Here is a 230,686-nt window from a genome sequence, read left to right as displayed (position 1 = left end):
GGTGCGGGAGTTGAGCACCTGGCCGAGAATCACCTGGGTCCACTCCGCGGACAGGAACTCCGCATCCCAGCCGGATTCGCCCGTCTCGACGAGGAACTCGGCCCACAGCTCGGGGACCTTGTTGTCGTCGACGACCCGCCGGCTGCCACCTGCCTTCGCCTCGGCCACAACCCGGCTGGCGAGCCGGTCGATGTTGACGATGTCGACCCGCGACACGAGCTCCTGGCCGCCGAGGGCCATCAGGCGGGTCCGCAAATCGGCGGCGAGGTTGCGATTGAAGGTGGTGAGCAGGATGGGCTTGTCGGCCCCGGGGGGTAGCTGCCGGGCGAGGTGCGCCACCCGGTGCAGGGCAACGATGGTCTTTCCGGTGCCGGGCCCTCCGCCGACACGAGCAGGGCCGTTGTACTTCTTCTCCACCAACTTCCGCTGCGTCGGGTGGAGGAAGATCTGCCACCGCTCGAATGCCTCGCCAAGCATCGCCTGCAGCGCCTCGTCGTCGGAGGTCACCTGGGTGGCGGGCCGCTCCACGGCGGCTTCGAAGTCCTCCGGGTCGACCGGCTCGTCGGCGCGGACCGGGTCGGTGACCTGCTGGAGCACCTCGTCGTACGGGGTGCCGTCGAAGAGCGCGAAGAGCACGTCGGTGGTGAGCTGCGGCGCCCGGTCAAGCAGTTCCAGCAGCTCGGCTTCGGTGGTGAGGTTCCGGATCTGGGGCAACAGCGGCTCGGACACGCCGAGCTCCAGGAGCTGCGCGTCGGTGTACGTGTCGAAGAGCGGCTTCTGCGTGGGCTCCGGCTCGGCTTCGGGCGGGACCACCCGGCCGATGATGCTGTCGCCGACTGGCGCCAGGTCGACGACCTCGATGCCACCGGTGATCCGGTTGATCCGGTAGGCGTAGCGGGTGAGGTCGTCGTACACCTCGCCGCGGTGCTTGACCGCGACGAGCAGGTAGTCGCGTTCGGCGATGTGCAGCAGCAGCGCACGGTAGTCCTTGTTCACCCGCGCGGACATCAGCCGGGAGTCGCCGTTGAGCGACTTGAGGTTGAGCCCCGGGTTGTCCGGGTTGTGCCGGAACTTGTGCATGAACTCGTACACCGCGCCGATGTCGGCGCGGGTGAGCTTCATGACCTCCTTGTCGGCGCGGTCCAGCATCCGCAGGGTGGTTGCTCCGGTGCTCATCGACGTTCCTCCCCGCTCGTCGCCCTGATTTCCGCCGCCAACTCGTCAACCGACCATTGCTGAGCGGTACGGGCGTGCCAGCCCGCCTCCGCGTACGCCCGGTCGCGGTCCTCCGTCTCCGGATCGTCGGAGGGGCCGGTGAGCACGATGGCGATCCGCCGGTCGGGCCAGGCCAGCTCGGCCTGCCAGCCCTGGTCGCCCAACTCGTAGCCGACGACCGGTGCGGGCAGATCCTGCCGGGCGAGCTGCTGAACGAGATGGTCCAGAGTGTCTTCGGCCGGATCCAGGTAACGCAGGACGTCCCGCCACGGCGACTCCTTGTCGAGCGTCTCGGGGTCGGCGGCCACCGGCTGCGCCACGACGCCGAGCCACGTCGCCGTCTCCTCGTCGAGCGGCAGTGCGCGTTGAGTCAGCACAAGACCGGTGCCCTCGGTGACCGCCATCGAGGCCGGCTCGAAGGCGTCGAGAGTAGACACGGCGAGCTGACCTGCGTCACCGCCACCATTGCCGAGGAACTGGATGACGTTGCCCCAGGCCAACCACGCGGCCCAGCGTTCCTTGTGGCCCGCATCGGCCACGGCAGCCGGCAGGTCGTCCAGGACGGTCAGCGCCGACCACGTCGGCAGTGGCTTGCTTCGCCCGTCGACGACCATAGCCACCGGACAGTCGGCGTGGTCCCGAGCGCGGGCGATCATGATTTTTCCTGCAGTCGGCCTGGGCAAGGGCTCTCCGCGCAGTGCAGCCAACAGCCGCTCTGCCACCCCGCTGGAGTCGGTGGCGGTATTGTCCCGAGCCTGCCTGAGCATGCCTGCCAAGGTTGCTTCCGCACGACGCTGCCAACGGGTGAGGTCGGGATCCGCGAGGAATCGCATCAGCTGCTCGATCGGGTTGACCCAGATGGTCTCCTCGAGCTCGTCCGGGTCGGCGCCGGGGAGGAACTGCCGATATCTCTCCCGGGCAGCCTGCTTACTGACCCCGCCGTACGGGGTCCACTGCCCCAGGCCGTCCGCGCTACCCCAGGTCTTGACGTCGTCCCAGGTGGCGGCGAAGACCAGATAACCGTGCGCCCGCAGCCGGGCCCGCTTCTCCGCGTCGTCCGCGAGCCGGTTGTGCTGGGACGAGGCGTGGTACTTGAATCCGTCGAGGTATACAGCCACCTCGGGCGACGGGGCGTCGAGGCGCTTGAAGTGGACGTCGGGACGAGTGCCTCTGACGGTGTTCTGCAGCTTCATCTGCCAGTGGGTGACGCCCTGACCGTTGTCCCGGACGAACCGCAGGTCGGCGAGGCGGGCACCGTCGTGGTCGGTCCGCCGGTCGATTCTCAGGCCCGAGCCGGGTGTCTCCCCAAGCGCCAGCAGCTTGGTGAGGAAACGCATCTCCAACTCGCTCTCCACCTGGTGGATCAGCGAGATCTCGTCCGTACGGGTGCCCTCCTCGACGTCCCAGTTGTCGAGGAGCTTGTCCAGCATGCCCAACGCCTCGTCGCGGCTCATCAGGGCGAAGTGCTCGTTACGCGCATGCCGCAGGAGGCAGCGGTGACACACCGCCCTACCTTCGTGCCGGCAGACGCAGTCGGCGATCCGCTGCCGTGCCAGTTCCAGGATCGCGCGGAACTCCTCCGGCTTGGCGAGGCGGTGCAGATAGCCGGTGCCCTGCGGCTGAGTGTCGAAGACGACTACGAAGTTGCGCGTCCCGTCGCTCTGCCCGTCCGGCATGGTGGCCGACACGGCCTGGAGGTGCGCGGGGTCGCCGCCGTACTGCGCGGCGATACCGAGGCGGATGGCGGCGGCGAACGACGCGACGCGCTCCTGCACCACGGCGGTCGCGGCGGGGATCAGGATACGCAGCGCCTCGGTTTCCAGTTCGTGAGCCAGGATCAGGTCGACGTGGGCGTCCGGGGCGGCCGGCGAGCGCCGGTAGGGACACCACGGCCGGTGGTGCTCGGCGCCCTTGACGACGGTCGACCCGGAGGTCTCCGCGGCGAGTTGTTGGCTCACGGCGGGAACGCCATCGACGGTGGTGCCCCCGCAGGAGGTGCAGGTGTGGAACCGGTTGATCCGCACCTCCTCGCCGGCGAAGAGTTCAGCCGCCCGGTCGTAGCGTTGGGCACCCAGGTTGAAATGACGGATCATCGCGTGCCGGCTGTAGTCGACACCGAAGGTGTCATGGGCGTGCCGCCAGGACGAATCGACCCTGGCCGGGTCGACGTCCACGGCGACGGTGGTGGCGTAGAAACGCCGGTCCCGATCGTCGCTGTCGTCGCGGATGCGGGCGTCGTCGCGCTTGTCACGGCTGAGCACCCGGGTCGGCTGGAGGACCTGGAACAGTCGTCCGTGATCGGCGATGCCCTGGTCCAGACAACGTGGGCAGGCGCTGGTGTCCTCCTTCGCCAGGTGGGTACGGACGTAGCCGCACTGGGCGCAGATCCGCCACTGCTCGTACGCCGGACGGTCCGCCGGACCGACGTCGAGCCCTGAGATCTCGTGTTTGTAGCCGCGCACGTAGTAGCTGTTGCCGGGGGCGATCTCGACGAGCGCCTGGCGGGCAGGGCGCGCGTACTCGCGGAGTTCGCTGTGGAACCGCCGGTCACCGTCGGCCTTGTCCTCCCAGGTCAGGGTGGCTTCCAGGTCGGTCCGGTTGTCGATGAGCGCGTAGTTCGGCAGCAGACCGAACTCGACCAGGGTGCCGTGGGCGGCAGCCCCGCTGACCTCCCGCAGCCGGCGACGGACCGCACCTTCCTCCGCCTTCAGCATCTTGATCTCGCGGGCGTGGTCCGGGTCGCTGGGCACCAGCGTGCCCCGGGCGGTGGCGAGTTCCTGCATTCGACGGCGCAGGTCGGCCAGCCGAGACTCCCAGACCTCGTCGGCTTCCTTGACCCGGTGCACGATGCCGTCCACCGCGAACTCACGCAGTTGATCGGCGGCGGCCCGCAGGACCTTGTCGCCGAAGAGGGTCAGGAACTCCTCCGCCAGCCGGCTACCGTCGCGACGACCAGCCTCGGCGAGGCCAGTCAGCCAACCGGTCGGACCGAACAGCACGTGCGCCCGCCGTGGCATCGGCAACACTCCGGCCAGGCGCCCACGGGCGGCCAGATCAATCAGGTGGGCGAGGTACTGGCGGCGCAGGATCTCCACGGCGGAAAGGAAGCAGCCGGGCGGGACGATCTGGCCGGCGATCATGTCGCGCGGATCGGTGAGGTAGTAGCGGTCGCGCTCGGTTCGCCCGACCAGGGTCAGCACCAGCGCGTTGCCGCTCTTGCGGCCGGCGCGACCCGCCCGCTGAACGTAGTTGGCCGGGCCATGCGGGAGCGACGCCAGGACCACCGCCGACAGGGCGCCGATGTCGATGCCCATCTCCAGGGTGGGCGTACAGGAGAGCACGTTCGGGTCGGTGTAGCGCTCGCCGTCGCGGAACTGCTTCTCCACCGTTTCTCGCTGGGCGCGGGTGAGCATGCCGGTGTGTTCGCCGGTGACCACCCGGAACACCGGGCTGTCCAGGTAGAGCCGCCGGTAGTAGTCGTCGGCAGCGGTGTCGTCGTGGACGGCCTGCAGTTGGCCTCGGCAGCGGTACTGGCGGCACGGCTGGCCGATCCAGTCGGCAACTCGGTCGGGATGCTCCGTCTGCTGCCAGTGGCAGGTGTCGCAGCCGACTCCGGCCGCCGCAGCGGACGCGTCGTCGAGCCGGGTCACCCGTAGGTGGCCGGGCATCAGCCCGTACACCGTGTTGCCGTCCTCGGTGTCACCGGCGGCGACCACGTCGGCGGCGGCAAGGGCCGGCAGCAGCCGGGTGAGGAAGCCGGCCGCCTCGCCGTGGTCGAGGCCGAGACAGCGCGACGTCCAGTCCTGGTACCAGTTGCCGCGCGCGGTGATCACGTCGAACTCCGAGCGGGACTTCGGCGTCGCGAGCAGGAACGTGGGCGCGGACAGCCCTTTCGGGAACGCGGGCATGCCGGCGGGGCGACCGCCCCAGACCTGCCACCGGGTGCCACCGCGCCTCAGGTACGGCACCAGCCACTCGTGGTAAACGGCACCGCGGGTACGCAGCCGTTCCAGCAAACCGCGGAGGAAGGCAAGGTAGCGGGCGTCGTCCGGCGGCGCTCCGTCGAGGTGGCCGGGCCCGGTCAGATGGACGTCCCGGCAGATCGCGGCAGCTCCGGCGGGGTCGTCGAGGGCTACCTCGACGGCGACGCTGCGGGTCAACTCCAGGGTGCGGCCCTGGCGGGAACGCAGCCCCGTCTCCATCACGGTGGCGAAGACGAGCCGCTCGCTGATCAGCTCCCAGGTCTCCCGGCTGCCGTTGTGCTCACCAGCGAGCAGGCTGTCGACACCGGGCTGGTCGTGCAGGTCCGGCGGCACGACGGTGGAGAGGATCTCCGGCTGCGCCGCCGCCTCTATCATCTTGGCGAAAAGATCGTCGAGCCCGATCGACTCCCCCGACGTCAGTCGGCTGGCGAGCAGGGAGCGCAGCGAGAACGAGTAGGACCGGTTGGCGACGAATCCGGCGCGGTGTGCGGCGTCCTGAACCGAGTCGTTGAAGAGCAGCGTCTTCTTCTCGGCCTCGTCGAGCTCCCCACCGGTGAAGAGCTGCGTGATCGCCACCGAGGCGAGGGTCGCCAGGCCGGCGCCGAGGAAGCGGATGCCGTGGTCCAACTCGCAGGACGGGCAGCGGTCCTTCTCGGCACCGTCGATGTCGAGAACGTCGCCGAGCACGACGATCGCGTCGTCGGTGGGCTTGCGGTCGCGCTGCTCGTCGAAGGGGCGCACCCGACGGCCGTACTCCAGAACCAGCAGGCCACGGGAGCGCTGGCGTACCTCGTCCCCGGTCGCGGCGATCAACGCGCGGACCCGGCGCTTGTCTCGACCGACGCTGGCTCGGTAGATCTTGTCGGGGTCGGTCTCCAGCTCCTGCGGGTCCTTCTCCGGCGACAACGCCATCCAGCCGGAGCGGCCGCAGTGCCGACAGTAGATGGCCGGCAACCGTGGGTAGCGGTTGTCGGCCACGACCACATCGGCGTCGGTGGCGTACGGGTCCAGTTCACGCGGCGCTTCGCCGTACCAGCCGAATGCGGCCTGGTGGGAGGTGCCGCGCAGCAGGCGGGAGACCGCGCGTACCCACAGGTGGGTTTCGATGTTGAGCAGCGGGCGGCCGGGAACTTCCGGGTTCTGCGCGACGGAGAGCAGGCCGACGAACCGGGCGAGAGCCTTCGCCGTGATCTCGGGCGGAGTCTTCATCACGCTGCCCCAGCCGGTGGCGTTCTTGCGGGGCAGCACGTCGATGATCTCGTTGAGGGTGCACGGCCTGGCCTGGAGCGAGTCGAGCACCGCCTTCGTCAACGGATGTTGACGCAGCAGATCACCAAGGCGCGTCGGGGCGTCGAGACAGCGCTCGCCGACGACCAACTCGGCGACCTCGGCCATCATCGCCTCGGGGTCGCGGTCGTCGACGGCCGCGAGCTGCTCCGGGGTAGGCAGCGGCAGGCTGAAGTCCTGGCGGGCGATGAACTCCCCGGCCTCGTACCGGTCCTCCCCCACCAGCGATCCCGGGTCGAAGGGGATGCCGAAGACCTGCTCGGCGACCTCACGGATCGCGGTACGACCGTCCCGGCCACCGCCCTCACCGAGCGTGGCGGAGGTTGCCACCGGGCAGATCGGCCCGAGGGGCCGTTCCGGCTCGTCGAGGTCGAGCGCGGCGGCGAGCCGGCGCAGCAGCATCGCCACGTCGGTGCCCTGCGCGCCGTCGTAGGTGTGGAACTCGTCCAGCACCACGTACGCCGGCTCGGCGCCCTCCCAGAGCGGCAGGTCGTCGGCACGCTGGAGCAGCAGGTCCAGCATCTTGTAGTTGGTGATCAGGATGTCCGGAGGGGTACGGCGCATCTCCGACCGCTTGGTGAAGACGTGCGGGTACTCGATGGCCGCGACGTCGCCGATGTAGAGACCGGCGGTCACCTGGCTGAGCGCCGGGTCGGACAGCAGCTCGTTGATCCGCTGCGTCTGGTCGGTCGCGAGGGCGTTCATCGGGTAGAGCAGGATCGCCTTGATCCCGGCCTTCCCCTGCTGCTTCTGCCGCCGGCAGTGGTCGAGCACCGGGATCAGGAACGACTCCGTCTTGCCCGAGCCGGTGCCGGTGGTGATCAGCGTCGGCTCGGCCGCCTTGCCCCTGGTCGACAGCCGAGCGAACGCGTTCGCCTGGTGCAGGTAGGGCGTGAAGTCCGCCGGCGCCCAGTCAAGGCTCGCGCGCCAATTCCCCGCCGCCGGGCGGAAAGGGGTGCGGATCCGCAGGTACGGGCCACGGAAGATGCCCTGTTCCGGGTGCGAGAGGAAACCCTCCAGACCCTGGCGTACGCCGTCCTCGGTCAGACCGAAGGTGGTGGTCAGGTACTGGGTGAGGGTCCGACGCAGCGTGTCGGCGGCGATCGTCGGTCTCATGAGCGGATCACCGCCGCATGCTACTGCACCCCCTGACCGGCTCTGAGCTGCCCGAGGGCCTGGAGCACGCATGAGTCAGATTCGCGACACCGCGAGCAGTTGGCGCGGACGTCTCCGCATTCCTGCCCGCAAGCGTCGATCCCTCCGATCCTGGCGGGCAGGCTGTTCATGCGGCTACCGGCTCCTCCCCGTCCCTGTCTTCGCTGGTGTCGAGACCGACCTCACGTGCTAGTTCGGTGGCAGTCATGCGTTGGTCCGCTGCCGCACGACCCGCATGGTCGAAGCGCACACCCTCGGCCTCCAATACCGTCCGTGGGTCGTCGCGGCGTTGGGGGTCGACCCAGCGGAAGTCTGCCGAGATCGCACCGTCGATCTTCAGAACGCGATGGGCGTTCGGCACCTGCACGCTGGCGAGGCGTCCAGCGACGGCGCGGTGGAATACGCCGACCACCTCGGCGATGTCCGAGTAGCTGGTCCAGCGACCAGCGGGGATGCTGGCGAGTGCCTGGTTCATGAGGGACCACCGTGGACTGGGTGGGGTCACCGCGGCCGATTCGTCGGGGCCCGGCCAGATGAGCAGGACACGGTCCGCGAGGGCTCGGCCTCGCGCGAGGATCTCCGTTCGCCCCCACCGGGGCGAGTCAGCGATCTCACGGTTCATCGCGAGTCCGCTGTCACGAAGGATCTTCTTCTTGGCCTCGAAACCATCGTTGGCCAGCTTGGGGTTGTACGCGGTCAGGCTGAGATTCCCGAGAGTGTGTACCAGAGAGCTGTGTAGTTCCTCCGCAGTCTCGTCGGCCTCCAGGTCGGGAGCCAACATCTCCCGCCACTCGTCCGTCAGGGACTGCGGCAACACGTGTTCGATGGTGACCTTCGCGGTATCGAAGTTGATAGGCTCCTTGTGCTCGAAGTCTTCCTCGATGCAGCGCAACACGTAGCTGCGCTGCGGACCGCGGCCTAGCCAGTAGAAGCTGTTCACGAGCACGGCGTCCCGGATGTACTGGTCGGTGGGGAACTTCTTCCGAACCCCCGACAGCGCCCGCGTGATCGCCTTTGCGGAGGGGACCTGTTCTCCCAAGTCCTTGACGAGCGACATCAGAATCCGGTTGGTATTTGCACTGGCGATACCCGCGATCATGCGACGGACCAGATAGCTCTCGACGACCCGTAGCGCATCAGCGGCTTCGACCGAACTGAGGCGGCCCGCCTCGTGCGCGAGCAGGACGTAGAGTGCGATGGGGTGAACCACGGCCGCACCCCACCGGTCAAGCCGGTCCAAGGCACGCCGCAGGATCGGATCGGCGACCTCGCCCGGCGCCAGAATCTTGCGGAACAGGCGAGCCTTGTGGTGAAGATCGATGATCCACTCTTCAATCGCAGCCTCACCGGACAATTGGCCGAGTCGCAGCTGCTGCGATTGGTAGATCGCCTCCTGAGTGGCACGATCGTCGCCACGGAGCACCAGATCCAGCCAGACCAGCTCCTCAAGCTGCTTATCCGTAAGCAACTCCTGAAGCGGCAGCCAGTGCCGTTCGTATACGTGATCACCTCGAGCGGGTAGACGCATGAAAAGGTAGTTGCGCAGCAGGTCCGCCTGAGTGAGCGGCTGACCGGTGTAGTTCAGGGACTCGAAGATGCGGTGAACGTTGTCGTCTGGATGCGCCGCGATTTCCACGAGGCTTAGCCTCGCCGCTACCGCCTGTTCGATCCGAATCAGATCATGGTCATCGTCCGAATCATCGGCCTGAACGAGCGCCGCTCGGAAAAAGCGATATGCCTCTCCGATCCGGTCCTCACCACCGGCACCAGGATCTCTTTCCACGAGGGCCAGCCACGCGGCTCGGTCGGCCTTCGTAGGTAAGAGCGTGTACCGCTCCATTCCCGACGCATATTTGTTGAATAGGTACATATCGTCGATCTTGGCTGCCAGCTGTGCATCAGACTCCCGAACATGATCCCGGATCGCACACAGAAGGATACTGAGTGTAGTCAGCCGCTGTTGGCGGTCGACGACGAGCCAGCTCTGCACGCCGGTCGGCGTATTGGCCGGACTAGGCGCGAGGACCACTGAGCCGAGGAAATGCGTGACGTTGTCATTCACCTCCGTCACCCGCATGACGTCAGCCCAGACCTGCGCGAGATCCCTTCGCTTCCAGCTGTAGCGGCGCTGATAGAGCGGAACGACGTACTGCTTCTCACCTTGCAGTAGGTTACGGACGGTCGTCTCGTTCGCCTTCAAGTGATCTCCCCCAGGATGCAGCTCGGCCGCGCCAGCACGGAAGCCGCTCCCGTACTGCTACCGTCCATTGCAGACGGTGTCAACGAGACCGCACGAATACTGGCCAATCGACCGGCGCGACGAGGGAGTGCTGTCGGCTGGCGCGACCGAACGGTCCTCGTCGTCCGACTCGCCACGAGCGGTGATGGCGTCGACCCCCGGCGGTGGCGTGACTCGGCGGTAATGGACAGGTGTCGCGCCGCACGCCGTCAGGTGTGGCTGCTGCCGAAGGAGATGCCTCCGTGGACGTCGCGGGCCTGCACGACGGGTCCGGCGACATCGCCGGACACGGTGTTCGTCACGTCGCCCGCGTGGTTCGCGACGACGGCCCGGACCTGGGCGTAGCGGGCGCGGAACTCCGCATCGAAGGCGGGGTCGCGCTCCGCCTCCTGCTCAAGGAGGGTGGCGAGACGACGAGCGGTGTCCGGTGCGGGTGGGTGCCGGCCGACTTCGACCAGTTCCTGCACGGCGGCCTCGCCGCGAAAGCGACGCCGGAGGAACTCGGTCAGGTCGGTCACGGCCGACCGGGCGCCCTCGGCGAGATTGGTGGTCGCCCAGGCGACAAGCGTCGTCGCCGCCGTGAGCATGAGCGGGTCGTCCACTACGCACCTCCAGTTTCGCCACGACGGTCGGCATCCGACCGGATTCGCATCGATCCAGCTAGCTCGATGTTACTATCCGCATCTACGCCACCACTTCGCGGGAGGTCGTCGTGAGCGCACGCCGGTGGGAAGCGGACCCCTCCGCCCAGCTCAGTCGCCGTTGGGGCAAGTCGTCGCACGAGCTGGGCAACACCTCCGGAGACGGCAGTTGCCCCGACATCTGGGAGCTCAGCAACGGCGATGTGGCGGTGATCGGGCAGGATCTGACCGACAGCTACCGAGATCAGCTTCCCGACGGAGTCTCCGTCGACCCCGGCGAACGGCTTATCATCATCCCTCGATCGACCATGATCGCGGCGAAGGTGGACATCCCTGATGCGTGAACTCCTCGGCGGAGACCCTGGTGAACTGCTGGCCCTCGACGCCTACTGGGCCGATTTCGAGCAGCGGTTCTGGAAGACCGGGCCGCCAGGGTTCTGGAAGCTGGAACGGCAGCAGACGTTCCAGGAGCCGAACGACGAGGGCTGGCAGGCGTTCGCCGGCGGCCGGTGGCAGGACTCGCTGCGGATCCTGGAAGCGCGACGTCCCGAGTTCGAGGACTACTACCGCCGCATCGCCGACAGCGGGTTCGCCACGCGGCGCGTACGCGTGGTCCAGGAGCCGCTTACTCCGTACCTGCAGTGGGAGCTGCACGTGCTGCGGTTGCGGCACGTGTACGGCGGCCTGACCCGGGTCGTGGGGCCGGACCGGATCGCCGGAGCGGAGATGGACGAGCCGCTGCCGGAGATATACACCCTCGGCACCGACGTGATGTACGAGGCGGTCTACGACGCCAACGGCGTGCTGGAAGCCGCCCGGCGCTGGCGCGACCCGGCGGTGGTGGCCGGGTGTCAGGAGTTCATCGAGTCGCTCTACCACGATGGCGAACCCCTGGACGAGTACTTCGCGCGCGCGGTGGCACCACTGGAGCCTCCGCAGCTGGACTGACCGATGGCCGGCAGCGACGACGACCGCCAACCGGAGCAGGTCAACCGGTCCACGGTGTCCGGATCCGCCGACCTCGTGCAGGCCCGCGACGTGTACGGCGGGGTCCACTTCCACTCCGGAGGCCCCTCCCGCGCCCATCCGCCGCCCCGCCAGCTGCCCGGTGACGTACACGGCTTCGTCAACCGGGTCGAGGAGCTGGGCTCGCTGAACCGCCTTCTCGTCGACGAGGCCGTCCGCGCCACCCTCATCGTCATCTGCGGCACGGCCGGCGTGGGCAAGACCGCGCTGGCTCTGCGGTGGGCGCACGCCGTACGCGAGCGGTTTCCCGACGGGCAGCTGCACGCGAACCTCCGAGGCTACGACCCGGGGCAGCCCAGCCGGCCGGAGCAGGTGCTCGACCGGTTCCTGCGGTCGCTCGGCGTGCCGCCGTCCGCAGTCCCCGCCGATCTGGAGGATCGCGCTGCGCTGTACCGCTCCCGGCTGGCCGACCGGCGGGTCCTGGTGCTGCTGGACAACGCCGCCACCGTCCGGCAGGTACGTCCGCTGCTGCCGGGCACAAGCAGTTGCCTGGTAATCGTCACCAGCCGGAGCATGCTGTCCGGTCTCGTCAGCCGCGACGGTGGCCGCCGCCTGACGCTGCGAATGTTGTCCGAGGACGATGCGGTGACGCTGCTGCGGGACGTGACCGCGGACTACCGCACCGGCGACGATCCGCAGGAGTTGGCCGAACTGGCCCGGCTGTGCGCGCGGCTGCCGCTGGCGCTGCGCATCGCGGCCGAACGGGCGGCAAGCCGACCGTTCATGCCGCTGAGCGAGCTGATCCAGGACCTGCGGGACGAGTCGGCGCTCTGGGACGCCCTCACCGCAGAGGAGGGCGAGGAGGCCGACGCCGTACGCACGGTCTTCGCCTGGTCCTATCGGGCGCTGGACGCCTCGGCGGCCCGGCTGTTCCGGCTGCTCGGCCTGCATCCCGGCCCGGATGTCGGCGTGCCGGCCGCCGCCGCGCTCGCCGGCGTGCCGGTCGGGCAGGTCCGGCAGCCACTCGACGCGTTGGTGCGCGCCCACCTGCTGGAGGAGAGTGCGCCAGGCCGCTACCAACTGCACGACCTGTTGCGCGCGTACGCGGTGGATCAGGCGAGGCATCTGGAAGGTGAGGAGAGCCGCCGGGCGGCGCTGAGCCGGGTCGTCCGCTTCTACCTGCACACGGCAGACGCCGCGCTGGGCCGTACCCTGCCGTTCTACCGGACGGTCCCGCTGGACCCACCACCCGACCTCACACCGCTGACTTTCGTCACCGCCGGCGAGGCCGACGCCTGGTTCACGGTCGAGCAGGACAATCTCGTCGCCGCCACCCGCGCCGCCGCCGAGACCGGCTCGCCCCGGGTGGCCTGGCACCTGGCGGTCCTGCTGCGCAGCGTCTTCATGCACCGCAACGTCTTCGACGCATGGTTCGCCACCGGCCGGATCGGTCTGGCAGCGGCGCGGTCGCTCGGCGATCGGCGGGCGGAAGCCGAGGCGCTGGAGAGTCTCGGGAAGGCGCACTTCCAGGCTCGCCAATTGGTGAAGGCAGCGGAGCACCACCAGGCTGCCCTGGCGATCCGACGGGAGATCGGCGACGAGCATGGCACGGGGGTGTCGATCAACGCACTGGGGCTGCTGGCCCTGCGGCATCGGCGGCTCGCCGATGCGCTCGGGTACTTCGGCGAGAGCCTGGCGATCTTCACCCGTCGCGATGACCGGCGGTGGCGGGCGCTGCTGTTGAGCAATCTCGCGGAGACCCGGTACGAGTTGGGTGACCTGGCCGAGGCGGTGCCGCTGCTGAAGCAGGCGTTGGCGGTGCAACGGGCCATCGACGACCGGGGGCAGGAGGGCAACTCGCTGTTCTTCCTCAGCATGACACTGCGCGAGCTCGGCCGTACCGACGAGGCGCTGGCCGCGATCGAGGCGGCGCTCGCCATCGCCGAGGATGGTAGCCCGGTGTGGTTGGCGCACTGGCTGGTCGAGTACGCCCGCGTGCAGCGCGTCCTGGGCCGGCCGGACGCAGCGCTGGAGGCGGCGCACCGGGCGGCCACGGTCCAACGCCGGCTGGGTGACCGCAGCCGGGAGGCGATGGCGCTGGACGAGACCGGCGAGGCGTACCGGGGGTTGGGGCGGCCGGAGGAGTCGGTTGCCTTCCACCGGCGGGCCGCCGCGGTCCACCGGCAGCTCGGTGACGGCTGGCAGCTCGCGCTGGCCCTGGACCACCTGGCGACTGCACTGGCCGAGACCGGGCACACCGAGGAGGCGGAGCGCCATCGGCAGGAGGCGGTCGACCTGCTGTCCGCGTTCCCTGACGCTCGGGCGGTACGGCTACGCCAGCGCATCGCGGCGGCCCGCCGAGGCGCCGCCAGCTGAACATTGGCCGTCACCTCTACGGGCAGCGGTTTCGGGCGACCATTGATCTGGTCGGCCCGGAGCGCCATGCTCCCGGCGAGGACCGCGCGGACGGCCGACGCCGCGACGCCCCGAATCGGCGCTGTCCGTCTCGACCTCAGAAACTCCTGAGCCCGGCCAGGTCGACCCCGTCACGAGTCACAGGGCGAGAGCGTCGACCGGACGAGCTGTCGCAGTGCATGCAGCCGTACCCGACTGTCGGCAGACCACGCCGGCCCACCTCGAAGCGGACAAGCATGCGGGCGCAGCGTCCGCAGTCGTCGCCGAGCTGCCCGCTGCCCGGTGCGATGCCGGGCCGTCGCCGCTGTGCCCGCCGCACCGCGTCGGCGAACCCCGCGTGCCGGGTGCGGAGGACGACACCGGGGTCCGGGCCGAGCAGCGAACCGGTCGAGGTCCAGACCACGTCGTCGATGACGGCACTGGATTCCAGGATCGGCGTGCACGGGCGGATGTTCACGCCCCCACGTCTGGCCTCCATCGCCTCCGCCGAGAGGTATCCGTCGGGGTCCGGTTCGACCCAGACCGTCACCGGCTCCGTGTCGACGTCCTGCTCGGCGATCAGCTTCAGTGAGGGGATCAGCGGTTTCAGGCCGAGCAGTGGTGCGCGGGGCAGCCACATGTCCACCGATCTGGCGTCCGCCAGGTCGGCGACCAGCAGTTCGATGATGTCGTGGGTCACCCGGCGGGTCACCGACGCGTTGTGGAGCGCCTCGTCCGCCGTGAGGATCCGCCCCCGCTCGACCAGCCGCGCGAAGAACCGCCGCACCGCGTCCCTGGCGGTCCGCTGCCGGTGCAGTTGGTCCAAGGCGGCGACGACCACGAGGTGGTCGCGGGCGCGGCTGGCCGCCACGTTGAGCAGCCGGGCGCCCGTGCCGCCGGCCTCGCCCTCGGTGAACCAGCGGTGCAGCGGGCGTACGCCGCGGCCGGTGTCCACCGTGTCGTAGACGACGATGTCCCGCTCCCCGCCCTGGAACCGGTGCACCGTCGAGGCGGCCCAGCCCACCTGCTCTGCCTCCGGGAGCAGTGACTCCAGCAGACCGGCCTGCGCGGCGAAGGGTGAGATGACACCGAGGCTGGCCACGTCGCCGCCCGAGCCAGCGACGAGCCCGGCGATGAGCTGCGCGTGCATCAGGTTGTACCGGGAGGACATGCCCTGCTTACGGGCGGTCCGTGCGCCCAGCTGCGAGGTGTCGAGCAGGACAAGTTCCCCGTCGGCCCAGTCCGCGCAGCTGGGTCGTGGTCTGGTGGACACCTTCGGTCCGGTGATCAGTGGACTCTCCGGATAGAACGCCTCGCTCACCACGTGGTTGATGTCGCTGCGCATGCGGTACTGCTCGGTGAGCGCCGCGAGTCGACCCGGCGTCGTCCTCCCGCCGACCGCGAGGTCCACCGCGGCCTTCTCGAACGGGCTCTTCAGCAGCCACTCCTGGGCGGCCGGCGTGTCGGCGACGACGACCGGCGGCAACTGCCGGAAGTCGCCCGCGACGATGGTGTGTCCGCTGCCTGCGCCCGCCACGAGCATCGCCAGCGCCGTCGTGGTCATACTCGCCTCGTCGAGGATCACCACGTCGAAGGTGAGTTCGCGGAGCGTCCGCAGCACCACCTGGTGCGAGGTGGCCGCCACAACCTCGGCCTCGCGGCACACCTGCCGGCGGACCTGGTGCAGTGCCTCATCGAGTTCCCGAATCGTGGCGGTCGCCTCGGCCAGACCACGCTCCAGGGTCAGCCGCTCCTCCTGATCGGCGTCGGTGAGGTTCGCGTGCCGCCGTTGCAGAGCCTTGAGCCGCAGCCGCAGATCGCGAATCTCCTGCCCCTCACGGACCCGCCTCCGAGCCAGAACCTCGCCACGCTTGGCGGCGATCTCGTCGATCAGGACGTGCCCGTCGGACCGCCCGACGAGGTCGGTGTCGGAGGGCTGGCCGAGCCGCACCAGCCCGCCGCCGGCGAGTTCGGGGATCTCCTTCAGGACGGACTTGACCGCGATGTCGACGGCGGCGTTGGTCGGGGCGGTGAGCAGAACGCGTAGCCCGCGTACGCACAGTTCCGCCACGAGGGTGCCGATGGTGGTGGTCTTCCCCGTCCCCGGCGGGCCCCAGAGCCAGGTGACACCGGGGGTGAGGGCGAGCTGGACGGCGTACCGCTGGCCGTGGTTGAGGTGCTCGGCCGTGACGGTCGGCAGGTCGTCCGGCACGGCGGCCCGGCTGGCGGTCAGCAGGGCGGCGGCGGCCTCGGCGTTGAAGCCCGGCCCACCGTTGGTCAGCTCGCGGAGCCGCTTGCTCTGGGAGGAGAGCAACCAGGAGAGGTCGCAGCGCAGTACGGCCTCCTCCGGCACGGTCGCCCCGGGCGGCACCGACAGGGTCACCACGTTGCCGAAGACCGACACCACCTCGACGTCGATCGGCGTGCCGTCGACGACGAGCGTCGCCTGGGCGCCTTCGGACACCCCGAGGTCACCCTCGGCCTCGAACCGCATGAGCTTCCGGGAGGTGGTCTCCGCGACCACGACACCGCCGCTGACGGGTACGTCCTGGAGGGTACGCCGGTCGGTGACGGCCCGGAGTTCCTCGTGCAGCGCCCGGGTCGCTTGCTCGGCGATCCGTGGCCAGGCGGCGGGTACGGGACCGACCGGCGGGGTCGGCTCGTCCATGGGGACGCCGATGGAGGAGGCGAGCCGGCGGATCTCGGCGGCTGCGCGCCGGTTGCCGGCCGGGGCGGGCGGGCTCGGTTGCGGAGCGGCCGTCCCGGTCTCGACCGCCGGGGCGGCCCAGCCGCGTGGTTCCCAGATGTGGCCCCGCAGATCGGCGAGGCCGTGCGTCGTGCACGCGATGTAGAGGCCGCTGCTGTCGGTGCGTACGCCGGCCTGCCGCAGCGCGACGAGCAGATCCTCCTGCGGCATCGGTCCCTGCGACAGTGCCTGTCGTACGGCCGTGACGAGCTTCCGCTCCGCGCCGGCACCCATGTCGACCCCCGTCACCCGCGGTTTCGGCGACGGCTCCGCGCCGTGGCAGCGCCGCTGTCCCGCGCCTGAGATATGCAGGTGCCGGCGAGTGTTGTCCGGACCACATTAGGGGCGGAGGAGTCGGAGGTGACTGGCCCGACCGGGCACGATCGTCGGCGCGGACCGTAGGTCGGGCCCGTCCCTTCGCGATCATCTCTGACCGTCCAGCCGATGACACGACCCGGTCCCGTCGGTGGGACCCACACCAACACCTGATCATGCCTTCGTCCGCCTCGGGCAGGATCTGGATCATGACGACGCACCACCCGACCACCCGGCGCCTGGTCTACGGCCACGCGCAGATGCACGACTGCCTCGCCTTCGCCGACGCGGACACCGCCGCCGAGGAGGCCGCCGAGATCAAGGCGATCGCCGCCGCCCGCACCTGGGGTGAGGCCCGGAGGATCCGGACCACCCACGTGTCGAACCCCGCCGACCCGGAGTACTACGACCCCGACGAGGACCCCGCGGACGACGAACCGTTCAACATCAACGAGGTGGGTTCGGTCCTGGAGGGAGACTGGCCACCGTTGGTGGCGGAACGGGCCTTCACGCTGCTGCCGAAGGATCTGCGCACACGCTTCGGTAAGCAGCAGGCCACCGTGCTCAACGGCGACCTGCTGGAGATCCCGCTGAGCGATGAGGCGGAACTGGTGGCCGAGCTGCGGCGGCGCGGCTACGAGGTGCACCGCGACGACGAGCTGATCAACGTGCTCGACGGCCGCAGCTTCAGCCCACTGGCCGGCTGACCCCAACTGCCCGCCCCGACCGCCGGCTCCGGCCGACCCGCCGGAGCCGGCGACGAATTCCGACCACCCCAAGAAACATGCAGGACCCCCATTGGTACGCCGACAATCGTCGCATGGGAATTGCGCGTATATGACTGTTGTCGGGACCGTCTTGTATGGTCAGACGCGTATCGCTATTGATGTAGTGGAGCCGCCGGAGAATCGCCGAACGGCAACGGTCCCACGTTTCAACGATGGCGTCGAGATGTAACACCGTGCAACACGGAGAGGGGTGGCGGATGGCCGACGACATGGGATCGACAGTGCCGCGACGGCAACTCGGGCGGGCGCTGCGCGAGCTGCGCACCGAGGCCCGGATGACCCTCGACGGCGCGGCGGAGGCGTTGCAGTGCAGCCGGCAGAAGATGTGGCGCATCGAGACCGGCCTCGGCGCGGTCCGCGCCGTCGACGCCAAGGCCATGTGCGAGCTGTACGGGGCGACCGCCGAGCTGACCGGCGCGCTCACCGCCCTGGCCAACGAGACCAAGGCCAAGGGCTGGTGGCACTCGTACGGCGACGCCATCCCGGAGTGGTTCGAACTCTACGTCGGCCTGGAATCAGCCGCCTCCCGCCTTCGCGAGTACGACGACACCCTGATACCCGGGCTGCTCCAGACCAGAGGTTACGCCCATGGCGTGTACCAGCACCGCTCGCGCATATCTCAGAACGATCGGGAGCGGCTGGTCGAGGTTCGACTGCAACGTCAGGCGCTCCTGGAACGCCGCCTTCCACCCGCACCACAGTTCGAGGTCGTCCTCTCCGAGGCGGTTCTCCTCCGGGTCGTCGGTAGTCCCGCCACGATTGCCGAACAGCTACGACACCTGCTCGACGTCGGCAGGCTCCCCCACGTCTCGATCCGGGTGCTGCCCCTCAGCGCCGGACTCCACTTCGGCGCGGTCGCTGGCCCCTTCGTCATGTTGGACTTCCCGCTCCGCAACCGGGTCGATCCCGACCCACCGGTCATCTACAGCGAGTCGCTTACCGGCGCGCTCTACCTCGACCGCAAGGACGAACTCGCAATCTACGAAGAAGTCTGGACGAGCCTCACGTCACTGGCCCTTGATGAGCAACAATCGAGGCATCTGATTACCAAGATCGTCGGAGAGGTCCACCATGGCTGAGCTGACCGGCGCCCAGTGGCGCAAGAGCACCCGCAGCGGCGACAACGGCGGCAACTGCGTGGAGGTCGCCGACAACCTGCCCGGCCTAGTCGCCATACGCGACAGCAAGGACCCGGCTGGGCCCGCCCTAACCTTCACCGTTAACGCTTGGACCGACTTCGTCCGGTCAACGAAGTTTGCGCGCTGAACTGCACATCAGACGGAGGCGCGGCCAGCACCCTGCCGGACGCGCTTCCATCGTGCAAAGATCCACCCCGCTCCCCCACGCGCCAACTCAGCCCTCTGGCTAAACAGTTCCAGCAGTTCCGCCACGCAACTACGCTCAACGGCTAGACCGCCGCTTCACGTTACGGGAAGAAACTGCTCTCGCTACAAAGTGTAACCGACTACGACGACCGCCAGCCTCCGTTGGTCGCATCTCGAAGCCGTTTGCTGAACGCGGCATGGGCCTGCCGGTACTCGCTTTCCCGATCCGCCTTATAGAACGGCGCAGCATAGCCTTGCGGAACTAGATTCCGCTGCGGATGATCTAAGTACGCCACAAGTTGGGCGTAGTCATCCCGATTTTGTTTCAAACCACGCGACCTGCTATCACCACAGATCTTCATGCCTGAGGCGTCAAACCAGGTGACCGCCTCCCGCTCAGCAAGGACTGGATAACGAGTTCTATATACGGCAACTAGATCATCGGAGGGAATTCCCAACCACGCCGCCACTAGGGCGTCGACTTCAACGAGAGCAGCACGCCTTTCCCGCTCAGACCTAAGACCAGTCGAGCGACTCCACACGGGATCGACATTTGAGAGCGACTCCATCCCAGGCCATTCGACGGCCCAGTCTTCTTCATGCGGCCACGCCGCGTCAAAGAGCTCCTCCCAGAGATCGGCGTGGCTGGCGCTTAGACAATTGAGGCGTAACGCGCGCAGCAGGAGCGCAGAAGCTAATGGATGATCGCTTTCCCCCGCCGGCATGAACGGAAGGTCGGACGGATGCAGGTTTTTCTTACCAGTTATTCGGAGCAAGTAGTCTAGTGGCAGCGACGCCCAAAAACCAGCCGCGAGCGCGGTCGTAGCATTTTCCCGAAACGCCATCGAATAAAGGCCATCGATGTGAGTGGGACCCGGCGGAATCAGAGCGGCATAAAGGCTCCGCTCGCTATTGAAAGCGATCATTTTTCGCCAGGCCAGCCGGTAATATTCTGAATACCGACGCCCGCGCCAAGAATCCTGCGAATCCTGAAAGCGCCGACGATCACACGAACGAACGAAATTGGTCCGCGCCGAAAAGAGGGGAGCAGCGGTCTTCGGATCGAGAGGATCCCAATCGTTAGGCGATTTGCAGGGAACTCTCGCCTCTTTCGCGAGCGGTAAAGCGACTCCAACATGCGGTCCTTGCAATATCGCTTCATCAGGCTGATTCGGCGAGGTCGACTCCCAGCGGATCAGTCCACGTGTCTGCGCGCCCTTTTCATGCCAGCCTGAACTAACGAATGGGTCAAGCATACCCACCCTGAGGCGGGCCGATGACAACGCCAACAGCGGTCGTCGCTCAGCAGCGGTCAGCGGGTAGAGAAGCGCTGCAGCGTCGGCAGGGCTTTCCTTGTCGCCAGAGAGATCGCGCCAGCCAGCTAGAACCTCAGTGTCGACTTGAAAGAGCCTCAACTTGTGCGGACGGAGGTCCCATTTTTTCTCATTTTTAATACCTGGCAGAGGTCCTTCGCCGTCATGATCGAATGATTGCGCGAGTACCTGCGCTCCGTAAAGGTGGCTAACGTGAACAAATTCGGCAGGGCGTTGGCGGCCATAGATGTGCATTCCGAAGGGCTTGGTATCACCCACTGGCCGAGGGAAAGCCCAATTGCCCCCATTGATGAAAGTCGCATGGGCGCGTAGATGACGATAGGCGACGGACCTGAGGTGGCCAAAATGAACACCAGAGAAATGTGTGTCAGGATGAATAAGTCCAGCGACCCCCTTTCCGGAGCCGATACTTTTCCAGGCTCTCACCATGAAAGCTCGATAGAAATCGGGCTGACTACCAGCAAGCACGGGGTAGTTAGCTGACGCGGTTAGATAGTTGGCAATACCTGATACTATCGCTCGTTCTTGCTTGAATAGATCATGAGACTTGCCTCGGCGGAGCAGGTTCCATCGACGCTCACGCTTCGCGGTAAGGTCCGGCTTGCCGACGATCGCGAACCAGGCGTCCTCCTCGGCAAGGAGCGCGTCCTCGTCCCAGACGGGTTGCACCCATGGTGGATTACCAACCTGGATATCGAAGCCACCTTTTGCAAAGGCCAGACCGAAATTTAGCTCCCAATGGAAGAAAGCTTGCTGATTAGCGATCTGGTGGACGGTGAGTAGCCAGGGGAAACGGTCGTTGAGGGTTCCAAGCGAGTCGACGCCACTAACGCCTTCCAGTTTCCGCTCAAACTCACTCATCTCGCTCAGGCTGGTCAGCTTCCTGCCGTAGAACCGCTCGGTGTCCTCGTCCACGTCGCTGCGGCCGATGAGTGCTTCGGCGAAGGTCAGCCAGTCGTCCAGGTTGGACAGCGGCACCTGCTGGCGAAGCTGTTCCGCCACCGTCATCCGCCGGGTGCCGGTCGCCTTCGTCGGCATCTTCATCTGCTGCGGCTGCACGTTGCCGAAGATGTCCGCAGTCTCGTAGACCGGCGGTTCCTCGTACGCTGGCTCGTCCTTGACGTGGGAGACCTGGACAGGCGCGGCCGGATACGCCGGGTCGGAGCCGTCGAGCAGGCCGACCTTGTCCAGCGGCCAGAACCACAGCGCGCACCAGACGTCCATCAGCGTCTTGAGCCGCCAGTACGGCGTGCCGGGCGCGGTCAGGTCGGCGAGGATCTCGTCCCGGGGCACCGCCTCGGTGACCGGAGGCAGGTCGTCTGCGCCCCAGACCCGGATGTCGCGGCGGATCTCCCGCTCGGAGATGGCGAGCCGCTGCTGCACCAGCCCCCATAGGAACTCCACCCGCCCCGCCAGCGCCTGCAACCGCTTGACCTGTGAGTTCTTGCCCTTGGCGGAGGGGGCGCGCTTCATCGCCGTACGCCATGCCTTGAGCCTGGCGGTCTCGGCCGGCGCCAGCTCGCGGGCCTCCTTCTCCCCCGCGACCGCGCCCCACCCGTCGGCCGGGAGCAGGAAGTGGTGGATGGTGCCCTCGTCGATCGGCCCGTCCCGGAAAGGCTTCTCCGCCGGGGCGGTGGTCAGCCACGACTTGTCCGTGAGCTGCTTCGCCTCGTAGGTCATGCGTCCGCAGCCGATGAGCGAATTGCCGCGCTGGAGGTGCAGGCCGAACCAGGGGGCCTGAAGGCCGGCGTGCATGACGTTGAGCCAGAGCGACACCTCGGCCAGCTCGACAGCGGTGCGGTTGAGGTCGACGCCGTAGCTGTTGTGCAGGGCGATGTACGCCTTCACCCGCTGGAGTTCGAGGTGGTACTGCTCCGGGTCGAGGGTGATCTCGCGTTCCTTCTGGCGGCGGCGCAGGTATTCGGCGGCGACCTGGTTGATCGCCTCGTTGAGGAACGCGCCGGAGCCGAGCGCCGGCTCGCAGATCGTCCAGTCCAGCAGCTCCCGGGCCGGGGTGACCGTGCCGTCCTGGTCGAGGCGGTACTTGAGGGCGAGCTGGACGGTCACCTCGGTCAGCGACTGTGGGGTGTAGTAGGAGGCGCTGGTCTGCCGGTCCCGGCCGGCGAGCCGGTAGACGAACTGGCCGGGCTGGTAGCTGACCCGGCTGCGGACGCCGGTGTACGGGTCCTCCTTGTAGACGAAGACGTTGTCGTCGTACTCGTCGGCCTTGGAGGCCGGGATCATCCACGAGCCGTCCTTCGGGTCACCGTTCTTGGCGACCTCGTAGAGCTGCTCGGTGGCGACGAAACCGGTGTACGACATCAGGCCCTCGTAGACCGCGCCGAGCTGGTTGATGCCGAGCTGGGCGTACGAGATGAAGCCGCCACGGCGCTTCTTGCCGCCCTTGGTGAGCATGAGCCGGCGCAGCACCTCGTAGAGGACCTTGTTGCGCAGCCGGGTGTCGATTTTCGGCGCGTCGGCGTCGTCCATGTCGTCGGCGTCCGGCTCGGGGATGAGCCGGCCGATGAGCTTGGTCTTCTCCGGCAGGAACAGGTCCGACTTCATGGGCTCGAAGCGCAGCCCCTCCCCCTCGCTGGCCTTCTCGTCGACCGCCGCGCCGCCACGCGGCCGGTGCCCGTCGTTGACCATGCGGAACAGCAGGTCCAGCGATTCGTACAGGTGGTAGCTGCCCTCGGCAGAGGGGGCCATCCGCCGGGACACCAGGTCACCGAGGCGGGCGAGGCTGTAGCCCTCGACGTACTGGGGGTCGTTGACCGGCAGCACGCCGAGTTCGGGACGCGCCTCGGCGTAGAGCAGGAACAGGATCCGGTACAGGTAGCGCAGGGCCTCCCGGCCGAGTTCCTTGGCCAGCTCGTCCAGGGCCATCACCTGCTGCGGCTGGTAGCCGGCCCGCCGGATCTGGTCGAGGACCTCGTTGGCGATGAGTTCGACGGAGACCTTCAGTCCCTCGCGGAGTTCACTGGACACCCCGACGGCGTGCTGGCGGGAGCCGGCGACCAGGTCAGCGAGAGGTTCGGTGCCACCCTCGGCGGGTGGGCGCAGCGAGTCGGCGCCGAAGAGGGCGGCGACGACGTCGAGTTCCTTGTCGTCGTTGCGGGCGTACGCGGTGTCCAAGCTGACGGCCAGGTAGCGGCCCTCGCCCCAGACGGTGCGGTCGGCGAGGGTGACCACGCCACCGCTGAGGATCAGCACGTAGCGGGGCTTCGGGCTGTCGGCGGCGAACAGCAGGGACGCGAGCTTGGCGCCCGTCTCGATTGTCTCGGTGCTCGACAGGGTGAGCGGGTCGAGCAGGCGACCGGCGCCGTCCGGGTCCTGGGCCGCCTCGGTGTCGACCGCCCAACCACAGTCCAGCGCGACGATGCCGTGCGCGGCCTCCAGTTCGGCGTGGGCGACGCGGACCTCGTACTCCTGGCCGGTCCGCTCGACGGTGACGGTCTGTGGCTGGGGGTCGAAGCCGAGCGCCTCCAGCACGTCCCGGTGGTGCTTGCGCAGCCGCTCCGGGTCAAAGAAGTCGACGTCGGTCAGCTCGGTCTTGGCGTCGAAGAAGGGCCGGCGCATCCGGCGCAACCGGGTGCGCGGCGTCTGCTCGCCGCTCTTCTCCCGCTCGGCCCACTGCTTGAGCAGGCCGCCCTTGAGGGTGGTGGGCAGGATCTCGGCGAGGTAGTGGGCGGAGAGGTACTCGCCGCGGTTGGTCAGCGACTCGAAACTCATGCGGCACTCTCCTGCGACGGTACGAGGACGGCGAGGACCCGCAGCAGCGGGTCGCCGGCGGTTTCCAGGCGGTCGAGCAGGTCGTGCTGCTCGGCGACGGTGGCGTCGACGCGTTGGCGTCGCTTCTCCCGGTGCGGGCCGGGCAGCTCGTCGAGCAGGCTGGCCTGCTGGAAGGTCGTCAACTGCTCGCGGTAGCGGCACAGCGGCTCGGCGTTGGCCTCGGCCCAGGCGTCGCGTTCGCCTTCGAGGTACCGCCGGGCCACGTCGACGGCCGCCGGCAGCAGCTCCTTCAGCGGAGCGATCGCGATGGTCTCGGCGCGGTTGACCATGGCCGGGCCGACGTTGGCCTCCCGCAGCACCTCGTCCATGGGCCGGATGGTCGGTGACGCGGGCAGGCCGGTGACGGCCATCCACTGCACGACCGTGGGCTGGCCGAGACGGTTGGCGTAGACGCCCTGGATCAGGAACGTCGGCGCGGTCACGTCGGCGGTGAGCACCGGCGCCTGCTGGCGACCGAGCCGGATCAGCACCTTGTCGACCAGCCAGTCGACCATCGGGTGTACGTCGCTGAGGAAGGCGATCTCCGGCCACATCGGGGTTTTGCTCTGCCGGGCCTGGTCAAGCTTGCGTTGCGCGAGCGGCCGGTCGAAGGTGACCTTCAGTCGCAGGTCCTCACCCTCGCGGTGGGCGCGCAGGTAGGAGCGGGGCAGGTCGGTGAGCCGGTGCACCAGGTCGTCGGGGGCGAGGAAGGTCAGCAGCTCGTCCTCCCGGCGCAGGTCGATGTGATCCTCGGGCCGGTCCTCGTAGATCTCGTACAGGGCGGCGTCGACGAAGTCGCGGGTGGAGTCGAAGAGCTTCGGCACTCGCGCCTGAGGCACGTCCGCGGTGACTGGTGCGGTGCCGACGTCGCCGAAAAGGTCGGCCATGACGTCGATCTCCTCGTGGGCCTCCGCGTACGACTCCTCCACCGTCTTGCCGGCGAGCAGGTCACGGACCAGCCGGTCCTCCTCGGCCTTGGCGTCGTAGAGGCCGGTCGCCGCCTCGACGCTGCCGAGGCTGCGGTGGGCGGTCTCCTCCCGGTCGAGCAGCTTCTCGGCGACCGTCCGGTCGTCCTTGGCGTCCTCACGTTCCGAGGTGAGGATGAGCGCGCGGAACTGCGGCTGGTGCTTCTGCCCGTAGCGGTCGACGCGGCCGTTGCGCTGCTCGATCCGGATCAGGCTCCACGGGATGTCGTAGTGGATCAGGTGGTGGCACTGCTGGTGCAGGTTGACACCCTCGGAGGCGACGTCACCGGTGAAGAGCAACCGGACGTCGCTGCCGGCCAACTCGAACTCCTGGAGGATGGTCTGCTCGTCCTTGTCGGCCACCCCGCCGTGCAGCACCCGGATCTGGTTCGGCTTCAGGCCCAGCATCCCGGGGACCACCTCGGCGAGCCACTTGATGGTGGGGACCCGCTCGGAGAAGACCACCGCCCGGATGTCGCTGTTCTTCCCGACGCCGATCTTCTTCAGCTCGTCGACCAGCCCATTGAGCTTGCTGGAGTCCCGGTCGGTCATCGCGGAGGTCAGCTCCGCGAGCCGGTCCAGCGCCGCCCGCTCGGTGCCGGTGGCCTTCTTGCGCCGGTTGGTCACCGTCTCGTGCAGCGCCCGATGGGAGGAGAGGAAGGACTTCAACAGCGTGTACGGGAAGAGCCGGTGCTGCCCGGTGATCGCCTCGTCGGTCCACTTGCCGGCCAGCCACACGTCGGTCAGCTCGTCGAAGATCTGCTCCTCGACCGGGCCGGCCGCGCAGTGCACCGCCTGTGACGGGCCGCGCTCGGCCCAGCGGTCGCCGATCTGGTCGCGCACCTCCGGGCTGATCTTGGTGCGGCGAAGGTAGAGGTGCGCGATGTCCTTGGCCTGGTAGTCCTTCTCGTTGGCGATGGCCGCCGGGTCGAGCAGCGAGATCAGCTGCGCGAAGGACTCCTTGTCACCGTTGTGCGGGGTGGCGCTGGCCAGCAGCAGCGCGTCGGTCTTCGCGGCCAGGCGGCGGGCCAGCTCGTTGCGCTGGGTGCCCCGGTTAATGAGGTTGTGCGACTCGTCGATGACGACGGCGTCCCAGGTGGTGGCGTCCAGGTGGTGGCCGAACTGGCCGGCGTCCTTGAGCGTGTCGACCGAGATGATGGCCCGCTTGAAGTAGGTGAACGGGTTCCGCCCGGCGGGGATCTCCTGCTGGATGCGCTGGATGCCCGTCGAGTCCAGCCGCACCAGCGGGATCGCGAAGCGGGTCCACAGCTCGCGCTGGAACTGTTCCAGCACCTGCTGCGGCGAGACCACCAGGATGCGGTCACCCCGGCCCCGGCGGATCAGCTCGGCGAGGATCAGCCCGATCTCCAGGGTCTTGCCCAGGCCGACCACGTCGGCGAGCAGGATCCGCGGCCGCAGGCCGGACAGCGCCAGCTCGACGGGGCGCTGCTGGTAGGTCAGCGGGTCGAGCAGGAACCGGTCGGCCAGGGCCAGGCCCTTCTCGGTACGCGGCAGCGGAGTACGCCGCAGCACGGCCTCCAGGAACAGCCGGCTCTGCCGGAACCGCGACGACGTGTCCTGGACGAGTTCCGTCTCCTCGGGCACCAGCGGCGTGATGTCCTCGAGTGCGGTGAAGAAGGTCGCCTCGACGTCCTGCACGAACTCGGACACCCCGACCGCCTTGATCATGGTGCCGTCGGCGGTGCCGGTCTTGACGCTGCGGATCAGCCACTCCTCGTCGCGGACGACGATGCGGGAGCCCGGGGCGAAGGTCGCGGCCTGGGAGGTGGTCATCGGGTGGAGCCTTCCTACAGGGTCGAGCGGCGGGCGTACTGGCGGCGAAGCTTGTCGACCAGCCAGCTGACGTCGGTGGGTGGGTGCGCCGGGCGCTCGGGGTCGGCCGTTGTCGGCGCCGTCTCGGGTGCTTGCACGGTGCTCGCCTCGTCGACGACCGGCAACCCTTCCGGGTCCTGCTGCGGATCGACCAGGTCCGGCGGGACCAGCAGTTCCGTGCCCGCGTCGTAGGTGAGGGCGGCGACGTCCCGGCGCAGGTCGAGGGCGGTCTTGCCGCCGCTCTCGGTGGCGACGGCAAGCAGTCGGGCGCGGACGTCGTCGAGCCCCGGCCGAGCCGTCGGATCGTGCGCCAGCATGGCGCCGAGCAACTGCACCAACTCGTCCGGCACCCGGGAGAGATCGGGCAGATCGGTCGGCTCGGTGATCCGCAGCAGCAGGTTCCAGGAGTTGGTCGGCGGATAGAGCCCGTGACCGGTGAGCGCGAAGACCAGAGTGGCCGCCAACCCGTAGATGTCGACCGCCGCTGTCAGATCCCGCTCCCCGCGAACCTGCTCAGGGGACATGTAGGCGGGCGTGCCGACCAGCACACCGGCGTCGGTCACGTAATGCTCGCGGTCCATCAGCACCGCCAGGCCGAAGTCGATCAGCTTGGGGCCGTCCGGGCCGAGGATGATGTTCTGCGGTTTGAGGTCACGGTGCAGGAGCCCGGCCTGGTGCACCTTGGTCAAGCCGTCGGCGAGCATCGCCCCCACCATCGCGGCCATCGGCAGCGACAGCGGTCCCTTCGCGTCGACATGCTGGCGCAACGTGGCACCGGGCACGTACTCGACCGCCAGCCATGCCGGATCACCGGTGGGGTCGGCGTCCTCCAAGCGGGCCACCCGGGACCCGAACACCAGTTTCAGGCTGCCCACCTCGCCGGCGAACCGCTCGCGGATCGTCGGGTCCGACAACAGCTCCTTCTTGATCACCTTGAGCGCGACCCGGTCGGCGGTGGGCGAGACGGCGAAGTACACCGTGCCCATCCCGCCCGATCCGAGCGGCCGCACCACTTCGTACCCGCCGACTCTCTCCAGCGCCATCAGACCCCCCACGTGGTGGCACCCACCTGCACCGATGCGCCCGCCGCCGGCCCCACGCCCGGCGGACGCACGACCGTACAACGATGGACGAGCACGATGCCAGCCGCCGAACGGCGGTTCTTCCGCACCGCAAGCTTCATCCACCGTGCGGACGGACACTGCCCTGGGCCAGGCCGTCGGCGGTGAGCTGGACGAGTTCAGCCCCCAGCGACGCCGCCTGTCGGATCGCCGACTCGAACGCGTTCAGCCGCCGGAACGCCTCCCCGTGCGCCCGCTGCTCATCCAACGGCAGCCGCCGCACCTGCGCCCGTCGGATGTCGAACCGCAGCGTCCCCGACAGGCTCGACGCCTGCTTCTCGTTGGCCGACGTCCGCAGTTGCCCGGCGAGGAACCACGGATCGAGGGCGGCCGGGTTGGGGCGTAGCAGGTGCAGGTTGCGCCCCAGCAGCGCACCTTCGGCGGTGATGACGCGGGCGGTGAGCGTACGGGCGATCATCGGCACCACCACGTCCCCGACGGCGAGCGGGATCTCCTGGCCGAGCCGCTCGTCGACCTGTCCGGTGGCGTCGACGCCGGCCAGCACGTCGGGCACGGTGAGCACCGGCGCCGAGCTGGTCACCGGGGTCGAGGTGGAGACCCGGACCGGGCCGAGCAGGTGGAGTGCGCCGCTGCGGATCAGCTCGGCGACCGACGTCGTGAGCGGTGCTGCCCCGTCAGGTGTGGGCGTGACCTGGGGCATCAGCGCGGGCAGGTCGCCGACGATCGCGGCGAGCCGGTCCCTGGTGCGTACCAGGTGCTCGCCGGTCCGCTCGACCCCGACGGCGGGTTGCCGGCGCGCGGGGGTGAGGTCGACGTCCTCGTCGAGCAGCTCGATGACCGGCACCGCGCGGGCGAACCCGGCCTCGTCGGCCTCGGCCTCGGGCGCGGCGGCGAAGGCCCGCCAGGCGGTGAGCACCCGCGCGGACAGCTCCGCGAGGTCGCCCTCGGCGGCGTCGACCAGCAGCGCCCGCGCCGGTGCGGGCGCGTCGGCGGCGGGTCGCCGCAGCACCCACAGGTGCAGAGGTACGCCGTGTGGCGCGGCCGCGCCGCTGGGCAGCGCGATGACGGCGCGCAGCGCTCCTCGGCGCAGCAGCTCGGCCCGGATCCGCCGGCCGGCACGCCGTCCGGCCACGGTCGGCGGCATGAGCAGTACGGCATGCCCGCCGGGCCGCAGGTGCGCCAGGGCGTGCTGCACCCAGGCCAGCTCGGGTTCGGTGCGGGGTGGGACGCCGTACTCCCAGCGGGGGTCGTAGCCGAGTTCCGCGTCGCCCCAGTTGGTGGCGCCGAACGGCGGGTGGCAGACGACCGCGTCGACGGTGCGGCCGGAGAACGCGTCGGCGCGCAGCGAGTCCCCCGGGCACACCTCGCCGGGCACCTCGCGCAGGGCGAGCGACAGCCCGGCGAGTCGGGCGAGGTCGGGATCGAGTTCCTGCCCGTACGCCGAGGTGCAGCCGGCGCGGGCGGCGGCCCGCAGGAGGGCGCCGGTGCCGGCGGCCGGGTCGAGGACGGAGCCGCCGACGCCGGCGAGGCCGACCATCAGGTCGGCGAGCTCGTCGGGGGTGGCGTAGGGCCGGCCCGGGCCGGGGGCGGAGAAGCGCCGCCACAGCTCATCGAAGGCGGCCTGGGGGCCGAGTTCGTCGGCGAGGGCGTCAACGTCGGGTAGCAGGGCGGCGAGATGGGCGTCGGCGGGTCCGGGTGCCGGGCGGTCGTCACGGTGGCGGGCGAGCAGCAGGGCGCCGACGGCGGCCAGCGCGGCGGCGGGGGTCTCCTTCGGGGCGGCGAGGTGTTGCCAGAGCCGGTCGGCGCGGGACAGCTGCGGGAGCTTGCCCTGGCCGCGTAGCCACTGCTCGACCTCGATGAGGTCGAACTCCGGGCTGGCCGTGGTGCCGCCCACCGGGGCCGGGAAGTCGGGGTGCCGTTTTCGCCAGTTGCTGACCGCGGCGCGTCCGACCCCGGCGAGCCGGGCGATCTCTGCGGCGGTCACGGTCGGTGTCTTCACGTAGAAAGTCTCGCACACCCGTCAAGGCTCACCTTGTTTGTTGACAGAGTTGTCGGACGATGCTCTTATTGACCCCGCCACATTCACAGTTGGAGGACAACGATGCGCAAGACCACGACCTTCGCCCTGCTCGCCACCGCCGTCGTCGCGCTGGGATGCGGCGCTGGTACCACCGACACCGACACCGCGACCAGCTCGGGCAGCGACAGTGCCGCCAAGGGCGAGGAGAAGGCGGCGAAGACCGCGAAGATCGGCCAGCCGGCCCGCGACGGGAAGTTCGAGTTCACGGTGAAGTCGTCCAAGTGCGGCGTCGCGAAGGTCGGCGACAGCGTGCTCGGCGAGAAGGCGCAGGGCCAGTTCTGCCTGGTCACGATCAACGTCAAGAACATCGGCAAGGAAGCCCAGATGTTCGACGGCAGCAGCCAGAAGGCATACGCGGCCGACGGCACCGAGTACTCCTCCGACACCGGCGCCGCCATCTACGCCAACAAGAACGCCGAGACGTTCCTCAACGACATCAACCCCGGCAACCAGGTCACCGGCGTCGTCGTCTTCGACATCCCGAAGAACGTCAAGCTCACCAAGCTCGAGCTGCACGACTCGCCGTTCTCGGGCGGCGTCACCGTCTCCCTGAGCTGACCACCCGCCGTCTCGTCGGGGCGGGCGGTCCCGCCCGCCCCGTTGCCTCCCGGGCGTCAGCCCACCACCGCGTCAGTTCACAGAGGAGCACTGTCGTGACCGATCCGACCATTCCGATGCCCGCCGAGCGGCCCGCCGTCCCGCCGGTGTCCGCTGGCCCGCCGCACCCGGCCGCGCAGCTTCCGCCTCCCCCGGCCGGCGCGGCGGTACCACCGCCTGGCCCGCCCGGTTCGTCGGGCTACACCATCGCCGGGATGCCCGCCCCGCCCAGGCGCTCGAACGCCCGAGCCTGGGCCGTCGGTGGCGTGGCCCTCGTCGTCGCGCTGTGCTGCGGTGGTGCGGTCATCGGTGCGGTCGCTGGCGACGAGGACGAACCGGCCACCAGCGCCAGCAGCCTCCCGTCAACCACTCCGAGCAGCGTCGCACCGAGCACGGCTGCTCCCACCACCGCCGCCCCAACCACGGCGGTTCCGACCACGGCCGCTCCCACCACCACCGCCCCCGAGCCGACCACGGCCCCGCCGACCCCCAAGCCCAAGGTGGTCAAGGGACGCGGCGACGACATCGTGCGCGTAGGCGAGCTGACCGACCTGTCGGTCGTCAAGTTCACCTGCAAGTGCTCCAGCAACACGGTCCTCAAGAGCGACGGGGACGGACTGCTGGTCAACGAGATCGGCTCCTACAGCGGCAAGCGTTGGATCAACCTCGAGGACGGCTCGCTGACCACCCAGTTCGAGGTGGAGGCCTCCGGATCCTGGACGTTGACGATCGGCAGCGTGGCCCAGCTGGCCACGAAGGCACCCACCGGCAAGGCCGCAGGCAAGGGTGACGACGTGCTGGTGCTCGGCGGTGCCGCCACCGCCGCGAAGATCACCCACACCAGGGGCAGTGGGAACTTCGTCATCCACGCCTACTCGATGGAGACCGGGGAGGGCGGTCTGCTGATCAACGAGATCGGCGGCTACTCGGGCGTCCGTCCGCTGGAAGCGCCCGCCCTCGTCCAGGTGACGGCGGACGGCAACTGGACCATCACGCCCGCCTGATCCGTTCACGACATCAGCGCCACAGCGGCGAGGGCGGGCAGACCGCGTCGCTCTCGCCCCTCCCCGCTACGAGACGTCAGGAGGCGTCGTGCGTCCCGATGAGTTCCTGCGCGCCCTGGACCTGCTCCCCACACCCCTGCACGAGCGCGCCGTCGCGCTGCGCGCCTACGCCCGCGTCACCCGCTGCGAGGACTGCCAGCGCATCGGCGACGCCGTGCGGCTGGCACTCACCGCCGCGCACTACGACGAACTCGCCTCGGCCCGGCAGCTGCTCGACACGGCGGAGCAGCAGGCCGCCCGGCACGGGTCGACCTGCCGGTCGCTGCCGGACCAGCAGCGCGGTCGCGGTCGGGTCGGTCGCTGGGCGGGGACGTCCGCGCCGCTCGTCGCCGCGACCGACGCCAGCTGGAAGGGGTCGTGCCGGCGGCATCGCGTACGTCGTCAGCGACGGTCACTGGGGCCTGCGCAGCCGGGGCACCGGCCGGCTGGACCCGACCGGCCCGTCGCGCGTGCTGATCAACGAGCTGCGGGCGGTCGAATTCCTGCTGTCCGCGTACGACGAGGTGCCCGCCGGCATGACCGTGCTGCTGGACAGCCTGGCCGCCCTGCGGTACCTGCACCGCTGGCAGGCGGGCGAGGTCAACGCCATGCCGGCCGGCTACAGCCTGCGCCCGCGCCGGTGCTCGGCCCAGCCCACCCTGGTCCGGCTCGCCGAGCTGGTGCGCCAGCGGCCGCATCTGTCCTTCGCGCACGTCAAGGGCCACAGCGGCCACGCGCTCAACGAGGCCGCCGACGGCCTGTCCCACATGGCCCGCCGCCGGCTCGGCGAGTCCTTCGACGTACGCCCCCGCGCGCACGCCCTGGTCGACGCGTTCCTCCGCGACTGGCACGCCACCGTCGCCACCTGACCACACCGGCTGACTTCTCACCCCGGGAGATGATCGTGGTTCTCGATGGCCAGCACAGCGTCGACTCGTACACGGAGGCGTTCCCTTCCTGGGTCGGCCCCGGCCTGATCCTCCGGCAGACCGGCACATTGGCGACCTTCCGCCTGCCGAGCCACACCCCCTGACCATCCATCCCGCTGACCCAGACCAGCCGCACACATCCGGAGACGAGCATGCCGGTCCCCCGTCAGCCGCCCGACCACACCATCTGGCTCTCCTCGATCACCGTCGCTGGGTTCCGCGCCGTCGGCCCGGAACGCACTCTGCGGATCGACCCCAGCCCCGGCATCACGCTGGTAATCGGGCGCAACGGCTCGGGCAAGTCGAGCTTCGCGGAGGCCGTCGAGCTGGCGCTGACCGGCGACAGCGCCCGCTGGGCGGAACGCCACATCGACTGGCGTACGGGATGGCGCAACCTGCACTCCCCCGACCCGTGCTGGATCGTGGCGCAGCTGCACGTCGACGGGGAGGCGAAGCCGGTGACGGTGACCCGGTCCTGGCCGCTCGGTGCGACGTTGGCCGACGCGGAGGTCACCGTCGCCAGCGAGCGGGGACGGCACTGGAGCCTGGCCCAGCTGAGGCTGGCCCGCCCGCTGGAGCGGTACCGGCCGTTCCTCACCGCCACCGAGCTGAGTCGGCTCACCGAGGCCAGCCAACGGGTCGCGCCGCGCGGGTGGGCGCCGGAGAGCCCGTTCCGGTTCGTCGTCGCCGACGACCCGGTGCGGGGCATGGACTCGGCCAAGGTGGACGGCCTGGCCCGGGTGCTCGCCGCGTTGGCCGTGCGGCGGCAGGTACTGGTCTTCACCCACGACGTCCGCCTGCCGGAGGCGGTCCGCCGGCTCGGCCCAGGCAGGGTCCAGATCGTGGAGATGACCCGTGCGCAGCGGTCGGTGGTGACACTGCGGCCCGCCGGCGACCTGTGACGCGCTGCTGACTCAGATCGGCAGGCGCCCGCCTTGGGACCGAAGAGAACGTACGCCTCGTCGCCCAGCGGGACGGTCGGAGATCGATAGCACTCTTTACGAGCGTGAAATCGGCTGTTACCTTTTCGTAAATCTTGCAGGAACTTGCAAGCACCCCGGTTTCGCGTCCCGTCCGGAGATGACCATGCCCGTAGCGCAAGCCTCGCGTGCCCGAGCCGCCCTCGCCGCCCTACTCTGCGCCGCCCTGGCCAGCGTCGCCGCGCCCCTGGTCACCGCGCCCGCACCGGCCGTCGCCGGGATCGACTCCCGCACCCTCGGCGCCCGCTACGACAGTGCCGGGTCGCGGATCACCTTCCGGGTCCACTCGTCCGCGGCCACCCGGATGACGGTCAACCTCTACGCCGCGCCCACCGGCACCCAGGAGAACGCCAGCTATCTGCTCACCAGGGACAGCGCCGGCACGTTCAGCGTCACCGTCGACGTCGCCGCCCTGCGCAGCGCGGGCATCACCGGCACCGTCTACTACGGCTACCGGGCCTGGGGACCGAACTGGCCGTACCGCACGGGCTGGACGAAGGGTTCCTCGGTCGGGTTCGTCACCGACGTGGACGCCACCGGCAACCGGTTCAACCCCAATAAGCTCCTGCTCGACCCGTACGCCCGAGAGATCAGCCACGACCCGCTGCGGCCCGGCATGACCACCTCGACGGTGTACGCCTCCGGCCCGACGCACCGCAACGTCGACAGCGGCCCGCACGCGGCGAAGGGGGTCGTCCTACCGACCACCACGCCCGCCTTCGGCACCAAGCCGGGCCGCGCCCTGAAGGACGACCTCGTCTACGAGGTGCACCTGCGCGGGTTGACCCGCAACGACCCGTCGGTGCCGGCCGCCTACCGGGGCACCTACCGGGGGGCGGGGATGAAGGCCGCGTACCTGGCCTCGCTCGGGGTGACCGCGGTGGAGTTCCTGCCGTTGCAGGAGACCCAGAACGACACCATCGACGTCGACCCGACCGGCACCGCGGGCGACAACTACTGGGGTTACATGACCCTGAACTACTTCGCCCCGGACCGCCGGTACGCCTACGACCGCTCGCCGGGCGGGCCGACCCGGGAGTTCCAGCAGATGGTGAAGGCGTTCCACGACGCCGGGATCAAGGTGCTCCTCGACGTGGTCTACAACCACACCGGCGAGGGCGGTGTCTACAGCTCCGGTGGGTCGAACGTCTACGACATCGTCTCCTGGCGTGGGCTGGACAACCCCACCTACTACTCGCTCACCGCCGACCGGCAGTCCTCCTGGGACAACACCGGCGTCGGCGGCAACTACAACACCTACAATCCGGTCGCCCAGGACCTGATCGTCGACTCGCTGGCGTACTGGAAGAACACGCTCGGGGTCGACGGCTTCCGGCACGACCTCGCCTCGGTGCTCGGCAACACCTGCCAGCACGGCTGCTTCTCCTACAGCCGCACCGACCCGAACACCGCACTCAACCGGATCACCCGGGAGATGCCGCCCCGACCGGGCGGCGGGGGCACCGGCGTCGACTGGATCGCCGAGCCGTGGGCCATCGGCGCCGGGACCTACCAGGTGGGCAACTTCCCCGCCGGCTGGTCGGAGTGGAACGGGCAGTACCGGGACACGCTGCGCCGCGACCAGAACAAGCTCGGCGTCAGCCCCGTCACCCCAGGCCAACTCGCCGACCGATTCGCCGGCTCCTCCGACCTCTACGGCGACGACGGCCGGCGGCCGTGGAACTCGGTGAACTTCATGGTTGCCCACGACGGGTTCACCCTGGCCGACCTGTACGCCTGCAACAGCAAGAACAACAACCAGGCGTGGCCGTACGGGCCGTCGGACGGCGGCAGCGACGACAACATCTCCTGGGACCACGGCGGGATCGCCGCCGACCAGCGCCGGGCCGCCCGCAACGGGCACGCCTTCCTGATGCTGTCGGCCGGCACCCCGATGGTCACCGGCGGCGACGAGGTGCTGCGCGGCATCCGCTGCAACAACAACCCGTACAACCTGGACTCGTCGGCGAACTGGCTGGGCTGGAGTCCGACCGCCGAGCAGAGCACCTTCCGCACCTTCGCCTCCCGGCTGGCCGCCTTCCGCCACGCGCACCCGGCGCTACGGCCGGCGAACTTCTACTCCGCCGCCGACACCAACGGCAACGGGCTTGCCCAGCTGGCCTGGTTTACCCCGGCCGGCACCAGCCCGGACGGCGCGTACTGGGGCAACGCCAACAACCATGCGCTGGGCTGGCGGATCGACGGCACCGAGCTCGGCGACCCGGCCCCGGCGATCTACGTCGGCTACAACGGCTGGTCCGGGGACGTGAATTTCACTCTGCCATCCCCGGGAGCCGGAAAGAACTGGTACCGGGTCACCGACACCGCCACCTGGGCCGAGGGCGCCGACCAGGTCGCCGTACCCGGGTCGGAGACGCTGCTCGGCGGTCAGGGCACCAACTACCTGCTGCGTGGTCGCAGCCTGCTGCTGCTCATCGCCCGCTGACCCAAAAGGCGCTACGCCGCCGTCGAACTGGGTCCGACGGGCGCGCCTACGCGTCAACCCTCGAAACTCACGCTGAACGGCGTCAGGTCAGGGGGAGTGCGGCCACGGCCTGGATCTCGATGAGCAGGTGCGGGTGGGGTAGCTGGTGCACGGCGACGGTGGTGCGGGTGGGGCCGGTGGCGTCGAAGTATTCGGCCCAGACCTGGTTGTAGCCGCCGAAGTCGTTCATGGTGACGAGGTAGGTGGTGACCTGCACGAGGTCGTTCAGGTCGGCGCCGACTGTCCGCAGCAGGTCGGCGATGTTGTCGATGACGGCTCTGGTTTGTGCGCGGATGTCGAGGTTGGTGGTGCCGAACTCGTCGACCTGCACGCCGGCGAAGGTGTTGTCCGGTCGGCGGCTGGAGGTGCCGGAGACGAAGACGAATCCGCCGGCGACCTTGACGTGCGGGAACGCGCCGCGGGGTGTGGCCTTGCCGGCGACGACGTGCGCCTGCGTGCTCCCGCCGTGGCCAGCGGTCGCGCTGCGGCCTGCTGTCGTGCCCTGGTTCGCGGTCGTGCCCTGGCTCGCGGTCATGCGGTGGCTCGCAGGGTGGTGGTGCCGAGGTGTTCGACGACGGCGCGGACGTGGGCGCCGGGTTTGAGGGGAACGGCGGCGGTGGCGGCGCCGGCGAGGAACACCCAGCCCTCGCGTAGGCGTACGCCGTGGCGGCCGGCGAGGCGGATACCTTCGTCGAGGGCGCGGCGGGGGTCGCCGAGGATCGCGGCGGTGGAGCCGACTTGCGCGACGCGTCCGTCGATCTCCAGCAGCACGCCCAGGTTGTCGAGGCCGTCGGGCACCGGCGACCAGGGCCCGATGACGAAGGCGGCGGCGGAGGTGTTGTCGGCGATCACGTCGGGCAGGGAGAAGCTGAAGTTCGCGTACCGGGAGTCGATCACCTCGATTGCGGGGGCGACGGCGCGCACGGCGTCGGTGAAGTCGCCCACCGGCTCGCCCGGCTCCGGGAGGCGGTCGAGCAGGAACGCCACCTCCGGTTCGACGCGGGGGTGGATGAACCTGGTGGGATCGAGGGTGCCGCCGTCGGGGATGCGCATGGTGTCGGTGAGGCGGCCCCAGATGACCTCGTCCACGCCGACCTGCGCCATCTTCGCCTTGCTGGTCAGGCCCATCTTCAGCCCGACGAGGCGTTCGCCCCGGTCGAGGCGACGCTGGATCAGCGCGGTCTGCACCGCATACGCCGCATCCACGTCCAAGCCGGTCTCGGCGGCCAACTGCGGGATGGCGGTGGCGGTGTCCGCCGCCATGCCGAGGCGTTCGGCGATACCGGCGGTATCCGGGCCGATCATGATGTCTCCTTGCCGGCGAGGTCCAGTGCCACGTCCACGATCATGTCTTCCTGCCCGCCGACCATGCGGCGGCGACCCAACTCGACCAGGATCGAGCGCACGTCCACCCCGTACTTGTCCGAGGCGCGTTCGGCGTGCCGCAGGAAACTCGAATACACCCCCGCGTAGCCGAGGGAGAGGGTCTCCCGGTCGACCTGCACGGGCCGGTCCTGCAACGGCCGCACGATGTCGTCGGCCGTGTCCATCAGGGCGAACACGTCACACCCGTGCTCCCACCCGTGCAACTCCGCGACCGCGACGAACACCTCCAGCGGCGCGTTACCCGCCCCGGCGCCCTGCCCGGCCAGCGACGCGTCGACGCGGACCGTGCGCCCGTGCGCCGACCCGAGTGGCCCGTCGCCGAGGATGCGTCCGTGCTCGACCGCGACGACGCTGTTGGCGACACCGAGGGACAGGTTGTGGTGGGCGTGGATACCGATCTGCGTGGTCGGCTCCAGCACCTGCCGGTAGGCGTCCACCCGCTGCGCGACGTCGGACATGAGGAGCCGGCCGCCGGAGTCGGTGACGTAGACGCAGTGCGCCCCGTACGACTCCATCAACTTCGCCTGCCCCGCCAGACCAGCCGGGTCGTTCATGTGCGACAACATCAGGAACCCGGACACGTCCATGCCGTTCTCCCGCGCCCACGCAATGTGCTGCGCCGAGATGTCCGCCTCCGTGCAGTGCGTCGCGATCCGCACACTCGTCACCCCGAGCGCCTTCGCCGCCTTCAAATCGGCGATCGTGCCGATCCCCGGCAGCAGCAACGTCGTCAGCTTCGCGTTCGTCATCACCTCCGCCGCCGCCGCAATCCAGTCGGCATCACTGGCCGCACCATGGCCATAGTTCACACTCGACCCGGCCAGCCCGTCACCATGCGCGACCTCGATCGCCGCCACCCCCGCCGCGTCCAACGCCGCAGCGATGGTGCGGACCTGCTCGACCGTGTAGCGGTGGGCGACGGCGTGCATGCCATCGCGCAACGTCACGTCCTGGATGTACAGATCAGTCACCGGGCCACCTCCACGACGTCCCGACCCACGCCATCGCCACCAGGGCCGTCATGGCCCGCGCTGTCGCCGTCAGTGCTGGGGTGGTCCGCGCTGTCGTCATCAGCGCCGTCGCGGCCCGCGCTCTCATGACCGGTCGCTGCCGATCGCAGCCCGACCAGCCGCTCCGCCGTTCGCAGCGCCGCCGACGTCATGATGTCCAGGTTCCCCGCGTACGCCGGCAGATAATGGCCCGCGCCGGAGACCTCCAGGAACACCGACACCTGCAACCCGCTCAGGCGCCGACCCAACGACGGCACGTACGCATCGACGCGGTCGAACTGCACGTCCTGCTTCAGGCGGTACCCCGGCACGTACTCCTGCACCGCCGCCACCATCTGCGCCACCGATGCGGCGATCGCCGCCCGGTCGGCGTCGGCGTCCTCGCACAGGCAGTACACGGTGTCGCGCATCAACAGCGGCGGATCCGCCGGGTTCAACACGATGATCGCCTTACCGCGCTGCGCGCCGCCGACCACCTCGATCGCCCGCGCCGTGGTCTCCGTGAACTCGTCGATGTTCGCCCGCGTCCCCGGCCCCGCCGACTTGGAAGCGATGGAGGCGACGATCTCGCCGTACACCACCGGCGTGACCCGACCGACGGCCGCGACGATCGGCACGGTCGCCTGCCCACCACACGTCACCATGTTCACGTTGCGCTGGTGCAGGTGCTCGTCCAGGTTCACCGGCGGCACCACGTACGGACCGACCGCCGCCGGCGTCAGGTCCACCACCAGCCGACCATGCGCCGCCAACACCGCGTCGTTACGCCGATGCGCGCCCGCCGACGTGGCATCGAACACCAACTCCACCTCGGCGAACTCCGGCATCCCGACGAGGCCGTCGACACCCTCGGCGGTCGTCGCCACACCCAACCGCCGGGCCCGCGCCAGGCCGTCAGAGTCGGGGTCGATGCCCCCCATCGCCACCATCCGCAACGACTCCGACAACCGCAATACCTTGATCATCAGATCGGTGCCGATGTTGCCCGACCCGATTACCGCCACACCAACACTCACGACGCCTCCCCCTCACCGAAGACCGCGACGGTCGCCGGGCCATACCGCGCATGCACCACCGCGAAGACCGCCACCGCACTCACGACGCCTCCCCCCAGAAGCAGGTACGCACCAAACCCAGCCCCGAGATGCGCGCCTCGTACGCCGCACCGGGCGTCACCGGCACCATCGGGCCGAGCGCCCCGGACAGCACCACGTCGCCCGCGCGCAGCGGGTCACCCGAGCGGGCCATCGTCTGCGCCAACCACTGCACCGCGTGCAACGGGTTGCCCAGGCAGGCCGCGCCCTCCCCCACCGACACCGGCTCACCGGCGTGCTCCAGGACCATCCCGCACAACCGCAGATCCACGTCCGCCAGCCGACGCGGCGTCGTACCGAGCACGAACAGGCCGCTGGAGGCGTTGTCCGCCACCGTGTCCACGATCGAGATGTCCCAACCCGCCACCCGAGAATCCACGATCTCGATCGCCGGCAACACGTGATCCACCGCCCGGATCACGTCCGCGCTGGTGATCCGCTCGTCGGGCAGGTCCGCGCCGAGCACGAACGCGACCTCCGCCTCCACCCGAGGCTGCAACAGCCGGCCCATCGGCACCTCCGCGCCGTCCGGCACCGCCATGTCATCCAGCAGCACCCCGAAGTCCGGCTGGAACACACCGAAGCTCTCCTGCACCGCCCGCGACGTCAACCCGACCTTCGCACCCACCCGCCGATGACCGGCGTCCAGCCACCGCCGGACCTGGAGCTGCTGCACGAGGTACGCCGTGTCGACGTCGCCCTCCGGCAGGAGCCGCCCGCGCAGCGGCGGGCAGGGCGTGCCGGACTCCCGTGCCTGGAGCAGCTCGCCGGCCGCCAACTCGATGGCGGTCATGTCAGGTCCACGCAGACGTTGGTCAGCTCGGAATAGAAATCGAGGGAGTGCACGCCGCCCTCACGCCCGATACCCGACGCCTTCACCCCACCGAACGCCGTCCGCAGATCCCGCAGGAACCACGTGTTCACCCACACGATCCCCGCATCCAACCCCATACCGGCCCGATGCGCCCGCCCCACATCCCGCGTCCACACCGCCGCCGCCAACCCGTACTCCGTACCGTTGGCCAACGCGAACGCCTCGTCCTCATCATCGAACGGCGCCACATGCACCACCGGCCCGAAAATCTCCTCACGATTGGTCCGCGCATCCGCAGCAAGCCCCGTCAACACCGTCGGCTGCACATACGCACCACCATCACGCGCATCACCGAACGCCGGCACACCACCACCGGCCAGCACCTGCGCACCCTCACCACGGGCCAGGTCGTAATAGCCCAGCACCTTGTCGCGATGCTGATGAGAGATCAACGGCATGTTCACCGTCGCCTCGTCCGCGGGCCACCCGAACGACAGCGCGGCAGCCCGCTCAGCCAACCGCGCCGTGAACTCCTCGAACACCGGCCGCTGCACATAGATCCGCTCCGTGCACAGACACACCTGCCCACCATTGGTGAAACTCGACCGCACCGAACCCGCCACCGCCGCATCCAGATCCGCGTCCGCGAAGACCAGACCCGCGTTCTTGCCACCCAACTCGAACGACACCGGCCGCACCCCATCGGCAGCGGCTCGCATGATGGCGCTGCCGGTCGACGACTCGCCGGTGAACGTGATCGCGTCGACGTCCGGATGACGAGTCAGGAACTCCCCCGCCGAATCCGGACCGAAGCCGTGCACCAGGTTGAACACACCCTCCGGCACCCCGGCGGCGGCCATCACCTCCGCCAACAGCGTCGCCGACGCCGGCGTCTCCTCACTGGGCTTCACGATCACGGCATTACCGCACGCCAACGCCGGAGCGACCTTCCAGGTGAGCAGCAGCAGCGGCAGGTTCCACGGCACGATCACCGCCACCACCCCGACCGGCTTACGCACGGCGTAGTTCAGCGCCCGCCCACCCGACGGCGTGACCGTCGTGAACGACTCCGTCGGCGCCGTCGCCACGATCTCCGCGAACGCCCGGAAGTTCGCCGCACCACGCGGAATGTCCAGGGTGCGCGCCTGCGAGATCGACTTACCCGTATCCGCCACCTCGGCGGTCACCAGATCGTCGAAACGACGCTCCAACTCGTCGGCCACCCGACGCAACACCTCGGCCCGTTCGCGCTCCCCCATCCGACCCCACGGCCCCCGCAGCGCCGCCCGTGCCGCCGCCACCGCATCGTCCACACACGCCCGATCCGCCTCGGCCACCTCGAACACCGGCTCACCCGTCACCGGACTGCACTTGACGAACCGCCGCCCACCCTCGACGAACTCACCACCGACGAAGTTGCGCAGGGTCGGCGGGTCGGCGCCGGGGCGGCCGTCGCGCAGGCTCGTCGGCCAGGATGACTCGGGCATCGTCGGGTGTCCCTTCCGGTTCAGGTGCGGGGTTCGGTCCGCTCGCTGCCGGGCTCGGCGACGAGCGCGACCACGGCGGCGTCCACGGTGGGTTGGCCGGTCACGGCCGCGGCGGCCTCGTCGGTGACGACCAGGACGGTGGTGCCGACGCCGACGTTCAGGGGGTCGACGGCGACGAGGTCGGGCCCGTCGCCGCGCGGCCGGACCAGGACGAGCCGCCTGCCCTGCAACGCCGGCAGGATGCGGTCGGCCCACACCTTGCCGACGACCTCACCGAGCACCATCGGTTTCTCCCCGCAGGCCGGCGATGACCTCGCGGATGCGGGCCGGTTCGGGCGCGTCCAGCAGGGCCGCCGTGGTCGGGTGGGGCTTCGGGTAGACCTGGGAGCTGCGCAGTTCGCCGTGGGCGCGGATGGCGGCCTCTCCGGCGGAGACGGCCTGGCGTACGGCGGCGAGGGTGCCCCGGACGGCGACCGCGAGGTAGCCGCTGGTGACCCGCTCCACGGCCACGCAGCGGACGTCGGCGGTCTTGATCATGGCTTCGATCCCCGCCGAGAGCGCCACCAGGCCGCGTGTCTCGACGATTCCGATCGCGATGTCGGAGGACATGTCTGATTCTCCTTACCCGGTTGTCAGTTGCCGACGAGGTCAGGCTCGGCGGCCAGCGCGCTCACCGCGTCGCAGGGGCTGGCGAAGACGATCGAGCGCACCGAGCGGCTGCGCGTCCGGGCGGTCTCCTCGCCGATGTCCACCGCCTCCTCGACGGTGGCGAGGTCGCCGCGCACGGCGACCGCGACGATGCCGCCGCCGAGGCGTACGACCTTCGTCACCTCGACCTCGGTGGCCTTCACCATCGCGTCGACGGCGTCGAAGATGGGGGTGAAACCCTCGGCTTCGACGAAGCCCACGGCCACGTTTCGCATGTCTGCTCCTTGCTCTGGTTGCGGGTCGGCTTCGGTCAGGGACGCTCGGGCAGGTTCCAGGACAGGACGGCGGCGCCGGTGCCCCAGATCGGGCCGTACGAGTGCAGTTGCGCCGGGCCGCTGGCGGCTCCGGTGCCGGCGGCGAACGCGAGGGCCCGGAACTGGCTGTCCGCCTGGGCCTGCCGGGCGTAGTCCTCGCGGATCGCGAGCGCCTCGTCGACCTTGCCGGCGGTGAGCAGGTCGAGTACGCGGGTGTTCCACTGCTCGTGCGCGGGTGTGCCGATGTGGTCCTGGCCCGGTTCGATCCACTGCTGGATCAGTCCGGAGGACAGGCCGCTCACCACGACGACGGCGGCGCGTACTCCGGCGTCACGGGCGGCGGCGGCACCGGCCCGGCCGACGTCGGCGAGGGTGTCGGCGTCGGCGTACAGGTTGCAGGAGACCTGCGCCCAGCGCAGCTTGCGCTCCGGGTCGAGCAGCGCCGAGGTGACGATGGTGCCGGCGTCGATCGGGAATCCCTCGTAGCGGGTGCGGCGCGCCTGCTTGCCGTCGGCCCGCACCCGGTCGGCCCACCGCTCGCTGAACTCCACGTCGAAGCGCAGGTCGTAGCGGAGCAGGCCGTAGTCGTAGGCGTACCAGTTCTCGTCGACGTGTTCGCCGCGCGGGTTGGGGTCGCACTGGAACTGGTGGCCGAGGACGGTGAACCACTGGGTGGACAGCAGCAGGACGACGTCGGGCTCCAGCCGGCGCAGCCGTTCGCCCACGTCGCGCGCGGCCGAGGCAAGCGCCTTCCAGCTCGGTGCGGGTTCCTTCGCCAGCAGGTGGGGCATGCCGGGCAGGAGTGCGCCGGCGACGATTCCGGTCCGGTCAGCCATGGGGGCTCCCCTCGGGCAGCCACTCGACGACGGCGTTTCCGGTGCCGATGATCGTGCCGTAGCCGAGCACGTCACCGGCGACCTTGGGCCAGCCCATCGCGGCGAGCAGCCAGGTGAGGCTGCCGGCCTTCGTCTCCGACGCGGTGGCCTCGATGTGTTCGGTGATGAGTTCCCGCAGCGGGGCGGTCGGCCCCCGGCGGATCGCTTCGAGCAGCTTCATGTCCCACCGGTACTGGTGGTTGTTGTACGGGTGTTCGCGTTCCATGTCCTCCGGCAGCTCCGGCTCCTCGTGCCAGTGCAGGTGCGACAGGGAGTTGGAGGCGAGCAGCACGGCGCGGCGGCCGGTGGCCTCGACGGCGCGGCGGGTGGCCTCGCCGAGCACCTCCATCTCCTCCAGGGACGCGTCGGAGTAGAAGTACGGGTTGTTGTTCGCCGACAGGGAGACCACGGGGATGTCCCAGGCGGGGTTGACCAGGTGCAGCGCGCCGATGGTGGCGTAGTCGACGCGTACCCGGGGGTCGCGCATCGCGCGGGTGACCAGGCCGAGGCCGCTGGCCTCCTCGACGATGGCCTCGCCGAGTTCGACGTCGGTACGGAAGTCGTACCGGTACCGGAAGAGGTGCGGGAAGATCGGCTCGACGGAGATGCCGCGCGGGTTGGGCACGCAGTTGACGTGGTGGCCGACCATCGTGATCCAGTGCGGGGCGTGCACGATCAGCACGTCGGGTCGGTGCACCTCCTGGATGCGCCGGCGCAGCCGCTCGTAGGCCCAGCGCAGCGTCTCCCAGCCGCCGGTGGAACGGGGTTCGTTCTGCGGCGGGTTCTCGGCGTAGATCAGGTGGGGCGGATGCGGGCTGAGGCAGCCGGCGACGATGCCGGCCCGGGCGGGCGCGGCCTGCGGGGCCGGGGCGCTGCCGGCGCCGGTGCCGCGAACGGCGCGGGGGTTGGTGGTCGCCACCGGCACCCGGAAGACCCGGCTCACGACCGTCCCTCCCCCGCGAGGACGCGCACGTACGCGCGGTGCGCGGCGGTGGCGCCGAGGATCTGCATCCCGTCGTCGTCGAGGGCGATCTCGTCGGCGGCGAGCGCGGCGTCGTGGCGCAGCCAGGCCCGCAGGGGCGCCGGGTGTACGCCGTGCAGCTCGACGAGGCTCTCCTCGGCCAGGCCGCTGCCGGGTGCGACGTAGGCCAGCCGGCGTTGGCCGCGCCGCCCGGTGTAGGCGGGCCGGTCGGTGGTGGCGAGGCGCAGCCAGTTCCGCTCGTCCCGCAGCCGCTGGCGCAGTTCGGCGGTGGCGGCGGGGTCGGCCTCGCCGGCGTCGTCGAGGACCACGCCGTAGCGCTGGCGGGCCTCGTCGCCGGTCAGGTAGTCCTGGCGGACGTCCTCGGCGACGGCGTCGGGCGCCCGGTCCAGGGGGTCGCCCCAGCCGCCGCCTCCGGCGGACTCCATGATCAGCACGTCCCCGGCCCGCATGGGGAAGCCGGCGATCTTGCCGGGGGTGTCGAAGTCGACCCGTCGGCCGTCGGCGCGGCGCAGGTGGGTGACCGTCGGGGCGCCGGGGCCGCCGTGGCGCAGCCCGTACGGGGGGACGGTGGTGCGGTCGGTCTGCACCGAGTACGACCCGCCGCTGGCCAGCAGCCGGGTCTCCCGTCGGCTGCCGAGGCCGCCCCGGTGGGTACCGTCTCCGCAGGAGCCGGCGCGCAGTTCGCACGCCTCGACCAGGATCGGGATCTCGGTCTCCAGCCGTTCGACGGACTGGATGGTGGAGATGTCGCCGAGGTCGACCGGGTTCATCGCGCTGGGGCCGTCGGATTCGAGGAACCCGCCGTTGCCGCCGGCCGGGTAGTCGTAGTAGAGGTAGGGCTGACCGGTGTGCTCGTCCACGCCGCCGATGAGGTTCTGGAAGGTGGTGCCGAACTGGTCGGCGGCGATGAGGTCGGGCGCCACCTGGCTCAACGCGGCCATCACCGCGGAGATGACCCGCTTGCGGACCTCGCTGTGGGCGTTGGCCGGGGCCGGGTAGCTGACGTGCACCACCGTGCCGGGCTCGGTGAGCACCCGCAGGGGCCGGAACGCGCCGTGGTTGACCAGGCCGCCGGGGTCGAGGGCGGACTTGACCGCGATGAACACCCCGGCGACGGTCATCGCCCGCGACGAGTTGACCACGGCGGCGACCTGGGTGGAGGAGCCCCGGAAGTCGGCTTCGATCTCGTCGCCGTCGACGGTCAGCCGGCAGCGCACGATCGCGGCGTCGTAGTCGCCGTCGGTGTAGAGGTCGAGGTAGTCCTCGTAGCGGTAGGTGCCGTCGGGCAGCGACCGGATCATGTCGCGCAGCCGCTGCTCGGTGCGGTCCATGTTGGCCGCGACGCAGTCGCGGATCAGCCCGGTGCCCCAGCGGTCGACGAGTTCCCGCAGCCGGCGCTGCGCCGTGTGGCAGGCGGCGATGCTGGACTCGAGGTCGCCGCGGCGCTCCTCGGCCATCCGGACGTTGGCGAAGAGGATGTCGAAGGCGGCCCGGTTGGGTCGGCCCGCCTCGATCAGCCTGATCGGCGGTATCCGCAGCCCCTCCTGGAGGATCTCGGTGGCCTGGCCGGACACGCTGCCCGGGGTCATGCCGCCGATGTCGGCCCAGTGCATCCGGACGCAGGGGAAGAGGAACATCTGCCCGTCGACGAAGACCGGGCTGATCAGGGTGACGTCGTTGAGGTGGCTGCCGCCCCGGTACGGGTCGTTGACGATGTAGAGGTCGCCGGGGCGCATCTCGGCGGCGAAGTCGGCGAAGATCTCGGCCACCGAGGCGGGCATGGCGATGACGTGTCCCGGCATGTCGCGGCCCTGGGCGACCATCTGCCCGGAGGGGTCGAACAGCGCGCAGGAGAAGTCCTGGGCGTCGGCGATCACCGGCGAGTGCGCGGTACGGAAGATCGTCTGCCGCATCTCGCGGACGATCGAGATGAGACTCTCGGTGACGACTTCCAGGTCGATCGGATTCACGGTCATGCGGATGCCTCACTGATTCCGGTGTCGGTCCGTGTCTTCCGCCGGAGGGGACCTGGACTGGTCGGGGCGAGTGGACCACCGTGCATTGGACCATCATGTGGTCCTAGAGTTATATTATGAAACCTAGCAGCCGGAAAGGCAGGGAAGCAAGATGTCGTACGCCACTGACCCGACGCCCGACGAGGGCGCCGCCCCCCGCGAGTCGGGCACCCAGGCGCTGGACCGCGCCCTGGGCGTCCTGCTGGCCTTCCGGGGTGACGCCGTCGAGCGCAAGGTCAGCGACGTCAGCCGCGAACTGGGCCTGCACAAGTCCACGGCCAGCCGGCTGTTCCGCGCGCTGGCCGACGCCGGCTTCCTGCAACGCAACGAGGAGAACGGCACCTACCGCCTCGGCGTCGCGGTCTTCGAGCTGGGCGCCCGCTTCCTCGCCGGGATCGACCTGCACGCGCTGGCCCGGCCCCTGCTGCACCAGCTCGCCGAGCGGGAGGGCGAGAGCGTCAACCTCGCCGTCCTGGAGGGCTCCGACGCCATCTCGCTCTACGTCGTGCAGGGCACCCGCAACGTGCAGCTCGTCTCCCGCCTCGGCCGGCGCATCCCCCTGTGGTGCAGCGCGGCCGGCAAGGCCCTGCTCGTCGACCACGACGACGACGCCCTGCGCGCCCTGCTCGCCACCGTGCCGTTCACGGCGATGACCAGCAACACCATCACCGACCTGGACACCTTCGTGGCGCACATGGCCACCGTGCGGCGGCAGGGCTGGGCGCTCAACGACCAGGAGAGCGAGCACGGGCTGCGGGTGGTGGCCGCCCCCGTACGCGACCGGCACGACCGGGTGGCCGCCGCGATCAGCATCTCCGGGCCGATCTTCCGCCTGGACGACACCCGCACCCGGGAGCTGGCCGACGCCGCCTGCCGTACCGCCGCCGAGCTGTCCCGCCAGCTCGGCCACGGCTTCGGCGACCGGTGGGGCGACTGAGCGCGCCACCCACGAACCGGTCACCACGGGCCCCCGCCGTCGCGCCGGCACCGCGTCAGGTGCCGGCGGCGGCGCGGTGGGGCGTACGCCCTCAGAACCGCTCCTGGGTGACCTCGGGCAGGACCCGCACGTGCAGCACCGCCGGCCCGGTCACCGGCAGCGCCGCGTCGAGGGCCGCCTCGGCGCCCGCCTCGTCGGTGACCGTCCAGGCCGGTACGCCCAGGGACCGGGCCACCGCCGCCAGGTCCCGGGCCGGGAACCGGGCCAGCGCCGGGTCGACCCCGCGCGGGGCGAACTTGCGCACCTCCGCGCCGTAGCCGCCGTCGTCGAGGACCACCAGCAGTACCGGCGCACCGACCCGGGCCAGCGTGTCCAGCTCACCGAGGCCGGTGAGCAGGCTGCCGTCGCCCTCGAAGGCGACCACCGGCCGGTCCGGTCGGCCCACCCCGGCCCCGACGGCGTACGGCAGGCCGACGCCGATGCTGCCGAACTCCCAGGGCGCGATGAACGCGCGGTCCACGGCGGACGAGTCGAGCAGCAGGTTCGGCCAGCCCCCGAACTGCCCCACGCCCACCACGGTGGTGCGCCGGGCGGGCAGCCGCCGGGCGCAGATCCGCATGAACGCCCGGGGGTCGATGCCCGCCGCGCCCTCGACGAACGCGATGCCGTCGAACGGGTCGGCCACGGCGATCTGCGCGGCCAGGGCGGGACTGCGCCACTGCGGGCGCTCGAGCGGGTCGAGCCGGGCCGTCACGGCCCGCGCGGTGACCGCCGCGTCCCCGACGATCCCCAGGTCGACGGGCCACCGCGCGCCCAGCGCCCGCGCGTCGACGTCGACCGCGACCACCCGCGCCCCGGGGAAGAGCGCGCCGTGGTCGGCCGTCCACCGGTTGAGTCCCGCCCCGAGGGTGACCACCAGGTCCGCCTCGGCCAGCACCCGCCGGGTCAGCGGGCGGGCCAGTCCCCCGGCCACCCCCAGGTGGTACGGGTGGCCGGCGAAGAGCCCGGCGGCCAGCACGGTGGTGGCGAGCACCGCGCCGCACCAGTCGGCGAGCCGGCGTACGTCGTCGGCCGCCGCCTCGGCGCCCCGCCCGGCCAGCAGCACCGGGCGGCGGGCGGCGGCCAGCAGGCCGACCAGCTCGGCGACCGCCGCGTCGGTCGGCGCCGGCGACGCGGGCCGGTACGCGACGACGGCCGGCGCGGGCACGGCCCCGGCGGGCACCGGCTCGTCCTGGAGGTCGATGGGGACGTCGAGGACGACCGGGCCGGGCCGTTCGGCGGCGGCGCGGAACGCCAGGCCGACGTCGCGGGCGGCGGTGGCCGGCGCCACCACGGGCACGAACGCCCCGGCGGTGGCCAGCGCGAACGGCTGCTGCGGGAAGCTCTGCACGTGCAGCGGGTCGCCGGGCGGGGTGTCGCCGGCGATCAGGACCAGCGGCGTGCCGGCCTGCCGGGCGATGGTCAGCGCGGCACCGGCGACCGCCAGGCCGGGGCCCTGGGTCACGGTGACGACGCCGCACCGGCCGGTGGCGCGGGCCCAGCCGTCGGCCATCATCACCGCGGCGTTCTCGTTGCGGGCCGCCACGAAGCGGACGCCGTGGCGCTGGACCAGGTCCGCCACCAGGAACATGTTGGCGTCGCCGAGCAGCCCGAAGATGGTGTCGACCCCGTGCGCCACGATGGCGTCGGCGATCGCCTCGCCGGCCCTCACCGGGGATCCCGGGCGAGGTAGTCGCCGGCGGGGCGCAGCGCGACGCTCAGCGCGCCGAGGTAGGAGTCGTTGGCGGCGGCCTCGAACCGGGGCCCGGCCAGGCGGGCCGCCCGTTTGGTCATCGACCGCCCGACGGCGGAGGTGGCCAGCAGCCGCTCGGCGAGCCCGGTCGCGGCGGCGGCGAGCCGCCCCGGCTCCACCACCTCGGTCACCAGCCGCAGGTCGCGCAGCTCGTCGGCGGGGATCCGGTCGCCCAGCAGCAGCCAGCGCTTGGCCAGGTCGGCGCCGACGAGGTCGGCGAGGATCGCCATGCCGCTCCAGGTCAGCGGGATGCCGAAGCCCACCTCCGGGAAGGTCGCGAAGCAGGTGTCGGCGGCCACCCGCAGGTCGCTGGCCAGGCCGAGCACCGCCCCGGAGCCGATGGCCGGGCCGTTCAACGCCGCGACGGTGCTCTGCTCCAGCCGGTACCAGCGTTCGACCAGCTCGGCGGTGCGGCGCTGGACGGACATCGTGGCCCGGGCGTCGAGGGTCGCCAGCTCGTGCAGGTCGGTGCCGGCGCAGAACGCGGTGCCCGCACCGGTGAGCAGGACGACCTCGGTCCCGTCGTCGCGCGACAGCTCGTGCAGCACGTCCTCGAAGCGGGCGAGCATCGCCAGGTCGAAGCTGTTGCGCCGGGCGGGCCGGTTCAGCGTCACCCGGGCGAGTCGGCCGTCGCGGTGCAGCAGCACGGACTCCTCGGCGCGGTGTGCGTCGGTCATGGGGACTCCGAGTTCAGTAGGGCGCGGTCGACCAGCGCGGCGGCGTGGCCGACGTACGACAGCGGGTCCAGCAGGCCGGCGAGTTCCGCCGTGGGCAGGGCGGCGGCCACCTCGGGGTCGGCGCGCAGCGCCTCGGCGAACGGGCGGCCCTGCTCCAGGCTGTCGCGGACGATCCGCATGACCAGGTGGTGGGCCTGCTCCCGGCCGAGCGGGCCGGCCAGGCGCAGCATCACCGCCTCGGAGAGCACGAGCCCGCCGGTGAGGTCGAGGTTGGCGCGCATCCGGTCGGGGTTGACGCCGAGGTCGCCGAAGACGTCGACCAGCCGCTGCAACGCGCCGCCCAGCAGGATGAAGCACTCCGGCAGCAGCTTCCACAGCGTCATCCCGACGCCCATGTCCCGGTCGTCCTGGGCGACCATGGTCTGCAACGCCAGAGGCACCTGGGCCCGCAGGGTGCCGGCGGCGGCGATCACCGCCTCGCAGCGGATCGGGTTGCGCTTGTGGGGCATCGTGCTGCTGCCGACCTGGGTGGACCGCTGCGACTCGTACGCCTCGCCGACCTCGGTGCGGCCGAGGAAGTAGACCTCCCGGGCCAGCTTCTCGGCGCTGGCCGCGACGAGGCCGAAGACCATCAGGCACTCCGCGAAGCGGTCCTGGGTGGCGTGCCACGGGGTGGCGGCGACGCCGAGCCCCAGGTCGGCGGCGACGGCCTGCTCCAGCGCGAACGCCTGGGCGCCGTAGCCGGCCATCGTGCCGGCCGCCCCGCCCATGCTCGTCACGAGCAGCCGCTGGCGCAGTTGCCGCAGCCGGACGCGGTGGCGTTGCAGCTCGTCCTGCCACACCGCGCAGCGCAGGCCGAAGGTGGTCGGCAGCGCCTGCTGCCCGTGGGTGCGGGCGGCCATCGGGGTGGCGCGGTGGCGCAGCGCCAGCCGGCGCAGCGCGCGGACCAGCTCGTCGACCTGCCGCTGCACGATGTCCAGTCCGTCGCGGGCCCGCAGGACGAAGCCGGTGTCCATCACGTCCTGGGTGGTGGCGCCGAGGTGGACGTAGCGGCCGGCGTCGCCGGGGCAGGCGGCGGTGAGCGCGCGCACCAGCGGCACGAGGGGGTGCACGGTGTCGGCGGCGTCGGCGGCGAGCACCGCCGTGTCGAGCCGCTCGACGCGGGCGGCCTCGGTGATGGCCTGCGCGGCGGCGGACGGGATGACGCCCAGTTTCGCCTGGCCCCGGGCGAGGGCGGCCTCGACGTCGAGCCACGACTGCATGAGCTGCCGGTCGTTGAAGACCCCGCGCATCTCGGCGTTGCCGAAGAAGCTGGTGACGGTCAGCGAGTCCAGGAAACACGAGCCGAGCTGCATCAGCGTTCCTCCCCCGGAGCGACGAGCAGGTCCCGCGCGGCCCGCCGGTCGACCTTCCCCGACGGCAGCAGCGGCAGGTCGGCGACCGTACGGATCAGGGTCGGCACCTTGTGCCGGGCCAGCCGTTCCGTGGCGGCCCGGGTGAGCCGGTCGACGTCGCAGCGCCCACCGGGGACGGTCACGACCAGGGCCGCGACCTCCTCCCCCCAGCGCGGCGACGGCACGCCGAGGACGCACACCCGGGCCACGGCCGGGTCGTCGGCGAGCACGGCCTCGACCTCGGCGGGGTGCACGTTCTCGCCGCCACGGATGATCAGTTCCTTGATCCGGCCGGCCAGGGTGAGGACCCGGTCGCCGGTCAGCGCGCCAAGGTCGCCGGTGCGCAGCCAGCCGTCGCTGGTGATCGCGGCGGCGGTGGTGAACGGGTCGTCGGCGTAGCCGCGGGTGACCGATTCTCCGCGTACCAGCAGCTCACCGACCTGCCCGGCGGGCACCGGGGCACGGGTGGCGGGATCCACCACGGTGGCCTCCAGCGCCGGCAGGACGCGTCCGACGGTGTCACCGGGCGCCCCGCAGCTCCCGTCGCCGGGGTCCAGGCTGATCGTCGGGCCGGCCTCGGTCTGGCCGTAGACGACCGCCACCCGGTCCAGCCCGAGGACCCGGCGGGTGCGGGTGAGCAGCGCCGGGGCGCAGGCGGCGCCGCCGAGGAATCCGACCCGCAGGGACGACAGGTCCCAGCGCCCGGGGTCCCGCTCCACGCGGTCGGCGAGCATCGACGCCATGGTGGGTACGGCCTGCACCACCGTGCACGCGTGCCGCTCGATCTGGTCGAGCACCGGCTCGGTGCGGAACCGGCGGGTGGAGACCCACAGCGCGCCGGTCACCAGCGCCAGCATCGCCCCGCTGCCGAGCCCCGCCGCGTGGGCCAGGGGCAGCGGCGAGGCGATCCGGTCGTCGGGGCGCAGCCGGGCCGCCTCGGCCGTCCAGGCCGCGTTGGTCAGCAGGTTGGCCGCGCTCAGCGACACCATCTTGGCCGGGCCGGTGGAGCCGGAGGTGAACTGGATGTTGCAGGCGGCGTCCGGGTCGCCGACGGGCGGCGGGACCGGGTCGCCCCAGCCGGGCAGCCCCGCCAGCGCCGCCGCGCCCAGGTCCGCGCCGAGGACGTGCCAGCCGTCCGGGCGCTCGCCCGGCGGCAGCCCCGCCAGGGCCCGGGTGACGGTGGGCGGGCCGGGCCGGTCGCGGACCCGCTCGGCGGCGAAGAGCCGCCGTGGTCGGGCGCGGGCCAGCGCCGAGGTCAGCTCGGGTCCGGTGAGGCCGGGGTGCAGGGTGGTCAGGGCGGCGCCCCGCCAGGCCGCGGCGGCCAGCAGCACCAGCCAGGCCAGCCCGTTCTCGGCCCAGACCGCGATCCGGTCGCCACGGCCGACGCCCTGGGCCGCCAGGACGGCCGCCGCCCGGCCGGCGAGGTCGGCGAACTCCCCCGTCGTCACGGGCCGGTCCGGGTCGTCGAAGACGTACAGGGCGCGGTCCGGCTGCCGGGCGGCGCGCTCCAGCACGGTGAGGTCGAGCGCTGGCGGGATCACGGGTCACTCCTTGGTCAGCAGCAGGTTTCCGTGGTCGTCGACCGTGGCGCTCCAGCCGCCGCCGACGACGGTGGTGCTGCCGTTCTCCCGTACGACGGCGGGGCCGGCCACGACGGAGTCGGGGCCCAGGTCGGCGCGGCGCCACACACTGGCCTCGACCCAGCCGCCCGTGCGGTAGAGGCGGGTCGTGCCGGGCTGCGCCGGGCCGCCGGCCGGGGCGGCGAAGCGCACGGCCGGGCGGGGCCCGAACGCGGTGAGCCGGCAGTTGACGATCTCGGCGGGGTGGTCGGAGCGGGTGTAGGCGTAGCGCTCGGCGTAGGCGGCGTGGAAGGCCGCCACCAGCTCGTCGGCCGTGGCCGGCAGCTCGGGCAGGGCGACGGCGAGGTCGAAGCTCTGTCCCCGGAACCGCATGCCGACCGAGAGGCCGAAGCTGACCTGGTCCGGCTCGACGCCGTCCTCGGCCTTGAGCTGGGCCAGGGCGCCGTCGCGCAGGTCGGCCAGGGCCGCCCGGGCGGCAGCCAGGCCGTCGTCGTCGGCCGGCACCAGGACGGTACGCACGTAGTCGTGGCGGGCCTGGGCGGTGACGAAGCCGAGCGCGGAGAAGTTGCCCGGCACCGGCGGTACGAGGACCCGGCGGATGCCGAGTTCATCGGCGAGGTCGGTGGCGTGCATCGGGCCGGCGCCGCCGAAGGGCATCAGCACGAAGTCGCGCGGGTCGTGTCCGCACGCCACGGAGATCTCCTTGATGGCGCTGGTCATCTTGACCGTGGCGAGCGTCAGGATGCCGCGCGCCAGCTCCAGCTCGTCGAGGCCGAACGTGCCGGCCAGCCCGGCCAGGGCGGCGCGGGCGGCGTCGGGGTCCAGGGGCACCTCCCCGCCCAGGCGATCGCTCGGGTCGAGGTGGCCGACGAGCAGGTGCGCGTCGGTGGTGGTCGGCTCGGTGCCGCCCCGGCCGTAGGCGGCCGGGCCGGGGGTGGAGCCGGCGCTGCGCGGCCCGACGCGCAGTTCCCCGCCCAGGTCGCGCCAGGCGATCGAGCCGCCGCCTGCGCCGATGGTGTTGATCTCGACCTGGAAGGTGCGGTTCGGGTAGCCGGCGATCTTCCCGTCGTTGGTCATCAACGGGGTGCCGTTCTTGATCAGGCAGACGTCCGTGCTGGTGCCGCCGATGTCGCAGGTGATGACGTTCGGATAGCCGGCGAGCGAGGCCAGGTGGACGCTGGCGGCGACCCCGCCGGCGGGCCCGGAGAGGGCCAGGTTGATCGGCAGCCGCCCGGCCTCGTCGGTGGAGACGACACCGCCGCTGCTCGTCATGATCGACAGGGGGTGGGCGTATCCGCCGTCGGCGAGGGCGTCACCGAGCCCGCGCAGGTAGTCGGCGACGGTCGCCCGCACGCTCGCGTTGAGCACGGTGGTGGCGAAGCGCTCGTACTCGCCCTGCTCCGGCACCACGTCGGAGGAGACGGTGCAGACCAGGCCGGGGTGCCGCTCCGCCAGCCGCCGCGCCGCGGCCCGCTCGTGCGCGGGATTGCGGTACGAGTGCAGCAGGCAGACCGCCACCGCCCGGGGCCCGGCGGCGGCCACCCGGTCGAGTGCCTCGTCCAGCTCGTCGGCGTCAAGCGGCCGTACGACGCTGCCGTCGGCGGCGATGCGCTCGCGCAGCACGTGCCGGTGCCGGCGCGCGACGAGCGGCGGCCGGGCGCTCTCCTTGACGCTGTAGAGGCGGGGCCGGTGCCCGAGGCCCATCTCCAGCACGTCCCGGAAGCCCTCGGTCGCCAGTACGGCCACCGGCTCGCCGGAGCCTTCGAGCAGCGCGTTGGTGACCCGGGTGGTGCCGTGCACGAACCGGTCGACGGTGTCCAGGCTGACGCCGAGCTTGGCGAGGCCCTCGAAGATCGCCGCCGCGGGGTCGTGCGGGGTGGAGAGGGTCTTGGCCTCGGCGAGCCGGGCGGTGGCCGGCTCGTAGACGATGACGTCGGTGAAGGTGCCACCGATGTCGACGCCGATGCAGAGCATGGCGAGCCTTTCGGGTAGGGGTGGATGGCGTCGGCGACTAGAACGTCACGCCGTAGCGGCGCAGGGTCCGTCCCGTGACCAGCCGCAGGATCCAGTCGAAGAGGTAGCCGAGCAGGCCCAGGGCGATGATGCCCACGAAGACCCACTCGGTCTTGGCGTAGTTGCGGGCCGTCCAGATCAGCGAGCCAAGGCCGCTCTGGGCGGCGACGATCTCGGCGGAGACGATCGTCAGGAACGAGTTGCCCATCGCCAGCCGGGCCCCGGTGACCACGTGCGGCACCGTCGACGGCAGCACGACCGAGACCAGGCTGCGTACGGGGCCGGCGCCGAGGGCGCGGGCCGCGCGCATCCGGATCTCGTTGACCGACAGCACCCCGGCCAGGGTGTTGAGGGCGACGATGAAGACGGTGGTGTAGAAGATCAGCGCCACCTTCGACGCCTCCCCCGGCCCGAGCCAGATGATCGCCAGGGTGACGAAGGCGATCGGCGGCACGAAGCGGAAGAATTGGATGTACGGGTCGAGCATCAGCCGCAGCCAGGGGATGCAGCCCATCAGCAGACCCATCGGTACGCCGACGAGCACGCCGAGCAGCCAGCCGGTGAGGATGCGGGTCGAGGACGCGCTGACCGAGTCCCACAGGGTTCCGTCGCGGACGAGTTCGACCGCGCCGTCGAGGGTGAGCCGTGGCGAGGGCAGGAAGAAGGCGGTGTAGTTGCGGCTGACCAGGTCCCAGATCAGCACGCCGAGCAGCACCGACAGGACCGACAGCCCGATGCGGGTCAGCCGGGGCCAGCGGTTGCGGCGGGGGCCGGTCGGCGCCGCCGCCCTGGTGCGGTCGGGGACCGTGGGTGCCTCGACGGTCATCGTCCCTCCGTCCGCTCGGCCCGGCCGCCGCCGGGTCGGCCGTCGTGGCCGTCGTCGAGCCCCTGGGCGCGCAGCGTCCGGGCCACCTCGGCGCCGATGTCCTCGCGCAGCTCGCGGAAGAGCGCCGCGCAGGCCGGGTCGGTCAGGTCGCGGGGCCGGGGCAGGTCGCAGCGGTAGTCCTTCTTGATCGCCGCCGACGGCCCCGCGGTCATCGTGACGATCCGGTCGCCGAGCAGGATGGCCTCGCCGATGTCGTGGGTGACGAAGACGATCGTGGCGCCGGTCTCGCGCCAGATCCGGTCGAGTTCGACCTGCATCACCAGCCGGGTCTGGGCGTCCAGGGCGCCGAACGGCTCGTCCATCAGCACGACCGAGGGGTCGTTGGCCAGGACCCGGGCCAGCTGGGCCCGTTGGCGCATGCCGCCGGAGAGCTGTTCGGGGAACCGCTCGGCGCTGTGTGCGAGGCCGACCATCGCCAGGTAGCGGTCGACGACCGCGTCGCGCCGGGCCTTCGGCACGCCGCGCATCTGCGGTCCGAAGGCGACGTTCTGGCGTACGGTCAGCCAGGGGAACAGCGCCTCGGCGCTCTGGAAGACCACGCCCCGCGACACGTCCGGCCCGGTCACCGGCTCGCCGCCGCAGGTCACCTCGCCGGCCGCCGGGCGGACGAACCCGGCGACCGCGTTGAGCAGCGTGGACTTGCCGCAGCCGCTCGGGCCGAGCAGGCAGACGAGCTCACCGGCACCGATGTCAAGGCTCGCGCCGCTGACGGCCACGAACTCGCCGAAGCGGATGTCGACGTCGCGGATGCGGATCGGGGAGCCGGCGCGGCTGGCGGGCAGCCCGGCGGAGGTGGCGGGGGCGGTGCCGTCGACTGTCACGCCACCCCCTTGACCATGACGGTCGCCGGGTCCGCCTTCTGGGTGACGATCTTGCTGTCCTGCTGGAACTGGGCGATCTCGCCGTAGCGCTTGAGGTCGTCGTCGGTGAAGTCGCGGACCTGGCACTGGACGCCCTCGAGCAGCGTCTGGGCTTCCTTCGCCGGCACCTTGATGGCCTTCTCGGTGACCGTGCCCGCCTTGGCGGGGTCCTTGGTGAGCTGCTCGCACGCCTGGGCGATGGTCTGCACGACCTTCTTGGCGGTCTCCTTGTTGGCCTCGTACCAGGCGCCGTCGACGCCGATCACCAGGTTGTAGACGTAGCCGATGTCGCCGCTGGTCAGCAGGACCTTGCCGCCGTTGGCGACGCCGCGCGAGGGCCACGGCTCCCACATGATGTAGCCGTCCACGTCGCCGCGTTGCAGCAGGGCCGGCATCTCGGCGGGCGAGGCGTTGACGAACTCGACGGACTCCCGGCTGATGCCGCGCGCCGCGAGGACCTTGTTGGTGGCGTACTCGTTGACCGTGCCGGGGACGACGCCGTACTTCTTGATGCCGGCCACGTCGGCGACGCCGGAGCGCGCCACGAGCTTGATGAAGCTGGGCGACTGCGAGAAGACGGCCAGGCCCTTGATGTCGCCCCGGGTGGCCCGGTTGAGCAGGCTCGACTCGGTGCTCGCGGTGACCTGGCCCTGCTTGGCCAGGATCGCGTCGAGGCCACCGGTGCCCTCCTGGAACTGGGTGACGGTGACGTTCAGGCCGTTGGCCTGGAACAGCTTCTCCTGGTCGGCGAGGTAGATCGGGGAGTACGCCGGGTCGACGCCCACACCGAAGTTGACCGCCACCGAAGGGGCCGCCTCGCCGCCACCGGACTCGGTCGGGGTCTGGTTCTCCGCGCATGCCGCAACGGCGGCGGTCACCAGCAGGGCTGCTACCGCAGCTCGCAATGCTCGCATTCTCATGGCTACCCCAGATACCTAGCGGCTCATATTATGGTTACCGTTGCTTAATATGGGACGCTACTGCTGGGCGGTGGGCACAGTCAAGAGATTCGACCTCACCTTCCTGCAACAGACAGTAGCCGTCGGCGATCGACGGTCGGCGGATCGAATCTGCGGCCACAAACCGGGAGTCCGATGAACACGCTGGACAAACGGGCCGATGCCGGTCGCCCCGAGCCGGCACCCGCCGCGGGGGCGATGACGTCGACCACTCTGCGTAGTCGCGCGTATGGCCCAGGCGGTCGAGGTGCCGCCGGCGGACGACCGAACCGCGGCCGGGCGGCGAAGCGCGAGGCGCGCGGGGGCGGTCGGGCGGGGGCGCGCCGATGAGCACACCGGGAAGAGGCGGCCCGCTGCCGGCGCTCGTCGGCCTGCGTACGTCGTCGCGTCGGGCCTGGACCTCCACCGAGACGATCCTCTACGCCCTCGGGGTCGGGGCGGGGCAGCGCGACCCGGCCACGGAACTCCGCTTCACCACCGAGAACTCGACCGGCCACCCGCAGCGGGTGCTGCCGACCTTCGCCAGCGTCCTCGCCGCCGACCCGCCGCCCCTGGGCGACCCCACCGCCGTCCGGCACGCGGAGGAGGCGCTCACCCTGTTCCGCCCGCTGCCGCCGGCCGGGCAGGTGCACACCACCGCCACCGTGACCGCGCTGCACGACCAGGGCAGCGGCGCGCTGGTCCAGCAGGTCTCCCGGCTGCGCGACCCGGCGGGCACGACGGTGGCCGTCGTACGCCGGTCCATGTTCGTCATCGGCGCCGGCGGCTTCGGCGGCAGCCGCGCCCGGGCCACCCCCTGGCGCGCGCCGACCGGCCCGCCCGCGCACCGGATCGTCGCCGCCGTCCGCCCGGACCAGGCGCTGCTCTACCGGCTCAGCGGCGACCGCAACCCGCTGCACTCCGATCCGGTCGTCGCCGGTCGCGCCGGGCTGCCCCGCCCGATCCTGCACGGCCTGTGCACCTTCGGCTTCGCCGGCCGGCTCCTGCTGCCCCTCGTCGGCGACGACCCGACCCGCGTACGGCACGTCCGGGCCCGCTTCAACGCGCCGCTGCACGCTGGCGACACCCTGACGGTGCACGCCTGGCGGCGCCCGTACGGCATGCTCTTCCGCGTCGGCGACGGGGCGGGACGGATCGTCCTGGACCGGGGCGTGCTGGCCCTCGCCGCCCGGTGACCGGCCCGCCGTGCTGGCCGAACGGCGCGCGGACCGGGACGTTCAGCGGCGGCCCGCTGGCCGATCAGTTCACGGACGGTAACCGCATCGGTGCGAGGTGTCGGGTTCGCGTCGCAACCCGGTCGGGTCCCCGCTAGAGGGCGCTGACCTGCGGGCGGAGGGTGTGGGCAGCCGACTTTCCACTCCGAGACGAGGTAGTCATGCCCGTGACTCCGAGCTATCCCGGCGTCTACATCGAGGAAGCCCCGAGCGGCGTCCGACCCGTCATCGGCGTGGCGACCGGGGTGGCCGCCTTCGTCGGATACGTCCGCACCGGCCCGGAGCACCGCGCCGTCCGGGTGAACAGCTTCGGCGAGTTCGAGCGCCGCTTCGGCGGCGTCGACCGCGACTCCGAACTCAGCCTGGCCGTGCAGCAGTTCTTCCGCAACGGCGGCTCCGCCGCGCTCGTCGTACGGGTGCCCCGCGCCGACGCCCGCCCCGCCTCGGTCACCCTGCTCGACAAGGTGGGCGCCGGTCCGAAGTCGGCGCTGGTGCTGGACGCCGCGAGCACCGGCAGCTGGGGCAGCGCGCTGCTGATCGACGTCGACCACGACGACGCGGCCGACCCGAAGACGTTCAACCTCAGCGTCCAGGACCCGGCGACCGGCGCGAGCGAGCGCTTCACCGGGCTGTCGTCCGACCCGGCGAGCGCCGCGTACGCCGTCGCCGCGCTCAACGACCCCGACCGTGGCTCCTCGCTCGTGCGGGCCCGGGCCGGGGCGAGCGGCGCGGGCCGGCCGGTGCCCAGCGGCACCCTCGGCGCGGCCATCGGCGCGCCGACGGTGGACGCCGCGAAGAACTACCGGCTCACCGTGCAGCCGGACCGGCCCACCAAGCCGGACCCGGCGGACCCCACCAAGACCGTCCCGGCCGTCGCCGCCGTGACCGTGACGGCGCTGGAGAAGGGCGAGCGGCTGCCGTCCTCGCCCGCCGGCGTGGCCGCGCTGCTGCAACGGAAGATCAACACCGCGCTCGGGGCCGCCGACGGGGCCGCCGGGCTGCGGGTGCGGGTGCTGCCCACCGCCGACGGCGGGCTGCGCGTCCTCGGCGACGTGGACCCGCTGGTGGCCCCGGCGGCCGTCGACGCGGCCTTCACCGTCACGGGCGCGACCGCCTCCGGCGACGTGGCCGACGGCGCGGCCCTGCTCGGCCTGGGCGGCGCCACCACGAACGTCGGCCGGTACACCCCCGTCGGCGCCAAGCGGCTCGGCCAGGGCGACCTGGTCACCGGCTCGGACGGCACGCTTCTGCCCGGCGCCGCCGCGCTGATCGGCTCCGAGGCCGCCTACACCGGCATCTACGCCCTGCTCAGGACCGACCTGTTCAACCTGCTCTGCATCCCCGACGCGACCCGCGCCAAGCCCGGCGACCCGGGGGCCGTCGACACCGGGGTGGACCCGGACGCGGTCTGGGCCGCCGCGTACGAGCTGTGCGCCCGGCGTCGGGCGATGCTGCTGGTCGACCCGCCGCCCGGGGTGGACGACCCCGACCGCGCGCTGGACTGGATCAACCAGCTCGGCGTCAAGGGACCCAACGCCGTGGCGCACTTCCCCCGGCTGCGGATCCCCGACCCGACCGACGGGTTCCGGCCCCGTACGGTCGCCCCCGGCGGCACCCTAGCCGGCCTGTACGCCCGCCAGGACACCGAGCGCGGCGTGTGGAAGGCCCCGGCCGGCACGGAGGCGCAGCTGCGCGGGGTGACCAACCTGGTCCACCCGCTCACCGACGCCGAGAACGGCGTGCTCAACCCGCTCGGGCTCAACTGCCTGCGGACGTTCCCGGTCGTCGGCACCGTCAACTGGGGGGCCCGCACCACCGCCGGCGCGGACGTGCTGGCCAGCCAGTGGAAGTACACGCCGGTGCGCCGGCTCGCGCTCTACATCGAGGAGAGCGTCTTCCGGGGCACCCAGTGGGCCGTCTTCGAGCCCAACGACGAGCCGCTCTGGGCCCAGCTGCGGCTGAACCTGACGTCGTTCATGCAGGACCTGTTCCGCAAGGGCGCGTTCGCCGGGCGTACCCCGCGCGAGGCGTACCTGGTGCGGTGCGACGCGGAGACCACCACCGGCGACGACCGGGACCGGGGCGTGGTGAACGTCGTCGTCGGGTTCGCCCCCCTCAAACCCGCCGAATTCGTGATCGTGCGGATCCAGCAGCTCGCCGGCCAGAGCCCGTCCTGAGAGGTGTGAGTCATGGTGCAGTTCGCGGTCAATCCGACGCGCTTCGACCCGTACAAGAACTTCAAGTTCCGGGTGAAGTGGGACGGCCGCTACGTGGCCGGGGTCAGCAAGGTCAGCGCGCTGAAGCGGACCACCGAGGTGGTCAAGCACCGCGACGGCGGCGACCCGTCGACCAGCCGCAAGTCCCCCGGGCGTACGGAGTTCGAGGCCGTCACCCTGGAGCGCGGCCTGACCCACGACGCCGAGTTCGCCCAGTGGGCCGGGCGGATCTGGGCGCTGCACGCCGGCCTCGGCTCGGAGGCGTCGCTGGCCGACTTCCGGCGCGACATCACCATCGAGCTGCTCAACGAGGCCGGGCAGGTCGCCCAGTCGTACCGGCTGTTCCGCTGCTGGGTGTCGGAGTACCAGGCGCTGCCGGAGCTGGACGCCAACGCCAACGCGGTGGCGATCGAGCACATCAAGCTGGAGAACGAGGGCTGGGAACGCGACGAGGCGGTCACCGAGCCGGCCGAACCCCGGCTCGCCTCGTGACCGCCGGGCCGCCGCCGACCGAGGTGGAGCTGGTCTCCGCCTGGGACCGCGCGCTCGGGCAGCCGGCGCCGCGGCGCCCCCTGCTGCTGCTGGGCCGCGAGGACGCCGACCGGCTGCCGGTGGGCGAGGTGGCGGCCCTGCTGCTGCGTACGGCCCGGTCCTGGACCGGCGGCCGGGTGGAGGCCACCCTCGACTGCCCGGCCTGCCCGCAACGGCTCGAGGTCGGCTTCGCCGTGGCCGACCTGCTGGCCGCCGCGTCGGACCCGACCGCCGACTCCGCACGCGGCGGCGCGCGGCGCGTCGGCACCGGGGCGTTCACGCTCGACTGGCGGGGGCACCGGCTGACCCTGCGGCTGCCCACCCCCGCCGACCTGATGGCGGCGGCGCGGGCCGGGGACGCGGCGGCGGCCGAGCGGTGGCTGCTGCGGGCGTGCCTGCTCGCCGCCGATCCGCCGCTGGACGATCCCGCCGCCGCCCTGCCGGAGGTGTCGGCCGTGATGGCCGAGCGCGACCCGCTCGGGGTCGTCGCGGTCACCCTGACCTGCCCGGGCTGCGGCACCACGACCGAGGCGCTGCTCGACGTGCCCGCCTGGGCGTGGCAGGCCGCCGACGCCCGGGTCCGGCGGCTGCTCGGCGAGGTGCACCGGCTGGCCCGCGCGTACGGCTGGTCGGAGGCGCAGGTGCTCGGCCTCGGGCCGCACCGCCGCGCCGCCTACCTGGAGCTGGTCCCGTGACCGGCTACCTGGCGGCGCTGGCCGCCCTCGCCGTCGACGCCGCGCCCCGGCTGCGGCCCCGCACCCTCGGCCGGTTCGAACCGGAGCAGCCGCAGGCGGGCGTCGACGTCGAGGCGTACGACGTGGAGCGGCCGACCCCCACGCCGTACCGGCCGGCGGCGCGTCCCGCCGTGGCGGGCGCGTCGGGCGCGGCCCCACCCGGCTCGCCCGCCGCGTCCCCGCCGGTGACCGCTCCGGCGGCCCCGACAGCCCCCGGCGGCGACCGGTCGGCCACGCCGGCCGCCGCACCGCGCACGCCGCCGCCCGCGCCGGTCGCGCCGACCGCGCCGGCCCCCGACCGGCCGGGCACGCCCGCGACCCGGCCGCCGGTACCGGCGGACGCGGTGCGGCACGCGGCGGAGCGGGACGCCCCGAACCCGCCGCCCCCCGCACCACGCCACCAGGTCCCACCGCCCGCCGCGCCGTCGTCGCCCGCCGCGCCGGCCGTTCCCGCGCCGCCCGCCCTCCCCGCGGCCGTACCGACTCCCCCGGTCGCGGCGCCCACGGTCGCGGTGTCCACGGTCGCGGTGCCCGCGTCACGCGCGCCGCAGTCGCCGCCCGCGCGCGCCGTGGCGGTGACCCGCGCCGCCGCCCGGGCGCCCGAACGCCCCACCGTGCACCTGCACATCGGCCGCATCGACGTGCGGCTCGCCCCCGGGCGGCACACCGCGCCCGCCGCCCCCGCACCGGTCACCCCGGTCGCGCCGGCGCCCGCCGTGGCCCCGGGACCGGCCCCCGAACTGGAGGCCTACCTGCGCGAGGCGGAGGGACGGTCACGATGAGCACCGCGTACGCCCTCGCCGCCGTCACCGCCGTGCTGCGCGCCCAGCTCATGGCGTACCTGCGGGCCACCGGCGCGTCGTCGGCCGTCGGCGGGGTGTCGGTCACCGCCGGCCCGCCGGACCGGGTGAGCGTGGGCAACCAGGAGGGCAACCAGGTCAACCTGTTCCTCAGCCGGGTCACCCGCAACCCGACCTGGGCCAACCTCGGTCCGCCGCCGCGCAACGGCGCCGGTGACGACGTCGCCGCCGTCCCGCTCGGCGTCGACCTGCACTACGTGGCCAGCGTCTACGGCCACGACCCGCTGACCGGCGAGATCCTCCTCGGGCACCTGCTGGCGATGCTGCACGAGACGCCGGTGCTGACCCGCGCGGCGATCCGCCGGTCCCTCGCGCCCGACCCACCGGACGCGACCCTGCCCGCGCCGGTGGCCGAGTCCCGCCTCGCCGAGCAGGTGGAGCAGCTGCGGATCAGCGTCGCCAACAGCCCCGGCGGCGAGGAGAGCTTCCGGCTCTGGTCGGCGTTCAGCGCGCCCTACCGCAGCAGCGTCTTCCTCGACGTCTCGGTGGTGCTGATCGACCCGCTGCGGGGAGCCCGCGAGCCCCTGCCGGTGCGGTCGGTCACGGCCGGCACGGTCGACGTGCGCGGCCCCGAGGTCGACGCCGTACGCGCCGACGGGCCGACCGGCACCCCGGTCACCGCCGCCGCGACCCTCGTCGTGACCGGCCGCAACCTGACCGGCCCGGACACCCGCATCCGCGTCGGTACGGCCACCGCCAGCCCTACCACCGCGTCGGCCACCGAGCTGCGGGTGCCCCTGTCGGCCTTCGACCGGCCCGTCGCCGCCGGCCTGCGGGGACTGGTCGTCACCCACTCCGTCGACCTGGGCGACCCGCCCGCGCCCCGGGCGGCGCTCAGCTCCGACGCCGTGCCGGTCACCTACCGGCCGACGATCACCGTCGCTCCCGCCGACGTGGTCGTCGACTCCAGCCGCACCGTGGACTCGGTGGTGCTGCGTACCGGCACGGTCACGGTCACCGTGCAGCCGCAGGTGGAGGCGACGCAGCAGGTCACCCTCTCCCTGACCGGGACGGCCGGCACGATCCTGCCCGCGCCGCCCGGCAACGGCGTCGCCGGCGGCGCCAGCGCCACCGACCGGGTCCGCTTCGCCTTCCGCGACCTGCCCGCCGGGGCGTACCTGGCGCGGCTGCGGGTGGACGGGGTGGACAGCCCGCTGAGCACCGACCCCTCCGGACGGTACACCGGCCCCTCCGTGGTGCTGTGATGCCCGCCGCCCGCGCCGCCGCCCGCTGGCCCGCCCCCGCCGTCGCCGAACGGGCCGACGACGGGCTGGCCGCCGAGGTGGAACGGATCCGGCTGCTGCTCAAGGGCGAGCCCGCCCAGGCCGGCCGCCCGGACGGCGGGCACCTCGACCGGATCGCGGCCGGGTTCGGGCTCACCGGCTTCGAACGCGACGTGCTGGTCGCCGCCGTCACGGGGGAACTCGGCCTGCTGGACCGCCCGCCCACCTTCGCCTGGTGCCTGGACGCCCTGCCCGGCGGGCACTGGGACGCCCTCGCCCCCGACCGTCCGCTGCGCGCCGCCCGCCTGGTCGAACTCGGTGACGGACCGCTGCCGCACGCCCCGCTGCGCGTCGACGAGCGGATCCTGCACGAGGCGCGCGGCGCCGGGCGGCTCGACGAGCGGCTGCGGCCGTACGTCACCGAGCTGCCCGGACCACCGGCGGGCCTGCCGGGCAGTCGGCGGCGGGCCGCGGCGGACCTCTGCGCCGCCTGGCAGGCCGGCCGCCGGGCCCTGCGGGTCACCGGGCCGGACCGGGCCGACCGCACGGACGTCGTCGCCGCCGCGGCGGCGACGGTGGGCCGCCGCGCCCACCGGCTGGCGGCGGCCGACCTGCCCGGCGCCGTCACCGACCGGGACGCCCTGGCCCGGCTGTGGAACCGCGAGGTGGTGCTCGCCGACCCCGTGCTGGTCGTGGAGCTCACCGGCGACGAACCGCCCGAGCAGACGGGCGTCGTGGCGCACCTGCTGGGGCGACTCATCGGCGACGTCGTCGTCTCCGTGCCGCGCGCCGTCACGCTCGACGGGGTAGCCGCCGGGCCCGACGTGGACCGGCCCACCCGCGAGGAGCAGCGGGCGCTGTGGCGAGCGCTGCTGCCCGCACGCCCCGCCGCCGCGCTGGCCCGCGAGTTCGACCTGGGCCACCACGAGATCCTCGCCACCGCCGCCCGCCCCGCCACCGACCCGGCGGCGCTCGCCCGGGACCTGGTCCGCGAGCGGATCCGCCGGGACCTCGACGGGGTGGCCGAACGGATCGCCGTGAAGGCCGGCTGGGACGACCTGGTGCTGCCCGCCCCGGCCCTGGCCCAGCTGCGGCAGCTCACCGCCGCCGCGGCCGGCCGCGCGCTGCTCGCCGAGCGAGGCTTCGGGCGGCGTACCGGGCGGGGGCTCGGGGTCACCGCCCTCTTCGCCGGTCCGAGCGGCACCGGCAAGACCCTGGCCGCCGAGGTCCTCGCCAGCGCGCTCGGCCTGGACCTGCACCGCGTCGACCTGGCCACCGTCGTCAGCAAGTGGATCGGCGAGACCGAGAAGCAGCTCCGTCGCGTCTTCGACGCCGCCGAACGCGGCGGCACCGTGCTGCTCTTCGACGAGGCCGACGCGCTGTTCGGCCGCCGGTCCGAGGTGAAGGACAGCCACGACCGGTACGCCAACATCGAGGTGTCGTACCTGCTGCAACGCATGGAGCAGTACCGGGGCGTGGCGGTGCTGACGACGAACATGCGTACCGCCATCGACCCCGCGTTCCTGCGTCGGCTGCGGGTGCTGGTGCCCTTCGGGCATCCCGGCCCGGCCGAGCGGGCCGACCTGTGGCGGCGTGCCTTCCCGCCGCAGGTCGCCACCGAGGGCCTCGACCTGCACCGGCTCGCCGGCCTGGACCTGACCGGTGGCGACATCCACACCGTCGCCCTGCGGGCCGCGCTCGTCGCCGCCGGGGAGCACACCCCCGTCCGGATGCGGCACGTGCTCGACGCCGTGGCCGCCGAGTACGCCAAGCACGACCGGCCCGCCGACCCGGGGCTGTGGTCATGAACATCGAGGTCGACGTCCGCGAACTCGTCCTCACCGGGGTCGAGGCGCCCGATCCCGCCGCGCTCGGCGACGCGGTGCGCGTACGGCTGGCCCGGCTGCTCGCCGAGCGCGGCCTGCCGCCCGCCTCTCCCCCGCCCGGCCCGCTGCCGGCGCCACCGGGAACGGACCTGCCGCAAGCGCTGGCCGAGGCGATCTGGGCGCAGTTGGGCCGGCCCGCCTGCCGGGAGGTGGACCGGTGAGCGAGCGCGAGGCGGCCGTCCGGCCGCAGTCCCCGACCGGCGAGCGGAACGCCGAGCTGGCCGGGCTGACCCGGGCCCTGGTCGAGCGGTACGCCCCCGCGCTGGGCCTGCGGCCCGACGCCGTACGGGTGCACCTCGGCGAGGCCGGACGGCGGGCCGCCAACCACGGCGCGAAGGGGCTCCTCGCCGACGGCGCGCTGCACCTGGCCCCCGGCTACGACCCGACGCGCGCCGCCGGGCGGGCCCTGCTCGCCCACGAACTCGGCCACCTCGCGCAGGCCGCCGCCGCCCCGGGCGCGTACCCGGCCAGGCCCTCGGCGCGCAGTGCGGCCAGCACGGCGCCGGCGTCGACGACGACGACGAGCGTGACCGACCCGGAGGCCGAGGCACGGGCGCTGGCCGAGGCGGCCGCGGCCGGGCGGGCGCTCTGGACGCCGACGGCCCGGCTGCCGGCCGACGCGGTCGCCGCCGACACCGGCGCCGTCGCCACCGCTGCCCGCCCCGCGCCGGCCCCCGACGCGGAAACCGGCACCGGACCGCTGGAGGCGCAGCTCAGCGAGCTGGTCGAGCGCCGCTACCGGGCCGAGCGGGCCCGGATCATCGACCTGCTCGACGGCCTGTGGGTCTCCGGCGACGACGTGCGCGGCTGCCTGCGGGTGCTGGACACGCTGCCCTTCCTCGTCGCCCGGAGCCTGGTGCACAGCCTGCCGTCGCCACGGCGCAGCGACCTGGGCCGCAACCTCGACGACGGCCACCACCGGCTCTACCCGGGTGCCGCCCTCGCCGCGCTCGGCGGCCAGACGCCCTACCTGCTGCGCCTGCTGGAGGCCGGCAACGTGCGCGGGCTGAGCACCGAAGGGCTCGGTCCCCTCGAGCGGCGCACCGCGCGGGACGTGCTGCGGGCCCTGCGCACCAGCGTCCTGCGGGAACTGCTCACCGGCGACCGCGGGAGGCACTTCCGGAGCCTGCTGACGCAACTGCCGGAGCGGGGCAGCGACGCCGACGCCCTGCGCGAGCAGATCACGGCGCTGCGCGGGACCGACGCCGAGGCCGGCCGGCTGGACGAGGACACCGGCCTGCGTGAGCAGCTCCGCCACGTGGAGCGGCTGATCGGCCAGCGACAGGGCAGCCAGGCGCTGGCGCTGCTGGCCGGGCTGGCGCCGGCCCCGCCCACCGCCGGAGGCACGGCCGGCACGGCCACCGCCGGGGGCCCGGTCGGCAGCGCCACCGCCGGCCCGCCCGAGCCGGGTCCCCGCCTGCGCCACGTGGTCCGCCGGCTCGACGAGGCCGGGCGCATCGACGCCCTGCTGGAGCAGCTGCCGTGGGAGGAGAAGCGGGTGGGCGCTCCCCTCGGCCCGCGGCTGCTCGTCGTGCTGGCCGCCCGGGAGGAACACCAGAACCTCACCCGCGTCGAGGGCCTGCTGTCGTACGGGGTCTTCGACTGGGCGATCCGCGACCACGAGGCCCGCTTCGCGTACCTGCTGCTGCGCAGCCTGCCGCTGGCCGCCCAGGACCGGTGGGTGCGGCTGGAGCAGGGCCGCTGGTTCGCCCGGCTGGAGGAGAACATCCCGGCCGAGGACGTCCTGGGCGGGCGGTACGCCGGGCTCGGCAGCCTCGCCGAGCCGCTCGACCCGGCCCGGCGCGGTGGCGGCCGGGCCGACGCGGACCGGATCGTCGCCGAGATCCACCAGCAGGTGCGGGCCGGGGTGGACGGGCACAACTCGGTGGAGCTGGTCCGCCGGCTGATCGGGCTGGACCGGGGCACCGCCGTGGCGCCGGCCCGACCCGCCGGACCGGGCCGGGAGACGCTCACCTCGGTCGTACGCCGGCTCGACGCGCTGCGGGACCTCGACCGGATCGTCGAGGCGCTGCCCGACGCGTACCTCACCCACGAGAGCTGGCGCTCGGAGCTGCTGGACCTGTTCGCCCGCCGCGATCCCGCCCAGCTCGCCCGGCAGGCCCGCCACCTGCTCGACATCGGGCTGCTCGACTGGGGGGTCAATCCCCGCGAGGCGTGGCTCGCCTTCCACCTCGTGCGCAACCTGCCGGCCGCCGAGCAGAGCCGGCTCGCCGCCGAGGACCCGGACCGCTGGGCCCGGATGCAGTCGGCGATGACCCCCGAGATGCGCGCGTCGCTGGCCACCACCGCCATCTCCGGGCCGCGCCGGCTGGAGACCCGCGACGCGCTGCGCGACCGGCTGCGCGACGACCGGCTCTGGAGCGCCGCGCAGGCCACCGAGCTGCGCGCGCTGATCATCCAGCTGTACGCGCTGGACGACCGCCGCTGGGTGTTCCTGCGGTCGCGGGAGGTGCGGGCCGACCGGGTGCCGGCGCTGGCGTCCCTCGTCGAGCAGCTGCGCCTTTACCACGAGCGCAACCGGCCGTCGTTCGTCCCCGAGCGGCTCGACTCGGGCGGCCTGCCCCGCGTCTTCGGCGAGCTGGGCCGGCTGGTCGCCGTCGGCCTGAAGCTGCTCTTCCTCAGCCGGACCGGCCTGAGCCTGTTCACCGAGGAGGTGACGGTCCGCGACTTCGACCTGCACGAGTTGCAGTGGGTCAGCGGCGACGTCGGCGGGGCGCGACTGCGCGACCGCGCCCCGGGCGAGCGGTCCAACGAGCTGTCGCTGTCGGTCGACGCCCGGCAGGGCGTCGTACGGGTGCGGCTGCCCCGGCTGGAGCTCAGCGGGGTGAACCGGGTGTTCACCGGGAGCTCCCTGCGCACCGGCCGGGTCACCCTGACCGACCTGGACGTGGTGGCGTCCTTCTCCGACCGGGGCTACGAGCGGCCGGTCGGCGCGCAGGCCGGGGTGGGCGGCGTCAGCGCCGCCGACGTGGTCTTCGCCAGCGAGTCGCTGCCCGGCGGGATGCTCGGGCTGACCCGGTTCGGGCTGTCGCGCCTGTTCTTCCGCGCGGGGGCCACCGGCACGGAGGACCTGGACGAGCCGTCGCGGCGCGGCTGGATCGGCATCCCGCTGATCAATCCGCTGATCCACCTGCTGCACAACGTCATCTCGTTCTACGGCGGGCTGCCCTTCCTCTCCAAGATCAGCGACGCGTTGATCGCCCCGTACACGGCCGGCGCGCCGTTCCTGGCCCGGCAGGTCGCCTCGTACACCGCCGGGGAGATCTTCAGCCCGCTGGCGAATGCCACGATCGGTCTGATCACCGACGGCGTCTTCCGGCCGCCCCGCGCGGTGGGCGAGCGCGTCGGGGACGCCGCCGGCATGCTGCGCTCGTTGCAGGTCAGCTTCGCCAGCGCCACCGCCGAGGGGCTCTCCTTCGCCGGCATGCAGCAGATCGGCCGGGTCGAGATCGGCCGGACGCTGCTCGGCGTGGGCACCAGCCTGCCCGCCCGGCTGCGCGCCGAACAGCGCTCGATCGAGGAACGGCTCGGCCGCGCCGGCACCGCCGCGCAGCCCGCGCTGCGCGAGCGGCTCGCCGCCGTACGCCGGCAGGTCACCGAGCTGGAGCCGCTGGAGCGGGAGCTGCAACGCCTGGAGGGCCGGCACCGCTGGCACGCCGACTCGCTCAGCGAGGCCGAACGCCGCCGCATGATCGAGCTGTCGGACCGGCTGCGGTCGAGCGCCGGCGGCACCCTCGACATCGGCGGCATCCGGGTCACCGGGCTGACCGGCCGCGTCGAGGCCGCCGGCGTGGAGATCGACCCCGTACACGCCGAGGCGTCGCTGCCCTCCCGCGTCGGGCAGCACCTGCCCGACGACGAGCTGATCGACCGGTTCCGCGCCCAGCGGACCCCGCCGGACCTCACCACCACGGCCCGCGCCGCCACCGCCTCGGTCGAGGCCGCCGGCGTACGCCTGCTGCCCGGCGCCGACGGCGCGCCCGCCCTGCGGCTGACCGCCGCCGAACTGCCCACCCCCGAGCAGGTACGCGAGCAACTGGCCGCGCTGCCCGACGAGCCCCGCCACGCGCAGCGGCGTGCCGAGCTGACCCGCTGGCTGACCGGCCTGGCGCGGATCCGGGAGCTTCAGGCGCGTCCCGCCGAGCCGGTCGACGCCGCCGACCGCCACGTGCCGGGGCACCGCACCCGCGCCGAGGAGCAGGAGCTGCAACGGCTGCGCGAGGCGGCCCGCCGGTACTTCGGCGTCTCCGTCGGCGGGCTCGCCCTCGCCGGGTTCGGCGCCTCGCTCGACCCCGCCACCCTCGGGGTGAGCGTGCGGCTCGCCGAGGCCACCGCCACCGACGTGCGCGCCGGCGCGTACGCGGTGGAGCGGGTCGAGGCGCGTCGGCTGCGGCTGCGCGCCGACCTCGACACCGACGGCGGCGGGCTGCTGCCGCCCGAGTTGGCCGGCGCGGCCGCCGAGCAGGGCCTGCCCACCCGGCGGACCGCCCTCGGCGTCGGCGTCGGCGACCTCGCCGTGACCGGGGCGAGCGGGCCCGGCCTGGAGGCCCGCCGGATCGCGTTCACCGCGCCGGCCCGGGGCGACGGGCAGCCCGGCGAGGCCGTCCACGGCCGGGTGGTGCCGCGCGGCGACGACCTGAGCATGCCCGACCTGGTGGTGGAGCAGACCGAGCTGACCGGGGTCATCCTGCGCTCGCCGGGGCGCAGCCTCTACTCGCGCGGCAGCACCCGGATCGGGCGGATGAGCCTCGACGTGCTGATCCGCACGGCCGCTACGGGCTCGGGCCGGCAGACCCGCGGCGCGCTGGTACGCAGCATGGTCATCGACCGCATCGACGCTGACCAGGTCGGCATGGACGTCACCGAGCCGGCGCCCGGCTACTCCGTGGAGGCGGTCTCCGGGGCGCTGGTCGGCGTCCGGCTGCGCGACCTCGACGTCGACCTCTCCGGCGCGGAGGCGACCTACTCCGGGCGGCTCACCGTCGGCCAGCTCGACCAGCTGCGCTTCGCCGTGCTCTCCCGCGCCCTGCAGGGGCCGGCGACCACGATCACCGGCACGGTGGGCGGGCAGCCCACCGGCCCGGGGGCGGCGGCGGTCACCGTCGACCTCATCCGCGCCGGCGCGCACCAGGTCGACCCGGCCACCGGACGGGTGGTCAGCGACCCCACGGACGCCGTCGCCACCCGCCTCGACGGGCTCACCCTCACCGACACCACCCTGCGTACGCCCGACGGCCGGGTCACCGTACGCCGGGCCGGGGTGAGCGGGCGCATCGTCACCGAGCAGGGCGGCGGGCTGCGGTTCGAGGACATCGGCCCGTCCCGGATCGAGTTGTCGGCGATCGACTGGCGGGCGGGCGACGGGCGGATCACCTCGCGCGGGCCGACGGTGCTCGACGGGCTCACCGTCACCGGCCGCTGGGACAGCACCCCCGAACACCGTGACGCCGCAGGGCGCCTCGTCCCCGCCACCGCCGAGCTGTTCGTCGAGCGGCTGCACATCGACCGGGTCACCGGCCGCGACCTGCGCTACCGCAGCGGGGTGCTCGACATCGGGCTCGGCCGGGCCACCCCGGTGCCGGCGGGCGAGCCGGACCTGCCGCCGCTGGAGATCCTCGACGTGGACCTGCGCGGGCTGCGCTGGAGCAGGGCGGCCGGGCTGGTGGCCGGGCGGCTGCGCACCGGGGCGACCCGGGTCGAGATCGCCGGCCAGATCGACGCGGCCCTGCACGTCGACGGCGCGCTGTCGGCCGCGCAGCTCACGCTGGGCTTCGGCCGGGGCGGCCGGGTCGAGGCCAGGGTCGTCGGCGGCGAGGGCCACCTCGGCGTGGGCCCGCGCCCCGGCGAACACGAGCAGCACGTCGGCATCCAGGGCCTGGACACCGGCCTGATCCGCGTCGCGCCGGACCGGATCGAGATCGGCCCGGACGGCTCCCCCGGGCTACGCCTGGCGACGGTCGCGGTGGACGCCCTCAACTGGCAGGGCGAGTCGCTCGGCCTGCGCATCGCCCCCGGGGAGGGCGCGCTCACCTTCACCGGCATCACCGCGCGGGCACGCATCGACCTGCACCCGGCCGGCACCCCGGGCGGCCGGTTCCGGCGGCTGCTGCTGCGCGAGGTGGTGGTGCAGGAGACCCGCGCCAGCGGCCTGCTGGTCGACCTACGCGACGGCGTCACCATCCGCCTCGACGCCGACCGCGAGGCCGTCCTCGGGGAGCTGCGGCTGCGCCCCGGCGCCGGCCAGGAGGGGTTCGTGGTCGAGGCCACCGGCACCGCCGCCGGCATGCGCGTCCTCGGCGGCCTGGACATCGGCGCGATCAGCGCGCCCCGGGTCGGCTTCGACATCGGCACGTTCCTGTCGCGCGGCAGCGCCGACCTCGCCGCCACCGGGCTCACCGTCGACTTCCTCGACCTGGGGGCCCTGCGGGTCAACCTGCGCGAGCCCGCCCTCACCGCGATCCGCGCGCAGATCACCGCCGAGTCCGGGCGGGAGCTGCGGCTGCTCGGCGCGCCGGCCGGCCGGCCCGAGTACGGGCTGCGCTTCACCTCGATCGGCTACACCCAGGACCCGGCCACCCCCGGCGGTCCCGCGCCCGGGCGCCGCATCGCGGTACGCGGTGGGGAGATCACCGGCCTCACCTTCACCGACACCGGTCTCGGCCTGCACATCTTCGTCGAGCGGGGCCTGCTCGGCGACCTCACCCACGACCTGGACACCGGCTCCGGCGAGCTGCCCTCGCTGGACATCCGCGACGCGACGTTCAGCCTCGACCTCGCCACCCTCCTCGGCGGCGCCGCCCCGGCCGCGCCGGCCCGCACCACCAGCGCCCAGCGGCGGGCCGCCATGGCGACGCAGTGGGACGGGCTGCTGCGGATCCTGCACACCTACAACCTGAGCGAGGTGATCGACAGCCTCGACGGGCACGTCGACTTCGACGTCGCCCACGACGGCTTCCTCTACGGCACCCGCGTGTGGGAGGTCCGGCTGTCCCTGCGCGACGGCACCGTGGACTACCGGCGGCTCACCGGGGCGCTGCCGTGGTGGACCCCGGGTCGGTTCGTCGTCGAGGGCGACGCCCTGGTCTACCGGGTGCACGTGCCCACCGTGGGCCCGGAGGGGGCGCCGCCGCCGGACAGCGACGTCGACGTGCTGCGCTGGCAGCTCACCACCGGGGAGGTGCAGCAGGCCCGCACCGAGCACCTGGTCCGGCTGAACCGGCTGCTCCAACCGACCCCCGAGTCCCGCGACGACCTGCTGCACACCATCGCCGACGTCGGCGACGACGAGCCGTCGACCGAGCCGCCCGGCCGGCTGGCCATCCGCAACGTCGACGTGGACCTCTCGGTGCGCAACCCCCGCGAGATCACCCTGCCGCTCGGCACCGGCAACGAAATCGTGCTCGCCCCCGACGCGCTGATGCACCTGACCGTCGGCGGCGGGCTGCGACGGGCCGCGGGCGGGGCCGGGCGCCCCGGCGCGCTGCGCCCGATCGCGCTGGAGAGCGCCACCGTCGCCCGGCTGAACCTGCTCTTCGGCTCCGTCGGCGTCTCCAGCGGCCAGATCCGGATCACCCACCTCACCGACGCCCGGCTCACCTTCGACGGGCTCAGCCCGCAGCTGCTGACCGGACGGATCGACCGCGCCGTCGCCGAGCGCATCCGCTGGCGGCGTACCGCTCCAGGAGGCACCCCGTGACCAGTCCGCTCAGCCCCCGCCTGCTCCGCGCCGGCCTGGTCGTCCTCGACCCGGACAGCGGCCGGACCCGCCGCGTGATCACCCTCCAGTACAACCCGGACGCGCTGACCCGGGGCTTCCAGCTCAAGACCGGCGGTGCGGAGGGCGGCGCGAAGGGCGAGGCGCTGCGGATCACCGGTCCGCCCGTACAGACCCTCACGCTGGAGGCCGAACTCGACGCCGCCGACCAGCTCGCCGAGCGCGACACCGCCGAACTCGGCCTGACCGCACAGCTGGCCGCCCTGGAGTCGCTGGCCTACCCCAGCCTGGCCGCCGTGCAGGACGCCGCGGCGCTGCTGGCCGCCGGGACCCTGGAGGTCGTACCCCCACCGGCCCCGCTGGTGCTGCTGGCCTTCGGACGGCGCCGGCTCTGGCCGGTACGCATCACCGAACTGACCATCACGGAGGAGGCGTTCGATCCCATGCTGAACCCGATCCGCGCGAAGATCCGGCTGGGCCTGCGGGTGCTGACCGTCAACGACGTGGGCACCGCCGGGCGGGCCGGCGGGCTCGCCATGGCCGCCCACCAGCAGCTCGAACAGCTCGCCGGCCGGGCCCGCGGCGGCCGGCTGGGCGACCTCGGAATCGACCGGCTGCCGTGACCGGGCCCGGCGACACCGACCCGGCCCTGGTGGCCGCCCACAGCCGCGTCGCGGAGACCCTCTTCGCCGCGACCGGCACCGGCGGCGTCGGCGAGCCGTCGCCGGGGGCGATCCCCCCGGAGAGCCGGTACGCCGGCGTCGGCACCACGACGACCGTCGACCCCGACACCGGTGCGGAGCTGGTCCACCTGCGCCGCCGGTTCGTGCCGCCCGCCGAGCGGCTGGCCACGGCCGGCTGGGAGCGGGTCGCCGACGGCGACCGGGTCGACCTGCTGGCCGCCCGTACCCTCGGCGACCCGACGGCCTTCTGGCAGCTCTGCGACGCCAACGGCGCCTTCGACCCGGCCGAGCTGGAACAGCCGGGCCGGGTGGTGCGGGTGGCGCTGCCCGAGGGCTTCCCGGGAGGCGGCGATGCCTAGGGGCGTACGCCTGCAACTGCTGATCGGGCCGCTGACCTTCGGCCCCGCCCCGTACGAGCTGGTGGAGGCGTTGCAGGAGGCGCAGGTGACCCAGAACGCCGGGCAGCGCTCCGGGTTCCAGCTCCGCTTCGCCCTCGGGCGGGGCTCGCTGGCCGAACGGATGCTCGCCGACGGCAGCCTCGACCCGCCGACGCGGGTGCTGCTGGTGCTGCACCTCGACGGCCGACCGCAGGTGCTCTCCGACGGCGTCGTCACCCGTCACGACGTGGCCCGCAGCAACGACGCCGGCGCCTCCACGCTCACCCTCACCGGCGTCGACGTGAGCCAGATGATGGACCTGATCGACCTGTCGGACCTGCCGATGCCGATGCCGGCGGAGGCCCGGGTGCTGACCCTGCTCGCCCCGTTCGCCGCGTACGGGGTGGTGCCGATGCTGGTGCCCAGCGTGCTGGTCTTCGCGCCGAACCCGATCCAGCGGATCCCGGCGGTACGCGGCACCACCTTCGCGTACGTGTCGCAGCTGGCCGACGAGGTGGGCTACACCTTCTACGTCGAGCCGGGCCCCACCCCCGGCATGAACGTCGCCTACTGGGGGCCGGAGGTCCGTGCGGGCCAGCCCCAGCCGGCGCTGACCGTCAACGCCGACGCCGGCTCCAACGTGGAGTCGCTGTCGTTCTCGTTCGACGGGGTGCAGAAGACCCTCCACCTGCTCACCGCCTTCCCCGAGCAGGTGCGGGTGCCGATCCCGCTGCCGGTGCCGGACGTCACCCCGCTGAACCCGCCGCTGGGCCGCAGGATCCCCGTCCCGCTGTCGTACCGGCGGATGAACGTCGGCCGGTCGGACCCGGCCGGCACCGACGACGCCACCGCCCGGATGGACGTGGTGCAGACCCTCGCCCGGGGCCTGGCCCGCGCCGCCCAGTCGGCCAACGTCATCACCGGCTCCGGCTCGCTGGACGTGCTGCGCTACGGCCGGCTGTTGCAGTGCCGGCGGCTGGTCGGGGTGCGCGGCGCCGGCCGCGCCTACGACGGCGAGTACGTGGTGAAGAGCGTGACGACCACCGTCAAGGCGGGCGAGGTCAAGCAGCGCTTCTCCCTCGGCCGCAACGCCCACGTCTCCATATCCGGGAGGGCCCAGCCATGACGACCAGGTACTACGGCAAGTATCGCGGCACGGTGGTCAACCACATCGACCCGTTGCAGCAGGGACGCATCCAGGTGACCGTCCCCGACGTCACCCTGCCCCCGTCGACCTGGGCGATGCCCTGCTTCCCGCTCGCCGGGATCCAGGCCGGCGTGTTCACGGTGCCGCTGCCCGGCACCGGCGTGTGGGTGGAGTTCGAGCAGGGCGACGCCGACCATCCGATCTGGACGGGCTGCTGGTACGGCTCGAAGGCGGAGATCCCCGCGCTGGTGGCCTCGGCGCCGCCGCCCACCCCGCCGATCGTGTTGCAGACCCCCGGCCAGGCCACCCTGATGATCTCCGACGCGCCCGGCCCGGCCGGCGGCATCCTGCTCAAGACGCTGACCGGGGCGATGATCTCGATCAACGACACCGGGATCGTCATCTCCAACGGCAAGGGCGCCTCGGTCACCCTCATCGGGCCGACCGTGGCCGTCAACCAGACCGCGCTGACGGTGACGTGATGCCGGGCCCGCCGCTGCACGTCGGAGCCGTCGTCTCCTGCCCGCACGCCGGGCCGGTCACCGCGCAGACCGCCAACTCCCGGGTGCTCGTCGACGGGCTGCCGGTGCTCACCGCCGCCGACGCGTACCCGGTCGCCGGCTGCACCTTCCAGGTGCCGGTCGGCGCCGGCACCAAGCCCCAGCCGTGCGTCCGGATCCAGTGGACCGCCCCGGCCGCCCGGGTGCTGGTCAACGGCCAGCCGGCGATGCTCGCCACCAGCATCGGGCTGGGCGTCAGCGCCGAGGGCGTGCCGCAGGGCCCGCCCACGGCGAGCGGGTTCCAGATCCGGGCGGTGGCGTCGTGACGTACCCGGCCTTTCCGTGGCGCCCCGACAACCGGGGCCGCTCGGGGCTGGCCGGCCCCGAGCGGCACGTCGCCGACCTGGTGGAGGCGGTGCTGTTCACCGCGCCCGGCGAGCGGGTCAACCGGCCGGACTTCGGCGCCGGGCTCGGCCAACTGCTCTTCGCCCCCGTCGACGAGGCGGTGGTGGGCGCCGCCGAGTTGCAGGCCCGCAGCGCGCTGCAACGGTGGCTCGGTGAGCTGATCGAGGTCGACGAGGTCCGCGTCGACCTGGCCGAGGCGGCCGTACGGGTGCACGTCGGCTACCGGCTGCGCGCCACCGGCCGCCCGGCGGAGGTACGGATCTCGAGGGGGACCGGATGAGCGTGCGGTGCAGCGACGACGAGCGCCGGGCCGAGGTCGCCCGCCCCGGCAGCGCGTTCAACGGCGTGGACTTCGTCGAGGTGGACGCGGCCGACCAGAAGCTGCTGCGGGTCGGGTTCCTGCACCCGCTGCCCGGCCAGCCGGGCGGCGTGCCGGGCGGGGCGGCGCTGGTCGCCGGCAATGTGGTCGTCGACGGGGGCGTACGGATCACCGGCGTGCGGGTGCTCACCGTCGCCGCCTCCGGCACGGTGCTCACCGTACGGGTGGACCGGGCCGGCGACTTCTCCCCGTACACCCTGCGGTTGGTGCGTTCGGCGGTGGACGAGCGGGTGCCGCCGGGCTTCGACCCGGTGCTGGCGGCGGCCACCTTCTCCTTCAAGGCGAACTGCCCCAGCGACCTGGACCCGGCGCCCGCCGCGCCGGTCGTTCCCGCGCCCCCGGCCGCGCCCGCGCCGGTCGACTACCTGGCCAAGGACTACGCCGGTTTCCGGCGGCTGCTGCTCGACCGGCTCGCGGCCCTGCCCGGCTGGACCGAACGCAACCCGGCCGACCCGCTGATCACCGTGGTGGAGGCGCTGGCGCACGTCGCCGACCGGCTCTCCTACCGGCAGGACGCCGCGGGCACCGAGGCGTACCTCGGCACCGCCCGCAGCCGGATCTCGGTGCGCCGGCACGCCCGGCTGCTCGACTACACGGTGCACGACGGCTGCGCCGCCCGCGCCTGGCTGAGCGTGCGGGTCGCCGCCGGCTCCGACGCCGAGGTTCGGGGTGTGCCGGCCGGCACCCCGGTGCTGGCCGCCGACCGGGCCACCCCGGCCCTGCCGCCCGCCGACGCGGCGGCGCTGCTGGCCGACGGCGCCACCGGCTTCGAGACGCTGACCGCGCTCGCCCCCCGCTCCGCCCGCAACGAGATCGCCCTGCACGTCTGGGGCGGCAGCGACTGCCACCTGCCGGCCGGCGCGACCCGGGCCACCCTGGTCGACCTGCCGGCAACCGGGCTGGCCGCCGGTGACCTGCTGCTGCTGGAGGAGGTGCTCTCCCCCGCCACCGGGCGGCACGCCGACGCGGACCCGGCGCACCGGCAGGTCGTCCGGCTCGTCGCGGTGCGCCCGGGCACCGATCCGGTGGAGGGGCTGCCGGTGCTGGAGGTGGAGTGGGGCGCCGCCGACCGGCTGACGTTCCCGCTCACCGTCACCGCCTCCGTCGCCGGCCCGGGCACCGGCCAGCTCGTCACCTGCGCCGTCGCCCGCGGCAACGTGGTGGCCGTCCAGCACGCCATCGCCGTACGCGGACACCTGCCGCCCGCCGCCGAGGCGCGGTGGCGGCCGGTGCTCACCGCCGAGCCGGTGGCGGCGGCGGCCCCGTTCCCGACGGACATGCCGGCGGCCCAGGCCCTCGACCAGGACCCGCGCGCCGCGCTGCCGCTGATCCGGTTGGAGACCACCGAGGGAAGCTGGCGGCCCCGCCGGGACCTGCTCAACGCCGACCGGTTCGACCAGGGCTTCGTGGCGGAGCGCGAACGCGACGGCCGCGTGGCGCTGCGCTTCGGCGACGACGTGTCGGGCCGCCGACCGCCGGCCGGCACGGTGTTCGAGGCGACCTGGTGGCGCGGTGGCGGCGCCGCCGGCAACCTCGGCCACGACGCGCTGACCACGCTGGTCACCGACCGTTCCGGCGTCCTCGGCGTGACCAACCCGCTGCCCGCCGTCGGCGGCACCGACCCGGAGGACGTCGAGCACGCGCGCCAGCACGCGCCCGTCGCCTTCGCCACCCAGGAACGCGCCGTCACCACCGGCGACTGGGTGGCCGCGGCGCTGCGGCTGCCCGAGGTGGCCGGCGCCACCGCCCGGATTCGCTGGACCGGCTCCTGGTGGACGGTGTTCCTCACCCTCGACCTGCTGGGCGGCCAACGGCTGGCCGGCGAGCCGGGGCTGGCCCGGCGGCTCGCCGGCCGCCTCGACCGGTTCCGGGTGGCCGGGTACGACCTGCAACTGCGCGACCCGGTGGACCTGCCGGTGCAGCTGCGCCTGTGGGTGTGCGTGGCGCCGGGGGCGTTCCGCTCCGACGTGCGTCGGGCCCTGCTGGAGCTGTTCTCCGACCGGGACCTGCCCGGGGGGCGTCGGGGGTTCTTCCACCCCGACCGGTTCAGCTTCGGTACCCCGCTCTACGTCAGCCAGCTGCTGGCCGCCGCGGTGCCGGTCCCGGGCGTCACCGACGTCCGGGTCACCGAGCTGCACCCGGTGGGCGTGGCACCCGGCGGCGAGCTGGCCGACCGGGTGCTGCGCACCGGCGACACCGAGGTGATCCGCCTCGACAACGACCCCAGCGTGCCGGAGCACGGCATGCTGCACCTCGACCTGGTGGGTGGGCTGTGACGACACGAGCGGGCCGGGGGCCCAACCCGCCGGGACGCGGCGGTATCGACTACCGGCTGGGCCGGCAGGCGGACTTCGCCGCCGACATGCTGACCCGCCTCGGCGCCCGGCCGGAGCTGGCGGGGCTGACCACCCGCGAGGCCGACGACCCGGCCGTCGCCCTGCTGCACGCCTGGGCGGGTGCCCTCGACGTACTCGCGTTCTACCAGGAGCGGATCGCCAACGAGGGCTTCCTCGGCACCGCCACCGAACGCGGCTCGGTGCTGATGCTGGCCCGCGCCATCGGCTACGAGCTGCGCCCTGGCGTCGCCGCCGCCACCTGGCTCTCCTTCACCGTCACGGCCACCCCGGGAGCGCCGGACGGCGTGCCGATCCCCGCCGGCAGCCAGGCGCAGAGCGTCCCGGGCCCCGGCGAGCTGCCCCAGGTGTTCGAGACGGTCGAGCCGCTGCTCGCCCGCCCCGAGCTGAACGCCGTCGGGCTACGGGTCACCGAGCCCCGCGACCCCCGCCCCGGCGACGACACGCTCCACCTCGCCGGCACCGGTACGGTGCTCGTTCCCGGCAACGCGCTGCTGGTGCTCGGCCCCGACTGGTTCGACGTGCGCCGGGTGCGGGCCGTCACGGCGGTGCTGCCGCAGGCGGCCACCGCGCTCGACGGCGGCGAGGTGGTGCCCGCGTACACGGTCGTCGGGCTGGACGCGCCGGTGGGCGCGCGGGCCCTCGGCGCGGAGCTGCGCCACCAGGTGCCCGGGGTGCAGGTGCACCTGCTGGCGCAGCGGGCCGCGTTGTTCGGCCACCAGGCCCAGCCGTGGTCGGCGCTGCCCGTTGCGCTGCGGGTGGGCGAGCTGAACCCGGGCACGAACCAGGTGCTGCCCGGCGCGTACGCGAACCGCGCGGACAGCTGGGTGGACGCCCCGTTCGCGGCGGCCGTACGCGAGCTGCACCTGGACCAGTCGTACCCGTCCGTCGTCGCCGGCTCGTGGCTGGTGCTGGAGACCGGCGGGACGCCGCAACTACGCCGGGTGGACGCGGTGGCGGACCTGCCGGTGGCGGACTTCGGCATCGCCGCCCGCACCACCCGTGTCACCGTCACCGGCGGCGACTCGCACACCTTCTCCCGCCGCTCGACGACGGTGCTGGGCGACAGCCGGCTGCTCCCCCTGGCCCCGGTGCCGCGCACCGCGCCCCTGGCCCGGGTGGCGACGCTGGAGCTGGCCCGCCCGGCGCCCGGGCTGGAGCCCGGCCGGCGGCTGGTGCTCACCGGCGTCGACCCGGCGGGCGCGGCGGTCTGCGAGGTGGTCGTCGTCCAGCGGGTCCGCGACGCCGCCACGGTGGACCTCGAGGCGAACGTGGCGCACACCTACCGGCGCGACAGCGTCCGCGTCCTGGGCAACGTGGCGGAGGCGACCCACGGGGAGAGCCGGGCCGAGGTGCTCGGCGGTGGTGACGCCCGGCAGGCGTTCCAACGGTTCACCCTGCGGCACGCGCCGCTGACGCACGTGCCCGCCGCGACCGCCAGCGGGTCGCGCACCACCCTGGCGGTCTGGGTCGACGGGGTGCGCTGGCAGGAGGTGCCGGCGCTGCTCGGTCAGCCCGCCACGGCCCGGGTCTACACGGTGCGCCGGGCCGACGACGGCACCGTCACCGTCACCTTCGGCGACGGTCGCACCGGGGCGCGGCTGCCCACCGGGCGCGACAACGTGGTGGCCACCTACCGGTCCGGGATCGGCCGGCTGGCCGACCTGGCGCCGGGACGGCTGACCATCCCGCTGTCGCGGCCGCTGGGCCTGATGGAGGTCACCAACCCGGTGCCCGCCGCCGGCGCCGACGACCCGGAGGGCGTGGACCGGGCGCGCCGCAACGCCCCGCTGGCCGTACGCACCCTGGGGCGGGTCGTCTCCCTGCACGACCACGCCGACTTCGCCCGCGCCTTCGCCGGCATCGGCAAGGCCCGCGCCGACCTGGTCTGGGACGGGCAGCGGCAGATCGTCCTGCTCACCGTGGCCGGGCCCGACGGCGCGCCGGTCCCGGAGAGCGCGCCGGTGCGCGGCGACCTGCTGCGCGCCCTCGACGCCGCCCGCCAGCCCGCCGTGCCGGTACGCATCCTCGGCCACCGCCGCCGCCGGGTCGCGGTGACGGCCCGGCTGCTCGTCGCGCCCGGGCACCGCTTCGCCGCCGTCGCCGCAGCCGCCCGGGCGGCGCTGGTCGCCGGCCTCAGCTTCGACGCCCGCGACTACGCCCAGCCCGTACGCGCCAGCGAGGTGCAGGCCCTGCTGCACGCGGTCCCCGGGGTCGCGGCGGTGGTGCTGGAGCTGCTGCACGAGGCCGGGCAGCCCGCCGGCCGGGCCGAGGTCATCGCCGCCGCGCCGGCGCGCCGCACCGGCGACCTGCTGCTCCCCGCCGACCTGCTCACCGCGGACGCCGGTGACGTCACCCTGCTGGAGGCATCGTGAGGGCCGAGGAGATCTGGGCGCTGCTGCCGGCCGCCCTGCGCAGCCAGGACGAGGCGGCCGGCGGCGTGCTGCGCGCGCTGGTGGAGGTGATGGCGGAGCAGGCCGTCCTGCTCGCCGCCGACGTCGACCAGCTCGCCGACGACTGGTTCGTCGAGACCTGCGCCGAGTGGGTCGTGCCCTACCTCGGTGAGCTGGTGGGCGCGGGCCGGCTGCACCCGCTGGCCGACGGCACCGGGTTCTCCGACCGGGCCCGGGTGGCCGACACCATCCGGTTCCGGCGGCGCAAGGGCACCACCGCCGCGCTGGAGGAGCTGACCCGGGCGAACACCGGCTGGAGCACCGCCGCCGTCGAGTTCTTCGAACGGCTGGTCGTCACCCAGCACGTCAACCACGTGCGCACCGCGCCGGCCACCGCGGCGGTCCGTGACGCGGGGCCCCTCGAACTGGTCGGCGGCCCGTTCGAGCCGGTCTGCCGGACGGTGGACGTGCGGGCCATGGACGCCGGCCAGGGCCGCCCCAACATCCCGAACATCGGCATGTACGTGTGGCCGCTGCCGTCGTACCGGCTGGACCGGGCCAGCGCCGCGCCGGTCGCCGACCCGCCGGACGGGCGGTGGTGGATCGACCCGGTCGGGGTGGACCGGCAGCTCACCGGGCCCACGGTCACCGAGCCGGACATCGACCACCGCGCCGACGAGGCCAACGTGCCCGGCCCGCTGCGCCGCCGCCCGCTGCGCGACGAGCTGGCCGCGCTCGCCTCCGCCGCCCCGCCCGCCCCGCAGGAGCTGCGCTGGTTCCGCGAGGACGACCCCTCCTTCGTCGTGTGGATCCAGCCGGCGCCCGGCGACGAGCTGCGGCCCGTACCCCTGGAGCAGCTGCGGATCTGCGACCTGGCCGGATGGGAGCGGCCGACCGGCAGCCTGGTGCGCGTCGACCCGGTACGCGGCCGGGTCACGGTCGCGCCCGGGCGGCCCGTGCACCGGCTGGCGGTCTCCTGGTGGTACGCCTTCGGCGCCGACGTGGGCGCCGGCCCGTACCCCCGCCAGGGCGACCTGGGCGCGGCCGACGGGCCGGTGGACTGGCAGCTCGCGGTGAGCGTGACCGAGCCGCCGCGCCCCGGCGAGGTCGTCGCCTCGATCGCCGAGGCCGTGACGGCCTGGCACGACTGGCAGGCCGACCACCCGGGCACGGCCGGCCGGATCGTGCTCACCGACAGCCACCGCTACCCGGAGGACCTCCTGGTGCGGGTCGGGCAGGGCAGCCGGCTGAGCCTCCTCGCCGCCCGGTGGCCCCAACCGCCGGACCGGCCACGCCGGCAGGCCGACCTGGACCCGGTCGGCGTCCGGCCCTGCCTGCTCGGCGGCCTGTCGGTCACGGGCACCGGCGCCGGCGAGCGCCCCGGCGAACTTCTCCTCGACGGCCTGTTGGTCTCCGGGGCGGTGAGCGTCGCCGCGCCCGCCGCCGGCGAGACCGGCCTGGGCCGGATCGAGCTGCGGCACTGCACCGTCGGGCCGGCGGCGACCGGCCTCACCGTCGCCGCCGGCAACGACCGCACGCGGGTGGCGGTGCACCGCTGCGTCACCGGCGCGCTGGCCGCCGGCGACGGTCCCGTCACCGTGGTCGACACGCTCGTCCACGGTGGGATCGCCGCCCCGGACGCCGAGGCCGACCTGACCGGGGTGACCGTCCTCGGCACCACCGACGTGCGGGTGCTGACCGCCACGGACTGCCTGTTCGACCAGCCGGTCAGCGTGGCCCGGCGCCAGCAGGGCCACGTCCGCTTCAGCTACCTGCGGCCCGGGTCGGTCACCCCACGCCGCTACCGCTGCCAGCCGGACCTGGCCCAGCAGGCCCACCCCGGCGACCCCGACGTGGCCACCCGCGTCGGGCCGGCGTACGCCAGCACCCGCTACGGCGACGCCACCTACGGCCGGCTCGCCGGCACCGCCGCCGCCGAGCTGCACACCGGCGCGGAGTCCGGCGCCGAGATGGGGGCGTTCCGGCGCGCGCTGACGCCGCAACGCCTCAACAACCTCGCCCTCGCGCTGGCGGAGTACCTGCCGCTGGGGCGGGTGGCCGCTGCCCTGCCCGTCCTGCCGACCGGAGGAACCACACCATGAAGGGCGACATCAGCCGCGCCACGTTCGACCAGCGGCGGCACGCGACGAGCGTACGCAAGCAGCAGGGCCGGGTGGACCTGGACGCCGACTGGAACGAGCAGCAGGACATCCAGGCGCACCTGCGCGCCACGGCGCTGACCGACGTGGTCGGCGCGGCCGGCGCGCCGCTGGCCGGCGGGGCGTTCGCGCTCACCGGCGGGGCCGACCTCACCCTGTCGGCCGGCCGCTACTACCTCGACGGGGTGCTCTGCGAGAACGACGCGCAGGTCTCCGTCTTCGGCCAGCCCGACCTGCCGGCGGCCGGCCCGTTCGTGCGCCGCCTCGACGGCACCTGGCTGCCTGCCGGCGCCCCGGTGCCCGCCGGGGTGTACGTGGCGTGGTTGCAGGTGTGGCCGCAGCACGTGACGGCCATCGAGGACCCGACCCTGCGCGAGGTCGCCCTCGGCGGGCCGGACACGGCCACCCGGCTGCGTACCGTCTGGCAGGTGCGGCTGGCGCAGGCCGGGCCGCCGGGCACGCCGGTCGGCTGCGCGGACACCCCGCCCGGCTGGGCCGAGCTGACCGCCGCCTCCACCGGCACCCTCGCCGTACGCGCCGATCCCACCGGCGCCGCCGGGGGCGACTGCGTCATCCCGACCGGCTCGCCGTACACGGGGCTGGACAACCAGTACTACCGGGTGGAGATCCTCTCCGGGGGTGCCCCGGGCACCGCTACGTATGTGTGGTCGCGCGACAACGCCGCGACGGTGGCGACGTGGGAGAGCATCGACGTCGACGTGCTGACCGTGAAGGTCCCCGGCCGCGACGGCAGCGCCGGCTTCGCCAACGGCTCCTGGGTGGAGCTGACCGACGACGGCCGGGAGCAGAACGGCGTGCCCGGAACCCTGGTGCAGGTCGACCGGGTCGAGGGCGACCGGATCGTGATCCGGCCCGCCACCGCCACCGGCAGCCTCGACCGGGCCGCCTTCCCGAGCCGGCCGAGGGTGCGCCGCTGGGACGGGCGGGGCGCCGTGCCGGCCGGCGGGGCCGAACTCGACCTGGAACTCGGCATCAAGATCCGCTTCGCGGCCTCGGGCGGCTACCGCACCGGCGACTGGTGGTCGTTCCCCGCCCGCGCGGCGGTGCACGACGTGGAGTGGCCGCGGGTCGGCACCACGCCCGTGCCGCAGACCCCGCACGGGCCGCGCCGCTCCCACGGTCGCCTGGGCGTCGTCGCGTACGACGGCAGCCAGTGGAGCGTCCTGCGCGACTGCCGGCCGGTCTTCGCCCCGCTGACCGGTCAGCTCGCCCTGAGTCTGCTCGGCGGCGACGGCCAGGAGGCCGTGCCGGTGCCGGCCAGCCCGGCGACCCTGGTGCCGCTCGGCCACGACCTGGTGGCCGGCGTCGCCGTCGGCGGCCGGCCCGTCGCCAAGGCCCGGGTCAGGTTCGGCGTCACCGTCGGCCAGGGCCGGGTGACCTCCGGGTCCACCACCGCCGCCACCGTCACCGTCGAGACGGGCGCCGACGGGCGGGCCCGCTGCGCCTGGCAGCTCGACTCCGCCACCGCCACCCAGGAGGTCACCGCCGTCCTGCTCGACGAGGCCGGACAGCCCACCGGCCTGCCGCTGACCTTCACCGCCAGCCTGTCGCGCGCCGACCGGGTGTCGTACGACCCGACCGGGCACCCGGCGCTGGCCGGCTCGACCACGGTGCAGGCCGCCATCGACCAGCTCGCCGCCGCCACCACGGGCGGCTGGGCGACGGTGACCGTCCGGCCGGGCATGGACTGGGTGCAGGCGCTGAGCACCCTGCCCGCTGGCGACGTGCTGATCTGCTTCGCCCCCGGCCTGTACACCAGCACCACCCCCGTCACCTTGTCCGGGCGGGCCAACATCCGGCTGCTCGGCAGCGGCCCCGCCAGCCGCGTACGGGTCCAGGGCCACGAGCACGCGCTGATGTTCGTCGACTGCGGCACCGTGTCGGTGGCCCACCTGGCGGTGGAGACCCCCGGCCCGGCGTCCGCCTCGCACCGCCTCGGCCCGGTCACCGCCGTCAACTGCGCCGAGGTCACCGTCGAGCACGTCCAGCTCACCGGGGTGCCCGGCGCGTCACCGCAGAGCACCTGCCTGACCGTGCGCAACGACCACAACACCCCACCCGGCCGGGTCCGGGTGCTCGACTCGGACTTCCGCATCGGCCACGGGCAGCAGGGCGTGCTGCTGGTCAACCCCGACCACGCGATCGTCACCCGCTGCCGCTTCTCCTGCCCGCCCCGGCCGGCCTCGCTCACCCTGGCCGAGCTGGTCAAGGACGAGAAGTTCCGCGGCCAGCTGGCCGGCCAGCTCGTGGGCCGGCTCGCCCTCGACCGTCACGACCGGCTGGAGCGCGGCGAGTGGAACACCGTCGTGCGGGTCGGGCAGTGGGGCGTACGGACGAACTCCATCGTCCCGGAGAGCGAGTGGCGGACGCTGACCACGCTGCACCCGCCCACGGCCGAGGACCTGCGCGGCGGGGAGGCCGCCGGGGCGTACGTGCTGCGCCTGGTGGAGCTGGCCACCCAGGACCCCGGCCGGCTGCCGACCTACAAGCGGCAGCTCACGTCGCTCAAGGGGCGCCTCGGCGAGAGCGCCGGACGGATCTTCGACACCGACGAGGGCCGCCAGACGCTGCGCGACTACCTGGTCGGCGGCGGGCTGGACGTGCGGCGGGCCGACGACATCGCCCGCGACCGCCGCGAGGTGGCCCTGCCCGCGCCCGGCGCGAGCCTGCGCTTCGACTCGGCGTTGAGCCAGGGCGCGTGGGAGGCCGCCGTCGCCGCCTCGCCGCCGCCCCGCCCGGTGCAGACGCCCTCCGCCGCCGCCCGGCACCTGCGCGCCGTCGCCGACCGCATCCTGCTGGAGCCGGCCTTCGGGGAGCGCTACGCCGCCGCGTACCGGCAGGCGCTGACGGCGGCGGCCGAGACGTCGGTGGGCGCCTGCGGGGTGGTGATCGGGGGCGGGACCGCCGTCGGGGACGTCGAGGTCTCCGACTGCCGCTTCGACCAGGTGGCCGAGGGCGTGCACATCGGGGTGTCGCACCGCTCGGGGTCGCCCATCCAGGGCCGCACCATCCGCGTCACCGGCAACGACATCCACCTCTACAAGGCCTGGTGGCGTGCGTCGAGCACGATCCGCGGCATCAAGGTCGGCAACATGCGGCACGTGTTCGTCTCGGACAACCGGATCTCGGTGGCCGCCGGCACGGGGCTCGGCGTCTGGGCGTCCGGGGTGGGCGGGCCGATCCTGACGATCCGGGACAACCTGGCGCAGAACTGCGACCCCGGGATCATGTGCGACCCGTCCTGGTGGATCGCACCGGGCAAGCACCTGTGGTCGGTCACCGACAACGTCTCGACGCACGGGCCGATCCTGCTCGGCAGCGGCGTACGGAACTCGGGCAACGTCAGCTGAGCTGTCGCCTGGGCGACTGCGCGGCCGGCCCCGACCGGCCTACGCTCTCGGTGACTGCCATTCAGCACGGTTGCGGATCGCGGATGTGGTCGAGGGGTTCAAGTCCTCTGGTGGTCACCAACAGTGGCAAGGCGGGTCCTCACGGGCCCGCCTTGTCCCGTCCGGGGCGCGGGAACCGGTCGGGCGGCCGTCACGCCGGCGACGCGCCGGGCCCTCCGATCGCGTCCAGCCTGCGGCGCAGCAGGGCCCGCTCCGGCTCGGTGCCGGCCAGGGCGAGCGCCTCCCGGTACGCCTCGGCGGCCTCGGCGTGCCGGCCGAGGCGGTGCAGCAGGTCGGCCCGGGCGGCCGGGTACGGGTGGTGGCCCCGCAGCAGCGGCTCGCCGGCCAACTCGTCCAGCAGCGCCAGGCCCGCCTCCGGGCCGTCGCGCATCGCCACGGCGGCGGCCCGGTTGAGCGCGACGACCGGGGACGGCGCGAGGGCGAGCAGCACGTCGTAGAGCGCGACGATCTGCGGCCAGTCGGTGGTGGCGAGGTCCGCCGCCTCGACGTGCAGGGCGGCGATCGCGGCCTGCACCCCGTACGGGCCGGGCGGACCGCCGGTCAGCGCGACGGGCACCAGGGCGAGGCCCTCGGCGATCATCCGGCGGTCCCAGCGGCCACGGTCCTGCTCGTCGAGCAGCACCAGCTCGTCGTCGGGGCCGGTGCGGGCGTCGCGGCGGGCGTGGACGAGCAGCATGAGCGCGAGCAGCCCGGCGACCTCCCGCTGGGCGGGCAGCAGCCGGCGCAGGATCCGGGCCAGCCGGACGGCCTCCTCGGCGAGGTCGAGCCGTTGCAGGCGAGGGCCCCCGCTGGCCGCGTAGCCCTCGGTGAAGATCGAGTACACCGCCTGGAGCACCCCCGGCAACCGTTGCGGCAGCTCGCCCGCCTCGGGAACGCGGAACGGGATCCGCGCCTCGTGGATCTTCTTCTTCGCCCGGGTGATCCGCTTGGCCATCGTCTCCGTCGGCACCAGGAAGGCGCGGGCCACCTCGGGCGTGGTCAGGCCGGCCAGGTAGCGCAGGGTCAGCGCCCCCCGGTACTCGGCGGCGAGCGCGGGATGGGCGCAGGTGAAGAAGAGCTGGAGCCGCTCGTCCGGCAGCTCGTCACCCGCCCCGACGGCGGGGGCGGGGTCCGCGCGGTCCGCCTCCGCCTGGAGGACGGCCAGCCGTACGGCGAGGGCCTGGTCCCGACGCAGCCGGTCGACGGCCCTGCGCCGCGCCGTGGTCATCAGCCAGGCGCCCGGCCGGGGCGGGACGCCGTCGACCGGCCACCGCGCCAACGCCGTCTCGACGGCCTCGGAGGTGACCTCCTCGGCGAGGTCGAGGTCGCCGAAGCGGCGGACGAGGGCCGCCAGCAGCCGGCCGCGTTCCTCCCGGAACACGGCCTCCACGACCGCCGCCGGCGCCTCGTCCGTCCCCCCGTTGCCGGCGGGCGTCACGCCCACCGCGCTCAGCCCGCGAAGTCGGCGACCGGCCGGACCACGACGGAGCCGCCCGCGCGCGCGCCGGGGCAGCGCGCCGCCCAGTCGAGCGCGACGTCGAGGTCCGGCACGTCGATCACGTAGAAACCGCCGAGGATCTCGCGGGTCTCGGCGAACGGCCCGTCCGTGACGGTCCGCCTGCCGTCCGGGCCGACCCGGACCGTGGTGGCGGTGACCAGGTCGGCCAGCGACTCGCCGGAGACGAGGATCCCCGCCTCGCGCACCTGCTTGTCGTACGCCATCCAGTCCCCGACCTCGCAGCCGGCGGCGCCGCCGTCCCCGTCGACCGCCCCCGCGTTGATGAGCAACATGTACTTCACGATCCCACTCCCCTTCCGTGTCGCGTCGCCCCTGCCGTTCCGGGCGACGCCGTACGCCATCACTACGGACGGGGGACGGCCGATTGGACACCCCACCCGGGATTTTTCCGCGCCGGGCCCGGCGCGGTCCCTGTTCCCGGGACGATCCCGCGCGAGCCACCCCCGCCGGCTACGGGCGTGCCCCCTCGTGGGTGGCGTCCGTGCCGGCCTGCGGCAGGAGGTGGCGCAGCCCGGTCAGCTCCAGTACGGCGTGGGCCGGGCTCTGCGGGGTGGCGGTGACACGCAGGTGCGCGATGATCCGGTCGACCTCGTGCAGGATCCGCACGCCGGTGCTGCTCAGGTGGGTGACGGGGGTGAGGTCGATGGTCAGCGGCAGGCTGCCGCCGCGACTGGCCTGCATGATCGCGGCACGCAGCGCGGGGCCGGTGGCCAGGTCCACCGGCCCCTGCACCCGCAGCACCCGGCCCGTCGGTGTCTCGACCACGGTGACGACGAACTCCTCGGCGGCGGTGGCCTGCTTGTGGGGTCCGGCGGCCTGGGCGGCGGCCACGGTGCTCACCGTGGTCCGCTGGCCGATGTGCCGGTGCATGCTGACGGTGGTGCCGGTCTCGGTGTGGCGGACCTCCGCCCGGTCGACGAGTCCGCGGATCATCGTCAGCCCGCGGCCGCGGCCGCCCGGGTCGGCGCCCGGCGGGCGCCACCGTCCCTGGTCGGCGCAGCTGACGTGCACGACGCCCTGGTGGTCCAGCGTGCCGTGCAGCGTGAACGTTCCCGGCGTACCGCTCGGGTAGGCGTGGTCGACGGCGTTGGTGACGGCCTCCCCCGTAGCGTGCACGAGGTCGCTGGCGTCGGGGACGCTGGCCCCGATCCGGGCCAGCCAGTCGCCCAGGTGCCGGCGCATCGGGCGCAGCGCCGCCGTCTCGGCGGGCAGGGTCACGTGCAGGGGCGCGACGGGCGCCGGCAGGAGGTGGGCGGCGAGGAGCGTGGTGTCGTCGCCGAAGCCGCCGCCGGCCAGGGCGAGACGTTCCGTGACCAGGGTGCAGATCCGGTCGGGCAGCCGCTGCGGGACGGTCGTGGCCTCGTGCAGGATCGCCCGCCGGGCCCCCGCCGCGGCGTCGGCCAGGATGCGGGCGCCGTCGTGCAGGTTTCGCCGGGGTCGTTCGATCAGGCCGTCGGTGTAGAGCAGCAGGACGTCGTCGGCCCGCAGCCGGCAGGTGTGGACCGGGGCGGGATCGGCTCCGGTGCCCAACGGCCCGGCGGGCGTCAGCGGCAGGTACCGGCCGTCGCCGCTCGGGCCGACGACCAGGGGCGCGGGGTGCGCGTGACTGGCCACCTCGAGGGTGCCCGTGCCCGGGTCGAGGATCGCGAGGCAGGTGGTGGCCGCCCGGGTCGCGTGGGTGCGGGCCGCGAAGTCGTTCAGGACGGCCAGCACCTGTGGCAGGTCGCCGCCCGACTGCAACGCCTGCCGGGCGACCGTACGCAGCTGGCCCATGGCGGCCGCGGCGGCGGCGCCGTGCCCGACGACGTCGCCGACGGTCAGCGCGAGCCGCCCGTCGGGCAGGGGAACGGCGTCGAACCAGTCCCCGCCGGCGACGAGGTCGCTGCTCGCGACGAGGTAGTGCGCGGCGACCTGGACGTGCGGCAGGACGGGCAGCATGTCGGGCAGGAGGCTGCGTTGCAGCTCCAGGACCAGGCCGGCGGCCTGCCGGTAGCGGCGCTCGGCGGTGGCGGCGGCAGCCTCGGCGGCCTGCCGGGCGACCACCACGGGGGTCGCGTCGACGGCCTGCACGATCACCCCGCGTACCGAGCCGTCGGGGTTGCGCCAGGGCGCCATGTCGAACGTGTAGAAGGCCTCCGTCAGCCTGCCGTCGCCGTTGCGGTCGGTCAGGACGCGCTGCTCGTAGCCGTGCGAACGGACGCCGTGCAGGGCCTGGTCGAGCAGCTCGAAGATGTGCTGGCCGGCGAGTTCCGGCACCGCCGACCGGAAGGGCTCGCCGAGCAGGCCGCTGCGGTTGCCGACGGCGGCGCGTACGGCCGGGTTCGCGGCCACCACCCGCAGCTCGGGACCCTCGAAGATCCACACGAATCCGGGCAGCTGCTCGAACCCGTCGAGCACCGCCTGCGGATCGCCGGAGGACCAGCGTGTACGCGGATCGACCACAGACGCCTACCCCTTACCCGTGCGCACCACCAGAACCCTGTCATGCCCGCGCCCGCCCCGTCCAATCCACCCCGGGCGGCGTCGCGACCCTCGCCCGCCGACGCGCCACGGGCCGCCGGGCGGGCAGGTCCTTGACCCTGCCGGGCGGCTGGCCGTAGGTTCCAGCCCTACATCGACATCGATAACTAGCGGTGCGCTTCCCGCGTCCGCGGCCTTCCGGGAACCCGCACGAAGAGGATGGTCACCATGATCTCCCGCCGCTCCCTGCTCGGCACGGTCGCCGCCGCCGGCGTGGCCACGGCCGTAGCGCCGGTCCTCGCCCCCGGCGTGGCCCGGGCCGCCTCCTGGAAGAAGCGCCTGACGGGCGCCGACCTCGACACCAACCACCGGTGGCGGGTCGCGGGCACGGACCTCGGCATCCCGTACGTGCTGGAGAACGGGTCGATCGGCTACCTGTTCGGCGACACGTTCGACACGCCGTGGCCCGAGGGCCCGCCGGTGCCCAACGACTGGCGCTCGCCGGTGATGCTGCGCTCCGCCGTGCACCCCGGCGCCGCCGGCGGGATCGTCTTCGACAGCGCCGCCCGCGTCGCCGGCAACGGCCGGGCCCCGGAGCTGATGCACAACGGCCACCACGGGATCGGCATCGACGGCCTGTGGGAGGTGACCGTCATCCCCAACGACGGCATCGCCTTCCCCGAGACCGGCCGCCAGCTCGTGTCGTACATGAGCATCGAGAACTGGCACTCCGCCGGCCCGGCCGGGCCGCACTGGCGCTCGCGCTACGCCGGGCTGGCCTACAGCGACAACGGCAACGACTTCATCCGTACGCCGCTGAAGTGGTGGAACGACGCCGCCAACACCGACCCGTTCCAGATGTGGACGATGCAGCGCGACGGCGACTGGGTGTACGTCTTCTCGGTACGCGCCGGCCGCCAGCACGGGCCGATGATGCTGCGCCGGGTCCGCTGGGACCGGCTGTTCTTCCCCGAGTCGTACGAGGGCTGGGGCTTCAACGGCAGCAACTGGGGCTGGGGCCGCCCGTGCACGCCGATCCTGACCGGCCGTTTCGGCGAGCCCTCGGTGCGACGGCTGGCCGACGGTACCTGGGTGATGTCGTACCTCAACTGCGCCACCGGCTGCGTCGTCACCCGCACGGCGGACGGGCCGGACCGGGTCTGGACGGCGGAGAAGGTCCAGGTCACCTCCTGGCAGGAGCCCGGCCTCTACGGCGGCTTCATCCACCCGTGGTCCAGCCGACGGGCCAACGACCTGCACCTCATGGTCTCGAAGTGGACCAGGACGTCCGACAACCGCAGCACCGCCTACCACGTCAGCCAGTTCGTCGGGTCGGCGTAGCCAGGCGCCGCCCGGCCTGACCGACGGCGCCGGGGAAAGATGCCGACAGCATGTTGGTACGATGCCGACATGCAGTCGGTAAAATTGCGCCCCCGGTGGTGGGCATGTTCCTAGCGGTACGCGAACTGCGGTTCGCCAAGGCCCGGTTCGGCCTGATGGGGGCGGTCGTCGCGCTCATCGCGGTGCTGGTGGTGCTGCTGTCCGGGCTCTCCACGGGCCTGGTGAATGACGGCGTGTCGGGGCTCCAGCGCATCCCGGCGACCTCCTTCGCCTTCGCCGACGGGGTGCAGCACGATTCGGCGTTCTCCCGCAGCGTCATCGACGTCTCCGCGGTCGACTCGTGGAAGGCGCAGCCCCGGGTCGCCGACGCGGCGCCCTTCGGCAACGCGCTGATCAACGCCCGCAGCGACTCGGGCGTGGAGATCGACCTCGCGTTGTTCGGCGTACCCACCGACTCGTTCCTCTCCCCGCCCGTGGCCGAGGGCGCCCGGCTGGACGCCGCCGACGGGATCGTGGTGAGCCGTACCGCGATCGAGGCCGGGCTGCGGGTGGGCGACACGGTCACCGTCGACCGGATCGGCACCCGGCTCACGGTGGTGGGCGCCATGGCCGAGCAGCACACGTTCGGTCACGTCGACGTGGCCTACCTGCCGCTGCGGATCTGGCAGGAGATCAAGGCCGGCGTCCGTCCCGGCGAACCCGTACCGGGCGGCACCTACGACGAGATCACCGCCGTGGCGGTGCGGGCCGCCGACGGCGCCGAGGTCGACCTGGCGGCCGGTGACCGTGCCGCCGGCACCGAGAGCCTGTCCCGCACCCAGGCGTACGGCGCCTCGCCCGGATACACCGCCGAGACGTCGACCCTGCGCCTGATCGAATGGTTCCTCTACGCCATCTCCGCGCTGGTGGTCGGCGCCTTCTTCACCGTGTGGACCATCCAACGCCGCGCGGAGATCGCCGTGCTGCGGGCCATGGGCGCTCCGACGGGATACCTGCTGCGCGACGGGCTGGCCCAGGCCCTCGCGTTGCTGCTGCTCGCCGTCGGCGCGGGCGTCGCGGTCGGCACCGCCGCCGGCAGCCTGGTCGGCAGCGGCATCCCGTTCGCGCTCAGCGCGCCGGCGATCGCGGTGGCCGCCCTCCTCCTGCTCGTCCTCGGCCTGGCCGGAGCGGCCGTGGCCATCGTCCGGATCGCCGCGGTGGATCCGCTGACCGCACTGGGAGCGAACCGATGACCGACACCGGACTGGTCATGCGCGGCGTGAGCCTGCGCTTCGGCGACGGCGACGACACCGTACCGGCCCTGGACGGCGTCGACCTGACCGTCGCCCCCGGGCAGTTCGTCGCGGTCGTCGGCCCCTCGGGGGCCGGCAAGTCCAGCCTGCTCGCGGTGGCCGGCGGGCTGACCGTCCCGACGTCGGGTTCGGTCACGCTCGCCGGGCGGGACATGACCGTGCCGAGCGCGCGGGCGCGGGCGGCCCTGCGCCGGGAGTTCGTCGGCTTCGTGTTCCAGTCCAGCAACCTCATTCCCGCGCTGACCGCCGTGGACCAGCTGCGGTTGCCGGCCCGCTTCGGCGGTCACGGCTCCCGGGCCCGCGAGGCGACGGCCCTGCTCGACGAGGTCGGGATGGCCCACAAGGCGAACCGTCGACCGCACCAGCTCTCGGGTGGCGAACGGCAGCGTGTCGGCATCGCCCGTGCCCTGGTCAACCGGCCGCGACTACTCTTGGTGGACGAGCCGACCGCCGCCCTCGACCGTGCCCGCAGTCACGAGGTGGTGGAGCTGCTCGCCCGCGAGACCAAGGAGAACGACGTCGCCACCGTCATGGTCACCCACGACCACGACGTGCTGCGCCACTGCACGACGGTGTACGAGATGATCGACGGGCGGCTGATGCCCGTGCCGTGACGATGGGGGGTTCCGTGCCGAAGATCCAGGCGCCCACGGTGGCCGAGCACCGTGCCCGGCAGCGGCGGGCGATCCTGGCGGCGGCCCGGGAGATCCTCGCGGAGAGCGGGGCGCGGGCGCCGAGCCTGGCCGAGGTGGGCAAGCGGACAGGCCTGGCGCGCCCCAGCGTCTACCAGTACTTCAAGTCGCGGGAGGACCTGCTCAACGCCGTCATCGCCGACATGTTCCCGGAGTGGTCGGCGTACGTCACGCAGCAGATGGACCGGGCCACCGACCCGGGCGGGCGGGTGCTGGCCTACGTCGAGGCCAACCTGCGGCTCGTCGCGCAGGGCGAGCACGCGGTCATGCGCGGGCTCGCCGCCAGCGTGCCGGGCGCCGTCCTCGCCGAGGAGAGTCGCGTCCTGCACGACCAGTTGCGTACGCCGCTGGTGGCGGCCCTGGCCGAGCACGGCGCGAGCGACCCGGCCGCCGCGGCGGAGCTGGTCCAGGCGGTGGTCTACGCGTCCTCACAGATGATCGAGAACGGCACCCCGGAAGCCGCCGTGCTCGCCCTCACCCGGGAGCTTCTGGGCCCCTACCTACGACAGCAGGGCTGAGCGTCACCGGTGTCCGGCGGCGGCCCGGCGGACCAGCCGGCGCGCCTCGTCGCGGGGGACGCCCCTGGCGCGCAGCAGGTCGTTGGCGATGGTCCGCAGCTGGGACACGACGATGGTGCCGGAGAAGCCCATGTCCTGGCGGCACGCCTCACCGGCCTCCCGGACCGCCACCAGCACCCGCTCCTCCCCCGGCCGGTCGGGCGGCTTACCCGCCGACGGCTGGGGTAGTCGTCGCCGGAACTCCGGCTCCCGGGCCGGTGACGTCGAGGGCGTCGAGCAGACCCAGCAGTCCGGCCAGGACGACGGCCTCGTCGCGTTCCAGCGTGATGCTGCGGGTGGCGTCGGGGTCCTCGCCGTCGGAGTGGACCAGCTCGCGCCGGCCGCCCGCGTGGTGGGTCACCACCCCGACGCGCAGTCCGGCGGCGGTGGTGAACATGCGGCGGGTGCCGATGCCGGGCAGCGGGGTCAGTTCGACGTCCATCGGAAACTCCAGGGGATGCGGGGAGGGGCCGGGACGGTTCGGTCCCGGCGCGGTGCGGTGGGGCGGCGCGGTGGGGCGACCGCACGGCACCGCAGGCCGTGCGGTCGCCCCACCGCCTCAGCCGGTGAGCAGCAGGCGCAGGCCGACGAGCGTGGCCAGGTGCGGATCGATGGGCATCGTGACGACCCGACCGGTCAGCGCCGCCAGTCGGGCGCCGAGTTCGGGGTGCACGGCCCCGCCGCCGGTGATCAGCAGCCGGCGGCGCCCCGGCCACACGGGCCGCGCCCCCAGGCGTCGTACCGCGGCGGCGATCAGCGGCACCTGGTCGAGGGCGTTGGGCACGTCGACGCGCTCGGCCGCCTCGACCGCGCGGTCGGCGATGTGGGCGATCTCGGTGCGGCCCTGTCCGATGTCGACGGCCACCACGTCGTCGCCGTCGAGGTCGGCCCGGCAGGCCAGGGCGGCGGCCAGCGGTTCCTCCACCGTGGCGACGCGCCCGCCGAACGCGTGGCGGACCGCCGCGACGAGGAGGTCCTTCTGCCGCAGCGTGGCGGTGGCCGGCACGCCGACCACGACCGGGGAGACGTCGTCGCCGGGCCGTCCGCTGGCCGCGGCCACCACCCGCAGCAGGTGTACGCAGGCGAAGAAGTCGGTCACCACGCCGTGCCGCACCGGCCACGCCAGTTTCACGTCACCGGTGTCGCGCATCGCGATGGCGGCCCGCCCGACGGCCTGGGCGCCGGCCGAGTTCCACGCGACGACGGCGGGCTCGGCGACGACCGTGCCGGACGTCGGCGTCCACAGCCGCACCGTCGAGGTGCCCAGGTCGAGGGCGACGGGATGGCGCAGGCCGAGGCGGGCGTACGCGCCGGGGGCCAGCATGCTCACCACCCCCGTCGCGGGGCGGGCATGACCCGGGCTCCGTCGCCGACGGAGCGGGGCAGGATGGATCGATCGTGGTGCAGGGTGGGCATGGCGCTCCAAGCCACGGGCCCGCGTCGTGGGACGCGGGAAGGCGGACGGGCTTCAGACGGCGAACGTCAGTCCGGGCGGAGCGCGGTCGGCCGACCACGCGGGCACGCAGCCGGGGACGGCCCGTCGCGTACGCCGGAACACGATGCACAGCCCGACGGCCCGCGCCGCGGAGAGGACCACGACCAGCACGGTCAGCATCAGCAGCGCCGGCAGCGAGACCCGCTTGCCGGCGCGGCGGAGGCCGTGCCGATCCTGCATGGGCCCACCATAGCCGGGCGACCGGCCGGCCAGCCACGCCGTCACCCGACGGGCCACCGACAGCCGACAGCCGACAGGCGGGCGGCGGGCGGCGGGCGGGCGGTAGTACGGCCGCGACAGGCGGGCGTGTGCTGAGCGGCGAGCGGCAGCGGGGGCGCGCTGGTGGGGCGGGCGGCGGTCGGGGCGGGCCCGTCGTCCCGGCGTACCGGGCCGGTCGGCCCTGCCGACGGTGCCGCGGCCGCGCCGAGGATGGGACCGGACGCCACCGGATCCTGGAGATGATCAGCATGTGCAACTACTGCGGCTGCCGCGAGTTCCCTCTGATCGGCCGGTTCTCGGTCGAGCACGAGGCGATCGCCAACGCCGCCGGCCGGCTGCGCGACGCGGTACGGGCCGGGGGCGCGGACGCGCCGGCGGCGCTCAACGCCCTGCTGGCTTTGCTGATCCCGCACACCGCCACGGAGGAGGAGGGACTCTTCGCCGAACTGCGGGCGGAAGGCAGCCTGGCCGACGCGGTGGAGAAGCTCTGCGCCGAGCACGAGGACATCCACGGTGTGCTCGGCGCCGTCGACCGCTGCGCGCCGGACTGGCCGGCGGTGCTGGCCGCCCTGGACCGGCTGCACCGGCACATCGACAACGAGGAGCACGGGCTCTTCCCGGCCGCGGTGATCGCGCTGCCCATCCCGGCGTGGGACCGGATCACCCCGACGGCCGGCGCCGCGCGGTAGGTCGCGTCGGAGGCCGGCACCACCGCGCGCGGCCGAAATGCCGACCGGCACGGCGCGAAGCACCGCCACCGGGACACGGCCGGAACACCTGATGATCTCGGGACCTTCGGCCCGGTTGCCCGGGGCGGCTGATCGCGACGATGGCTCCGGGCCCCCGCCTCCGGTTGCGCTTCGGCGTATTCGCCGCAAATGTGGGGCTCACGGTGATCTACCGGAGGGATGGGCCTTATGTCACGAGCTACCGAGGGAGCCGGGCGGGCGCTGCTGGCGGTCGGCGGCCTGGTGCGCCGGGCCGAGGTGTCCGCCGACGGCCGGACGCTGCACCAGATCGGCGGCCGGGAGGCGGACGCGTTCTACCGGGACCGCTGGTCCTACGACAAGGTGGTGCGCTCCACGCACGGCGTCAACTGCACCGGCTCGTGCTCCTGGAAGGTGTACGTCAAGGACGGCATCATCACCTGGGAGCAGCAGCAGACCGACTACCCGAGCGTCGGGCCGGACCGGCCGGAGTACGAGCCGCGCGGCTGTCCCCGGGGCGCCGCCTTCTCCTGGTACACCTACTCCCCCACCCGGGTGCGCTACCCGTACGCCCGGGGTGTGCTGGTGCAGATGTACCGCGAGGCCAAGGCCCGCCTCGGTGACCCGGTCGCCGCGTGGGCGGACATCCAGGCCGACCCGGAGCGCCGCCGCCGCTACCAGAAGGCGCGCGGCAAGGGCGGCCTGGTGCGCATCGGCTGGGACGAGGCACAGGAGATGGTCGCCACCGCGCACGTGCACGCGATCGCCGAGTACGGCCCCGACCGGGTCGCCGGCTTCTCCCCGATCCCGGCGATGTCGATGGTGTCGCACGCCGTCGGCGCCCGGTTCGTGTCGCTGCTCGGCGGGTCGATGCTGTCCTTCTACGACTGGTACGCCGACCTGCCGGTGGCCTCCCCGCAGGTCTTCGGCGACCAGACCGACGTGCCCGAGTCCGGCGACTGGTGGGACGCCTCCTACTTCGTCATGTGGGGCTCCAACGTCCCGGTGACCCGCACCCCCGACGCGCACTGGATGGCCGAGGCGCGCTACCGGGGCCAGAAGGTCGTGGTGGTCAGCCCGGACTTCGCCGACAACGTGAAGTTCGCCGACGAGTGGATGCCCGCCCAGCCGGGCACCGACGGCGCGCTGGCGATGGCGATGGGGCACGTGATCCTCAAGGAGTTCTTCGTCGACCGGCGCACCCCGCGCTTCGTCGACTACGTGCGCCGCTTCACCGACCTGCCGTTCCTGGTGACGCTGGAGCCCGGCGCGGACGGCGCGTACCGGCCGGGCAAGTTCCTGACGGCCGAGGACCTGGGCGGGACCGGGAAGGAGGCGGCCTTCAAGACGGTGCTCTGGGACTCCGCCACCGACGCGCCCGCCGTGCCGCGCGGCAGCCTCGGGCACCGCTGGGGCGAGCAGGACGGGCAGTGGAACCTCGACCTGGGCGACCTGGAGCCGGCACTGACCTGCCTGGGCGCCGGCGCGGCGGTCGAGGTGGAGCTGCCCCGCTTCGACACCGACACCCCGCAGGTGCTGCGCCGCGGCGTGCCGACCCGGAGGATTCGGCGGACGGCGGCGAGCGCGAGGAGCGAGCTTGCGAGCCCCGCAGTCGCGAGCGAAGAGATCATCGTGACCAGCGTGTTCGACCTGCTGCTGGCCCAGTACGGGGTGGCCCGCGACGGGCTGCCCGGGCAGTGGCCGGCGGGCTACGACGACGTCGCGTCGCCGTACACGCCGGCGTGGCAGGAGCCGGTCACCGGGGTGCCGGCGGCGCAGGTGGCCCGGGTGGCGCGGGAGTTCGCCGACAACGCGGAGCGCTCCGGCGGCCGGTCGATGATCCTGCTCGGCGCCGGCACCAACCACTGGTTCCACTCCGACGCCACCTACCGGGCGATCCTGGCGCTGGTGACGCTCACCGGCTGCCAGGGCGTCAACGGCGGCGGCTGGGCGCACTACGTCGGGCAGGAGAAGTGCCGCCCGGCGACCGGCTGGGCGCAGCTCGCGTTCGGCCTGGACTGGGTGCGCCCGCCACGGCAGATGATCGGCACCGCCTTCTGGTACGTGCACACCGACCAGTGGCGCTACGACACCTACTCCGCCGACGTGGTCTCCTCCCCCGTCGGCACGGGCGCCTTCGCCGGCAAGCACACCATGGACCTGCTGGCCCAGTCGGCGCGCTCGGGCTGGATGCCGTCGATGCCCACTTTCGACCGCAGCCCGCTCGACCTGGCCGACGAGGCCCTGGCCGCCCGCCCCGACGACCCGGGCGGCTGGGTGGCCGAGCAGCTCGGCGAGGGGCGGCTGCGCTTCGCCTGCACCGACCCGGACGCGCCGGAGAACTGGCCTCGGGTGCTGACCGTGTGGCGGGCCAACCTGCTCGGCTCGTCGGCGAAGGGCAACGAGTACTTCCTGCGGCACCTGCTGGGCACCGACGCCAACCTGCGCGCCGACGAGGCTCCGGAGGAGCTGCGGCCGAAGGACGTGACCTGGCGGGACGAGGCGCCGGAGGGCAAGCTCGACCTGCTGCTGTCGCTGGACTTCCGGATGACCTCCACGACGCTCTTCTCCGACGTCGTGCTGCCGGCCGCCACCTGGTACGAGAAGCACGACCTGAGCAGCACCGACATGCACCCATTCGTGCACGCGTTCACCCCGGCGATCAACCCGCCGTGGCAGACCCGCACCGACTTCGACGCCTTCCACGGCATCGCCCGCGCGTTCTCGACGCTGGCGCAGCGGCACCTCGGCGTACGCAAGGATCTCGTCGCGGCGCCGCTGCTGCACGACACCCCGGACGCGATGGCGACCCCGCACGGCCGGGTGCGCGACTGGGCGGCCGAGGGTGAGACGCCGGTGCCCGGCCGCACGATGCCGAAGCTGCTGGTGGTGGAACGCGACTACGGCGCGGTCGCGGACAAGCTGGCCGCGCTCGGCCCGCTGATGGACACCCTCGGCACGTCCGGCAAGGGGGTGGCGGTCGACGTCACGCCGGAGGTCGCGTACCTGCGGCGCAGGAACGGCGAGGTGCGCGGCGGGGTGGCCGACGGGCGGCCGTCGCTGGCGACGGACGTGCACGCCTGCGAGGCGATCCTCGCCCTCTCCGGCACCACCAACGGCCGCGTCGCCACCGCCGGCTTCCGCGACGTGGAGAAGCGCACCGGCGTACGCCTGGCGGACCTGGCCGCCGAGCACGAGGGCAAGCAGATCACCTTCGCCGACACCCAGTCCCGCCCGGTGCCGGTGATCACGAGCCCGGAGTGGTCCGGCAGCGAGCACGGCGGTCGCCGCTACTCGCCGTTCACCATCAACACCGAGCGGCTCAAGCCGTGGCACACCCTGACCGGGCGGCAGCACTTCTTCCTCGACCACGACTGGATGCACGAGGCCGGCGAGGCGCTGCCGATCTTCCGCCCGCCGCTGGACATGCACCGCCTCTTCGGCGAGCCGAGGCTCGGCCGCAACGGCGAGCTGGAGATCACCGTCCGGTACCTCACCCCGCACTCGAAGTGGTCGATCCACTCGGAGTACCAGGACAACCTGCTGATGCTGACGCTGTCGCGCGGCGGGCCGACGATGTGGATGAGCGAGGCCGACGCCGCGAAGATCGGCGTACGGGACAACGAGTGGATCGAGGCGGTCAACCGCAACGGCGTTGTTGTCTGCCGGGCCGTGGTCAGCCACAAGATGCCCGAGGGGACGGTCTACATGTACCACGCCCAGGAGCGGGTGATCGACGTGCCGAAGGCCGAGGTCAACGGCCGGCGCGGCGGCATCCACAACTCCCTGACCCGGCTGCTGGTCAAGCCCACCCACCTCATCGGCGGGTACGCCCAGTTGTCGTTCGCGTTCAACTATCTCGGGCCCACCGGCAACCAGCGCGACGAGGTCACCGTGATCCGCCGCCGTTCGCAGGAGGTGCAGTACTGATGCGCGTGATGGCCCAGATGGCGATGGTGATGAACCTCGACAAGTGCATCGGCTGCCACACCTGCTCGGTGACGTGCAAGCAGGCGTGGACCAACCGGTCCGGCGTCGAGTACGTCTGGTTCAACAACGTGGAGACCCGGCCCGGCCAGGGCTACCCGCGCACGTACGAGGACCAGCAGCGGTGGCAGGGCGGCTGGGTGCGCACCCGCTCGGGCAAGCTGAAGCCGCGCTCCGGCGGGCGGGTGAAGAAGATGTTCGGCATCTTCGCCAACCCGAAGCTGCCGTCCATGCAGGACTACTACGAGCCGTGGACGTACGACTACGAGCACCTGCTCACCGCGCCGGCGGGGGACGACACGCCCGTCGCCCGGCCGAAGTCCCTGCTCACCGGCCAGGACACGAAGATCACCTGGAGCGCCAACTGGGACGACTCGCTCGCCGGCGGCAACGAGATCGCCGCCGGCGACCCGGTGCTGGCGAAGGTCTCCGACCAGGTGAAGCAGGAGTTCGAGAAGACGTTCATGTTCTTCCTGCCGCGCATCTGCGAGCACTGCCTCAACCCGTCCTGCGCGGCGTCCTGCCCCTCGGGGGCGATCTACAAGCGCGCCGAGGACGGCATCGTGCTGGTCGACCAGGACCGGTGCCGGGGGTGGCGGATGTGCGTGACGGGCTGCCCGTACAAGAAGGTCTACTTCAACCACCGCACCGGCAAGGCCGAGAAGTGCACGTTCTGCTTCCCGCGCATCGAGATCGGCCAGCCGACCATCTGCTCCGAGACCTGCGTGGGCCGCCTGCGCTACCTGGGGCTGATGCTCTACGACGTCGACCGGGTCGCCGAGGCCGCGGCCGTCAAGGACGAGGTCGACCTCTACGCCGCGCAGCGTTCGGTCTTCCTCGACCCGCACGACCCGGCCGTGGTCGAGGCCGCGCGGGCCGCCGGCATCCCCGACGACTGGATCGACGCCGCGCGGCGCTCCCCGATCTGGGACCTGATCATGAAGTACGAGGTGGCGCTGCCGCTGCATCCGGAGTACCGGACCATGCCGATGGTCTGGTACATCCCGCCGCTGTCGCCGGTGGCCGACGTGCTGCGCGACACCGGCCACGACGCGGAGGACGCGGGCAACCTCTTCGGCGCGATCGACGCGCTGCGCATCCCGGTGGAGTACCTCGCCGAGCTGTTCAGCGCCGGCGACCCCGCCCCGGTGCGCGACGTGCTCAACCGGCTCGCGGCGATGCGCTCGTACCAGCGCCGGATCAACCTGGGCGAGGCGCCCGACGAGTCGATCGCCGCCGCCGTGGGCATGACCGGTGAGCAGATGGACGAGATGTACCGGCTGCTGGCCATCGCCAAGTACGAGCAGCGCTACATCATCCCGGCGGCGCACGCCGAGGACGCGCACCGGCTGGAGAAGATCGCCACCGAGTGCAGCCTCGACTACGAGGGCGGCCCGGGCATGGGCGGCGGCGGCCCGTACGGGCAGGGTCCCTTCGGGGAGTCGTCGGGCACGCCGGTGCCCGTGCAGGTGGAGACCTTCCACATGCTGCGCGACCGGCAGACCGCGGACGGTTTCACCGATCCCGGCGACGAGCCGCGCCGGGTGAACCTGCTGAACTGGGACGGCAAGGGCACCCCGAGAGGGCTCTTCCCGCCCCGGCCACGAGACGCCGAGCAGGACGGGGAGGGACGATGAGCGGGCCCGTCTGGCGGGCGGTGGCGGCGCGGGCCGCGTCGCTGCTGCTGCGCTATCCCGACGAGGAGGTCATGGCGGCGCTGCCGGTGCTGCGCGCCGCCCTCGACGAACTTCCGGCGGCGGTCGCCGGGCCCCTGCGCGAGGTGGTCGCGTACCGCGAGGGCACCGGGGCCGGCCAGCTCCGCTCGGCGTACGTCGAGCTGTTCGACTTCCGCCGCCGCTGTTGCCTGCACCTGACGTACTACACCTGCGGGGACACCCGTAAGCGGGGCGAGGCCCTCGTCGGCTTCACCGCCGCGTACAAGCGGGCGGGCCTCGAGGTGGTCGACGGCGAGCTGCCCGACTTCCTGCCCGCGGTGCTCGACCTGTCCGCCGCCGACGACGGCGGGTGGCGGCTGCTGCGCGACAACCGGGTCGGCCTGGACCTGCTGGTGGAGGCGCTGGGCCGGGAGAGGTCGGCGTACCAGCACGCGGTGGCCGCCGTGCGGGAGATGCTGCCGCCCGCCGGGCCGGCGGAGCTGAGCGCCGCCGCCCGGCTGGCCCGCACCGGCCCGCCCGTGGAGCAGGTCGGCCTGGAGCCGTTCGGGCTCGTCGACACCACGACTCCGGGCGGTCGCCGGTGAGCGCGAGGAACGCAGCGCAGCGGAGTACCGCAGTCGCGAACGAGGAGGGGCACCGATGAACACGCTGCTGTGGGTCGTGTACCCGTACCTGTCCCTGGTGGTGCTGGTCGGGGGGCTGATCTGGCGGCACCGGTACGACAAGTTCGGCTGGACCACCCGCTCCTCGCAGCTCTACGAGAGCACGATCCTGCGGTGGGGCAGCCCGCTGTTCCACTTCGGGGTGCTGATGGTCCTGATCGGACACGTCGGTGGCCTGCTGATCCCCGAGTCGTGGACCGAGGCGGTCGGCATCACCGAGCACGGCTACCACCTGATGGCCGTGTTCATCGGCACGATGGCCGGTTTCTGCACCCTCATCGGCCTGGGCATCCTCATCGCGCGGCGGCGGCTCACCGGCCCGGTCTTCGCCGCCACCACCCGCAACGACAAGGCCATGTACGTGGTGCTCGCCGGCGTGATCGTGCTCGGCCTGTGGGCGACCGTACGCGCCAACGTGTCGGGGCCGGGCTACAACTACCGCGAGACGATCTCCCCGTGGTTCCGGTCGCTGTTCTACCTGAGCCCGGACCCGGAGATCATGGCCGGCGTGCCGGTGGCCTTCCAGATCCACATCCTGGCGGCGTTCGCCCTCTTCGCGTTCTGGCCCTTCACCCGGCTGGTGCACGCGTTCAGCGCGCCGGTGGGCTACGCCACCCGCCCGTACGTCGTCTACCGCAGCCGCGACGAGCGGCCCGGGTTGCGCCCGGGTCGCCCCGGCTGGGAGGGCCCGCCGAAGCTGCCCACCCCGCGCTCCGGGCGCAGCCGCTCGCGCCGGTGACGGCCGGACCAGACGATTCGACGGAGAGCAGCCATGAGCATCCTCCCTGACGGACAGCCGACGCAGGCGACCTCCACGCCGGGTGCGGCCTCCCGCGGCGCTGGCGGCGGACCGGTGCCGGGCAGATCGGGCGCCACCACCCAGCTCGTCCTGGCCACCCTCGGTTTCCTGGTCAACTTCTGGGGCTGGGCGCTGCTGGGCCCGCTGGGACCGGGTATCAAGGACCGCCTCGACCTCAGCTTCGCCGCGCAGTCCCTGCTGGTGGCCGTACCGGTGATGGTCGGGTCGCTGGGCCGCATCCCGGTCGGCGCCCTGACCGACCGCTACGGCGCCCGGGTGGTCTTCCCGCTGGTCACGCTCGCCACGATCGTGCCGGTGCTGACCCTCAGCGTGGTCTCCTCCTATCCGGCGCTGATCGTGACGGGTTTCTTCCTGGGCATCGGCGGCACCGCCTTCGCCGTCGGCGTGCCGCTGGTCTCCGGCTGGTACCCGCCCGCGCGGCGCGGGTTCGCGATCGGCGTGTTCGGCATCGGCATGGGCGGCACGGCGATCGCCAACTTCACCACCGTCCGGCTCGCCGACGCCTACGGCTCCCGGGCGCCGTTCCTGCTGGTGGCCGCGATCCTCGCGGGCTACGCGGTGCTGTCGTTCCTGCTGCTGCGCGACGCGCCGGGGCGCGTCCGGCCGACCGGGTCGGCGTGGGCACGCCTCGCCGCGGTGGGCCGGCTGACCGTGACGTGGCAGTTGTGCTTCCTGTACGCGGTCGGCTTCGGTGGGTTCGTGGCCTTCAGCGTGTACCTGCCCGCGTACCTGAGCACCGCCTACGGGCTGGACGCCGCCGACGGCGCGTTGCGCACCGCCGGGTTCGTGGTCCTCGCCGTCCTCGCCCGCCCGCTGGGCGGCTGGCTCTCCGACCGGCTGCACCCGGTGCCCGTCCTGGTCTGGTGCTTCGCGGGGGTGGCCGCGTTCGCGGTGGTGCAGGCCTTCGAGCCGGCCCTGCTGCCCGTGGCGACCGTCGCGCTGCTCGGGATGGCGGTGCTGCTCGGCGCATCCAGCGGGGCCGTCTTCGCCCTCGTCGGCAGGGTCGCCCCGGCCGATCAGGTGGGCGCGGTCACCGGCCTGGTCGGCGCCGCCGGTGGGCTGGGCGGGTTCGTCCCGCCGCTGGTGATGGGCTGGGTGTACGGCGTGCAGGGGTCGTACGCCATCGGCCTGATGCTGCTCTCCGACGTCGCGCTGGCGGCGGCGGTGTTCACGGCGGTGAAGATGGGCGGCCTGGCCAGGCGCGACGCCTGAAGGCCGGGCGGAGCGGCCCGGAAACCCTTCCCGAGGCGTTACGGAAGCACTCCGAAAAATCCGGTCGACGGACACTCACACCGATCACACGAGGATCGGTGCGGGTGTCCGTCTTCGTCTCTGCGACTCCACTGACCTGCCATCTGGCGCGGGCATGTCGCGACAGGAGGCACCTTAGCTATCGTTAGTTTTCCGGAAATTCTTGCTCGTGCATGTATCGCGCTGCCATACTCCACATCCACCGGGGTCGATGACGGTGGGTTCGCGGCCCGTGCGCCGCAGCCCGCCGACCGGCCCGATTCGGCACACCCCACCACCCCGGTCCGCCACCGACGGTGCGGTCCGGACCCCGGAAGGAGCAGGAATGATCGAGAGGTGCGACCGGGACACCCGGCCGAGATCGCGCTCGCGCCTACACGCGGCCCTCGCCGTCGCCGCCGTGGGACTGCTCGCGGCGACCGGCGCCACGGTCCTGCCCGGCGCGGCGAGCGCCGGGACGACCCTGGGCGCGTCGGCGGCGGAGCGCGGCCGCTACTTCGGCGCCGCCGTCGCCGCCAACAAGCTCAGCGACAACACCTACGTCACGATCCTCAATCGCGAGTTCAACTCGGTGACGCCCGAGAACGAGATGAAGATCGACGCCACCGAGCCGCAGCAGGGGCAGTTCACCTTCGCCAACGCCGACCGCATCGTCAACCACGCCCGCAGCCGGGGCATGAAGGTGCGCGGCCACACCCTGGCCTGGCACTCACAACAGCCCGGCTGGATGCAGAACATGTCCGGCAGCGCCCTGCGTTCCGCCATGCTCAACCACGTCACCCAGGTCGCCACCTACTATCGCGGCAAGATCGACTCGTGGGACGTGGTGAACGAGGCGTTCGCGGACGGATCCAGCGGCGCCCGCCGCGACTCCAACCTGCAACGCACCGGCAACGACTGGATCGAAGCCGCCTTCCGCGCCGCACGCACCGCCGACCCCGGCGCGAAGCTCTGCTACAACGACTACAACACCGACGACTGGAGCCACGCCAAGACCCAGGCCGTCTACGCCATGGTCCGCGACTTCAAGCAGCGTGGCGTGCCGATCGACTGCGTGGGCCTGCAGTCGCACTTCAACAGCGGCTCGCCCTACCCGGGCAACTACCGCACCACGCTGTCCAGCTTCGCGGCGCTCGGCGTCGACGTCCAGATCACCGAGCTGGACATCGCCGGGGCCTCGCCCACCACGTATCGCAACGTGGTCAACGACTGCCTCGCGGTGGCCCGGTGCACCGGCATCACCGTCTGGGGCATCCGGGACAGCGACTCCTGGCGGGCCTCCGACACACCGCTGCTGTTCGACAACAGCGGCAACCGCAAGCCCGCGTACGACGCGGTCCTCGCCGCCCTGAACAACGGCACTCCCCCGCCGACCACGCCGCCGCCGACGACCGGCCCGACCACCCCGCCGCCGGGCGGCGGAAGCTGCACCGCGACCCTGCGCGACGGCACCCGGTGGGGTGACCGGTTCAACAGCGAGGTGACGGTCAGCGGCGCCACCAACTGGACGGTCGTCGTCGCGGTGACGCCCCCGCAGAAGGTCTCCGCCACCTGGAACGGCACGCCGAGCTGGGACGGCAGCGGAAACGTCATGACCATGCGCTCGAACGGCAGCGGCAACGTCTTCGGGTTCACCACGATGGCCAACGGCAACTGGAGCCGCCCGCAGGTCTACTCCTGCACCGCCTCCTGAGCACGGCCGCCGGACGGTCCCGGGGCGGCGCCCGCCGCGCCGCCCCGGGACCGCCGGGTCGACTCCGGCCCCGGCCGTCGGGCGCGTCGGCCGACAGCGGGGCCGGCGGCCATCGTGCGCGTCGCCGGAAGGGCGTTGGCGTGGACCGCAGTTACCTGACTAAAGTCAGGCTTCATGGAAGCGGAGCTCATCGCCGCCGTGCGGCGGTTCAACCGGACGGTGACCCAGCGGGTGGGGGCGCTCGACGACGAGTACATGGCGCGCGCCCGCCCTCTCGCGCAGGCCCGGCTGCTGTGGGAGATCGGCCCCGCCGGCGCCGAGGTCGCCGCGCTGCGGTCCCGGCTCGGGCTGGACTCGGGGCACCTCAGCCGCCTCCTGCGCGCCCTGGAGGGCGCCGGGCTCGTCACCGTCGGGCCGGCCGGGCAGGCCGGCGGGGACGCCCGGGTGCGGGTCGCCACGCTCACCGACGCCGGCCGCGCCGAGTGGGCGGAGCTGGACGCGCGCTCCGACGAGTTCGCCCGGTCGATCCTCGCACCGCTGACCGGGCGGCACCGCGAGCGGCTCGTCGCGGCGATGGCCGAGGTGCAGCGGTTGCTCGTCGCGTCGATGGTGCTCGTCGGGCCCTGCCCGCCGGGCGACCCGCGGGCCCGCGCGTGCGTACGGGCCTACGCCCGGGAGGTGGCGCGGCGCTTCGACGGCGGGTTCGACCCGGCCCGCAGCAACCCGGTCCGCGACGAGGAGCTCGTCCCCCCGGCGGGCGTGTTCCTGCTCGCCACGCTCAACGCCGAGCCGGTCGGCTGCGGCGCGGTGAAGCTGCACCCTGGCGCTCCCGCCGAGATCAAGCGGGTCTGGGTGGCGGACTCCGTACGCGGGCTCGGGCTCGGGCGGCGGTTGCTGGGCGAGCTGGAGCGGCACGCCGCCGAGCGGGGCTGGACCGCCGTCCGGCTGGACACCAACCGCAACCTCACGGAGGCGATCGCGATGTACCGGGCGGCCGGCTACCGGGAGATCGAGGCGTACAACGCCGAGCCCTACGCCCACCACTGGTTCGAGAAGCGACTGGCACCGTGACGACCCGACCGGCGCTTGCGGGACCCTCGACATTCATGGAAACTTGTCGATGCTTCTGAGCCGGATGTGATCGGGTAGCCGGGCAGCCCTCGATCGGAACCCCGCCCTGTCCGCCGTCTGAGGAGAGGAACAGTTGATGAGAGCCAGACTCCGACTGCTGGGCGCCGCCCTGGCCGCCGCCGCGCTGACCGCGCTGGCGGCGGTGGCGCTCGCCCCGCCGGCGTCCGCCGCCACCCTGACCGAGGTGACGAACTTCGGCCCCAACCCGAGCAACCTGCGCATGTACCTGTACGTGCCGGACGCCGTCGCGCCCCGGCCGGGGCTGCTGGTCGCGGTGCACTACTGCACCGGCACAGGCCCCGCCATGTACGCCAACACCCAGTACGCGGCCCTGGCCGACCGGTACGGCTACATCGTCGTCTACCCGTCGGTCACCCGCAGCAGCCAGTGCTTCGACGTCTCCTCCCCGCAGGCGCTGCGCCGCGACGGCGGCAGCGACCCGGTGGGCATCAAGTCGATGGTCGACCACGTCCGGCAGCGGTACGCCGTCGACCCCGACCGGATCTTCGCCACCGGCATCTCGTCCGGCGCCATGATGACCAACGTCCTGCTCGGGCTCTATCCCGACGTGTTCAGCGCCGGCGCGGCGTTCTCCGGGGTCCCCTTCGGCTGCTTCGCCACCACCAACGGCTCCGAGTGGAACAGCGAGTGCGCCAACGGCCAGGTCAGCCGGACCCCGCAGCAGTGGGGAGACCTGGTCCGCAACGCCTATCCGGGATACACCGGGCGGCGGCCGCGCATGCAGACGTGGCACGGGACGAACGACGAGGTGTTGCGCTACCCGAACTTCGGCGAGCAGATCAAGCAGTGGACCAACGTGCACGGGCTGAGCCAGACGCCGACGTACACCGACAGCCCGCAGGCCGGCTACACCCGCACCCGCTACGGCGGCAGCGGCGACCGGGCACCGGTCGAGGCGATCAGCATGCAGGGCGTGTCGCACAACCTGCCGGTCGACGCGGCGCAGGCGATCCGCTTCTTCGGCCTAGACACCACCGCTCCCCCAACGACCCCGCCCCCGACCACCCCGCCCCCGACGACTCCGCCGCCCAGCACTCCCCCGCCCAGCACCCCGCCGCCCGTGCCGGGCGGCTGCCGGGTCGGCTACACCGTCAACGCGTGGAACGCCGGGCTGACCGCCTCCGTCACCGTCACCAACACCGGCACCGCGACCGTCGACGGCTGGTCGCTGGCCTTCCCGCTGCCCGCCGGGCAGAACATCACCAACGGCTGGAACGCGACGTACGCCCCCACCAGCGGCGCGGTCACCGCCCGCAACGTCTCCTACAACGCCACCATCGCGCCCGGCGCGTCGGTCAGCGTGGGCTTCCAGGCCACCCACACCGGCGATACGGGGCGACCCTCCTCGTTCACCCTCAACGGCGTCACCTGCACGATCGCCTAACCGGCCGGGGCGGCGCCGACCCCGGCGCCGCCCCGACGGACAGCCGGTGCGCCACCGCAGCCGGTTCCCTGTTGCTACCGTCCCGGGATGCGGTGGACGGTGGCCCGACGGAGTCTCGCCGTGCTGGCCGGCTGGTACGCGTTCGCCGTGCTCGCGCCGGTCGCGGCGGCGACCTGGATCTTCGGCCCGGAGTTCCTGGGGCTGGGCTCGCCGAGGCCCGGCCCGGTGAAGCTGTGCGCGGAGCGGACACTGGCCTGCCACGGTCCCGGTCCGGACGTGTGGACCCTGCTTCGGCTCGGCGTACTGCCCCTGCTGGGCAGCCTCGCCATGTCGCTGCTGGTGCACCGGTTCCTCGTCGGCCGGGTCAGGTCGGCGACGGTCGCGGGCACCCTGGCGGCGTTCAGCGGCTGGCTCGGCTGCGCGCTGCTGACCTGCGGCCTCCTGTACCGCTAGCGACCAGTCGCCGCGGCCAGCAGGATGCGGCCCGGGATCCCGGACCCGCCGGTCCTGCGGGTCAGCGCAGCGTGGAGCCGGTCAGCGTCGGGTTGCGGGCACCCAGGAAGAAGATGCCGGGGTACCCGCGCGTCTCGAAGCCGTCGCTCGGGTTGCGGCGCAGGGTGGAGTCCTCGATCCGCATGGTGCCGGTGCGGTCGTTGCTGACGAAGAAGACGGCCCCGCCGCCCTCGTTCGCCTCGTTGCCCTCGATGATCGTGCCGGCGATCCGGACGCTGAACTCGTTGCCGTCGCAGTAGATCGCCCCGCCGCTGCCGCCGCCCGGCGTGCCGGCCCTGGCCGGGTTGGCGCCGGTGCCGACCGCCCGGTTGCCGGTCAGGACGCTGTTCAGCACCACCCAGCTGACGCCGATGCTGCTCAACGCGCCGCCGTTGGCGCAGACGCCGCCGTCGAACGTGCTGCCCACCACGTACACGGGCCTGTTCTCGTGCTGGCTGAGCACCCGGATGGCCGCGCCGCCCAGGTCGGGGCCGGTACGGTCGCAGCGGTTGCGCACGAACCGCGAGTTGACCACCTTGAACCGGCCGCCCCGGACGAAGATCGCCCCACCGCCGCCGCCCTCGGTCCGCTCGCCGCTGGAGTTGCCGTCGGCGAAGGTCAGGTTCTGCACGGTGAGCTGCGGGTGGTCCTGGTTGTGACAGTGCGAGGTGGTCCAACCCTGCGCTTCGTCACAGGTGTTCATGTAGAGGATCCGCCGTCGCCCCTGGCCGCTGAGGGTGACCTTGCCGCCGCCGTCCAGCACCACCCTCGGCCCGTTGGCGTTGCGGACCTTGGCGGTGGCCGTCATCGTGATCGTCACCGGGTCCGGCCCGCAGTCGAAGGTGATGACGCCGCCGGCCGCCACCGCCTTCACCACCGCGGCCGAGGTGCAGCTGGCGGCGGTGCCGCCGCCGACCGTCCGCGTCGGCTTCGACGTGTCGACGGCCCGCGCCTCCGCCGGCACGTCCGCGCCGCCCCTCGGGTTGCCGGCCTTCAACGTCCCGCCCTTCGTCGAGGGCCTGGGGGTCGCGCTCGCGGAGGGCCCGCCGAGGCCGGAACGTGCTGTCGGGGCGCTACCGGGGCTGGACGCCCCGACGGGGCCGGACGGCGCCGGCGCGGCCACCGGGGCCGACGCCGCGTCGCCGCCGGTCGTGGAGTTTCCGCAGGCGGGCAGGCCCGCCCCGGCGACGGTCAGGGCGAGCAGGGCGACAAGTGGCTTCACACGCACGCTGTGATGCTAGGAGCCACGCGGACCGATGAGCGAATCCGTCGCCCGGCTCGACATCCGCGCGCACCACCACGGGCCACGAAAGCCCACGGTGGTGCGTCTACCGGTTCGCGGGACGAACAACCGGGGTGGGCGCGCCGGAGGTCGGGGGAGCGCTGACCGGAGGAGCTTCGATCACCTTGCGGTCGAGGCTGACCTGTGCCGTGCCGGTGCCGCCGACCCGGATGTCGTCGTACGCCTTGAGCTGGCGGTCCGGGCCGAGATAGAGAACCGACATGGCAAGCGGTGTCGGCTCGTCGCCTTCGAGGCCTCGTAGTCCTGCCCCACCGGTGGAACCCTGCACCGACAGTCGCGTGGTCACCTCACCGGTCGGTGGCAGCACCGTCACCTCCCGGCGGTGGGTGTGCCCGGCCAGCACGACGGGCGCGAGGCCGTTGAGCGCGGGGGCGGACGCGGGGTCGTGCACCAGTGCGAGATCCACGGGGGCGTCCAGGGCGCGGATAGTGGTGGCCAGGAGTTCACCGGCGCCCTCGACCGTCGTCGGCGACTCGTCCCAGGGGCCGGAGGCCTCCTCCCGCTTGTCGGGAGTGAAACGGGGATCGGCGATCCCCGCGATCCTCAGCCCCGCGACGACCGTGACGGAGTTGTCGAGCACGACCGCGTTGGGCTGGCTCGCCACCGCGGCAGCGGTGCGGGGCGAGTCGTGGTTGCCGCGGATGTAGACGTAGGGCACGTCGAGCTGACTGATCATGGAGACGTAGGTGGTCTCGGGTTCGCTGCCCCAGTCGGTGATGTCACCGGTGTCGATCACCGCGTCGATGTCGTACTGGTCGACGACGGTCTTGATCACCGGCCAGGCGGCCGGATTGAGGTGCAGGTCCGAGACGTGCAGCAGCCTGGTGGTGTCCGGGGACGCCTGGTAGATCGGCAGGCTGGACACGGTGGCGTACAGCTTGCCGACGTTGCCCACCAGCCGTTGCAGTTGCTCGGCGTAGCGGCCGTAGTCGTCGGCGATCCGCTGGGCGTCACCGATCAACGCGGGGGCGTTGGCCAGCAGTCCCTCGTAGCGCGGCTCCGCAAGCGCCTGCGGTCGCAGCGTCGCGGCGGCGGTGCCGAGGGTGCCGCCGGTGATCAGCAGCGCCAGGCCGCCGGACCAGGCGACCCGGCGGACGGACCGGAAGGTCACGGCGGCGAGCAGCATCGAGGCCAGGACCGCCACCCCGAGCGTACGCAGCCCGAGACGCACCAGCGCGTCACGGAGGTCCTGCGGTGCGGTCTCCCCGGCACGGGCGAGAGCTGCGGGATCGTTGATCAGCGCCTCGGTCCGTCGTTGGTCCAGCGAGTCGAGGCGGGCGGTCAGCTGAGCGGGCCCCTCGTGACTGTCGAGGAAGAGCGACCCCAGGGGTGGCACGGCCACCTCGGTGCCTCCGTCCGCGGCGAGGGTCACGTGGAACGCGACCCGGAACGGGCCGACGTCGCTCTCGCCTCTGCCACCCAGCAGGACACCGACTGTGACGCCGACGCCGGTGACGGCCACGAGCGCGGCCACGGTCACGGTCCGCCTGGCCCATCGGGAACGGACGAATCGGGACGCACCTGTCCTGACGCCTCGCAGGGTCGGCATCATGTCGCGGTAGCGCGACCGACGGGCACCGGAGTGTGGGGTCACGGTCGGAGTCCGATCTGTTGCTCAGGAGGGGGCGGCCGGAAGCGCAGCAAACAGCTCCGGCCGCGACTGCGCCGGACGTGCGCCTTCCGACTGCCCGGACCTTCGACCTCACCGAAACCTGCACGCATGCAACAATCCCTGCGGCTGTCACGCTACCCGTCGGGACGCGGACCGGCTAGCTCCGCTGTCGGCCCCGACCGTCGGGCGGCGCCGCAGGTCCGGTTGCCTGGTCCTCCGGCACGCGCGCAAGAGCACGGCACTCCGACGATCCGTCACGGCCGAGGCCCCTGCGGGGCTGTCACACGGCGATCCGCGGTGAGCCGGTCGCGGATTCGTCCGCCCCCGCCGGTGACCCGGTGGCGGAAGGATCGGCGGAGATCGGCGTGCCGGGCGGGTCGCTGGGTCGGGGGTCCGGGACGGAGCCGTCGCCTGGCGGCGGCGATGCCGAGGCGCTGCTCGGCGGCGGGTCGGCGCTCGGCGACGGCTCCGTGCTCGGCGGCGGGTCCGTGCTCGGCGGCGGGTCGGTGCTCGGCGACGGCTCCGTGCTCGGCGAGGGATCGACGGGCGGTGGAGGCGTGGTGGTGTCCTGGGGGTGCCCGGTCGCCGGCGGGCTGGCGGGCGGCTGCGGGTCACCTCCCGGGTCGGGCTCCAGCGGAAGCGGATCGCTGTCCTGCGGAGTCGTGGGCTCCCCTGGCGCGGCGCCGGCGGACGGCGTGGAGGCAGTCTCACCGGCCGGCCGACCCTTTCCTGCCGGAGGGGCGGAGGCGGGTGGCGGAGCGGACCCGACGACGGGCGACGCGATCTGGCTGACCACCCGGTCACACGGCAGGCCGTTGACGGAGAACGCGACCGGAGCCCTCAGGCGTTCGGCCTCGACCGTCCCCCGCAGCGCCGCTGCCAGGGTCGCGCCGGGGGCCAGCGGCCTCGCCGGGGCGAGGGTCACGCGGCGGCGGTCCTGCTCCCAGGACGTGCCGGTGGTGAGCACCCGGTGGCCGGGAGGCAGCGCGAACGCCAGTGACCAGTCACGCAGCCACTGCCCCCCGATGTTGGTGACGGTCAGGTCGGCACGGAAGCTCCCGTCCGCCATCTGGTGGGCGGTGTACCGGGCGGCGCAGCCGCCGGACTGCGGATCGGTGCTGCCGTTGTCGCTGTCCGCGGCATCGTCGAGCGCGGTGAGGCCCGGCAGTTGGCCGACGAGTACCGCGGCGAGCAGGACCGCCGGTACGCCGACGGCGGCCCGGGAGCGGAGGCTGCGCAGACGTGCAGGGCCCGGTACCGGCACGGTCCCGGGCCGCGTGTCCGCGGTGCGAGCCGGAGCCCTCGGACCACCGGTGAGCTCACGGGTCCATCCGGTGGCCGCCGGCGGGTCGGACACCGCGGCCGCAGGCCGCACCGACACCACCTCCACGCCGGTGGCGCCCCGGAGGGCGACCGCCACCTGGGCGGCCTCCGGCCGGCGACCCGCTTCCGACGACAGGCAACGCCCCACCAGGTCGGCCACCTCGTCCGGCAGTCCGGGAACGGACGGGACCTCGGCAGCACCCCGGCCGCGCCGCAGCTCGGCGGGACTCAGCCCGCTGACACACTCGGCCAGCACCAGGCCCAGGGCGAAGATGTCGCCGGCTGGCGCCGCCGTGGCGCCGGCCGCCTGCTCCGGAGCCAGGTATGCCGGCGTGCCCCAGATCAGTTCCCCCTCGTCGGCGGGGTCCTGGCCGACACCGGCGGCGATGCCGAAGTCGACGACCTTGATCCCCCGGGAACCGAGCATCACGTTGCCGGGTTTGACGTCGCGGTGGACGAGTCCGAGGGCGTGTGCGGCGGCGAGGGCGTCCGCCACGGCGGCGCCCACCCGGGCGACTTCGCGCCAGGGCATCCGTCCCGACCGGCGCAGACAGGCGGCCAGGGTCTCGCCGTCGACGAACTCCATGACGAGGAACGGTGCCCTCCCCCTGCCCAGACGCCGCTGCTCGCCGTAGTCGTAGACGCCGGCGACGTGCGGATGGTCGAGTCTTGCCGCCGCGAGCGCCTCACCGCGCAGCCGCCCACGCGCCGCCGGGTCGTCCAGCAACTCCGCGGAGAGCATCTTCACCGCCACCGTGCGCTGAAGCCGCAGGTCGAAACCGCGCCAGACCACCGCCATGCCACCCTGCCCGACCGGTTCGTCGAGCCGGTAGCGCTGCTGCAGGAGTCGCATGTGTTCGTCTCCCCGGTCGTCGTACGGCGTCGACGCGGTCGGGGCGGGATTCCGCTCCGGTCGCGCCGTTGTTTCCGTCGACGCTGGGCGGTACCCGGCGCTCGTGGCCCAAAACCCCTGCTCAGCAGTCCTCCGGACGATGGCGGGGATTGTCATGCAACCGTCATCATCCTGCGGTCATGCCGCCACATGCGGGGGAAGTTCTTGTCCATGCGGCACGACGGAGAGGAGGGACCGCGATGGGTGGACGGCATGGCCGGGTGCGTCCGGCGCTGGCGACCCTTCCGGCGGTGGTCCTACTCGCCACGGGCTGCACGAGCCCACCGGCGGCCCCGCAGCCCAGTCCCGAACCGGTGCCCACCACCCGAGCCGGCACCGTCGCGCGAGCGGAGGTGGGCGACCGGCTCACCATGACCGCCGCAGTCGACCGGATCATCACCGACACCGCGTTCGTCGTACGCGACGAGGATCTGACCGGCGGCACCCTGCTCGTGCTGACGACGGGTCCGTCGGCGCCGGCTCCGCCGCAGCTCGTGACCGTGCGGGGCACCGTCATCCGGTTCTCCCACGGCGACCTCACCGTCCGCTACCGCCTCGGATCCCCGGAACCGTACCGGGCCTTCGAAGGTGGGCGGGCGCTCGTGGCCCAGGATCTGAAGGTCTGGCAATGAGCCTTTCGACGCGGCCCGAGCCCACGCGCGGGCCGGGTTCCGACCGCCATACCCACGGAGGAGCAGGATGACATCCGGTGCCCTTGTCAGCGCCATCGTCGTCGGTCTCGTCGCCGGCGCACTGGGTCGCCTCGCGGTCCCGGCACGTGAGGCGATACCGCGATGGTTGGCGCTGGTCCTGGGCGTCACCGCCGCCCTGCTCGCCACCGTCCTCGCCGTGCTGGGCGGCGTCGACGCCCGCAGCACCGGCCTCCCCGGAGTCATCGGCCAGGCGGGGTGCGCCAGCCTCACCGTCATTCTCGTCGCGACCTTCTCCGACCGCCGTCACCCTTCCCGTTAGTACGGTGGCCACCGACGACCGCCGGTCTGCCGGTGCCGTGACTTCCGCGGACCACCGGCTCTCCCCTACCAGGCGCATTCCGGTATCTCGCCGCCGACGGCTGCCTATGGTGGAGGCGACGCGACGGACGCGCGTGCGCCGTTCGCCACCGAGGACGATGGGCAAGCAGCATGGACCGGTTCCTGGAGGCTGTCTGGGACACGAGCAGCGTGGGCGGCCGCCTCGTGACCAGCGTCGTCCTGATCGTGCTAGCCATCGTGCTCGCCCCCCTGGCCGGCCGCCTGGCCACCCTCCGGGTACACGACACGACCAACCGTTACTACCTGCGCAAGGCGGTGCACTACCTGACCGTCGTGGCGTTGCTGTTCGCGCTGGCACTGCTGTGGCGGCCGTTCGCCGGCCGGGTCGGTGTGGTCTTCGGCCTGCTCGCCGCCGGTCTCGCGCTGGCCATGCAGGAGGTCATCGGCGCGTTCGCCGGATGGGTCAGCATCCTCACCGGCCGGCAGTTCCGCGTCGGTGACCGGATACAGATGTGCGGGGTCCGCGGCGACGTCCTGGACATCACCCCGCTGCGTACCCGCATCCTGGAGAGCGGCTCCTCCTCCGACCCGGAATCCTGGATCCGCGGCCGCCAGTACACGGGACGTGTGGTCTCGCTGTCGAACCGCTTCGTGTTCAGCGCACCGGTCTACAACAGCAGCACGGTGCTGGACCATCTGTGGGAGGAGTTGACCCTGCCCGTCCCCTACGAGGCGGACTGGCATCTGGCGGAGCGCATCCTGTGTGAGGAGGCGGAGAACGTCTCCTCGACGGTCGAGGCGCGAGGCGCCATCGAGCAGATGCGTCACCGCTACCCGGTCGCCGACGCGGAGGTCGATCCCCGCGTCTTCATCCGCGCCACCCCCAACTGGGTCGAGCTGTCGGCGCGGTTCGTGGTGCCGGTGCGCGCCGCACGACAGGTCAAGGACCAGGTCACCCGGCGGGTGCTGGACCGCTTCGCCGAGAACGGCATCCGGGTGGCGTCGGTGACGCAGGACATCACCGTCCACCCGCCGCAGTCCTCGGCTACCGGCGCCGCCCCGGATGGCCGTCGGTGACGGTCGCCGACCGGCGGGCGTACCAGCGACGGCCCGGCGTGGCGGTGACGCCGTGCACCACAGTGCTCGCGACCACCACCAGGCTGCCGGCCGCCCACAGCCGGGGATCCCGGGCTCCCTCCTCCTGGCTGTGAGTGAGATAGAACAGCGCCGACACGCCGATCGGCCCGAACCAGCCCAGGAACACCACGCTTCGCCGGGGCATCCCCAGTACGCGCTTCAGCGCGAGCACCACCGGCAGGCGACGCAACACCAGTACCGCGACCACGAAGGCCGCCAGGGGCCAGCCCAGATCGACCCAGTCACGCCACGGCACCTCGACGCCGAGCAGGAAGAACAACGGCAGCACCAGATAGCGGGTAAGCGCGTCGTCGAGCCTCTGCTCGGATGCACGTGACCGGTCGCCGATCACCGCGTTGTAGGCCAGACCGGCGGCGAACACCGCCAGGATGCCGTCCGTGCGTACCACGCGGGCGACCCCCAGTGCCGCGATGCCGAGCACGACCGTGAAGATCAGCAGGGAGCCCTCGTCCACGTCCTCCCGGGCCTCGGCTGTCATGACGGCCCGGCCGGCGGCGTAGCCGACCGCCAGGCCGACCACCACGGCCCCCACCACCCCCCACACCGCCGTGCCGAGCTGCCCGGCGAAGGATCCGGACGTCACGGCGGACAGCGCGAGCACGACGAACACGAAGGCGAGCCCGTCGTTGGCACCCGACTCGCCACTGATCACCTGACGTAGCCGAGCCGGCAGCTGCCGTTCGGCGGGCCCGCCCGAGACGACGCTGGAGGCGAGGACCGGGTCGGTCGGCGTCAGACAGGCACCCAGCAGCGCGGCCAGGGCCACCGGAAGGCCGAGGAGGAGCCAGGCCAGACCAGCGCTGACCACGGCCATACCCGCCATCGCGACGGCGAGGAGCACACCGATCGGGCGAATCACCGACCGGTACTCCGGCAGCGGAAAACGCAGCGCGACGGCCATCAGCGAGATGGCCAGCAGGACGCGGCTCGCCTCCAGGGTCAGTACGGACGCCTGGCGGTGGGGCAGGTCGATCAGCCCGAGGACCGGACCGACCAGTACGCCCAGCAGCAGCGCGAGCAGAGGCTCACTGACCGGTGCCTGACGGATGGAGCTGGACCAGAAGGCCAGCAGCACACCCAGGACACCGACCAGGGCGTAGCTGAGGTGAAGCGGGTCCATCCTGCGGCGCTACCCCCTTCGTGTCCGCTTCACACCCTTCACGCGGGCACCTGCCGCGGACGGTCGCGTCGACTCGGGTCCGGCCGCGACGCAGGCCGGGCAGGCGGCGGGCCCGGCCGCACAGCACTGCTCGCCCGAGAGGTGCGGGTCACGGTCCCCAGCGACGGAGCACCGGCGACTGATCCCGCCGGTTCCGGGCCGGCCAGCGCTGAGCCGACCAGCGTGCCGGAAGCACCGTCCCCCGTGCCTGGGTCGACGGACGGGGCGCGCCACGGTCCGTCGTACGTCACGATGGGGGTGTGCCGTCGAGGAACTGGTCGTCGTGAGCCGGCCCCGCACCGTGTCCGCGCGGCTCGCCGAAGTGCGGGAGAGCTTCTGGCTGGTGCCGGGGGTGTTCGCCGTGGGCGCGGTGGCAGTGGCCGGCGGCCTTTCGATGCTGGAGCTACAGCTGGACCTTCCCGTCGAGGGGATCCTGCCCAGCAATCCCGCGGGTGCCCGATCGCTGCTGTCGTCGATCATCACGGCGATGATCTCCTTCACCGCGCTGGTCTTTTCCATCACGGTCGTGGCCCTGCAACTGGCCAGCAGTCAGTACACACCGCGGGTCCTCCGGACGTTCCTCCAGGATCGGATCATCCAGGCGACGCTCGGTACGTTCGTCGCCACCTTCCTGTTCGCGATGGTGGTGCTCGCGGCGCTGCCAGCCCGGGACGGGGAGCGGTTCCCGGAACTGTCGCTCGCGGTGTCGATGTCGCTCGTCCTGGCCAGCACTGGCATCTTCATCTACTACCTGCACCACATCACCACGGTGATGAGGGTGTCGCACATCATCGCCTCGATCGGCGCCCAGACGCGGCGATCGATCGCCCGCCTACCCGCGCCGGACGAGCCGGCGGCGATGGTGCACGGCAAGGTCACGCAGACCGTGCCGGCCCCGGCCCCCGGGATGGTCAGCAACGTCGACCTCCCCCTGCTCTCTCGCCTGGCACGCGAGTACGACTGCGCCATCACCGTCGTCCCCGCCCCGGGTGACTTCGTCGTCGAGGGGGCACCGCTGGTGCGCGTCCACCGGGTGGTCGGCGCAACGGGTCGCCCGGTACCGAACGACGAGGCCAGCCAGGGAGTGACCATCGGCATGGAGCGCACCCCGGGCCAGGACGTCGGATTCGGCTTCCGACAGTTGGCCGACATCGCCGAACGCGCGCTGTCCCCGGCCGTCAACGACGTGACCACCGCCGTGCGCGCCGTGCAGGAGGCGCACGACCTCCTGCGCCGACTCGCCACCCGCCCCGACCCCGTCCACGTCGTCCGGGACGACGACAGCACCGTACGCGTCCGGGTGGACGGGGTCCGGTACGACCTCCTACTGGCCATGGTCGTCGACGACATCCGACTGGTCGCCGGTCAGCAGCCGCGCGTCGCGCGGCTGCTGGACGCTGTCCTGCGCGACCTGGCGACCGTCGCGCTTCCCGCACACCGGGCGGCGATCGTGTGTCGGATGTCGCCGGCAGCCGGCAGCAGCCACTGACAGCCGATGGCGCACCGCTCGCACGACCGTCGCGCGCGAACGTGGTCAGCGGGAGGGTTGGGGTGCCTCGCCCCGCCGCTGCGATTCGTCGCCGGCCCGTGACGCCGGCGGGACGAGTTGCTCGCGCAGGGCCGCGATCTCGGCGCGGAGGACGGCGATGTCCTCGCTCGTCGCCGCGGCCGCCTGCCCCTTGTCGGAGACCCGCTCCACGATCCAGGTGGCCAGCGAGCCCGTGACGAAACCGATCAGGCCGATCCCCCCGACCATGAGCCCCAGAGCCACGAACCGTCCGGCGTCGGTGACCGGATAGTGGTCCCCGTAGCCGACGGTGGTGATGGTCACCGCCGCCCACCAGAGGGCGTCGTCGAACGAGACGATGTTGGCGTCCGTGGCGGACTGCTCGGCGTCGAGCACGGCCAGCGCGGAGACCAGTACGAGCAGCATGGTGGTCACGCCGACATAGATCGCCAGCCGACCGCGGGCCCACGTCTCCGTCCTCCGGCTGAGCGTCAGCACCACGGTGACCAGTCGCAGCGCCCGCAGCGGCCGGAGGACGGGCAGCACCAGTACGGCCAGGTCGAACAGGTGACCCCGCAGGAACCGCCGCCGGTGCTCGGTCAGCCTCAGGCGCACCAGGAAGTCGGCCCAGAACGTCAACCAGATGAGGACCGTGGCGACCTCGCAGGTCCGCTGCCAGGGCGCCCCCAGGTCGGGTCGGAGGATCGGTGCCGCGTAGACGACGAGGAAGATCACCGACAGGACTGTCAGCGGGAGCGCCGTCCGGCGCTCCCAGCTCGTCGCCCGATCAGCGGGACGCGTGTGGTTTCTCGCCTGCATGACCGGTTCCACCCCGAAGTTTTGCGTGTATGCATGCAATCATTGCCGGGTGGGACTTTACGCGGAAAGCGATACCCGGTCGACTCTCGGCGGCGAGGAGCTGATCGACGGGCTCTCGGCCCTCAGTCGCGCCTTGGTGGGAATCACCGCCCGGACGCTGGCGACCCTCGATGTCGAGGTCACCCTGTCGCAGTACCGGACCCTGGTCGTCCTGGCCTCCCGAGGCCCGCTGCGCACCGTGGATCTGGCGGCTGCGCTGCACGTGCACCCCTCCACCGCGACGAGGACCTGCGACCGTCTGGTGCGCCGGGACCTGGTGGCCCGGCACCACCGGCCCACGGACCGGCGGGTGGCCCTGCTCACGCTCACGGAGGCCGGCAAGACACTGGTGGGCGATGTCATGCGGCACCGGACCGAGGAGATCCGGCGCCTGGTGCGGGCCGTCGCCACCTGTCCGCAGACGACCGCCGAGCTCATCACCTCGTTGGTGATCGCAGCCGACGAGCCCACGGAGGAACAGTGGTGGCACCGCTGGGAGCGCTGCGCCGTGGCGCCCTAGCGGCGGCCTCGGCGCACTCCTGCCGAGCGGCCCGCCCGCTACCCGGCATGGTCGACGACGTCGGCGAGACTGCTGCCGTCGCCCAGCTGTGACCGAGGGATGACGCTCAGACTGCCGTCGGTCTCCAACACCACCGCCGCGAGACCGTGGAGATCACCGGCGCCCTGACTGCGAGCGGCCTGCCGGATCTCGCTCTCGGCGACCCGGGCGCGGCGCATGGTGGCGTGACGCATCTGCCCGTCACGCAGCAGCATGGTCGGTCGTGCCTTGATCAGCCGTTGTGACGACGGCCAGCGCACGCCGAGCAGCGCGACCACGTACTGCAACGCCACCAGCAACAGCAGCGCCAGGATGCCCTCCGCCAGGGAGACGTCACGCGACAGGAGGATCGTGGCGAGGGTGGAACCCAGGGCCACGGTGACCACGAGGTCGAACGCGTTGAGCTTGGACAGGGTCCGCTTGCCGGACAGCCGCAGGATCAACACCAGCGCCGGATAGACGATCGCCGCGACGACGAGTAGACGCAGCAGGTCGGCGGGGTTCTTCAGCACCATCTCAGCGCCGTACCCGCGATGCGCGCCTCGCACGCGGCCGAACCGACGGCTCGTCTCCACGCGCGGAGGAGCCGAGGGGTACGCGGGCTGACCTGCGGGGCACCGACGGCGCGGTGCCTCTCCTTGACGAATCTGGGCGACGAACTTCGGTACACCTGCCGCAAAGCCGTATACCTTGAATAGGCACAAAGGCCGCTTATCGAACGACTCTGAAGAGCAGAGGACGCCATGCACGACTCACGCCCCGGGTGCACCCGACCGGGGGTACCTGTCCGCCTCAGCCGAGCCCGGCGGCGAGCCGCCGGCATCGCGCGGATGGTTACCGCACTCGTCCTGGCCGGGGGTGCCTACGCGCTGTTCGCGCCGGCCGCCCAGGCCCAGGAGGAGCCACGGTCGAGCGCCGCGGCGGCCGAGGGCGAGGCGTTGTTCGAGGTCGGCTGCATCACCTGCCACGGTCGCAGCGCCGGAGGGGTCGAGGGACGCGGACCCAGCCTGATCAACGTCGGTGGCGCCTCGGTCGAGTTCCAGGTCGGCACCGGCCGGATGCCGCTGGCTCGCCAGGAGGCTCAGGCGCAGCGCAAACCGCCGCTGTACACCGACGAGCAGGTCCGCCAGCTCGCCGCCTACATCGACTCCCTCGGGGTGGGGCCCGTAGTGCCGGACAACGTCGACGCCCTGGTCGACGAGGCCAACCTGGCCCGCGGCGGCGAGTTGTTCCGGGTCAACTGCTCGCAGTGCCATGCCTTCGGCGGCGGTGGCGGGGCGCTCTCCTCCGGCAAGTACGCCCCCAGCCTCTACCCCGCCAGCGACCGGATCATCTACGCCGCCATGCTCAGCGGCCCGCAGAACATGCCGGTCTTCGGCGACAGCACCCTGACGCCCGAGCAGAAGGCCGACCTGATCGCCTACATCCAGCGGGTGATCCAGACCGACAACGATCCCGGCGGGTTCAACCTCGGCCGCTACGGTCCGTCCACCGAAGGGCTGGCGGTCTTCCTGGTCGGGATCGTCGTGCTGGTGTTCGCGAGCCTCTGGATCGCGGGCAAGTCGTGACCGGACACCGCGCCCAACAGAGCCGGGAGCCGGTCGACGTCACGGATCGGTCGTTGTCCCGCTTCGAGGTCGTACGCGAGGGCGCGCGGCGTGACGACATCGAGATCGTGCACTACGAGCCCCAGGTCGCCGCCGGCTCCAAGGCCGAGCGCCGCCTGGTCCGTACCGTCGCGGTGTTCTTCCTCGTCGCGGGACTCGCCGCCACCGCGTTCCTGGTCGTGTTCATCTGGTGGCCGTGGCGCTACCAACTCCTCGGCGAGATCGAGGAGTACTACACTCCGCTGCTCGGGACGACGATGGGCATCGCCCTGCTGGGCATTGGGTTCGGGGTCCTCGTGTGGGGCAAGAAGCTGTTGCCCAAGGAGGTGTCCATCCAGGACCGCCACGAAGGTGCGGTCTCCGCCGACGAACGCGCCGTCACCGGACAGACCATGCTCTACATGGTCGACGAGATCGGTGTGAAACGTCGCCCGCTGCTGGGTGTCTCGCTGCTCGCGGGCCTCGTTCCCCTCGGCGCGGTCGCCGCCGCGCCCCTTGTCGGCGGTCTCATCGCCGACCCCCACAAGGACAACCAGCTGTTCCGCACCGGCTTCGCCCCCGCAGACGACCAGGGCGCCGTCACCCGCGTGCGGCTGGTCCGCGAGGACGGCCGGCCGGTACGCCCCGCCGACCTGCTCCCCGGCGGGCAGGTCACCGTCTTCCCCGGCATCCCGCACGGCGTCAGCAACCAGTACGCCGACTCGGTCACCCTGCTCATCCACCTGCGGGCCCAGGACGCCCTGCGGGCACGCGAGAACAACGAACAGGCCGGCAAGCAGGACTGGATGTGGGGCAACTACATCGCCTATTCCAAGATCTGCACCCACGCCGGCTGCCCCGCCAGCCTCTACGAACAGCAGACCAACCGGCTGCTCTGCCCCTGCCACCAGTCGCAGTTCCTCATCACCGACAACGCCAAACCCATCTTCGGCCCCGCCAGCCGGCCCCTTCCCCAGCTCCCCATCGAGGTCGACGACGAGGGCTTCTTCGTAGCCACTTCCGACTACCAGGAACCCATCGGCCCCGACTTCTGGGAACGCCCCTGACCACGCAGCGCCACCGGCCGCCCGCTCCCGGAGGCCAGCGGGCGGCGAGTGCGAATCGTGCGGCTACGGCCCATCTCGGTGGACGTCAACCGGCATGCCACGCCACCGGTCAGGGCGCCGCGACGGCCGGGAAGCCACCGACCAGCGCGGTCACGGCGCGACGGATCAGGACGTGCGCCGCCGGGCCGGTGCCGCGGGTGAGCGCGACGTGGTGCAGCAGGCCGGCCACCGCGAGGCCCAGCGCCTCCGTGTCGACGCCGGCGGGCACCCGCCCCAGTTCCTGTTCGGCGGCCAGGTAGTCGGCGCTCGCGCGTTCGATCGTCCGCAGCACGGCGTTCCCGGCGCCCAGCACCGCTTCGACGCCCGCCGTCAGTTCCGGCCGGTGAGCCGTCAGCCGGGTCAGGGCCAGCAGCGCGCCCCCCGGCACCGCCAGGACGGCGTCGCTGAGGTTCCCGACGACCGTGCCGGTCCCCGCGCGCCCCGCCAGGGCGGCCACCTCGCCGGCGATCTGGAAGGTCCGGTCGACCGCGTAACCGACCAGGAAGTCGTCGAAGTTCGCGAAGTGCGCGTACAGCAGCCCGGTGGCGACCCCCGCCTCGCGGGTCACGGCGCGGCCGGTGAGGCGACCGGGCCCGTCCTGCGCGATCACCCGCTCGACGGCGGCGAAGAGCTGCTGCCGGGGCTCTTGGGTGGCGACTCCGCGTGGCATGCCCGGATTCTAGGCGCCGTGCGGGGCCGCCGTTGCGCGAGTATGAGCAAACGCTCATACTGGTTTGAGCATATGCTCATTCTTGAGGCGAGGAGCACGGATGAAGCACGCGGTGATCGTCGGCGCCGGCATCGCCGGACTGGCCACGGCCCTGCGTCTGGAGCGGGACGGATGGCGCACGGTCGTGGTGGAGCGCGCCCCGGCCCGCCGCAGCGGTGGCTACCTGGTGAACCTGCTCGGGCCGGGCTACGACGCCGCCGAGCGCCTCGGTCTGCTCCCCGCGCTGTCCCCGCGGCAACTGGGTCTGTTCACCACCGTGCTGGTCCGGGCCGACGGGCGGCCCAAGTTCACCGTGCCGTCGGCCGTCGCCGAGGCCGCCCTCGGCGAGCGGACCATGACGGTGTTCCGGGGCGACCTGGAGACCGCCCTGTACGAGGCGGTGCGCGACCGCACCCGGTTCCGCTTCGGCACCACGATCACGTCCGTCGACCAGGACGCCGACCGGGTACGGGTCACGCTCAGCGACGGCAGCACGCAGGACGCCGACCTGCTCGTCGGGGCCGACGGGGTCCACTCCGCGACCCGTACGGCGGCGTTCGGCTCGGGGTTCCGGGTCGACCTGCCGTACGTGGTGGCCGCGTTCCCGCTCGCCGGTCCCGTGACGGACGTACCGCAGTCGTCCGCCACCACGTTCATCGGCCGGGGACGCACGGCGGCGATCGTCGACCTCGGCCCGCGACGGTCGTCGGCGTTCTTCACGTACCGGTGCCCGGACCCTCCCGCGCAACTGCGGCGCGGACCGGGGGCCGCGCTCGCCGAGGCGTTCGGCGACCTGGGCGCGGGCGTGCCGGACGCGCTGCGTCAGCTCGACAAGGACCCGTCCGACGCCTACTTCGACGCGGTCAGCCAGGTGGTCATGCCGCGCTGGGGCACCGGCCGGATCGTGCTGCTCGGCGACGCGGCCTGGTGCGTCACCCTGTTCGCCGGACACGGCGCGGCCCTCGCGCTCGCCGGCGCCGAGCAACTCGGCGCAGCCCTGCGTCGACACGACGACGACATCCCGGCGGCCCTGGCCGAGTGGGAGGTTGGCCTGCGGCCGGAGGTCACCAGACGACAGGCACTCGCCCGCCGGGGAATGCTCCAGTACGCGCCGCCCAGCCGGTTCCACGTGTGGATGGGCGACGTGACGATGCGGGCGATCACGCTGCCGGGCATCCGCGGTCTCGTCCGGCGCGGCATCGAACGTACGAGCCGGTGACGCCCGGTCAGAGGCGCGCGACGAGCACCTCGGCCACCGGCCTGGCATCGGCCAGGTTCCGCGCGGCCGGCTACCGGGGCGGCAACACGCAGAACTCGTTGCCGTCGGGATCGGCCAGCACCGCCCGGTCGACCTCGCCCTGGCCGATGTCGATCCGGGTCGCCCCGAGGGAGAGCAGGCGGTCGACCTCCGTTTGAAGATCGCCGTCGGCGGGCGGCGCGAGGTCGAAGTGCAGCCGTTGATTGCCGGTCCTCGGCATCAGCGGCGGGCCGCCCCAGGTGATCTTCGGACCGCCGAGCGGTGACTGGACCGCCGTCTCCTGGTCCTGGTCCCAGACCAGCGGCCACCTGAGTGCTTCGCTCCAGAAGTAGCCGACCTCCTGCGAGCCGTCGCAGGCCAGCGCGCCGACGAATCCGCAGCCGGCGAGGAAGTCATTGCCCGGCTCGATGACGCAGAACTCGTTGCCCTCGGGGTCGGCGAGCACCACGTGCCCCTCTTCCGGACGCTGGCCGACGTCGATGTGCCGTGCGCCGAGCTCCAACGCCCTGTCCACCGTCCGCTGCTGCTCCCCCGGGGACGCGCTCGTCAGGTCGAAGTGCATCCGGTTCTGGCCGACCTTCGGTTCCCGGGTCGGCAGGAAGCGGATCCGGAATGCCGTGTCGTCACCGGGCAGGAGGGCGACACCGTCGTACGGGTCGTCGGCCAGGTCCCGGCCCAGGACCCCCGACCAGAACCGCGCGAGTGGCAGCGGTTCGTACGCGTCGAAGCTGATCGCGAACAGTTGACATGTCATGGCTGGCCATCTCCGATCGCCGATCGGCCACCGCCGATGGTGAACCCCCGCCGCCGGGTCGATCGGGAGCATAGGGGCACGCCGGCGCCGTCCGCAGCCGAGTATTCCGCCGCCGCACCGGCCGGCAGCCCGTCGTGACCGGCCCGGCCCGGCTCCTTCGCGCCGGCGCCGCCCGGCAGCGGCACAGCACCAAATCCCCTGCTGTGGTACGACCTCTGCGCGGGAAGCGGCAGCCGATTAGGGTCATGAAGATCCACTTAAGGAGTTGGCCATGCCGAACCTGTCGTCCCCTTCCACGGCCGTCCGCCGCGCCGCCGTCGCGGCCGCGCTGGCCGTCGGTGTCGCCGCGTCCATGCCAGCCTGCACCAGCGCCGAGCCCACGGCCGGCGAGCCCACCGCCTCGCCGTCGACGTCGGCACCCACCAGCGGGGCCGCGGACACGCCCTCGCCCACCGGTGCCACGCCGACGACCGACTCACGGACGCCCGCCGCCGGCGCGACCGGCGACGCGGACCCCATCCTGCGGGGCGAACGGCAGATCGTGCTGCGGCCGGTCGGGTCGTTCGAGTCGATCCTGGCCGTCGACGCCAAGGGCCGACTGAACCTGACCGACGGCGACACGGACAAGAGCCTGTTCGTGTTGCTGCCCGCCAACGGCAACCGTTACCAGATCCGGACCGCGAAGGCGCACAACGGCGCCGAGCCCGACTGCATGGGTCTGCGCGACAACGGCAGCGCCCCGGCGACGGTCGTGGCCGCCGCCTGCGACGCCCGCCGAGCCGGCCAACTGTTCACCATCGAGAAGACGAAGGAGAAGAGCGAGGGCCGCCCGACCTACACCATCAGCGGCGAGGGAAGGCTCCACCTGCGCGCCACGGACCGGGAGGGGCTCACCGCCCAACCGGTGGGCGAGGGCGACCCCGGCGAGGGCCTGACCTTCGACTTCGTCGACAACGGCGCCGCACCCCCCGGCCCGGGCGAGTGAGCGCCGCCTCAACGGCGCGACCAATCACCTCCGACGGAGGGTGGACCTCCTGACGCGGCCCCCGCTGGCCGGCCGGCCAGCGGGGGCTGCCTACGTTCGGGCGGGGCGCGGCGACGTCACCACGATGCCTTGCGCACCCCGGGCAGCTCGCCGCGCAGGGCCAGCTCGCGGAACCGCACCCGGGACAGCCCGAACCGGGACAGCACTGCGCGCGGGCGGCCGTCGATCTGGTCGCGGGAGCGCAGTCGTACGGGGCTGGAGTCCCGGGGCAGACGGCTGAGTCGGCGCGCCGCCTCGGCGCGTACCTCCGGGTCGGTGTCCGGGTGGCTGACCGTCCGCTTCAGCTCGCCCCTCGCCTCGGCGTGCCGGGCGACGAGGATCTCGCGGCGGGCCTGCCGGTGGCCGAGGCTCCGGCGGGCCATCAGCGCGCCTCGCGGAACTCGACGTGCCGGCGTACGACCGGGTCGTACTTGCGCAGCACGAGGCGGTCCGGATCGTTGCGGCGGTTCTTGCGGGTGACGTACGTGTAGCCGGTGCCGGCGGTGCTGCGCAGCCGCACGATCGGGCGCACGTCGGTCTGCCGGGCCATCAGAGTTTCACCCCTCGGCCGCGCAGCTCGGCGACCACCCGCTCGACGCCCCTGCGGTCGACGGTCCGCAGCGCCTTCGCCGTCAGGGTCAGGCTGACCCACCGTCGCTCCGACGGCAGCCAGTAGCGGTGGTTCTGCAGGTTCGGGTTCCACCGTCGGCGGGTGCGCCGGTGGGAGTGGGACACGGCGTTGCCGAAACTCGGCTGCGCGCCGGTGACGTCACAACGTCTGGACACAGTGATCGCTCCTCGCTCGGTCGTCAGGCTAACGACAACGGTTTTCATTTCTACATCAGCCGTTCGGGCGGATCCGCACCGGGGGTGCCCGCCGACCACGGTTCGCGCTCGCAGCCTCCGCCTGCTTAGAATGACAATCGTTTTCAAATACGTCGAGAGGAACGCGATGTCGTCGTCCCCGCAGGCCCCGGTCCACGTCGTGGCAGCCGACGCCGCCACCCGCCCGTCGCTCACCGTGCTGTCCGGGTTCTGGCCGGCGGCGACCTTCGCCGTCGCCCGTACGCTGCTCGCCGCCGACGAGTCGCTGCTGCTGGTGCGGCACGACCTCACCGGGATCCGCGGCGGCGTGATCCGCCGGGTGGTCCGCACCGGCACCGGCATCGTCGAGGACGAGCAGGTCGCGCTGGAGCACGGCTGCGCCTCCTGCACGCTGCGCGAGGACGTGCTGCCCACCCTCGCCCGGCTCGCCCGGGACAACCCCGGTCACGACCTGGTGCTGATGCTGCCCGAGGTGGTGGAGCCCGAGGCCGTCGCCGCCGCCTGCGCCCACCACCTCGTCGACGGCGCACCGCTCACCGACCTGATCCGCGTCGACTCGTACGTCACCGTCCTCGACGCCGAGCACCTGCTCGACGGCCTGGCCAACACCGACGACCTCGCCGCGCTCGGCATCCAGGCCGCCGAGGACGACCACCGCGCGCTCGCCGACGTCGTGGCCCGGCAGATCGAGTACGCCGACACCCTGCTGCTCTGGGGGCGGTCGCGGGACGGGGAGTTCGACACCAGCAGGATCGCCGTCCTGCTCCAGCGGATGGCGCCGTGGGCGACCCACTTCCGGGTCGACGGCGATCTCGTCGACGCGGACGCGCTCACCCGCCAGCTACGCCACACCCACCGGCACCGCCCCGAGACCCCCGGCGTCCTCGCCCGGGGCCTGGAAGGCTTCGCGCTGGGCATGCACGAACCCGAGGCCGATTGCGGCGTGGTCTCCGCCGTGTTCCGCGCCCGCCGCCCGTTCCACCCACAGCGGCTGCACGACGTCCTGGAGGACGTCAACGCCGAGATGATCCGCTCCCGGGGCCACCTCTGGCTGGCCAGCCAGCCCGACGCGGTCATCGCCTGGGAGTTCGCCGGCGGCGGCCTGGCGCTGGGATCGCTCGGACACTGGCTGGTCAGCCTGCCCGAGGACGGGTGGGAGCACGTCTGCGACCAGCGCCGGCTCGCCGCCGCCCTGGAGTGGGACCCCTACTACGGCGACCGGCACCAGCACCTGGTCTTCATCGGCCTCGACGCCGACCCCGTCGCGTTGCACCGCACCCTCACCGGCTGCCTGCTCACCGACGCGGAACTCGCCGACGGCGAGGAGACCTGGCGGACCTACCACGACCCGTTCGCCGGCTGCTTCCCCCTCGGCAACGGGTAGGCACGCCTATCCGGCGAGCGCGTCCCTGACGAACACGATCGCGTCGGCGCTGCCCAGGTGGGCCGGGTCCAGCGGCGAGTAGCCGAACCACGGGGACACGCGGGCGGGCGGCGTCACGTCGCCGAGGGCGGCGGCCAGTCGCCGGGCGTCGACGACGTACCGGTCGTCCGGGAGCGCGTACAGCAGCCCTTCGACGGTGTCCGGCGGTGGGGCGTCCACGCCGTGGTGGCGGATCGTGCCGAGGGCCGTGGCCAGGAAGGCGTACGCCTCCCCCAGGTGGGCGTCGACGATCGCGCCGGCGCTCCACCACTCCAGCGGCAGACCTCCCATCCGCATCCTGCTGCGGTGCCGCTGGAGGTGGCCGTTGTGCGCGTTGACCAGCGCCGGGCCCCGCTCGGCGACGGCGAGCAGGTTGGCGGCCATCATCGAGTCCCGCACGCCGAGCAGCCGCGCCAGGCGGCTCGGCGAGGTGTCGGCCATCCAGAAGTGGTAGCGCAGCAGCCCGGCGGCGGTGCGCCCGTACAGCCGCGCCCGGTCCCAGTCGTCCCGCGAGGACGCGGCGATCAGCTGCGGCGTCTGCGCGTCGAGCAGCGCCACCAGGTCGTCGGCGAGCAGCCGCAGCTGCCTGGCCTCGGGCGTCTGCCCCACGGATTCGGCCGGGTCCATCATGGCGGCGGGATTGGTCCATCCGTCGTCGGCGCCGAGCAGGCGGTCGAGCGTGTCCGCGGTGCAGGGAAGCAGGCCGGTGTCGACCCGGGCGGCGAGGTAGGCGTGCAGCGCCGAGAGGGCGCGCCGGGGGCTCGCGGCGCCGGTGATCTCCAGCGGACCGTCGAACCCGGCGAACCGCAGCCGCTCGGCCGCGGGCCGCCCGTCGTTGTACGCGCGCATCCAGCGCACCAGCTCGCGGTTGGCCGGGAAGGCGCCCCACCCGTGGCTGAAGCCGCGCGCCATGGCCTCGTCGAGGCTTCCGGCGCCCGAGGTGACGTAGTCGTCCACGACCAGGCCCGTCACGCAGTCACTCTCGATCGCGATCGTGCGGTAGCCCTCCCGCTCGACGAGTTGCCGGAAGAGCTCGTTGCGCAGGTCGAGCAGGACGTGCTCGCCGTGGGTGGGCTCGCCCAGGGCGAGCAGCCGTGGCCGCGTCGGCAGCAGCCTCATGACGTTGGCGGCGTCGACGACGTGGGCGGTGTCCTGGACAGCGAGGGTCATGACCTCAACCGTATCGTTGAACATCGCGGTTGAGAGTTCTGCGCGGTTCTGGCGATGGATCCGTGGTCAACCCTCAAATAGGTGTATCACCGAGGCGATTCCGCACCATCCCCCGACGCCGTTCCGGGCCGGGTCCGTGGCCTGGGACGACCGGGCGATCACTCCAGCGGCTTGCGCCAGTACCAGATCTCCGTGTCCGGTAACTGCTCGGCGAACACGCCGTCGGGCGAGACCTCGCGCAGCAGCGCGCGCAGGTCGCGCTCGAACTCGCCGATGCGCTCGCCGTACAGGTGAGGCGCGGAGTCCGACCGGGAGAACACCCACGCCACGATGTCGTCCGCGCTGCGCTCGACCACCGCGCCGGAGGGCACGACCAGCCGCTGGTACCCCTCGAACCCGGCGCCCTCGATGATCGCGCGTTCCCCGCTCTGCGTGCCGTGCCGCAGCACGCCCTGCCCGGCGCGGCGCACCGCACCGAGGTACGTGCGCACCAGCGCGGCGATCCCCTCGAACGGCGGCGCCGGGTGCGGCAGCGGCAACAGGTCGGCCGCCGGCTCCTTGAGGTCGCTCATGTGCACGAAGAAGCCGTTCGGCTCGATCATCTCGAAGGCGGTGGCGGCGACGCGCTCGCGGTCGGTCCAGTGGAAGGACTGGGCGAAGAGCACCACCCGGAACACCCCGAGGCCGGCCGGAAGGTCCTCGGCGCGCGCCTGCGTCCAGCTCGCGTTACGCACACCGAGACCCTCCGCGCGACGGCGCGCCTCGACGAGCATGTCCGGATCCGGGTCGACGCCGACGGCCTCGGCGAAGTGGGGTGCCAGCGCCGACGTCACCGTGCCCGGCCCACAGCCGACGTCCAGCAGCCGGCCCTGACCGTGCTGGCCGAGTTCACCGGCGAGCCGCGCCGCGTATCCGGGCGCATAGGGCAGCCGGCCCTGGTCGTAGTAGGCGGCACTGCCACGGAACAGCGTCTGATCCCACTGCCAGCCTTCGGGCATCTGTGCTCCCAGGAGTGAAAGGGGCCGGTTGTCCGCTCCTCGGGCACCGTACCGCTTTCCGCACGAAGGTCTGCTCCGCGCCGTCCGGGCCGTCGAGCCGCTCGACGAGGCGCCGCCGACGGGTCCGACGATCGGCGACGGAGTCGGCGGAGCCGGGCGGTGCGGGTCAGACCGCGCGCGCCACGCAGATCCTGGCGTCGAGGCGGGGCCCGGCCTCGTACAGCAGGTATTCCACGCCGCCGTCGGTGCCGAACGTCGGCGACGCCACCCGACCGTTGTCCGAGGCGATCGGCCGGTGGAACACGCCGAGGTGGACCTCGCGGTCGAAGTTGTTGCCGATCTCGGTCAGGTACATGTTGCCGCTGCTGCCGTGATACGCGAGATACGCGGTGCCGTTGCGCTTCAGCAGGTGCGGCGCGGAGATGTCGGTGAGCCCGTCGCCCGACGGTGACACCAACGGGTTCGGGGCGAACTGCCAGCCGCTCCAGCCGTTCGGCGACCAGCCCCAGAAGATCTTCCGGGTGCCGGGCCGGACCGTGTGGGCGCCCATGAACACCATCACGTAACGGTTTCCCTTGCCGGCCACCGGGTGCTCGAAGACCCGCGCGTACGAGGTCTCCGTCGTGTTGGGCACCAGATTCGTCGACAGGATCGGCGTCTCGTTGGTGAAGTGGACGCCGTCGGTCGAACGGGCGACCCGGGTCGTGTGGTTCTCGCCGTGGAAGTACAGGTAGAACTGCCGCGTCGGCGCGTCCCACACGACGTGCGGCGAGGACACGTGGCTCACCGTCGTGGTCGGCAGCACCCGGTCGACGACGGGGTTGCCGGCGTACTCGGTGTAGGGGCCCTCGAGGCGGTCGGCGTAGGCGAGGCAGATTCCGCCGGGCGCGTCGTGCGGCGCGTAGTAGAGGTAGTAGCGGCCGAGATAGCCGCTGATCTTGTCGTAGACGCCGCGCACGCACGGGAAGATGAACTCGCCGGTGGGGTTGTAGCGCAACGGTCGGTCGAACGCGTCGCGCACGTACCGGTAGCTGGGAAAGCCGGCCGGGCCGGCCAATGCCGGCGTGGGCGTCGCGGCGAGACCGGCGCCGGCGGTCGCGGTCGCCACCCCGGCGGCCGCCGCGCCGCGCAGCAGCGCGCGTCGGGAGAAGGATCCTTCAGGGGTACGCGTCATCGCGTTCCCTCCGTTCGTGGGCCGAGCCGACGGGGGCAGGGGAAGCGGGGCGGCCGCGACGGGTCGGGTGACACCCCACCTCGCCGAGCGGCCGAACGGTGTGCGCGCCCGTCGCGATCGGGCTCGTTGATCGATGAGTCTGCGCGCGCCCTCTTCGCGGCGTCAAGATGCTAATACGAATTAGCACGGCGATCCGGCGAGCCGCTACCTCGCCTTCGGGTGCGCCCGCGCGTGCGGGAGGCGTCGACGACAAGGCGGGACGACCGGCGCCCGCCCGAAACCCCCGGGCGGGCGCCGGTCGTGGTCGGCGTCGGCGCGTCAGCCGACGGCGGGCGCGGTCCAGGAGGACCGGATCAACTCCCGCTCGGCGGCGGCGAGGTGGACGGTCGCCGCGAGCCAGGCCCAGGCGTACCGGTCCGGGTCCGGATCGGTGAGCCGACCGAACGCGTCCCGACCGCGCCGGTCGGACTCGTCGGCGAGCGCGGCGGCCAGCGCGGCGGCGGTGGTGAAGCCGGCGCGGCGCAGCGGACCGGCCGGGCCGGCGCCGTCGCCGCGGGCCGCCTCGGCGACGGCGCGACGGCCGCCCGCGACGGCCAGCTCCACCAGCCGGCGGACCCGCCACAGCGGGGACTCCGCGACCGCGTCGGCGCCGACGGCGAGCACCGCTCCGGTCGTCGCGGCCGGGTCGCGCGGCGGCAGGTGCCCGCCCTGGATCTCGTCGTAGCCGAGGTCCGCCCGGCCGTGCCAGTCCGGCGGCAGCCGGAGCGTCGCGGCCGCACCGGGCACCGGGCCGACCGCGAGCGGACGCAGCGTGCTGGCCCGGTCCGGGTCCAGCCGGCCGACCACCCGCACCCGCAGGCCGGGCCGGGAGGCGAGCCGCCGCAGGTTGGCCACGTGGGCCAGCGCCGGGTGTGCGTCGACGGGCATCAGCCGGATCAGCGGCCCGTCCGGCACCGGCGCGCGCTCCGCTGCGGCGTCGGGGGCGGGGGCCAGCTCACGGGCCAGCACCTGGTCGCCGACGGCGCCCACCACCACCAGGTCGCCGCCGACGAGCGCGGTGCCCGCCCGGCCGGGGTCCTCCGGGTCCTCGATGGCGAGCTGGGCGGTCACCACCTCGGCGAGCGGACGGGCGAACAGTTCCGCCAACGTTCCGGTGGCCCAGTCGGTGCCGGCGAGCGGGGTGGCCCGCACGCCCTTGCCGGCGCCGAGCCGGCCGTCCGGGGAGACTGTGGTGCCGGTGATCCGCAGGCCGCCACGGGACAGCACCGCGTGGTTGACCGAGACCGCGCCCATCTCGGTGACCGCCCGGGCGCAGTCCCGGGCCCGGTCCGGCCCGCCCGGTTTCACGTCGCCGAAGGAGAGCTGACGGCCGTCGGCGGCGAGCAGGTGGGTGACCACCCCGGCGTACCCGGTCGCACTGATCACCGGCTCCCGGCAGACACCGTGCACCTCCAGCGTGCCGTCCGGCTGGTAGGCCCGCCGCAGGACGCCGACCAGCGCCGGGTCGGGATCGCCGGCGGCCAGCCGGCCCGCGACGTACAGCAGGTCGTGCAGCACCTCGACGAGCTCGGCCAGCCGGTGGCCGTTCTGTCGTCCCCGCTGTGCGCGCAGGCCACGCACCGTGCGCAGCGCGGCGCTCTCGGCCCGCGGCAGGCCGGCGAGCCGGGCGCCGTGGGCGGCCCGCAGCAGTTCGGCCTGCGGCACCGCCCCGGCGGCCGGCACGCCGGCCGAGAGCACCGCCGCGCCCGCCCGCCACAGCGCGTCGGCGGCGGCCCGTTGCGCCTTCGTCGGTGCCGCGCCAGCCGACTTCCTGGTACGCCCGGTGCGGCCGGACGCCGCGTCGGCGCGGTCCGGCGTCGGGGACGCGGCGGCGGTGGCCGCCGGACCGGGGTGGCTGCCCGGATCGGCGACCGGGCAGACCAGCAGGACGGCGGTGCGGTGCAGGCAGCGGGGCGACAGCAGGCAACTGCACCGCGCCTGCTCCGGGGCGGTGACCGCGCCTGCCGGTCCGGGCGTCAGGGTGACCAGCGCCTCCGGTCCGCAGTCGACCGACACGCCCCCGTCGAGGTGACCGACCGGTACGCCGGCCAGCCGCTCGATGGCGGCGTCCAGCCGCTTGTGCAGCCGGGACGGCAGGGCCGCCACCGCCGCGGCGGCGACGGCCGGCAGCACCGCCGGCAGCCGGTCGGTGTCCACGGCGGTGGCGGTGCGTTGCGTCAACGTGATCCTCCGCGGATGCGGTCGCCCACCCAGCGGGCGAGTTCGAGCGGACTGAGGGCGGCGACCGGCATTCCGGCCGCGACGAGCTGCTGGGCGACCGGCACCGAGTAGCAGGGCGCTCCCCTGTCGTTCAGCGCGGCGCAGCCGAGCACGTGCACGCCGGAACTGACCAGCGTGCGGACCTCGCCGAGCAGCCCGGCCAGCGGGTAGCCCTCCTCGAAGTCGCTGACCACGGCGACGATGGTGCGGCTCGGCACGGTCACCAGCGAGCGGGCGGCGGCCAGCCCGGCGGCGATGTGCGTACCACCGCCGACGCGCACCTCCAGCAGCAGCGACAGCGGGTCGTCGACCCGGTCGGTCAGGTCGACCACCTCGGTGGAGAAGGCAAGGAAGTGGGTGGACAGGGCGGGCACCCCGGCCAGCACGGCGGCGGTCAACGCCGACCACACCACCGACGCCTCCATCGAGCCGGACACGTCGACCACCAGCACCAGCCGCCAGTCGGCCTCCTTGCGGGTGCGGCTGTTGAAGACGGGGCGCTGCGGCACCACCACCGTCCGGCCGTCGCCGAGGCGCTGGGTGTGCGCCAGGTTCGCCCGCAGCGTACGGGCGAGGTTGATCCGGCCGCCGGGGCGGCGGGACGGACGCGGGTTGGTCAGCCCCGTCAGCGCCGGGCGGACCTGGGTGGCCAACTGCTTCGTCAGCTCCTCGACCAGCCGCCGCACCAGTGGACGCAGCTTGGCCAGCTGCCCCTCGGGCAGCCCGCCGGCCAGCGACAGCACCGAGGTCAGCAGCTCCATCGACGGGCGTACCGCGGCGGGGTCGAGCTCGGTGAGCACGTCGGTACGGCCGTCCTCGGCCGCCCGGGCGATGACCTCCTCGCGGACCGCGGTGCCGAACAGCGCCTCGAGTTCGTCGGCCCACTCGCGGGCGGTCGGGAAGGACGCCTCCTGGCCGCCCCCGGCCGCCTGACCGAGGTCGGTGGCGCCCTCACCCTGACCCGCCCCGTACAGCTCGTCCAGGGCGCGGGCGTAGCGACGGGCGTCGGCCGGCAACCGGTCGGGTTGGCGGCCGAGCAGCAGCCGCCACCGGTCGGTGGGGGTGAGCCCCGCCTCGGAGGTGTCCGGCCCGGGCGCGGCCTCGGCCTCGGCGTCGGCGTCGGTGCAGCCGCTCGGTGTGCCCGGGACGGGGATGTGGCGGGCGAGCAGGGCGGCCCGGCCGGCCGCGTCGGCGGCGGCCCAGCGGGCCAGCAGCTCGGGCGGGGCGGACAGGCTCAGATCGAGCCGGTCGCCGAGCCGGTCGGTCACGGTGTGCAGCAGCCGGTCCCGGGCCGCCGGGGTCAGCACGTCGAATCCGCCGCGCAGCGCCGGCAGCCGGTCCAGGAAGTCGGCGTCGGGGAGCCGCTCGACGCGCTCCAGCAGCGGGTCCAGCGCGGCCGGGGCGGACTGCAGCAGCGGGTGCGCCGCGGTGAGCAGACCGCCGAGCAGCCGGTGCAGGTGCCGGCGGGTGTCCGGTCCGGTCGCCGCGTCGACCCAGCCGGCCACCCGGGTGCCCAGGGTCTCCAGGTCGGTCAGATCGAGCAGCACCCGGGCGGCCAGGGCGGCGCCCTGGATCAACGGCGAGCCGGCGCGGGCCAGGTGGTCGAGGGCCTCGTCCAGGCGCAGGCCGATCCGGTCCTCGCCGGCGCGGACCGCGAGGTCGACCAGCGCGGCGGCGTCGGCCGGGGCGTCGCTGCCGGCCAGGCCGGGCAGTCCGCGTACCGCCGCGTCCAGCAGCACGACGGCCAGCTCGGCCGCCCGGGCCCGGCCGTCGGCGGTGGTGCCGGGCAGGTGTTCGCGGCGCAGCGCCTCCAGCAGGTCCAGCGCGGCCAGCAGCTCGGGCAGCGTGCCGGTGCCCGGCAGCACCGAGGCCGCCAGGTCGAGCCGGTCGGTGACCAGCTCCGGCAGGTCGCACCGGGCGGCGTCGCGCAGGCCGACGAGCAGCTGGGCGGCGGTGGGGCCACCGTCGGCGGCCTCCCGGCGGAACCGTTCCCGCAGGGTTCCGGCCGCGGCCAGCGCCGCGGTCACCCCGCGTACGCCCACCAGGTCCAGCCGGGCCGCCACGGACGGCGTCCAGGCCAGTTGCCAGCGGGTGGTCAGGGCGGCACCGTCGCCGGTGCCGGACACCGCGACCGCCTCGCCGTAGCCGACGCCGCAGACCTGGAGGCGTTGCAGCAGGATCTCCCGCCGCCCGTCCAGCTCGGTACGCAGCGGGTCCAGCCGCACCTCGCGGGCCTTGGGGTTGTCCGGGCTGGGCAGCCGCAGTGTGGCGAGTTCCGCCTCGACCGCCGGGCCGAGCCCGGAGCGCGGCGTACCGGGTGCGACGCGGCCCCGCTCGGCGCCGACCAGCACGGTCTCCAGCGCCCGGGCCAGCGCCCGGCCCCGGCCGAGCAGTTCGCCCTGGCCGAGCACGGTGGTCACCGCCTCCAGCACCTCGCCCCGGCCCGGGGCGGGCAGGTCCCGCAGCCGGGCCAGGTCGTCGGCGAGCCGTACCGTCTCGGTGGCCTCACCGGTGCCGGCGGTGTGGCCGGCCGCGCGGAGTTCCCGGCACAGGTCGGTGACCGCGCGGGCGGCGGCGGCCCGGATCCGTTCCGGGTCGCCGGCGGCGGTGAAGACGGACTGCTGCCAGCGCGGGTCGCGGATACCGGCCGGGTAGCCGGACCGGGAGTCGAGCAGGTCGAAGGCGTACGGCACCAGCGAGGTGACCGCCGTCGCGCCGCCGTCGGTGGCGGCGGGTCCGGTCGGCGTCGTCACGGACCGGACCGGATCGGTCGCGGCGGTGGCCGGCCGGACGGACGCCACGCTGGCGTCGGCGGCCGGCGCGGCGGCGAGCAGGGCCGGCGCGTGGAAGGCGCCGACGACGGCGGCGACCCGCCGGCCGTCGGCGCCGGCCTCGGCCAGCACCCGGCGCATGTGCCGCTCGCGGGCCAGGTCCCGGGCCGGTACGCCGCCGTGGCTGGCGCTGTCGGTGCGCATCGCCCAGCCGACGCCGAGCGCGGCCCGGCGCAGCGCTTCGGGCGCGCTGCCCGGGGCGCGCACCTCCACCACCCGGTCCCACAGGTCGTCGCCGTCGCGGCCGGTGCCGCTGGCGCTGAGCGCGGCGGCGTAGGAGCGACGCAGGCCGGGCACCGGCTCACCGGCGTCCGGCTCGGGCCCGCCACCGGCGGCCGGGTCGGTGCCGGTGGCCGGGTCGGTGCCGTCGGCGGTCCAGCCGCGGTCGGCCAGCGGCAGGTCGCAGCAGAGCACCTCGACGCCGCGTTGCCGGGCCCAGCGCAGCGCGGCCAGCTCCGGGGAGAAGTCGGCGAACGGGTAGAAGCCCATCGGGCCGTCCGTGCCGTGGCTGCCGACGAGGGCCAGCGGGGCCCGCGCGGCCGGGTCGGACAGGTACGGCAGCCAGCGCTGGAAGTCGGCCGGCAGCTCGACGCAGACCACCTCGGCCCCGGCGGCGTCCAGCAACGCCGGGACCGCCGCCGCCAGCGCCGGGCTGTGGTGCCGCACCCCGATCAGGTACGGCCGGAGCGAACCGGCGAGCGCGTCGACCACGGCGCGCGGGTCGGCCGACGTCGGGCCGACGGCCACCGGTCCGGCGGTCGGCGGGGCCGCGCCGGGCGTACGGGAGAGGGTCGTCACCGCAGGCTCTCCCGCAGGTCCCAGAGCCGGCGCCACATCGCCGAGCCGTCCTCGGCGCGGCGGCGGACCGGGCCGTCCCAGTAGCCGAGCAGCCGGGCGTGGTCGTTCTGGTCGTCCTTGCGCACCACGCCGAGCAGGTGCCCGGGCACCAGGTCGAGCGCGTCCCCGCCGGGCAGGTACGCGGCCGACAGGCCGAGCGACACCGCCACCTGCACCGCCTCGGCGGTGGACATGACCGTGCCGGGCCGCTCCACGTCCCAGCCCTCGCCCGAGCGACCGGAACGCAGGTCGCGGAACACGGTGACCAGGGCGTCCAGCACCGCGTCGTCCACCGTGTAGGCCGCACCGGCGCGCCGCACGGCGGCGGTGGCCTGCTGGCGGACCAGGTCGGTCTCGACGTCGGCGTCGGCGATCGGGTGGATGGTCTCGAAGTTGAACCGGCGCTTGAGCGCCGAGGACATCTCCGACACACCCCGGTCGCGCAGGTTGGCGGTGGCGATCACGGTGAACCCGGGCAGGGCGCGGATCAGGCCGTCCTCGGTGCCGGACAGCTCCGGCACGTTCATCCGCCGGTCGGACAGGATGGACACCAGCGCGTCCTGCACCTCGGGCAGGCAGCGCGTGACCTCCTCGATCCGCACCACCCGGCCGGTACGCATCGCGGTCAGCACCGGCGAGTCGACCAGCGCCTGCGGGGTCGGGCCCTGCGCGAGCAGCAGGGCGTAGTTCCAGCCGTAGCGGAAGGCGTCCTCGGTGGTGCCGGCGGTGCCCTGCACGGTCAGTGCGCTCGTGCCGCAGACCGCGGCGGCCAGCAGCTCCGACAGCATGGACTTCGCGGTGCCGGGCTCGCCGACCAGCAGCAGGCCCCGCTCGCCGGCCAGGGTGACCACGCACCGCTCGACCAGGCTCCGCTCGCCGACGAACTTCGCCGCAATGGTCATGCTGGCCGGCAGCTCGGTGCCGTCGGGGCCGGTACGCCGCTCGGCGGGCAGCTTCAACGCCTCGCCGTCGCTGCCCTGGATGAAGGTGACCACGGCGCGCGGGGTCAGCGCCCAGCCCGGCGGCCGGGCCCCGTCGTCGTACGCGGCCAGGAAGGCCAGCTCGTCGGCGTACCGCTGCTCGGCGGAGAGGACCTGGGCGGCGGTCTCCGGCGCCTCGGAGGGGCGGACGTGTTCCGTCACGGTCACGGGTGTTCCTCGATCTTCCTCTTGGGGGTGTTTCGGGACAGGGGTCGGCGGCGCGGCGGCGCCGCGACGTCCGGGCAGGTCGTCGCGGACACCACCGCCCTTTCGGGTACGGGTCAGCGGGGAGCGCCGCGGCCGGGCAGGTTGTCGAAGCGGGGCCGGTCGCCGTCGCGGAGGCGTTGCCAGGCCCGCCGGTAGAGCGCGGCGGCCGGTTCGAAGGGCACGGTCACCCCGAGCGCGGCCGTGCCGTCGGGGGCGAGGTCGAACAGGGCCACCTTCCAGCCCTCGATCGGTGCCTGCCCGCCGCCGCGTTCCAGCCACGGGCCGGGCAGGAACAGCGACCGGCCGGCCCGGGACCGGCTGGCCTCGACGACCAGGTCGGTGCCGGCCAGTTCGGCGCGGGCCGCCTTCAGCCGGGCCGGCTTCCAGCCCGTCCACTTCGCCGTGTTGCGGTCGGTCGGGTCGGGCATGGCCAGCAGCATCAGGTACGCCGCCGCCGCGTCGGCGCCCAGGCCGTGCTCCCCGGCGACCTCGGGGACCAGGTCGGGCACCGACCGCGTCGGGTCCTGCGGCCACCAGGTCCCGTCCGCCGCGCGCTCGCCACCGTCGGGCTCCCCCGCGTCGGCGAGCAGCGCGACGAAGCGCGGGTCGCGCACCAGCCGCAGCGCCACCTCCACCGGGTACGGCTTGGCCGCGTCCCCGCGCAGCGCCGGCAGGTACGGGTCCGTGCCGTCGGCGTCGAGCAGGTTCGGCCGCAGCGCGGGCGACGGTTGGCTGTCGTGGGTGGACAGCACGATGGCGCCGTAGCGTTCCCAGCCCGGGCCCGTCTCGGACGGGGTGCCCGCCACCTGGCGGAACTCGGGCAGGGAGACGTACTGCTCGAGGTCGAGCAGGAGGTGGGGGTTGGCCAGCCGGTCCCGGATCGCGGCGAGCGCGGCCGGCAGCGCGGCCCGGCACGGGTCACCGGCCGGCGTGTGGTGGGCGACCCAGGCCGCCAGGGCGACCGTGGAGCGCAGCACGTGGCCGGTGAAGCCCGTCGTCCGGTTGTCGACCGGCCGGACCCGGTCGCCCCTGACCTCGAAGGCCAGGTCGGTGCTCAGCTCGGCCGAGCGGGCCGGGTCGAGCAGCGCCGGCAGGGCCTTCGCGGGCGCCCAGCCGGTGCGGATCGCGCGGGTCGCCTCGGCGAGCAGCTGTTCGGGCACGACCACCCGGCGACCCAGAGCGGCGTTCCACACCGCCGCGGCGGCGGCCACGTCCGGCCCGTCGGTCCACAGCCGGGCCGGGTCGGCCGGCAGCAGCGCCGAGACCACGGCCCGCCGCAGTGCCGGCCGGGCCTCCCGCAGCACCCCGAAGGCCAGCTTGACCTCGCCGACCTGCCTGATCCCGAGCGCCTTGCGCAGCTCGGTCGGGACGGTGCCGGCCGAGTCCGCGTACGGCAGGCCGGCCAGCACGAGCTTCGCGGCGGTGGGGGTGACGCCGGTCAGCTCGGCGAACCGCTCGGCCGCCTCCGGCCGCCAGGGCAGCGGACCGCGCGTGGCCCACTCGGCGCGGAAGCCGGCCAGCCAGCCGGTCGGCCGTTCGTCACCGACCGGCTCCGAGGAGTGCACCGTGTACGGCTCGGGCACGGCGAAGACGCCGGCCGGGTCGTGGTGCAGCGCGTCGAAGTAGTAGCCGGTGGCCGTGCCGCTGGAGTTGAGCACGGCGAGGAACGCCCCGTCGGGCAGCGGCAGGATGCCCGGCCGGGGGTAGCGGCGCGAGCCGTCGGGGTTCTTCAGGTCGTCGTCCAGCAGGTGCAGCCTGCACCGGCGCCACCGCCCCGGCTCGGCCGCCGCGCTCAGGTCGAGCCCGTCCAGCTCCGTGAGCAGGGCGGCCAGCGTCTCCCGGTGCTCGTCGGGGGTGACCGCCGCGACGGCCCGGTAGGCGACGGCGGCGACGCCGCCGAGCAGCGACCACCAGTTCAGGGTGGACGGCAGCGACGGCCCGTCCAGGTGCAGCCGTACGGCGGGATCGACCCCGGTGGCGGAGCACTGGATGGCGAACGCCTGGAACTGGGTGAAGGTCGAGGTCGCGGTGCCCGCCCCGTGGACCGAGCCGCGCAGCCCGTCCAGCGCCGCGCTGAGCTGCCTGTCGGTGGGTCCGGCCGCGGCGGCCGGCGGTGTCACGGCGACGGGCGCGGCCAACGACCTGGTGAGACGCTCGGTCACCGCGTCCAGGTCGGTACGCACCCGGGCGGCCAGCCGCAGCGCCCCGGCCACCCCGGCGAGCAGGGCGTCGTGGCCGATCGCCGGCAGCGTCGAGCGGACCAGCTCCACCAGCGCGTCGGTGTCGTCCCCGTCGGTGGCCGGTGCGGCGCCGCCGCCGGTGCCGACCGCGGAAGCCGGGACGGCGACGGGCAGACCGGTGATCGCCTGCGTGGCGGCGGTCGACCCGGATCGCGTCGCCGCGCGGGCCGCGGCCCGCGCGGCCTCTTCCGCCAGGGCGGCGCGCCGCTCGTCGACCGCGACCTTGAGCAGTGCGGCGGCGGTCTCCCGGTCCATCCGGCGCAGGGTGGTGGAGCCGGCCGGGTCCCGGGGCAGCAGGTGGCCGAGGAACGCCTGCGGCGGCAGCGGCAGGGCGTCGGGGTGGTAGTCGCGGCTGGCCGGCGGTCCGGGGACCGCCGACGCCACCCCGTCCGGGTCGAGCAGGACGAACCCCTGGAGCACGGCCCGCGGCCGGTCGTCGCCGGGCAGCACCAGCGCCGCGATCGGCTCCTGCCCCGCGGCCACGGTGACCGTACGGCCGGCGAGGTCGTCGCCGCGTACCGAGCCGTCCGGCAGGGTGACCACCCGCCAGCCGAGCAGACCGTCCACCGGGACCGCGGCCGGGGTGGCCCGGTCGGACAGGGCCGGGCGCAGCCAGCTGGCCGGCTCCCGCAGCTGGCTGCCGTCGACCGGGAGGTCCGCCAGGAACCGGGGCAGGGCGCGGCGGCCGTGCGTGTTGCCGACCGGGTCGTACTCGCGCCAGCCGTACGTGTCGTCGTCCTCGCTGTGCCGGTAGACCCAGTGGTCGGTGCCGTCGGTGATGACCGGTAGCTCGGACGGCACGGCGGTGTCGCCGGCGTGCAGTACGCCGTCGCCGGTGGTCCGTCCGCCGCCCGCCAGCGGCAGGGTGATCCCCTTCCCGCGTGGCTGGCTGCCGTGGTGGCGGCCCTGGAGGGGCTGCGGTTCACCGGGCGCCGAGTGCCAGTAGCCGCGCAGGTCGTAGTCGAGCGCCTGGGAACGCCAGTAGACCAGCAGGTGGCCGTCGACGTAGTGGTAGCCGGGCTGGCCCCACATGTCGTTGGCCGGGATGCGCAGGTCGTGGCGGAGCACGATGCCCTCGGCGCCGATCACGCGCACCGTGGTCGGCCCGGCCAGGATCACGTACGGCCAGGCCTCCTGCCGGGTGACCTCGACCCGGCGGTCGCCGCCGGTCACCTCCTGCCAGGCCGCCTCCCAGTCCGGCCAGCCCAGCTCGTCGACGATGCCGCCGCGCAGGGCGCGGGCGACGTGCTCGGCGAGGTCGACGCCCAGGGCCTGTCCGAGGTCGCCGCCCGCGCCGGGCTCGCCGACGACGTCGGGGACGAGACGCAGCGCCTCGACCGGGATCCTGCCCAGCCAGTCCACCGACGCCGGCAGGTACGGCAGCCCGGCGGTGAACCGGGCGCGGATCCGCGCCCGCAGCCAGTCGGTCAGCAGCGGCCGGACGCCCGGCGTGTCGACCATCCGGCGCAGCGCCGGTTGCTGGTCGTCGAGCTGGTCGAGGCCCCGGCGCAGGGCGGCGGTGAACCGGTCGTCGCCGGCCACGGCGAGCAGGTCCCGCTCTCCCCCACGCTTGACCCAGTTCGCCAGGTCGAGCACGTCGCGCTTCTTGGGCGGGGTCACCGGCAGGCCGAGGGCGAGCATCAGGTCGAGCAGTTCCAGGTCGCCGTCGACGTCGAGGCTCTCGCCGCTGTCGGCCAGTTCGACGCGCAGCCGGTCGGCCATCCGCTCGACGAGCGGGTACAGCTGCGGCAGCCGGCGATGGCGGTGGTGGTGCCCGGAGTTGGCCCGGCTCACGAAGCGGCGCAGCCAGCCGACGGAGCCGTCGCGCGGGCGGGCCGCCTCCGGCACGTCCGGGTCGCACAGGCCGGTGAGCGCGCCGGTGTCGGTGAGCAGGGCCAGCCAGGTGACCAGGTCGTCGCGGTCGGCGGGCATCAGGTCGAGCAGGCTGCCGCGGACCGCCGGATCGCGCCCGGCCAGCGCCGTCACGGCCGGCAGGTGCGCCTTCCACCAGCCGGCCGGCGCCTCGGCGGCCACCGGCAGCCGGAGCAGCTCGGTCAGGTAGGCCGCCTCACGGTCGGCGACGGCGGCGGCGCCCTTGCCGGCGGCCTTGGTGGCGGTCCGGACCAGCCGGTTCACCGCGGTGGCCGACTGGGTGGACGGGACCACCCCGGCGGCCGCGGCCCGCAGCGCCAGCCGGCAGAAGCGGTCCAGCGCCTCGTCGGCCGGCAACTGGGCGGCCAGCTCCTTCGCGTAGCCGGCCAGCGCGGTCGCGGACACCACCTTGGCCGACGCGAACTCCACGTAGACCTCGTCCAGCCGGTGCAGGTCGACCGGCAGGCCGTGCTGCGCCTCCGCCTTACGCGCCTTGTTGAACAGCTGCGTGGCGTACGCGTCCTGCCCGGCGGCCAGGAACACCCGCGCCGCCTGCTCGAAGAACGTCGGCAGGAAGTGCGGCAGCGTACGGGCGAACCGGTCGGCGATGCCCTGGTGGGCGTCCAGGGCGGCCTTGGGACGCGAGCGCACCTGCTTGGCCAGCTTCTGCAGCTCCGGCACCACCGCCAACGCGTGCCGGCCGTCCGCCGGATGGTGCACCAGCACCCATTCCGGGAAGGCCAACGGGCGGCGGGGGCCCAGCCCGACGACGACCGGCTCGGCGCCCGGCGCCAGGCCGAGGAATTCGAGGGCGATGTCCTCGCCCTCGCCGAGGGCGGCGTCGACCAGGCGGACCACCGGCCGGTCGTCGAGGGCCGGGTGCCGGTAGGTGCGGGCGGTCAGGGGCACCGCCCGCTCCCCCGCCCCGGCGGTGTCGGTCGGCAGCACCGCGCCAGCGGTCAGCAGGCTCTCGGCCGAGTGCTCGCCCGCGGTCGTGGTCATCGCGCTCACGCCTTCTTCCCCGTTCCGGTCACGGCGCCGGACAGGGCCGTCGCCATCCGCATTCCTTCCGACCAGGCCACCGGCCCGACCTCGGTCAACCGCAGCGTCGGGCCGTCCACGACCGCCCAGGAGAGGGTGCCCAGGGTCGCCTCGGAGTCCCAGTAGTCCTCGTCGAACCACAGCGCGGCCTCCACGGTGCGGCCGGCCTCCCAGACGCGGCACCTGATCTGCGAGCCGGAGACCCGGAAGCCGAGCGTGGCGGCCCGGACGGCCAGCCGGTTGGGGACCTTGGTGCCACGGAAGTCGGCGACCGTGGTGTCCCGCGCCCTGAGGTCCTCGGGCTTGTCCCAGGTGCCCCGGTGCAACTGCTCGATGCGCTGGGTCACGTCCAGTTCGTCGGCGAACTCGCGCAGGTCGGCCAGGTCGGGCAGGCGCACCGGGTGGGGCAGCGTGGCGGTCGCCGGCGAGAGCCGGACGGTGTCGCCGTCGAGGTTGACCACGCGCAGGTCGCCGCCGTCGGTGACGTCGCGCAGGAAGCCCGCCTCGGCCGGGTCGTCCCCGAGGACCACGAGGTCGCGCAGCGCGTGCTGCCAGGCCGGGTCCGGCCAGACGCGGGCCAGCAGCGCGGTCGGCACCGGCAGCGAGGACACCACCCAGGCGTCGACCCGGGCCAGGCACTCGACGCCGTGCCGGTCCAGCCACTGGGCGAGCTGGCGCAGCCCGTCCACCTCGGGGGCGTCGCGCAGCGCCTTCGGCAGAGTCTTCAGTGGACGGCCGCCGGCGCGCGGGCCGGTGGAACGGGCCGCCACCTTTCCGTCCACGAGAGAGATCTCGTACGAGTCCCCCACCGGTAGCCAGGCCATCAGGAACACCCTCCGCAGTGGCAGAACAGCCAGATTTCGTGAGGAATCGGCCGTGATCGACAACGAGGGCACGCTAACAGTAGTGACCGACACGACAGCGACCCATCGGCCGAGCAGCCGAGGCCGGGTCGGCGACACGAGGACGGCGCGGCTCACGGAAGTCGCAGGTCCGGCGGGCCGGAGTGCGCGGCGCAGGGCCGACGGCGAGCCCGGCGGGAACCCCACGGTGATGACCTAGGTCACACGGCGACCGGAGAAGCCTCGCTCCAGCCGGTCCGGCGCTGGCGATCCTCTCCCGTTGGGACGCGGCACCCGGGCCATGTCGGGCCGAGGCCCCGTCGTGGCACGGTGCCGGCCGGATCAGGGGGACGCACCCCGCCGTGGTGATCGAGCAGCCTGCCGGGCAGCGCGAACAGGGCCTGTCGTTCGGTGGCCGACCGCGGGGCGAGCAGCGGCGTACCCGCGGCGGTAGGTCGACAGCCGCGACGCGAGCGGTGGTCTGGCGGGACGTGCGCGGGACGGCGGCGGTCGCCCGCCGCCGTCCCGGCGGAACCGTCGGCTCAGCAGGTGGTGTTGCCGGCCGGCACCCAGCCGTCCACGGACGGGTGCTCGGCGCCGTGACCGTAGATCCAGACGTCGTCGTCGACGGCCCAGACCTGACCGTGCCAGCGGAACCCGCGCCCGGCGGTCAATGTGAGCAGCACGTGGCTGTGCGGCGCGGCGCGCAGCCAGGTGTTCTCCCGGAGGTTGCAGACGATGCCCCACGCGTCGCTCGCCGAGGCCGGTGCGGCGGCCACAGCCGAGCCGGAAAGAACGACGGTCGCGACCGTCAGTGCGTGCAGGAGTCGGCGTTTCACTCGTGTCCTCTCGACGATGGACGATGACGGATCCCGATTGTGGTCGATGCCCGGTCCCGACGCCACGGCAGGCCTTCACGGGGGTGAACGGCCCGCGACCGGAGCGACGGCGGCGGTCAGCCGGCGGGACGTCGCGGGTCGGGGTGCCGACCGGCGAACGCCCGCAACAGGGTCGTGACCGCGACGGTGAGGTCCGCACGGTTCGCGGCCGTACCGGGTGGCGGCGCGGTGCGCGCGCCCGCGCCGGCCAGCCGGTCGAAGAGCAGACCGTCGATGCAGGCGACGAGATGGTCACCGGCCTGCCCGGGGTGCCGGGCGCCCGCGGCCGCCAGCATCGCCCTCGACTGCGCGCGCGACGCGTCGCCGTACGCGAGGATCGTCCGGAGTTCCGGGCGGTGCGTGGCCTCCAGCAGGCAGGCGTAGCGGGCGAGCGTGCGGTTGCGGGCGGTGCTCATCCACCGATCGAGCATTGCGGCGATGCCGCCGGCCACCGCGACGACGTCGTCCGGCGCGAGTTCCGGGACGCCTTCCCCGGCCGGCACCCCGGCGGCTTCCAGGTCGGCCCGGTCGAGGTCGGCGAGCCGGCGCACCACCGCTTCGATGAGCGCTGCGCGGGTGCGGAAGTACGCGGACGTGGTGCCCTGCGGCAGCCCGGCCCGCGCGTCGACGGCGCGGTGGGTGAGCCCACGCATGCCGAGTTCGGCGAGTACGTCGATCGCGGCGTCGGTCAGGACCGCGAACCGGTCGGTCGGCACGGCGTCGCCACCTCCTTCCACGGCGGTAGTATCTCTTTCTACATCTGTAGAAGGAGCGGCGATGACGCGGACGGCAGTGGTGGTCGGAGCCGGCATCAGCGGGCTGGGCGCGGCCATCGGCCTGCACCGCGCGGGCTGGCGGGTGACGGTGCTCGAACGTGCCGCCGCCTTCCGTCCGGTCGGGGCGGGACTGGTCCTGCAAGCGAACGGGCTGCGCTGCCTGGACGCGCTGGGCCTCGGCGCTGCCGTACGGCAGCGGGGCCGCGCCGACGTCTCCGGCGGCACCCGCAGAGCCGACGGCCGGTGGCTGGCCCGCATCGGGCCCGGCGAGCTTGCCCGCGCGCTCGGCACACCCGCCGTCGGCATCCACCGCGCCGCCCTGCACGAGATCCTGCTCAGCGCGCTGCCGGACGGCGTCGTGCTGACCGGCGCCGAGGTCCGCGCCGTCACCGCTGACGGCGAGGTGACCTACCAGGGCCGGCACGGGACGGCCCGGACGAGCGCCGATCTCGTGATCGGCGCGGACGGCATCCACAGCACGGTGCGCGGGCTGCTCTGGCCGGAGGCCGCCGCCCCCGCCCCCATCGGCGTGACCGCCTGGCGCGGGGTCACCCCGACCTGGGACGGCGAGCTCGTCGTCGCGATCAGCTGGGACCGGGGCGCCGAGTTCGGCATGGTGCCGCTCACCGACGGCCGCGTCTACTGGTTCGCCTCCGTCAACGCCGCGCCCGGGTCGCCGGCCGGCGACGAGCCGGACCGGGTGCGCGAGCGGTTCGGCGGCTGGCACGATCCGATCCCCGCCCTCATCGCCGCCACCGGCACCGTCCTGCGGGACGACCTCGCCTGTCTGGACGAACCCCTGACGACGTACGTCAAGGGCCGGGTCGTCCTGATCGGCGACGCGGCGCACGCGATGACACCCAACCTCGGCCAGGGCGCCAACCAGGCGCTGGAGGACGCCGTCGTGCTCGCCTCCGTCGCCGGCCGCCCGGACGGGCCCCTCGCCTACGACCGGCAGCGCCGCCCGCGCAGCCAGCGGGTGGCGAGGGCGTCCCGCGCGGTCGGCCGCTTCGGTCAGCAACTGGAGAACCCCGTCGCCGTGGCGGCCCGCGACGCCGTCCTGCGCCTCACCCCGCCCCGACTGGCGCTGCGCTCGATGGCCCGCTACGCCGACTGGCGTCCGCCGTCGCTCGACTGAGAGCGCGCCGCGGGCCGCCCGGCGCGCCGACACCGCACCCGCGCCGTGCCCGGACGTCGGGCCGTCGACGGGCTCGCCGGCTCCGCCGAGGTGCGCGCCGGGCGGCGCCCCAGGGCGTCGCCCGGCAGCCGCCGCCTACTGGAAGGAGCCGTAGAAGTCGGTCAGTGCGTCGTGCACGTTGTCCCGGTCGAACTTCTCGATGCTCAGGATGAGGGCGAACAGTTCCGCGCTGTCCTTGGGGATCCGGCAGTTCACCTCGGTGACGAGTTCGTCGAGCATCCAGTGCAGCAGCTGGGCCATGGGCGTCCGGGCGGCGAGGTCGGAGTTGATGGTGAACCGGATGGTGCCGTCCGCGTTGATCACCGTGGAGTGGTTCAGCATGTTCGGCTCGGCCCGCACCACCAGCCGCTCCTCCGCCCGCATCAGCGACAGCATCGCCGCGTGCAGCGCCTCCATGTACGCCTTGGTCAACGGCGCGTACGCCCGGCCCTGCGGCAGGTCGGTGAGCACGGCGGCCACCGACCTGGGCAGGTCGGTCCTGCTGAAGTCGAGGCAGGCGAAGTCGTAGCTGCGTACCCACGCGCGGGTGATGCGGGACGCGAGAACGGTGTGCAGCGAGTCCATCCGGGGCGCGGCACGGCCCCGCATGGCGGCCACCTGGACGTCGGCGGGGAACGGCCCGCCCTGGCCCAGCGCCTCGTAGACGGTCTGCTCGAAGTTGGCGGCGTTCCGCAGGGCGATCTGGCCCTGGAGGTAGTAGGGGGCGTTGCGGTGGCGGTAGACGATGTCGACCGTCGGGTTCTCCGCCAGGGTGTGCGTCCCCTCGTGCAGGAGTGTGGCGGCGAGTTCCCACACGTGCATCGTTCCGTCGAGTGCGGAGCGACCCACGTTGATGATCGCGGTGTCGCCCTGACCGCTGGCGAGCGCGCCCATCCCGTCGGGCAACGTCAGGTTGCACACGAATCCCGACCGCTGGCCGTCGGTGCGCTTGAGCATGGCCCGCAGCGCCGTGACCGTCTGCGCGAAGCGGGCCTTGGCCACCGACGAGGTGGACCCGAACAGACGCGCGAAGGCGTTGTTGACGGCCGTGTGCCCGGGGCTCCCGACGTCGTTCATGACGTCGACGATCTTGTTCTGCAGCTCGTCCAGGGCGGCGCCGAGGTAGGGATTGCCGGCGGCGGATGGCACGACCCCGTCCAGGGAGTCCTGCACCTCCTTGAACAGGGTGGCCGCCCGGTGCACCGTCGCGCCGCGTACCGAGATCTGCTGCAACCAGGGCCCGTCGACCAGGCCGGCCACCGTGTCGAGTCGCGCGGTCGACCGGTCGCGACGCAGCCCCGCCCGCAGCGCGGCGACCAGGGGACGCAACCGTTGCAGCTCGCAGGCCATCAGCACCCGGTACGTCTGGAACACCTCGCGCCGGCCGAGATCGAGCGCATTCCTGGTCGCTTCGTCGGGGAACGGGAACATGTGGCGGCTCCTTCGCGCGCTGCCGGCCCGGCCCGGTCAGCCGAACGCTGGCGAAGAGGTAGCACCCGGCCGGCCGTCGCGGTCAGTGACCCGTCGACCATCGGACAGCGACTGCGCCCAATGCCCCGAGTTGTCGGCCGCGATCGGACCCCGCGCCGGCTGGGCCGACGCTCGGGGCGGCCAGGCCGACGGACGGCGGGCGGGGCGATGGGCGGGATGCCGACGGACGGTCGCGCCGAGGGCCGTTGCGCGGCTTTCGCCAGGTTGATGCGAACCCCCGTCATCTGACATCGACCGACAGCGACAGACGTATTTATTTCTGTCGATCGCGCTCCGTATGGATGTCCACCCGCCCACGCCGCCACACCGGGGCGCGCGGCGATTCCCCACCACCGGGAGGAAATGTGTCCACCAGACTCGCAGGAAGAGCGCGCCGCTCGACGCTCGCCCTGTTCACCGGCGCGGCGCTGGCGACGCTGTTGTCCGTCACCGCGGCCGGCGCCGCGCCACTGGCCGGCCCGACGGACAGCCGCGCCGCCGCCGCTGCCGTCGACGTGTACATGCAGGACACTCCCGCCGACGTGGGGATCGAGCCGCACGCGCTCAATCCCCTCTGGCAGAGCCCGGACATCAAGGTCTGCCACACCGCCGTCGAGTGCGCGACCAGCCAGAACCCGATCGTCGGCCAACGCAACTACATCTTCATCAAGCTGCGCAACCCCGGCCCGTACGGCGACAGCGTCATGGAGCAGGGCACGATCTTGGTCTACCGGACCACGCCCGGCGGCGGGGCGGCCTGGCCGGGCGCGTGGACGCAGATCGGGGCGATGGCGGTACCGGTCTACCCCGGGGTCACCTCCGTCACCATCCCGTGGGACAACGTGCCCGGCCCCGGTCACTTCTGCCTGCTGGCCCGCTGGGTCTCCCCCAACGACCCGATGACCTTCGAGGGCCCGGACATCGGCGTCAACACCCGCCACAACAACAACATCGCCTGGCGCAACGTCGACTCGGTGGCGCTGACCGCCGGCGGTCAGGCGCAGATCCGCCCGTTCGCCATCGGCAACACCCTGACCCGCCCGGCCCGCAGCAGCGTGGTCTTCAGCCAGAACGGGGCCCCGTTCCAGACCGCCGGTGGCCGGCTCGTCGCCGACCTCGGCCCGACCCTGTTCGAGCGCTGGGTCAAGGGGGGCAAGGCCGGCAAGGGCGTGCGCGAGGTGGGCCGCAACCAGGTCGAGATCGTCGACATCGGCCAGGCCAGTCTGGACAACCTGGAGCTCAACCCCGGTGAGCGGCTCGCCTTCTCGCTGAGCTTCACGGCGACCGTGCCGACCCGGGAGAAGACCGCCGTCAACGTGACCCAGATCGGCCCGGACACCACCGGTGCCGCCCGGGCCGACCTCGGCGGCGTCCGCTACGACGTCACCGTCGGCCAGCGGGCCGGGTAGCCCTCCGAGGGCAGGGACGGAGGTCGCGGACGGGGCCCGCGACCTCCGTTCCACCCGTTCCGGCGCAAACCCCGTCCGCCACCCGGCGCGGGCCGGAGCGCCGCCCAACGCGCGCGATGGCGGCGAAGGGGCGTCCGCTCAGCGCAGGCTGACCCAGGCGGTCGCCACCGCGTACCCGGCGGTGCGGGCACAGAGCTGGACGGGGCCGGCGGGCGGCACCCCCATCGAGAAGAAGCCCACCGCGTCCACCGGCACCTCCTCGTACGCACCGATCGCCGTACGCGCGGTGACCCGCCCGCCCCGGGCCGGCGAGAGCTGCCCGACGATGCCGGCCCGGGTCACCTCGATCTCGACGACGACCGCACCGGCCCGGAACGTCAGCGTGCGCGCCGATCCGGTGGACCGGGTGAGACCGGCCGGCTCCGGGTCGCAGGACGAGTCGAAGGTCAACTCGGCGAGCGCCAACTCGGCGTCGACGCTCCGCCACCCGTACGCGGCCAGCGCCCCGGCCACGAACTCCTCCGGCACCGGACCGGGCTCGCGCAGGGCGGCCCTCAACTCGGCCAGCAGGGCGTCGTCAGCGGCTGGCGGCCACGGCTCCATCCCGGTCACCTCCGCTCCCGTCGTTGCCCGGGTGCGCCCCGACGAACGGGGCGAGCGCCGGGCAGTTCCGCAGCTTGTGCAGACACCGGGCCTGGGTGGGACCGACGCTGCCCACCGGCATGCCCAGCCGTGCCCCGATCTCGCGGTAGCTGACCGGCGGCTCGGCCATCAGCAGGGTGAGCAGTTCGCGGCAGCGCGGCGGCAACTGCGCGAACGCCTCCCGCAGCGCCTGCCGCCGCTCGGCGCGCAGCAGGTCCTCGTCGGGGGTGACCGGGTCCACCAGCAGGGACGCGCCGACGTGCCCGCCCACCGAGTCGTCGTACGGGTCGAACGGCTGGGTCCGCCGGCCGAGGCGCAGCAGCCGGTAGCACTCGCGCCGGGTGGTGGTGACCAGCCAGGCGGGCAACGCGTTCGACTCCCGCAGCCGGCCCAGCTGCTCCACGGCACGCAGCCAGACGGTCTGGTTCACGTCCGCCGCGTCGACGTGGTCGAGTCCGTGGGACCGGATCACCGACAGCACCAGTGGCGTGTAGCGGCGGACCAACTCGCCCCACGCCCCCTCGTCCCCGCAGGAGGCGGCGGCGACCAGCCCGACCGTGCCGCGCTCGCTCATCCGGCCACCGCCCGGCACGCCGATACCGGCCTCACGCGACAAGTACGCCGTAGTCGGGATGCCAGCGGGGGCCGGCGATCAGCGCGGCGTGGGCCGCCTCGGCGCTGAGTCCGGCGCTGGTCATCAGCACGGCCAGCCGGCCGGCGACGTGGCCCGTGGCGAACGAGGTGCCGGCCCAGGCGGCGAATCCGTCGAAGTAGCGGGTGGGATGGCCCGGCAACGGGAGCCGGCCCCGGACGTAGGTGCTGTGCCGGTCCCCCAGGGCGCAGGCGTCCACCCACGACCCGTGGCTGCTGTAGGGCGCCGGCACCGGGCCGGTGGACCCGGCGCTCACCGCGCCGACCGCCAGCACCCGGTCGAGGGCGGCCGGCCACGTCCGCCTACTGGTGCCGGCGTTGCCCGCCGAGGCCACCACGGCTCTGCCGGGCAGCCCGGCCAGCGCGTCGACCAGTGGCAGCGGAGGCTGGTCGTCCTGGGTGAAGTAGCCCAGCGAGAGGTTGACGACCGACACCTGCGGACCGAGCCGCCCGAGCGCGGCGACCAGCATCTCCTCGTCGCCGACGCCGGTGGCGTCCAGCGCGGCCTCGGGATCGAGACGTACGCCCGGCGCGGCCTGCCGGACCACTCCGGCGACGAACGTGCCGTGGCCGCCCTGAAGCGCCAGCACGTCCGCGCCGACGTAGACCGCGTCCTCGTCGTCGACCTCGGGCAGGTAGCTGCCGCCCAGCCACTGCGGATGACGGGAGCCGGCCTGCCGCCAGATGCCGGTGTCGCAGATTCCCACCGTCACTCCCGCGCCCTCACCGGCGCGCGCCGGATCCGGCGCCGGCAGGGCGGCGGCGACGCGGGGCGGGCCGCCCGGGTTGCCCATGATGTTGCCGAAGCCGACGAGGACGTGGTGCGGCTGGACCAGGGGAACCGGCTGCCCGGGCCACTGCTGCGGGTCGCGCAGCCTGGTCACCACCGACGGGATGTCGGTCTCGACGGCGAAGAGGAGCCGGGCGACCCCGCCGAAGCCGACGCCCTCGGTGACCGGGTGGCCGTAGCCGCGCAGCCGAGCCACGACCCGCTGCACGTCGGGGCGGGCCACCAGGAGCTGCCGTGGCCGGTGGAGGAACTCCCGGCCGGCGACGGCGTACCGACGCACGTCGGGGTCCGCGGCCAGGGCCTCCAGGAAGAGCCGCTGGTAGGTGGCGTCGGGTGACTCGCCGGCGGTGGCCGGCCGGCCCGCCCCGACGAGACCGAGCGGCGCCGCCGCGACGGCCAGGGTGGACCAGGCCACGACCTGCCGACGGGACAACCCGGCGGGCGGGCGCGGCACGAAGGAGTCGTCGGACGGCACCGGTCCTCCAAGCGGTCGGAGATGCGTGGTCGGCGACGGGCCGGGCAGCCACGGAAGGACGCTCCGAGGCACCGGACGATTATTTCAAAGGATAGTCGTGTGTCAATTGATCGTCGTTCAGCCGACGGATTTCCGATACCGCCCTCGCGATTGACCGAGGAGCGCGACTGCGGGATTCTTCTTGGCATGGCCGACAGCGCCGGTTCCGGTGCCGGCACGGCCCAGGCCGCGCTCGACGCCGTCCAGCGCTGGCCCCGCGAGGCGATCGTGATCGGCCGGCGGGTCCTCGCCGCCGGGCACCCCGACGCCGACGAGCGCTCCACCGCCGAACGCGCCATCGGGCTGGCCCTGCGGGAGATCAACGACCTGCCGGGCGCCCTGCGGCACCTGCGCCGGGCGGTGCGGGTCGCCGACTCGCCCCGGGTGCGGGCGCTCGCCCGGATGAGCCTCGGGTACGTCCTGGCCAACGCCGGACGCACCGGCGCCGCCCTGCGCGCGGTGACCCTGGCCCTGCCCCGGTTGACCGGCGCCGACGCCGGCCGGGCCCGGATGCAGCGGGGTGTCGTGCTGCACTACCGGGGGCGGTTCGACGAGGCGGTCCGCGACTACGGCATCGCGGTGGAGGTCGCCCGGCGCGAGGGCGACCTGCTGCTGGAGGCCCGCGCGCGCAACAACCGCGGGCTCCTCAACGCCCACCGGGGCACCGGCCGCGACGCCGACGACGACCTGTCCCGCTCCGCGGCCATCTTCAACCAGCTCGGGCTCGACCTGGCCGCCGCCGACGCCCGCTGGAACATCGGCATCGCCGCCGGGCAACGCGGCGACGTCGCGGGCGCGCTGCGCGGCTTCGCCACGGTCGACGAGGAGTACCGCCGGCTGTCGGTACCCCGCCCGGCGCTGCTGCTGGACCGGTTCGAGCTGCTGCTGTCGGTGCCGCTGGTCGACGAGGCGGTCGAGGTCGCCACCACCGCCGTGTCGGAGCTGCGCCGGCGGGGCATGGCCTCGGATCTCGCCGAGGCGCTGCTGGCCCGGGCCCGCGCGGCCCTGCTCGCCGGTGACCTGGACACCGCCGCGACCGCCGCCGCCTCGGCGCGGGCCCGCTTCCGCCGGCAGGGACGCCGCATCTGGGCCGCCTTCGCCCGGCACGTGGAGTTGCGCGCCGAGTTCGCCCGGGGCAACCGTTCGGCGGCCCTGCTCACCGCCATGGTGCGCACCGCCGGGCAGCTCGACGCCACCGGCTGGCCCTCGCCGGCGCTGACCACCCGGATCGAGGCCGCCCGCCTGGCCGAGACGTTGGGCCGGCCCGCCCGGGCCGCCGAGCTGCTGGCGGTGGCGGCCCGGGCGCACCGCCGGGGCACCGCACCCCACCGCGCCCAGGGCTGGTACGCGCTCGCCCTGCGCCGCCGACTCGACGGTGACCCGCGGGGCGCGGCCCGGGCCCTGCGCCGGGGCCTGGCGGTGCTCGACGGCCACCGGGCCTCCCTGGGCGCCACCGAGCTACGCGCACACAGCGGGACGTACGGGCACGAACTGGCCGCCGAGGGGCTGGACATCGCCGTACGCGCCGGCACGCCCGCACAGGTGCTGGCCTGGGCGGAGCGCTGGCGGGCCAACGCCCTGCGGATGCGCCCGGTGCAGCCGCCGCAGGATCCCGAACTGGCCGCCGCCCTGGCCGAGCTGCGGATGGTCAGCACCGCCCTGGAGGACGCGCTGCTCGCCGGCCACCCGGTGCACACGCTGCGGCGCAGCCAGGGCCGGCTCGAACAGCGCATCCGGGAACTGGCGCGCGGAGTGGGCGGTGCCGCGCGGGGCGCCGCCGGCGACGGCCTGGTGGCACCGCCCTCGGTGCGGGCCCTCGCCGCCGCGCTGGGCGACGCCGTGCTGCTGGAACTGGTGACGCACGGGCCCCGGCTGCGGGCGGTGCTCGTCCGCGACGGGCGGACCAGCCTGCACGACCTCGGTCCGCTCGACGAGGCGCTGGGTCGGGCCCGACGACACCGCTTCGGCCTGCGCCGGCTGGTCACCACCGGCGACTCGGCCAGCGCCCGGGCCGGCGTCGAGTTCGCCGCCACCGCGCTGGACCGGCAGCTCTTCGACCCCGTACGCCGGCTCCTGGGCGACCGGCCACTGGTGATCGTCCCGATCGGCGCGCTGCACGCCGTGGCCTGGTCCGGCCTGCCGACCTGCGCCGGCCGCCCGGTGACGGTGGCGCCCTCGGCGACGGTCTGGTTGCGCGCCGCCGGTCGGATCGTCCCGACCGGCCCGCCGGTGCTGGTGGCCGGGCCCCGGCTGCCCGCCGCCGAGACCGAGGTACGCCAGCTCGGCGCCGCCCTGCCCGGCGCCCGCCACCTCACCGGCGGCGACGCCACGGCCGACGCGGTCACCGACGCGCTGAACGCCACCGCGCTGGCGCACGTCGCCGCACACGGCACCTTCCGCGCCGACAACCCGCTCTTCTCCACCCTGGAGCTGGCCGACGGGCCGTTGACCGCGTACGAGTTGGAGCGGCTGACCCACCCACCTGGCTGTGTGGTCCTCTCCGCCTGCGACTCGGGCCTCTCCGGCGTCCGGCCCGGCGACGAGGTCATGGGTTTCACCGCCGTGCTGCTGGCCCTGGGTGCCCGCACCCTGATCGCGACCGTGCTGCCGGTCCCGGCCGACCTGACCACCGCGCTGATGCTGGACCTGCACCGGCGGATGCGCGCCGGCGCCGCCCCGGCGCTGGCGCTCGCCGACGCCCAGCGCGCGTTCGCCGCTGGGGGCGCAGCCGCGCACGCCACCGCCGCCGCCTTCGTCTGCTTCGGCGCCGGCTGAACGACGCGGCCGGGAGGGGCGGTGTTTCGGCCCCCACGCGACGGGGCACAGACCGCAGCCGACGACGGATCATCGGCCCGTCCCGCGGGGACGGGCCGACGCATACCCGGGCGCGATGCCGGTAGAAGACCCTGACGGACGGGTGTCGTGTCGTAGGACGCCCCGACCGACGACATGTGACGAGGGAGAACCAACCGATGGCGGCTGAAGGCAGCACCAAAGCCGTGGTGACAGCCCTGATCGCGAACCTGGGCATCGCGGTGAGCAAGTTCGTCGCGGCCGCGATAACCGGCTCGGCGTCGATGCTCGCCGAGGGCGTGCACTCGGTCGCGGACTCGACCAACCAGGCGCTGCTGCTGATCGGCGGCAAGCGCGCCCGCCGCGCCCCCTCGGCGCTGCACCCGTTCGGGTACGCCAGGGAACGCTACATCTACGCCTTCATCGTCGCGATCGTGCTCTTCAGCATCGGAGGCCTGTACGCCCTCTACGAGGGCTACCACAAGATCAGCGACCCGCACGAGCTCACCTCGCCCCTGATCGCCGTCGCCGTCCTGGTCATCGCGATCGCGTTGGAGAGCTACGCCCTGTATACCGCCGTGAAGGAGGCCAACAAGGTTCGCGGCACCCGAGGTTGGGTCTCCTTCGTTCGCCACGCCCGCGCCCCCGAACTGCCGGTGATCCTGCTCGAGGACGCGGGCGCCCTGCTCGGCCTGGTCTTCGCGCTGGCCGGCGTGGGACTCAGCGTGCTCACCGGCAACGCCATCTTCGACGGCATCGCCACCCTGTGCATCGGCGCCCTCCTGGTCGTCATCGCGGTCGTCCTCGCCGCCGAGACCAAGAGCCTGCTCATCGGCGAGGCCGCCCTGCCCGAAGAGATCACCGCAATCCACACCGAGCTGGTGTCCACCCCTGGCGTGGACGGCGTCATCCACCTCCGCACCCTGCACCTCGGACCGGAAGACCTCCTGGTCGCGGCGAAGATCGCCATCGGAACGGTCGACCGGGGAGCCGACGTCGCCGCCACGATCGACGACGCCGAGGCGAGAATCCGCAGGGTGCTGCCCACCGCTACGGCGATCTACCTCGAGCCCGACATCGACCGCCGGTCCGTCCCGGCGGTCGAGCCGGCCGGTCACACCGGCTGACCTCCCCGATCCGAACGAGAGGTGCCTGCGACGTCGGCGGCCCGGTGCGGGAGGACGTCCCACACCGGGCCGTACGCGGTCAGCTCGCGGTGCAGGTGGGGGTGCCGGTCGGTCCGGTTGCGGTGCCCTGGAAGCCGAACTCGGTGGTGGTCCCGGCGGCCAGTCGGCCGTTGTAGTCGACGTTCTGGAACGTCACGGCGCCGGTGGCGCCGCTGGCGCGCGCGCTCCAGGTGTTGGTGACCGTCGCGCCGCCCGGCAGGGTGAGGGCGACCGCCCAGCCGTTGATCGGCGTGGCTCCGGCGGTGACCCGTACGGTGGCGACGAAGCCGCCGTTCCACGAGTTCAACGACACCGACGCGGCACAGCCACCGGACGGCGGCGGGGAGCTGGGCGGCGGGGTCGTCGGGGGCGCGGTGGTCGGGGGCGGCGTGCTGGTGCCGGCGTTCAGCGCGCTCAGCGTCGCGTCGTATGCCGGCTTCTTGTTGCCGTTGCCGTCGAAGAGTAGCGGGGTGCCGCTGGCTCGCCAGGAGTCGGTGTCGCGGATGCCCCAGACGGTGATGCCGGTGCAGCGGGTGACGGCGAGGCAGTCGGTTACGACGTTGCGGTAGGTGGTGGCCTGGCTGCTGCCGGAGCCTTCGATGTCGAGTTCGGTGATCTGGACGTCGACGCCGAGTGCGGCGAAGCTGGACAGGGTGGTGCGGTAGTTGCCCGGGTAGGGCGAGGCGCTGTTGAAGTGTGACTGCAGGCCGACGCAGTCGATGGGCACGCCACGCTGCTTGAAGTCGCGGACCATGGTGTAGACGGCCTGGGTCTTGGCGTGCGTCCAGTCGTCGGTGTTGTAGTCGTTGTAGCAGAGTTTGGCGTTCGGGTCGGCGGTGCGTGCGGCGCGGAAGGCGGCCTCGATCCAGTCGTTGCCGGTGCGTTGGAGGTTGGAGTCGCGGCGCGCGCCGGTGCTGCCGTCGGCGAAGGCTTCGTTGACGACGTCCCAGGAGTGGATCTTGCCGCGGTAGTGGGTGGCGACCTGGGTGACGTGGTTGAGCATGGCGGCGCGCAGGGCGGTGCCGGACATGTTCTGCATCCAGGCGGGCTGTTGTGAGTGCCAGGCGAGGGTGTGGCCGCGTACCTGCATGCCGTTGGCGCGGGCGTGGTTGACGATGCGGTCGGCGTTGGTGAAGGTGAACTGGTTCTGTTGTGGTTCGGTCGCGTCGATCTTCATCTCGTTCTCGGGCGTGACCGAGTTGAACTCGCGGTTCAGGATCCCGACGTAGGTGGTGTCGGAGAGCTTGTGCGCCGCCACCGCAGCACCGAAGTAGCGCCCCTTCTCGGCGGCGGACGCCCCCAGGGTCGTGCCGGCGTTGGCGCCGGACGCCACCGCCATCGTCGCGGCGGCGACGGAGAGACCGACCACGACCGACGCCAGCGCGACGCGCGGCCGCCTGCGGGCCACCGGGCGCCCGCCGGCGGGGGTTGGATTGTTGTCCATGGCAGAGCCTTTCGATGGATCGAATGGATGGGCAGGGCCGCCTCGACAACCGCCCGCCACGGTGGGGCCGATGGAGTGGTCGCCCGGAGACCACGCCGCCGTCAGCATCCTCGACACCGTGTGTTGATCGAAGCCCTTCCATCGGACCGTATCGGAACGTGTCCGGAACCTCAACGCCCGATTATCGGATCCTTCCGGCGCTGGCGTTCCGCTCCGCCCGCCCCGCCAGAGCCTCACCCCCGTCGAACGGCCGTCCCGCAACCGGCCGGGGCACCGGAAGTTTCGGGACTCAGCCCGCACCCTGGCGGAGCACATCGACCATGACGGCCGGTGCGATGGTGGACGGTCGATCGCTGACCTGCCCGTCGCCGAGCTCGACGATCCGCCATCCGCCGTCCGCGCGCAGGGCCAGGTCCACGGTCACGAACGGCAGCCCCAGCGCCGCCACCGACCCGCTGACCAACCCCGCATCGAACGTCTCCGGCGGGGTGTCGCGCGGGCTGTCGGGGTGGGCGCCGACCAGGACGCAGGCGCCGTCCACCCACCACGTACGGACCTCGGCGCCGGTGAACCGCTCGAACCGGCGCAGCACCAGGCCGCCCACGAGATCGTCCCCGCGCAGCTCGACGAAGCGGCTCGCGACCCGCCAGGCGGCCTGGCCGTCGTCGAGATCCGGGATGAACGCCGCCTCGTGCCAGTGGTGCTTCATCGACTTGGTGAAGTCGCGTAGCACCGCCGCCCCGCCGCCGAGCGCGTGCCGCGCCCGGTCGAAGTCGGCGCGCCGCGTCCCGACCGTCCACACCGAGCGCGGCGTCAGCTCGGCCAGGCCGGGATACCAGCCGGGCAACTCGTGGGCGCGCCGGTACTGCTCCCCGGTCGTCCGCAGGGCGACGCCCCGGCGGGCCAGCGCGTGGGCGAAGGCGGCGTACCGCTCGCTGCGCAGCATCCAGCCCCGGTAGACCGCGACGCCCTCCCCGGTCACCCGCGACACCGCTCGCGGCACGTCGTCGCCACGAGCCAACGCGTCGTGGTCGACGACGGCGACCTCGACGCCGGCATCCCGGGCGGCGTGCGCCTCCGGGGCGAAGTGGGCATCCGGGTGGCGCGGACGCAGCGGGTCCGCCGGAACGAGCAGCAGCACGGGTGCATGCTCCCTGATCGACGCTGACGACGCGAGTGCCGCCGCGCGGCGCGGATCGGTCAGTGGCTCACCCGGACCGAAGCGTCGGTCCCCGTCCCTATGCTGAGCCGATGGAGCTGGAGTTCAGCGGCGAGCTGTGGTTCTGGCGGGGGCCAGCGCCGTGGCACTTCGTCACCGTCACCGAGGACGGCTGTCAGGAGCTGGCCGCGCGCGCCGCAGGGGTCAGCTACGGCTGGGGCATGATCCCGGTCGCGGCGCGGATCGGGCAGACCGGCTGGCGCACCTCGCTGTTCCCGAAGGACGGGCGCTACCTCGTGCCGGTGAAGGCGGCCGTACGACGGGCCGAGGGGCTGGCGGTGGGCGACGGAGTGACCGTCCGCCTGGTCGTCGACGGCTGAACGCTCGGCCCACCCGCACGGCGTACGCACATCTTTCCTGATCGCAGGAGTAGCGCCGGCGGGGCCCAGGGGGTAGAAACATGCCATCCCTTCCATCCCGACGTGAGGCAAGCCCGCGGCGGCGAGAGAGCGCTCTCACAGACGCGCTGTCCCCACCGTCGCCCCCGGCGGCAGGTCGACGACGACCGCCCGCCCGACACCGGCGCGCCCACCCGCGCCCAGCGCCGGAGCACCTTCCCCCACCGCGTCGCCGTGCCCGGCACCCGCCCCGGCCGGCGGAGAGGAACACCGATGAGAATGCAGTCCCCCGACGAGCGACGGCGGCTGCGCCGGGCGCTCGCGCTCGGCCTGGTAATGGCGGCGGTCGCCGGCACGACCGGCACGGCGGCCGCCGCCGGCCCGGCCCGCCACGGGACCCCGGACTTCGGGCCCAACGTGACGATCTTCGACCCCGACACACCCCTCGCCGAGATCCAGGCGACACTCGACGCGGCGCACGCCCGACAGGTCGACGCCGAGATGGGCACCGCGCGGCACGCGTACCTCTTCAAGCCCGGCAGCTACGGCACGCCCGCGCAGCCCCTCCGGGCGAAGGTGGGCTACTACACCGAGGTCTCCGGCCTGGGCGCCTCCCCCACCGACGTCACCGTCACCGGCAAGATCGAGGCCTACAACCGCTGCCTCGAGGACGGCGGCACCGGCAACTGCATCGCCCTGGTCAACTTCTGGCGCACCCTGTCGAACCTGTCGCTGTCCGTCGACGCCACCGGCCAGGACGGCTGCCGGGCCTCGGCCAACTTCTGGGCGGTGTCCCAGGCGGTGTCCATGCGCCGCCTCGACGTCAGCGGCGGCGGACTGTCGCTGATGGACTACTGCACCGCCGGCCCCCAGTACGCCAGCGGCGGGTTCATCGCCGACTCCCGGCTGCCCGCCACCACCAACGGCTCCCAGCAGCAGTGGCTGACCCGCAACAGCGAGGTCGAGAGCTGGTCCAACGCCGTGTGGAACCAGGTCTTCGCGGGCACGGTGGGCGCTCCGGACGACGCCGGCTTCCCCGACCCGCCCTACACCACGCTGGACACGACGCCGCTGAGCAGGGAGAAGCCGTACCTGTTCGTCGACGAGCGCGGCAGGTACCACGTACGGGTCCCCGCCGCCCGGCGCGACACCCGCGGCGTCTCCTGGGCCGACGGCATGACGCCGGGCCGCACCATCGGCATCCGGGACTTCTTCATCGCCAAGCCCTCCGACCCGGTGCACGTCATCAACGCCCAGCTCGCCCGTGGCAGGCACCTGCTGCTGACCCCCGGCGTGTACGACATCGCCCGCAGCATCGAGGTCAGGCGGCCCGACACCGTGGTCCTCGGCATCGGCCACGCCACGCTGACCGCCGTGAACGGCGCGATCCCGCTGGACGTCGCCGGCGTACCCGGCGTGGTGGTGGCCGGGGTCACCGTCGACGCGGGCCGCACCGAGTCGCCGGTGCTGCTGCGGGTCGGCCAGCGGCACGGCCGCAACGCCAGCACCCCGCACAACCCGATCACGCTCTCCGACGTGTACTTCCGCGTCGGCGGGCCGCACGTCGGCAGGACGCACACCGCGCTGGAGGTCAACGCCGACCACGTCCTCATCGACCACACCTGGGTGTGGCGCGGGGACCACGGCGTCGAGGGCTTCACCGAGGGCGTCAACGGCGACACCGACCGCTGGCGGACCAACACCGGCCGCTACGGCGCCGTCATCAACGGCGACCACGTGACGGCCACCGGCCTCTTCGTCGAGCACTTCCAGCGGTACAACACGGTCTGGAACGGCGAGCACGGCACGACGGTGCTCTACCAGAACGAGCTGCCGTACGACCCGCCGACGCAGGCCGACTGGATGAACGGCAGGACCAGGGGATGGGCCGGCTACAAGGTCGGCGACCGGGTGCGCCACCACACCCTGCACGGCGGCGGGGTGTACGTGTTCAACCAGAACAACCCGTCGATCCGCACCGAGAACGGCTTCGAGGTCCCCGTCACCCCGGGCGTGCGGCTGCACCACGTCATGACCGTCAACCTGAGCGCCGGCACGATCGACCACGTGGTCAACGGCGTCGGCGAGGCGGCCGACACGACGCGCGTCGGCGCGCCCGTGTACCTCACGCGCTATCCCGCCCCGTAACTCCTGCGGCAAACCGAGCCGGACGGGGCGCGCACCCCGCCCCGTCCGGCCCGGTCGTCAGCCTGCGCAGTTGTTGTTGCGCGCCGGCTGGGTCAGCTTCTCCTGGGTGCCGAACTTCGCGTAGACCCGCAGGTAGCACGGCAGCTCGACGTCGCCGTAGTAGCTCTGCACCTCGTCGTCGTAGTGCGTGGTGCCGCTCTGCGCGACCTGCCAACCGCCGGCGTCACCCGACTGGATCTCCCAGTAGACGTCGCCCGAGCAGCCCTGGAGGCCCTGCGACCAGGCGATGATGTTGGCCCCGTTGTAGATCTCGGACTGCACGAGCGTGCAGCTCGCGGCCTGTGCCGGGCTGGCGCCGACGAGCAGCCCCACGGTCAGCATCGCTCCGGCTCCGATCGCCGACATCAATCTGCGCATGCTCGATCTCCTCCACGGTGGACGGCGGGTGGGTCCACAGGAGGGTATCGAATCTCGGAGATTAGCTCCATGAGCACGGTCGATGTCGGCGAAAAGTTTTACCGCTCTCCCCGCCATCCCGATCGCCCGGCGCCGCCACCCCGTCGCTTACGTTTAACAAAGTTAACTGATAGCCTGCCGCCATCGACGAGGAGGAATGCCATGCGACTTCGACGTACGATGCCCGCACTCCTGGCCGGCGCGGCGCTGACCGCCGCCCTGGCCGTGCCCGCCGTGGACGGTCGCGCCGCCGCGCAGCCCGGCGTCCCCGACGTCGCCGCCGCGGCCTGCGCCGCGCCGGCCTGGGCCGAAGGCACCGCCTACGCCGTCGGCAGCCGGGTCAGTCACGCGGGACGGCTCTACCAGGCGCTGGTGGCGCACACACCCCCGCCGGGCGCCGGCTGGAACCCCGCCGCGACGCCCGCCCTCTGGAGCGACCTGGGCGCCTGCGACGGCGGAGGCACGCCGTCGCCCACTCCGACCGCCACCTCCGGGCCCTCCCCCACCGCGACGCCGACCCCGCCCCCGACGCCCACCGCGACGCCCACCCCACCCGGCCCGGACACCTGCGCCGGCAAGCCGAAGCCGGCCGGCAAGGTGCTCCAGGGCTACTGGGAGAACTGGGACGGCGCGGCCAACGGCGTCCACCCGCCGCTGGGCTGGATCCCGATCACCGACCCCCGCATCCCTGCGCACGGATACAACGTGATCAACGCGGCGTTCCCGGTCATCCGCGCCGACGGCACCGTGCTCTGGGAGGACGGCATGGACGCCACGGTCAAGGTGCCCACCCCGGCCGAGATGTGCCGCGCCAAGGCCGCCGGCCTGACCATCCTGCTGTCCATCGGTGGCGCGACCGCCGGGATCGACCTCAGCTCGGCGGCGGTCGCCGACCGGTTCGTCGCGACCGTCGTACCGATCCTCAAGCGGTACAACTTCGACGGCATCGACATCGACATCGAGACCGGGCTCACCGGCAGCGGGAACATCTCGCAGCTCTCCCCGTCGCAGGCCAACCTCATCCGCATCATCGACGGGGTGCTCGCCCAGATGCCGGCGGGCTTCGGCCTCACCATGGCGCCGGAGACCGCGTACGTCACCGGCGGCAGCGTCACCTACGGCTCGATCTGGGGCGCGTACCTGCCGGTCATCAAGCGGTACGCCGACAACGGCCGGCTCTGGTGGCTGAACATGCAGTACTACAACGGCAGCATGTACGGCTGCTCCGGCGACTCGTACCCGGCCGGGACCGTGCAGGGCTTCACCGCCCAGACCGACTGCCTCAACGCCGGGCTGGTCGTCCAGGGCACCACCATCCGCGTCCCGTACGACAAGCAGGTCCCCGGGCTGCCGGCGCAGCCCGGCGCCGGGGGCGGCCACATGGCCCCGGCGACGGTGGCCCAGGCGTGGAACACCTACCGGGGCGGCCTGAAGGGCCTGATGACCTGGTCGCTGAACTGGGACGGGTCGAAGGGCTGGACGTTCGGCGACAACGTCCGGGCCCTCCAGGGCCGCTGAGCCGCACGCCACCCCGGGCGCCGACCACGGCCGCACCCCCGCGGCCGACGGTCGGCGCCGGGCACCCGCGACGCACGCGCGCCCCCACCGCGCTCAGGGCCGGAACCGGTAGCCCATGCCGGGCTCGGTGATCAGGTGGCGCGGGCGGGCCGGATCGTCCTCCAGCTTGCGACGCAGCTGGGCCATGTACTGGCGCAGGTAGTTGGTCTCGTTCTGGTACTCGGGCCCCCAGACGTCGTGCAGGAGCTGGCGCTGGCTGACGAGCTTGCCCGGGTGACGCAGCAGTTGTTCGAGCACCCCCCACTGGGTGGGGGTGAGCCGGACGTCGGTGCCGTCGTCCCGGGTGACCGTACGGGCGGCGAGGTCGACGGTGTGCCGGCCGACCCGCAGCGTGGCGGTGGTCGCGTCGGCGCTGACGTGCAGTCGCCGGGTCACGGCGCGGATCCGGGCGAGGAGTTCGTCGATGCCGAAGGGCTTGGTGACGTAGTCGTCGGCGCCGGCGTCCAGGGCCGCGACCTTGTCCTGGCTGCCGGCGCGGCCGGAGAGCACGATGATCGGCACGTGCGTCCAGCCCCGCAGGCCCCGGATCACCTCCACCCCGTCGATGTCGGGCAGGCCCAGGTCGAGCACCACCAGGTCGGGCGGATCGCTGGCGGCTGCCTTGAGCGCCGCCGTGCCGGTCGCGACGGCCTGCACGTCGTAGCCCCGGACCCGCAGGTTGATCCGCAGGGCGCGGACGATCTGCGGCTCGTCGTCGACCACCAGGATGCGGGTCATTCCTGCTGCCCCTCCGTGGCGCTCGAGGTGGCGGCGGGCAACCGCAGTACCATGGTGAGGCCGCCCCCGGGGGTGGTCTCGGGAGTGATGCTGCCACCCATGGCCTCGGCGAGGCCGCGGGAGAGGGCCAGGCCGAGACCCACGCCGGTGGCGTTGTCCCGGTCGCCCAGGCGCTGGAACGGCAGGAAGACGTGCTCCCACTGGTCCTGCGGGATGCCGGGGCCGGTGTCGATGACGCGCAGCTCCACCTGCCCGGCGTGGGCGCTGGCGGTGATGGCCGGGGGCCGCTGCGGCGGGCTGTGCCGCAGGGCGTTGGCGACGATGTTGACCAGCACCCGCTCCAGCAGCCCCGGGTCGGCGACGGCGGCGGGCAGGTCGGCGGGGATGTCGGTGCCGACGTCGGCGGCCTGCGGGCCCAGCTCGTCCAGGGCCCTCGGCACCGCGTCCTCCAGCCCGATCGGCACGCGGGTCACGCCGAGGACACCGGCCTGCAGGCGGCTCATGTCCAGCAGGTTCGCCACGAGCCGCCCGAGCCGGTCCAGGGACTCGTCGGCGGTGGCCAGCAGCTCGTCGCGGTCGTCCGCGTCGAACTCGACGTCGTGGCTGCGCAGGCTGCTCACCGCGGCCTTCGCCGAGGCCAGCGGCGTACGCAGGTCGTGGCTGACCGCGGCGAGCAGCGCCGTACGCATCCGGTCGGCCTCGGCGAGCGGCCGGGCGCTGGCCGCCTCCTCGGCGAGGCGTTCCTGCCGCAGCGCGACGGCGGCCTGGGCGGCGAACGCCTCCACGACGCGCCGGTCCGCGGCCTCCAGCCGCCGGCCGGAGAGCACCACGGTGATCCGGTCGTCCACCGGCACGGCCGTCTCGCCCGCGCCCGGGTTGCCCGCCGGGTCCTCGCCGACGCTGGCCACGATCCGCCACGCCCCGTCCTCGCTGGCGCGCCCGGGTCGACCGCCGGTGTCGGCGACGAGTTCGAGGACGCTGACCGCACGCAGCCCGAACGTCTCGCGCAGCCGGTCCAGCAACGCCGGCAGCGGCCGCTCACCGCGCAGGACGCCACCGGCCACCGTGGCCAGCGTCTGCGCGTCGGCGGAGGCGCGCGCCGCCTCCCTGGTGCGCCGCGCCGCGACGTCGACGACCCCGCTGACGGCCACGGCGACGGCGACGAAGACGCCCAGGGCCAGCAGGTTGTCGGCCTCGGCGATGGTCAGCGTGTGGAACGGGGGCGTGAAGAACCAGTTGAGCAGCAGGGAACCACCCAGCGCGGCGACCAGCGCCGGCCACAGCCCGCCGACGAGTGCGACCCCGACGACGCCGGTGAGGAAGAGCAGGATGTCGTTGGTGAGGCTGAGGTCCGGCAGGGCCCGCAGCAGCACCGTCAGCAGCGGCATGCCGAGCCCGGCGAGGCCGAACCCGAGCAGCCGGCGCCGCCGCGACAGCGCGGCCGGCACGCCCGCGCCGTGCCGCCCCCGGCCCATCTGCGGGTGGGTGACCAGGTGCACGTCGATCGGCCCGGACAGCGCCGTGGTGGTCACCCCCACGCCACGGGAGAAGAGCTGCGCGAACCGCCCGCGCCGGCTCGCGCCGAGCACCAGCTGGGTGGCGTTGACGCCCCGGGCGAAGTCGAGCAGCGCCGCCGGGATGTCGGTGCCGAGCACCTGGTGGTACGTGCCGCCGAGGCTCTCCACCAGGACGCGCTGCCGGGCGAGCTGCGCCGGATCCGCGCCGGCCAGCCCGTCGCTGCGGGCGACGTGCACGGCGAGCAGGTCCGCGCCCTTGCTGCGGGCCGCGACCCGCGCGGCGCGGCGGATGAGCGTCGCGCCCTCCGGCCCGCCCGTGAGCGCCACCACCACCCGCTCGCGGGCCTCCCAGGTCTCGGAGATGCCCTGCTGGGCGCGGTAGGCGCCGAGCTGCTCGTCGACCTTGTCGGCCAGCCACAGCAGGGCCAGCTCGCGCAGGGCGGTGAGGTTGCCGATGCGGAAGTAGTTGCCGAGGGCCGCGTCGATCCGGTCGGGCCGGTAGATGTTGCCGTGGGCCATCCGGCGGCGCAGCGCCTCCGGGGTCATGTCGACCAGCTCGACCTGCCCGGCGGCGCGGACCACCGCGTCGGGCACCGTCTCGCGCTGGGTGGTGCCGGTGATGCGGGCGACGACTTCGTTGACCGATTCGAGGTGCTGGACGTTGACGGTCGACAGGACGGTGATGCCGGCGTCGAGCAGCTCCTGTACGTCCTGCCAGCGCTTCTCGTGACGTGAGCCGGGCACGTTGGTGTGGGCCAGCTCGTCGACCACGGCGACCTCGGGCCGCCGGGCCAGCACCGCGTCGAGGTCCATCTCGGTGAACGTCGCGCCGCGGTAGGTCACCACCCGGCGCGGCAGCACCTCCAGGTCGCCGACCATCGCGGCGGTCTGGGCGCGGCCGTGGGTCTCGACCAGGCCGACCACCACGTCGGTGCCGCGCTCGGCGCGCCGCCGGGCCTCCTCCAGCATCGCGTACGTCTTGCCGACGCCGGGCGCGGCCCCGAGGTAGATGCGCAGTTCTCCCCTGGGCACGCAGCCATCCTCCCTGATCACCGGCACGGCCGGTCGTCGTACCACGGACCACGGGTGGGGCGGGGCACCCGGCCCCGCCCCACGCCGACCCTCACGCGACGGGCAGCGTCTCGTCGAGGGCGAGGTTGAGGGCGAGCACGTCGACGGCGGGGGCACCCATGAAGCCGAGCGCCCGGCCCCGGGTGTGCTCGGCGACGAGGCGCCGGAGCGCCGCCGGGTCCGCGCCCCGCTCGCGGGCCACCCGCGCCACCTGGATCTCGGCGTACGCCGGACTGATGTGCGGGTCGAGGCCGCTGCCGCTGGCGGTGACCGCGTCGGCGGGCACGGCGGGGGTCCGCGGCGCGTCGCCCCGCACCGGCACGATCAGGCCGCCGGCGGCCACGAGGTCCTCGCCGGGCCGGGCCAGCTCCACAACCACCCCCTCGTACGTGGCGAGGAACGGGGTGGCCGGCGCGCTCTGGTTGACGCTGACGACCCTGGTGACAGGGCCGGTCAGCCCGTCGGCGCGGAACACCGCCAGCACCGCCCCCACGCCGTCGGGGGTGCAGTAGGGGCGCCGGCCGTCGACGCCGTCGAGTTCGCCGACGGCGCGGCTGCGGGCGCAGACCTGGCTGAGCAGGCTCCGGCTCGACGCGCGCGGGTCCGCGGCGAGGGTGTCGACCACGCTCTCCGGGCCGAGGTTGGACGCGGCGGTGGCCGTCGGGTCGTAGCCGTCGCCGGCGGCCGACGGCCGGGACTGGAAGTAGCGGGGCAGGGGCTCACCGTCGGCGTCGGTGAACGCCTGGCCGATGAGCGCGCTGCCGACCGGCCGGCCGTCGGCGGTGATCAGGGACCCGTCCGCCCGGTCGCGCAGGCCGGGCAGCCGACCGGCGCCGACCAGGGCGAGCGGGTAGGCCAGGCCGAGCAGCACCGTGAAGACCAGCAGCGCGCGCAGCGCGGCCACGTGTGCGGAGAGCCAGGTGGGCAGACGCATCAGGAGACTCCCGGAAGCAGTTGCAGGAGCAGGTCGACGAGCTTGATGCCGACGAACGGCACGACGATGCCGCCGAGGCCGTAGACCAGCAGGTTGCGGCGCAGCAGCCGCGACGCCGACGCCGGCCGGTAGCGCACGCCGCGCAGGGCCAGCGGGATCAGGGCGACGATGACCACGGCGTTGAAGATGACGGCCGCGAGGATGGCCGACTCGGGGCTGGCCAGCCGCATGACGTTCAGGGTGTCGAGGCCCGGGTGGATGCCGGCGAACATGGCGGGGACGATCGCGAAGTACTTCGCCACGTCGTTGGCGATGGAGAACGTGGTCAGCGCGCCCCGGGTGATCAGCAGTTGTTTGCCGATCTCCACGATCTCGATCAGCTTGGTCGGGTCGGAGTCGAGATCGACCATGTTGCCGGCCTCCTTCGCGGCCGACGTGCCGGTGTTCATCGCGACGCCGACGTCGGCCTGGGCGAGGGCGGGGGCGTCGTTGGTGCCGTCGCCGGTCATCGCGACCAGCCGGCCGCCCTGCTGCTCGCGCCGGATCAGGGCGAGCTTGTCCTCGGGAGTGGCCTCGGCGAGGAAGTCGTCGACGCCCGCCTCGGCGGCGATCGCCGCGGCCGTACGCGGGTTGTCGCCGGTGACCATCACGGTGCGGATGCCCATGCGGCGCATCTCGTCGAAGCGCTCGCGCATGCCGGCCTTGACCACGTCCTTGAGGTGGATCACCCCCAGGGCGCGGGCCGGCTCGCCGTCGACGTGCTCGGCGACCACCAGGGGGGTGCCGCCCGCGCCGCTGATCTCGTCGACGATCCGCCCGAGCTGCCCGGCGGGTTCTCCGCCGTGCTCGCGGACCCACCCGGTGACGGCGGAGGCGGCGCCCTTGCGGATCCGCCGGGCCGGCCAGGGCGCGCTCCCGCCGGGGTCGAGGTCGACGCCGCTCATCCGGGTCTGCGCGGTGAACGGCACGAACGTGGCGTGCGGGATCAGGCCCGGCTCGCGCTCGCGCAGCCCGAACTCCTGCTTGGCCAGGACCACCACCGAGCGACCCTCGGGCGTCTCGTCGGCGAGGCTGGCCAGCTGCGCCGCGTCGGCGACGAGGCTCGCGTCGACGCCGTCGACGGGCAGGAACCCGGCGGCCTGCCGGTTGCCGAGGGTGATGGTGCCGGTCTTGTCCAGCAGCAGGGTGTCGACGTCGCCGGCGGCCTCCACGGCGCGACCGCTCATGGCCAGGACGTTGCGCTGGACCAGGCGGTCCATGCCGGCGATGCCGATGGCCGACAACAGCGCGCCGATGGTGGTGGGGATGAGGCAGACCAGCAGCGACACCAGCACCACGCCCGTCACGCCGGCGTCGGTGATCGCGCCGTTGTCGGGCGCCGCCGCCTGGTGGCCCTTGGCGAAGACGGCCAGCGGCTGGAGGGTCGCCACCACCAGCAGGAAGACGACGGTGAGCGCGGCGAGCAGGACGTTCAGCGCGATCTCGTTCGGCGTCCTCTGCCGGTTGGCGCCCTCGACCAGCGCGATCATCCGGTCGACGAAGCTCTCCCCCGGCCGCTGGGTGATCCGTACGACGATCCGGTCGGAGAGCACCCGGGTGCCGCCGGTGACCGCGCTGCGGTCCCCGCCGGACTCCCTGATCACCGGGGCGGACTCGCCGGTGATGGCCGACTCGTCGACGCTGGCGATGCCCTCCACCACGTCGCCGTCGCCCGGGATCAGCTGCCCGGCCGCCACCAGGACGATGTCGCCCTGCGCGAGTTCCGGGGCGGGCACGGCCTCGTCGCGGTAGGCGCCGGCCGCGGCGCCCGGGGTCCAGCCGCGCAGGCGGGTGGCCACGGTGTCCTTCCTGGCGTTGCGCAGGCTGGCGGCCTGTGCCTTGCCGCGCCCCTCGGCGACGGCCTCGGCGAGGTTGGCGAAGAGCACGGTCAGCCACAGCCAGGCCGTGACGGCGAACGCGAACGCCGACGGGTCGGCCAGCGCGAGCACGGTGGTGCAGGCCGCGCCGATCTCGACGATCAGCATCACGGGGTTGCGCCACAGGGTGCGGGGATCGAGCTTGCGCAGCGCGTCGGGCAGTGACCGCAGCAGCTGCCGCGCGTCCAGCAGGCCGCCGCCCCGGCCGCCCCGTACGACGGGGGTGCCCGCGTCGGCCCGGTCGTGCGGTGCCCGCGTTACGACGGTCATGGTCTCTTTCCTCATCGGGTCACAGCCCTTCGGCCAGCGGGCCGAGCGCGAGCGCGGGCAGGAAGGTGAGCGCCACGAGGATCACCGTGACGCCGGCGACCATCGCGACGAACAGGGGCCGGTGGGTCGGCAGGGTGCCCTCGGAGGCGGGTACGGGTCGCTGGCGGGCCAGCGACCCGGCCAGGGCGAGCACGAAGATGATCGGCAGGAACCGGCCGAGCAGCATGCACAGGCCCAGCGCCGTGTTCCACCACGGCGTGCTCACCGTGATGCCGGCGAAGGCCGAGCCGTTGTTGTTGCTGGCGGAGGTGAACGCGTACAGCACCTCGGTGAGGGCGTGCGGGCCGACGTTCAGCGCGGTCGCGTGGTTGCCGGTGGCGAAGGCGGTGGCCGTTCCGATCAGCACCAGGGCCGGGGTGACCAGGAAGTACAGCGAGGCGAAGCGGATCTCGCGGGAGCCGATCCGCTTGCCCACGTACTCGGGGCTGCGACCGACCATCAGCCCGGCCACGAACACCGTGATCACGGCGAGCACCAGCATCCCGTAGAGGCCGGCGCCGACGCCGCCCGGTGCGACCTCGCCGAGCATCATGTTGCCCAGCGTCATCATGCCGCCCAGCGCGGTGTACGAGTCGTGGAACGAGTTCACCGCCCCGGTCGACGTCAGCGTCGTCGCGGCGGCGAAGGTGGCCGAGTTCGACACGTCGAAGCGCACCTCCTTGCCCTCCATCGCGGCGCCGACGGCCTGCGGGACGGTGCCACCGGCGGCGAGCTCGAAGACGTTGGTCAGCGTGACGCTCGCGATCGCGAGGACGGCCATGACCGCGACGATCGCGTGGCCCTGCCGGGTCTGGCCGACCATCCGGCCGAAGACGCGCGGCAGGCTGAACGGAATCAGCAGGATCAGGAAGATCTCGATCCAGTTCGTCCAGGGGGTCGGGTTCTCGAAGGGGTGCGCGCTGTTGGCGTTGTAGAAGCCGCCGCCGTTGGTGCCGAGTTCCTTGATCACTTCCTGGCTGGCCACGGGGCCGCCGGTGACGGTCTGGGTGCCGCCGGTCAGGGTGGCGACCTCGGTGCCGCCGGAGAGGTTCTGCACCACCCCGCCGGCCATCAGCACCAGCGCGCCGAGGACCGCGACGGGCAGCAGGACCCGCAGCGTGATCCGGGTCAGGTCGACCCAGAAGTTGCCCAACTCACCGGTGCGGCTGCGGGCGAAGCCGCGCACCAGGGCCACCGCGACGGCGATGCCGACGGCGGCGGAGACGAAGTTCTGCACCGCCAGGCCGGCCATCTGCACCAGGTGGCCCATCGTCGACTCGCCCGCGTACCACTGCCAGTTCGTGTTGGTTACGAAGGACACCGCGGTGTTCCAGGCGCCGTGGGCGACGACCGGGTCGAGCCCGAGCGACAGCCACAGGTGGTCCTGGCACCGCTGGAACACGTACAGGAACAGGATCGACACGCTGGCGAAGGCGAGTACGGCGCGGGCGTACACGCCCCAGGTCTGCCCGGCGGCCGGGTCGACCCCGACCAGACGGTAGATCCCACGCTCGACGCGGGAGTGCCGGGTTGCGGCGACCACCCGGTACAGGTGGTCGCCGAACGGCCGGTGGACGGCCGCCAGGGCCGCCACCAGGGACAGGACGAAGAGGGCGCCGGCTGTCGTGGCGGACATCAGAAGCGCTCCGGGAACAGCAACGCGACCACCATGAACACACCCAGGCCCAGCGCCAGCACCAGGCCGACGGCATCGACGACGTTCACAGCTTCTCCACGCCCCTCACCACGAGGGCGAGTGCGGCGAACAGCCCCACCGTCACCAGGACGAACACCACGTCGGACACACTGACTCCTCTTACCGGACCGCTCGTCACGACCGCCTTCCGGCCGTGCCGGGCAATCGAAACTCCGTGCCCGCGCGAGGGACAGGGTTCATCACGCGATCATGACGGCGGCGGCACGTTTCTTGACGCGTTCTTCACGCGGCCGGGCTGCGGCCGTGACGCCGCTCACCGACGCCCTCCGACCAACGAACGCGGGCGGGACCCGGCAGCCGGGCGGGCCGGCCGGGACCCGGCAGCCGGGCGAGGTCCGGCAGCCGGACGGGCGTCAGCCGGGGCGGGGCGGGCGTCAGCCGGCCAACCAGCCGCGGATCTCGTCGCCGTGCTCGTCGAGCCCCGGCGGCGGCAGGTCGTAGCGCGGCGGGGTGGCGCTCAGGCCGATCGGGTTGCGGATGCCGGGCACGCCGCCGGCGCTGACCACCGGGTCGAGCCCGAGTCGCCGGGCCAGGTCGACGCCGCCGGCGACGGTGTTGATCGGGCTGCACGGCACGCCCGCCGCGCGCAGGTCCCGGAACCACTCGTCGCGGGTGCGCTCGGCCAGGCGCGCGACCAGGATGGGCCGCAGGGCCTCCCGGTTGACCGTGCGGTCCTGGTTGCGCGCGAAGCGGGGGTCGTCGGGCAGGTCGGGCAGGCCGAGCACGTGGCACAGCTTGCGGAACTGCCCGTCGTTGCCGGCGATGACGACGAGGTCGCCGTCGGCGGTGGGCAGCGGCTCGTACGGGAACAGGCTCGGGTGTCCGTTGCCCATCCGGAACGGCGTCGCGCCCCCGGCGACGTGGCCGCTACTCTGGTTGACCAGGCCGGACAGCGCGGCGGAGAGCAGGTCCACCTCGACGTGCTGGCCCGTGCCGCAGCGGTCGCGGTGGTGCAGGGCGGCGAGGATGCCGACGGCCGCGTGCAGGCCGGCGATCACGTCGAACACGGCGACCCCGGCCTTGTAGGGTGGCCCGTCCGGCTCGCCGGTGAGGCTCATCAGGCCGGACGCGGCCTGGACCACGAGGTCGTAGCCGGGCAGATCGGCGCCGGCACCGGCGCCGAACCCGCTGATCGAGGCGTAGACGATCCGTTCGTTGAGGGCCACGACGCTGTCGTAGTCGAGGCCGAAGCGCCGCAGCCCGCCGGGCCGGAAGTTCTGGATCATGACGTCGGCGCGGCGGACGAGTTCCCGGGCGACCTCCAGGTCGGCGGGGTCGGCGAGGTCGAGGGCGATGGAGCGCTTGTTGCGGTTGACGCCGAGGTAGTAGGTGGAGGTCCCCTCCCGGACGGGCGGCATCCAGGCCCGGGTGTCGTCCCCGCCGGGCCCCTCCACCTTGATCACCTCGGCGCCGAGGTCGGCGAGGAGCATGGTCGCGTACGGGCCGGCGAGGATGCGTGAGAAGTCGGCGACGAGGACGCCGCTGAGCGGCCCGGACCGTTGCTCCCCCATCGCCGCGCCCCTTCCCCGTCGACGCCACGCCCCGGCGCGTCGTGGCGCCCGCCGGGTGCCGACGTCCGGCGCGTCGATGGAAGGACCACGATGGCACAGCGGGCGCGGCGGCCGTCGCTCGCCCCGGCGACGGGTGGCGACGGGGCGCCGCCACCCGCCGGGCCGGTCAGCCCTTGCGCCACTTCTGGTTGGCGGCGCCCGCGCAGTCCCAGAGCTGGAGCTTCGCGCCGTCGGCGCCGTTCCAGTCCCGGATGTCGACGCACCTGCCGGACGGGAGGTTGACCAGTTCGCCCGCCGCGTTCAGGGTGAACCGCTGTGCTCCCGTGCCGTTGCACGCGTAGAGCTGCACGACCGCGCCGTTGCCGGTGGCGCCGCCGTCGACGTCCATGCACTTGTCGTTCCGGCTGCGCAGGGTGTCGCCGGTGAACGTCCACTTCTGCGCGTCGGTGCCGTTGCAGTTCCACATCTGCAACTGCGCGCGGTCGACGAAGTTCGCGCTCGGCACGTCGATGCACTTGTTGTTCCAGGTGCTCAGCACGGGTACCGCGCCGCCGGGGTTCACCGGCCCGCCGCCCGCGCCGAAGGGGCTCAGGACGACGCCGGCCGCGCGGGGGTCGCCGTCGTGGACCAGGGACTCGAACGCGCCGACGTCGTCGAAGGCGAAGGCGTACGCCCTGCCGTCGACCATGTTGGCGTGGATGACCCGGGCGTAGTGGTTCGTCGGGTTGTTGCGGTAGAACTCGGCGGCGTTGGTGCTGGGCTGGGTGTCGATGGTGCCGAGGGTGCCCCGGTTCAGTGCCGCGCAGAGCGTCCGGGAGATCGGGCCGACGACCGGGTCGTTGGGTGCGGGCAGGTCCCCGTCGCAGCCCCAGACACTCGCGGAGGAGGGCCGGTTGAAGGAGGCGACCACCTGCCCGGCACCGTTGGTGAAGGTCATGACGTTGCCGGAGGTCCGCCCGAAGTAGCGGGTGTTCGGCTGGTCGGCGAAGGGCACCACGGTCAGCGTCCTGGTCGTGTACGCGTTCCACGCCCACGCGATGTAGGAGTCCAGGTAGGTGGCGCTGAACAGCCCGGCGCCGGCTGCCTTGCCGGGTGCGAGCACCCGCAGCACGGTCCCGTCGGAGCGGGTGTGCACGGTGTTGGCCCAGCCCGGCTGCGACCGGATGCCCTCGATGATCGCGTTGCGGCCGCCCGCCACGACGTCGCCGGTGCGCTTGGTGACGCCGTTGGCGCCGGTCACCGTGACCGCGTGCGGCACCGCGAACATGTCGACCTGCGAGCTGTTGAGCCACAGTCCGGCGTCGTTGTAGGTGAACTCGCTCCAGTCGAACAGGATGTCGCGGTTGGCGTCGCCGGCCGCCCAGGGCGCGGGTTGCACCAAGCCGTCCGGAGTGAGGAAGAACTTGAGCTTCTCGCCGAAGGAGAAGTAGACGCGGCCGGAGAAGCCGCGCGGGAACCGGATGGTGGTGCTGCCGCCGTTGTTGGGGCCGAAGATCGAGGCGTCCGGGGCGGGAGACGGCGGGAGTTGCCCGCCCGACCAGGGGACGAAGGTGCCGCCCTGGTTGACGTAGCCGAGGCGGCCGCTGGCGAGCTGCACGCCGATGACGTACAGGTGGACGGCCTCGCCTCGACCGGTGCTGTTGGTGATCGTGACGGGCAGCAGCGCGGGGCCGACGGCGTGGGCGGGGGACGCCGCGACGGTCACCGCGACGGCGGCGACCAGCGCGGACACGGCGGCGAGCAGCCTTCTTCGGAGCTTCACGCGTACTCCTCCTCAGGGGGTGGCGGACAACTGAGAGAGCGCTCTCTCAGCGTCGGACCGACGCGCCCCCCTGTCAATAGACGTACGCCAATAGATCCGCCGGGATCAGGGTCGGCGCCCCGGCGCCCCGGTCCATTCGGCGCCGGTCACCCGGGCGACCGCCTCGCCAAGACTGTCGTACGCCGGGAGCACCTCGTCCAGGCGCAGGGTCCGCAGGACGGTCCGCAGGAACGGCGACGGCGCGGCCAGGCTGAGCGTGGCGCCCCGCGCGGCGCAGTCCCGCTGGGCGCCGACGAGCAGGCCCAGCCCGGTGGAGTCGATCAGCCGGACGTTGGTCAGGTCGACGACGACGTGCCCGCCCATGTCGGTGGCGTGCAGCAGGGCCGTACGCAGCGTGCCCGCACCGTCGACGTCGATGTCTCCGGCGCAGGTGATGACGGTCGCGTCGCCGCGATGGTCGATGCCGAGGATCCCGCCCGGTCCCGGGCCGCCCGTGCTCGCCTCTCCGGAACCCGCCAGCAGGGTGCAGTGGGCGCAGCGGTGCGGCCCGTCGGCGAGCGGCGAGCCGGTCCATTCGTGGTCGGACACCAGTTCCCAGACCACACCGGCCGGTCCACTCCCCGCCTCCACGACCGTCTCGCCGCAGACGTCGCAGATCAGAGTCGTGTGCTCGTCACCCCGGACGACGCTCATCGTGCCGGTCCCTTCCTTCCACCGCATCCGTACGGCGTCGCCACCACGCGCTCGCCGGCGGGCGTCGCCGCCCGGTTCAACCTGCCGGTCGCGGTTCGCGGTCACCCTTCGGGCGGATGACGGTTGTGTGACAACTCCGGCCCGGGCGGGCCCCGGGGCGCGTGAGCGCCGACAGTAGGGTGGCGGCGTGACCTTGACCCCTGCCACCGCCTCGTCCGCCCCCGGCGACTCGTTGCTCGCCGAGACCGAGCGGGTGACGGCCGCCGAGCCGCTCGACGCCGCGTACCTCGAAGGGCTGTGCCGTGAGCTCGACGGCCGGATCGTGCGCGGGGACGTGATGATCGGGATCCTGCCGATCCGGGCGTACGAGGTGCTGGTCCGGGGCTACCTGGCCGCCGCGCGGGCTGGCCGGACCGACGCGTGGGTGCCCCTGGGGCGTCGGCTGCTCGACCTGCCGATCGGGCAGCCGGCGGCGTGGCCGTCGCCGCGCCCGTTCCCCACCAGCGGGAACGAGGTCCTGGACGCGGCCCTGCGCTGCTTCGCCGAGGCCGCCGGGCAGGGCAACCGCCAGGGCGCGTACCTGTTCGCCGCCGTCGGCCGGGAGGCCGTGGGCCGGGTCGGGCGGTACGCGCTGACACTGCTGGAGCCGCTGCGCGCCGACGACCCGACCGGGGAGGCGCGCTACTGGTCCGGCATCGTGCACTACCTGCTGGGCGAGGGCGAGGCGGCGGTCGCGTACCACCGGCAGGCCGCCGAGGCCGGCAACGCCGACGCGATGTTCGAGCTGCACGTCCTGTACGACACCGGGGACATGGTGCCGCGCGACGAGGCGGTGGCGCGGCAGTGGCTGCTGCGCGCCGCCGAGCGGGAGCACCCCCGCGCCCTGTACAACGTCGCGGCCGGGCACGCCAGCGGCCGGGGCTTCCCCCGGGACGAGGCCGTCGCCGCCGGCTGGTACGAGCGGGCGGCGAACGCCGGGAACGCGCGGGCGGCGGCCACCCTGGGGGTGATGTGTCTGCTCGGCTCCGGCGTGCCCACCGACCAGGCCCGCGCCGCCCGGTGGCTCGACCGGGCCGAGGAGCAGGGGTTCGACGTGGACGGCTGGCTGGACCAACTCGGCATGCCTCGCCCCTCCTGATCCGACGGCCTCGGCCGCCCGGCGCCAGGTCCTCCGCCTGGACGACCGCCCAGACCTCGCCGCGCGCCGTCAGGCCGGGTCGGCGGCGTCCCAGGCGGCGTGCACGAGGGCGGGAAGCACCTGGGCGGCCGGGCCGCGCAGGTTCACGTCAGCCACGGTGTCCAGGGGCGTCTCCTCCGGGTTGACCTGCACCACCGGGGCGCCGAAGCGGGCGGCCACCCGGGGGATCTCGGCGGCGGGATACACCAGTCCCGAGGTGCCCACGGTCAGCAGCAGGTCGCAGGCGGACGCCGCCTCGACGGCGGCCTCCAACGCGGCGCTCGGCAACGCCTCGCCGAACCACACCACCCCGGGCCGGACGAGGCCCGGGCAGTGCGCGCACCGGGGCGGCGCCACGCGGCCGTCACCGTGCTCGTCCGGCGCCCCGCCGGACAACGGCGCCCCGTCGAGCAGCGTTGCCCCGCCGGACAACGGCGGCGCCTCGGCGGACAGGGAGGTCCCGTCGGGCAGCGACGCCCCGGCGGGCAGCGGCGCTGGGCGGGCGCAGGCCGAGCAGCGCGGCGCGGACAGGCTCCCGTGCAGGTGGATCGGTGCGACGGAGCCGGCGCGCTCGTGCAGGTCGTCGACGTTCTGCGTCACGACGACCGCGTGGGGGACGCGAGCCTCGATGGCCGCCACGGCCACGTGACCGGCGTTCGGGCGGGCCCGGCCCACCGTGGCGCGCCGCCACTCGTACCAGCCCCAGACCAGGGCGGGATCGTCGCGGAAGGCATCCGGCGTGGCGAGCCGCCGCGCGTCGAAGCTGCGCCACAGGCCGGTGAGGGCGTCGCGGAAGGTCGGCACGCCGCTCTCGGCGGAGATGCCCGCGCCGGTGAAGACCACGACGCGACGCGCCTGCGCCAACAGCGCCGCGGCCTTCCGTACCGACCGCTCCCCCACCGGAACCGCCCCTTCCGTCACGTACCCGCGCCGCAAGACTAGTGCGGCGTCCGCGACCGCCCGGCGGGGATGCGCGGGACGGCTCGTCGGACCGCCCCGGCGAGCGAGTCGCCGGCCCACCGCCGGCGGGCCGGTGCGGCCTGTCCCGCCGTCCCCGTACGCCACCGGCTGTCCCGCCGCGCGACGGCGCTCCGCGATCCGCGAGCGGACCGGGCGCGTCGGCGAATTTGTTCTTCCTTGCGCACTTGCCCGGCGTACGCCGACCACCGTTCCCCCGCGCGGGAACCGGCCCGGGACGGGTCGGACGGTCCGACCTGCCCGTTGTCGCCTCCGCCGACGGAAATTGCCGCGACGGTCATCGGAAATGGGAATCCCACCGCGCCGGCCGGAGGCTGGTGTGAACGCGTAGCGCCCGATAAGAATGGCGCAGGCGCTTCAGCGGAAAGGCGTGTCGTCGATGACTATTCCGAAGGTCGTGTCCCGGAACGAGTGGGTCGAGGCCCGCAAGGAACTCCTCGAGCGCGAGAAGGAGATCACCCGACGCCGGGACGAGGTCACCGCGCTGCGACGCGAACTGCCCGCGGTCGCCGTCGAGAAGGACTACTCCCTCACCGGGCCCTCCGGCTCCGTCCGGCTGGCGGACATGTTCGAGGGGCGGCGACAACTGCTCGTCTACCACTTCATGTTCGATCCCGAGTGGACCGAGGGCTGCACGAGTTGCTCGCTGCTGGTCGACAACTTCGGCCACCTCGCGCACCTGCACGCCAGCGACACGACCCTCGCCGTGGTCTCCCGGGCGCCGTACGCGACCCTCGCGTCCTTCAGGAGCCGGATGGGCTGGGGCTTTCCCTGGTACTCCTCGCACGGCAGCGACTTCAACTACGACTTCCACGCCACCAACGACCCGGCCGTCGCACCGGTGGAATACAACTACAAGGACGCCGAGACCCTGGCCGCGCAGGGCCTCACCGGCTTCATCAAGGGCGAGGGCCACGGCCTGAGCGTCTTCGTCCGCGACGGCGAACGGATCCTGCACACCTACTCGGTGTACGGCCGGGGTCTCGAGACGCTGCTCAACACCTACAACTTCCTGGACCTCACGCCGCTGGGCCGGCAGCGCTACGTCAACGAGTTCCCCCTCCACGACACCTACGACACGGCCACGGCCGGCGGCGACTGCCACTGCCACTGACGGCGATCGGCGCCACGCTCACCCGGGCGGGCAGTTGTTGCTCTTGCGTCTGACCGTGTACTCGGTGTCGTCGTGGGTGATGCCCGACGGGGCGCCGTCGAAGTACGCCTCGACCTTCTCCCAGCCCCGCCGCTGCTCGTAGTGCAGGTGCGGGGCGCCGGAGTTGCCGGTGCTGCCCACCCGCCCGATCTGCTCGCCCTGGGCGACCCGCTGACCGACCCGGACCAGCGGCGGCTCCAGCAGGTGCAGATACTGCGTCTCCCACTTCCCGCCGTGGTCGATCTTCACCCAGTAGCCGCCGCCACGCCCGCGCGGCCCGTCCGGGTCCTCGGGCGTACGGCCACCCACCGACCCGTTGATGCCCGCCACGGTGACCTTCCCCGCGTACGACGCGAGCACCGGCCGCCCCCACGCCTTGCCCTCGGTCGGGAACAGGTCCACGTCGTAGTCGTCGTGACCGGGATAGGTGCCCAACTGCCACGTCTCCCCGCACGCTACGGGCAGTTGGAAGAGCGGACGCGGCCCCGCCGGCCGCACCAGCGGCACGACCACCGCGACGACGAACACGGCGGCGGCGAGGAGCAGCGCGACCGCGCCGGAGACGAGCGCGACCCGGAGGCGGCGGCTGCGGACGCGACGGTGGGTGCGGGGACTGCTGCGGAGGCCGGTCGTCACCGGCCCGAGCATGGCAGACGCCGGCAAGCCCCGCGGAACGGGTGTGCGGGGCGGCATCCCGACCGACACAATGAGCGGCGTGCGAAGATCGACACGTCGCCTGCTCGGTGAACTGGACGCGCTGACCCACCGGGAACGGATGGTGGCGCTCGCCCGCCGCGCCCGCGAAGTGGCCGCTACGGGCGAGCTGCCGGAGATCCTGGCGGACCTGCGCGGCGGGGAGGCGTACCACCGCTTCCTGGCCGTCACCGCCGCCGGGATCGTCGGCGACCACACGGCGGTGCGGGCGGCCCTCGGCGACCCGCAACCCACCATCCGGGCGGTCGCCGTGAAGGCGGGCCTGCGCGCCGGCTGGCTCGCCGGCGACGACCTGCACGCACTCGTCGGGGACGCGTCGGCCGACCTGCGCCACCTGGTCTACCGGTCGCTGCGGCACCTGCGCCGGCCGACGGTCGCCGACGACCTGGTCGACGGCGTGCTCGGGCGCTTCGGCGCCGCCGAGGCGGTCGCCCTGCTGCCCGCCTGCGGGGCGGACACCGTCCGCCGGCTGCTGCCGGTCGTCGAACACGCGTTGCCGGACTCGGTCCGCCTGGCCCGCCGCCACGGCGACGTGGTGCTCGACCACGCGGAGTCGACGCTGCCCGACATCCACCCCGCCGACCGGGACCGCTGGTGGTCGACGCACGGCCCACGGGTCCTGGTCGCCGGTGCACGTCGACCGGAACGCGCGCTGGCGCTGCTCGAACGCTACGCGCCCACCGGGTACCTCCCCGGCGACCTGGCGAGCTACGGGCCGCTCGCCGCCGCCGCGCCACGACGGGTACTGGCCCTGCTGACCGCGGTGTCCCGCGCCGACTGGGTGGGCTACCAGTGGCTGCCCCCGGCGCTGCTGCGTCGGCTCGTCCGGCTGCCGCAGGCGGACCTGGTCACCCTGGGCCGGCGGGTACGCGACCGCAACAACTCACTGGGGCGGCTGTTGGGGGCGCTGCCCCCGGCGCGGCGGGGCGAGCTGCACGACGCCGTGTTCGCCGATGTCGAAACGGCCACCCGGATTCCCGACGCGCCGCTGATGGAGGTGCTGCCGCACGCCTGGCGGGAGCGGGAGGCCCGCCGGGTGCTCACCCTCGACGACGTCCGCCACGACGAGGCGCAGGTGCGGTCCTGGAGCGCGCTGCTGCCCTGGCCGGCGGCGTCGGCCGTGCTCACCCCCGCGCTGCGCGCCGCCGACGCGCGCGACCGGGCCGTCGCGTACCAGTTGCTCCTGGCCGCCGCACGGCGCAGCCGTGACCCCGTCGCGGCGGCCGAGGCCTGGCCAGGCTGGACCGGCTGCGCAACGAGCAGGACCCGGTCCGGGCCGTGGCGCTGGCGGAGCTGGCGGACCTCGCCCCGATGCTGCGCGCGGACGCCGTCGAGATGCTGGCCCGGATCACCGTCGACGCCACGACCACCCGCGACGCGTCGACGCGCACCCTCGCCGCGCTCGGCACCCTCGCCGCCCGGGTGCTGGGCCACCACGTCGACGAACCGGCCCTGCTGCGGTGGGCGTTGGACACCCTCGACCGGCTCTTCGGCGGGCACCGGCTGCCACCGCTCGGACGCCTCGACGAGACGCTGCGTCGGGGGCAGGAGGAGCTGGTCTTCACCCGGCTGCGTGGCTGGGTCGAGGCCGGCATGGTCCGGGGCCGGTTCGCCGCGCTGTTCGCGGTGACCCGGGCCCTGGGTCGGCGGGCCTGGGGGCTGCCCGAACTCCAGGAACTGCTGCGCCGGGCGACGGCTCCCGGCACCGTCGCCCCCGTCGTGCGGGAGGCCGTCGAGCTGTGGCTCGCCGATCCGAGGACACGGGCGCAACGCGTGGCGTACGTACTGCGCTCCGACGCCTCGACCATCACCTTCCCCACGGTGTGGCGGACCGTCAGCGCACGACGCACCGACCTGCTCGACCGGGTGCTGCGCCACCCGCCGAAGGGGGCGTTCCTCACCGCCGGCACCCGCTGGGTCCCGGGCCCGCCCGTGCACGCCGAGCGGTGGCTGCCCCGCCAGCAGGAGGCGTTCGTACGGTTGCAGGCGCGCCTCGCCGCCGACGCCGGCACCCCGCTGCACCACCGGGCGGCCGCCGTCCGGGCCGCCGCGCCGGTGTCGGGCCCCGGGCGCGAGCTGGTGCTGCGCCACGTCGACTCGCCGAACGTCACCCTGGCCGAGGCGGCCCTGGCGGCGCTGCCGTGGACCGACCGGCCCGAAGAGGCGCTGCCGCTGCTGCTGTCGCACGCCGACGACGAGGGGGCCAGGGTCGCCCTCTACGCCGCCGGTCGCGTCGCGCGTTTCACCCGCCCGGCCGACCTGGTGGCCCCGCTGTCCGCCGTCGCCCTGGGGCGGGGCAAGGTGACCAGCCGCAAGCAGGCGCTGCGACTGCTCGGGCGCTTCGGTCCCCCGGCGGCGATGACGGTGCTGGTGTCGGCGTGGCGGCAGCCCGACCAGCACCGCGACGTACGCGCGGCGATCGTCGCCGCCGCCCGGCAGCGGCTGCACGCGCCGGAGAGCTGGCCGCTCCTCGAACAGGCGGTCGTCGGGAGCCGGGAGGAGTCGCTGACGGTGCTCGCGACCCCGCCCGACGGGGTCGCCGCGCCGGATCGCCCCCGCTACGCCGCCCTCGTCGCCCGGGCCTGCGCGAGCACCGACCGCGAGGTCAGCCGGCTCGCCCGACCCCGGCTCGTGCACTGGTTGCCCTGGGCACCCGACCTCACCGGCCTGGTCGCGGCGGCGCTGGCCGACCCGGGCGAGCGGCACGACTGGCAGTCGGTACGCCCGCTCGTCGACGCGGTGCTGCGCCACCCGGGTCGTCCCGAGCGGGAGGCGCCCACCCTCGCCCTGCGCGCCCTCGTACGGGCCGACGACGCCGACACGGACCCGGGTGGCCCCGGCGCGGACCGTCCCGCCCGGCGGCGCATCGACGCCATCGTGGCCGAGGCGTCCTCGGTGTGGGCCTCCGATCCCCGGATGGATCCCGCGCCGTGGCGGCGGATGGCGGACGAGTTGGGCGGCCATCGCGCGTACGGGGCCCAGGCCGGCACCCTGCTGACCGGGCTGCTGCCGCTCGCCGACACGACCTCCGATCGGCTCAGCGCCGAGATCCTCGGCATCGCGCGACTGGTGGCGGGGCGGCCGGCACTCGCCGCCCGGCTCGCCCGTCTCCTCAGCCGGCGCACCGCCTCGCCGAAGACCCTCGACGCCGAGCCGGTGCTCGCCGCGGCCCACCTACTCGCCGCGCGGGGCGAGGCCACCACCGGCCTGTTCGCGGTGGCCCTCGCCGGTGGCGGCAGGGCGTACGGCTGGTCCGCGCCGTGGCGGGACCTGCTGCGCCTGCTGCGCGAGCACCCGGTGGCCGACGTCCGCGACGCCGCCTTCGACATCTCGATGGCGGCGACGTGACCCGCAGCAGCCGCCACGACGACGGGCCGGTCCGCCCGACGGCGCCGCACCCGCTGCTCCGCCTGACGCACGCACCGGGGCGCCCCCGGTCCGCGAGGGGCGGGGGCGCCCCCGGGCTCAGAAGTCGTCGTCGAAGGCCACCGTGCCGCTCACCCCGACCTGGTACGCCGACACGCGCCGCTCGAAGAAGTTCGACAGCTCCTGGACGTCCTGCAACTCCATGAACGCGAACGGGTTGGTCGACCCGTAGTGGGCGGGGATGCCCAGCTGCGCGAGCCGCCGGTCGGCGACGTGTTGCAGGTACTCGCGCATGTCGACCAGGGACAGCCCGGGTACGCCCTGGCCGAGCAGGTCCTCGGCGAACTGGACCTCGCACTGGACGGCCTCGGTGAGCATCTGCCGCACCTGCTCGGCCAGCTCGTCGTCGAACAGGTCGGGCTCCTCCCCGCGGACCGTATCCACCACGTCGAAGGCGAAGGCCATGTGCATGGACTCGTCGCGGAACACCCAGTTGGTGCCGGACGCCAGGCCGTGCAGCAGCCCCCGGGAGCGCAGGAAGTAGACGTAGGCGAAGGCGCCGTAGAAGAACAGCCCCTCGATGCAGGCGGCGAAGCAGATCAGGTTGAGCAGGAACGCCCGCCGGTCCTGTCGCGTACGCAGCTCACGCAGCTCGCCCAGCGAGTCGATCCAGCGGAAGCAGAACTCGGCCTTGCGCCGGATCGACGGGATGTTCTCGATGGCGGCGAACGCGGCGAAGCGTTCGGTCTCGTCGGGCACGTACGTGTCGAGCAGGTTGAGGTAGAACTGGACGTGCACGGCCTCCTCGAACAGCTGCCGCGACAGGTAGAGCCGGCCCTCCGGGGAGTTGACGTGCTGGTAGAGGTTGAGCACGAGGTTGTTGGCGACGATCGTGTCGCCGGTGGCGAAGAACGCGACGAGGCGGCTGACCAGGTGCCGCTCGGCCGGGGAGAGCCGGTCGAGGTCGGCGAGGTCGGCGTGCAGGTCGACCTCCTCCACGGTCCAGGTGTTGCGGATGGCGTCGCGGAAGCGGTCGAAGAAGTGCGGGTAACGCATCGGGCGCAGGGTGAGATCCATCCCCGGGTCGAGCAGCATGTGGGCGGTCCTCGGTTCGCTGGTGGTCGGGGTGGTCACTGGCAGGCCTCGCACGACTCGGGGTTCTCCAGGGAGCAGGCCAGCGCCTCGTCGACGGTCGCCACCGGCGCGACGAGGCCGGCGGCGCGGGTCGGCCCGGCGGGCGCGACCGTGGCCTGCTGGATCCGGGTGGCCGGCCGCGACCGCAGGTAGTACGTCGTCTTCAGCCCGGCCTTCCAGGCGTACAGGTACATCGAGGAGAGCTTGCCGATCGTCGGAGCGGCCAGGAACAGGTTCAGCGACTGCGACTGGTCGATGTACGGGGCGCGGGCCGCGGCCAGGTCGATCAGCGCCCGCTGCGGCAGCTCCCACGCGGTACGGAACAGCTCCCGCACCTCGGCCGGCAGTTCCGCGACGTCCCGCACGGAGCCCTCGGCGCGCTTGATCGCCGTGCGGATCCGCTCCGTCCACAGGCCACGGGCCTTCAGCTCGCGGACGAGGGCGGTGTTGACCTGGAGGAACTCCCCCGACAGGGTCTCGCGCTTGAACAGGTTGGACACCTGCGGCTCGATGCACTCGTAGCAGCCGGCGATCGAGGCGATGGTGGCGGTCGGCGCGATCGCCACCAGCAGCGAGTTGCGCAGCCCGTACGCGGCGACCCGCTCCCGCAGCGCGGCCCACCTCGCCGGCTGGCCTACCGTCACGCCCCACAGGTCGGGTTGCAGCTGCCCGCGCGCCGCCCGGGTCTGCCCGTACGCCGGGTGGGCGCCCGAGCGTTCCGCCAGGTCGGCGGAGGTCTCCAGGGCGGTCAGGTACAGCTCCTCGCTGATCCGGGTGGACAGCTCCCGCGCGGCCGGGGAGTCGAACGGCAGCCGCAGCGCGAAGAACACGTCCTGCAAACCCATCAGCCCGAGCCCGACGGGCCGCCAGCGGGGGTTGCTCGCCGCCGCCTGCGGCGTCGGGTAGTAGTTGATGTCGATGACCCGGTCGAGGAACGTCACGGCGGTGCGGACGGTGGCGCGCAGCCGCTCCCAGTCGATGCCGTCGGCGCCCAGGTGGGCGGCGAGGTTGACCGAGCCGAGGTTGCACACCGCGGTCTCGCCGTCGCTGGACACCTCGATGATCTCGGTGCAGAGGTTGGACAGGTGCACCACGTTGCCCGCCTCGGCCGTCTGGTTGCACAGCCGGTTCGCGGCGTCCTTGAACGTCATCCACCCGTTGCCGGTCTGGGCGAGGGTGCGCATCATCCGCCCGTACAGCTCCCGCGCAGGGACCTGCCGCACGTAGCGGCCCTGCTCCTCGGCGGCCCGGTACGCCGCGTCGAACTCCTCCCCCCACAGGTCCGGCAGCTCCGGCACCACATCGGGGTCGAACAGCGACCACACGCCGTCGGCCTCCACCCGCCGCATGAACTCGTCGGGAATCCAGTTGGCCAGGTTCAGGTTGTGGGTGCGCCGGGCGTCCTCACCGGTGTTGTCGCGCAGCTGGAGGAACTCCTCGACGTCCGGGTGCCACGACTCCAGGTAGACGCAGGCCGCGCCCTTGCGCCGGCCGCCCTGGTTGACCGCCGCCACCGAGGCGTCGAGCGTCCGCAGCCACGGCACGATCCCGTTGGACTGCCCGTTGGTGCCCCTGATCAGCGCGCCCCGGGAACGGACCCGGGAGAAGGCGATGCCGATGCCGCCGGCGAACTTCGACAGGTTCGCCACCTGCGCGTACCGCTGGTAGATCGAGTCCAGCTCGTCGCGCGGGGAGTCGACCAGGTAGCAGGAGGACATCTGCGTGTGCCGGGTGCCGGAGTTGAACAGCGTCGGCGAACTCGGCAGGTACGCCAGGCTCGACATCAGCCGGTAGAACTCGACCGCCTCGTCCGGCGTCTGCGACAGGCCGCAGGCCACGCGCAGCAGCCAGTACTGCGGGGTCTCCAGCACCAGCCGGCTCGTCGGGTGGCGCAGCAGGTAGCGGTCGTAGACCGTACGCAGCCCGAAGTACTCGAACCGCAGGTCGCCGCGCGGGTCGACGGCGGCGTCGAGGACGCCGGCGTGGGCGGCGACGAACGCGGCGGTGTCGTCACCGATCAGTCCCTCGCCGTGGCCCCGGCGGATCGCCTCACTGAAGGAGCCGATGCCCTGCCGGCGGACCTCCTTGTCGACGTACCCGGCCAGCAGGCGGGCCGCCAGCCGCGAGTACTGCGGCTCCTCGCCGATCATCTCCGCGGCGGTCTGGATGGACAGCCGGTCCAGTTCGGCCGTCGTCGCCCCGTCGTACAGGCCGCTGATCGTCCGGGTCGCCACCCGCAGCGGGTCGACGTCGGCGAGGTCGTCGGCCCACCGCTCGACCGCCCGGACGATCCGGTTGACGTCGACCGCCTCGGTGCCGCCGTCGCGCTTGCGGACCCGCATCTGCGGTCGCCGCTGGCCTGCCACGGCCGCATCGTCGACCGCCGTGCCGGCGGCCGGAACAACCTCGGTGACTGTCACCACTCACTCCTCGCGAGCCTTGATCCCAGACGGATTTCCTGGGCACGCGGGGAGCGGACACCGACGACGACGCGCGCGAGCACGCGTCGAGATGGCGTCGGCCGTCCCACGCGGCCTCGGACCGCCACACACCCTGATGCGGGCGTACGGCGCACTGGCAGGTCTTCGGACTCGCGGGCGCGACCGGACTCGCCGGTCTCCTACTGGCCGTCGCTTCCCAGGCCGTTGACGGCCCAGTGCTGATGACGGCGGTCGTTCCCACTCACCGCTGCGGGGCAGTCCCGGATTCCCACCGGGTTCCCTCTTGCCTCGACCGCTCCGGATGAGCGGCCGAACCAGCTGCGCCGACACCATATATAGGGTTGGCCGCGTTGTCACACCCCACATGTCGGTGCCGGGCGTGTCGTCGGCGAGCCGGATGACGCCTGTCGATCGCACGCCGGATGCCCGCGTCGACGCACCGCCCACGGCACGCTGCGCCCGGCAACCAGCGGTGATCAGGACGCGTTGGACGTCCAGACCGCCGGATGAGGTCCACAGGGTCCTGATCACCAGGTGACGACCCACGCGGACGGGGCGCAGTGATGCGGGAGCGGCTTACGGACGCCGGTCGCGGCGCCGGCGGGGCCGCTGCCGGCGGCGGGGCCGCTCCCGTCGACGTCCGGCCCACGAGGCCAGCGCAGACCGAGCCGCCTCCGATCGTACATCGTCGGCTGTACTATCGGGGCGTGGAGACGTTGACGTACGGTCAGGTGCTGGCGCGCTTCGGTCACGCCCTGTCCGATCCGACCCGGGCGCGGCTGCTGCTGGCGCTACGCGACGGGCCGGGCTATCCCGCGGAGTTGGCCGAACTGCTGGGCACGACCCGGCAGAACCTGTCGAACCACCTGGCGTGCCTGCGCGGCTGCGGCCTCGTGGTCGCCGCACCCCAGGGGCGGCGCACCCGCTACGAGTTGGCCGACGCCCGACTGGCCCACGCCCTGACCGACCTGCTCGGCCTCGCCCTGACGGTCGATCCCGACGCCTGCCCGGACTCCGCTGGGAAGGACTGCTGCTGATGGGCCTGCCCCTGATCGACCCGGCGCCGGTGGGGCCCTCGCCGGCACGCCGCGAGGTGCTCGCCCGCCGGGTACGGCTGCTGGTCGCCGCCACGATCACCTACAACGTCGTCGAGGCGGTCGTGGCGATCACCGCCGGCACGCTCGCGTCGTCGACCGCGCTGATCGGCTTCGGGCTGGACTCGGTGATCGAGGTGTCGTCGGCGGCTGCGGTGGCATGGCAGTTCGCCGGCCGCGACCCGGAGTCCCGCGAGAGGGTCGCGCTACGGATCATCGCGGTCTCGTTCTTCGCGCTCGCGGCGTACGTCACGGTGGAGTCGGCACGGGCGCTGCTCGGCGGTGCCGAGGCCGAGCATTCCAGCGTCGGCCTGGTGCTCGCCGCGCTGTCGCTGGCGATCATGCCGGGGCTGTCGTACGCGCAGCGCCGCGCCGGCCGGGAACTCGGCTCCCGCTCGGCGGTCGCGGACTCCAAGCAGACCCTGCTGTGCACCTACCTGTCCGCCGTACTGCTCGTGGGGCTGGGGTTGAACAGCCTGTTCGGGTGGTCCTGGGCAGACCCCGTCGCCGCGCTGGTCATCGCGGCGGTGGCGGTGAAGGAGGGCCGCGAGGCGTGGCGGGGCGACGCCTGCTGCACGCCCGGGCTCGGACCGGCCGGCCCGGCGACGAGCAGCCGTACGCCGGACTGCGCGGGCGGATGCTGAGCGGGCCATTCGGCAGGTCGCGGCGCGGCCGCCACCGGGTCCCGTGGTCGTCCCGCCGGTGATCGCGCCGCCACCGCGGAGCACCAGGCTCCGGCAGCGGCGGCGCGATCACCGGCCACGCCTCGTCGGTCACCTCGCCACGACGCACCACCGGCACGTCGTCGGCGACCGGGCACGGACCGGCGGCGCTGTCAGACGCGGGTGACCCGGACGGCGTCGGCCACCACGTAGCCGGTGGTGCTCGTCCAGCGGCTGACCGCGACCAGGTTCCGGTCGCCGGCGGCCAGCCCGAAGGTGCCCAGCGAGCGCCAGACGCCGCCGCTGGAGCGCTGGTCCACGCTGACCGTGCGGTTGCCCGAGGCGGTGACGACGACATGCGGGGCCGAGCTGTTGTAGCCGGGATCGGCCGGGTGCCGCACCTCGACGCGGTAGTTACCGGCCGCCGGGATGTTCACCTTGAACCAGGCGGCGTCGCTGGCCGGCGTGGGGTTGGCGAAGCGGTAGTCGGCCCCGTAGCGCTGGGCGGAGTACGAGGAGGTGCCCCAGTTGGTGCTCGCCGTGAACCGCCCCGCCGTGGCGTTGTCCACGATGGTGCTGAACGTGGGCGGGTTGGGCGCGCTCAGGCCGAGGTAGGCGGCGATGCCCTCGGCGTGGCCACGGGCGGTGGCGGTGATGAAGTCGGCGCGCTTGAGCAGGTTCGAGTCGGCGACGGAGTCAATGAAGAGGTTCTCCGTCAGCACGGCGGGCATGGCCGACTCGCGCAGCATGTGGAAGTTCGCGGTCTTCAGCCCCCGGTCGGTGACCCCACCGATCGTCCGCATGTTGCCGATCACCCTCGGGTGCAGGGCGTTGTGCAGGTTGACGGTGGCGGCGTCCGACGTCGGGTACCGGTAGCTTTCGAAGCCGGTGCCGCCGCCGGAGTTGATGTGCACGCTCACGAGCAGGTTCGCGCCCCACGCGTTGGCGTCGTCGGTGCGGTACGCCAGGCTGCGGGTGATGTCGGTCGTACGGGACATGCGGACGTCGACGGCCCAGTTGGCCAGCAGGATGTTGCGCAGTTGCAGGGAGATGTCGAGTGTCAGGGCCTTCTCCTGCAGCCCGTTGCCCACCGCGCCGGGGTCGGTGCCGCCGTGGCCCGGGTCGATGTAGACCTTGGGCAACGCGGCCCAAGCGGGGCCGGCGACCACGGGGACGGCCGCGGCGCCGGCGACGGCCGCCAGGAGGGTACGCCGCCGCAGCGTCGGGTTGTCGAACATGTGCACCTCGTCATCGGGAGAGATCGACAGTGCCCGCAATATAGTGGAGCCTCGATGCCCGATGAAAGATGTCTACGCCCTCCGATCTGAGTTGCGAAGGATTCCTCCCTCCGCTGGGGACCCGGAGCCCTGGTGACTCCGCTATGCCCCGGGCTCCTTGACGGTTGACCGGTCGATCGACGTGGAGTGCCAGAAACACCCTCCGCTCGGCGACCTGCGTACGCGGACGCGAGCGTGCCTTCGTGGTATTTTCGGCGTCGCTGTGCGCTGCTGCGAACCGAGGAGGTGAGACCGATCAACGCTGCGACAGGTCGGGGCTCCCTCCCTCGCATGGCCTAGGGAGCGCCCGCAAAGGCATCCCGAAAGGCGTGAGCGCTATGCGCTTCAACTCTGCGACGTCGTCGGACGGCGTCCGCGAACAGATGTTCATCCTCGGTGACATTCCCGGCGTGCTGTGGACGGCGGAAGGCGCCGCCGGTACCCGCCCCCTGATCCTGATGGGACACGGCGGCGGCCAGCACAAGAAGGCCCCCGGCATCGTGGCCCGCGCGCGCCGCTTCGTGGCCGAGTGTGACTTCGCGGTGGCGGCGGTGGACGTGCCCGGCCATGGCGACCGGCCGAAGGACGAGGAGTACGACCGGATCGCGACCGAGAACCAGGCTCGCGTGGACGCCGGAGAGGACCTGGCTCCGCTGATCGCTGGTTTCCAGGCGCTCGTGGCCCGCCAGACCGTCCCGGAGTGGCGGGCGGTCCTGGACGCGGTCCAGGATCTTGTTTACGTCGGTGCCGGCCCGGTGGGCTACTGGGGTGTGTCATTGGGCTGCGGACTCGGCGTGCCGTTCGTCGCCGCCGAACCCCGCGTCCGCGCGGCGGTGCTGGGCCTGGGCGGTGCGTTGGCATCCGCCCAGGCCGCCGCGCGGATCACCGTCCCGGTGGAGTTCCTGCTGCAGTGGGACGATGAGCGGGTGCCGCGGGCCCAGGGCTTGGCACTGTTCGACGCCTTGGCCTCGACCGAGAAGACCCTGCACGCCAACCCCGGCAGGCACGGCGAGATCCCGGCGTTCGAGCTGGACAGTGCGCTACGGTTCTTCGCCCGGCACCTCGGCCGATAACGCCCGCGGTCCGCGACGCGCCGATCGGGGTCCGTTCCCGGTCGGCGCGTCCCCCCAACTCCTGAGGGCCGATCATCGGCGGCGGCGCGCTCACGCAGGTCCTGATAGCCGATCATCGGCGGGTGGCCGCTCACGCGTGGTCAGCGCTGAGCAGATTCCCACCACACCAGATTGGCCGCCACCTGCGCCGTCGGCTCGATGATCTCCCATCCCTCGGCGATCAGCCCGTCGTCGATCCGCCAGATGTCGACGACCGCGATCTCCGGTCCCGCATCGGGAAGCCAGCGCCGCGAGTACACCACGACATGATCACCGTCGGCCAGCATCTGATGGATCTCGACCTGCATGCCGGCGAGGGGCGCCAGCGCGGCGCGGACGGCGGCGAGCCACTCCTTCCTGGTCGATGTGGTCGAGCCCGGTCTGTGGTGGACGAAGTCGTCGCTCAGGAACCGTGCGAGCGCGTCCACGTCGCCCGTCTCGATGAGCCCGGTCAGCGCCTGTTGGACGATGCTCTTGTTCTCGATGGTCACAGACGCAGTGTTTCCGCGACTGCTTCGATTGTCGATGAAGTCGGACTTCATGGCGTCCGCCGCGACGACGGGTACGCTTCGTGATCGTGCACACGGTCGGGGAGCTCCTGCGGCAGTGGCGGCACCGGCGGGGACTCAGCCAGCTGGATCTCGCGATCGCGGCGGACGTCTCGGCCCGTCACGTCAGCCTGGTCGAGACGGGCAGGTCCAAGCCGAGCGCCGACATGATCCTCCGACTCGCGGACCACCTCCACGTGCCGCTGCGGGATCGCAACCGGCTCCTGCTCGCCGGCGGCTTCGCACCCCGGTACGCCGAGCGTCCGCTCGACGACGGCGCCTTGGCGGCCGTCCGCGACGCCGTCCGCAGGGTCCTGCGCGCACACGAGCCGTACCCGGCAGTGGTCTTCGATCGCCGGTGGAACATCGTGATGACCAATCGCGCTGTCGACCCGTTCTTCGCGCAGGCGGATCCCGACCTGCTGCGGCCGCCAGTCAACCTGGTGCGGCTGGGACTGCACCCGCGCGGGTTCGCCCGCATCGTCGTCAACCTCGCCGACGTGCGCGCGGTGTTCCGCAGCCGCATCTCCCGCCAGCTCGCCGCTGCTCCCGACCCCGAACTCGCCGCACTCTACGAAGAGCTGTTGGCGCCCGAGCCCGGCGAAGAGTCGAGCCGTGGGATCGACACGGGCGTCGTGATCCCCATGATCCTCCGCGTCGGCGGACGGGAGCTACGGCTGTTCTCCACCATCACCACGTTCGGCACACCGACGGACATCACGGTCGACGAGATCGCGATCGAGTCCTACTACCCGGCAGACGCGGAGAGTGCGGCGTACTTCACGAAGTAGCGCGCCCGCCGGGCGATCGACACCGCCTCCGGGCCCGACCTGCGGACCCGGGCGCCCCGACACCGCCCCGGACCGCGTTCGCGCAGCCCGGGACGGGTACGGCGTCACTTGGCGTTGAAGTAGCTGGCCTCCGGGTGGTGCACCACGATCGCGTCGGTCGCCTGCTCCGGCATCAGCTGGAACTCCTCCGACAACTGCACGCCGATCCGCTCCGCGCCCAGCAGCTCCACGATCTTCGCCCGGTCCTCCAGGTCCGGGCAGGCCGGGTAGCCGAACGCGTACCGGCAGCCCCGGTAGTCCGTGCGCAGCAGACCCGCCAGGTCCGCCGGATCGTCGTCGGCCACCGTACGACCGCCGGGCAGGGTCAGCTCGGCGCGGATCCGCCGGTGCCAGTACTCCGCGAGCGCTTCGGTGAGCTGCACGGACAGCCCGTGCACCTCCAGGTAGTCGCGGTACTCGTTGCGGGCGAACATCTTCGCCGTGTACTCGCTGATCGGATGCCCCACCGTGACCAGCTGCAACGCCACCACGTCCAGCTCGTCGCCGCGCGGGCGGAAGAAGTCGGCCAGGCAGAGCCGCCGCTCCTGCCGCTGCCGGGGGAAGGAGAACCGCGCCCGCTCGGAGTGCCCGTTCTCGTCCAGCACCACCAGGTCGTTGCCCTCGGCGTACGCCGGGAAGTAGCCGTACACCACGGCCGCCTCCAGCACCTGGTCGGCGATCAGCCGGTCCAGCCAGTAGCGCAGCCGGGGCCGGCCCTCGGTCTCCACCAGCTCCTCATAGGACGGCCCCTGCCCGCTACGGGCGCCCCGCAGGCCCCACTGCCCGAGGAACGTGGCCCGCTCGTCGAGCAGCGCCGCGTAGTCGGCCAGCGGCACGCCCTTGACCACCCGCGTGCCCAGGAACGGCGGGGCGGGCACCTCCACGTCGGTGGCCACGTCGGAGCGCACCGACGCGTCGTCCAGCTCCGGCAACGACTCGCTGACGATCGCCCGCTGCCGCTCACGGCGCGCCCGGCGGGCCGCCAGGGCCGCCTCCCGCTCCGCGTCGATGACCGGCGCGCCGCCGCGCTTGGCCGTCATCACCCGGTCCATCAGTGACAGTCCCTCGAAGGCGTCGCGGGCGTAGTGCACCTGGCCGGGGAACATCGCCCGCAGGTCGTCCTCGACGTACGCCCGGGTCAGCGCCGCCCCGCCCAGCAGGACCGGCCAGCGTTCCGCGACCCCGCGCGACGCCATCTCGGCGAGGTTCTCCTTCATGATCACGGTGCTCTTGACGAGCAGGCCCGACATGCCGATCGCGTCGGCCCGGTGCTGCTCGGCGGCTTCCAGGATCGCGCTGATCGGCTGCTTGATGCCGATGTTGACGACCTCGTAGCCGTTGTTGGACAGGATGATGTCGACCAGGTTCTTGCCGATGTCGTGCACGTCGCCGCGCACCGTGGCCAGCACGATGCGGCCCTTGCCGCCGTCCTCGGCGGTCTCCATGTGCGGCTCCAGGTACGCCACCGCGGTCTTCATCACCTCGGCGGACTGGAGCACGAACGGCAACTGCATCTGCCCCGAGCCGAACAGCTCGCCGACGACCTTCATGCCGTCGAGCAGGATGTCGTTGATGATGGACAGCGGGCTGCGCCCCTGCGCCATCGCCGTGTCCAGGTCGACCTCGAGGCCGTTGCGTTCGCCGTCGATGATCCGCCGCTTCAGCCGCTCCTCCAGCGGCAGGGCGGCCAACTCCTCCGCCCGCCCCGCCCGCGCCGACGCGGCGTCCACGCCCTCGAAGATCTCGATGAACCTCTGCACCGGGTCGTAGCCCTCGCGGCGCCGGTCGTAGACCAGGTCCAGCGCCACCTCCCGCTGCTCGTCGGGGATCTTGTTGAACGGCAGGATCTTGCTGGCGTGCACGATGGCGCTGGTCAGACCCGCCTCGCGGCACTCGTGCAGGAACACCGAGTTGAGCACCTGCCGGGCAGCCGGGTTGAGCCCGAAGGAGACGTTGGAGATGCCGAGGGTGAAGTTGACCCCCGGCCAGCGGCGGGCGATCTCCCGGATCGCCTCGATCGTCTCGATGCCGTCGCGCCGGGTCTCCTCCTGGCCGGTGGCGATCGGGAACGTCAGCGCGTCGATCAGGATGTCCTCGCGGTCCATCCCCCACCGCCCGGTGAGGTCGTCGATCAGCCGGCCCGCGACCCGCACCTTCCAGTCGGCGGTGCGCGCCTGCCCCTCCTCGTCGATGAGCAGCGCCACCACGGCCGCTCCGTGCTCCTTGACGATGGGCATCACCCGGGCGTAGCGGGACTCCGGCCCGTCGCCGTCCTCGAAGTTGACCGAGTTGACCACGCACCGGCCGCCGAGCATCTCCAGCCCCGCCTCGACGACCGCCGGCTCGGTCGAGTCCAGCATGATCGGCAGGGTCGAGGCGGTGGCGAACCGGCCGGCGAGCTCGCGCATGTCCCGCGTACCGTCGCGGCCGACGTAGTCGACGCAGAGGTCCAGCAGGTGCGAGCCGTCGCGGGCCTGGCTGCGGGCGATCTCGACGCAGGCCCGCCAGTCGCCGGCGAGCATGGCCTCGCGGAACGCCTTGGAGCCGTTGGCGTTGGTCCGCTCCCCCACCATCAGCAGGGAGGCGTCCTGGGCGAACGGCACCGGGTGGTACACCGACGACACGCCCGCCTCGTGCCGCGGCTCGCGCGCCGCGGGGCGCGTGCCGTGCAGGCGCTCGGACAGGACCCGCACGTGCTCGGGGGTGGTGCCGCAGCAGCCGCCGACGAGCGAGACGCCGTACTCGGTGACGAACCGCTCCAGGGCGTCGGCAAGCTCGACGGGGGTCAGCGGGAAGTACGCCCCGTCCGCGGTCAGCACCGGCAGGCCCGCGTTCGGCATCACCGACAGCGGGATCCGGGAGTGCCGGGAGAGGTAGCGCAGGTGCTCGCCCATCTCGGCCGGCCCGGTCGAGCAGTTCAGCCCGATCAGGTCGACCCCGAGCGGCTCGATGGCCGCCAGCGCCGCCCCGATCTCGCTTCCGACCAGCATGGTGCCGGTGGTCTCCACGGCGACGTGGCAGATGATCGGGACCGGCCGGCCGAGCCTTGCCATGGCCCGCTTCGAGCCGACCACCGCGGCCTTGACCTGGAGCAGGTCCTGGCACGTCTCGACGATCAACGCGTCCGATCCGCCTTCGATCAGGCCCTCGGCGTTCTCCTGGTAGGCGTCGCGCAGGGTCGCGTAGTCGGCGTGCCCGAGGGTGGGCAGCTTGGTGCCCGGGCCGATCGAGCCCAGCACGAAGCGGGGCCGCTCCGGCGTGGCGTACGCGTCGGCGGCCTCCCGGGCGAGGCGGGCCCCGGCCTCGGAGAGCTCCCGGATGCGGTGCTGGATGTCGTACTCACCCAGGTTGGCCAGGTTGGCCCCGAACGTGTTGGTCTCGACACAGTCGGCGCCCGCCGCCAGGTACGCCTCGTGCACCCCGCGTACGACGTCCGGCCGGGTCACGTTGAGCACCTCGTTGCAGCCCTCGTAGCCCTCGAAGTCGTCCAGGGTGAGGTCGGCCGCCTGCAGCATCGTGCCCATGGCGCCGTCGGCGACGAGAATCCGGTCTGCCAGTACGTCGAGCAATGAGGTCCGCACGGGATCAGGTTAGTGCCGACGCGACGCGACCGATCCCCCCGTACGCGCCTTCCCACATTGTGTCAGCGGGATCACGCTGTCCGGTTCATCGTGGTATGGCCGGCCACCCCCGGGCACGACCGGCGCGGCCGACGGGCCGCATCCCGCCCCGACACGTAGGCTGGCGGACGTGAAGGACTACAGCGACAGCACCACGCCCGGCGGGCGGACGACCGGGTCCGGTCCCGGCGCCGGCCCCGACGAGCAGGGTGAGGTGACGGCGTGACCGAGTTCGACGGACTGCCGGTGCTGCGGTCCCCCGTGGCGATCGCCGCGTTCGAGGGCTGGAACGACGCCGCCGACGCGTCCACCGCCGCGGTCGAGCACCTGGAACAGGTGTGGCAGGCCCGGCAGGTCACCGAACTGGACCCGGAGGACTTCTACGACTTCCAGGTCAGCCGGCCCACCATCACCATGGCCGAGGGCGAGACCCGCCGGGTCGAGTGGCCCACGACGCGCTTCATGGTGGCCAGCCCCGAGGGCACGGAGCGGGACGTCGTGCTGATCCGGGGCATCGAGCCGAGCATGCGCTGGCGCACCTTCTGCGAGCAGGTGCTGGAGATCTGCCACAGCCTGGAGGTCGAGCGGGTGGTCGTGCTCGGCGCGCTGCTGGCCGACGTGCCGTACACCCGGCCGCTGCCGATCAGCGGCAGCGCCTCCGACGCGGAGGCCGCCCAGCGCTACCAGCTCACCCCCACCCGCTACGACGGGCCGACCGGGATCGTCGGCGTGCTGCACGACGCCTGCAACAAGGCCGAGGTCGACGCCGTCTCGTTCTGGGTGCACGTGCCGCACTACGCCAACAACCCGCCCTGCCCCAAGGCCACCCTCGCCCTGCTGCACCGCGTCGAGGAGGTGCTCGACCTGCCGGTGCCCATGGCCGACCTGGCCGAGGAGGCCGCCGAGTGGGAGCAGCGGGTGCGCAGCGCCGCCGAGCAGGACGCCGAGCTCGGCGAGTACGTGCGCGAGCTGGAGGAACGCGTCGGCGACGCGGGCATCACCCCGCTGACCGGTGACGAGATCGCCCAGGAGTTCGAGAAGTACCTGCGCCGCCGCGGCGGCTCGGCCGGCCCCACCGCCGGTTCCTGGTAGCACCCACCGCCTGCCCGTCGGGCCCCGGACGCGTCGCGTCCGGGGCCCGAGTGTCTTCCCGCCGCGTGGGTTTCGCGTGTCCGGGGTGGCGCCGTCACCACCTCTACGGCATCCTAGGAACCTAGCTGTCATCGAGGAGGCGGGCATGCAGATCAATCCGGGGGCGGCCGAGTTCCCGCACCGGCAGATCGCCGCGCAGCTCAAGGCCCAGATCCGCCGCGGCGACTGGGGTCCGGGCGAGCGGCTGCCGTCCATCCCGGCCGTCGCCGAGATGTTCGGCGTGGCGAAGCAGACCGTGCAGCGCGCCGTCGACCAACTGCGGGTCGAGGGCATCCTGATCACCAAGCCCGGCTCCGGGACGTACGTCCGGGGCACCCGGCGGCGGCTCAACCGGCTCTCCCGGGGCCGCTACGGCGGCTTCCGCGGCTACCACACCGACCTGGCCGCGCGGTACCGGCAGCAGCTCGTCTCCGTCGGCCGGGCCCCCGCCCCGCCGGAGGTGGCCGACGCGTTCGGCGTGGCCGACGGCACCGACCTGCTCTGCCGGCGCCACCTCGTACGCACCGAGGACTCCCCCGTCGAGGTGGGCGCCTCGTGGTTCCTGCCCGCCGACACCGCCGGCACCTCACTGGAGCGCGCCGAGGCCTTCGGTCGCCCGCTCTACCAGGAGGCCGAGGAGGCCACCGGCCGACGGTACGTCTCCGCCACCGACACCATCAGCGCCCGCCAGCCCAGCCGGGAGGAGGCCGAGATCCTCCAGATCCGCCCCGACACCCCCGTTCTGCACCTGCTGCACGTCGCCTACGACGGCCAGCGCAAGCCCATCGAGGTGGCCCAGGCCACCTGGCCCGGCCCGGTCACCACGCTGACCGAGGAGTACAAGATCCCCGCCCCGGCCCCCGACCCCACCCCGGACCCCGGCCTGGTCCTGGGCTGACCCCCACCCCCGCCCCGTCGACGTGGAGGGGGTGGATCAGAGGTGGAGCCCGAGGAGGGCGTCCAGGGTGGTGGCGAAGAGGGCGGGGGCGGCTGGGTCGTCGGCGTTGCCGGCGAGGGTCGCGTCGGCCCACGCGTCGGCCAGCGCCAGGGCGCCCGGCGAGTCGAGGTCGTCGGCGAGGCGGGCGCGTACGCCGGCCAGGAACTCCCCGCCCGACGGGCCGGCGGGCGCGGCGGCGGCCCGCCGCCAGCGGTCCAGCCGCTCCTGCGCGGTCGCCAGCAGCTCGTCGGTCCAGGCGCGGTCGGCGCGGTAGTGCCCCGAGAGCAGGGCCAGCCGGACCGCCATCGGGTCGACCTGGTCGGCGCGCAGCCGGGAGACGAAGACCAGGTTGCCCCGGGACTTCGACATCTTCTCGCCGTCCAGGCCGATCATGCCGGCGTGCACGTAGTGGTCGGCGAACGGCGCGACGCCGGTGAGCCGCTCGGCGTGCGCGGCGGAGCACTCGTGGTGGGGGAAGATCAGGTCGTTGCCGCCGCCCTGCACGTCGATCCGGTCACCGAGCAGGTTGAGCGCGATGACCGCGCACTCGATGTGCCAGCCGGGACGCCCGGCGCCCAGCTCGCCGCCCGGCCAGGACGGCTCGCCCTCGCGGGCGCCGCGCCACAGCAGCGGGTCGAGCGGGTCGCGCTTGCCGGCGCGGTCCGGGTCGCCGCCGCGCTCGGGGAAGATCTCCACCATCTGCTCGCGGGTCAGGTTGGACTCGTAGCCGAAGCGGGGCGAGGCGGAGACGTCGAAGTAGACGTCGCCGGTGCCGTCGTCGAGGCGGTACGCGGCACCGTCCTTGAGCAGCAGGAGCACCTTGTCGGCGATGTCGGGGATCGACTCGACCGCGCCGACGTAGTGCGCCGGCGGGATCATCCGCAGCGCCTCCATGTCCTCCCGGAACAGCGCGGTCTCCCGCATCGCCAGGACCTTCCAGTCCTCGCCGTCGCGCTCGGCGCGCTCCAGCAGCGGGTCGTCGATGTCGGTGACGTTCTGCACGTAGTGCACGTCCAGGCCGGCGTCCCGCCACACCCGCTGCACCAGGTCGAACGCGATCATGGTGGCGGCGTGGCCCAGGTGCGTGGCGTCGTACGGGGTGATGCCGCAGACGTACATGGTCGCGGTGCCGCTCGGGTCGCTGGCGTGGGCGCCCTGCCGCGCCGAGTCGAACAACGACAGCGGCTGGCCCCTGCCCGGCAGCCGCGGCACCTCGTGTCCCGCCCAAGAGTCCATGACCGTCAGCCTAACGAGCCGGCGCCGCGCGGCAGGACCGGCCCACAGTGATCAACATGACAGCGCCGCGCGACGGTCGGCCGGCACTCACATGGGGGGCCAGGGCACCGCCGGCCAGTCCTGCGACGGCTGCGGGAACAGGCCGGTGTGCCGCAGCCGGTCGACCCGGGCCGCCACCTCGGCGACCTCCCGGACCGTCAGGTGTTCGGCCAGCTCGGCGCCGAGCGCCCCGGGCAGCTGGCCCGCGAGCGCGTCGAGCATCTCCACGGCGTCCGCCGGCAGTTGCCGGCCGGCCCAGCCCCAGAGCACCGTGCGCAGTTTCTCCTCCACGTGGAAGCTCACCCCGTGGTCGACGCCGTAGATCCGGTCGTCCGCGCCGACCAGCACGTGCCCGCCCTTGCGGTCCGCGTTGTTGATCACGGCGTCGAGCACCGCGAGCCGGGCCAGCCTCGGATCGTCGGCGTGGGCCAGCGCGTACGGCGTGCCGTCGTCGTCGCGCGCCGCGGCGACCGGGAACCAGCGGGGCGGCAGCGCGTCGGCCGGCACGAACCCGACCAGGGGCTCGGCCTCCTCCGGCTCGTCGATCCAGAGCTGGCAGGAGCCAGGCCCGAACGGGCCGTCGCGCAGCACCGTCGGCGGGACCAGGTCCCAGCCGGTGGCCCGGGAGACCACGTACGCCGAGACCTCCCGGCCGGCCAGCGTGCCGTCCGGGAAGTCCCACAGCGGGCGCTCACCGCGCACCGGCTTGTAGACGCAGCGGGCCGTCACCCCGTCGAGGGTCAGGATGCCGCGCAGGGTCGTGTTGGAGGCGTCGACGAGCCGCCCCTCCAGGTCGAGGTGGCCGTCGCGGAGCAACCGGAGCGCGGCCTCACCGTCCTGTCGGGGTTGCAGGTCCGACGACGTCACCGGTGGTAACCGTTATGGCGCGGGCAGAGGTGACCGGCGGGGTCGAGGGGCTGGCCGCACAGCGGACAGGGCGGCCGGCCGGCGTTGACCACCCGCCGGGCCCGCTCGATGAACTGGCGGGTGGCCTCGGGGGTCAGCCGCACCCGGAGCCGGTCGAGGTCCTCGTCCGGTTCCTCGTCCTCGTCGTCGACGTCCTCGTCGTCGTCGGGCTCGCCGAGGTCGACCTCGGCCTCCGCCTCGCCCACGGCGATGGCCTCGATCACCACGGTCGCGGTGTCGACGTCGAACGCCAGCCCGAGCGTGCCGACCCGGAACTCCTCGTCGACGGGCGTGTCCAGCGGGTCGTTGTCGCCGACGACGGCCACCGGCTCGGGCAGCTCCACGCCGAAGCGGCGCTGCGCCTCGGAGAGCAGCTCCTCGAGCTTCTCGGCGAGCAACGACACCTGGACCTTCTCCAGCGCGACGCTGACCAGCCGGCCACCGCCGCGCGCCTGGAGGAAGAACGTGCGCTCCCCCGGCGGCCCGACCGTCCCGGCGACGAACCGCTCCGGCGGCTCGAAGGCGTGCACCTGGTGGGTCATACCCACGACCCTATCCGGCGCGCCACAGCGCCGCGCACCCCACCGACGTGAATCGCCGCGCGCCCGCCGCGCCCGGCGCACCGCGCGCCGCACCCGGGCGTGGCGGCCGGCCAGACGCCGGTCCCGCGCCCCAGCGTCGCGGACGGGACTCCCGGCCCGCACCGGCGCGCGGACTCCTCGTCGGCCGGGGCGAGCGTCGCGGGCGGGACGGCCGCCACGCCCAGGCACCGCCCCGCCGGACGCGGCGCCCTGCGGCGAGGCCGTGGGTCGGGTCGCCGCCGGCCCGTCACCGGCCCGCCCCCGCGCCGCCGCCGACCGGCGCGTCGGAGTCGGCCGCCCCGGCCGCCCGCGTCGCCCGTCGGCGGCGCTTTCGCGGCGGCGGCACCAACCCGGCGAGGTCGCCGCCGGTGTCGTTGAGCCGCAGCAGGAACGGCCGCAGCGGCGTGTAGCGGATCGCCGTCACCGAGGCCGGATCGGCCACGATCCGCTGGAACAGATCCAGGTGTACGCCGAGCGCGTCGGCGACGATCGCCTTGATCACGTCGCCGTGGCTGCACGCCAGCCAGACCGCCTCGGGGCCGTGCTCCGCCGTGATCCGGGCGTCCCACGTACGCACCGCGGTGACCGCCCGCGCGGCCATCGCGGCCATCGCCTCCCCCTCGGGGAAGACCGCGGCGCTCGGATGCTGCTGGACCACCGGCCAGAGTGGCTCCTTCGCCAGCTTCTTCAGCGGCTGCCCCTCCCATGCGCCGTAGCCGCACTCGATCAGCCCCTCCTCCACCACCGGGGCGGCCCCGGGCAACGCCAGCTCCAGGGTTTGCCGGCACCGGATCAGCGGGCTGGTCACCACCGCCGCGAGCGGCACCGCCCGCAGCCGCTCGCCGGCCGCGCTCGCCTGGGCCCGGCCCGTCTCATCCAGTTCCACGGGCTGACGGCCGGCCAGCCCGCCGTCGGCGTTCGCGGTCGTCCGGCCGTGTCGCAGAAGCAGAAGGGTCGCCACGGGACCACCCTATGACCTGTGTCCGGCCACGGGTGCCTCCCCGGTGCGCGGTATGGCCCGCGCTCCCCCATCTGCGCTACGGCCCCGGGCCCGACCCACCTCGACGGCGCTGACCGCCCCATCGACGATGGCAGTCCCACACCGGGCATAACACCCGCGGCCCGCACTTATCCCGCGCTTATCCCGCACCGCCCCCGCGTCTGCCGGCCCCGCGCCCACACCGCGTCGGCGTCGGCGTCGGCGTCGGCGTCGGCGTCGGCGTCGGCAGATCTTGGAACGAGAGTGCCCCTCCAGGGGCCGATCCTCGCCAAGATCTCGCAACCGGGGCCGGCCCGACAGGCTCGGCTGACCATTGACCATGCCCGGAAGCCACCAACGGACATCACCGACACCCACATGTCGGGTTCATCCCCTGACACGCGGCTTCGCCGCCCCTCCACCCCGACCGACACCAATCCGGAGCGCCCACCGCAACCCCACCAGACCCAGCCGAAACGAGTCGACAACGAGACGCATGTCCGGTTCGCGGTGTGACCGGGAGCATCGTGGGGGCGGAATCGTGGCCGGCCCCGGGTCGTTACACCATGCGTACGACCGAGCAAGGCACGCCCCGCCTCCCGGGCAGGTGGCCAGCCCGGGCCCCGGAATGATGGCGGCCGGCCGGTCGTTACACATGGTCCCGGCCCACGTGCAGGGCATCCCCTCCGCCCCACGCGGCCGACTCTGATCTTTCCTCCGGCAGGCCGCCGGAGGTTCCCCGTTGTTCATCGAGCGCCGGACGGTGCTTGCACCCGCACACAGAGCCGATCCCCCTTCGGTGTGCGGTGCCAACCCCCGAATGGAGCGTCCCCCATGAACACGTTCATTCGTAACAGCGTTCTCGGTATTGCTGGTCTCGCGTTCGCCGGTGGTGTGGCCGCCGGCCCGATGACCGACAGCACCCCGACGACTGTCGACACCACGCCCGTGGCGGCTGTGGCCATGCAGGCTGACAAGCCGGCCGTGGACAAGGGCAAGCTGGTCCCGCACGGTGTGCAGGGCGCCCAGTCGCGCATCGACCTGTCCGACGAGCAGGTCGACAACGTCAAGGCGATCATCGCGGCGACGAAGAAGGCCGGCATGGACGAGCGCGCCGCCGTCGTCTCCATCGCGACGGCCCTGCAGGAGTCGAAGCTGGAGAACCTGGGTCACCTGGGTGACCGCAACGACCACGACTCGCAGGGCCTGTTCCAGCAGCGCCCGTCCTCCGGTTGGGGCACGGTGGAGCAGATCACCGACCCCGAGTACTCGACGACGGCGTTCCTGAAGGGCCTCAAGCAGGTCGACGGGTGGCAGGACATGCCCCTGACCAAGGCCGCGCAGACCGTGCAGGTGTCGGCCTACCCCGACCACTACGCCCAGTGGGAGCAGCAGGCCGCCGACCTCGTCACCGAGCACTGGAACAGCTGACCTGACCCCAGAGACTTTCCACCACCACAAGGGGGACCGCTGGCCGGCACCGATCAATCGGTGCCGGCCTGCGGCACATCCACCACGACACAACCACCACCCCACGGCCGACGCCCCGACAGGGGCGCCGGCCGCTGGCATCTCCACCACCAGATCTTGGACAGTTGCCGCTCACACCAAACGACAACCGTCCAAGATCTCGACGTAAGGACGGCGAGCACGACGGACGCAATCCGGCGAGAGAGTGCGGCGCCAGACGCCAAGGCGCCAGGCAGGCAGTGACGGCCGGCGGTGGGTCGGACACGGACCGGCCCCCGTCCGCTGCTGCGGAACGAGGGCCGGTGTGGAGGTGGGTGGCGGATCAGGTGGCGCTGATGGTGCCCGTCATCAGCAGGGCGAGCACCAGGGTGCCCAGCGCTACCCGGTACAGCACGAAGACGTACAGGGTGTGGTGCGCGACGTAGCGCAGCAGCCAGGCGATGGCCGCGTACCCCACGCCGAAGGCGATGATCGTGGCGACGATCATCTGGGCGAGGCTCGGCACCGACGTGCCGGGGGCCGCCGGCTCGAAGACGTCACCGACGCTGAAGATCCCGGACATCACCACCGCCGGGATGGCCAGCAGGAACGAGTAGCGCGCCGCCGCCTCCCGGGTGAGGTTGAGCAGCAGCCCCGCGGTGAGCGTGCCGCCGGAGCGGGACACCCCGGGGATCAGCGCCATCGCCTGGGCGAAACCCATCACCACGCCGTCGCGCATCCGGAAGTTCTCCAGGGTGCGGCTCTGCCGGCCCCAGTACTCCGCGAACGCGAGCACGAACGCGAACACGATCAGGGTGGTGGCCACCAGCCACAGGTTGCGCCCGGCGGTGCGGATCTGGTCCTTGAACAGGAAACCGAACAGCCCGATCGGGATCGAGCCGACGATGACGTACCAGCCCATCCGGTAGTCGAGGCTGGAGCGCACCGACTTGTCCCGGATGCCGACCAGCCACGTCCGGGTGATGCGCCAGATGTCCTTGGCGAAGTAGATCAGCACCGCCGCCTCGGTGCCCAGCTGGGTGACCGCGGTGAACGACGCCCCGGCGTCCTGGTCGAAGAAGATCGCGGAGGTGATCCGCAGGTGACCGGACGAGCTGACCGGGAGGAACTCGGTCAGTCCCTGGACGATGCCCAGGACGATGGCCTCGATCCAGGTCACTCCCCGACTCCCGAGAGGTCCAGCGCCTCGGCGACGGTACGCAGGGTGTGCAGGCCGCTGTCCCGGTCGGCGGCGAACAGGCTCACCGACAGGGTGGTGACGCCGGCGGCCGCGTACTCCCGCATCCGCTCGGCGATGCGCTCCTTCGGGCCCAGCAGCGAGGTGCGGTCGATGAACTCCATCGGCACCGCGGCGGCGGCGTCGCGCTGCCGCTTGGCCAGGTAGAGGTCCTGCACCTCGCGGGCGGCGTCGCCGTAGCCCATCCGGGTGGCGAGCTGGTTGTAGAAGTTCTGCTGGCGGCTGCCCATGCCGCCGACGTAGAGGGCCGCGTACCAGCGGACCAGTTCCGCACAGGTGGCGACGTCGTCGCCGACCACCACGGGCACCGACGGGACCACGTCGAAGCCGGCCAGCTCCTTGCCGGCCTTCGCCCGCCCGGCGCGCACCGAGGCGAGCTGCTCCTCGGCGAACTCGGGGGCGTAGAAGACGGCCAGCCAGCCGTCGGCGATCTCGCCGGCCAGCTCCAGGTTCTTCGGGCCCACGGCCGCGAGGTAGATCGGTATGTGCTCGCGCGGCGGGTGGAAGCCCAGCTTCAGCGCCTTGCCCGGCCCGTCCGGCAGCGGCAGCGTGTAGAACTCGCCGTCGTACGCGACCGACTTGCGCGCCACGGCCAGCTTCACGATGTCCACGAACTCGCGGGTCCGCGCCAGCGGCTTGCCGAACCGCACGCCGTGCCAGCCCTCGGAGACCTGCGGGCCCGACACGCCCAGGCCCAGCCGGAACCGGCCGCCGGAGAGCGCGTCGATGGTGGCCGCCGTCATCGCGGTCATCGCCGGCGTACGGGCGGGGATCTGCATCACCGCGCTGCCCAGGTCGATCCGTTCCGTCTGCCCGGCCATCCAGGCGAGCATGCTCGGCGAGTCGGAGCCGTAGGCCTCCGCCGCCCACACCACCGCGTAGCCGAGCCGGTCCGCCTCCTGGGCGAACGCAAGGTGATCGGCCGGTGTGCTCCACGCCGTCTGGTATCCGAGGCTGAGCCCGAGTCGCACTAGGTCCTCCCCCATCCGCACCACAGGTCGCATCAGGTTACGCAATGCCGGAAGACGGCCCGATCACCGGTCGCCCCCACCGGGGCGTCGCCCGGACGGTCGGAAAGGCGACGCGCCCGACACACTTGACGGCGGCGAGGATATCGGCGGGCCCTGGTTCGAAATAAGGTTCACCCATGCAACAGCGACCGCTCGGCCGAAGCGGGCTGGCGGTTTCGCGGCTCGCGCTCGGCACCATGACCTGGGGCCGGGACACCGACGCCGACGACGCGGCCGCCCAGCTGAAGAGTTTCCTCGACGCGGGCGGCAACCTCATCGACACCGCCGACGTCTACGGCGACGGCGACGCCGAGGCCGTCATCGGGTCGCTGCTGGGTTCCCTGGTGCCCCGCGACGAGCTGCTGATCGCCACGAAGGCGGGGCTGCGTCCGGGCAGCGGCCGACGCCGCGACGGTTCCCGGGGCCACCTGCTGCGTACGCTGGACGCCTCGCTGCGCCGGCTCGGCACGGACCACGTCGACCTGTTCCAGCTGCACGGCTACGACCCGGACACGCCGCTGGAGGAGACGCTCGCGGCGCTCGACCACGCGGTGGCCAGCGGCCGGGTCCGCTACGTCGGGGTGTCGAACTTCGCCGGCTGGCAGACCGCGCGGGCGGCGGCCTGGCAGACCGCCTGGCCGGGGCGCGCCCCGGTGGTGGCCGCGCAGGTGGAGTACTCGCTGTTGGAGCGGGGCGTGGAGCGGGAGGTGCTGCCCGCGTGCGAGGCCCTCGGGCTGGGGGTGCTGCCCTGGTCGCCGCTGGGCCGGGGGGTGCTCACCGGCAAGTACCGCCACGGCCGGCCCGCCGACTCGCGGGCGGCCTCGCCGCACTTCGAGCGGTTCGTCGCCACCTACCTGGAGCCCCGCTGCTCCAGCATCGTGGAGGCGGTCGCCATCGCCGCCGGCGGGCTGGGTGTCTCCCCGACGGAGGTGGCGCTGGCGTGGATCCGCGACCGGCCCGGGGTGGTGGCCCCGATCCTCGGCGCGCGGACGGTCGGGCAACTGCTCGGCGCGCTCCAGGTGGAGCGGGTGACCCTGCCGGACGAGATCGTCACCGCGCTGGACGACGTGTCGGCGGTGCCGGTGGGCTACCCCGAGCGCGACGGCTGACCCCGCGTCGCGCGGGGCGAGCGCGCGTCAGGCCGCCGGGCGCCCGCCGGGCAGCTCGCGTACGGCGGCCAGGAAGCGGGCCTGGTCGTCGCGGGTGGCGGGGTTGACGATCCGGATCCAGGACCCGTCGTCGAAGACGATGGTGGACGGGAACTGCATCAGGCGGGCCCCGTGCTCGGATTCGATGCGGGCGACGCGCTGCCGCGGCACGCTCCACAGCACCTGGGGGCGCCGGCGGTCCTCGCGGTCGGGGTCGGGGCGGCGGCCCATCCGCAGCAGGTGCAGGTGGGTGTCGGTGACCGCCAGCGGGGTGCCGGTGTAGCGCTCGAGGAACAGCAGCAGGCTGCCGGCGAGCGTCGCCAGGTCGCCGCTGAAGACGTACCGCCGCCGGTAGGCGATCTCGGCGAGCTGGTCGGCCAGCGGTCGGTAGCGGCTGAGCCGGAACAGCGCCCGGAACGCCTCCTGCTCGTCGGTGAGCGGCAGCGGCTCCCGGGGCGCGGCGCCCGGCGCGGGTTCGGGCTCGGCCGCCTCCGGGGTGCCCGCGGCGAGCACGGCGGCCTTGCCGGGCAGCAGCAGGACGCCGGCGGCGATGCGTACGGGTGTCATCACGGCGTCCACCCAGGCGACGGGGTTGACGATGTTGAGCAGCCCGAACAGCGCGCGGGGGTCGAGCGCCTCGGCCAGCTCCGCGTTGACCCGGTCGGCGAGCTGGCTGCCGGCCCGGTGGTTCTCCGGGGCCCGCACCGGCGCCAGGCCGACGTAGCGGATCTCCTCGCCGGGCAGCAGGGGCGCGACGAGGGCACGCTCGGGCTCGTCGCTGGTGCGGAACTCGTCGCGCAGCTCCCGGGCCTTCTCCCGGGCGGCACGCGCGCCGCCGAGCACCGCGTCGGTCAGCCGGCCCAGCCGGCTGCGCCCCTCGGACACCTCGTACCCCCTCGGTCGGCCGTCACCTGCCGGCCGGTTGCTCCGCCGGCGGCTGCCCGAAGACATTCTGGTCGATCCACTCGGCGCCGCCCCGCACCGCCGCGTCGACCTTGTCGCCGACCTGGTCCATGCCGGGCACGGACAGCCCGGAGACCATCGCCACGGTGCCCCAGGTGGCACCGTGCACGACGGAGTTCGGGATGTTCCACGGCAGGTTGGTGGCCCAGTCCCGGCCGATCATCCGCGCCCCGTCGGCCATGCCGTGCGCCCGCAGCGCGCCGAGGCGCTCGAACGTGCTCATGTCGAACGGCGTGCCGGACTTGCCGAGCTTCCAGTTGCCCTTCGCCGGATCCATGAACTTGTGGAACCACTTGTCGGCGTCGCCGGCGGCGCGGCGCCTGTCGGCGTACTTCTGGCCGGCGCGCAGCGCCTTCTGCTTGTCGACCAGCCTGTCCAGGTGGTTGCGCAGCTTGCGCAGGTGGAGCAGGACCCGTTGCAGCAGCCGGATGACCTTCTGCAGGTGCGTCGCCAACGGTCGGATGATCTTCAGCATCCGGGCCAGCGCGATCATGCCCCGGGTGACGCCCAGCGCCACGCCGGCCGCCCAGGACGCGCCGGCGGTGAACGGTGCCATCAGCAGCGCGGTGACCAGCGTCACCAGCAGGAAGTTCACGAACTCGACGCAGATGTCGACCAGGACGTCGTGCACGGTCTGCAACGCGTCGGCGACCCCGCGCAGGTATTCGGCCGTGGCGGCGAACTGCTCGGCGACGTCCAGCAACTGCTGCTCGACGTCGGCCATCCGCCGCCCGTACGCCTCGCCGGACGGCGAGCGCCAGCCGGCCTGTTCGGCCACGCGTACGCCGCGGTGGCCCATCGCCAGCTCCCGCACCTGCGTGGCCAGCGCGTCCCACTCGGTGGCCTTGGCGCGCAGCGCGGCCGGCTCGCCGTCGACGAGGTCGACGAGCTGGATCAGCGGCCAGGCGAGGGTGCGGCAGACGCTGTCGACCACCTTGTCCACTCCGGACAGGGCGTTGTCGATGCCGTTCCAGAGCTCGACGGCGGTGCCCGCGGGCCCACTCACCGGGGCATCCCGGCGCCGATGGCGCGGAACGAGGCGTCGATGTCCTGCTCGTTGCGCTCGTAGGACTCGGCGGTCGCGCCCAGCGCGCCGCCGACCCGCTCGAACGCGTCGTGGCCGGAGCGGAACAGCTCCATACCGCCGGTGACCTGCTCGGCGTACTTCTCGCGGAGCAGGTCGCTGACGAACGGCAGGTGCCCGAAGGCTCCGTCCGGGATGTCCCCGGCGGAGGTGAGCCGACCCTCCAGCGCGCTCAGCGAGGTGGCCACCCGCTTCGCCGCCACCTCCAGCCGACGTACCGCCTGCACGTCCACGTCGATGTCAGGCACGCCGTTCCTCCCCCACTCGCACCGGCGGGACGACGATACGATCATGCCGCCGCCCGCCGCCACCCCGGGCGGCACCGCGTACGGGAGGTTCCCATGTCTGACCCGCTGTCCGCGTTCGACGCCCTCGCCGGACGGCTCGCCGACATCGAGCGGCGCTTCGCCGGGCTCACCGACGACCTGGACGAGCTGAGCGGCACCGCCACGGACGACAGCGGCCTGGTCTCCGCGACCGTCGGCGCCACCGGCGAGCTCACCGACCTGAGCTTCGCCCCGACCGCGCTGCGGGTGGGCACGGAGGATCTCGCCGCCATGGTCCTGCAGGCGTACCGGCAGGCCCGGGCGGCGGCGACGGAGCAGCTCAACGAGCGCACCGAGGGTCTCGACGCGACGCTCGGCGCGGGGCTGAACGGCATCTTCGGCACGCCCGGCGACTTTGCCTCGCTGGGTCGCCTGGAGGAGGCGATGGGACGCCTCGGGCGCCTCGACGGACGCCTCGCGGGGCCGCCGGCATGACGTCGCCGGGCTGGCCCGACATCGTCGCCCGGCTCCACGACACGCTGTCGGGCTGCGACCGCGACACCGACCTGGAACTCGCCGCCGGCCCCCGCCGGCTGCACCTGATGGTGCGCCGGAACACCGTGCGCGGGGTCTGCCCGCCCTACGACGAGCCACGCCTGGCCGAGCTCGGCTGGCAGGCGCCGCGCGGGGCCGGCGGCTGGTGGTACGAGACGCCGCGCACCGCCGAGGGACTGCGCTGGTGGAGCGGGTTCGCGGCGCGGACCGCCGCCACGGTGCTCACCACGGAGCCCGGCGCGCTGTCCTGCCAGATCCTCCCGCCCACCGGCCCCCGGGTGCGGCCGGAGCCGACCGTCCCGCCGGTGCCCCGCGTCCGGGCCGCCGGGGAACCGCCCGCCGACAAGGAGCGGACCGCTGGGCAACCACCCGCCGGTGAGCCGGCCGCCGGTGAGCCGGCCGCAGGTGGGGCGTCCGTGCTCGACCTGCTCAGCGACGCCGGCGCGCGGCGGGACCTGCCCGGCTACCTCGGCATCCTCGCCGCCGCGGCGGTCTGCGTACCGCTGGCGGCGGAGCCGGGGCCGGACCGCGACGTGCCGTGGACGATCGTCACCGACCCGACCGGCGCGCCGCTGCTGCCCGTCTTCACCTCCCCCGACGCGCTGACCGCGTTCGCCGGGGAGGGCGTGCCGTTCGTCGCCGTGCCCTGCGCGGACCTGCTCGCGGACTGGCCCGACCCGGCGTGGGGGCTGGTGGTGGACGCGGGTACCCCGCGTGCCCTCGCCCTCGGCGCGGCGTCGCTGGCCGCCCTGCTGGCGGCGAACCCGCCCACCGGCTGACCGCCGCCGCACGCTACCTGCCGCGCCGCACGGCCCGTACGCCGAACGCGATCGCGCCGACGACGAGGACGACGCCCAGGAGCTGGAGGCCCGGCGAGTCGTCGGCCTCCCCGAGCACGACGCCGGCGACGCCGAGCGCGACGGCGACGAGGACGAGCAGGTACTTCAGGTACTTCATGGCGTCTCCCTGGTGGCGGCCGGGCCGCTCGCGGAGCTGCCGACGGGCGGTTCGTGGTCGCTGGTCCGGGGCGTGGGGCGCGGCGCGCCGTGTGGGTTCACTCCTCGACCCATTTGAGGAGGTCGCCGGGCTGGCAGTCGAGCACCCGGCACATGGCCTCCAGGGTGCTGAATCGGACGGCCTTGGCCCGGCCGTTCTTGAGCACCGCCACGTTCGCGGGCGTGAGCCCGACGCGCTCGGCGAACTCGCCGACGCTCATCTTGCGTTTGGCCAGCTCGACGTCGATGCGTACGACGATGGGCATCAGATCACCGCCTCCATGTCGGTCCGCAGCGTCGTGGCCTGCCGCAGCAGCGCGCGCATCACCACCATCAGCAGACCCAGCACGGCGACGCCCACCAGCAGCAGGAACAGCAGCAGCGGCAGCCCCGGGTCCGTGGCGTTGAAGCCGACGTAGAGGAAGACGCCCAGCAGCACGACCCAGGCGGCGACGATCGCCCACACGATCGCGTCCACCCACGCCAGCGCGGCGTCGCTGAAGATGCGGTCGTGCTTGACCAGGGTGAGCAGCTTCCAGGTGCAGACGACCACCACCTGCACGCACAGCACCCAGAACACCGCGACGGCGGTCATCGGCCACCTGAGGTAGGCGAGATCCGGGGACTCCTGCGCCATGTGTGCGAACTGACCGGGCAGCGAGAAGGTCTGGAGCATGACCAGGATCCCGAACAGCACCACGAGGAAGACTCGGAGCGGCGCTACCGCTCGATGCTCGTTCAACATGCATCGACTATCGCTTGCAAGCTATCGAAAGTCAATCGGTTCGCCGTACGCCCGCCGCGCCGGGACGCGACCGGTCGGGCCGTCGGCGCGCACCGCGCCCGGCGACGGCGGCGCGGGTCACCGGCGAGGGGGTGGCAAACGGCCGCCGGGCTGGGCAGCATAGGGCTCATGGACTACGAGTACGCGCCGCTGCGGCTACCGCCGAACGTCGACCGGTTGACCGCCGCGGCGCAGTTGGCGATCCAGGCGGAGTTCTCCGGGTGGGAGCTGGCGCGGGTGCGGCTGTACCGCGACGGCACGCGACAGGTGGTGCTGCGCCGCCGCCGGGTCAACCAGCCGCAGCCGGGGCTGTCGTACTGAGCCCGACACACGCAAGGCCCGGGGCCGACCGATCGGTCGGCCCCGGGCCTTCACCGCCGCGTCGGCGGGCCGTCAGCGCCTAGTGGGCGTGGTCGTGCTCCTCGTCGAGCTCCATGAACGGGTGCTCGTCGAGCCGGCCGACCAGCCGGTCGTCGGCGGCCGGCTGGAACGGGCCCGCCGGGTCGTCGTCGTCGAAGGACTCCAGGTCGACCGGGGTGCCGACCTCGCTGACCATCACCACGCCGTCGAGCGGCTCCAGCTCCGGCACGTCCAGCGCGCCGAGCGAGCCGTCGCCGCTCTGCAGCAGCTCCAGCACCGCCTCGCCGACGCCCTCCACGGGCTCCGGCTCGTCCTCGGCCGGGGTGCCCTCCCGCCGGGCCGCCTCGGCGACGCGGATCAGCGCCGAGACGCTCGGCACCCGGTAGTCGCGCCGCTGGCGCACCGAGATGACCCGCGGGTGCGGGTCGGTGGGCTCCACGCCCTCCGCGTCGCCGAAGCGCTGGTCGGCCTCCTCCGGGTCGATCGACTCGACGTCCCACGGGGTGACCTCGCCGAAGGCGTCCAGGAGTTGCTCGTCGTACGCGAAGGACGCGTTGTTCAGCGCGACGTACGCCTGCCAGACGTCGTCGTCGTCGATGCGGCCCTGCGCGGCGCGGACGGCGGCCAGGTGGTGGCGGGCCGCATCGATCACGCGCTCGAGGGCGGCGTCCAGCTCACCGTGCTGGTCGGTCATGTGGGTCAGTCCCTTCACGATCAGAGGTTCCCGCCGGAACACCGGGTTCCTGGCGGGGGCTAGCAGGTGCGGAGGAACCGGTCGAGAACCCGCACGCCGAACTGTAGTCCGTCCACCGGAACCCGCTCGTCGATGCCGTGGAACAACGCGGAGAAGTTCAGGTCGGCGGGCAGCCGCAACGGCGCGAAGCCGAAGCAGCGGATGCCGAGCTGCGAGAACGCCTTGGCGTCGGTGCCGCCGGAGAGCATGTACGGCACCGGCCGCGCCCCCGGGTCCTCCGCGCGCAGCGCGGCCGACATCGCGTCGACCAGGTCGCCGTCGAACGTCGTCTCGAGCGCCGGCTGGCGCTGCACGTACTCGATGACGATGTCCGGACCGACCAGCTCGCGCAGCTGCCGCTCCAGCAGCTCCGACTGCCCCGGCAGGCTGCGGCAGTCGATGGTGGCGGTGGCCCGGCCGGGGATGACGTTGTCCTTGTACCCGGCGGCGAGCCGCGTCGGGTTGGCGGTGTTGCGGATCGTCGCGCCGATGATGTTGGCGATCGGCCCGAGCTTGGCGATCGCGGTCTCCGGGTCCTCCGGGTCCAGCTCGATGCCGAGCAGGTCGGAGACCTCCTCCAGGAACGCCCGCACGGTGTCGGTGACCACCACCGGGAAGCGGTGCCGGCCGACGCGGGCCACCGCCTCGGCGAGCGCGGTGACCGCGTTGTCGTCGTGGACCATCGAGCCGTGCCCGGGCCGGCCCTTCGCGTGCAGGCGCAGCCAGTCGATGCCCTTCTCGGCGGTCTCGATCAGGTAGAGCCGCTGGCTGTCGTTCACCGAGTACGAGAAGCCGCCGACCTCGCCGATGGCCTCGGTGCAGCCGTCGAGCAGACCCCGGTGGCGCTCGACGAGGAAGTGCGCGCCGTAGTCGCTGCCCGCCTCCTCGTCGGCGGTGTACGCGAGGACGATGTCGCGGGGCGGGCGGACCCCGGTGCGCTGCCAGTGCCGCACCACGGCCAGCACCATCGCGTCGAAGTCCTTCATGTCGATGGCGCCCCTGCCCCACAGGTAGCCGTCGCGCAGCTCGCCCGAGAACGGGTGCACCGACCACTCGTCGGCGTCGGCGGGTACGACGTCGAGGTGGCCGTGCACGAGCAGCGCCCCGCGGCTCGGGTCGGTGCCCGGGATGCGGGCGATGAGATTGGCCCGGCCGGGCGCCGACTCGTGGATGACGGGCTCGACGCCCACCTCGGCGAGCTTCTCCGCCACGTACTCGGCGGCGAGGCGTTCCCCGGCGCTGGTGTCGTTGTCCCCGGTGTTGGTGGTGTCGATCCGCAGGAGGTCGCGGCAGAGGTCGACGACCTCGTCGGTGGGGTCGGGTCGGGCGGAGGCGGCGTCGCTCGTCATCGGTTCTTCATACCAGCCCGCCGGCCCGGTGCGGTCGTCCCGCCCTGCCGGCCCCACCCCGCCCGCCCCGGCTGCGGGTGGGGCGGAGCCGGCCGCGTGCCCACCCGGGGGCCGGAGCCGCCGGCGACCGGGCGCGGTTTCGCCGCCGACGGGGCCGGGTACCGCCGCTCGCGACCGCTCCCCACCACATGCTTCGCCCGCCACCAGAGGAGGGCACCATGACCGTTCCCCTGCCACCGCTGCCGCCGACCGGAGAGGACGAGGACTTCCGTCCGGGCGGGCGCAGCATCGCCGACATCCTCGACGCCGAACACCGCCAGCTGCGGGAGTTGCTGCGGCGGCTCACCGCCGAGGGCCCGGAGCCCGCCCCGGGGCGGGGCCTGGAGGTGCTCACCGCGGCGCTGTCGCGGCACCTCTCGGCCGAGGAGCAGTATCTGCTGCCCGCCGTGCGCGCCGCCCTGCCCGACGCGGCCGGCCGCATCGACCGGGCCATCGCCGACGACCGCGCCCTGCTGACCGCCCTGCGGGGGCTCACCGACGACGGGCTCGCCGACGTCGCCGCGCGGGTGCACCGCCACGTCGAGGAGGCGGGCGCGCTGGTCGCGGCGCTGCGCGAGGTGGCCAGCGCCGAGGAGCTCATCCGCCTGGGCAACCGGCTGGAGATCGCCGAGGAGGCGGCCCCCACCCGCCCGCACCCGGGCACGCCGGCGACCCCGCCGTGGAACCGGGTCGTCGAGCCCGCGGTGGGGGTGGTCGACAAGGTCCGCGACGCCGTCACCGGCCGGCCCACCTACCTGGCCGACCTGACCGAGCCGCCGCCGGCCTGAGCCGGCGGGGCCGCGTCGGACAGATCGGAGACCGTTGATCCGTCCAGGCCCTTCCGTCGGCCGCTACGGGGTCATACCGTCACGGTATGAATCTGGAGCTGCGACACCTGAGGGTGATCTGCGCGATCGCGGAGACGGGGAGCGTGACCAAGGCGGCATCGACGCTCGGCCTGGCCCAGCCGGCACTCACCGCCCAGCTCCAGCGCATCGAGCGGACCCTGGGCGGGCCGCTGTTCGAGCGGGACCGCCGCGGCGCCCGACCGACCGCCCTCGGCGAGCTGGTGCTCGCCCGGGCCCGGGTGCTGCTGCCGGCGATGAAGGGCCTGCAGGACGAGGCGGCGCGGCTGGCCGGCGCGGGGGACGCCCCACGCCGGTACCGCTTCGGCGGGGTGAACAGCCCCATCCTCGGCCGCCTGGTGCACCGGCTCGCCGCCGAGCCCCCGCCCGCGCAGATCACCACCCACGCCTCCTGGTCGGCCGAGGAGCTGGCCCAGCTGGTCGCCGGCGGTCGGCTGGACTTCGCGCTGATCGGGGTGTGCGGCGACGCCGCCCCGCCGGCCGAGTTCGGGTTGAGCTGGCGCGAGGTGGCGGTCGACCCGGTGCTGGTGCTGCTGCCCGAGCAGCACCCGCTGGCCGGGCGGGCGGAGGTGAGCCTGGTCGACCTGAGCCGCGAGCAGTGGGTCGCCGCGCCCGGCGACGGCTGCTTCGGCGACTGCTTCGCCGCCGCCTGCGCCCGCGCCGGCTTCACCCCGCGCAAGGTGTACGAGACCGACGTGCGCTGCTGCATCGACATGGTGGACTCGGGCGAAGCCATCGCGCTCTGCCAGGCCACCTTCCGCCCGGTCGCCGGGCTGGTGACCCGGATGCTGGCCGGGACGCCGCTGCGCTGGCGGCTGATGCTGGGCTGGCATCCGGACTCCCCCGCCGCCCGCGACGCCGAGCTGGTGCTGGAGCACGCGCTGGCCGCGTACACCGACTCCCTGGCGGCCCACCCGGAGTACCTGGCCTGGCTGCTGCGCAACCCGACCTACGGGGCGCGGGGGCTGACGGCTGCCGGGGCCGACGGGGTGCGAACGGCGTGACGCCGGGTATCAGGCGGGCATGACCGATCTCTACCCCGCCGCCGACGACCGGGAGATCCTCCGGCAGGCCGCCGCCGCGCACACCGCCGCCACCCGCGACGTGGAGGCGTTCCTGCGTCGCCTGCCGGAGGTGCCCGACCCGGCGGACGTCACGGAGTACGCCAACCTGCTGACCCGCGAGCAGCAGACGCGCGCCGACCGCGAGGCGGCGGCGGACGCCGCGGGCCTGACGATCGGCAGCCTGGAGAGCGACCAGGGTTGACCACGCCGGGCCGGCGACACCCCGGTGTCGCCGGCCCGGCGTTCGTCGAGGCGCCGTACGCCCCGGTCACCGTTTAACGAGGAGCGTCGTGCCCCCCGGTCAGCGTTCGACGAGGACGTCGTGGCCCAGGTCGAGCAGGGCGTGGCGCCACTCGTCGTCGGCGTTGCCGCGCGGTGGCTTCTCGTCCAGCAGGGACTGGATCTCGTCGATCGCGTCCCGCATCACCCGGATGTCCTCCGGGGTGAGGTCGACCTTGCGTTTGCTCAGCACCCGCAGGATCCGCCGGCCCAGCCCGGGCAGGTCGAGGTCCGGGTCGGGCCCGAACGACTCCTCCCCGGAGCCGCGGGTCAGCAGCCACTGCCGCAACTGTTCCGACGGGACGTTCACCTGGGCGTGGAAGTCGTCCCAGAGCACCTCCACCTCGGGTTCGAGCCGCTGCTCGCGTACCATCAGCCCTCCTCTCGACGGCGGCGGTCGGACTCCGCCGGCTCCGGGTCGTCGCCCTGTTGGCCCACGCCCTCCGGCGGCACCCGCACCCGGGCGGGGTTCGCGGTCGGCGGGGCCAGGATCGGATCGGTGCGCTCGCTCTCGTCCCGGGTCTCCTCGGGTTCGGTCATGTCCGTCCTCCGGTCAGCGGGGATGGGACGTCGTGGCCGGGGTGTAGCCGCGCTCGCCGGCCGCCACGTCGAAGGCGAGCCGCCCGTCGCGGGCGTCCACGGTGACCTTCTGGCTCGGTGAGACGGCCGACTCCAGCAGCATCCGGGAGAGCTGGTTGTCCACCTCCCGCTGGATGACCCGGCGCAGCGGGCGGGCACCGAACTCCGGCTGGTAGCCGTGCTCGGCGATCCAGTCGATGGCGGGGGTGGTGAAGTGGACCTGGATGTCCTGCGCGTGCAGCCGGCGGCGGGTCTCCTCCAGCAGCAGGCCGGTGATCTGGCGCAGCTGCTCGGCCTCCAGCCGACGGAAGATGATCACCTCGTCGATGCGGTTGAGGAACTCCGGCCGGAAGTTCTCCTGGAGCCGGCGCATCAGCCGCTCGCGCAGCTCGTCGCGCTCCTGATCGCCGCCCTCGGCGCCGGTGCCGAACCCGACGGCGCGCTGGGCGCCGGTGATCAGCTCCGAACCCAGGTTGCTCGTCATGATCAGCACGGTGTTCTTGAAGTTGACCGTACGGCCCTGGCTGTCGGTGAGCCGCCCCTCGTCGAGCACCTGGAGCAGGATGTTGAACACGTCGGCGTGGGCCTTCTCGATCTCGTCGAGCAGCACCACCGCGTACGGGCGGCGGCGGACGGCCTCGGTGAGCTGGCCGGCCTCCTCGTAGCCGACGTACCCGGGCGGGGCGCCGACGAGCCGGCTGACGGTGTGCCGCTCCTGGAACTCGCTCATGTCCACCCGGACCATCCGGTCGGCCTCGCCGAACAGCGCCTCCGCAAGGGCCCGCGCCAGCTCGGTCTTGCCGACGCCGGTGGGCCCGAGGAAGAGGAAGCTGCCCATCGGGCGGTTCGGGTCGGCCAGCCCGGTACGCGAGCGGCGCACCGCCTCGGCGACCGCGGTGACCGCGTCCTCCTGGCCGACGACCTTCTCGTGCAGGTGGCCCTCCAGGCGCAGCAGCCGGTCGCGTTCCTCCTCGGTGAGCTGGCTGATCGGGATGCCGGTGGCCCGGGAGACCACCTCGGCGATCTCCTGCGGCCCGACGGCCGGCACCTGCGACGAGCCGCCCTCGTCGCCGCGGGCCAGGCGGATCTGCTCCTCCAGCTCGGCGAGCCGGTCACGCAGCGCGGACGCCTTCTCGTACTGCTCGTCGGCGACCGCCTGCTCCTTGTCGCGGCGTACCTCGTCGAGCTGCGTCTCCAGCTCCCGCACGTCGGAGGCGGGGGTGCGGGTACGCAGCCGCACCCGCGCGCCGGCCTGGTCGATCAGGTCGATCGCCTTGTCCGGCAGGAACCGGTCGGTGACGTACCGGTCGGACAGCTCGGTTGCGGCGACCAGCGCCTCGTCGGTGAAGCGCACCTGGTGGTGGGCCTCGTAGCGGTCGCGCAGCCCGCGCAGGATGGCCACGGTGTCGTCGACGGTGGGCTCCGGCACGAACACCGGCTGGAACCGGCGGGCCAGCGCCGCGTCCTTCTCGATGCTCTTGCGGTACTCGTCCAGCGTGGTCGCGCCGATCACCCGCAGCTCGCCCCGGGCCAGCGCCGGCTTGAGCATGTTCGAGGCGTCCATGCCGCCCTCGCTGCCCGCCCCGCCCGCGCCGACCAGGGTGTGGATCTCGTCCAGGAAGACGATCAGCTCCTCGCGGTGCGCCCGGATCTCGTCGATGACCTTCTTCAGCCGCTCCTCGAAGTCACCCCGGTACCGGGTGCCCGCGACCAGGCCGGCCAGGTCGAGTTGGATCACCCGCTTGCCGAGCAGCGTCTGCGGCACGTCGCCGTCGCAGATCCGCTCCGCCAGGCCCTCCACGATCGCCGTCTTGCCGACGCCGGCCTCGCCGATCAGCACCGGGTTGTTCTTGGTCCGCCTCGACAGGATCTCGACGGCCTGCTCGATCTCCTCGGCCCGGCCGATCACCGGGTCGATCTGGTCGTTGCGGGCCAGGTCGGTGAGGTCCTGGCCGTACTGGTCCAGGGTGGGGGTGCCACGGTCGGGCCGGGGTCCGTTCGCCGGCCCGCGCTCGGCGCTGGCGGCCTGCAACGACTCGGGCTGGATCCGCCCGGCGGCGAGCATCCGGCCCGCCGGGGACTCGGGGTTGAGCGGCAACGCCATCAGGATGTGCTCGGGGCCGATGTAGTTGGCGCCCATCGCCCGGGACAGCTGGTGGGCGTCGAGCAACGCCCGCTTGGCCGCCGGGGTGAGCGACAGGTTCGGCGGCACCTCGCCCCGGGGCGCGCCGTCACCGCGCCCGCCGAGGGCGTTGAGCAGCGTGTCCGGGTCGGCGCCGGCACGGCGGACGAGGTCGCGCAGCGGCTCGCGTTGCAGCGCGGCCCAGAGCAGGTGGTCGGTGTCCAGGTCGGTGCTCTGCCGCTGGGCGGCCCGCCGGGCCGCGTCGGCCAGCATCTCCCGGGCGTCGGCGGTCATCAGCCGGGTGATGTCGACCCGGTGCGCGGGTCGGCGTCCCCCCTCGCCCCGGCCGAAGTACCGGGCCAGGAACTCGTCCCAGGGGTCGGAGCCGAAGTCACCGGGTCCCATCATGTCTGTCCTCCGCAGTCGGGCGCGACGGTCGCCAGGGGCTACCCGGCGACCGTCGCGACAAACGCCGCCGCCGGGCGGGCGGACCGGGGCTCCCCGCCGACGCTCGCGGCAGGCCACGGGCACCTTGCGCGGTCGCGGGGTGGGCGGGTGGCAGGCTGACGGCATGGACGCGACGACGCCGCTGCTGATCGTGGACGCCGCCAACGTGGTGGGATCCCGCCCGGACGGCTGGTGGCGCGACCGCACGGGTGCGACCGCCCGGCTGCGCGACTCGCTGGCCCCGGTCGCCGCCGCCGGCCTGCCCCCGCAGTTGCCGCCCCCGGTGGAGGTGGTGCTGGTGGTGGAGGGCCGGGCGCGGGACGTGCCGGGCACCGCCGAGGTCCGGGTGGTCGCCGCGCCGGGGTCCGGCGACGACGCCGTCGTCGACCTGGTCGCCGCCGCGCCGCAACGCCGGCGGCTGGTCGTCACCGCCGACCGTGAGCTGCGGGAACGCGTCACCGCGCAGGGAGCCGAGGTGTACGGCCCGCGCTGGCTGCGCGACGGCACCACCCCGCCCGGCGGGTCCCGCTGATCGGATTGTCGGCGCTTCCGGTCGACAACCGGTCAGCGGGGCAGGAACACTGACAGGGCGGATGTTCTCTCACCGTGAGGGATAGGCTCTAATGGAGGCCTCCCCGCCCCCAGGAGGTTTCGCCGTGGCGAGCGTCGCCGAGCTCAAGGCAGCCATCGATGTCGCGCTGCAACAGATCGGCGACGGCCAGAGCGCCGTGCAGGCGGCCGGCGAGAAGCTGGCCGAGGCGCAGCAGACCCTGGCCGGCGCGCTGGAGGGCAGCGGGCACGAGACGGTCGAGGCGGCCCAGTCCTCGCTGACCCAGGCCAGCCAGGAGCTGGAGGAGTGCCTCGCCGCGACACTCGTCGCCGTCGAGCAGGCGCAACTCTACGTCGCGACGCTCTGAGGTCCGGCCGTGTCCATCGTCGAGGACGTCGGCGCACAGGTCCGCGCCGCCGCCGATGACCTGCCGCTGGCCCAGCTGGCTCTGGCGCTGGAGAAGTTCGGGCTGGCCGCCGAGCGGCTGCGCTGGGTGCGCCAGGAGTCGGCCGACCCGATGGGGGTGCCGGAGCTCTCCGCCGCCACCGAGCACGCCGAGACCGCCGGCTACGCGCTGCGCGTCGCGCAGGAGCAGCTGTCGGCGTACCTCGCCGCGATCGGGCTGGCCGCCGACGGCTCCCCGGCCCCGAGGCCGCAGGAGCAGCAGCGCCGGCCGGTGCACGACGCGCCGCGCGAGGCCACCCCGGGCGCGGCGGCGCCCGAGCCGGCCGCCGACGTGACGCCCCGCCGCTGGTGGTCGGTACGGGTGGCGGAGCTGACCGGCGGCCGGGAGGGTCCACCGGAGCAGCCCGACGAGAAGGTCGACGACGCCCGGGAGCTGCTGCGCCGAGTCGTCGGCGGGGTCCGGGCCGGCGACCGCGACCGGCTGCACGCCGAGCTGCGTCGCGCGCACGCCGACGTCGGCCTCGGCATGGCCGCCGTGGCCCCGCCGCTGCTACGCGAGCTGGCCGGGGAGCTGCTCGGGCACCCACCGCGTGCCGACGACCTGGGCCGGCTGCACCGCGAGCTGGACGGCCGCGTCCGGGACCTGCTGCCCGGCCTGCCCCCGGCGGTGCTGGACACCCTGCTGACCCGGATCTGCCGGATGCCACCGCCGCGGCGCGGCGAGGCCGAGCAGCCGCACGCCGCCGACCCGGCGGTCACCGCGGGGGTGCTCACCGGGGTGCTGCTGGCCCGGCTCGGCCGGGACCTGCCCACCGACGACGAGCGGGCCCGGCAGGCCGAGACCGCCCGGGAGCGGCGCGCCGCCGACGAGCGGGGCCGGCAGGGCGAGGCCGCCCGGGACCGGGCCGACGACGCCGAGTGGCAGCGCCGCGCCGCCGCCGCGAAGGGCCGGGTGGCCGCCGCGCGGGAGCGGGTCGCGGCGGCCCAGCAGCGGGCGGCGGCCGCCCACGACCAGGCCAGCGCGGCCCGGGAGCGGGCGGCGCGACCCGACGCGGCCGAGCGGGCGGCGCGAACCGGCCGGGCCGACGCAGCCGAGCGGACGGGGACCCCCGAGCGGCCCGGCGCGGCGCGGGACCGGGCGGCGACGCACGACCGTCCCACCCCGACGAACGACCGGGCGGCGAGTGCCCGGCCCGGTGGATCTCCGGGCGGCGCGGCGCCGCGACAGGGCGCAGCGGTCGACGGCGCGACGGGCGCGGGACGGCCCGGCGGCGTCTGGTCGAGCCCGCCCCCGGGCCGGCCGGCCCGGGGCGCCGGGACGGACCCGCGCGGGCGGGGCGTCGATGGCTGACCGGCGCAGCCAGCTGGTCACCCGGGTCCGGGGCATGTTGGGCGAGGCCCTCGGCGCGACCCGGACCCGGCTGTCCACCGCGCAGACCGAGCTGACCACGGCCCGGGAGCGGCTGGCGAAGGTCCGCCGCGCCGCGGCGGGCGTGCCGGAGCGGGTCGGCGCGCAGCGCGACCGACGGCTGGCCGAGATCGACGAGCGGCACGCCGAACGCATCGCGGAGCTGGCCCGGCGTGCGGCGGACGCGGCGCAGCGGGAGGCCCCCGGGGCGGCCTCCGCGGACTGGGCCCGGTGGCGCCCCACCCCGACCCGGCGGGCCGAACCGCCGGGCGCGCTGCGCGTCGGCACGGTACGCATCCCCGGCGCCGAGCCGGTGCCGGCGCTGGTGCCGCTGCTCGACGCCGGCCACGTCGAGCTGACCGGGGACGACCGGGTGGGCTGCGACGCGGTGGTGTCGGCGCTGCTGCTGCGCGGCGTCGGGCGGGCCGACCCGGGCGCCGTCCGGCTGGTCGGCTACGACCCCGAGCACCTGGGCGGCGGCCTGGCCGGGTTCGCCCCCCTCGGCACCGCCGGGCTGCTCACCTTCGTCGGCCCGGGCGGGCTGGCCCGGCTGCTCGACGACCTGGTCGAGCAGATCCGCCGGATCAACGAGACGGTGCTGGCGGGCGAGTACGGTTCGCTGCGCGAGCTCGCCGCCGCCACCGGACGCCGGCCCGAACCGTGGCGGGTGGCGGTGCTGCTGGGCGGCGAAGAGCTGTCCCGTCACGAACGCGGCCAGCTCGACCGGGTGGTCCGCACCGGGGCGGCCTGCGGCGTGCACCTGGTGGTGCGGGGCGTTTCGCTGCCCGAGGACCCCACCGTGACCCGGGTGGGCGCGCACACCGACGGCGCCCGCATCGGCGGGCCGGGCGGCCTGCCCGTACGCCTCGACCCCCCGCCCCCGCCGGTGCTGGTCACCGAGACCTGCCGCGAGGTGGCGGCACGGGTCAACGCCGGGCCGGCGCCCACCCCGTTCACCGACCTGCTGCCGCCGCCCGAGCAGATGTGGCGGGAGGACTCCGCGACCGGGCTGACCGCCCCGATCGGTGAGGGGCCGCACGGTCGGCCGGTGCTGCTCACCCTGGGCGACTATCCGCCGCACGCGCTGATCGGCGGCCCGTCCGGCACCGGCAAGACGAACCTGATCTTCGCCTGGATCGGCGCGCTGGCCGCCCGCTACTCCCCCGCCGAGCTGGAGTTCTACCTGCTGGACTTCAAGGAGGGGGTGTCCTTCGCCCGGTTCGCCAAGGGCCGGCGGGACCCGAGCTGGCTGCCGCACATGCGCCTCGTCGGGATCAACGTCAACACCGACCGGGAGTTCGGGCTGGCGTTGCTGCGCTTCCTCGCCGAGGAGCTGCGCCGACGCGCCGACGCCGCCAAGAAGCACGAGGTCACCAAGCTCGCGGAGCTGCGCGCCGTCGACCCGACGGGGCACTGGCCGCGCATCGTCGCGGTGGTCGACGAGTTCCAGATGCTGCTGGCCGGGCGGGACGTGGTCGCCCGGGAGGCCGCCGACCTGCTGGAGGACCTGGCCCGGCGCGGCCGGTCGCAGGGCATCCACCTGGTGCTCGCCTCGCAGGACGTGCGCGGCATCGAGGCGCTGTGGGGTCGTCCCGCGCTGGTCGCGCAGTTCACGCTGCGCATCGCCCTGCCGAAGGCCCTGCGGATCCTCGCCGAGCGCAACGACGCCGCCCAGTCCCTGCCGCGCCACCACGCGGTGGTCAACGCGGAGTCGGGCATGGCGGAGGGCAACCAGGTGGCCCGCATCCCGTCGGCCAGCGACTGGGAGACGTGGAGCGAGTTGCAGCACCGGCTGTGGCGGATGCGCCCGCAGGACGCCGCGCCGGCCCGGCTCTTCGACGGCGACGCGATCCCCCGGCTCGCCGACGCGCCGGACTTCCGGGCGTTGACCGCGCCGGAGACGGGGCACGCGCGTACGCCGGTCGCGCTGCTCGGCGAGATCATCGACGTGCAGGCGCGCTCGGCGGCGCTGCGGCTGCCCCGGGCGCCCGGCCGCAACCTGGCGGTGCTCGGCACCCGGGTGGACGAGGCGTGCGCGGTGCTCGACGCGGCGGCCCGCTCCCTGGCCCGCCAGCACCGCCCGGGCACGGCCCGCTTCTCCATCGCCTGCCTCGACCCGGACGCCGACCCGGCCGCCCGGTCCCTCTACGAGGACCTCGCCGACGACGCCGCCTGGTACGACGAGGAGACGGTCGGTGAGCTGATGGCCGAGACCGCCGAGGGGCTGGGCGCGCCGGGCACCCCGCACTACCTGCTGCTGTTCGCCGTCGACGCGGCGGCCGGGGCGTTGGCGACGCGGATCGGCCGGCGTACGGGGCTGGAGGAGCTGCGCCGGATCCTGCACGACGGGCCGGAGCGGCGTACCCACGTGCTGGCCTGGTGGCGGGGCGTCGCCCGGATGCGGGTCGACCTCGGTGGGCCGGCGGCCCGGACGGACCAGATCGGCGCCTGGGTGGCGCTGGACGCCCACGGCGGCGAGCTGGGCTCCTCGCTGTACCCGGGCACCGGTGGCCCGGACTGGTATCCCCGCCCCTGGCGGGGGCTGTTCTTCGACCGGGCGGTGCACCGTACCGGTCAGGTGATCATTCCCTACGGGCCGGCGCGATGAACGAACCGGTGACCAGCGGGTCGTACGCGGCCCAGATCCGTCGGCTGGCGGAGCTGAGCGCCCGGGTGCGCGCCCAGCGGGACGAGGCGCACACCTGGCACGCCCAGCAGTGTGCCGCCGCCGAGCGGGCCGTCGCCGAGGCGGAGGCGGCGCTCCGGCGCGCGGAGCAGGAGCTGGTGGACGCCCGGGAGGAGCAGGAACGGGTCGACGCCGAGGTCGCCGACCTGTGGCAGTCGCTGCGCGCTCGGCTCGGCGGTTCGGGCCGCCGGGCGGGTGGGCCACCGGCACCGGTGCCCGGCGCGACGGGCGATCCGGCTCCGCTGCTGGCCGGGGTGCGCGACCTGCTCGTCCGCACCCGCCAGCCGGGTGACCTGCCCGGTTCGGTCAACCCCCTGCTGGCGTTGTGCGGGGTGGCCGGCGCGGTGCTCGCGTACGCCCTCGGCGGGGCGGCCCGGGCGGCGGGCGACCGGTACGGCGGGGAGCTGGGGGTCGGGCTGCCGGTCCTGGCCCTGGTGGTGACGCTGCTGGGCCCGCTGGTCGGTCTGGTGCCGGCGAAGGTCCTGGCCGACCGCCGGCACGCCGTGCTCGGCCCACGGCCGATGACCGTCGTGCTCGTCGCCGGGCTGGTGACCACCGTCGCGTTGCTGGTCGCCGGCCGCTGATCCGCCGTCGCGGCGGCGTCCGGGCGTTCCGGGCGCGGTTGCCGCAGCGCGTTGCCGGTGCGCCCGCCCGCCGGTCGTGTAGATGTGGAGGCCGGACGACGCCGGCCCCATCCGACGACAGGGAGCGTACGATGCCCAACTTCGTGCTCAACGTGATCCAGCCCGACAGGGACAGCCCGCCGCCGCCGGAGTTCCTCGAACCGATCCTGCGCGACGTCAAGGCCGTCAACGAAGAGATGCGCAGCGCGGGTGCCTGGGTCTTCCGCGCCGAACTGGACCTGGCGCACACCGCCCGGGTGGTCCGGGTCGACGACGACGGCACGTCGCTGACGGACGGCCCGTACGCCGAGGGCAAGGAGCACCCCGGCGGCTTCACCGTGATCGCCGCGCCGGACCTGGACGCGGCGCTGGGCTGGGCGGAGAAGCTGTCCCGGGCGACCACCCTGCCGATCGAGGTCCGCCCGGTCACGGAGGTCAACCCCACCTGAAGCGGCCCTCCCACGGCACACCGCCGGGCCGGGCCGCGGACGGCCCGGCCCGGTTCGTGTGCTCAGGCGGGGACCAGCACCGCCTCGCGCAGGAGGCGGCGGGCCAGGGTGAGCCGGTCGGCGTCGTCGTCGAGACCCGGCAGGTCGCCGACGCGCACGGTGCCGTCGAGCAGGGCGCGCACGGCCGGCGCGCACGACGCGGGCAGGGTGATCGTGCGGTCGGACAGCACCAGCGCGACCCGGTCGCCGCGCGGCGTGAGCTGCCACCGCAGGCCGGGTCGCGGGGCGAGCCGGGCGTCGACGTCCAGCGCCGCGAGCGCGGCGGCCTGGGCCAGGGGCCGGATGGGCGCGGGCCGGGCGGCCGGCCAGGCCCGCTGCCGCAGCCGGGCGGCGACCGCCGCCGGATCGGCCCGCAGCAGCCAGTCCCGCAGTGCCTCCACCGTCTCGGTCAGCTCCGGTTCGATCGCGTCGGGGTCGGCGACGTCGGTGCCGAACGGCAGGGTGGCGCGCAGCCGCTGGTCCTCGGCGGCGAGAGCGAGCAGTTCCTCCACCATGGCGTAGCGGGTCAGCGCCCGGACGCCGACGGTCAGGTGCAGTGAGCTGGACTCCTGTGCCTGCGCGCTGTGCAGCCAGCCGCGCGGCAGGTAGAGCGCGTCGCCGGGGGCGAGCACCACGTCCAGCGCGGCGGGCCCGTCGGCGGTGGCGGCGACCTCGTCGGCCCGGCCGCCCCACGGCTGCCTCTCCAGCGGGTCGGGCAGCACCGGCGGGTGGATCCGCCAGTGCTTGCGGCCGTCGACCTGGAGGACGAAGACGTCGTGGGTGTCGTAGTGGGTGGCGAAGCCCTGGCTGCCGGCGGGGGTCAGGTAGGCGTTGACCTGCAACGGCTGCCCGACGGCGGTGCCGAGTTCGCGGGCGAAGTCGACCAGGGCCGGCCAGGTGCGGTGCAGGCCCTGCAGGACGAGGGTGGCGCCGCCGGCGTACAGCTCCAGCACCCGCTCGTCGAGCACCTGGTCGCCGATCTCGGCACCGGCGCCGCCGCCGCCGGTGAAGCGGGCCGCCGGCACGAGCTGGCCGTCCTTGGCGATCCGCAGGAACGGGGTACGCAGGCCGCGGCGGCTGAGCAGCTCGTCGGCGTCGGCGGGGCTGAGCAGGTCGGTGAAGCCGGCCCGGTTGGGCAGCTCGTCGGCGCGCGAGAGCAGCGGCGTGCGTCCCCAGTGGGCGGCGGCGAACTTCGCCGGCTCGACCGACACGCAGCGGGCGAGCGCGGCGGCGGCCTCGGACGGAGCCGCCGGGCGGCGGTCGCCGCCCGGCGGGTCGATGTCGGTCATGGCGATCCGTCAGGCGCTGCCGTCGGCGCCACCGTCGTGCTGGCCCGGGGTCGCGCCACCGTCGGCGGGGCCCTCCGCGCCACCATCGGCGCCACCGTCCTGCTGGCCCGGGGTCGCGCCACCGTCGGCGGGGCCCTCCGCGCCACCATCGGCGCCACCGTCCTGCTGGCCCGGGGTCGCGCCACCGTCGGCGGGGCCCTCCGCGCCACCATCGGCGCCACCGTCCTGCTGGCCCGGGGTCGCACCGCCGTCGGCGGGGCCCTCCGCGCCACCATCGGCGCCACCGTCCTGGTGGCCCGGGGTCGCGCCACCGTCCGCCGGGCCCTCGAGGCCGCCGCCGCTGGTGGTCTGCATGTCGTCGTCGTTGAGTGCCATCGGTGCTCCCTAGGGATGTGC

184 protein-coding genes, 2 pseudogenes and 1 riboswitch (1 of these 187 cut by a window edge) are annotated in these 230,686 nt (G+C 73.4%); of the genes and pseudogenes, 86 read left to right on the top strand and 100 right to left on the bottom strand.

Annotated elements, in window-relative coordinates; all coding sequences use genetic code 11:
* The 4 genes from AC5L34_RS17685 to AC5L34_RS17670 form a co-directional block, all read right to left on the bottom strand.
* Positions 1-1,176: the 5' portion of a UvrD-helicase domain-containing protein gene (locus AC5L34_RS17685; protein ID WP_494825969.1), read on the bottom strand. Its footprint begins 1,005 nt before the window's first position; the window shows 1,176 of its 2,181 coding nt (coding positions 1-1,176); its start codon is at positions 1,174-1,176; its stop codon lies off the left edge, out of view.
* Positions 1,173-7,601: a DEAD/DEAH box helicase gene (locus tag AC5L34_RS17680; protein WP_494825967.1), complete on the bottom strand. Its 6,429-nt coding sequence runs from the start codon at positions 7,599-7,601 to the stop codon at positions 1,173-1,175. Before AC5L34_RS17680 ends, AC5L34_RS17685 begins: the two co-directional genes overlap by 4 nt.
* Before the next feature lie 166 nt (positions 7,602-7,767).
* Positions 7,768-9,840: a GmrSD restriction endonuclease domain-containing protein gene (locus AC5L34_RS17675; protein WP_494825965.1), complete on the bottom strand. Its 2,073-nt coding sequence runs from the start codon at positions 9,838-9,840 to the stop codon at positions 7,768-7,770.
* Positions 9,841-10,088: 248 nt separating this feature from the next.
* The gene (locus AC5L34_RS17670) at positions 10,089-10,481 is read right to left on the bottom strand and encodes a hypothetical protein (RefSeq protein ID WP_494825964.1); all 393 of its coding nucleotides are present in this window, start codon (positions 10,479-10,481) and stop codon (positions 10,089-10,091) included.
* Positions 10,482-10,591: 110 nt separating this feature from the next.
* On the opposite strand from AC5L34_RS17670, the gene AC5L34_RS17665 reads away from it, so the two are divergent.
* From AC5L34_RS17665 to AC5L34_RS17655, 3 genes are read left to right on the top strand one after another with little or no spacing between them, the layout of a single operon-like run.
* On the top strand, positions 10,592-10,864 hold the full coding sequence (locus AC5L34_RS17665) for a hypothetical protein (RefSeq protein WP_250100268.1): 273 nt from the start codon (positions 10,592-10,594) through the stop codon (positions 10,862-10,864).
* Positions 10,857-11,468, top strand: a complete 612-nt coding sequence (locus AC5L34_RS17660) for a DUF6879 family protein (protein WP_494825962.1) — start codon at positions 10,857-10,859, stop codon at positions 11,466-11,468. The genes AC5L34_RS17665 and AC5L34_RS17660 overlap by 8 nt, the downstream gene beginning before the upstream one ends.
* A gap of 3 nt (positions 11,469-11,471) precedes the next feature.
* Positions 11,472-13,862: an ATP-binding protein gene (locus AC5L34_RS17655; RefSeq protein ID WP_494825960.1), complete on the top strand. Its 2,391-nt coding sequence runs from the start codon at positions 11,472-11,474 to the stop codon at positions 13,860-13,862.
* 136 nt (positions 13,863-13,998) lie between these two features.
* Here AC5L34_RS17655 and AC5L34_RS17650 read toward each other — a convergent pair whose 3' ends face one another.
* Positions 13,999-16,875, bottom strand: a complete 2,877-nt coding sequence (locus tag AC5L34_RS17650) for a DEAD/DEAH box helicase (RefSeq protein WP_494825958.1) — start codon at positions 16,873-16,875, stop codon at positions 13,999-14,001.
* Positions 16,876-17,150: 275 nt separating this feature from the next.
* Here AC5L34_RS17650 and AC5L34_RS17645 point away from each other — a divergent pair, with 275 nt between their 5' ends.
* From AC5L34_RS17645 to AC5L34_RS17635, 3 genes are all read left to right on the top strand, one after another.
* Positions 17,151-17,648 carry a hypothetical protein gene (locus tag AC5L34_RS17645; protein WP_441177583.1) on the top strand — a complete coding sequence of 166 codons (498 nt, stop codon included), beginning with the start codon at positions 17,151-17,153 and terminating at the stop codon, positions 17,646-17,648.
* A 278-nt stretch (positions 17,649-17,926) separates the two neighbouring features.
* Positions 17,927-18,808, top strand: a complete 882-nt coding sequence (locus tag AC5L34_RS17640; RefSeq protein WP_494825956.1) for a helix-turn-helix domain-containing protein — start codon at positions 17,927-17,929, stop codon at positions 18,806-18,808.
* Entirely contained in the window at positions 18,801-18,995 is a 195-nt protein-coding gene (locus tag AC5L34_RS17635) for a DUF397 domain-containing protein (protein WP_441177581.1), read from the top strand. Before AC5L34_RS17640 ends, AC5L34_RS17635 begins: the two co-directional genes overlap by 8 nt.
* 199 nt (positions 18,996-19,194) lie before the next feature.
* Here the strand turns inward: AC5L34_RS17635 and AC5L34_RS17630 are convergent, their stop codons facing one another.
* From AC5L34_RS17630 to AC5L34_RS17615, 4 genes are read right to left on the bottom strand one after another with little or no spacing between them, the layout of a single operon-like run.
* Positions 19,195-24,120 (bottom strand): DNA methyltransferase family protein, encoded by a 4,926-nt coding sequence (locus tag AC5L34_RS17630; RefSeq protein ID WP_494825954.1) that lies wholly within the window; start codon positions 24,118-24,120, stop codon positions 19,195-19,197.
* Positions 24,117-26,918: a helicase-related protein gene (locus tag AC5L34_RS17625; RefSeq protein WP_441177579.1), complete on the bottom strand. Its 2,802-nt coding sequence runs from the start codon at positions 26,916-26,918 to the stop codon at positions 24,117-24,119. The genes AC5L34_RS17630 and AC5L34_RS17625 overlap by 4 nt, the downstream gene beginning before the upstream one ends.
* 14 nt (positions 26,919-26,932) lie before the next feature.
* The gene (locus AC5L34_RS17620; protein WP_494825951.1) at positions 26,933-28,159 is read right to left on the bottom strand and encodes a serine/threonine-protein kinase; all 1,227 of its coding nucleotides are present in this window, start codon (positions 28,157-28,159) and stop codon (positions 26,933-26,935) included.
* Entirely contained in the window at positions 28,137-30,038 is a 1,902-nt protein-coding gene (locus AC5L34_RS17615) for an N-6 DNA methylase (protein ID WP_494825950.1), read from the bottom strand. Before AC5L34_RS17615 ends, AC5L34_RS17620 begins: the two co-directional genes overlap by 23 nt.
* 102 nt (positions 30,039-30,140) lie before the next feature.
* On the opposite strand from AC5L34_RS17615, the gene AC5L34_RS17610 reads away from it, so the two are divergent.
* The gene (locus AC5L34_RS17610; protein WP_441177574.1) at positions 30,141-30,677 is read left to right on the top strand and encodes a DUF4352 domain-containing protein; all 537 of its coding nucleotides are present in this window, start codon (positions 30,141-30,143) and stop codon (positions 30,675-30,677) included.
* 95 nt (positions 30,678-30,772) lie between these two features.
* Positions 30,773-31,720, top strand: coding sequence for a hypothetical protein (locus AC5L34_RS17605; RefSeq protein WP_494825948.1), 948 nt, complete (start codon positions 30,773-30,775; stop codon positions 31,718-31,720).
* A 76-nt stretch (positions 31,721-31,796) separates the two neighbouring features.
* On the opposite strand, the gene AC5L34_RS17600 is transcribed toward AC5L34_RS17605, so the two are convergent.
* Positions 31,797-32,024 carry a hypothetical protein gene (locus AC5L34_RS17600; RefSeq protein WP_494825946.1) on the bottom strand — a complete coding sequence of 76 codons (228 nt, stop codon included), beginning with the start codon at positions 32,022-32,024 and terminating at the stop codon, positions 31,797-31,799.
* Positions 32,025-32,229: 205 nt separating this feature from the next.
* On the opposite strand from AC5L34_RS17600, the gene AC5L34_RS17595 reads away from it, so the two are divergent.
* From AC5L34_RS17595 to AC5L34_RS17580, 4 genes are all read left to right on the top strand, one after another.
* A complete protein-coding gene (locus tag AC5L34_RS17595) occupies positions 32,230-32,628 on the top strand; it encodes a ribonuclease HI (protein ID WP_494825944.1) in 399 nt (132 codons plus the stop codon).
* A gap of 35 nt (positions 32,629-32,663) precedes the next feature.
* Positions 32,664-32,792: a hypothetical protein gene (locus AC5L34_RS17590; protein ID WP_441177571.1), complete on the top strand. Its 129-nt coding sequence runs from the start codon at positions 32,664-32,666 to the stop codon at positions 32,790-32,792.
* A gap of 48 nt (positions 32,793-32,840) precedes the next feature.
* The gene (locus AC5L34_RS17585) at positions 32,841-33,590 is read left to right on the top strand and encodes an AAA family ATPase (RefSeq protein ID WP_441177570.1); all 750 of its coding nucleotides are present in this window, start codon (positions 32,841-32,843) and stop codon (positions 33,588-33,590) included.
* A 178-nt stretch (positions 33,591-33,768) separates the two neighbouring features.
* Positions 33,769-36,114 carry a glycogen debranching protein gene (locus AC5L34_RS17580; RefSeq protein ID WP_494825942.1) on the top strand — a complete coding sequence of 782 codons (2,346 nt, stop codon included), beginning with the start codon at positions 33,769-33,771 and terminating at the stop codon, positions 36,112-36,114.
* Between the two features lie 82 nt (positions 36,115-36,196).
* Here AC5L34_RS17580 and AC5L34_RS17575 read toward each other — a convergent pair whose 3' ends face one another.
* The 12 genes and pseudogenes from AC5L34_RS17575 to AC5L34_RS17520 all read right to left on the bottom strand — a co-directional run bounded on the left by AC5L34_RS17575 (position 36,197) and on the right by AC5L34_RS17520 (position 46,739).
* Positions 36,197-36,688, bottom strand: coding sequence for a RidA family protein (locus tag AC5L34_RS17575; RefSeq protein ID WP_494825940.1), 492 nt, complete (start codon positions 36,686-36,688; stop codon positions 36,197-36,199).
* On the bottom strand, positions 36,685-37,458 hold the full coding sequence (locus tag AC5L34_RS17570) for a 2-keto-4-pentenoate hydratase (RefSeq protein ID WP_494825938.1): 774 nt from the start codon (positions 37,456-37,458) through the stop codon (positions 36,685-36,687). The genes AC5L34_RS17575 and AC5L34_RS17570 overlap by 4 nt, the downstream gene beginning before the upstream one ends.
* Complete coding sequence (gene dmpG, locus AC5L34_RS17565; protein WP_494825936.1) at positions 37,455-38,510, bottom strand: 4-hydroxy-2-oxovalerate aldolase; 1,056 nt, start codon at positions 38,508-38,510, stop codon at positions 37,455-37,457. The genes AC5L34_RS17570 and dmpG overlap by 4 nt, the downstream gene beginning before the upstream one ends.
* Positions 38,511-38,650: 140 nt before the next feature.
* Positions 38,651-39,565 (bottom strand): annotated as a pseudogene (locus AC5L34_RS17560) (acetaldehyde dehydrogenase (acetylating)); the annotation flags it as partial.
* Positions 39,566-39,644: 79 nt separating this feature from the next.
* The gene (locus tag AC5L34_RS17555; RefSeq protein WP_494825934.1) at positions 39,645-40,436 is read right to left on the bottom strand and encodes a 2-keto-4-pentenoate hydratase; all 792 of its coding nucleotides are present in this window, start codon (positions 40,434-40,436) and stop codon (positions 39,645-39,647) included.
* Positions 40,433-41,944 (bottom strand): 2-hydroxymuconic semialdehyde dehydrogenase, encoded by a 1,512-nt coding sequence (locus tag AC5L34_RS17550; protein WP_494825932.1) that lies wholly within the window; start codon positions 41,942-41,944, stop codon positions 40,433-40,435. Before AC5L34_RS17550 ends, AC5L34_RS17555 begins: the two co-directional genes overlap by 4 nt.
* Before the next feature lie 20 nt (positions 41,945-41,964).
* Positions 41,965-42,228 (bottom strand): EutN/CcmL family microcompartment protein, encoded by a 264-nt coding sequence (locus AC5L34_RS17545; RefSeq protein ID WP_494825931.1) that lies wholly within the window; start codon positions 42,226-42,228, stop codon positions 41,965-41,967.
* A complete protein-coding gene (locus AC5L34_RS17540) occupies positions 42,215-42,553 on the bottom strand; it encodes a BMC domain-containing protein (RefSeq protein ID WP_089000517.1) in 339 nt (112 codons plus the stop codon). The genes AC5L34_RS17545 and AC5L34_RS17540 overlap by 14 nt, the downstream gene beginning before the upstream one ends.
* 23 nt (positions 42,554-42,576) lie before the next feature.
* Positions 42,577-42,867, bottom strand: a complete 291-nt coding sequence (locus AC5L34_RS17535; RefSeq protein WP_089000518.1) for a BMC domain-containing protein — start codon at positions 42,865-42,867, stop codon at positions 42,577-42,579.
* A 35-nt stretch (positions 42,868-42,902) separates the two neighbouring features.
* The gene (locus tag AC5L34_RS17530; RefSeq protein WP_494825928.1) at positions 42,903-43,742 is read right to left on the bottom strand and encodes a DODA-type extradiol aromatic ring-opening family dioxygenase; all 840 of its coding nucleotides are present in this window, start codon (positions 43,740-43,742) and stop codon (positions 42,903-42,905) included.
* Positions 43,735-44,724 carry a DODA-type extradiol aromatic ring-opening family dioxygenase gene (locus AC5L34_RS17525; RefSeq protein ID WP_494825926.1) on the bottom strand — a complete coding sequence of 330 codons (990 nt, stop codon included), beginning with the start codon at positions 44,722-44,724 and terminating at the stop codon, positions 43,735-43,737. Before AC5L34_RS17525 ends, AC5L34_RS17530 begins: the two co-directional genes overlap by 8 nt.
* On the bottom strand, positions 44,721-46,739 hold the full coding sequence (locus AC5L34_RS17520) for a hydantoinase B/oxoprolinase family protein (protein WP_494825924.1): 2,019 nt from the start codon (positions 46,737-46,739) through the stop codon (positions 44,721-44,723). Before AC5L34_RS17520 ends, AC5L34_RS17525 begins: the two co-directional genes overlap by 4 nt.
* Before the next feature lie 151 nt (positions 46,740-46,890).
* On the opposite strand from AC5L34_RS17520, the gene AC5L34_RS17515 reads away from it, so the two are divergent.
* Positions 46,891-47,715 carry an IclR family transcriptional regulator gene (locus AC5L34_RS17515; RefSeq protein WP_441177560.1) on the top strand — a complete coding sequence of 275 codons (825 nt, stop codon included), beginning with the start codon at positions 46,891-46,893 and terminating at the stop codon, positions 47,713-47,715.
* 91 nt (positions 47,716-47,806) lie between these two features.
* On the opposite strand, the gene AC5L34_RS17510 is transcribed toward AC5L34_RS17515, so the two are convergent.
* From AC5L34_RS17510 to AC5L34_RS17475, 8 genes are read right to left on the bottom strand one after another with little or no spacing between them, the layout of a single operon-like run.
* Positions 47,807-49,426: a thiamine pyrophosphate-binding protein gene (locus AC5L34_RS17510; RefSeq protein ID WP_494825922.1), complete on the bottom strand. Its 1,620-nt coding sequence runs from the start codon at positions 49,424-49,426 to the stop codon at positions 47,807-47,809.
* Entirely contained in the window at positions 49,423-50,184 is a 762-nt protein-coding gene (locus AC5L34_RS17505) for an enoyl-CoA hydratase/isomerase family protein (RefSeq protein ID WP_494825920.1), read from the bottom strand. The genes AC5L34_RS17510 and AC5L34_RS17505 overlap by 4 nt, the downstream gene beginning before the upstream one ends.
* Positions 50,181-51,539 (bottom strand): adenylosuccinate lyase, encoded by a 1,359-nt coding sequence (gene purB / locus AC5L34_RS17500; protein ID WP_494825918.1) that lies wholly within the window; start codon positions 51,537-51,539, stop codon positions 50,181-50,183. The genes AC5L34_RS17505 and purB overlap by 4 nt, the downstream gene beginning before the upstream one ends.
* On the bottom strand, positions 51,539-53,119 hold the full coding sequence (locus tag AC5L34_RS17495; protein WP_494825917.1) for a class I adenylate-forming enzyme family protein: 1,581 nt from the start codon (positions 53,117-53,119) through the stop codon (positions 51,539-51,541). Before AC5L34_RS17495 ends, purB begins: the two co-directional genes overlap by 1 nt.
* Before the next feature lie 3 nt (positions 53,120-53,122).
* Complete coding sequence (locus AC5L34_RS17490; protein ID WP_441177555.1) at positions 53,123-55,132, bottom strand: hydantoinase/oxoprolinase family protein; 2,010 nt, start codon at positions 55,130-55,132, stop codon at positions 53,123-53,125.
* Positions 55,133-55,169: 37 nt separating this feature from the next.
* On the bottom strand, positions 55,170-55,997 hold the full coding sequence (locus AC5L34_RS17485; protein ID WP_363904844.1) for an ABC transporter permease: 828 nt from the start codon (positions 55,995-55,997) through the stop codon (positions 55,170-55,172).
* A complete protein-coding gene (locus AC5L34_RS17480; protein ID WP_441177554.1) occupies positions 55,994-56,878 on the bottom strand; it encodes an ABC transporter ATP-binding protein in 885 nt (294 codons plus the stop codon). Before AC5L34_RS17480 ends, AC5L34_RS17485 begins: the two co-directional genes overlap by 4 nt.
* Positions 56,875-57,831, bottom strand: coding sequence for an ABC transporter substrate-binding protein (locus AC5L34_RS17475; protein WP_441177606.1), 957 nt, complete (start codon positions 57,829-57,831; stop codon positions 56,875-56,877). The genes AC5L34_RS17480 and AC5L34_RS17475 overlap by 4 nt, the downstream gene beginning before the upstream one ends.
* A gap of 371 nt (positions 57,832-58,202) precedes the next feature.
* Here AC5L34_RS17475 and AC5L34_RS17470 point away from each other — a divergent pair, with 371 nt between their 5' ends.
* The 19 genes from AC5L34_RS17470 (at position 58,203) to AC5L34_RS17380 (ending at position 88,043) form a co-directional block, all read left to right on the top strand.
* Complete coding sequence (locus AC5L34_RS17470; RefSeq protein ID WP_441177553.1) at positions 58,203-59,051, top strand: MaoC/PaaZ C-terminal domain-containing protein; 849 nt, start codon at positions 58,203-58,205, stop codon at positions 59,049-59,051.
* Positions 59,052-59,251: 200 nt separating this feature from the next.
* Positions 59,252-61,267 (top strand): phage tail sheath family protein, encoded by a 2,016-nt coding sequence (locus tag AC5L34_RS17465; RefSeq protein WP_441177552.1) that lies wholly within the window; start codon positions 59,252-59,254, stop codon positions 61,265-61,267.
* Positions 61,268-61,279: 12 nt separating this feature from the next.
* The gene (locus tag AC5L34_RS17460) at positions 61,280-61,798 is read left to right on the top strand and encodes a phage tail protein (protein WP_089000531.1); all 519 of its coding nucleotides are present in this window, start codon (positions 61,280-61,282) and stop codon (positions 61,796-61,798) included.
* A complete protein-coding gene (locus AC5L34_RS17455; protein WP_441177551.1) occupies positions 61,795-62,532 on the top strand; it encodes a hypothetical protein in 738 nt (245 codons plus the stop codon). The genes AC5L34_RS17460 and AC5L34_RS17455 overlap by 4 nt, the downstream gene beginning before the upstream one ends.
* Positions 62,529-63,353, top strand: a complete 825-nt coding sequence (locus tag AC5L34_RS17450; RefSeq protein WP_494825913.1) for a hypothetical protein — start codon at positions 62,529-62,531, stop codon at positions 63,351-63,353. The genes AC5L34_RS17455 and AC5L34_RS17450 overlap by 4 nt, the downstream gene beginning before the upstream one ends.
* Positions 63,350-64,636: a Pvc16 family protein gene (locus tag AC5L34_RS17445; protein ID WP_441177549.1), complete on the top strand. Its 1,287-nt coding sequence runs from the start codon at positions 63,350-63,352 to the stop codon at positions 64,634-64,636. The genes AC5L34_RS17450 and AC5L34_RS17445 overlap by 4 nt, the downstream gene beginning before the upstream one ends.
* Positions 64,636-66,462 (top strand): ATP-binding protein, encoded by a 1,827-nt coding sequence (locus AC5L34_RS17440; protein ID WP_441177548.1) that lies wholly within the window; start codon positions 64,636-64,638, stop codon positions 66,460-66,462. Before AC5L34_RS17445 ends, AC5L34_RS17440 begins: the two co-directional genes overlap by 1 nt.
* Positions 66,459-66,701, top strand: a complete 243-nt coding sequence (locus tag AC5L34_RS17435; RefSeq protein WP_089000536.1) for a hypothetical protein — start codon at positions 66,459-66,461, stop codon at positions 66,699-66,701. The genes AC5L34_RS17440 and AC5L34_RS17435 overlap by 4 nt, the downstream gene beginning before the upstream one ends.
* A complete protein-coding gene (locus AC5L34_RS17430) occupies positions 66,698-74,257 on the top strand; it encodes an eCIS core domain-containing protein (RefSeq protein ID WP_441177547.1) in 7,560 nt (2,519 codons plus the stop codon). Before AC5L34_RS17435 ends, AC5L34_RS17430 begins: the two co-directional genes overlap by 4 nt.
* Entirely contained in the window at positions 74,254-74,898 is a 645-nt protein-coding gene (locus AC5L34_RS17425; RefSeq protein WP_089000538.1) for a hypothetical protein, read from the top strand. The genes AC5L34_RS17430 and AC5L34_RS17425 overlap by 4 nt, the downstream gene beginning before the upstream one ends.
* On the top strand, positions 74,895-75,317 hold the full coding sequence (locus AC5L34_RS17420) for a hypothetical protein (protein ID WP_441177546.1): 423 nt from the start codon (positions 74,895-74,897) through the stop codon (positions 75,315-75,317). The genes AC5L34_RS17425 and AC5L34_RS17420 overlap by 4 nt, the downstream gene beginning before the upstream one ends.
* Positions 75,310-76,461 (top strand): hypothetical protein, encoded by a 1,152-nt coding sequence (locus tag AC5L34_RS17415; protein WP_441177545.1) that lies wholly within the window; start codon positions 75,310-75,312, stop codon positions 76,459-76,461. The genes AC5L34_RS17420 and AC5L34_RS17415 overlap by 8 nt, the downstream gene beginning before the upstream one ends.
* The gene (locus tag AC5L34_RS17410) at positions 76,458-76,964 is read left to right on the top strand and encodes a phage baseplate assembly protein V (RefSeq protein WP_101409696.1); all 507 of its coding nucleotides are present in this window, start codon (positions 76,458-76,460) and stop codon (positions 76,962-76,964) included. The genes AC5L34_RS17415 and AC5L34_RS17410 overlap by 4 nt, the downstream gene beginning before the upstream one ends.
* On the top strand, positions 76,964-77,308 hold the full coding sequence (locus AC5L34_RS17405) for a hypothetical protein (RefSeq protein WP_441177544.1): 345 nt from the start codon (positions 76,964-76,966) through the stop codon (positions 77,306-77,308). The genes AC5L34_RS17410 and AC5L34_RS17405 overlap by 1 nt, the downstream gene beginning before the upstream one ends.
* A complete protein-coding gene (locus AC5L34_RS17400) occupies positions 77,305-77,667 on the top strand; it encodes a GPW/gp25 family protein (protein WP_089000541.1) in 363 nt (120 codons plus the stop codon). Before AC5L34_RS17405 ends, AC5L34_RS17400 begins: the two co-directional genes overlap by 4 nt.
* The gene (locus tag AC5L34_RS17395) at positions 77,664-80,042 is read left to right on the top strand and encodes a baseplate J/gp47 family protein (protein ID WP_441177543.1); all 2,379 of its coding nucleotides are present in this window, start codon (positions 77,664-77,666) and stop codon (positions 80,040-80,042) included. The genes AC5L34_RS17400 and AC5L34_RS17395 overlap by 4 nt, the downstream gene beginning before the upstream one ends.
* Complete coding sequence (locus tag AC5L34_RS17390) at positions 80,039-82,495, top strand: baseplate J/gp47 family protein (protein ID WP_441177542.1); 2,457 nt, start codon at positions 80,039-80,041, stop codon at positions 82,493-82,495. The genes AC5L34_RS17395 and AC5L34_RS17390 overlap by 4 nt, the downstream gene beginning before the upstream one ends.
* The gene (locus AC5L34_RS17385) at positions 82,492-84,615 is read left to right on the top strand and encodes a hypothetical protein (RefSeq protein WP_441177541.1); all 2,124 of its coding nucleotides are present in this window, start codon (positions 82,492-82,494) and stop codon (positions 84,613-84,615) included. Before AC5L34_RS17390 ends, AC5L34_RS17385 begins: the two co-directional genes overlap by 4 nt.
* On the top strand, positions 84,612-88,043 hold the full coding sequence (locus AC5L34_RS17380) for a DUF6519 domain-containing protein (RefSeq protein ID WP_441177540.1): 3,432 nt from the start codon (positions 84,612-84,614) through the stop codon (positions 88,041-88,043). The genes AC5L34_RS17385 and AC5L34_RS17380 overlap by 4 nt, the downstream gene beginning before the upstream one ends.
* A gap of 190 nt (positions 88,044-88,233) precedes the next feature.
* On the opposite strand, the gene AC5L34_RS17375 is transcribed toward AC5L34_RS17380, so the two are convergent.
* The 3 genes from AC5L34_RS17375 to AC5L34_RS17365 all read right to left on the bottom strand — a co-directional run bounded on the left by AC5L34_RS17375 (position 88,234) and on the right by AC5L34_RS17365 (position 92,043).
* On the bottom strand, positions 88,234-89,526 hold the full coding sequence (locus tag AC5L34_RS17375) for an RNA polymerase sigma factor (protein ID WP_441177539.1): 1,293 nt from the start codon (positions 89,524-89,526) through the stop codon (positions 88,234-88,236).
* Positions 89,527-89,531: 5 nt separating this feature from the next.
* Positions 89,532-89,873 (bottom strand): YciI family protein, encoded by a 342-nt coding sequence (locus AC5L34_RS17370; protein ID WP_231926197.1) that lies wholly within the window; start codon positions 89,871-89,873, stop codon positions 89,532-89,534.
* A gap of 178 nt (positions 89,874-90,051) precedes the next feature.
* Entirely contained in the window at positions 90,052-92,043 is a 1,992-nt protein-coding gene (locus AC5L34_RS17365; protein ID WP_441177538.1) for a SpoIIE family protein phosphatase, read from the bottom strand.
* 246 nt (positions 92,044-92,289) lie between these two features.
* On the opposite strand from AC5L34_RS17365, the gene AC5L34_RS17360 reads away from it, so the two are divergent.
* From AC5L34_RS17360 to AC5L34_RS17345, 4 genes are all read left to right on the top strand, one after another.
* The gene (locus tag AC5L34_RS17360) at positions 92,290-93,402 is read left to right on the top strand and encodes a glycoside hydrolase family 183 protein (protein ID WP_441177537.1); all 1,113 of its coding nucleotides are present in this window, start codon (positions 92,290-92,292) and stop codon (positions 93,400-93,402) included.
* A 104-nt stretch (positions 93,403-93,506) separates the two neighbouring features.
* On the top strand, positions 93,507-94,634 hold the full coding sequence (locus AC5L34_RS17355; RefSeq protein WP_441177604.1) for an ABC transporter permease: 1,128 nt from the start codon (positions 93,507-93,509) through the stop codon (positions 94,632-94,634).
* Positions 94,631-95,308 carry an ABC transporter ATP-binding protein gene (locus AC5L34_RS17350; RefSeq protein WP_358168520.1) on the top strand — a complete coding sequence of 226 codons (678 nt, stop codon included), beginning with the start codon at positions 94,631-94,633 and terminating at the stop codon, positions 95,306-95,308. Before AC5L34_RS17355 ends, AC5L34_RS17350 begins: the two co-directional genes overlap by 4 nt.
* 14 nt (positions 95,309-95,322) lie before the next feature.
* Complete coding sequence (locus AC5L34_RS17345; protein WP_101409688.1) at positions 95,323-95,904, top strand: TetR/AcrR family transcriptional regulator; 582 nt, start codon at positions 95,323-95,325, stop codon at positions 95,902-95,904.
* 3 nt (positions 95,905-95,907) lie between these two features.
* On the opposite strand, the gene AC5L34_RS17340 is transcribed toward AC5L34_RS17345, so the two are convergent.
* From AC5L34_RS17340 to AC5L34_RS17325, 4 genes are all read right to left on the bottom strand, one after another.
* Positions 95,908-96,081, bottom strand: coding sequence for a hypothetical protein (locus AC5L34_RS17340; protein WP_441177536.1), 174 nt, complete (start codon positions 96,079-96,081; stop codon positions 95,908-95,910).
* Between the two features lie 28 nt (positions 96,082-96,109).
* Positions 96,110-96,385: a cation:proton antiporter regulatory subunit gene (locus tag AC5L34_RS17335; RefSeq protein ID WP_357718634.1), complete on the bottom strand. Its 276-nt coding sequence runs from the start codon at positions 96,383-96,385 to the stop codon at positions 96,110-96,112.
* A 117-nt stretch (positions 96,386-96,502) separates the two neighbouring features.
* Positions 96,503-97,267 carry a rod shape-determining protein gene (locus AC5L34_RS17330; RefSeq protein ID WP_441177535.1) on the bottom strand — a complete coding sequence of 255 codons (765 nt, stop codon included), beginning with the start codon at positions 97,265-97,267 and terminating at the stop codon, positions 96,503-96,505.
* Positions 97,268-97,411: 144 nt separating this feature from the next.
* Complete coding sequence (locus tag AC5L34_RS17325; RefSeq protein ID WP_441177534.1) at positions 97,412-97,618, bottom strand: hypothetical protein; 207 nt, start codon at positions 97,616-97,618, stop codon at positions 97,412-97,414.
* Between the two features lie 287 nt (positions 97,619-97,905).
* Here AC5L34_RS17325 and AC5L34_RS17320 point away from each other — a divergent pair, with 287 nt between their 5' ends.
* From AC5L34_RS17320 to AC5L34_RS17275, 10 genes are all read left to right on the top strand, one after another.
* Positions 97,906-98,346: a hemerythrin domain-containing protein gene (locus AC5L34_RS17320; RefSeq protein WP_441177603.1), complete on the top strand. Its 441-nt coding sequence runs from the start codon at positions 97,906-97,908 to the stop codon at positions 98,344-98,346.
* A gap of 228 nt (positions 98,347-98,574) precedes the next feature.
* A complete protein-coding gene (locus AC5L34_RS17315) occupies positions 98,575-102,294 on the top strand; it encodes a nitrate reductase subunit alpha (protein ID WP_441177533.1) in 3,720 nt (1,239 codons plus the stop codon).
* Positions 102,294-103,988 carry a nitrate reductase subunit beta gene (narH, locus tag AC5L34_RS17310; protein WP_441177532.1) on the top strand — a complete coding sequence of 565 codons (1,695 nt, stop codon included), beginning with the start codon at positions 102,294-102,296 and terminating at the stop codon, positions 103,986-103,988. The genes AC5L34_RS17315 and narH overlap by 1 nt, the downstream gene beginning before the upstream one ends.
* Positions 103,985-104,611 carry a nitrate reductase molybdenum cofactor assembly chaperone gene (gene narJ / locus AC5L34_RS17305; protein WP_441177531.1) on the top strand — a complete coding sequence of 209 codons (627 nt, stop codon included), beginning with the start codon at positions 103,985-103,987 and terminating at the stop codon, positions 104,609-104,611. Before narH ends, narJ begins: the two co-directional genes overlap by 4 nt.
* A gap of 55 nt (positions 104,612-104,666) precedes the next feature.
* The gene (narI, locus tag AC5L34_RS17300; protein WP_441177530.1) at positions 104,667-105,428 is read left to right on the top strand and encodes a respiratory nitrate reductase subunit gamma; all 762 of its coding nucleotides are present in this window, start codon (positions 104,667-104,669) and stop codon (positions 105,426-105,428) included.
* Between the two features lie 33 nt (positions 105,429-105,461).
* The gene (locus AC5L34_RS17295) at positions 105,462-106,721 is read left to right on the top strand and encodes an MFS transporter (protein ID WP_441177529.1); all 1,260 of its coding nucleotides are present in this window, start codon (positions 105,462-105,464) and stop codon (positions 106,719-106,721) included.
* 364 nt (positions 106,722-107,085) lie between these two features.
* A complete protein-coding gene (locus tag AC5L34_RS17290) occupies positions 107,086-108,453 on the top strand; it encodes a glycoside hydrolase family 10 protein (RefSeq protein WP_441177528.1) in 1,368 nt (455 codons plus the stop codon).
* Between the two features lie 174 nt (positions 108,454-108,627).
* Positions 108,628-109,524, top strand: coding sequence for a GNAT family N-acetyltransferase (locus AC5L34_RS17285; protein WP_441177527.1), 897 nt, complete (start codon positions 108,628-108,630; stop codon positions 109,522-109,524).
* A gap of 136 nt (positions 109,525-109,660) precedes the next feature.
* Complete coding sequence (locus tag AC5L34_RS17280; RefSeq protein ID WP_441177526.1) at positions 109,661-110,989, top strand: extracellular catalytic domain type 1 short-chain-length polyhydroxyalkanoate depolymerase; 1,329 nt, start codon at positions 109,661-109,663, stop codon at positions 110,987-110,989.
* Positions 110,990-111,076: 87 nt separating this feature from the next.
* Positions 111,077-111,442 carry a hypothetical protein gene (locus AC5L34_RS17275; RefSeq protein WP_441177525.1) on the top strand — a complete coding sequence of 122 codons (366 nt, stop codon included), beginning with the start codon at positions 111,077-111,079 and terminating at the stop codon, positions 111,440-111,442.
* A 61-nt stretch (positions 111,443-111,503) separates the two neighbouring features.
* On the opposite strand, the gene AC5L34_RS17270 is transcribed toward AC5L34_RS17275, so the two are convergent.
* The 3 genes from AC5L34_RS17270 to AC5L34_RS17260 form a co-directional block, all read right to left on the bottom strand.
* Positions 111,504-112,709 carry a hypothetical protein gene (locus AC5L34_RS17270; protein WP_441177524.1) on the bottom strand — a complete coding sequence of 402 codons (1,206 nt, stop codon included), beginning with the start codon at positions 112,707-112,709 and terminating at the stop codon, positions 111,504-111,506.
* Positions 112,710-112,809: 100 nt separating this feature from the next.
* A complete protein-coding gene (locus AC5L34_RS17265; protein WP_441177523.1) occupies positions 112,810-114,333 on the bottom strand; it encodes a metallophosphoesterase family protein in 1,524 nt (507 codons plus the stop codon).
* 343 nt (positions 114,334-114,676) lie between these two features.
* Entirely contained in the window at positions 114,677-116,572 is a 1,896-nt protein-coding gene (locus tag AC5L34_RS17260; RefSeq protein ID WP_494825900.1) for a protein kinase domain-containing protein, read from the bottom strand.
* A gap of 239 nt (positions 116,573-116,811) precedes the next feature.
* Here AC5L34_RS17260 and AC5L34_RS17255 point away from each other — a divergent pair, with 239 nt between their 5' ends.
* The 3 genes from AC5L34_RS17255 (at position 116,812) to AC5L34_RS17245 (ending at position 118,680) form a co-directional block, all read left to right on the top strand.
* Positions 116,812-117,243 (top strand): hypothetical protein, encoded by a 432-nt coding sequence (locus AC5L34_RS17255; protein ID WP_494825898.1) that lies wholly within the window; start codon positions 116,812-116,814, stop codon positions 117,241-117,243.
* Between the two features lie 67 nt (positions 117,244-117,310).
* Positions 117,311-117,583, top strand: a complete 273-nt coding sequence (locus tag AC5L34_RS17250) for a GlsB/YeaQ/YmgE family stress response membrane protein (RefSeq protein WP_441177520.1) — start codon at positions 117,311-117,313, stop codon at positions 117,581-117,583.
* 170 nt (positions 117,584-117,753) lie between these two features.
* Positions 117,754-118,680, top strand: coding sequence for a mechanosensitive ion channel family protein (locus AC5L34_RS17245; protein ID WP_441177519.1), 927 nt, complete (start codon positions 117,754-117,756; stop codon positions 118,678-118,680).
* Here AC5L34_RS17245 and AC5L34_RS17240 read toward each other — a convergent pair.
* Entirely contained in the window at positions 118,649-119,881 is a 1,233-nt protein-coding gene (locus tag AC5L34_RS17240) for a cation:proton antiporter domain-containing protein (RefSeq protein WP_441177518.1), read from the bottom strand. The genes AC5L34_RS17245 and AC5L34_RS17240 overlap by 32 nt on opposite strands.
* Positions 119,882-120,203: 322 nt before the next feature.
* Here AC5L34_RS17240 and AC5L34_RS17235 point away from each other — a divergent pair, with 322 nt between their 5' ends.
* Entirely contained in the window at positions 120,204-121,409 is a 1,206-nt protein-coding gene (locus tag AC5L34_RS17235; protein ID WP_494825895.1) for a DUF2254 domain-containing protein, read from the top strand.
* Positions 121,410-121,454: 45 nt separating this feature from the next.
* Here the strand turns inward: AC5L34_RS17235 and AC5L34_RS17230 are convergent, their stop codons facing one another.
* Positions 121,455-122,246: a potassium channel family protein gene (locus AC5L34_RS17230; RefSeq protein ID WP_494825894.1), complete on the bottom strand. Its 792-nt coding sequence runs from the start codon at positions 122,244-122,246 to the stop codon at positions 121,455-121,457.
* A gap of 100 nt (positions 122,247-122,346) precedes the next feature.
* On the opposite strand from AC5L34_RS17230, the gene AC5L34_RS17225 reads away from it, so the two are divergent.
* Positions 122,347-122,805, top strand: a complete 459-nt coding sequence (locus AC5L34_RS17225) for a MarR family winged helix-turn-helix transcriptional regulator (RefSeq protein ID WP_494826007.1) — start codon at positions 122,347-122,349, stop codon at positions 122,803-122,805.
* Positions 122,806-122,843: 38 nt separating this feature from the next.
* On the opposite strand, the gene AC5L34_RS17220 is transcribed toward AC5L34_RS17225, so the two are convergent.
* Positions 122,844-123,359 carry a DUF421 domain-containing protein gene (locus AC5L34_RS17220; RefSeq protein WP_441177515.1) on the bottom strand — a complete coding sequence of 172 codons (516 nt, stop codon included), beginning with the start codon at positions 123,357-123,359 and terminating at the stop codon, positions 122,844-122,846.
* A 228-nt stretch (positions 123,360-123,587) separates the two neighbouring features.
* Between AC5L34_RS17220 and qcrC the strand changes: the two genes are divergently transcribed.
* Both qcrC and qcrA read left to right on the top strand, forming a co-directional pair.
* Positions 123,588-124,412 carry a cytochrome bc1 complex diheme cytochrome c subunit gene (qcrC, locus tag AC5L34_RS17215; protein WP_441177514.1) on the top strand — a complete coding sequence of 275 codons (825 nt, stop codon included), beginning with the start codon at positions 123,588-123,590 and terminating at the stop codon, positions 124,410-124,412.
* Positions 124,409-125,497: a cytochrome bc1 complex Rieske iron-sulfur subunit gene (gene qcrA / locus AC5L34_RS17210; RefSeq protein WP_441177513.1), complete on the top strand. Its 1,089-nt coding sequence runs from the start codon at positions 124,409-124,411 to the stop codon at positions 125,495-125,497. Before qcrC ends, qcrA begins: the two co-directional genes overlap by 4 nt.
* Positions 125,498-125,606: 109 nt before the next feature.
* Here qcrA and AC5L34_RS17205 read toward each other — a convergent pair whose 3' ends face one another.
* Entirely contained in the window at positions 125,607-126,206 is a 600-nt protein-coding gene (locus tag AC5L34_RS17205) for a TetR family transcriptional regulator (RefSeq protein ID WP_494825891.1), read from the bottom strand.
* Between the two features lie 100 nt (positions 126,207-126,306).
* Here AC5L34_RS17205 and AC5L34_RS17200 point away from each other — a divergent pair, with 100 nt between their 5' ends.
* Entirely contained in the window at positions 126,307-127,464 is a 1,158-nt protein-coding gene (locus AC5L34_RS17200) for an FAD-dependent oxidoreductase (RefSeq protein WP_441177511.1), read from the top strand.
* 70 nt (positions 127,465-127,534) lie between these two features.
* On the opposite strand, the gene AC5L34_RS17195 is transcribed toward AC5L34_RS17200, so the two are convergent.
* Complete coding sequence (locus AC5L34_RS17195) at positions 127,535-128,257, bottom strand: VOC family protein (RefSeq protein WP_441177510.1); 723 nt, start codon at positions 128,255-128,257, stop codon at positions 127,535-127,537.
* A gap of 271 nt (positions 128,258-128,528) precedes the next feature.
* On the opposite strand from AC5L34_RS17195, the gene AC5L34_RS17190 reads away from it, so the two are divergent.
* Entirely contained in the window at positions 128,529-129,242 is a 714-nt protein-coding gene (locus tag AC5L34_RS17190; protein ID WP_441177410.1) for a hypothetical protein, read from the top strand.
* Between the two features lie 116 nt (positions 129,243-129,358).
* Here AC5L34_RS17190 and rpsN read toward each other — a convergent pair whose 3' ends face one another.
* Genes rpsN through rpmB form a run of 3 tightly spaced genes read right to left on the bottom strand, consistent with a single transcriptional unit; the run spans position 129,359 to position 130,067 of the window.
* Positions 129,359-129,664 (bottom strand): 30S ribosomal protein S14, encoded by a 306-nt coding sequence (gene rpsN / locus AC5L34_RS17185; protein WP_441177411.1) that lies wholly within the window; start codon positions 129,662-129,664, stop codon positions 129,359-129,361.
* The gene (gene rpmG / locus AC5L34_RS17180) at positions 129,664-129,831 is read right to left on the bottom strand and encodes a 50S ribosomal protein L33 (RefSeq protein WP_013287204.1); all 168 of its coding nucleotides are present in this window, start codon (positions 129,829-129,831) and stop codon (positions 129,664-129,666) included. Before rpmG ends, rpsN begins: the two co-directional genes overlap by 1 nt.
* Entirely contained in the window at positions 129,831-130,067 is a 237-nt protein-coding gene (gene rpmB / locus AC5L34_RS17175; protein ID WP_494825887.1) for a 50S ribosomal protein L28, read from the bottom strand. Before rpmB ends, rpmG begins: the two co-directional genes overlap by 1 nt.
* A 166-nt stretch (positions 130,068-130,233) precedes the next feature.
* On the opposite strand from rpmB, the gene AC5L34_RS17170 reads away from it, so the two are divergent.
* On the top strand, positions 130,234-131,490 hold the full coding sequence (locus tag AC5L34_RS17170) for a CobW family GTP-binding protein (protein WP_494825885.1): 1,257 nt from the start codon (positions 130,234-130,236) through the stop codon (positions 131,488-131,490).
* Between the two features lie 6 nt (positions 131,491-131,496).
* Here the strand turns inward: AC5L34_RS17170 and AC5L34_RS17165 are convergent, their stop codons facing one another.
* From AC5L34_RS17165 to AC5L34_RS17120, 10 genes are all read right to left on the bottom strand, one after another.
* Positions 131,497-132,699 (bottom strand): erythromycin esterase family protein, encoded by a 1,203-nt coding sequence (locus AC5L34_RS17165; RefSeq protein ID WP_494825883.1) that lies wholly within the window; start codon positions 132,697-132,699, stop codon positions 131,497-131,499.
* Positions 132,700-132,857: 158 nt separating this feature from the next.
* Positions 132,858-133,697, bottom strand: a complete 840-nt coding sequence (locus AC5L34_RS17160) for a class I SAM-dependent methyltransferase (protein ID WP_441177415.1) — start codon at positions 133,695-133,697, stop codon at positions 132,858-132,860.
* 166 nt (positions 133,698-133,863) lie between these two features.
* Complete coding sequence (locus AC5L34_RS17155) at positions 133,864-134,871, bottom strand: glycoside hydrolase family protein (protein ID WP_441177416.1); 1,008 nt, start codon at positions 134,869-134,871, stop codon at positions 133,864-133,866.
* A 318-nt stretch (positions 134,872-135,189) separates the two neighbouring features.
* Complete coding sequence (locus AC5L34_RS17150) at positions 135,190-137,091, bottom strand: hypothetical protein (RefSeq protein ID WP_494825881.1); 1,902 nt, start codon at positions 137,089-137,091, stop codon at positions 135,190-135,192.
* The gene (locus AC5L34_RS17145; protein WP_494825879.1) at positions 137,088-140,759 is read right to left on the bottom strand and encodes a vWA domain-containing protein; all 3,672 of its coding nucleotides are present in this window, start codon (positions 140,757-140,759) and stop codon (positions 137,088-137,090) included. Before AC5L34_RS17145 ends, AC5L34_RS17150 begins: the two co-directional genes overlap by 4 nt.
* Positions 140,756-141,946, bottom strand: a complete 1,191-nt coding sequence (locus AC5L34_RS17140; protein ID WP_101409609.1) for an ATP-binding protein — start codon at positions 141,944-141,946, stop codon at positions 140,756-140,758. The genes AC5L34_RS17145 and AC5L34_RS17140 overlap by 4 nt, the downstream gene beginning before the upstream one ends.
* 113 nt (positions 141,947-142,059) lie before the next feature.
* Positions 142,060-147,099, bottom strand: coding sequence for a hypothetical protein (locus AC5L34_RS17135; protein ID WP_494825876.1), 5,040 nt, complete (start codon positions 147,097-147,099; stop codon positions 142,060-142,062).
* 5 nt (positions 147,100-147,104) lie between these two features.
* On the bottom strand, positions 147,105-147,962 hold the full coding sequence (locus AC5L34_RS17130; protein ID WP_494825874.1) for a DUF4132 domain-containing protein: 858 nt from the start codon (positions 147,960-147,962) through the stop codon (positions 147,105-147,107).
* Positions 147,963-148,522: 560 nt separating this feature from the next.
* Positions 148,523-148,819, bottom strand: coding sequence for a hypothetical protein (locus AC5L34_RS17125; RefSeq protein ID WP_357718439.1), 297 nt, complete (start codon positions 148,817-148,819; stop codon positions 148,523-148,525).
* Positions 148,820-148,935: 116 nt separating this feature from the next.
* Entirely contained in the window at positions 148,936-149,574 is a 639-nt protein-coding gene (locus tag AC5L34_RS17120) for a TetR/AcrR family transcriptional regulator (RefSeq protein ID WP_494825872.1), read from the bottom strand.
* A gap of 61 nt (positions 149,575-149,635) precedes the next feature.
* Here AC5L34_RS17120 and AC5L34_RS17115 point away from each other — a divergent pair, with 61 nt between their 5' ends.
* Complete coding sequence (locus AC5L34_RS17115) at positions 149,636-150,772, top strand: FAD-dependent monooxygenase (RefSeq protein ID WP_494825870.1); 1,137 nt, start codon at positions 149,636-149,638, stop codon at positions 150,770-150,772.
* A 135-nt stretch (positions 150,773-150,907) separates the two neighbouring features.
* Here the strand turns inward: AC5L34_RS17115 and AC5L34_RS17110 are convergent, their stop codons facing one another.
* Positions 150,908-152,242 (bottom strand): hypothetical protein, encoded by a 1,335-nt coding sequence (locus AC5L34_RS17110; protein WP_494825868.1) that lies wholly within the window; start codon positions 152,240-152,242, stop codon positions 150,908-150,910.
* A gap of 404 nt (positions 152,243-152,646) precedes the next feature.
* On the opposite strand from AC5L34_RS17110, the gene AC5L34_RS17105 reads away from it, so the two are divergent.
* A complete protein-coding gene (locus tag AC5L34_RS17105; RefSeq protein ID WP_494825866.1) occupies positions 152,647-153,690 on the top strand; it encodes a hypothetical protein in 1,044 nt (347 codons plus the stop codon).
* Positions 153,691-153,828: 138 nt separating this feature from the next.
* Here AC5L34_RS17105 and AC5L34_RS17100 read toward each other — a convergent pair whose 3' ends face one another.
* Genes AC5L34_RS17100 through AC5L34_RS17090 form a run of 3 tightly spaced genes read right to left on the bottom strand, consistent with a single transcriptional unit; the run spans position 153,829 to position 156,248 of the window.
* Positions 153,829-154,293: a hypothetical protein gene (locus AC5L34_RS17100; protein ID WP_494825864.1), complete on the bottom strand. Its 465-nt coding sequence runs from the start codon at positions 154,291-154,293 to the stop codon at positions 153,829-153,831.
* Positions 154,268-154,906 (bottom strand): RNA polymerase sigma factor, encoded by a 639-nt coding sequence (locus AC5L34_RS17095; RefSeq protein ID WP_441177427.1) that lies wholly within the window; start codon positions 154,904-154,906, stop codon positions 154,268-154,270. Before AC5L34_RS17095 ends, AC5L34_RS17100 begins: the two co-directional genes overlap by 26 nt.
* A 31-nt stretch (positions 154,907-154,937) precedes the next feature.
* Positions 154,938-156,248, bottom strand: a complete 1,311-nt coding sequence (locus AC5L34_RS17090) for a S8 family peptidase (protein WP_494825862.1) — start codon at positions 156,246-156,248, stop codon at positions 154,938-154,940.
* 186 nt (positions 156,249-156,434) lie between these two features.
* Between AC5L34_RS17090 and AC5L34_RS17085 the strand changes: the two genes are divergently transcribed.
* Both AC5L34_RS17085 and AC5L34_RS17080 read left to right on the top strand, forming a co-directional pair.
* A complete protein-coding gene (locus tag AC5L34_RS17085) occupies positions 156,435-159,062 on the top strand; it encodes a CHAT domain-containing protein (RefSeq protein WP_494825860.1) in 2,628 nt (875 codons plus the stop codon).
* A gap of 197 nt (positions 159,063-159,259) precedes the next feature.
* Positions 159,260-160,207: a cation diffusion facilitator family transporter gene (locus AC5L34_RS17080; RefSeq protein WP_441177430.1), complete on the top strand. Its 948-nt coding sequence runs from the start codon at positions 159,260-159,262 to the stop codon at positions 160,205-160,207.
* A 79-nt stretch (positions 160,208-160,286) separates the two neighbouring features.
* Here AC5L34_RS17080 and AC5L34_RS17075 read toward each other — a convergent pair whose 3' ends face one another.
* Positions 160,287-161,690: a glycoside hydrolase family 10 protein gene (locus AC5L34_RS17075; RefSeq protein ID WP_494825858.1), complete on the bottom strand. Its 1,404-nt coding sequence runs from the start codon at positions 161,688-161,690 to the stop codon at positions 160,287-160,289.
* A 289-nt stretch (positions 161,691-161,979) separates the two neighbouring features.
* The gene (locus AC5L34_RS17070; protein ID WP_494825856.1) at positions 161,980-162,831 is read right to left on the bottom strand and encodes an ATP-grasp domain-containing protein; all 852 of its coding nucleotides are present in this window, start codon (positions 162,829-162,831) and stop codon (positions 161,980-161,982) included.
* 110 nt (positions 162,832-162,941) lie between these two features.
* Between AC5L34_RS17070 and AC5L34_RS17065 the strand changes: the two genes are divergently transcribed.
* Positions 162,942-163,229: a DUF1905 domain-containing protein gene (locus tag AC5L34_RS17065; RefSeq protein ID WP_441177433.1), complete on the top strand. Its 288-nt coding sequence runs from the start codon at positions 162,942-162,944 to the stop codon at positions 163,227-163,229.
* A gap of 297 nt (positions 163,230-163,526) precedes the next feature.
* Positions 163,527-165,395, top strand: coding sequence for a pectate lyase-like domain-containing protein (locus AC5L34_RS17060; RefSeq protein WP_494826005.1), 1,869 nt, complete (start codon positions 163,527-163,529; stop codon positions 165,393-165,395).
* A 57-nt stretch (positions 165,396-165,452) separates the two neighbouring features.
* On the opposite strand, the gene AC5L34_RS17055 is transcribed toward AC5L34_RS17060, so the two are convergent.
* The gene (locus AC5L34_RS17055; RefSeq protein ID WP_157747160.1) at positions 165,453-165,812 is read right to left on the bottom strand and encodes a hypothetical protein; all 360 of its coding nucleotides are present in this window, start codon (positions 165,810-165,812) and stop codon (positions 165,453-165,455) included.
* A gap of 201 nt (positions 165,813-166,013) precedes the next feature.
* Between AC5L34_RS17055 and AC5L34_RS17050 the strand changes: the two genes are divergently transcribed.
* Complete coding sequence (locus AC5L34_RS17050; protein WP_441177434.1) at positions 166,014-167,369, top strand: carbohydrate-binding protein; 1,356 nt, start codon at positions 166,014-166,016, stop codon at positions 167,367-167,369.
* A gap of 93 nt (positions 167,370-167,462) precedes the next feature.
* Here AC5L34_RS17050 and AC5L34_RS17045 read toward each other — a convergent pair whose 3' ends face one another.
* The 9 genes from AC5L34_RS17045 to AC5L34_RS17005 all read right to left on the bottom strand — a co-directional run bounded on the left by AC5L34_RS17045 (position 167,463) and on the right by AC5L34_RS17005 (position 179,576).
* On the bottom strand, positions 167,463-168,146 hold the full coding sequence (locus AC5L34_RS17045; protein WP_357976103.1) for a response regulator: 684 nt from the start codon (positions 168,144-168,146) through the stop codon (positions 167,463-167,465).
* A complete protein-coding gene (locus tag AC5L34_RS17040; RefSeq protein WP_494825853.1) occupies positions 168,143-170,695 on the bottom strand; it encodes a sensor histidine kinase in 2,553 nt (850 codons plus the stop codon). The genes AC5L34_RS17045 and AC5L34_RS17040 overlap by 4 nt, the downstream gene beginning before the upstream one ends.
* A 91-nt stretch (positions 170,696-170,786) precedes the next feature.
* Entirely contained in the window at positions 170,787-171,668 is an 882-nt protein-coding gene (locus tag AC5L34_RS17035; RefSeq protein ID WP_441177437.1) for a potassium-transporting ATPase subunit C, read from the bottom strand.
* A complete protein-coding gene (gene kdpB, locus AC5L34_RS17030) occupies positions 171,668-173,854 on the bottom strand; it encodes a potassium-transporting ATPase subunit KdpB (RefSeq protein WP_494825850.1) in 2,187 nt (728 codons plus the stop codon). Before kdpB ends, AC5L34_RS17035 begins: the two co-directional genes overlap by 1 nt.
* Before the next feature lie 19 nt (positions 173,855-173,873).
* Entirely contained in the window at positions 173,874-175,529 is a 1,656-nt protein-coding gene (gene kdpA, locus AC5L34_RS17025; protein ID WP_441177439.1) for a potassium-transporting ATPase subunit KdpA, read from the bottom strand.
* Positions 175,529-175,618, bottom strand: a complete 90-nt coding sequence (gene kdpF, locus AC5L34_RS17020) for a K(+)-transporting ATPase subunit F (RefSeq protein WP_151452733.1) — start codon at positions 175,616-175,618, stop codon at positions 175,529-175,531. The genes kdpA and kdpF overlap by 1 nt, the downstream gene beginning before the upstream one ends.
* A gap of 366 nt (positions 175,619-175,984) precedes the next feature.
* Positions 175,985-177,121 carry a CaiB/BaiF CoA transferase family protein gene (locus tag AC5L34_RS17015; protein ID WP_441177440.1) on the bottom strand — a complete coding sequence of 379 codons (1,137 nt, stop codon included), beginning with the start codon at positions 177,119-177,121 and terminating at the stop codon, positions 175,985-175,987.
* Between the two features lie 166 nt (positions 177,122-177,287).
* Positions 177,288-178,883, bottom strand: coding sequence for a beta-1,3-glucanase family protein (locus AC5L34_RS17010; RefSeq protein ID WP_494825847.1), 1,596 nt, complete (start codon positions 178,881-178,883; stop codon positions 177,288-177,290).
* Positions 178,884-178,988: 105 nt separating this feature from the next.
* A complete protein-coding gene (locus AC5L34_RS17005; RefSeq protein WP_494825845.1) occupies positions 178,989-179,576 on the bottom strand; it encodes an STAS domain-containing protein in 588 nt (195 codons plus the stop codon).
* A gap of 187 nt (positions 179,577-179,763) precedes the next feature.
* On the opposite strand from AC5L34_RS17005, the gene AC5L34_RS17000 reads away from it, so the two are divergent.
* Positions 179,764-180,714: a tetratricopeptide repeat protein gene (locus tag AC5L34_RS17000; protein WP_494825843.1), complete on the top strand. Its 951-nt coding sequence runs from the start codon at positions 179,764-179,766 to the stop codon at positions 180,712-180,714.
* Between the two features lie 69 nt (positions 180,715-180,783).
* Here AC5L34_RS17000 and AC5L34_RS16995 read toward each other — a convergent pair whose 3' ends face one another.
* Positions 180,784-181,653 (bottom strand): SIR2 family NAD-dependent protein deacylase, encoded by an 870-nt coding sequence (locus AC5L34_RS16995; RefSeq protein ID WP_494825841.1) that lies wholly within the window; start codon positions 181,651-181,653, stop codon positions 180,784-180,786.
* 457 nt (positions 181,654-182,110) lie between these two features.
* Between AC5L34_RS16995 and AC5L34_RS16990 the strand changes: the two genes are divergently transcribed.
* A complete protein-coding gene (locus tag AC5L34_RS16990) occupies positions 182,111-182,845 on the top strand; it encodes a DUF899 domain-containing protein (protein ID WP_494825839.1) in 735 nt (244 codons plus the stop codon).
* 18 nt (positions 182,846-182,863) lie between these two features.
* Here the strand turns inward: AC5L34_RS16990 and AC5L34_RS16985 are convergent, their stop codons facing one another.
* Positions 182,864-183,532, bottom strand: coding sequence for a M23 family metallopeptidase (locus AC5L34_RS16985; RefSeq protein WP_441177446.1), 669 nt, complete (start codon positions 183,530-183,532; stop codon positions 182,864-182,866).
* A gap of 1,344 nt (positions 183,533-184,876) precedes the next feature.
* On the opposite strand from AC5L34_RS16985, the gene AC5L34_RS16980 reads away from it, so the two are divergent.
* Positions 184,877-186,946 carry a hypothetical protein gene (locus AC5L34_RS16980; RefSeq protein WP_494825837.1) on the top strand — a complete coding sequence of 690 codons (2,070 nt, stop codon included), beginning with the start codon at positions 184,877-184,879 and terminating at the stop codon, positions 186,944-186,946.
* A 117-nt stretch (positions 186,947-187,063) separates the two neighbouring features.
* Here AC5L34_RS16980 and AC5L34_RS16975 read toward each other — a convergent pair whose 3' ends face one another.
* Both AC5L34_RS16975 and AC5L34_RS16970 read right to left on the bottom strand, forming a co-directional pair.
* Positions 187,064-188,059, bottom strand: coding sequence for a ribonucleotide-diphosphate reductase subunit beta (locus AC5L34_RS16975; RefSeq protein ID WP_494826003.1), 996 nt, complete (start codon positions 188,057-188,059; stop codon positions 187,064-187,066).
* A 35-nt stretch (positions 188,060-188,094) separates the two neighbouring features.
* The gene (locus AC5L34_RS16970; protein ID WP_494826002.1) at positions 188,095-190,440 is read right to left on the bottom strand and encodes a ribonucleoside-diphosphate reductase subunit alpha; all 2,346 of its coding nucleotides are present in this window, start codon (positions 190,438-190,440) and stop codon (positions 188,095-188,097) included.
* 218 nt (positions 190,441-190,658) lie between these two features.
* Positions 190,659-190,873: riboswitch (cobalamin riboswitch) on the bottom strand.
* Between the two features lie 373 nt (positions 190,874-191,246).
* On the opposite strand from AC5L34_RS16970, the gene AC5L34_RS16965 reads away from it, so the two are divergent.
* Complete coding sequence (locus AC5L34_RS16965; protein WP_441177448.1) at positions 191,247-191,576, top strand: ArsR/SmtB family transcription factor; 330 nt, start codon at positions 191,247-191,249, stop codon at positions 191,574-191,576.
* Positions 191,576-192,277 (top strand): cation efflux transmembrane domain-containing protein, encoded by a 702-nt coding sequence (locus AC5L34_RS16960; RefSeq protein WP_441177449.1) that lies wholly within the window; start codon positions 191,576-191,578, stop codon positions 192,275-192,277. Before AC5L34_RS16965 ends, AC5L34_RS16960 begins: the two co-directional genes overlap by 1 nt.
* 191 nt (positions 192,278-192,468) lie before the next feature.
* Here AC5L34_RS16960 and AC5L34_RS16955 read toward each other — a convergent pair whose 3' ends face one another.
* The gene (locus AC5L34_RS16955) at positions 192,469-193,533 is read right to left on the bottom strand and encodes a golvesin C-terminal-like domain-containing protein (RefSeq protein WP_441177450.1); all 1,065 of its coding nucleotides are present in this window, start codon (positions 193,531-193,533) and stop codon (positions 192,469-192,471) included.
* Between the two features lie 377 nt (positions 193,534-193,910).
* On the opposite strand from AC5L34_RS16955, the gene AC5L34_RS16950 reads away from it, so the two are divergent.
* The gene (locus AC5L34_RS16950; RefSeq protein WP_441177505.1) at positions 193,911-194,645 is read left to right on the top strand and encodes a dienelactone hydrolase family protein; all 735 of its coding nucleotides are present in this window, start codon (positions 193,911-193,913) and stop codon (positions 194,643-194,645) included.
* Positions 194,646-194,785: 140 nt separating this feature from the next.
* Here AC5L34_RS16950 and AC5L34_RS16945 read toward each other — a convergent pair whose 3' ends face one another.
* A complete protein-coding gene (locus AC5L34_RS16945; RefSeq protein ID WP_441177451.1) occupies positions 194,786-195,175 on the bottom strand; it encodes a nuclear transport factor 2 family protein in 390 nt (129 codons plus the stop codon).
* A gap of 80 nt (positions 195,176-195,255) precedes the next feature.
* On the opposite strand from AC5L34_RS16945, the gene AC5L34_RS16940 reads away from it, so the two are divergent.
* The gene (locus tag AC5L34_RS16940) at positions 195,256-196,023 is read left to right on the top strand and encodes a helix-turn-helix domain-containing protein (protein WP_494825834.1); all 768 of its coding nucleotides are present in this window, start codon (positions 195,256-195,258) and stop codon (positions 196,021-196,023) included.
* Positions 196,024-196,127: 104 nt separating this feature from the next.
* Here AC5L34_RS16940 and metH read toward each other — a convergent pair whose 3' ends face one another.
* On the bottom strand, positions 196,128-199,643 hold the full coding sequence (gene metH, locus AC5L34_RS16935) for a methionine synthase (protein ID WP_441177453.1): 3,516 nt from the start codon (positions 199,641-199,643) through the stop codon (positions 196,128-196,130).
* 261 nt (positions 199,644-199,904) lie between these two features.
* Here metH and AC5L34_RS16930 point away from each other — a divergent pair, with 261 nt between their 5' ends.
* Complete coding sequence (locus AC5L34_RS16930; protein ID WP_101409578.1) at positions 199,905-200,774, top strand: PAC2 family protein; 870 nt, start codon at positions 199,905-199,907, stop codon at positions 200,772-200,774.
* A 145-nt stretch (positions 200,775-200,919) separates the two neighbouring features.
* Positions 200,920-201,711, top strand: coding sequence for a GntR family transcriptional regulator (locus tag AC5L34_RS16925; RefSeq protein ID WP_441177454.1), 792 nt, complete (start codon positions 200,920-200,922; stop codon positions 201,709-201,711).
* Between the two features lie 36 nt (positions 201,712-201,747).
* Here the strand turns inward: AC5L34_RS16925 and mshC are convergent, their stop codons facing one another.
* The 4 genes from mshC to AC5L34_RS16905 all read right to left on the bottom strand — a co-directional run bounded on the left by mshC (position 201,748) and on the right by AC5L34_RS16905 (position 205,473).
* A complete protein-coding gene (gene mshC, locus AC5L34_RS16920; protein WP_441177455.1) occupies positions 201,748-202,986 on the bottom strand; it encodes a cysteine--1-D-myo-inosityl 2-amino-2-deoxy-alpha-D-glucopyranoside ligase in 1,239 nt (412 codons plus the stop codon).
* A gap of 87 nt (positions 202,987-203,073) precedes the next feature.
* Entirely contained in the window at positions 203,074-203,892 is an 819-nt protein-coding gene (locus tag AC5L34_RS16915) for an SCO1664 family protein (protein WP_441177456.1), read from the bottom strand.
* Positions 203,889-204,473 (bottom strand): DUF3090 domain-containing protein, encoded by a 585-nt coding sequence (locus AC5L34_RS16910; protein WP_441177457.1) that lies wholly within the window; start codon positions 204,471-204,473, stop codon positions 203,889-203,891. The genes AC5L34_RS16915 and AC5L34_RS16910 overlap by 4 nt, the downstream gene beginning before the upstream one ends.
* A gap of 286 nt (positions 204,474-204,759) precedes the next feature.
* Positions 204,760-205,473, bottom strand: a complete 714-nt coding sequence (locus AC5L34_RS16905; RefSeq protein ID WP_441177458.1) for a histidine phosphatase family protein — start codon at positions 205,471-205,473, stop codon at positions 204,760-204,762.
* Between the two features lie 852 nt (positions 205,474-206,325).
* Between AC5L34_RS16905 and AC5L34_RS16900 the strand changes: the two genes are divergently transcribed.
* Positions 206,326-206,922, top strand: coding sequence for a hypothetical protein (locus tag AC5L34_RS16900; RefSeq protein ID WP_441177460.1), 597 nt, complete (start codon positions 206,326-206,328; stop codon positions 206,920-206,922).
* Between the two features lie 361 nt (positions 206,923-207,283).
* Here AC5L34_RS16900 and AC5L34_RS16895 read toward each other — a convergent pair whose 3' ends face one another.
* Both AC5L34_RS16895 and AC5L34_RS16890 read right to left on the bottom strand, forming a co-directional pair.
* Positions 207,284-208,120, bottom strand: a complete 837-nt coding sequence (locus AC5L34_RS16895) for an undecaprenyl-diphosphate phosphatase (protein WP_089000618.1) — start codon at positions 208,118-208,120, stop codon at positions 207,284-207,286.
* Positions 208,117-209,169 carry an LLM class F420-dependent oxidoreductase gene (locus AC5L34_RS16890; RefSeq protein ID WP_441177506.1) on the bottom strand — a complete coding sequence of 351 codons (1,053 nt, stop codon included), beginning with the start codon at positions 209,167-209,169 and terminating at the stop codon, positions 208,117-208,119. Before AC5L34_RS16890 ends, AC5L34_RS16895 begins: the two co-directional genes overlap by 4 nt.
* A gap of 176 nt (positions 209,170-209,345) precedes the next feature.
* On the opposite strand from AC5L34_RS16890, the gene AC5L34_RS16885 reads away from it, so the two are divergent.
* Positions 209,346-210,317: an aldo/keto reductase gene (locus tag AC5L34_RS16885; protein WP_101409569.1), complete on the top strand. Its 972-nt coding sequence runs from the start codon at positions 209,346-209,348 to the stop codon at positions 210,315-210,317.
* Positions 210,318-210,344: 27 nt separating this feature from the next.
* Here the strand turns inward: AC5L34_RS16885 and AC5L34_RS16880 are convergent, their stop codons facing one another.
* The 3 genes from AC5L34_RS16880 to AC5L34_RS16870 are packed head-to-tail and all read right to left on the bottom strand — an operon-like array spanning position 210,345 to position 212,651.
* Positions 210,345-211,241: a hypothetical protein gene (locus AC5L34_RS16880; RefSeq protein WP_441177461.1), complete on the bottom strand. Its 897-nt coding sequence runs from the start codon at positions 211,239-211,241 to the stop codon at positions 210,345-210,347.
* Positions 211,242-211,263: 22 nt separating this feature from the next.
* Complete coding sequence (locus AC5L34_RS16875) at positions 211,264-212,325, bottom strand: WXG100 family type VII secretion target (RefSeq protein ID WP_494825829.1); 1,062 nt, start codon at positions 212,323-212,325, stop codon at positions 211,264-211,266.
* Positions 212,322-212,651: a hypothetical protein gene (locus tag AC5L34_RS16870; RefSeq protein ID WP_494825827.1), complete on the bottom strand. Its 330-nt coding sequence runs from the start codon at positions 212,649-212,651 to the stop codon at positions 212,322-212,324. Before AC5L34_RS16870 ends, AC5L34_RS16875 begins: the two co-directional genes overlap by 4 nt.
* A 93-nt stretch (positions 212,652-212,744) precedes the next feature.
* On the opposite strand from AC5L34_RS16870, the gene AC5L34_RS16865 reads away from it, so the two are divergent.
* Both AC5L34_RS16865 and AC5L34_RS16860 read left to right on the top strand, forming a co-directional pair.
* Positions 212,745-213,164, top strand: a complete 420-nt coding sequence (locus AC5L34_RS16865; RefSeq protein ID WP_441177464.1) for a YbaB/EbfC family nucleoid-associated protein — start codon at positions 212,745-212,747, stop codon at positions 213,162-213,164.
* A complete protein-coding gene (locus AC5L34_RS16860) occupies positions 213,161-214,003 on the top strand; it encodes an SseB family protein (protein WP_494825825.1) in 843 nt (280 codons plus the stop codon). The genes AC5L34_RS16865 and AC5L34_RS16860 overlap by 4 nt, the downstream gene beginning before the upstream one ends.
* Before the next feature lie 13 nt (positions 214,004-214,016).
* On the opposite strand, the gene AC5L34_RS16855 is transcribed toward AC5L34_RS16860, so the two are convergent.
* The 3 genes from AC5L34_RS16855 to AC5L34_RS16845 all read right to left on the bottom strand — a co-directional run bounded on the left by AC5L34_RS16855 (position 214,017) and on the right by AC5L34_RS16845 (position 214,964).
* A complete protein-coding gene (locus AC5L34_RS16855; protein ID WP_441177466.1) occupies positions 214,017-214,181 on the bottom strand; it encodes a hypothetical protein in 165 nt (54 codons plus the stop codon).
* Positions 214,182-214,278: 97 nt separating this feature from the next.
* Positions 214,279-214,485, bottom strand: a complete 207-nt coding sequence (locus tag AC5L34_RS16850) for a helix-turn-helix domain-containing protein (protein WP_494825823.1) — start codon at positions 214,483-214,485, stop codon at positions 214,279-214,281.
* Positions 214,485-214,964 (bottom strand): DUF2975 domain-containing protein, encoded by a 480-nt coding sequence (locus AC5L34_RS16845; protein ID WP_101409563.1) that lies wholly within the window; start codon positions 214,962-214,964, stop codon positions 214,485-214,487. The genes AC5L34_RS16850 and AC5L34_RS16845 overlap by 1 nt, the downstream gene beginning before the upstream one ends.
* A gap of 168 nt (positions 214,965-215,132) precedes the next feature.
* Between AC5L34_RS16845 and AC5L34_RS16840 the strand changes: the two genes are divergently transcribed.
* Positions 215,133-215,324 (top strand): DUF5703 family protein, encoded by a 192-nt coding sequence (locus tag AC5L34_RS16840; protein WP_013734349.1) that lies wholly within the window; start codon positions 215,133-215,135, stop codon positions 215,322-215,324.
* Between the two features lie 79 nt (positions 215,325-215,403).
* Here the strand turns inward: AC5L34_RS16840 and AC5L34_RS16835 are convergent, their stop codons facing one another.
* Together AC5L34_RS16835 and AC5L34_RS16830 are read right to left on the bottom strand one after the other, a co-directional pair.
* Positions 215,404-216,057 (bottom strand): hypothetical protein, encoded by a 654-nt coding sequence (locus tag AC5L34_RS16835; RefSeq protein ID WP_363626822.1) that lies wholly within the window; start codon positions 216,055-216,057, stop codon positions 215,404-215,406.
* Between the two features lie 59 nt (positions 216,058-216,116).
* Positions 216,117-217,445 (bottom strand): M20/M25/M40 family metallo-hydrolase, encoded by a 1,329-nt coding sequence (locus AC5L34_RS16830; RefSeq protein ID WP_089000629.1) that lies wholly within the window; start codon positions 217,443-217,445, stop codon positions 216,117-216,119.
* A gap of 218 nt (positions 217,446-217,663) precedes the next feature.
* Here AC5L34_RS16830 and AC5L34_RS16825 point away from each other — a divergent pair, with 218 nt between their 5' ends.
* From AC5L34_RS16825 to AC5L34_RS16815, 3 genes are all read left to right on the top strand, one after another.
* Entirely contained in the window at positions 217,664-218,272 is a 609-nt protein-coding gene (locus AC5L34_RS16825; protein WP_441177467.1) for a hemerythrin domain-containing protein, read from the top strand.
* Between the two features lie 86 nt (positions 218,273-218,358).
* Positions 218,359-219,354, top strand: a complete 996-nt coding sequence (locus AC5L34_RS16820; RefSeq protein ID WP_441177468.1) for a LysR family transcriptional regulator — start codon at positions 218,359-218,361, stop codon at positions 219,352-219,354.
* A gap of 19 nt (positions 219,355-219,373) precedes the next feature.
* Positions 219,374-219,616, top strand: coding sequence for a hypothetical protein (locus tag AC5L34_RS16815; RefSeq protein ID WP_441177469.1), 243 nt, complete (start codon positions 219,374-219,376; stop codon positions 219,614-219,616).
* 99 nt (positions 219,617-219,715) lie between these two features.
* On the opposite strand, the gene AC5L34_RS16810 is transcribed toward AC5L34_RS16815, so the two are convergent.
* The 3 genes from AC5L34_RS16810 to AC5L34_RS16800 are packed head-to-tail and all read right to left on the bottom strand — an operon-like array spanning position 219,716 to position 222,802.
* Positions 219,716-220,066 carry a DUF3140 domain-containing protein gene (locus tag AC5L34_RS16810; RefSeq protein WP_089000633.1) on the bottom strand — a complete coding sequence of 117 codons (351 nt, stop codon included), beginning with the start codon at positions 220,064-220,066 and terminating at the stop codon, positions 219,716-219,718.
* Complete coding sequence (locus AC5L34_RS16805; RefSeq protein ID WP_199184466.1) at positions 220,066-220,233, bottom strand: hypothetical protein; 168 nt, start codon at positions 220,231-220,233, stop codon at positions 220,066-220,068. Before AC5L34_RS16805 ends, AC5L34_RS16810 begins: the two co-directional genes overlap by 1 nt.
* A 13-nt stretch (positions 220,234-220,246) precedes the next feature.
* Positions 220,247-222,802, bottom strand: coding sequence for an ATP-dependent Clp protease ATP-binding subunit (locus AC5L34_RS16800; protein WP_441177470.1), 2,556 nt, complete (start codon positions 222,800-222,802; stop codon positions 220,247-220,249).
* 163 nt (positions 222,803-222,965) lie between these two features.
* On the opposite strand from AC5L34_RS16800, the gene AC5L34_RS16795 reads away from it, so the two are divergent.
* The 6 genes from AC5L34_RS16795 (at position 222,966) to AC5L34_RS16770 (ending at position 228,962) form a co-directional block, all read left to right on the top strand.
* On the top strand, positions 222,966-223,373 hold the full coding sequence (locus AC5L34_RS16795) for a PIN domain-containing protein (RefSeq protein ID WP_494825817.1): 408 nt from the start codon (positions 222,966-222,968) through the stop codon (positions 223,371-223,373).
* 124 nt (positions 223,374-223,497) lie between these two features.
* Positions 223,498-223,758 carry a hypothetical protein gene (locus tag AC5L34_RS16790; RefSeq protein ID WP_089000636.1) on the top strand — a complete coding sequence of 87 codons (261 nt, stop codon included), beginning with the start codon at positions 223,498-223,500 and terminating at the stop codon, positions 223,756-223,758.
* Between the two features lie 9 nt (positions 223,759-223,767).
* Entirely contained in the window at positions 223,768-225,147 is a 1,380-nt protein-coding gene (locus AC5L34_RS16785) for a hypothetical protein (RefSeq protein WP_494825815.1), read from the top strand.
* Positions 225,140-227,812 carry an FtsK/SpoIIIE domain-containing protein gene (locus AC5L34_RS16780; protein WP_441177473.1) on the top strand — a complete coding sequence of 891 codons (2,673 nt, stop codon included), beginning with the start codon at positions 225,140-225,142 and terminating at the stop codon, positions 227,810-227,812. The genes AC5L34_RS16785 and AC5L34_RS16780 overlap by 8 nt, the downstream gene beginning before the upstream one ends.
* Positions 227,809-228,474: a hypothetical protein gene (locus tag AC5L34_RS16775; protein WP_441177474.1), complete on the top strand. Its 666-nt coding sequence runs from the start codon at positions 227,809-227,811 to the stop codon at positions 228,472-228,474. The genes AC5L34_RS16780 and AC5L34_RS16775 overlap by 4 nt, the downstream gene beginning before the upstream one ends.
* A 131-nt stretch (positions 228,475-228,605) precedes the next feature.
* Positions 228,606-228,962, top strand: coding sequence for a YciI family protein (locus AC5L34_RS16770; RefSeq protein ID WP_357718275.1), 357 nt, complete (start codon positions 228,606-228,608; stop codon positions 228,960-228,962).
* Positions 228,963-229,024: 62 nt separating this feature from the next.
* Here the strand turns inward: AC5L34_RS16770 and AC5L34_RS16765 are convergent, their stop codons facing one another.
* Positions 229,025-230,290 (bottom strand): cupin domain-containing protein, encoded by a 1,266-nt coding sequence (locus AC5L34_RS16765; protein ID WP_494825812.1) that lies wholly within the window; start codon positions 230,288-230,290, stop codon positions 229,025-229,027.
* A 75-nt stretch (positions 230,291-230,365) separates the two neighbouring features.
* Positions 230,366-230,665 (bottom strand): annotated as a pseudogene (locus AC5L34_RS16760) (hypothetical protein); the annotation flags it as partial.
* Between the last annotated feature and the right edge of the window lie 21 nt (positions 230,666-230,686).

This window comes from Micromonospora sp. ZG13, from assembly GCF_059359355.1.
Note: the sequence above shows the minus strand (reverse complement) of the source record. Positions and strands in the feature narration are given on the sequence as shown.

Bases quoted from the DNA above. Each gene is read 5' to 3' on its own strand.
- AC5L34_RS17545 (WP_494825931.1), bottom strand. From the start codon at position 42,228: ATGGTGCTCGGTGAGGTCGTCGGCAAGGTGTGGGCCGACCGCATCCTG.
- AC5L34_RS17485 (WP_363904844.1), bottom strand. From the start codon at position 55,997: ATGACCGTCGAGGCACCCACGGTCCCCGACCGCACCAGGGCGGCGGCG.
- AC5L34_RS17380 (WP_441177540.1), top strand. From the start codon at position 84,612: ATGAAGGGCGACATCAGCCGCGCCACGTTCGACCAGCGGCGGCACGCG.
- AC5L34_RS17095 (WP_441177427.1), bottom strand. From the start codon at position 154,906: ATGAGCGAGCGCGGCACGGTCGGGCTGGTCGCCGCCGCCTCCTGCGGG.
- AC5L34_RS17410 (WP_101409696.1), top strand. From the start codon at position 76,458: ATGACGACCAGGTACTACGGCAAGTATCGCGGCACGGTGGTCAACCAC.
- AC5L34_RS17130 (WP_494825874.1), bottom strand. From the start codon at position 147,962: ATGGCCTGGCTACCGGTGGGGGACTCGTACGAGATCTCTCTCGTGGAC.
- AC5L34_RS17005 (WP_494825845.1), bottom strand. From the start codon at position 179,576: ATGAGCGTCGTCCGGGGTGACGAGCACACGACTCTGATCTGCGACGTC.
- AC5L34_RS17085 (WP_494825860.1), top strand. From the start codon at position 156,435: ATGGCCGACAGCGCCGGTTCCGGTGCCGGCACGGCCCAGGCCGCGCTC.
- AC5L34_RS17630 (WP_494825954.1), bottom strand. From the start codon at position 24,120: ATGAGTTTCGAGTCGCTGACCAACCGCGGCGAGTACCTCTCCGCCCAC.
- AC5L34_RS17460 (WP_089000531.1), top strand. From the start codon at position 61,280: ATGGTGCAGTTCGCGGTCAATCCGACGCGCTTCGACCCGTACAAGAAC.
- AC5L34_RS17475 (WP_441177606.1), bottom strand. From the start codon at position 57,831: ATGCGAGCATTGCGAGCTGCGGTAGCAGCCCTGCTGGTGACCGCCGCC.
- AC5L34_RS16775 (WP_441177474.1), top strand. From the start codon at position 227,809: ATGAACGAACCGGTGACCAGCGGGTCGTACGCGGCCCAGATCCGTCGG.
- AC5L34_RS16855 (WP_441177466.1), bottom strand. From the start codon at position 214,181: ATGAAGTACCTGAAGTACCTGCTCGTCCTCGTCGCCGTCGCGCTCGGC.
- AC5L34_RS16770 (WP_357718275.1), top strand. From the start codon at position 228,606: ATGCCCAACTTCGTGCTCAACGTGATCCAGCCCGACAGGGACAGCCCG.
- AC5L34_RS16985 (WP_441177446.1), bottom strand. From the start codon at position 183,532: ATGCTCGGGCCGGTGACGACCGGCCTCCGCAGCAGTCCCCGCACCCAC.
- AC5L34_RS17315 (WP_441177533.1), top strand. From the start codon at position 98,575: ATGTCACGAGCTACCGAGGGAGCCGGGCGGGCGCTGCTGGCGGTCGGC.
- AC5L34_RS17405 (WP_441177544.1), top strand. From the start codon at position 76,964: ATGCCGGGCCCGCCGCTGCACGTCGGAGCCGTCGTCTCCTGCCCGCAC.
- AC5L34_RS16955 (WP_441177450.1), bottom strand. From the start codon at position 193,533: ATGTTCGACAACCCGACGCTGCGGCGGCGTACCCTCCTGGCGGCCGTC.
- AC5L34_RS16885 (WP_101409569.1), top strand. From the start codon at position 209,346: ATGCAACAGCGACCGCTCGGCCGAAGCGGGCTGGCGGTTTCGCGGCTC.
- AC5L34_RS17570 (WP_494825938.1), bottom strand. From the start codon at position 37,458: ATGATCGGCCCGGATACCGCCGGTATCGCCGAACGCCTCGGCATGGCG.
- AC5L34_RS17555 (WP_494825934.1), bottom strand. From the start codon at position 40,436: ATGACCGCCATCGAGTTGGCGGCCGGCGAGCTGCTCCAGGCACGGGAG.
- AC5L34_RS17335 (WP_357718634.1), bottom strand. From the start codon at position 96,385: ATGGACGTCGAACTGACCCCGCTGCCCGGCATCGGCACCCGCCGCATG.
- AC5L34_RS17055 (WP_157747160.1), bottom strand. From the start codon at position 165,812: ATGCGCAGATTGATGTCGGCGATCGGAGCCGGAGCGATGCTGACCGTG.
- AC5L34_RS17205 (WP_494825891.1), bottom strand. From the start codon at position 126,206: ATGCCACGCGGAGTCGCCACCCAAGAGCCCCGGCAGCAGCTCTTCGCC.
- AC5L34_RS17470 (WP_441177553.1), top strand. From the start codon at position 58,203: ATGAGCACACCGGGAAGAGGCGGCCCGCTGCCGGCGCTCGTCGGCCTG.
- narH (WP_441177532.1), top strand. From the start codon at position 102,294: ATGCGCGTGATGGCCCAGATGGCGATGGTGATGAACCTCGACAAGTGC.
- AC5L34_RS17465 (WP_441177552.1), top strand. From the start codon at position 59,252: ATGCCCGTGACTCCGAGCTATCCCGGCGTCTACATCGAGGAAGCCCCG.
- AC5L34_RS17440 (WP_441177548.1), top strand. From the start codon at position 64,636: ATGCCCGCCGCCCGCGCCGCCGCCCGCTGGCCCGCCCCCGCCGTCGCC.
- AC5L34_RS17160 (WP_441177415.1), bottom strand. From the start codon at position 133,697: ATGCCCGAAGGCTGGCAGTGGGATCAGACGCTGTTCCGTGGCAGTGCC.
- AC5L34_RS17540 (WP_089000517.1), bottom strand. From the start codon at position 42,553: ATGTCCTCCGACATCGCGATCGGAATCGTCGAGACACGCGGCCTGGTG.
- AC5L34_RS17350 (WP_358168520.1), top strand. From the start codon at position 94,631: ATGACCGACACCGGACTGGTCATGCGCGGCGTGAGCCTGCGCTTCGGC.
- AC5L34_RS16820 (WP_441177468.1), top strand. From the start codon at position 218,359: ATGAATCTGGAGCTGCGACACCTGAGGGTGATCTGCGCGATCGCGGAG.
- AC5L34_RS17265 (WP_441177523.1), bottom strand. From the start codon at position 114,333: ATGCCGACCCTGCGAGGCGTCAGGACAGGTGCGTCCCGATTCGTCCGT.
- AC5L34_RS17155 (WP_441177416.1), bottom strand. From the start codon at position 134,871: ATGACGCGTACCCCTGAAGGATCCTTCTCCCGACGCGCGCTGCTGCGC.
- AC5L34_RS16810 (WP_089000633.1), bottom strand. From the start codon at position 220,066: ATGGTACGCGAGCAGCGGCTCGAACCCGAGGTGGAGGTGCTCTGGGAC.
- AC5L34_RS16800 (WP_441177470.1), bottom strand. From the start codon at position 222,802: ATGATGGGACCCGGTGACTTCGGCTCCGACCCCTGGGACGAGTTCCTG.
- AC5L34_RS17135 (WP_494825876.1), bottom strand. From the start codon at position 147,099: ATGACCACGACCGCGGGCGAGCACTCGGCCGAGAGCCTGCTGACCGCT.
- narJ (WP_441177531.1), top strand. From the start codon at position 103,985: ATGAGCGGGCCCGTCTGGCGGGCGGTGGCGGCGCGGGCCGCGTCGCTG.
- AC5L34_RS17325 (WP_441177534.1), bottom strand. From the start codon at position 97,618: ATGCAGGATCGGCACGGCCTCCGCCGCGCCGGCAAGCGGGTCTCGCTG.
- AC5L34_RS17585 (WP_441177570.1), top strand. From the start codon at position 32,841: ATGCCGGTCCCCCGTCAGCCGCCCGACCACACCATCTGGCTCTCCTCG.
- AC5L34_RS17250 (WP_441177520.1), top strand. From the start codon at position 117,311: ATGACATCCGGTGCCCTTGTCAGCGCCATCGTCGTCGGTCTCGTCGCC.
- AC5L34_RS17505 (WP_494825920.1), bottom strand. From the start codon at position 50,184: ATGACCGACGCACACCGCGCCGAGGAGTCCGTGCTGCTGCACCGCGAC.
- AC5L34_RS17355 (WP_441177604.1), top strand. From the start codon at position 93,507: ATGTTCCTAGCGGTACGCGAACTGCGGTTCGCCAAGGCCCGGTTCGGC.
- AC5L34_RS16765 (WP_494825812.1), bottom strand. From the start codon at position 230,290: ATGACCGACATCGACCCGCCGGGCGGCGACCGCCGCCCGGCGGCTCCG.
- AC5L34_RS17445 (WP_441177549.1), top strand. From the start codon at position 63,350: ATGAGCACCGCGTACGCCCTCGCCGCCGTCACCGCCGTGCTGCGCGCC.
- AC5L34_RS16795 (WP_494825817.1), top strand. From the start codon at position 222,966: ATGGACGCGACGACGCCGCTGCTGATCGTGGACGCCGCCAACGTGGTG.
- AC5L34_RS16970 (WP_494826002.1), bottom strand. From the start codon at position 190,440: ATGCGGGTCCGCAAGCGCGACGGCGGCACCGAGGCGGTCGACGTCAAC.
- AC5L34_RS17395 (WP_441177543.1), top strand. From the start codon at position 77,664: ATGAGCGTGCGGTGCAGCGACGACGAGCGCCGGGCCGAGGTCGCCCGC.
- AC5L34_RS16830 (WP_089000629.1), bottom strand. From the start codon at position 217,445: ATGACGAGCGACGCCGCCTCCGCCCGACCCGACCCCACCGACGAGGTC.
- AC5L34_RS17550 (WP_494825932.1), bottom strand. From the start codon at position 41,944: ATGCCCGAGTCATCCTGGCCGACGAGCCTGCGCGACGGCCGCCCCGGC.
- AC5L34_RS17285 (WP_441177527.1), top strand. From the start codon at position 108,628: ATGGAAGCGGAGCTCATCGCCGCCGTGCGGCGGTTCAACCGGACGGTG.
- AC5L34_RS17370 (WP_231926197.1), bottom strand. From the start codon at position 89,873: ATGTTGCTCATCAACGCGGGGGCGGTCGACGGGGACGGCGGCGCCGCC.
- AC5L34_RS17660 (WP_494825962.1), top strand. From the start codon at position 10,857: ATGCGTGAACTCCTCGGCGGAGACCCTGGTGAACTGCTGGCCCTCGAC.
- AC5L34_RS17080 (WP_441177430.1), top strand. From the start codon at position 159,260: ATGGCGGCTGAAGGCAGCACCAAAGCCGTGGTGACAGCCCTGATCGCG.
- AC5L34_RS17255 (WP_494825898.1), top strand. From the start codon at position 116,812: ATGGGTGGACGGCATGGCCGGGTGCGTCCGGCGCTGGCGACCCTTCCG.
- AC5L34_RS16975 (WP_494826003.1), bottom strand. From the start codon at position 188,059: ATGCTGCTCGACCCGGGGATGGATCTCACCCTGCGCCCGATGCGTTAC.
- AC5L34_RS16845 (WP_101409563.1), bottom strand. From the start codon at position 214,964: ATGTTGAACGAGCATCGAGCGGTAGCGCCGCTCCGAGTCTTCCTCGTG.
- AC5L34_RS17645 (WP_441177583.1), top strand. From the start codon at position 17,151: ATGACGACGCACCACCCGACCACCCGGCGCCTGGTCTACGGCCACGCG.
- AC5L34_RS17245 (WP_441177519.1), top strand. From the start codon at position 117,754: ATGGACCGGTTCCTGGAGGCTGTCTGGGACACGAGCAGCGTGGGCGGC.
- AC5L34_RS17635 (WP_441177581.1), top strand. From the start codon at position 18,801: ATGGCTGAGCTGACCGGCGCCCAGTGGCGCAAGAGCACCCGCAGCGGC.
- AC5L34_RS17575 (WP_494825940.1), bottom strand. From the start codon at position 36,688: ATGACCGCGAGCCAGGGCACGACCGCGAACCAGGGCACGACAGCAGGC.
- AC5L34_RS16805 (WP_199184466.1), bottom strand. From the start codon at position 220,233: ATGACCGAACCCGAGGAGACCCGGGACGAGAGCGAGCGCACCGATCCG.
- AC5L34_RS17640 (WP_494825956.1), top strand. From the start codon at position 17,927: ATGGCCGACGACATGGGATCGACAGTGCCGCGACGGCAACTCGGGCGG.
- AC5L34_RS16900 (WP_441177460.1), top strand. From the start codon at position 206,326: ATGAACACGTTCATTCGTAACAGCGTTCTCGGTATTGCTGGTCTCGCG.
- AC5L34_RS17655 (WP_494825960.1), top strand. From the start codon at position 11,472: ATGGCCGGCAGCGACGACGACCGCCAACCGGAGCAGGTCAACCGGTCC.
- AC5L34_RS17050 (WP_441177434.1), top strand. From the start codon at position 166,014: ATGCGACTTCGACGTACGATGCCCGCACTCCTGGCCGGCGCGGCGCTG.
- AC5L34_RS17220 (WP_441177515.1), bottom strand. From the start codon at position 123,359: ATGGTGCTGAAGAACCCCGCCGACCTGCTGCGTCTACTCGTCGTCGCG.
- AC5L34_RS17065 (WP_441177433.1), top strand. From the start codon at position 162,942: ATGGAGCTGGAGTTCAGCGGCGAGCTGTGGTTCTGGCGGGGGCCAGCG.
- purB (WP_494825918.1), bottom strand. From the start codon at position 51,539: ATGCAGCTCGGCTCGTGTTTCCTGGACTCGCTGACCGTCACCAGCTTC.
- AC5L34_RS17610 (WP_441177574.1), top strand. From the start codon at position 30,141: ATGCGCAAGACCACGACCTTCGCCCTGCTCGCCACCGCCGTCGTCGCG.
- AC5L34_RS17035 (WP_441177437.1), bottom strand. From the start codon at position 171,668: ATGCGTCTGCCCACCTGGCTCTCCGCACACGTGGCCGCGCTGCGCGCG.
- AC5L34_RS17240 (WP_441177518.1), bottom strand. From the start codon at position 119,881: ATGGACCCGCTTCACCTCAGCTACGCCCTGGTCGGTGTCCTGGGTGTG.
- mshC (WP_441177455.1), bottom strand. From the start codon at position 202,986: ATGGACTCTTGGGCGGGACACGAGGTGCCGCGGCTGCCGGGCAGGGGC.
- AC5L34_RS16865 (WP_441177464.1), top strand. From the start codon at position 212,745: ATGTCTGACCCGCTGTCCGCGTTCGACGCCCTCGCCGGACGGCTCGCC.
- AC5L34_RS17625 (WP_441177579.1), bottom strand. From the start codon at position 26,918: ATGACCACCTCCCAGGCCGCGACCTTCGCCCCGGGCTCCCGCATCGTC.
- AC5L34_RS17100 (WP_494825864.1), bottom strand. From the start codon at position 154,293: ATGGAGCCGTGGCCGCCAGCCGCTGACGACGCCCTGCTGGCCGAGTTG.
- AC5L34_RS17170 (WP_494825885.1), top strand. From the start codon at position 130,234: ATGTCGTCGTCCCCGCAGGCCCCGGTCCACGTCGTGGCAGCCGACGCC.
- AC5L34_RS16850 (WP_494825823.1), bottom strand. From the start codon at position 214,485: ATGCCCATCGTCGTACGCATCGACGTCGAGCTGGCCAAACGCAAGATG.
- AC5L34_RS17535 (WP_089000518.1), bottom strand. From the start codon at position 42,867: ATGCGAAACGTGGCCGTGGGCTTCGTCGAAGCCGAGGGTTTCACCCCC.
- AC5L34_RS17045 (WP_357976103.1), bottom strand. From the start codon at position 168,146: ATGACCCGCATCCTGGTGGTCGACGACGAGCCGCAGATCGTCCGCGCC.
- AC5L34_RS17015 (WP_441177440.1), bottom strand. From the start codon at position 177,121: ATGGGGGAGCAACGGTCCGGGCCGCTCAGCGGCGTCCTCGTCGCCGAC.
- AC5L34_RS17520 (WP_494825924.1), bottom strand. From the start codon at position 46,739: ATGACCGTGAATCCGATCGACCTGGAAGTCGTCACCGAGAGTCTCATC.
- AC5L34_RS17260 (WP_494825900.1), bottom strand. From the start codon at position 116,572: ATGCGACTCCTGCAGCAGCGCTACCGGCTCGACGAACCGGTCGGGCAG.
- AC5L34_RS17330 (WP_441177535.1), bottom strand. From the start codon at position 97,267: ATGCTGGCCCCCGGCGCGTACGCCCGCCTCGGCCTGCGCCATCCCGTC.
- AC5L34_RS16960 (WP_441177449.1), top strand. From the start codon at position 191,576: ATGGGCCTGCCCCTGATCGACCCGGCGCCGGTGGGGCCCTCGCCGGCA.
- AC5L34_RS17290 (WP_441177528.1), top strand. From the start codon at position 107,086: ATGATCGAGAGGTGCGACCGGGACACCCGGCCGAGATCGCGCTCGCGC.
- AC5L34_RS17115 (WP_494825870.1), top strand. From the start codon at position 149,636: ATGACGCGGACGGCAGTGGTGGTCGGAGCCGGCATCAGCGGGCTGGGC.
- AC5L34_RS17230 (WP_494825894.1), bottom strand. From the start codon at position 122,246: ATGCAGGCGAGAAACCACACGCGTCCCGCTGATCGGGCGACGAGCTGG.
- rpmG (WP_013287204.1), bottom strand. From the start codon at position 129,831: ATGGCCCGGCAGACCGACGTGCGCCCGATCGTGCGGCTGCGCAGCACC.
- AC5L34_RS17530 (WP_494825928.1), bottom strand. From the start codon at position 43,742: ATGGCTGACCGGACCGGAATCGTCGCCGGCGCACTCCTGCCCGGCATG.
- AC5L34_RS17060 (WP_494826005.1), top strand. From the start codon at position 163,527: ATGCAGTCCCCCGACGAGCGACGGCGGCTGCGCCGGGCGCTCGCGCTC.
- AC5L34_RS17280 (WP_441177526.1), top strand. From the start codon at position 109,661: ATGAGAGCCAGACTCCGACTGCTGGGCGCCGCCCTGGCCGCCGCCGCG.
- AC5L34_RS17515 (WP_441177560.1), top strand. From the start codon at position 46,891: ATGTCGTACGCCACTGACCCGACGCCCGACGAGGGCGCCGCCCCCCGC.
- AC5L34_RS16825 (WP_441177467.1), top strand. From the start codon at position 217,664: ATGACCGTTCCCCTGCCACCGCTGCCGCCGACCGGAGAGGACGAGGAC.
- AC5L34_RS16990 (WP_494825839.1), top strand. From the start codon at position 182,111: ATGACTATTCCGAAGGTCGTGTCCCGGAACGAGTGGGTCGAGGCCCGC.
- AC5L34_RS17165 (WP_494825883.1), bottom strand. From the start codon at position 132,699: ATGACCCTCGCTGTCCAGGACACCGCCCACGTCGTCGACGCCGCCAAC.
- AC5L34_RS16860 (WP_494825825.1), top strand. From the start codon at position 213,161: ATGACGTCGCCGGGCTGGCCCGACATCGTCGCCCGGCTCCACGACACG.
- AC5L34_RS16835 (WP_363626822.1), bottom strand. From the start codon at position 216,057: ATGACCGACCAGCACGGTGAGCTGGACGCCGCCCTCGAGCGCGTGATC.
- AC5L34_RS17435 (WP_089000536.1), top strand. From the start codon at position 66,459: ATGAACATCGAGGTCGACGTCCGCGAACTCGTCCTCACCGGGGTCGAG.
- AC5L34_RS17680 (WP_494825967.1), bottom strand. From the start codon at position 7,601: ATGAGACCGACGATCGCCGCCGACACGCTGCGTCGGACCCTCACCCAG.
- AC5L34_RS16950 (WP_441177505.1), top strand. From the start codon at position 193,911: ATGCGCTTCAACTCTGCGACGTCGTCGGACGGCGTCCGCGAACAGATG.
- AC5L34_RS16815 (WP_441177469.1), top strand. From the start codon at position 219,374: ATGACCGATCTCTACCCCGCCGCCGACGACCGGGAGATCCTCCGGCAG.
- AC5L34_RS16910 (WP_441177457.1), bottom strand. From the start codon at position 204,473: ATGACCCACCAGGTGCACGCCTTCGAGCCGCCGGAGCGGTTCGTCGCC.
- rpsN (WP_441177411.1), bottom strand. From the start codon at position 129,664: ATGGCCCGCCGGAGCCTCGGCCACCGGCAGGCCCGCCGCGAGATCCTC.
- AC5L34_RS16925 (WP_441177454.1), top strand. From the start codon at position 200,920: ATGCAGATCAATCCGGGGGCGGCCGAGTTCCCGCACCGGCAGATCGCC.
- AC5L34_RS17295 (WP_441177529.1), top strand. From the start codon at position 105,462: ATGAGCATCCTCCCTGACGGACAGCCGACGCAGGCGACCTCCACGCCG.
- AC5L34_RS17360 (WP_441177537.1), top strand. From the start codon at position 92,290: ATGATCTCCCGCCGCTCCCTGCTCGGCACGGTCGCCGCCGCCGGCGTG.
- AC5L34_RS17415 (WP_441177545.1), top strand. From the start codon at position 75,310: ATGCCTAGGGGCGTACGCCTGCAACTGCTGATCGGGCCGCTGACCTTC.
- AC5L34_RS17200 (WP_441177511.1), top strand. From the start codon at position 126,307: ATGAAGCACGCGGTGATCGTCGGCGCCGGCATCGCCGGACTGGCCACG.
- AC5L34_RS17190 (WP_441177410.1), top strand. From the start codon at position 128,529: ATGCCGAACCTGTCGTCCCCTTCCACGGCCGTCCGCCGCGCCGCCGTC.
- AC5L34_RS17490 (WP_441177555.1), bottom strand. From the start codon at position 55,132: ATGCTCTGCATCGGCGTCGACATCGGTGGCACCTTCACCGACGTCATC.
- qcrC (WP_441177514.1), top strand. From the start codon at position 123,588: ATGCACGACTCACGCCCCGGGTGCACCCGACCGGGGGTACCTGTCCGC.
- AC5L34_RS17320 (WP_441177603.1), top strand. From the start codon at position 97,906: ATGTGCAACTACTGCGGCTGCCGCGAGTTCCCTCTGATCGGCCGGTTC.
- AC5L34_RS17110 (WP_494825868.1), bottom strand. From the start codon at position 152,242: ATGTTCCCGTTCCCCGACGAAGCGACCAGGAATGCGCTCGATCTCGGC.
- AC5L34_RS17580 (WP_494825942.1), top strand. From the start codon at position 33,769: ATGACCATGCCCGTAGCGCAAGCCTCGCGTGCCCGAGCCGCCCTCGCC.
- kdpA (WP_441177439.1), bottom strand. From the start codon at position 175,529: ATGTCCGCCACGACAGCCGGCGCCCTCTTCGTCCTGTCCCTGGTGGCG.
- AC5L34_RS16780 (WP_441177473.1), top strand. From the start codon at position 225,140: ATGGCTGACCGGCGCAGCCAGCTGGTCACCCGGGTCCGGGGCATGTTG.
- AC5L34_RS17195 (WP_441177510.1), bottom strand. From the start codon at position 128,257: ATGACATGTCAACTGTTCGCGATCAGCTTCGACGCGTACGAACCGCTG.
- kdpB (WP_494825850.1), bottom strand. From the start codon at position 173,854: ATGACCGTCGTAACGCGGGCACCGCACGACCGGGCCGACGCGGGCACC.
- AC5L34_RS17075 (WP_494825858.1), bottom strand. From the start codon at position 161,690: ATGGACAACAATCCAACCCCCGCCGGCGGGCGCCCGGTGGCCCGCAGG.
- AC5L34_RS16840 (WP_013734349.1), top strand. From the start codon at position 215,133: ATGGACTACGAGTACGCGCCGCTGCGGCTACCGCCGAACGTCGACCGG.
- narI (WP_441177530.1), top strand. From the start codon at position 104,667: ATGAACACGCTGCTGTGGGTCGTGTACCCGTACCTGTCCCTGGTGGTG.
- AC5L34_RS17275 (WP_441177525.1), top strand. From the start codon at position 111,077: ATGCGGTGGACGGTGGCCCGACGGAGTCTCGCCGTGCTGGCCGGCTGG.